The sequence below is a fragment of the Borrelia venezuelensis genome, assembly GCF_023035835.1.
GTDB classification, from domain to species: Bacteria; Spirochaetota; Spirochaetia; order Borreliales; family Borreliaceae; genus Borrelia; species Borrelia turicatae.
Genome location: NZ_CP073220.1, coordinates 749,729 through 926,328 on the forward strand (window position 1 = coordinate 749,729; position 176,600 = coordinate 926,328).

At 28.9% G+C, this 176,600-nt stretch carries 146 protein-coding genes, 6 tRNA genes, 1 other RNA gene and 2 pseudogenes (1 of these 155 cut by a window edge); 100 read left to right on the plus strand and 55 right to left on the minus strand.

Features of this window, described 5'->3' with window-relative positions; genetic code table 11:
* From bvRMA01_RS03590 to bvRMA01_RS03675, 18 genes are all read left to right on the plus strand, one after another.
* Positions 1-180 carry the end of a DUF5312 domain-containing protein gene (locus tag bvRMA01_RS03590; RefSeq protein ID WP_247032222.1) on the plus strand. 1,587 nt of this gene lie to the left of the window's left edge, so only the last 180 of its 1,767 coding nucleotides appear in the window; the start codon falls outside the window, past its left edge; its stop codon occupies positions 178-180.
* A gap of 6 nt (positions 181-186) precedes the next feature.
* Positions 187-507, plus strand: a complete 321-nt coding sequence (locus tag bvRMA01_RS03595; protein ID WP_011772643.1) for a hypothetical protein — start codon at positions 187-189, stop codon at positions 505-507.
* Between the two features lie 69 nt (positions 508-576).
* Positions 577-650: transfer RNA gene (locus bvRMA01_RS03600), tRNA-Thr, on the plus strand.
* Positions 651-654: 4 nt separating this feature from the next.
* Positions 655-736 (plus strand) — tRNA-Tyr (locus tag bvRMA01_RS03605).
* A gap of 233 nt (positions 737-969) precedes the next feature.
* Positions 970-2,004, plus strand: a complete 1,035-nt coding sequence (gene mltG / locus bvRMA01_RS03610; RefSeq protein WP_247032224.1) for an endolytic transglycosylase MltG — start codon at positions 970-972, stop codon at positions 2,002-2,004.
* 6 nt (positions 2,005-2,010) lie between these two features.
* Positions 2,011-3,786 (plus strand): DNA primase, encoded by a 1,776-nt coding sequence (gene dnaG / locus bvRMA01_RS03615; RefSeq protein WP_247032226.1) that lies wholly within the window; start codon positions 2,011-2,013, stop codon positions 3,784-3,786.
* Positions 3,779-5,671 carry an RNA polymerase sigma factor RpoD gene (rpoD, locus tag bvRMA01_RS03620; RefSeq protein WP_433996714.1) on the plus strand — a complete coding sequence of 631 codons (1,893 nt, stop codon included), beginning with the start codon at positions 3,779-3,781 and terminating at the stop codon, positions 5,669-5,671. Before dnaG ends, rpoD begins: the two co-directional genes overlap by 8 nt.
* Before the next feature lie 12 nt (positions 5,672-5,683).
* A complete protein-coding gene (locus bvRMA01_RS03625) occupies positions 5,684-6,442 on the plus strand; it encodes a zinc ribbon domain-containing protein (RefSeq protein ID WP_011772647.1) in 759 nt (252 codons plus the stop codon).
* 29 nt (positions 6,443-6,471) lie between these two features.
* Positions 6,472-6,820, plus strand: an RNA gene (gene rnpB, locus bvRMA01_RS03630) — RNase P RNA component class A.
* 19 nt (positions 6,821-6,839) lie between these two features.
* Complete coding sequence (locus bvRMA01_RS03635; RefSeq protein ID WP_247032228.1) at positions 6,840-7,805, plus strand: tetratricopeptide repeat protein; 966 nt, start codon at positions 6,840-6,842, stop codon at positions 7,803-7,805.
* Between the two features lie 12 nt (positions 7,806-7,817).
* Positions 7,818-8,867 carry a rod shape-determining protein gene (locus bvRMA01_RS03640; protein ID WP_011772649.1) on the plus strand — a complete coding sequence of 350 codons (1,050 nt, stop codon included), beginning with the start codon at positions 7,818-7,820 and terminating at the stop codon, positions 8,865-8,867.
* 2 nt (positions 8,868-8,869) lie between these two features.
* Positions 8,870-9,715: a rod shape-determining protein MreC gene (gene mreC / locus bvRMA01_RS03645; protein ID WP_247032230.1), complete on the plus strand. Its 846-nt coding sequence runs from the start codon at positions 8,870-8,872 to the stop codon at positions 9,713-9,715.
* Positions 9,712-10,194 (plus strand): hypothetical protein, encoded by a 483-nt coding sequence (locus tag bvRMA01_RS03650; protein ID WP_011772651.1) that lies wholly within the window; start codon positions 9,712-9,714, stop codon positions 10,192-10,194. The genes mreC and bvRMA01_RS03650 overlap by 4 nt, the downstream gene beginning before the upstream one ends.
* A gap of 1 nt (position 10,195) precedes the next feature.
* On the plus strand, positions 10,196-11,998 hold the full coding sequence (gene mrdA, locus bvRMA01_RS03655; protein ID WP_247032232.1) for a penicillin-binding protein 2: 1,803 nt from the start codon (positions 10,196-10,198) through the stop codon (positions 11,996-11,998).
* Positions 11,999-12,003: 5 nt separating this feature from the next.
* Positions 12,004-13,323 (plus strand): rod shape-determining protein RodA, encoded by a 1,320-nt coding sequence (rodA, locus tag bvRMA01_RS03660; RefSeq protein WP_247032234.1) that lies wholly within the window; start codon positions 12,004-12,006, stop codon positions 13,321-13,323.
* A gap of 154 nt (positions 13,324-13,477) precedes the next feature.
* Entirely contained in the window at positions 13,478-15,229 is a 1,752-nt protein-coding gene (gene thrS / locus bvRMA01_RS03665) for a threonine--tRNA ligase (RefSeq protein WP_247032236.1), read from the plus strand.
* 1 nt (position 15,230) lies between these two features.
* Positions 15,231-15,854 (plus strand): CDP-diacylglycerol--glycerol-3-phosphate 3-phosphatidyltransferase, encoded by a 624-nt coding sequence (gene pgsA / locus bvRMA01_RS03670; RefSeq protein ID WP_247032238.1) that lies wholly within the window; start codon positions 15,231-15,233, stop codon positions 15,852-15,854.
* A complete protein-coding gene (locus bvRMA01_RS03675; protein WP_247032240.1) occupies positions 15,844-17,286 on the plus strand; it encodes a hypothetical protein in 1,443 nt (480 codons plus the stop codon). Before pgsA ends, bvRMA01_RS03675 begins: the two co-directional genes overlap by 11 nt.
* Here the strand turns inward: bvRMA01_RS03675 and cyaB are convergent.
* A complete protein-coding gene (gene cyaB, locus bvRMA01_RS03680; protein ID WP_247032241.1) occupies positions 17,263-17,787 on the minus strand; it encodes a class IV adenylate cyclase in 525 nt (174 codons plus the stop codon). The genes bvRMA01_RS03675 and cyaB overlap by 24 nt on opposite strands.
* Before the next feature lie 90 nt (positions 17,788-17,877).
* On the opposite strand from cyaB, the gene bvRMA01_RS03685 reads away from it, so the two are divergent.
* The 4 genes from bvRMA01_RS03685 to bvRMA01_RS03700 are packed head-to-tail and all read left to right on the plus strand — an operon-like array spanning position 17,878 to position 22,359.
* Positions 17,878-19,197: a TrkH family potassium uptake protein gene (locus tag bvRMA01_RS03685; protein WP_247032242.1), complete on the plus strand. Its 1,320-nt coding sequence runs from the start codon at positions 17,878-17,880 to the stop codon at positions 19,195-19,197.
* Positions 19,198-19,203: 6 nt separating this feature from the next.
* Entirely contained in the window at positions 19,204-19,986 is a 783-nt protein-coding gene (locus bvRMA01_RS03690; protein ID WP_011772659.1) for a potassium channel family protein, read from the plus strand.
* A gap of 12 nt (positions 19,987-19,998) precedes the next feature.
* Positions 19,999-20,970, plus strand: a complete 972-nt coding sequence (locus bvRMA01_RS03695) for a P-loop NTPase (protein WP_247032243.1) — start codon at positions 19,999-20,001, stop codon at positions 20,968-20,970.
* A 39-nt stretch (positions 20,971-21,009) separates the two neighbouring features.
* The gene (locus bvRMA01_RS03700) at positions 21,010-22,359 is read left to right on the plus strand and encodes an ATP-dependent 6-phosphofructokinase (RefSeq protein ID WP_247032244.1); all 1,350 of its coding nucleotides are present in this window, start codon (positions 21,010-21,012) and stop codon (positions 22,357-22,359) included.
* Between the two features lie 15 nt (positions 22,360-22,374).
* On the opposite strand, the gene bvRMA01_RS03705 is transcribed toward bvRMA01_RS03700, so the two are convergent.
* The 5 genes from bvRMA01_RS03705 to bvRMA01_RS03725 all read right to left on the minus strand — a co-directional run bounded on the left by bvRMA01_RS03705 (position 22,375) and on the right by bvRMA01_RS03725 (position 29,964).
* Entirely contained in the window at positions 22,375-23,706 is a 1,332-nt protein-coding gene (locus bvRMA01_RS03705) for a CoA-disulfide reductase (protein ID WP_247032245.1), read from the minus strand.
* 9 nt (positions 23,707-23,715) lie between these two features.
* Entirely contained in the window at positions 23,716-25,104 is a 1,389-nt protein-coding gene (locus tag bvRMA01_RS03710; RefSeq protein WP_247032246.1) for an L-cystine transporter, read from the minus strand.
* A gap of 81 nt (positions 25,105-25,185) precedes the next feature.
* Positions 25,186-26,766 carry a glucose-6-phosphate isomerase gene (locus bvRMA01_RS03715; protein ID WP_247032248.1) on the minus strand — a complete coding sequence of 527 codons (1,581 nt, stop codon included), beginning with the start codon at positions 26,764-26,766 and terminating at the stop codon, positions 25,186-25,188.
* Positions 26,767-26,794: 28 nt separating this feature from the next.
* Positions 26,795-27,199, minus strand: a complete 405-nt coding sequence (locus bvRMA01_RS03720; protein ID WP_247032250.1) for a ParB N-terminal domain-containing protein — start codon at positions 27,197-27,199, stop codon at positions 26,795-26,797.
* Positions 27,200-27,204: 5 nt separating this feature from the next.
* Positions 27,205-29,964 carry a penicillin-binding protein 1A gene (locus bvRMA01_RS03725; RefSeq protein ID WP_247032252.1) on the minus strand — a complete coding sequence of 920 codons (2,760 nt, stop codon included), beginning with the start codon at positions 29,962-29,964 and terminating at the stop codon, positions 27,205-27,207.
* A gap of 414 nt (positions 29,965-30,378) precedes the next feature.
* Here bvRMA01_RS03725 and plzA point away from each other — a divergent pair, with 414 nt between their 5' ends.
* Positions 30,379-31,164 carry a c-di-GMP-binding receptor PlzA gene (plzA, locus tag bvRMA01_RS03730; RefSeq protein ID WP_247032254.1) on the plus strand — a complete coding sequence of 262 codons (786 nt, stop codon included), beginning with the start codon at positions 30,379-30,381 and terminating at the stop codon, positions 31,162-31,164.
* Between the two features lie 17 nt (positions 31,165-31,181).
* A complete protein-coding gene (locus tag bvRMA01_RS03735) occupies positions 31,182-32,276 on the plus strand; it encodes a tetratricopeptide repeat protein (RefSeq protein ID WP_247032256.1) in 1,095 nt (364 codons plus the stop codon).
* Between the two features lie 17 nt (positions 32,277-32,293).
* Here the strand turns inward: bvRMA01_RS03735 and bvRMA01_RS03740 are convergent, their stop codons facing one another.
* Complete coding sequence (locus bvRMA01_RS03740) at positions 32,294-33,295, minus strand: L-threonylcarbamoyladenylate synthase (protein ID WP_247032257.1); 1,002 nt, start codon at positions 33,293-33,295, stop codon at positions 32,294-32,296.
* A gap of 141 nt (positions 33,296-33,436) precedes the next feature.
* Between bvRMA01_RS03740 and bvRMA01_RS03745 the strand changes: the two genes are divergently transcribed.
* A complete protein-coding gene (locus bvRMA01_RS03745; RefSeq protein ID WP_433996715.1) occupies positions 33,437-34,213 on the plus strand; it encodes a septal ring lytic transglycosylase RlpA family protein in 777 nt (258 codons plus the stop codon).
* Here bvRMA01_RS03745 and bvRMA01_RS03750 read toward each other — a convergent pair.
* A complete protein-coding gene (locus bvRMA01_RS03750) occupies positions 34,203-36,260 on the minus strand; it encodes an ATP-dependent DNA helicase (protein ID WP_247032259.1) in 2,058 nt (685 codons plus the stop codon). The two genes, bvRMA01_RS03745 and bvRMA01_RS03750, sit on opposite strands and share 11 nt — an antisense overlap.
* A gap of 375 nt (positions 36,261-36,635) precedes the next feature.
* Between bvRMA01_RS03750 and bvRMA01_RS03755 the strand changes: the two genes are divergently transcribed.
* Together bvRMA01_RS03755 and valS are read left to right on the plus strand one after the other, a co-directional pair.
* On the plus strand, positions 36,636-37,631 hold the full coding sequence (locus bvRMA01_RS03755) for a tRNA dihydrouridine synthase (RefSeq protein WP_011772672.1): 996 nt from the start codon (positions 36,636-36,638) through the stop codon (positions 37,629-37,631).
* Positions 37,631-40,255, plus strand: a complete 2,625-nt coding sequence (gene valS / locus bvRMA01_RS03760) for a valine--tRNA ligase (protein ID WP_247032260.1) — start codon at positions 37,631-37,633, stop codon at positions 40,253-40,255. The genes bvRMA01_RS03755 and valS overlap by 1 nt, the downstream gene beginning before the upstream one ends.
* A 135-nt stretch (positions 40,256-40,390) precedes the next feature.
* Here the strand turns inward: valS and mnmD are convergent, their stop codons facing one another.
* Positions 40,391-41,068, minus strand: a complete 678-nt coding sequence (mnmD, locus tag bvRMA01_RS03765; protein ID WP_247032261.1) for a tRNA (5-methylaminomethyl-2-thiouridine)(34)-methyltransferase MnmD — start codon at positions 41,066-41,068, stop codon at positions 40,391-40,393.
* A gap of 215 nt (positions 41,069-41,283) precedes the next feature.
* A complete protein-coding gene (gene groES, locus bvRMA01_RS03770) occupies positions 41,284-41,556 on the minus strand; it encodes a co-chaperone GroES (protein WP_041178527.1) in 273 nt (90 codons plus the stop codon).
* A 143-nt stretch (positions 41,557-41,699) separates the two neighbouring features.
* Between groES and bvRMA01_RS03775 the strand changes: the two genes are divergently transcribed.
* The 3 genes from bvRMA01_RS03775 to bvRMA01_RS03785 all read left to right on the plus strand — a co-directional run bounded on the left by bvRMA01_RS03775 (position 41,700) and on the right by bvRMA01_RS03785 (position 47,299).
* A complete protein-coding gene (locus bvRMA01_RS03775; protein WP_247032263.1) occupies positions 41,700-43,331 on the plus strand; it encodes an ABC-F family ATP-binding cassette domain-containing protein in 1,632 nt (543 codons plus the stop codon).
* Between the two features lie 22 nt (positions 43,332-43,353).
* Positions 43,354-45,039 carry a PQQ-binding-like beta-propeller repeat protein gene (locus bvRMA01_RS03780; RefSeq protein WP_433996719.1) on the plus strand — a complete coding sequence of 562 codons (1,686 nt, stop codon included), beginning with the start codon at positions 43,354-43,356 and terminating at the stop codon, positions 45,037-45,039.
* A 130-nt stretch (positions 45,040-45,169) separates the two neighbouring features.
* Positions 45,170-47,299, plus strand: coding sequence for a P83/100 family protein (locus bvRMA01_RS03785; RefSeq protein ID WP_247032267.1), 2,130 nt, complete (start codon positions 45,170-45,172; stop codon positions 47,297-47,299).
* Between the two features lie 85 nt (positions 47,300-47,384).
* Here the strand turns inward: bvRMA01_RS03785 and bvRMA01_RS03790 are convergent.
* Together bvRMA01_RS03790 and bvRMA01_RS03795 are read right to left on the minus strand one after the other, a co-directional pair.
* Positions 47,385-47,457: transfer RNA gene (locus tag bvRMA01_RS03790), tRNA-Pro, on the minus strand.
* A 9-nt stretch (positions 47,458-47,466) separates the two neighbouring features.
* Positions 47,467-47,540, minus strand: a tRNA-Arg gene (locus tag bvRMA01_RS03795).
* 84 nt (positions 47,541-47,624) lie between these two features.
* Between bvRMA01_RS03795 and bvRMA01_RS03800 the strand changes: the two genes are divergently transcribed.
* On the plus strand, positions 47,625-48,260 hold the full coding sequence (locus tag bvRMA01_RS03800; RefSeq protein ID WP_247032269.1) for an endonuclease III domain-containing protein: 636 nt from the start codon (positions 47,625-47,627) through the stop codon (positions 48,258-48,260).
* Positions 48,261-48,268: 8 nt separating this feature from the next.
* On the opposite strand, the gene bvRMA01_RS03805 is transcribed toward bvRMA01_RS03800, so the two are convergent.
* Genes bvRMA01_RS03805 through bvRMA01_RS03815 form a run of 3 tightly spaced genes read right to left on the minus strand, consistent with a single transcriptional unit; the run spans position 48,269 to position 50,555 of the window.
* Positions 48,269-49,120 carry an ABC transporter permease subunit gene (locus tag bvRMA01_RS03805; protein ID WP_247032271.1) on the minus strand — a complete coding sequence of 284 codons (852 nt, stop codon included), beginning with the start codon at positions 49,118-49,120 and terminating at the stop codon, positions 48,269-48,271.
* On the minus strand, positions 49,120-50,067 hold the full coding sequence (locus bvRMA01_RS03810) for an ABC transporter permease subunit (RefSeq protein WP_247032273.1): 948 nt from the start codon (positions 50,065-50,067) through the stop codon (positions 49,120-49,122). Before bvRMA01_RS03810 ends, bvRMA01_RS03805 begins: the two co-directional genes overlap by 1 nt.
* 47 nt (positions 50,068-50,114) lie before the next feature.
* A complete protein-coding gene (locus bvRMA01_RS03815) occupies positions 50,115-50,555 on the minus strand; it encodes a septum formation initiator family protein (RefSeq protein ID WP_247032275.1) in 441 nt (146 codons plus the stop codon).
* Between the two features lie 108 nt (positions 50,556-50,663).
* Here bvRMA01_RS03815 and bvRMA01_RS03820 point away from each other — a divergent pair, with 108 nt between their 5' ends.
* Positions 50,664-52,268, plus strand: a complete 1,605-nt coding sequence (locus tag bvRMA01_RS03820; protein WP_247032277.1) for a hypothetical protein — start codon at positions 50,664-50,666, stop codon at positions 52,266-52,268.
* Positions 52,269-52,296: 28 nt separating this feature from the next.
* Positions 52,297-52,821 (plus strand): hypothetical protein, encoded by a 525-nt coding sequence (locus bvRMA01_RS03825; protein WP_041178529.1) that lies wholly within the window; start codon positions 52,297-52,299, stop codon positions 52,819-52,821.
* Here bvRMA01_RS03825 and bvRMA01_RS03830 read toward each other — a convergent pair.
* The 6 genes from bvRMA01_RS03830 to bvRMA01_RS03855 form a co-directional block, all read right to left on the minus strand.
* Positions 52,778-53,788 (minus strand): DUF4340 domain-containing protein, encoded by a 1,011-nt coding sequence (locus bvRMA01_RS03830; RefSeq protein WP_247032279.1) that lies wholly within the window; start codon positions 53,786-53,788, stop codon positions 52,778-52,780. The two genes, bvRMA01_RS03825 and bvRMA01_RS03830, sit on opposite strands and share 44 nt — an antisense overlap.
* A 13-nt stretch (positions 53,789-53,801) precedes the next feature.
* Positions 53,802-55,304, minus strand: coding sequence for a Gldg family protein (locus bvRMA01_RS03835; RefSeq protein ID WP_247032281.1), 1,503 nt, complete (start codon positions 55,302-55,304; stop codon positions 53,802-53,804).
* Positions 55,305-55,311: 7 nt separating this feature from the next.
* Positions 55,312-56,046: an ABC transporter permease gene (locus bvRMA01_RS03840; RefSeq protein ID WP_011772686.1), complete on the minus strand. Its 735-nt coding sequence runs from the start codon at positions 56,044-56,046 to the stop codon at positions 55,312-55,314.
* Positions 56,043-56,969 (minus strand): ABC transporter ATP-binding protein, encoded by a 927-nt coding sequence (locus tag bvRMA01_RS03845; protein WP_247032282.1) that lies wholly within the window; start codon positions 56,967-56,969, stop codon positions 56,043-56,045. The genes bvRMA01_RS03840 and bvRMA01_RS03845 overlap by 4 nt, the downstream gene beginning before the upstream one ends.
* A gap of 21 nt (positions 56,970-56,990) precedes the next feature.
* Positions 56,991-57,950 carry a ribonuclease Z gene (locus tag bvRMA01_RS03850; protein ID WP_247032283.1) on the minus strand — a complete coding sequence of 320 codons (960 nt, stop codon included), beginning with the start codon at positions 57,948-57,950 and terminating at the stop codon, positions 56,991-56,993.
* Between the two features lie 319 nt (positions 57,951-58,269).
* Entirely contained in the window at positions 58,270-59,331 is a 1,062-nt protein-coding gene (locus bvRMA01_RS03855) for an NAD(P)/FAD-dependent oxidoreductase (protein ID WP_247032284.1), read from the minus strand.
* 251 nt (positions 59,332-59,582) lie between these two features.
* On the opposite strand from bvRMA01_RS03855, the gene bvRMA01_RS03860 reads away from it, so the two are divergent.
* From bvRMA01_RS03860 to bvRMA01_RS03870, 3 genes are all read left to right on the plus strand, one after another.
* Positions 59,583-60,173 (plus strand): ATP-dependent Clp protease proteolytic subunit, encoded by a 591-nt coding sequence (locus bvRMA01_RS03860; RefSeq protein ID WP_011772690.1) that lies wholly within the window; start codon positions 59,583-59,585, stop codon positions 60,171-60,173.
* 46 nt (positions 60,174-60,219) lie between these two features.
* Complete coding sequence (locus tag bvRMA01_RS03865; protein ID WP_247032285.1) at positions 60,220-60,879, plus strand: hypothetical protein; 660 nt, start codon at positions 60,220-60,222, stop codon at positions 60,877-60,879.
* Positions 60,880-60,940: 61 nt separating this feature from the next.
* Positions 60,941-61,024: transfer RNA gene (locus bvRMA01_RS03870), tRNA-Leu, on the plus strand.
* On the opposite strand, the gene bvRMA01_RS03875 is transcribed toward bvRMA01_RS03870, so the two are convergent.
* Both bvRMA01_RS03875 and bvRMA01_RS03880 read right to left on the minus strand, forming a co-directional pair.
* Positions 61,006-61,899 carry an undecaprenyl phosphate translocase family protein gene (locus bvRMA01_RS03875; RefSeq protein ID WP_247032286.1) on the minus strand — a complete coding sequence of 298 codons (894 nt, stop codon included), beginning with the start codon at positions 61,897-61,899 and terminating at the stop codon, positions 61,006-61,008. The genes bvRMA01_RS03870 and bvRMA01_RS03875 overlap by 19 nt on opposite strands.
* Before the next feature lie 46 nt (positions 61,900-61,945).
* On the minus strand, positions 61,946-62,275 hold the full coding sequence (locus bvRMA01_RS03880) for a nucleoside triphosphate pyrophosphohydrolase family protein (RefSeq protein ID WP_011772692.1): 330 nt from the start codon (positions 62,273-62,275) through the stop codon (positions 61,946-61,948).
* A gap of 108 nt (positions 62,276-62,383) precedes the next feature.
* Between bvRMA01_RS03880 and bvRMA01_RS03885 the strand changes: the two genes are divergently transcribed.
* Positions 62,384-63,271 carry a LysM peptidoglycan-binding domain-containing M23 family metallopeptidase gene (locus bvRMA01_RS03885; RefSeq protein ID WP_247032287.1) on the plus strand — a complete coding sequence of 296 codons (888 nt, stop codon included), beginning with the start codon at positions 62,384-62,386 and terminating at the stop codon, positions 63,269-63,271.
* Positions 63,272-63,407: 136 nt separating this feature from the next.
* Here bvRMA01_RS03885 and bvRMA01_RS03890 read toward each other — a convergent pair whose 3' ends face one another.
* From bvRMA01_RS03890 to flgF, 14 genes are all read right to left on the minus strand, one after another.
* The gene (locus bvRMA01_RS03890; protein WP_247032288.1) at positions 63,408-64,778 is read right to left on the minus strand and encodes a sigma-54-dependent transcriptional regulator; all 1,371 of its coding nucleotides are present in this window, start codon (positions 64,776-64,778) and stop codon (positions 63,408-63,410) included.
* Positions 64,771-65,931, minus strand: a complete 1,161-nt coding sequence (locus tag bvRMA01_RS03895) for a two-component system sensor histidine kinase NtrB (protein ID WP_247032290.1) — start codon at positions 65,929-65,931, stop codon at positions 64,771-64,773. The genes bvRMA01_RS03890 and bvRMA01_RS03895 overlap by 8 nt, the downstream gene beginning before the upstream one ends.
* Positions 65,931-66,974 carry a hypothetical protein gene (locus bvRMA01_RS03900; protein WP_247032292.1) on the minus strand — a complete coding sequence of 348 codons (1,044 nt, stop codon included), beginning with the start codon at positions 66,972-66,974 and terminating at the stop codon, positions 65,931-65,933. Before bvRMA01_RS03900 ends, bvRMA01_RS03895 begins: the two co-directional genes overlap by 1 nt.
* Before the next feature lie 10 nt (positions 66,975-66,984).
* Positions 66,985-67,473 carry a CvpA family protein gene (locus bvRMA01_RS03905; protein WP_011772697.1) on the minus strand — a complete coding sequence of 163 codons (489 nt, stop codon included), beginning with the start codon at positions 67,471-67,473 and terminating at the stop codon, positions 66,985-66,987.
* Positions 67,463-68,551, minus strand: a complete 1,089-nt coding sequence (murG, locus tag bvRMA01_RS03910; protein ID WP_247032294.1) for an undecaprenyldiphospho-muramoylpentapeptide beta-N-acetylglucosaminyltransferase — start codon at positions 68,549-68,551, stop codon at positions 67,463-67,465. The genes bvRMA01_RS03905 and murG overlap by 11 nt, the downstream gene beginning before the upstream one ends.
* Positions 68,552-68,744: 193 nt before the next feature.
* Complete coding sequence (locus bvRMA01_RS03915) at positions 68,745-69,539, minus strand: PfkB family carbohydrate kinase (RefSeq protein ID WP_011772699.1); 795 nt, start codon at positions 69,537-69,539, stop codon at positions 68,745-68,747.
* Positions 69,536-70,552, minus strand: a complete 1,017-nt coding sequence (tsaD, locus tag bvRMA01_RS03920) for a tRNA (adenosine(37)-N6)-threonylcarbamoyltransferase complex transferase subunit TsaD (RefSeq protein ID WP_247032295.1) — start codon at positions 70,550-70,552, stop codon at positions 69,536-69,538. The genes bvRMA01_RS03915 and tsaD overlap by 4 nt, the downstream gene beginning before the upstream one ends.
* Positions 70,518-71,429, minus strand: coding sequence for a divergent polysaccharide deacetylase family protein (locus tag bvRMA01_RS03925; protein ID WP_247032296.1), 912 nt, complete (start codon positions 71,427-71,429; stop codon positions 70,518-70,520). The genes tsaD and bvRMA01_RS03925 overlap by 35 nt, the downstream gene beginning before the upstream one ends.
* A 46-nt stretch (positions 71,430-71,475) precedes the next feature.
* Positions 71,476-72,279, minus strand: a complete 804-nt coding sequence (locus tag bvRMA01_RS03930; protein WP_011772702.1) for a sigma-70 family RNA polymerase sigma factor — start codon at positions 72,277-72,279, stop codon at positions 71,476-71,478.
* 111 nt (positions 72,280-72,390) lie between these two features.
* Positions 72,391-72,732, minus strand: a complete 342-nt coding sequence (locus tag bvRMA01_RS03935) for a rod-binding protein (RefSeq protein WP_011772703.1) — start codon at positions 72,730-72,732, stop codon at positions 72,391-72,393.
* Positions 72,733-72,734: 2 nt separating this feature from the next.
* On the minus strand, positions 72,735-73,730 hold the full coding sequence (locus bvRMA01_RS03940) for a flagellar basal body P-ring protein FlgI (RefSeq protein ID WP_247032298.1): 996 nt from the start codon (positions 73,728-73,730) through the stop codon (positions 72,735-72,737).
* Positions 73,731-73,939: 209 nt separating this feature from the next.
* Positions 73,940-74,578, minus strand: coding sequence for a hypothetical protein (locus tag bvRMA01_RS03945; protein WP_349642998.1), 639 nt, complete (start codon positions 74,576-74,578; stop codon positions 73,940-73,942).
* Positions 74,578-75,372 (minus strand): flagellar basal-body rod protein FlgG, encoded by a 795-nt coding sequence (gene flgG, locus bvRMA01_RS03950; protein WP_247032300.1) that lies wholly within the window; start codon positions 75,370-75,372, stop codon positions 74,578-74,580. The genes bvRMA01_RS03945 and flgG overlap by 1 nt, the downstream gene beginning before the upstream one ends.
* Before the next feature lie 12 nt (positions 75,373-75,384).
* A complete protein-coding gene (gene flgF / locus bvRMA01_RS03955) occupies positions 75,385-76,233 on the minus strand; it encodes a flagellar basal-body rod protein FlgF (protein ID WP_247032301.1) in 849 nt (282 codons plus the stop codon).
* 247 nt (positions 76,234-76,480) lie between these two features.
* Between flgF and bvRMA01_RS03960 the strand changes: the two genes are divergently transcribed.
* The 18 genes from bvRMA01_RS03960 (at position 76,481) to bvRMA01_RS04045 (ending at position 90,961) form a co-directional block, all read left to right on the plus strand.
* A complete protein-coding gene (locus tag bvRMA01_RS03960; protein WP_041178532.1) occupies positions 76,481-77,017 on the plus strand; it encodes a DUF2147 domain-containing protein in 537 nt (178 codons plus the stop codon).
* Positions 77,018-77,052: 35 nt separating this feature from the next.
* Complete coding sequence (locus tag bvRMA01_RS03965; protein WP_247032302.1) at positions 77,053-77,583, plus strand: adenine phosphoribosyltransferase; 531 nt, start codon at positions 77,053-77,055, stop codon at positions 77,581-77,583.
* A gap of 126 nt (positions 77,584-77,709) precedes the next feature.
* Entirely contained in the window at positions 77,710-78,024 is a 315-nt protein-coding gene (gene rplU / locus bvRMA01_RS03970) for a 50S ribosomal protein L21 (RefSeq protein WP_041178534.1), read from the plus strand.
* Positions 78,024-78,356 carry a ribosomal-processing cysteine protease Prp gene (locus bvRMA01_RS03975; RefSeq protein WP_011772711.1) on the plus strand — a complete coding sequence of 111 codons (333 nt, stop codon included), beginning with the start codon at positions 78,024-78,026 and terminating at the stop codon, positions 78,354-78,356. Before rplU ends, bvRMA01_RS03975 begins: the two co-directional genes overlap by 1 nt.
* Positions 78,343-78,588, plus strand: a complete 246-nt coding sequence (gene rpmA, locus bvRMA01_RS03980; protein ID WP_025375759.1) for a 50S ribosomal protein L27 — start codon at positions 78,343-78,345, stop codon at positions 78,586-78,588. Before bvRMA01_RS03975 ends, rpmA begins: the two co-directional genes overlap by 14 nt.
* Before the next feature lie 22 nt (positions 78,589-78,610).
* On the plus strand, positions 78,611-79,594 hold the full coding sequence (gene obgE / locus bvRMA01_RS03985; RefSeq protein ID WP_247032304.1) for a GTPase ObgE: 984 nt from the start codon (positions 78,611-78,613) through the stop codon (positions 79,592-79,594).
* Positions 79,595-79,679: 85 nt separating this feature from the next.
* Positions 79,680-80,252: a nicotinate (nicotinamide) nucleotide adenylyltransferase gene (nadD, locus tag bvRMA01_RS03990; protein WP_247032306.1), complete on the plus strand. Its 573-nt coding sequence runs from the start codon at positions 79,680-79,682 to the stop codon at positions 80,250-80,252.
* Positions 80,253-81,437, plus strand: a complete 1,185-nt coding sequence (locus bvRMA01_RS03995; RefSeq protein ID WP_011772715.1) for an LCP family protein — start codon at positions 80,253-80,255, stop codon at positions 81,435-81,437.
* On the plus strand, positions 81,412-81,762 hold the full coding sequence (gene rsfS, locus bvRMA01_RS04000) for a ribosome silencing factor (RefSeq protein WP_041178535.1): 351 nt from the start codon (positions 81,412-81,414) through the stop codon (positions 81,760-81,762). The genes bvRMA01_RS03995 and rsfS overlap by 26 nt, the downstream gene beginning before the upstream one ends.
* 99 nt (positions 81,763-81,861) lie before the next feature.
* Positions 81,862-82,152 (plus strand): septation regulator SpoVG, encoded by a 291-nt coding sequence (spoVG, locus tag bvRMA01_RS04005; protein ID WP_011772717.1) that lies wholly within the window; start codon positions 81,862-81,864, stop codon positions 82,150-82,152.
* Between the two features lie 63 nt (positions 82,153-82,215).
* Positions 82,216-82,287 (plus strand) — tRNA-Gln (locus bvRMA01_RS04010).
* Positions 82,288-82,315: 28 nt separating this feature from the next.
* Entirely contained in the window at positions 82,316-82,864 is a 549-nt protein-coding gene (locus bvRMA01_RS04015; RefSeq protein WP_247032307.1) for a 50S ribosomal protein L25/general stress protein Ctc, read from the plus strand.
* A gap of 6 nt (positions 82,865-82,870) precedes the next feature.
* Positions 82,871-83,437 carry an aminoacyl-tRNA hydrolase gene (gene pth / locus bvRMA01_RS04020; protein WP_247032308.1) on the plus strand — a complete coding sequence of 189 codons (567 nt, stop codon included), beginning with the start codon at positions 82,871-82,873 and terminating at the stop codon, positions 83,435-83,437.
* Positions 83,437-84,753 (plus strand): tRNA lysidine(34) synthetase TilS, encoded by a 1,317-nt coding sequence (gene tilS / locus bvRMA01_RS04025; protein ID WP_247032309.1) that lies wholly within the window; start codon positions 83,437-83,439, stop codon positions 84,751-84,753. Before pth ends, tilS begins: the two co-directional genes overlap by 1 nt.
* Entirely contained in the window at positions 84,750-86,657 is a 1,908-nt protein-coding gene (ftsH, locus tag bvRMA01_RS04030; RefSeq protein ID WP_247032310.1) for an ATP-dependent zinc metalloprotease FtsH, read from the plus strand. The genes tilS and ftsH overlap by 4 nt, the downstream gene beginning before the upstream one ends.
* Positions 86,658-86,678: 21 nt before the next feature.
* Entirely contained in the window at positions 86,679-88,169 is a 1,491-nt protein-coding gene (locus bvRMA01_RS04035; protein WP_247032311.1) for a hypothetical protein, read from the plus strand.
* 16 nt (positions 88,170-88,185) lie between these two features.
* Positions 88,186-89,823 carry a S1C family serine protease gene (locus bvRMA01_RS04040; RefSeq protein ID WP_247032312.1) on the plus strand — a complete coding sequence of 546 codons (1,638 nt, stop codon included), beginning with the start codon at positions 88,186-88,188 and terminating at the stop codon, positions 89,821-89,823.
* 31 nt (positions 89,824-89,854) lie between these two features.
* Positions 89,855-90,961 (plus strand): thymidine kinase, encoded by a 1,107-nt coding sequence (locus bvRMA01_RS04045; RefSeq protein WP_247032313.1) that lies wholly within the window; start codon positions 89,855-89,857, stop codon positions 90,959-90,961.
* A gap of 7 nt (positions 90,962-90,968) precedes the next feature.
* Here bvRMA01_RS04045 and bvRMA01_RS04050 read toward each other — a convergent pair whose 3' ends face one another.
* Both bvRMA01_RS04050 and tmk read right to left on the minus strand, forming a co-directional pair.
* Positions 90,969-91,586, minus strand: coding sequence for a hypothetical protein (locus bvRMA01_RS04050; protein WP_247032315.1), 618 nt, complete (start codon positions 91,584-91,586; stop codon positions 90,969-90,971).
* A gap of 31 nt (positions 91,587-91,617) precedes the next feature.
* The gene (gene tmk / locus bvRMA01_RS04055; protein WP_011772726.1) at positions 91,618-92,226 is read right to left on the minus strand and encodes a dTMP kinase; all 609 of its coding nucleotides are present in this window, start codon (positions 92,224-92,226) and stop codon (positions 91,618-91,620) included.
* 74 nt (positions 92,227-92,300) lie between these two features.
* Here tmk and bvRMA01_RS04060 point away from each other — a divergent pair, with 74 nt between their 5' ends.
* From bvRMA01_RS04060 to bvRMA01_RS04070, 3 genes are read left to right on the plus strand one after another with little or no spacing between them, the layout of a single operon-like run.
* Positions 92,301-96,689, plus strand: a complete 4,389-nt coding sequence (locus bvRMA01_RS04060) for a translocation/assembly module TamB domain-containing protein (protein ID WP_247032317.1) — start codon at positions 92,301-92,303, stop codon at positions 96,687-96,689.
* 19 nt (positions 96,690-96,708) lie between these two features.
* Positions 96,709-99,156, plus strand: coding sequence for an outer membrane protein assembly factor BamA (bamA, locus tag bvRMA01_RS04065; protein WP_247032319.1), 2,448 nt, complete (start codon positions 96,709-96,711; stop codon positions 99,154-99,156).
* Between the two features lie 35 nt (positions 99,157-99,191).
* Positions 99,192-99,710 carry an OmpH family outer membrane protein gene (locus tag bvRMA01_RS04070; protein WP_247032321.1) on the plus strand — a complete coding sequence of 173 codons (519 nt, stop codon included), beginning with the start codon at positions 99,192-99,194 and terminating at the stop codon, positions 99,708-99,710.
* 20 nt (positions 99,711-99,730) lie between these two features.
* On the opposite strand, the gene bvRMA01_RS04075 is transcribed toward bvRMA01_RS04070, so the two are convergent.
* On the minus strand, positions 99,731-100,240 hold the full coding sequence (locus bvRMA01_RS04075) for an STAS domain-containing protein (RefSeq protein ID WP_247032323.1): 510 nt from the start codon (positions 100,238-100,240) through the stop codon (positions 99,731-99,733).
* 75 nt (positions 100,241-100,315) lie between these two features.
* Between bvRMA01_RS04075 and mutS the strand changes: the two genes are divergently transcribed.
* The 15 genes from mutS to bvRMA01_RS04150 all read left to right on the plus strand — a co-directional run bounded on the left by mutS (position 100,316) and on the right by bvRMA01_RS04150 (position 119,958).
* Complete coding sequence (mutS, locus tag bvRMA01_RS04080) at positions 100,316-102,898, plus strand: DNA mismatch repair protein MutS (RefSeq protein ID WP_247032325.1); 2,583 nt, start codon at positions 100,316-100,318, stop codon at positions 102,896-102,898.
* Between the two features lie 10 nt (positions 102,899-102,908).
* Complete coding sequence (locus tag bvRMA01_RS04085) at positions 102,909-103,514, plus strand: amidophosphoribosyltransferase (protein WP_011772732.1); 606 nt, start codon at positions 102,909-102,911, stop codon at positions 103,512-103,514.
* Between the two features lie 112 nt (positions 103,515-103,626).
* Positions 103,627-104,058, plus strand: a complete 432-nt coding sequence (rimP, locus tag bvRMA01_RS04090; protein ID WP_011772733.1) for a ribosome maturation factor RimP — start codon at positions 103,627-103,629, stop codon at positions 104,056-104,058.
* 13 nt (positions 104,059-104,071) lie between these two features.
* The gene (gene nusA / locus bvRMA01_RS04095) at positions 104,072-105,517 is read left to right on the plus strand and encodes a transcription termination factor NusA (protein ID WP_247032327.1); all 1,446 of its coding nucleotides are present in this window, start codon (positions 104,072-104,074) and stop codon (positions 105,515-105,517) included.
* Positions 105,518-105,521: 4 nt separating this feature from the next.
* Positions 105,522-108,044 carry a translation initiation factor IF-2 gene (gene infB / locus bvRMA01_RS04100; protein ID WP_247032329.1) on the plus strand — a complete coding sequence of 841 codons (2,523 nt, stop codon included), beginning with the start codon at positions 105,522-105,524 and terminating at the stop codon, positions 108,042-108,044.
* 24 nt (positions 108,045-108,068) lie between these two features.
* On the plus strand, positions 108,069-108,431 hold the full coding sequence (gene rbfA, locus bvRMA01_RS04105; protein WP_247032331.1) for a 30S ribosome-binding factor RbfA: 363 nt from the start codon (positions 108,069-108,071) through the stop codon (positions 108,429-108,431).
* Positions 108,432-108,437: 6 nt separating this feature from the next.
* Entirely contained in the window at positions 108,438-109,283 is an 846-nt protein-coding gene (gene truB / locus bvRMA01_RS04110) for a tRNA pseudouridine(55) synthase TruB (RefSeq protein WP_011772737.1), read from the plus strand.
* A gap of 307 nt (positions 109,284-109,590) precedes the next feature.
* Positions 109,591-109,857 carry a 30S ribosomal protein S15 gene (rpsO, locus tag bvRMA01_RS04115; RefSeq protein ID WP_011772738.1) on the plus strand — a complete coding sequence of 89 codons (267 nt, stop codon included), beginning with the start codon at positions 109,591-109,593 and terminating at the stop codon, positions 109,855-109,857.
* Positions 109,858-109,870: 13 nt separating this feature from the next.
* On the plus strand, positions 109,871-112,024 hold the full coding sequence (gene pnp, locus bvRMA01_RS04120; RefSeq protein ID WP_247032333.1) for a polyribonucleotide nucleotidyltransferase: 2,154 nt from the start codon (positions 109,871-109,873) through the stop codon (positions 112,022-112,024).
* 8 nt (positions 112,025-112,032) lie between these two features.
* Positions 112,033-113,550: a hypothetical protein gene (locus tag bvRMA01_RS04125; protein WP_247032335.1), complete on the plus strand. Its 1,518-nt coding sequence runs from the start codon at positions 112,033-112,035 to the stop codon at positions 113,548-113,550.
* Positions 113,525-114,814 carry an LptF/LptG family permease gene (locus tag bvRMA01_RS04130; RefSeq protein ID WP_247032337.1) on the plus strand — a complete coding sequence of 430 codons (1,290 nt, stop codon included), beginning with the start codon at positions 113,525-113,527 and terminating at the stop codon, positions 114,812-114,814. Before bvRMA01_RS04125 ends, bvRMA01_RS04130 begins: the two co-directional genes overlap by 26 nt.
* Entirely contained in the window at positions 114,811-115,878 is a 1,068-nt protein-coding gene (locus bvRMA01_RS04135; RefSeq protein ID WP_247032339.1) for an LptF/LptG family permease, read from the plus strand. The genes bvRMA01_RS04130 and bvRMA01_RS04135 overlap by 4 nt, the downstream gene beginning before the upstream one ends.
* Before the next feature lie 18 nt (positions 115,879-115,896).
* The gene (tgt, locus tag bvRMA01_RS04140) at positions 115,897-117,024 is read left to right on the plus strand and encodes a tRNA guanosine(34) transglycosylase Tgt (RefSeq protein ID WP_247032340.1); all 1,128 of its coding nucleotides are present in this window, start codon (positions 115,897-115,899) and stop codon (positions 117,022-117,024) included.
* Positions 117,017-118,540, plus strand: coding sequence for a murein biosynthesis integral membrane protein MurJ (gene murJ / locus bvRMA01_RS04145; protein ID WP_247032421.1), 1,524 nt, complete (start codon positions 117,017-117,019; stop codon positions 118,538-118,540). The genes tgt and murJ overlap by 8 nt, the downstream gene beginning before the upstream one ends.
* Complete coding sequence (locus bvRMA01_RS04150) at positions 118,537-119,958, plus strand: HEAT repeat domain-containing protein (protein ID WP_247032342.1); 1,422 nt, start codon at positions 118,537-118,539, stop codon at positions 119,956-119,958. Before murJ ends, bvRMA01_RS04150 begins: the two co-directional genes overlap by 4 nt.
* On the opposite strand, the gene coaBC is transcribed toward bvRMA01_RS04150, so the two are convergent.
* Positions 119,952-121,127 (minus strand): bifunctional phosphopantothenoylcysteine decarboxylase/phosphopantothenate--cysteine ligase CoaBC, encoded by a 1,176-nt coding sequence (coaBC, locus tag bvRMA01_RS04155; RefSeq protein WP_247032422.1) that lies wholly within the window; start codon positions 121,125-121,127, stop codon positions 119,952-119,954. The genes bvRMA01_RS04150 and coaBC overlap by 7 nt on opposite strands.
* 56 nt (positions 121,128-121,183) lie before the next feature.
* Between coaBC and bvRMA01_RS04160 the strand changes: the two genes are divergently transcribed.
* From bvRMA01_RS04160 to miaA, 9 genes are read left to right on the plus strand one after another with little or no spacing between them, the layout of a single operon-like run.
* Complete coding sequence (locus tag bvRMA01_RS04160; protein ID WP_011772746.1) at positions 121,184-121,378, plus strand: DUF997 family protein; 195 nt, start codon at positions 121,184-121,186, stop codon at positions 121,376-121,378.
* Positions 121,371-122,792 carry a sodium/pantothenate symporter gene (gene panF / locus bvRMA01_RS04165; protein ID WP_247032344.1) on the plus strand — a complete coding sequence of 474 codons (1,422 nt, stop codon included), beginning with the start codon at positions 121,371-121,373 and terminating at the stop codon, positions 122,790-122,792. Before bvRMA01_RS04160 ends, panF begins: the two co-directional genes overlap by 8 nt.
* A gap of 4 nt (positions 122,793-122,796) precedes the next feature.
* Positions 122,797-123,759, plus strand: coding sequence for an RluA family pseudouridine synthase (locus bvRMA01_RS04170; protein WP_247032346.1), 963 nt, complete (start codon positions 122,797-122,799; stop codon positions 123,757-123,759).
* Complete coding sequence (locus bvRMA01_RS04175; RefSeq protein ID WP_041178539.1) at positions 123,737-124,681, plus strand: hypothetical protein; 945 nt, start codon at positions 123,737-123,739, stop codon at positions 124,679-124,681. The genes bvRMA01_RS04170 and bvRMA01_RS04175 overlap by 23 nt, the downstream gene beginning before the upstream one ends.
* Entirely contained in the window at positions 124,671-126,077 is a 1,407-nt protein-coding gene (gene murC, locus bvRMA01_RS04180) for a UDP-N-acetylmuramate--L-alanine ligase (RefSeq protein WP_247032424.1), read from the plus strand. Before bvRMA01_RS04175 ends, murC begins: the two co-directional genes overlap by 11 nt.
* An 11-nt stretch (positions 126,078-126,088) precedes the next feature.
* The gene (locus bvRMA01_RS04185; protein WP_247032348.1) at positions 126,089-126,955 is read left to right on the plus strand and encodes a YicC/YloC family endoribonuclease; all 867 of its coding nucleotides are present in this window, start codon (positions 126,089-126,091) and stop codon (positions 126,953-126,955) included.
* Positions 126,952-127,491, plus strand: coding sequence for a (d)CMP kinase (gene cmk, locus bvRMA01_RS04190; protein WP_011772753.1), 540 nt, complete (start codon positions 126,952-126,954; stop codon positions 127,489-127,491). The genes bvRMA01_RS04185 and cmk overlap by 4 nt, the downstream gene beginning before the upstream one ends.
* Before the next feature lie 24 nt (positions 127,492-127,515).
* A complete protein-coding gene (locus tag bvRMA01_RS04195; RefSeq protein WP_011772754.1) occupies positions 127,516-127,713 on the plus strand; it encodes a DNA-directed RNA polymerase subunit omega in 198 nt (65 codons plus the stop codon).
* On the plus strand, positions 127,700-128,602 hold the full coding sequence (gene miaA / locus bvRMA01_RS04200; protein WP_247032350.1) for a tRNA (adenosine(37)-N6)-dimethylallyltransferase MiaA: 903 nt from the start codon (positions 127,700-127,702) through the stop codon (positions 128,600-128,602). Before bvRMA01_RS04195 ends, miaA begins: the two co-directional genes overlap by 14 nt.
* Before the next feature lie 175 nt (positions 128,603-128,777).
* Here miaA and bvRMA01_RS04205 read toward each other — a convergent pair whose 3' ends face one another.
* Positions 128,778-129,137, minus strand: coding sequence for a hypothetical protein (locus bvRMA01_RS04205; RefSeq protein WP_247032352.1), 360 nt, complete (start codon positions 129,135-129,137; stop codon positions 128,778-128,780).
* Positions 129,138-129,215: 78 nt separating this feature from the next.
* Here bvRMA01_RS04205 and bvRMA01_RS04210 point away from each other — a divergent pair, with 78 nt between their 5' ends.
* A complete protein-coding gene (locus tag bvRMA01_RS04210; RefSeq protein WP_011772757.1) occupies positions 129,216-129,764 on the plus strand; it encodes a TDE1717 family outer membrane beta-barrel protein in 549 nt (182 codons plus the stop codon).
* Here the strand turns inward: bvRMA01_RS04210 and bvRMA01_RS04215 are convergent.
* From bvRMA01_RS04215 to topA, 5 genes are all read right to left on the minus strand, one after another.
* Positions 129,757-130,404: a phosphodiester glycosidase family protein gene (locus bvRMA01_RS04215; protein ID WP_418214859.1), complete on the minus strand. Its 648-nt coding sequence runs from the start codon at positions 130,402-130,404 to the stop codon at positions 129,757-129,759. The two genes, bvRMA01_RS04210 and bvRMA01_RS04215, sit on opposite strands and share 8 nt — an antisense overlap.
* Positions 130,405-130,537: 133 nt before the next feature.
* On the minus strand, positions 130,538-131,062 hold the full coding sequence (locus bvRMA01_RS04220; RefSeq protein WP_247032357.1) for a hypothetical protein: 525 nt from the start codon (positions 131,060-131,062) through the stop codon (positions 130,538-130,540).
* 103 nt (positions 131,063-131,165) lie between these two features.
* Positions 131,166-132,605 carry a PTS transporter subunit EIIC gene (locus tag bvRMA01_RS04225; protein WP_349642999.1) on the minus strand — a complete coding sequence of 480 codons (1,440 nt, stop codon included), beginning with the start codon at positions 132,603-132,605 and terminating at the stop codon, positions 131,166-131,168.
* Positions 132,606-132,750: 145 nt separating this feature from the next.
* On the minus strand, positions 132,751-135,237 hold the full coding sequence (locus bvRMA01_RS04230; RefSeq protein WP_247032359.1) for a helicase-related protein: 2,487 nt from the start codon (positions 135,235-135,237) through the stop codon (positions 132,751-132,753).
* A gap of 3 nt (positions 135,238-135,240) precedes the next feature.
* Positions 135,241-137,778 carry a type I DNA topoisomerase gene (gene topA, locus bvRMA01_RS04235; protein ID WP_247032361.1) on the minus strand — a complete coding sequence of 846 codons (2,538 nt, stop codon included), beginning with the start codon at positions 137,776-137,778 and terminating at the stop codon, positions 135,241-135,243.
* A gap of 75 nt (positions 137,779-137,853) precedes the next feature.
* On the opposite strand from topA, the gene sbcD reads away from it, so the two are divergent.
* Genes sbcD through bvRMA01_RS04255 form a run of 4 tightly spaced genes read left to right on the plus strand, consistent with a single transcriptional unit; the run spans position 137,854 to position 143,535 of the window.
* Positions 137,854-139,086, plus strand: coding sequence for an exonuclease subunit SbcD (gene sbcD / locus bvRMA01_RS04240; RefSeq protein WP_247032363.1), 1,233 nt, complete (start codon positions 137,854-137,856; stop codon positions 139,084-139,086).
* On the plus strand, positions 139,073-141,922 hold the full coding sequence (locus bvRMA01_RS04245) for an AAA family ATPase (protein WP_247032426.1): 2,850 nt from the start codon (positions 139,073-139,075) through the stop codon (positions 141,920-141,922). Before sbcD ends, bvRMA01_RS04245 begins: the two co-directional genes overlap by 14 nt.
* A 47-nt stretch (positions 141,923-141,969) precedes the next feature.
* Positions 141,970-142,908: an ROK family protein gene (locus bvRMA01_RS04250; protein ID WP_041178541.1), complete on the plus strand. Its 939-nt coding sequence runs from the start codon at positions 141,970-141,972 to the stop codon at positions 142,906-142,908.
* Positions 142,909-143,535, plus strand: a complete 627-nt coding sequence (locus bvRMA01_RS04255) for a copper homeostasis protein CutC (protein WP_247032365.1) — start codon at positions 142,909-142,911, stop codon at positions 143,533-143,535.
* Positions 143,536-143,655: 120 nt separating this feature from the next.
* Here the strand turns inward: bvRMA01_RS04255 and bvRMA01_RS04260 are convergent, their stop codons facing one another.
* From bvRMA01_RS04260 to bvRMA01_RS04275, 4 genes are all read right to left on the minus strand, one after another.
* On the minus strand, positions 143,656-144,510 hold the full coding sequence (locus bvRMA01_RS04260) for a hypothetical protein (RefSeq protein WP_247032367.1): 855 nt from the start codon (positions 144,508-144,510) through the stop codon (positions 143,656-143,658).
* Complete coding sequence (gene ileS, locus bvRMA01_RS04265; RefSeq protein ID WP_247032369.1) at positions 144,498-147,632, minus strand: isoleucine--tRNA ligase; 3,135 nt, start codon at positions 147,630-147,632, stop codon at positions 144,498-144,500. Before ileS ends, bvRMA01_RS04260 begins: the two co-directional genes overlap by 13 nt.
* The gene (locus bvRMA01_RS04270; protein ID WP_247032371.1) at positions 147,617-149,773 is read right to left on the minus strand and encodes an AAA family ATPase; all 2,157 of its coding nucleotides are present in this window, start codon (positions 149,771-149,773) and stop codon (positions 147,617-147,619) included. Before bvRMA01_RS04270 ends, ileS begins: the two co-directional genes overlap by 16 nt.
* Positions 149,774-149,867: 94 nt before the next feature.
* On the minus strand, positions 149,868-151,577 hold the full coding sequence (locus bvRMA01_RS04275; protein WP_247032372.1) for a phospho-sugar mutase: 1,710 nt from the start codon (positions 151,575-151,577) through the stop codon (positions 149,868-149,870).
* A gap of 118 nt (positions 151,578-151,695) precedes the next feature.
* Here bvRMA01_RS04275 and uvrB point away from each other — a divergent pair, with 118 nt between their 5' ends.
* Genes uvrB through bvRMA01_RS04290 form a run of 3 tightly spaced genes read left to right on the plus strand, consistent with a single transcriptional unit; the run spans position 151,696 to position 159,930 of the window.
* Complete coding sequence (gene uvrB, locus bvRMA01_RS04280) at positions 151,696-153,657, plus strand: excinuclease ABC subunit UvrB (RefSeq protein WP_247032373.1); 1,962 nt, start codon at positions 151,696-151,698, stop codon at positions 153,655-153,657.
* A 34-nt stretch (positions 153,658-153,691) separates the two neighbouring features.
* The gene (gene uvrA / locus bvRMA01_RS04285) at positions 153,692-156,532 is read left to right on the plus strand and encodes an excinuclease ABC subunit UvrA (RefSeq protein WP_247032374.1); all 2,841 of its coding nucleotides are present in this window, start codon (positions 153,692-153,694) and stop codon (positions 156,530-156,532) included.
* Entirely contained in the window at positions 156,487-159,930 is a 3,444-nt protein-coding gene (locus bvRMA01_RS04290) for an LPS-assembly protein LptD (protein ID WP_247032375.1), read from the plus strand. Before uvrA ends, bvRMA01_RS04290 begins: the two co-directional genes overlap by 46 nt.
* Positions 159,931-160,542: 612 nt before the next feature.
* On the opposite strand, the gene bvRMA01_RS04295 is transcribed toward bvRMA01_RS04290, so the two are convergent.
* Both bvRMA01_RS04295 and bvRMA01_RS04300 read right to left on the minus strand, forming a co-directional pair.
* On the minus strand, positions 160,543-161,133 hold the full coding sequence (locus bvRMA01_RS04295; RefSeq protein ID WP_011772775.1) for a ribonuclease H family protein: 591 nt from the start codon (positions 161,131-161,133) through the stop codon (positions 160,543-160,545).
* Positions 161,134-161,139: 6 nt separating this feature from the next.
* The gene (locus bvRMA01_RS04300; protein WP_247032376.1) at positions 161,140-162,732 is read right to left on the minus strand and encodes a hypothetical protein; all 1,593 of its coding nucleotides are present in this window, start codon (positions 162,730-162,732) and stop codon (positions 161,140-161,142) included.
* A 155-nt stretch (positions 162,733-162,887) separates the two neighbouring features.
* On the opposite strand from bvRMA01_RS04300, the gene arcA reads away from it, so the two are divergent.
* The 4 genes from arcA to arcC are packed head-to-tail and all read left to right on the plus strand — an operon-like array spanning position 162,888 to position 167,548.
* Positions 162,888-164,117: an arginine deiminase gene (arcA, locus tag bvRMA01_RS04305; protein WP_119024303.1), complete on the plus strand. Its 1,230-nt coding sequence runs from the start codon at positions 162,888-162,890 to the stop codon at positions 164,115-164,117.
* A 19-nt stretch (positions 164,118-164,136) separates the two neighbouring features.
* On the plus strand, positions 164,137-165,132 hold the full coding sequence (gene argF / locus bvRMA01_RS04310; RefSeq protein ID WP_247032378.1) for an ornithine carbamoyltransferase: 996 nt from the start codon (positions 164,137-164,139) through the stop codon (positions 165,130-165,132).
* A 50-nt stretch (positions 165,133-165,182) separates the two neighbouring features.
* A complete protein-coding gene (locus bvRMA01_RS04315) occupies positions 165,183-166,598 on the plus strand; it encodes a YfcC family protein (RefSeq protein WP_011772779.1) in 1,416 nt (471 codons plus the stop codon).
* A 17-nt stretch (positions 166,599-166,615) separates the two neighbouring features.
* On the plus strand, positions 166,616-167,548 hold the full coding sequence (arcC, locus tag bvRMA01_RS04320) for a carbamate kinase (protein ID WP_247032379.1): 933 nt from the start codon (positions 166,616-166,618) through the stop codon (positions 167,546-167,548).
* Positions 167,549-167,978: 430 nt separating this feature from the next.
* Here arcC and bvRMA01_RS04325 read toward each other — a convergent pair.
* A pseudogene (locus bvRMA01_RS04325) lies at positions 167,979-168,197 on the minus strand (diadenylate cyclase CdaA); the annotation flags it as partial.
* Between the two features lie 125 nt (positions 168,198-168,322).
* Here bvRMA01_RS04325 and bvRMA01_RS04330 point away from each other — a divergent pair.
* From bvRMA01_RS04330 to trpS, 3 genes are all read left to right on the plus strand, one after another.
* On the plus strand, positions 168,323-169,180 hold the full coding sequence (locus bvRMA01_RS04330) for a hypothetical protein (protein WP_247031298.1): 858 nt from the start codon (positions 168,323-168,325) through the stop codon (positions 169,178-169,180).
* 96 nt (positions 169,181-169,276) lie between these two features.
* Entirely contained in the window at positions 169,277-170,350 is a 1,074-nt protein-coding gene (locus bvRMA01_RS04335; RefSeq protein WP_011771970.1) for an AI-2E family transporter, read from the plus strand.
* Positions 170,351-170,352: 2 nt separating this feature from the next.
* Complete coding sequence (gene trpS, locus bvRMA01_RS04340) at positions 170,353-171,405, plus strand: tryptophan--tRNA ligase (protein ID WP_247031296.1); 1,053 nt, start codon at positions 170,353-170,355, stop codon at positions 171,403-171,405.
* An 82-nt stretch (positions 171,406-171,487) separates the two neighbouring features.
* Here the strand turns inward: trpS and bvRMA01_RS04345 are convergent, their stop codons facing one another.
* Entirely contained in the window at positions 171,488-173,278 is a 1,791-nt protein-coding gene (locus bvRMA01_RS04345; protein WP_247031294.1) for a phosphoglucomutase, read from the minus strand.
* Positions 173,279-173,429: 151 nt separating this feature from the next.
* Between bvRMA01_RS04345 and bvRMA01_RS04350 the strand changes: the two genes are divergently transcribed.
* The 3 genes and pseudogenes from bvRMA01_RS04350 (at position 173,430) to bvRMA01_RS04360 (ending at position 176,165) form a co-directional block, all read left to right on the plus strand.
* Complete coding sequence (locus bvRMA01_RS04350; RefSeq protein WP_247031292.1) at positions 173,430-174,884, plus strand: UTP--glucose-1-phosphate uridylyltransferase; 1,455 nt, start codon at positions 173,430-173,432, stop codon at positions 174,882-174,884.
* A pseudogene (locus bvRMA01_RS04355) lies at positions 174,847-175,915 on the plus strand (glycoside hydrolase family 3 N-terminal domain-containing protein). The gene bvRMA01_RS04350 and the pseudogene bvRMA01_RS04355 overlap by 38 nt, the downstream one beginning before the upstream one ends.
* A 61-nt stretch (positions 175,916-175,976) precedes the next feature.
* Positions 175,977-176,165 (plus strand): hypothetical protein, encoded by a 189-nt coding sequence (locus bvRMA01_RS04360; RefSeq protein ID WP_247031290.1) that lies wholly within the window; start codon positions 175,977-175,979, stop codon positions 176,163-176,165.
* The last annotated feature ends 435 nt before the right edge of the window (positions 176,166-176,600 follow it).

Here is a 176,600-nt window from a genome sequence, read left to right on the forward strand (position 1 = left end):
ATTGATCTTAAGGAGAAGTACATTGCTCTTTTAGACAATAATAATGCTTTTATACAAAGTACTCTTAATATTTCTCATAAATTGTCTACGGAAGATAATACGAAGATTAGTTTAGGTTATGTTATTGCTAATGTGTTGTTTATAATTAAACAATCTCTTTTTATACTTGAAAATTTATAGGTTATTATGAAAAACTCTAATTCAAACGATTTAAGGTTGTTTTCAATTTTGATTAGAGTTTTAGTAATAATTTTATTTTTTAATTCTGTACTTAGTTTGTTTATGTTTTTAGCAGGTGCTTATAATGTTTTTAAGTATTCTTTTCAAAAATTTTCACTTGAATTTGCGATTGTATTAAGTACTATTTCTTTTGGACTTGAGGCTATGAGATTAATTTTTTATTTGTTTAGAAGAAAGAGGATTAAACATTATATCATTTTGGTTTTTAGTTTTATTATTTGTTTTTGTGCTTTTTTTGTAAAAATTTTTCTTTTTCTTGAAATATAATTTGTTTGTTTTAATCTTACTCTTGACTAATATATTTTATTTTTATAAACTAACCATTAGCTTTATTATGCCGACTTAGCTCAGCTGGCTAGAGCAGCGGTCTTGTAAACCGCAGGTCGTCGGTTCGAGTCCGACAGTCGGCTTTTAGGGGCGGTACCGAAGTGGTTAACCGGGGCAGACTGTAAATCTGTTGGCATTGCCTACGTGGGTTCGAATCCCACCCTCCCCAATTTGAAATTGAAATTTAACCAGGTATTTTGTGAGGTTTAATTTTTTTTGTTTGATTATTTGAGATATAGTTTTAATGTTGTGTTTTTTAAATATTTTCGCATTTATTATAATAAAATTTTAATTAATATTTGTAAGTCATGTTTTTCAAGGATAATGTGCTTTGTTGTTTCTTATTTAATTGAGAGCATGAAAGCGTGATTTTCTTTTTTTAAAAAGAGATTTTAAGTTTTTATGACAATAAAAAAATTTTTCATTTCCCTTTTTGTGTTATTTGTTATTTTTTCTTTCTTAGCATTTTTTTTGTATTTTTTAAATTCTTCTCCTTTTAAATCTGATTTAATATATGAGTTTGAAGTTCAAAAGGGATGGGGAGTAAAAAAAATTGCTTGGGAACTTAAGAAAAAAGGGTTGATCAGATCTGACAAATTATTGATAGCTATTTCCTATCTTTTTGGTAGTGATAAAAATTTTAGGGAAGGCAAATATTTAATCAATGGTCATTGTTCAACTTTTGATGTATATAGAGAATTTTTGAAAGGCAGACCTATACTTCCTATTAATATCACCATCCCGGAGGGGTATACTGGTAGAAGAATAGCTTTGAAGCTTTATGAATCAGGCATTATTAGTGATGCGCAAAGTTTTGTTGATTTAATAAATGATGTTAAATTTATCAATGACCTTGGACTTAGTTATGATTCTCTTGAGGGGTTTTTATTTCCAGATACTTATAAATTTTATAAGGGTATAGATATGAAGGAAATAATTCGAATTTTTGTTGGTAATTTTTTTAGCAAACTTGGTTCTATTGGGATAGAGCATAAATCTTATTCTAGTGGAGAGTTTTATAATAAAGTGATCGTTGCTTCTATTGTTGAGCGTGAGTATCGAGTTAAGAGTGAAGCGCCAGTAATGGCATCTGTTTTTTATAATAGGATAAAGTCTAATATGGCATTACAATCTTGTGCTACAATTGAATATATTATTACCGAAGAGTTAAGAAAAACTCATCCTACAAGAATTTATTTTTCAGATTTAGAGATTACTTCTGCATATAATACCTATATTAATAAAGGTTATCCCCCAGGTCCAATTTCTAACGCTGGGATTGTATCTTTAAAGGCCGCGTTTTTTCCAGCTAACACAGAGTATTTATTTTTTGTTATAAAAGATCCTAAAGTTGGAACTCATAAATTTTCTTCAGCTTATAATGATCATCTCTTGGCTGTTAATAGTTATATTCGTAATTTTATTACTAAGGATTAAGTAAGTATGGAGTATGCTAAGGTTATAGATTTAATTAAACAGAGAGTAGATATTGTAGCTTTAATAAGTGAGCGTGTTAGATTAGTTAAATCAGGATCATCTTATAAGGGGCTTTGTCCTTTTCATGCTGAAAGGACCCCTTCTTTTTCTATAACTCCTGCTCAGGGACTTTTTTATTGTTTTGGATGTAGGAAGGGCGGAGATGTTATCAAATTTTTGATGGATATTGAAAAACTTGATTATAATGGTGCTGTTAAGTCTTTGTGCAGTAGGATAGGTATTGTATATGATGATATTAAGAAAACCACTGTAGTTAAGAATAAAACTCAGGATAAATCAATAATTTCAAAAATATATGATTTAAATGCTAAGTTGATTAAGACTTTTGAATTTTTTTTAAATAATAATCAAAAAGTTTTAAATTATATTTTGCAAATGAGAGGGATATCTAAAGATGTTATTGATTTATTTAATATTGGTTATTTGCGATTCGATATTCCAGGTAAGTTTAATTTTTATAATTTTTTGATTTCAAAAGGATATTCTGATGAAATTTTGAGTAAAAGTGGTTTGTTTTCAAAAAGGAAGGGAATATTTTCAATTTTATCTGGAAGATTGATTTTTCCAATCAGAGATTTTAAAGGAAATGTAGTAGGGTTTGGAGGTAGATATTTAGGTAGAAATAATGGGCCTAAATATATTAATTTAAGTGAAACAGAGGTTTTTAAAAAGAGAGAATTGCTTTATGGATTTTATGAAGGCTTTTCTGTAATTAAAGAAAGTAAATCTGTAATCTTAACAGAAGGGTATATAGATGTTCTTTCCTTTTTTACAGCGGGTGTAAAAATTGCCGTTTCTACACTTGGTACTTCTTTTTCAAGGGAGCATTTTGCTTTAATTAAGAGATATGCAAATAAAATAATCATGTGTTTTGATGATGATGATGCTGGGCTTTTAGCTACCTTTAAGGCTTATCAGATTTGTTTACCGTTTGATATTGATGTAAGTGTAATTAGAATGAAGTATGGAGTTGATCCTGCAGATGTTTTAAAGAATAAAGGTGCTTTTGTCTTAAAGGATATGATTAACGATGGCTGTGATGCTTTTGAGTATCTTTTGGAAAAATATTCAGGTAAATATGATTTAAGTAAAACAACAGATTTAAATAGTATGGTTGGTATGTTTCTAAATTTGATAAGTTTGTCAAGTACTAATACGCAAAGGGATCTTCTTTTAAAAAAGCTTGAGAGTAAGATGGGTATTAAGTTAGAAACCTTAAGAGAAGATTATTATAGTATGAGAGAGAGGAGTGCAATTGCGAGTTATAAGAGGAATGCATATTCTTATGAGATAAATACCTATGAGAGATATTTATTAGTTGCCTTATTGAAAGACTTTAATTATTTTACTATAATAAGGCGTAATATTAGTGATAGTGACTTGTATGATGTTGATGTAAAAAAAATTTTTATGTGCTTTGAATACCTATTTGAGAATAATGAAAGTTTTTCATTGCTTAATTTAAAAGAATTGCTAAAAGATAATAAGTATAGCGTTAGCGAAGTTTTTTTTGAGAATATGCTACGAGTAGAGTTTGAAGTGGATGATGAGATGGTTAAACAAATTTTGTTTGCAATTAAAAAAAGGAAAGTGGAGAATCGAATTTTAGTATTTAAAGATATGAGCAAGAATAATGTTTCAATAGATGCTAAGGCCCAAATAAGGGAATTGATGTTTTTAAATATGCAGAGAGAAAACTTGAGGATATATTTGAATGAATAGTGTAGGAAATAAAGACTTGCAGATTTTTAAGAAGAAGAATTCAAAAATAATAAAAGCCATCTTGAGTCATTTGGGAGATAAAAAGGCAATTACTTTTGAGGATTTATCTACCTTTTTATCAGGAGATATGTTGGATCCTGACAATATTGATTATATTTATGGAGTCCTTGAGAATGAGGGAATAAGCTTGGTTAATGAAAAGATGGAGTCAGATATTTGTGATATTGATGAATTTGATGAAGCAGATAAACTTGATAGTCAGTGTATGATGTTAGACGATTCTATTCAGAGTGATGATGAAATTGATGATAAATTGGATGAATTTGATGATGAGGTTTTGGACAAAGAAGATTTTAGTTCAGGATATATTAAGAGTGGTTTATTAAAAGATAGTAATTCTGAAGATCCTATAAGGCTTTACTTAAAGGAAATAGGGAAAGAATTTTTATTGACTGGGAATCAAGAGGTTGAACTTGCAAAACAGATGGATTCTGGTGAGAGCATAATTGAGAATATTCTTAAAAATGAAGGACTGGTCATAGAGAATTATTATAATTTAGTTAATGCTATTTATTCAAGAGTAGATAAAGAAGAGTTTTTTAAGAAAGAAAAGGAAAGAGAAAAAGATAATAATTTCGATTATTATAACAAAAAAAAAAGGATCACTTCTTTTTATAAAGCTTCATTGAAACCATTTCAGGATCGTTTAACAAAATATATTGAAAGAAAACATAGCTTATATGAGCTTGGGGAAGATATTTTTGAAGAGAGTATTACTAGTGAGAGACTTCATATAAAAGAAATGCTTAAGTCGGTACCTTTATATCAAGAAGAGTTGCGTATTTTTTCAGATGATTACATTGATTCTGCTAGTAAAATAAAGGATTTAAAGAGGCAACAAAAGTCCATATTGGATAGATTAAAGATAGATAAGGTACGCAATCTGAGAATTTTGGGGAGAGACTTAGCTATTCCTGAGAGACGGGAGAGGATAGAAAAATCTTTAAATATTCGAGAAGATCTAATTAAAGAGCAAATTACAGAAGCTCAACTTGCTCAAAAAGAGCTTGAGAGAATTGAGATGTATTATGAATATCCAATGGATAAGATAATAAGCATGTCGGAGGAAATCCTTAAGGGCAAGCAGATGATGCAGCATGCAAAAGATCAGTTAATTAAGGCTAACTTAAGACTTGTGGTAAGTATTGCTAAAAAGTATGCTAATAGAGGGTTACATTTCTTTGATCTTGTTCAAGAGGGCAATATTGGTTTAATTAAGGCGGTTGAAAAATTTGAGTATAAGCGAGGCTTTAAGTTTTCTACTTATGCTACATGGTGGATTCGTCAAGCAATAACAAGATCAATCTCAGATCAGGCGCGTACCATTCGTGTTCCTGTTCATATGATTGAGCAGATAAATAGGTTGAATAGAGAAACAAGATATTTGGTTCAAGTGTTAGGTAAAGATCCAACAGACGAGGAGTTGTCATCTAGACTTGGGTGGGATCTTAAAAAAGTAAAGACTGTAAAGAATGTTTCAAGAGAGCCCGTTTCACTTGAAACACCAATTGGAGAAGAAGAAGATTCTGTTCTTAGTGATTTTATTGAAGATAAGGCTATAAAAAATCCAGCAAAACACACGTCTTTTGTGGTATTGCAAGATCAAATAAGAGCAGTTCTTGGAACTCTTCCAGAAAGAGAGCAGGAAGTTGTTAAGATGAGATTTGGTCTTGAAGATGGATATTCTTTAACTCTGGAAGAAGTTGGACTGCATTTTAATGTTACAAGAGAGAGAATTAGACAGATTGAGTCTAAGGCTTTAAGGCGACTTAAAAATCCTAAGAAAACCCAAAAACTTAAAGATTATTTAGAAGATTTAAATTGAATAGGAGGCTTTATGGAAAGTAATATTGATGTATTAAAGAATCTTGAAGGCATATATAAAGCTAAGTTTGAGCTTGAGGAAAGGCAAAAAAATATTCCTAAATATTTGCAAACTAAAAAGGCTCAAATTGATGGACTTATTGAAGCTCTTGCTGAATTGCAGTTCAAATTTAAAGAATATCAAAAAGAAGATTCATCTTTGAAATTAGATATTCAAGACATTAATGTAAGGAAGGGCAAGGCAGAAGAGAAAATTGATAGCATTAAAACTCAGAGGGAATATGAGGCTCTTGAGAAAGAATTGCAGACTATTATAGATGATGAAGTTGCTATTAGAAAAAAAATGACACATATTACTGGACTTAAGACAAAAGTAGATAGGGAAATAGCAGATGTTAAGAGTAGACTTGAAGTTGAGCAGGATATGTATGCTACTGAGAGTAATGATCTTGAAAATGAGCTTTTAGAGATTATAAAGAAGCTTGATTCTATAAAAGGTGAAGAGGAAAAATATGCTTTTCGAATGGACGAGGACTTTTTGTTTAAATTTCAAAGAATTATTAGAAATAAATCCAATGGGGTTGTGCCTTTGATTGAAAATGTTTGTAAAGGTTGTCATATGATACTTCCTGTTGAGTTTGCAAATAAGGTGAGGCGTGAACCCGATGATGTTAAATTTTGTCCTTATTGTAGTAGAATACTCTATTATCAAGATAAATTTGAAGTTGGTTTAGAAATGGTTCCTGGTGGTTTAGCAGATCTTATAGAATAAGGTTTTTAATTTTGTATTTTATTTTAATAAGTTGATATCCAGTCATCGCTTAATATGCTATGTTGAAGTATGTTAAGAGGAAAGTCCGAGCTCCAATAAGAGCATGATGCTAGGTAATGCCTAGGAGTTTGAAACTTAAGAGAGTGTCACAGAAAATTACCGCCTTAGGGTAAGGGTGAAAAGGTGAGGTAAGAGCTCACCGCTTGTTTAGTGATAAATAAGGTCAAGATAAACCTCATTAGGAGCAAAATCAAGTAAGCAAGCTTCCTTAGCTCTTGAGGGTATGCTTGTGGGTAGATTGCATGATTTTTCCAGTGATGGAAAAGCAAGATAGATGATGACATAATACAGAACTCGGCTTATGGATGTCAACTTCTATTTTTTGTAGAGAGTTTTTATGGGAATCAATTATCTAAAATGTACTTTTTATTTGATTATAAGTTTGTCACTTTTATTCTTTATTTTTTATGTTTTATCTTATTTTAAGACTTTTTCCAATTCTTATTTAAAGGCAGGTCCTACTGAGGTAAATTTACTTGTTCTTTGGGATAATAGAGAATATAAAGAAATAATAGATTATGCTGAAAATGGTCTTAAAGAAAATAAATTTGATTTTAATCTAAATTTGCTTCTTGGGTTTTCATATTTTTATTATTCATTAATGTTGAATGATAGTTACTTAAAAAATCAATTTTTAGACAATTCAATAGAAAGATTACGGTTCTTAATGTCAATTAATGATGATGTCCCTATGAATTCGCTTTATTATATTTTGGGTAAAGCTTATTCTCATAAGGGTGAGTATTATAGTGATCTTTCTGTTAAGTATTTAAGTAAAGCTTTATATTCAAGTAGTTTTGACTTTATGAGTGTAAAGGAGGATATTTTTGAATATCTGGGATATTCTTATCAGATTTTAAAAGACTATAATTCTAGCTTAAAGTTTTTTGAAAAAGCTTATAAAGAGAATAAATCTGATCTTGTGCTTTGGAGTTTGGCATATGTAAATTATAAGACAGGCAATATTGATAAAAGTGTTGAATATATAAATAAATTTTTACAGGAAGAGAATAAGTCATTAAAAAATGAAAAAAGTGATGATAATTTAATGCAAAAGGTATATTTATTGTACGGAGATATCTATTTGGAGAGAGAGGCCTATGAGGATGCTTTAAGTTGCTATGATAAAGTCTTGAAAATTAATAGTTTAAATCCTAATGTTTATGTTAAAATAGGAGACATATATAGAAAAAGAGATAAAGATTATCCTAAGGCTAGAAAATATTGGAGAGAAGCGTTAAGCATTAATCCTTATTTAGAAGAAGCAAGGGAGAGACTTAAAATTAGCTTAGAGGATTTTTAGGGGGAGCTTGATTTGAATTTTTTTAAATCTTTTTTGATAGATATTGGTATTGATCTTGGTACATGCAACACTTTAGTTTACATTAAAGATTATGGTGTGGTGATGAGTGAGCCTTCGGTAGTTGCTATTGACGTTAATAAAAATAATAGGGTTGTAGCTGTTGGGCGCAATGCAAAGAAGATGCTTTGGAAAACACCGGAAAATATTAAGGCCGTAAGACCTCTTCGTGATGGTGTTATTGCTGACATTGAAAATACAGAGAAAATGATTAAATATTTTATAAGCCAAATTTTTTCTCGGAAAAAATTGTTTTTTAAGCCTAGAATGGTAATAGGAGTACCAACTTGCATTACGGAAGTTGAGAGAAGAGCTGTAAAAGAGAGTGCAATGAATGCTGGTGCTCGTGAAGTTAAGGTTATTGAAGAATCTCTTGCAGCTGCTATTGGCTCTGATATTCCCATTTTTGAACCAACAGGTCATATGGTGTGTGATATTGGAGGGGGAACTACTGAAATATCGGTGATTTCTCTTGGTGGTATGGTGGTAAGTAGAGCTATTAGAACGGGTGGGGATGAGTTTGATGAGAGTATCATCAAGTATATGAGAAATGCTCATAACATTATTATTGGGCAACAAACAGCAGAAAAATTGAAAATTAAGATAGGTAATGTTTATCCAGATACTCATAATTTGAAGGTAGAGACAATAGATATTAAAGGAACAGATGCTGTTACGGGTCTTCCTAGAAAGCAAATTATTGATTCTATGGAAGTCCGAGAATCTTTGCAAGAACCTATAGGTATTGTTGTTGATGAGGTTAAAAGAACGCTTGGAGCAACTCCCCCAGAGCTTGCAACAGATATTGTTGAGCGTGGAATCATATTGACGGGAGGTGGAGCTCTTCTTAAAGGACTCAGTAGGCTTTTATCAAAAGAGACGGGAGTTCCAGTTTACGTTGCAGATAATCCTCTTTTATCTGTAGCTGTTGGGGCTGGTTTATTTTATGATTATGCTAATAGAATAGATATTAGTAAAAATATATATAGTTTTATTAATGAATAGATATGAAGTTTCTTGTTAATTTCAAGAATTTTGTTAAGGTACTTAGTGTATTAATATTTGCTATCATTCTTATGCTCTATGATTCAAGTGCTTCTAAGATTAATAAAAGAGACGATTTTTTTATTTTTACTTTAAATTCATATATTCAGCGAAATGTGCATGAGTTTTTTAATTTTATTTCTAGTATTTTTAAGGCGATAAATGAATATAAAGATTATGGTGAGACAATAGAAGCTTATAAGAAAAGAATACAGCAACTTGAAATAGTAATTCAGAATGTGCAAGTGTTAAGACAGGAAAATGCCAGGCTTAAAGAACAGCTTGGATTTTATTCGGTACATTCTAATGATTTTATTTCAGCTGAAATAATTTACTTAAACTATGCAAATGTTTCATCTTTAATGGCTATTAATAAAGGCTATAATGATGGTGTGCAAAAAGATATGATAGCTGTTGCTTATCAAGATGGGTTTAGTGGTCTTGTTGGCAAAGTTGTTAAGGTTTATGCGGATACTGCGAGAGTTTTGCCTTTAACCAGTTATGAAAATTTTGTCTCTGCAAGAATTCAAAATAGCAAATTCATTGGTCTAGTTGAGGGTAAGGGATATGGTGAAGTTCTTGAGATGAATTATGTTAATAAATTAGCCGAAAATACTTTAAAGATTGGAGACTCAGTTGTTACTGCTGGATTTAGTGATTATCCTAGTGGAATTTATATAGGAAAAATTACTCATTTTGATGTTCTTGAATATAACTCTCTTTTAAGTATTAAAATAGAACCTGTCATAGTTTTAGATAAGTTAGAATATGTTTTTTTAATTAAGGGTAATCAGAGGATAGAAAAGTGATATCTTTTATACTCTATTATATCGTTAGTATATTTTTAGGACAAGTTTTTCAATATTATTGTGATATTAATTTTTCTTTTTCAATAGATATATTTTTAATTATTTTAATTTTTAATTCTCTAAACTTTGTTTTTAATATAGGTTTAATTTCAAGTATTTTACATGGTTTTATTATGGAATATTTCAATGGGTTGCCACTTGGATTTTTTGTTTTTAGTTATGTTTTGATATTTTATCTTCTTGAAAAAGTTAAATTGATTGTTCCAAAGAGTATGTTTAGTATAACAATATTTTTTATTTTTTCAAAATTTGTTATTTGGTTTGTAGCAATGACTTTTGCAGATTTTATTGATCTTAAAGGATTCAATTATTCGATATTTGATTTTAATATTGTTATAAATATAGTGTTTTTAAATTTTTTGTATCCAATTTTAAATTATTGTACGAGAAATCTTTATACTATTAAAGAGGAATATTAAAATGAAGGTTATTTTGAAGGGTCGATATATGTTTGGCCTGTTGCTTCTATTTTTCGTTTTTTTTTCTTATCTTTTTACTTTATTTAAAATGCAGATTGGAAAACACTTGTTTTATGATAGAAAAGCAACAGTTCTTTTATCTAGAGTTGAAAAAATCAATGCTTCACGGGGTGAAATTTTAGATTCAAACTTTAATGTTCTTGCAAATAATCTTACAGCATTTGTTTTAAAGATTAGTTTGGAACAATATTATGGCATGTCTCTTGAGGATAGGGACGAGATGTTAGATTTTTTATCAAGTATTTTAGGTATTGAAAGAGAACTTATTCTCTCTAAAATTGAGGCTCCTAGAGGATATTTGAAGGATGTAGAAATAGTTGAACTTAGTCCAGAAATGTTGTTTAGAGTTGCTGAGAAGAGAAGTTATTATCCTGCATTTTTATGGACATATTCTTTTAAAAGGAATTATTTAGTAGATGATTCTTGTTCCCATCCTATTGGGTATGTTGGTAGGATTAATCAAAGGGAACTTCGTTCTTTTTATAATGTTAAAGGGTATGATAATAATTCTACAATAGGAAAATTAGGCATTGAACAAATTTATGATAGTTATATCAGAGGGAAGGAAGGTTTAATTAAATATAGGGTAGATTCTAGAGAAAGAAAAATGGATAGTGGTTCTATTATAGAGCATATGACGCCTGGTAATAATATTGTTTTAAATATTAATAAGGATATTCAACTGCTTGCTAAGAACACTTTAGGTAAAAGGTATGGAACTGTGGTAGTGTTAAAACCTTCAACAGGTGGTGTGTTAGCACTGCATAATTATCCTTATTATTCAATGAATGATGTTTATAATAAGTATTCTAAAGAAGATTATTCTTTTCTAAATAGGGCAATACAATCAGTTTATCCCCCTGCATCTGTTTTTAAATTGGTTTTGACCACAGCGTTATTAGAAGAAAAGGTCCTTGATAGGGCTAGAAAAATTTATTGTCCGGGATATTTTAGAGTAGGCAATAGAGTGTTTCATTGTTGGCAACGAGGTGGTCATGGTTATGTCGATTTGGAACATGCTGTTGCTCATTCATGTAATGTTTATTTTTATATATTGGGACTTAAGTATCTTGGTGTTGAGAAAATTTTTAAGTATGCAAAAGAGTATGGATTTGGTGAAAAAACCGGGATTGATTTGCCAAATGAGGTTTCAGGACTTATTCCAAGTCCTGAGTGGAAGGAAAAATTTTTTAATCAACCTTGGGTAGGTGGCGATACTGTCAATTTTTCAATAGGTCAAGGGTTTTTAAATGCTACCCCTATGCAGATTGCCAATATGATAGCTATGATTGCAAATGAAGGTGTTATTTATAAACCAAGAATTGTTAATAGGATTTTAAATGGGAGTACTAATGAAGTTATTCTTGAAAATGTTCCCGAAGTCCTTAAGAAAACAGATATTATTAGTCAAAATACTTTTAAGTTTTTGAAAAAATATATGAGAAATGTTATAACTTATGGTACTGCTAGAAATTCAGTTCTTACAAAGGCTGTTGAGGTTGGAGGAAAGACCGGTACAGGTCAAACTGGTGTTACTGGACTTGAGCATAGTTCTTTTGTTGCTCTTGCTCCTTATAATGCTTCACCTAGTGAACAAGTTGTTATTTTTAGTTTGGTTGAAGGAAGAAGTAATACAGATAATATGTGGTCTGCTAAATCTGTAGATTTAATGATGCAAGGGATTTTTGCTAATCAGAGTTATGAGGATATTCTTAAAGAGTATAGACCATGGTATATTAGGTAAAGTAAATGGCTGTTTTTAGAAAAAGTTATGATAGTTTAACATTATTTAGTTTGGTAATGATATCTTTTATTGGAGTCTTGCTTATATATTCTAGTGATTATACTTCTAATGGTTCTTTGATGAAGATTGAATATATCAAACAAATTGTATGGGTTCTTGGTGGATTTTGTGTAATTTTTATAATAGGAAAATATGATCTTAAGATTATACATGGCATGATTTATCCTTTATATTTTTTATTGGTTGCTGCTTTGGTTTTTACTGCGATTTTTGGTGTTACTGTTAATGGAGCTAGATCTTGGATTGGAATTTGGAAATTAGGTGGACAACCTTCAGAGTTTGGTAAGATTATTAGTATTTTGACCCTTGCTAAGTTCTATAGTAGTAGGAATGAATATCATAATTTTTTTGTTTTTATTTTTGCTTTTATTTTAATTGTTCCTGTTATTTTATTTGTGTTTTTACAGCCTGATTTTGGTACTGCTGTAGTTTACTTGAATATGTTTATATTTATTTCCTTTTTTGCTGGTATAGATATACACTATATTTTGTATTTTGCATTAACGGGATTTTTTTCATTTTTTTTTGTGGTATTGCCTGTTTGGTATGAATACAAGGCAGATATGGGAAATGTATTGTATTTGATTTTTTCTAATAATTTTTATTTTCAATTAGCTTTTTTAGTATTAATTTTGGTGTTTTTGTCTTCTGCTATAGGTTTTTTTGTTTCAAAGTATAATTTCAGTATTAGACTTATTTATTTTTATATATTATTTATGAGTTCAATTTTACTAATTGCGGCTTTTTTTTCTAAATTTTTGTCAAAGTTCATGAAACCTTACCAAATTAAAAGATTTTTGGTTTTTTTAGATCCAAATATTGATCTTAAAGGGGCTGGTTGGAATTTAAATCAAGTAAAAATTGCTATTGGTTCTGGAGGTATGTTCGGTAAGGGATTTTTAAAAGGTCCTTACACTCATGCAAATTATGTTCCATCTCAGAGTACAGATTTTATTTTTTCAATTCTTGCTGAAGAATTTGGCTTTTTAGGAGTTAGTGTAGTTTTGATATTATTTTTTCTTATTTTTTTTAGGATTTTAATAATAATGAATAAAAGTAAAGATAGATATATGTCTTTGGTACTTGCTGGTGTATTGGGTCTTTTGTTTTTTCATACCTCTTTTAATATTGGTATGTCTTTAGGGCTCTTGCCAATTACAGGTATTCCTTTGCCTTTTTTATCTTATGGTGGTTCATCTACTATTACTTTCTTTTTGGCTATGGCTCTTTATTTTAATATTGAGTCTATAGTCACTATGGATTAGAAAATTTTATTGCATTTTTTGTTTTGTCTGTTTTTTTACTAAATTTTTTTGTATATTGTATTGAGAAGATTTATTATTTATCTATAACTGTGGTTAGTGCTTAAATTTATTATGATATTATAATTTAGAATCTTAGAGTTTGTAAGGTGTTATTATGAGTGAGAAATTAGATAAAGAGGATGTTCTTTATAAAAAAAGACATTCGATTGCGCATGTTATGGCAGAAGCTGTAATTGAGTTATTTCCAAATACTAAGATTGCTATAGGCCCCCCGATTAAAGATGGGTTTTATTATGATTTTGATTTTGAAAAACATATTATAGAAGATGATCTTTTGTTAATAGAACAAAAGATGAGAGAGATTCTAAAGACAGGGAGTTCTTTTGTAAAGGAAGTGATAACTAAAGAACAGGCTTTAATGCTTTTCAAAGATGAACCTTATAAGATTGATTTAATTCACGAGCTTGATATTGCAGATGAGATTTCAATATATAAAAGTCATAATTTTACTGACCTTTGTAAAGGCCCCCATATTGATAATATGGGAAAAATTGATCCAAAGGCATTTAAGTTAATTAGTATTGCAGGTGCTTATTGGCGTGGCGATGAGAAAAATAAGATGCTTACTCGTATTTATGGGACTTTATGGAACAATGAAAAGGATTTAAAAGCATATCTTAAATTGCGAGAAGAGATAAAAAGGCGAGATCATAGAAAACTTGGTCGAGAACTTGATTTGTTTTCTGTTCATGAAGAAATAGGACCTGGTCTTATATTTTTTCATCCAAGTGGTGCTAGAATAAGAGCTTTAATAGAAGATTTTTGGAGAGAGGAGCATTTTAAGAGTGGTTATGACATACTTTTTACGCCTCATGTTGGCAAATCTTGGCTTTGGGAAACTTCTGGGCATTTAGATTTTTATAAAGAAAGCATGTTTGAGAAAATGGAGATGGATAAGAGTAATTATTATGTTAAGCCTATGAATTGTCCATTTCATATTGCTATTTATAATACCGGTAGGCATTCTTATAGAGATTTGCCGTTTAGGTGGGCTGAACTTGGTACGGTGTATCGTTATGAAAAGGTAGGTGCTCTTCATGGTACTATGCGTGTTAGAGGATTTACTCAAGATGATGCACACATTATATGTACTTATGATCAAGTTGAGTTTGAGGTCCAAGAGGTTTTAAGATTTGCTCTTTATATGTGGAATAAATTTGGATTTACTGCTTTAAAAGCATATCTCTCGACAAAGCCAGAAAAATCTGTAGGGGATGAGGATGATTGGATAATGTCTGTAAAAGTCTTAAAAGAAGCTTTGATTAATTTAGGTATTGATTATGATATTGATGAGGGAGGTGGGGCTTTTTATGGACCTAAGATTGATCTTAAAATAATAGATTCTCTTGGTAGAGAATGGCAAATGAGTACAATTCAATTTGATTTTAATCTTCCTGCGAGATTTAAAATGACTTATACAGCAGAAGATGGTAAGGAGAGGCAACCTTTTATGATTCATAGGGCTCTTCTTGGTTCTATTGAAAGATTTTTTGGAATTTTGGTAGAACATTATGGTGGTGCATTTCCTGTATGGTTGGCACCTCTTCAAGTTGTAATTATTCCTGTAAACAATATTGTAGAAGATTATGCGTTGGAGGTATTGTCTCGTTTTAAAAAGGAAGGAATTAGAATAAAACTTGATAATGATTGCAATATGAGAATGAATGCAAAGATTAGACAATATCAATCCCAAAAAGTTCCTTATATGTTTATTGTGGGAGAAAAAGAGGTAGTAGAGGGAAAGATTTCGATTAGAACCAGGACAAATGAGCAGATTAATGGACTTGAGCTGAAAGAAGCACTTGAATTTGTGAAATTAAAGGTTTCTAATAAGGAGATTTTATAGTTTGAATAGCGAAATTATAATGAGTCCGAATAAAATAACTTTTTTTAGAATTATATTATCTTTTGTTATCTTATTTATATTATGTCTTGAAGATCTTTGGAATTCTTATTTATTTTTAATTCTGATTTGGTTTTTAATTATTTTTAATGAAATAACAGATGTTATTGATGGATATATTGCTAGAAAATATAATTTAGTTAGTAATGTAGGTAAGATTTTAGATCCTTATGCAGATGTGTTGCAACATTTAACATATTTTGCCTTTTTCTTTTATAAAGGGATTACACCATATTATTTTTTTGTGATATTTATATACCGTGAACTTTCTGTTGGTGTTGTTAGGAATTTAATTATTCAGTTTGATATAGTTCAACAAGCTAAATTTTTGGGTAAAATAAAGTCGTTATTTTATGCTATTGCAACATTTGCTAGTCTTTTTTTTTATAGTTTAAACAAGTTGAGGATTACTATATTGATTGAGAATTTTATTAGTTCAATTTTAAATCTAGATTTTAATTTTTCTTTTATTGTTGGAATGATATATGCTATGTCTGCCTTTCTAACTATCATATCATTAATTGATTATGTTGTGATATTTTTGTATCTTAGCAAGTATGAGAAGTAATGTATTATTAATATTTATTTGGTTACTAATTGGTTTTTATTCTCATGCTCAGTTAAAGCAAATGTTAACGGAAGTTAAGCCTTTAAGTATTTCAAGTGAAAGTGGAAAGGGAAGTGTTTATCTAAAGGTTAACAAGTCTTCTAACTATATCTTAACTTTTGATGTTTCTTCAGATTCAGATTTTGTCTATATGGTATATGATATTTTTAATAAAAAATATATAACAGATAAGATAAGAAAGAAAGATGTCAAGCTTAAATTGAATAAAGATATTCTTTATGCTGTGATCTATGTCACATCTGAGAATGTAAATATTGATTTTATCCTTACTGATTTAGATTTGTCGATAATAAGTGATAGCTCTTTAAGAGCTAAAATATCTGGTATAAAGAAAAAAGATAAAACTTTTTTATTAAAAAATTTGCCAAACTTTCAATTAGGCTTGAAGCTTAAAAGATATATTTTAAGGACTTATAATCGCAGTATTTATCTTGCTTATCAGATAGAAGGTAATGATGATATTAAGGTTTCTTCATTTATTGAGAATATTGGTTGGTTTGATATAAGTACTGCTGTTAATGATAATATTACTGATATTGCGTGTTTTGATTTTGCAATTAATTCTAAAGGAGAATTATATGTTGTATTTACGACTAAGAATACCAGTGATTTTTCTAGCGAACTTATAGTCAAGAAATTTAATAGTCGAAAGTGGATTGATATTAGTCCTAAATTTAGGGATAATATTGGATTTTTGGTAAATATTGGCATTGATAAGAGAGATAATTTGTATGTAGCTTATTTAAGGAAAATTGGTAGTGAATATAAAGTAAACTTTGTTGCAAATAAAGGATATAGTAATATTTGGAATAGTGTCATGGATTCTTATATGTCTAAAGGCAATGCCAATGTTGATGATGTTTCAAGTATTGGTATTATTTCTGAGCCTTTTCTGGGGATTTTTTATAATTATAAAGTAAATAATTATGTTAATTCTGAGTTTATTATTGATAGTGGTAAAACTTGGGGAAATGCAAATATTCAGTCTGCAAATGTAGCAAATTCTGTCAAAATTCTTTCTAATTCTAAATCTGACCAAGTCGTTTTAAGTTATATAACAAAGGATAGACCTGTTGTGAGTGTATTTACATTGCAATATGATAAGTGGCAAAATATAAGTCCAAATATTAAGATTGATGGAGTCACTAGTGATATTTTAAGTTATAGGAATGATTTGTTTTTAACTTTTGAAGATGGTAATGATATCAGGCTTATTTATTTTGATGATAATACTTGGTATTTTTTTAATGAATCTGAAATTTTTCAAAAATCTGTTTGTAAGCCCCAGTTTGCAAAATATCAGGATAAAGGATTTATATTGTCATATCTGAGCTTAGATTTTAAGATTTTATACTTTAGATTGATTAGCTAGTATTAGTTCAAAATAGGATTTTTTTTCAATATTATTTTGTAATTTGAATTCTTTTATTGTTTCGTAAATTTCTGTCTTGGCAAAACTTAATTCATTCTTATCATAGATTATTTTTTCGATTTCTAAAAAAAAACCAAGATTTTCAATTTCATTAATTTCTATGTTTAAGTTTTCTTTTTTATAAATTAGACTTTTTTTGATTTTTTTGTATAAAATTTTAAAATTCATTTCTTCTAGAAAAGATATAAAATTGTTGACTTGATCTACTTTAAATTCGATTTCCTTGTTTATTTCTATGTCATTTTCTAAAGATTTAATTTTAAAGGTTACAATCTTTTCTAAAGTGTTAAATTTTCTTATTCTAATTATTTTTTCTGTGTTACAGTAATAAGTATCATCTTTGATTTCTTCTTTGATAAATTTGAATTTTTGATTGGCCAACTTTAAAATTTCTTTAAGTTTATTTTTGGGAATAAAAGCTTTCAATTCAATTTCAAACATGTATTAAAAATAATAAAATTATGGTAATATTTCAATGGCCTGTAATTTTGATGATGATAACTTATATATTTTGTTATGTTTTATTTGTTTATGTTGAAATTTGAGTTTAGTGATAGGTTTTTTCTTTTCAGTTATTTTATTTTGATTATGTTCCTAGGCTCTCTATTGTTGTCATTGCCTATTGCTTGGCATGGTGAGAAAAAATTAGAGTACATAGATGTTTTATTTACATCTGTATCTGCTGTTAGTATTACGGGTCTTGTTACTGTTAAGATGGAAAATTTTTCTACTTTTGGGTTTATCATTATAATGTTATTGATTCAATTTGGGGGGCTTGGTTTTATAACAATTGCTACTTTTTATTTGCTTATTCCTAAGCGTAAGTTGAAGTTAACCGATGCTCGGATAATTAAACAATATTCTCTTTCAAATATTGAGTATAATCCCGTCAAGATTTTGAAAAGTATACTTTTTGTAACTTTTTTAATTGAATTAATTGGAGTATTGTTAATATTAGTGTGTTTTAGACTTCGAGGTGTTAATATTTCATTACTTGAAGCTTTATTTACAACGATTTCAGCTTTTTGTAATGCAGGATTTTCTATGCATTCTGAGAGTATTTATGCTTGGCGTGATGTTCCTGAGGCAATAGTTGTTATTGCTATTTTGATTATTTGTGGAGGACTTGGGTTTATGGTATATCGTGATATTACGAATACTATTAAATATCGGAAAAAGTTGTCTCTTCATGCTAAAATTGTTTTTTTACTGAGTTTCTTTTTGATTATTTTAGGTACAATTTTATTTTTTTTCTCAGAAATGCATAAACTTAAGGAAGGTTATTCACTTGGAACTCTCATATTTAATTCAATATTTTATTCAATAAGCACAAGGACCGCTGGTTTTAATTATCTTGACAATTCTCTTATCACAAGTAGAACCCAAATGCTTTCGTTGCCATTCATGTTCATTGGTGGTGCTCCAGGTTCAACTGCTGGTGGGATTAAGATTACTACTTTTTTTTTAATTATTCTTGCGGTAATAAAATCACAAGATGGTAATGGTTATATTATTGGTTCTTATAAAGTTTCAATTGATAGCATAAGATTTGCACTTTTATTTTTTGTAAGGGCTGTGTTTATTTTGTGTTTTTCATTTTTTGTTCTTCTTGCTGCTGAGAGTGGTGGAAAGTGGAGAGTTATTGATTTGGGATATGAAGTTTTTTCTGCCTTTGGTACTGTTGGGTTGTCAGTTGGTGTTACACAGGATTTGTCATTTTTAGGTAAAGTAATTATAATTTTTACTATGTTTGCAGGTCGGATAGGACTTTTTTCTATGGCAATTTTTGTTTCACGAAGATCTCGTTTTGAAGAATTTACAAGGCCAAGACAAGACATTTTAGTGGGTTAGGAAAGAGTGAAAACGTTTGTTATTATTGGTCTTAGCAATTTAGGGATTCATGTTCTTGAAAATTTAAGTAAACTTGATTGCCAAATTATTATTGTTGACACTTCAAAGGAATTGGTTGAGGAATATGATGTTATTTCTACAGAAAGCTTTATTTTGGACCAATTTACTAAAAATACTTTAAAAAAAGTTATACCTGTAGATACTGATGCTGTTATTATTGATTTTGATAATGATCTTGGGAAGAGTGCTCTTGTTACTCATTATTGTAATCTTTTAGGTGTTAAAGAGATATGTGTTAAAACTGAAGATAGGGATGATGCTGAGATATTAAAAACTCTTGGTGCTACAAAAATTATATTTCCAAGTAAGGATGCTGCAAGAAGGTTAACCCCACTATTAGTATCGCCTAATCTTTCAACGTACAGTATTGTTGGTCATGATATCATTGTTGCTGAGACTATTATTCCTAAAGAGTATGTAGGAAAAACTCTTCTTGAGGCTGACTTGAGAAGGGAGAAGGGCATTACTGTTATTGCTGTTAGAAATTTAAGCAATTCTAGGTATGAGTTTGTAGATGGTGATTATTTTTTCTTAAAGGATGATAAAATTGTAATTTGTGGGAAGCCTGATAAAATTGAGAATTTTACAAATAATAAGGATTTGATTAAAGACTTAATATCAGTTTCTAAATCAGAGGATGCTTCTTACACGGAAAATTCCAAAAAATTAGGATTTTTAAGGTTTTTTAATTTCATGAAAAAGTTTAGTAAAGATAGGAAAAACGATTAATAGGATTTTGAGATGACTAAGATTATTCCTGTTGCAAGTGGAAAGGGAGGTGTTGGGAAAACATCTTTTGTTGCTAATATTGGTTATAAACTTGCATGTTTAGGTAAAACTGTAATACTTGTTGATCTTGACCTTGGTGGGTCTAATCTGCATACATGTTTAGGGGTTAAGAATACTGGTGTTGGAATAGGTTCCTTTATTAATAAGCGTGAAAAAGATTTTTCAAGTTTAATTATTAAAACACCTTATAAAAAGCTTTATCTGATTCCAGGAGATGTTCTTTATACGGGAACAGCCAATATTCCTTTTTCTATTAAAAAAAGAATAATAGACTCCATTCAAAGAGATCTTGTTGCTGATTTTGTTTTTATAGATTTAGGTTCAGGTACATCTTATAATACAGTGGATTTTTATTTATCAGCTTACAGTGGTATAATCATTACTGTTCCAGAAACCCCTTCCATACTTAACGCTTATTCTTTTTTGAAAAATGCACTGTATCGGCTTTTATATCTGGGGTTTCCCCCAAAGAGTGCTGAACGTGAATATATTAGTAATTTTTTTAAAAATAAAATAGAAGGTACAAACGTTAAGTTTAAAGATTTAGTTACAGGAATTGAAGTCATATCTTTAAGTTCATCACTTAAGATAAAAAAGATGATGAACAGTTTTTATCCTAGAGTTGTACTAAATAGGATAGAATCTAGCGAAGAAATAGCTATGTGTGAAAATTTAATCAATGTTGTTAAAAATAATATTAATATACCAGTAGAATTTATTGGTTTTATTCCGTTTGCAAAGAGTTTTAGAGAATCTGTTAATAATAGAATTCCATTTATTGATTTTGATAAAAATTCAAAGCTCAATAAATATTTTGAGTTTATTGCAGGTAATTTGATTAAGTCTCCTGTTGAAGGTTCACCTTATATTTATGATGATATATACGATATGATTAAGGATCAAAGTCAATTTATTAGGAATTAATTGAATTATAATAATACTTAGTTATGGAGGAGCAACTTAATGCATAGACTTAGGAATAAGAATTTAGATTTTAAAATAGAAAATTTAGGAGAATGTAAACAAGATAATCCTTTGATTAATTTTTATGCTGATGAGAGTCATATTCATTTTACTGGTGAGGCTAATAAGATTAGATTTAATGTTTATAAAAATGACGAGGCTTGGGATCAATATGAGAATATTTTTTTAGAAAAAGCCGGACCTAGACATAAAATTTATTTTATTCCAAAGCATGTTAAAGCGGCAATTACTACTTGTGGAGGTCTTTGTCCAGGTTTTAATGATGTTATTCGTTCCATTGTTAGAACTTTATGGAAAGTATATGGAGTGCATAATATTTATGGAGTTAAATTCGGATATCAGGGACTTTTGCCAGATTCTAATTTAAGTTTTGTTGAGTTAAATCCTGATGTAGTAGATGATATTAATCAACTTGGTGGTACAATACTTGGTTCATCAAGAGGAGGAATTAAACCTGTTGAAATAGTTGATACTTTAGATAGAATGGGCATTAATATGCTCTTTAATATCGGTGGAGATGGAACACAAAAAGGTTCTGTTCTAATTGCTGAGGAAATAGAGAGGAGAAATTTGAAGATTGCTGTTGTAGGTATTCCAAAGACAATAGATAATGATTTTATGTTTGTTCAAAAATCTTTTGGATTTGAAACAGCTGTAGAGCAATCAGTTGCTGCAGTTGCTGGTGCTCACTTTGAGGCAAATAGTGCTTATAATGGAATTGGTCTTGTTAAAGTTATGGGTAGAGATTCTGGGTTTATTGCTGCTCATACCGCTTTATCTTCTAATGATGTTAATTTTTGTCTGATTCCAGAACTAGATTTTGATATTGAGGGGCCTAATGGGCTTCTTGAACATCTTGAAAGACGACTTTTGGCAAAAGAAAATTTGGATGAGATGCCCCATGCAGTAATATTAATAGCAGAGGGCGCAGGACAAAAGTATTTTGATCCTAGTAGTCGTAAAAAAGACGATTCTGGTAACTTGCTTTATGAAGATATTGGACTTTATATTAAAGATAAGATTAATACGTATTTTAAGTCCAAAAATATTTCAATTAATCTTAAGTATATTGATCCTAGTTATCTTGTGAGAAGTTCTCCAGCTAATGCTAGTGATTCTCTTTATTGTGCTCGTCTTGGTTCCAATGCTGTTCATGCTGCTATGGCAGGTAAGACAAAATTATTAATTAGCTTGTGGAGTACAAAATTTGTACATATTCCAATAAAAATGGCAGTAATTGTCAGAAATAAAGTCAATATAAATGGTTCTTTCTGGAGGGATGTTCTTGCAAGTACCGGTCAGCCATTTAGTATGAAGAACGAGAAATAAAAGTGTTCTTATGATTTATTTTGCTGCATTGCCTGCAACATTTAATGCATCCCAAGTTTTTGAGAATGGTGGAGAATATGCAAAATCCATCATTCCAATTTCATTTGTTGTAAGTTTTGAATAGATCGCTAAGGATAATGCATGCATTCTTATTGCGGCTCCATTTTTGCCAATTGTTTGTGCCCCAATGATTTCTTTTGTTTCTTCATTGTATATCAGTTTAATATACAAATCTTCTTGATTTGGGTAATAATTTGTATGGTTTTTGTCTTTTATAAATACTGTTTTATATTTAATTCCAAGCTTTAAAGCAGTTTCTTCTGTAAGACCAGCCCTGGCTGCTTCAAGCGATAAGACTTTAATTGATGCAGATCCTAGTGTTCCTTTAAAAGCAACGTGTCTTCCTGCTAGATTTTCACCAATTACTTTTCCTAGTTTGTTAGCTGTTGTTGCAAGGGGGATATAATCATTTTTTTTACTTACAAGATTATAAATTGTGGCGCAATCCCCAGCAGAAAAAATATTTTTTACGCTGGTTTCTCCATATTCATTGACAATGATTGCACCATTTTTTAAGGTCTCAAGTTGACCTTCTAAGAATTCAGTAGCAGGTTTGATACCGGTGGAAAGAATTACAAGATCCGCTTTATATTCGGATTTATTTGTAATGATTCCCTTAACTTTTTCTTTTCCTATTAAGCTTTTTGCAAATTCATCTGTGTGGAGTAGAACATTGTTTTTTATTAATTCTTCTTCCATGATATTAGTGATTTCTCTGTCAAACGATTCGGTTAGTATTCGTTTATCTAGTTGAATTATTCTTACATTTTTTTCTAAAGCTTTAGCAGCTTCTACCATTTCAATTCCAATATATCCAGCTCCAATTATTACTATGTCTTTTATATCTTTCTTCTTAAAAAGTTTTTTTATTTCTTTTCCATCTTGCATATTTCTTAGAGTATAAAAGTTACTTAGTTGGATGTTGCTAATTGGTGGGATGATAGGATTGCCCCCAGTTGCAATCATTAATTTATCATAAGAATCATTGAATATCTGTTTTGTTTGAAGGTTTTTTACTTGAAGGGTATTATTTTTGATATCTACTCTCATAACCTCATGTTCAGTGAATACTGATATTCCATTTTGTTCAAATTCATCAGGTGTTCTGGCTATCATGTTGTTTGCTTCATCAAAGAATCCTCCAATGAAATATGGTAATCCACAAGCCCCAAGAGATGTAATATTTGTTTTTTCATAAATGGTGATGTTTAATTCTTTATTTGTTCGTTTTGCTTTTGCAGCAGCACTAGTTCCTGCAGCAGTTCCTCCAATAATTATTATTTTCATAAAAATTCCTTATTTTTCTATTTCATTTTGATTATTATAAATATTTCTGTCTAATTGATTAAGGTTCTTGGCTGTTATTATTCCTGCAACCATTGAACCGCTGACATTGACAGATGTTCTACCCATGTCAATTAAAGGTTCAATAGATATTACAAGTCCAACAAGTTCAACGGGTAGGTTCATTGATGAGAGAACCATTAAAGAAGCTATTGTTGCGCCTCCTCCAGCTCCAGCTGCTCCAAATGAGGTTATTATTATTATTCCTATAAGTTGGAGTAAGAATAAAGGATCTGTTGGGTTTATTCCTTGGGTAGGAGCAATCATTATTGCTAACATTGCAGGATGGAGTGCTGCACAACCATTTTGTCCAATGGATACCCCAAATGCACTTGCAAGGTTTGCAGTTCCCTCACTGACTCCTAATTGTTTGGTTTGTACTTCTACATTAACAGGTATTGTTGCTGCGCTAGAACGAGATATGAATGCAAATGTCAAAACCGGCCATGCTTTTTTAATGAAGATAATTGGATTTAGCCTATTAAGTGCAATTAGTGTCATGTGCATTAAAATTGTAATGCCAATGGCAATATATGAAGCAAGTGCAAATTTTCCAAGTTTCATTATGCTTGAAATATCACTTGTTGCCGATATTTTTGTAATCATTGCTAATATGGCATAAGGTGTTGATTTTAAAATTAAAATTATCATTCCAGAGGTCAAATCTTGTGCTGTGGATATTATTTGTTTAAAAAATTCTATTGATTCTGGTTTTTTTTTTGCAACTTTAAGAGCAACGATTCCTACTAAGGCAGCAAATATTACTATTCCAATTGTTGAGTTTGATCTTGTTCCTGCCATATCTGCAAATATATTCTCAGGGATCAGTTCTGATAATTTTTGTGTAATTGGAGTTTTTTGTAGGCGTTCAAGACCTTGATTTAGTTTTTTTCCTTGTGTAATTTCATCTACTTCAGATTGGAGTCCTTCTGCTGTTAAATTAAAGAAGAGAGAGGTACCAATTCCAATTATTGCGGCAATTCCTGCTGTAAATATAAGCATAAGTATTACGGATAAGCTCATTTTCCAAATATCTTGGCTATTTGTTAGTTTTACTATTGCAGATATTATTGAAACAAGTATAAGTGGTATTACCATCATTTTAATGAGTCTTATATATCCTATGCCTAGGATATTAATCCACTCAATAGTTTCTTTTAGTATTATTGATTCTGATTCATAACAATGTTTCATAGTTATACCAAAGGCTATTCCTAATCCTAAGGCTACTAGTAGTCTTTTTGTAAATGAGATGTGTTTTTTGTGTAGAGAATATAGAAGTCCTATTAATGTAAACATGATTGTGATATTTAATAGTGTATATATTATTGTTGTGTTCATTTTTTTTGCCTCTGATTTATAAATTTTAATGTAATGAGCATGATTTTAATCATAAATTTTTGAATTAGTTTTGTTACTTTTTTATTCTTGAAGTAGTCTATCATAGGATTTTATTATTTCATCTTTTAAGTTATTGTCCTTTAAAATCTTAGTCGCAATGACTTTTCCAAGTTGAACTCCTTCTTGGTCGAATGAATTTATATTTAGTAAGAATCCTTCAAACATTACTTTGTTCTCGTAGTGGGATAGTATTGCACCTATTGTATAAGGTGTAAGTTCTTTTGAATATATTAATGCAGAAGGTCGCTCACCTTCAAAGTTTTTATTTTTGTTTGTATCTTTTTTGCCATAAGAGAATGCAATTATTTGGGCTATTAGATTTGCTTTTAACTTATCATTGTTTGATGTTCCCTCTAGGGTGCTATCCTGTTTTAGTTGAGATTCACTAAAACCTATTAGATCCATTGGAACTATATCTGTTCCTTGATGAAGCATTTGAAAGAATGAATGTTGAACATCCGTTCCAATTCCTCCCCAAATTATTCTTACTGTTTTATAATCAATTTTTTCTCCAAATCTGTTTACACTTTTCCCATTGCTTTCCATTTCAAGTTGCTGCAGATGAAGATAAAAATTTTCCATTGCTTTTGAATATGCAATAATGCAGTTGCTACTGTAGTTAAGAATATTACTCTCATATACACTAATTAGTGCTGCTAAGAGAGGTGCATTTTCTCTTACGTTTTTATTTAATGCTTTTTTGTCAACCTCACAAGCTCCTTTTAATATTTCTTTTGTAACGTTTTCTGTGAAGCAAAGTGTAATTAAGGTGAGTCCAACAGCTGATGTTGGTGAAAATCTTCCACCAATTGAATCGTGCATAAAGAAGTATTCAAGATATCCCTGTTCAAGTGCTATCATACTTCCCTTTGATGTAATGATTATGATTTGTTTTTGGTATTCTTTGATACCATTATTTTCTAATTTTTTAATTAAAAATTGCATATTAGCTGCTGTCTCTAGTGTGTTTCCGCTTTTTGATACTATAATAAATAAGGTTTCTTGAAGGTCTATTTCACTTAATACTTCTTCTGTCTCATCTGGATCAACATTTGAAATAAAATAGGCTTTCATCATGTGTAAATTTTTCTGCTTAGCGTAATTTTTGATCGCAGTATATAGTGCTTTTGGACCAAGACTTGAACCGCCAATTCCGATTTGTACCACATTTTTAAAGACTTTTCCACTTGTGCTCTTAATCGATCCATTTTGAACTTGTTTTGCAAATTCAAAAATTCTTTTAAGTTCTCTTTCAAAAAATTCCCTTATATTTTCATTATTTTCTATGACTTCTGTTCCAAGTTGCTCTCTTGTCAAATGGTGCAGAACTTTTCTATTTTCGCTGATATTAATATGTTTTCCATCGATGATTTCTTTATATTTTTCTATTAAATTTGCTTCATCGCTTAAATTTTGAAATATGTTTAAGTGAGTTTCGTTAATTTGTTTTGTAGCATAGTTATAATGTACTTGATATCCTTCTATTTTGATGTCATATTTTTTTATTCTATCCTCGCTTAAAGTCTTTTTTAGTTCTTCGGGATTGGTTTGTCTTAATTCTTGAAAATTTTTAAGTTTATTAAGGTTTATATACTTAAGCATGAAGCCTCCTCCAATAGTTCTTATATATTTAAGTTTTATTTTGTTTTTTTCTTTTTAGTATTTTTTTTATTTTAAGTATTATAAATTTTAAAAACCTGTTTATTATGTTTTTTTCTGAATAATATTTTAATTGTTCTTCTCCTGACTCTGATTCACTTTTTGTAAATGATTTTCTGGCATTATTCTCATCAAGTTCAATTTCAAGTAAAATTTTTTTATCTTTTGTGGGAATTACCTTGACATCGACTTCTTTATATCCAAGTTCTTTTAATACCTGATATCTTCTAAAACCCGCTACTAGATTTTTGTTTTTATCTATTATTATTGGGTAGATTAAACCATGTTTTTTAATGCTTTCTTTAAGAGTTGAGGTGTCTCCTATATTTTGTCTGATTCGTTTTTTTATTTTTATTTGTTCTAAATCTATTAACATTTTTATTAATCCAATTGAATATTTTCTCCATTTACATCTTTGTGCCCATTTTCGTCAATTTGTTCATTTTCATCAATGAGAGGATTCGCTTTACTTTCTTCATTGTTTCCTTTGTCTTTTTTGTCTATATTAGTATCATCTATATTAATGTTGTCATTATTATCATTTGTCTTTGTATTGTTGATGTTATTATCTAGATTTATATCTGGTATGTCATGATTCACGTTTTCTTGATTATGTTCATTTTCTAAACTATTATCCAAACTACTATTATTAGTTTCATTGATATCATTTTCAAGTTCTGTTTTGTTGTCTATTTTATTTAATGGATTAAAATCATCTATAAGATATTCAAATTCATTAACCTCAATGTTTAACTCATTGTTGTCATCGATTTTATCGATTCCATAAACATTAAATTCCATTTTATTTAAAAATTCAGATTTATTTTCATAGTATTTTGACTTTTCAAATGGCTGAGTTCCTGCAATAAATATTTCATTTATTGTTGTTTCGTTAGGTACCCCTTCTGGTAATAGTCCTGTTTCTGATTGTACTTGTACATTAATTATGCCTTTAGGTCTTATGAAAACTTTTCTAGGTAAATTTTTATGGTATTCTGCCATAAATTTTCCCCAACTAGGACCAGCAAGTCCTGTGCCTGTTCCAGCAATTCCTAATGAATATCCCTTTTTATCAAAACCAACCCATAAAGCCGTTGTTATATAGGGTGAGTATCCTATTGCCCATCCATCAGCCCAGTTTTGAGTAGTTCCTGATTTTCCTGCAATGTCAGATTTAAAGTCTTTAAGATTTGTATGTCTTTGATTTGCTAAGGTGCCATATTGAATTGTTGATTTCATCATGTCTGTCATAATATAGGCAGTTTGAGGAGATACTATTTGTGCATTGGCCCCTTTGTTCTTAATTGCTGTTAGTGTTTCGGATTCTACATTTGCTATTACTTTTCCATTTCTATCTTCAATATATTTAATTCCATATGGTTCCACTTCTTTGCCATTATTGCCCAAAATTGCGAATGCTCTTGCCATTTGTATTGGAGATGTTGATATGACACCGAGTGCAAGAGGATATACTTTAGGAAATGTTTTGTTTATTTCATTTTGATCTTTTATTCCTAATAATTTAGCAGAATATTTAATTGCGTTTTCAAATCCTAATGTATCGAGTATTCTAAGAGAAGGAATATTTAGTGATAAAGCTAGTACTTTACGTGTTAGTACATTGCCTCTCCATTTTCCTCCGTAGTTTTCAGGTGCATAGACTTCTCCTTCTTGATTGAAAAATGCTACTGGAGAGTCTGAAAACATTGTTGCAGCTGTGATTTTTTTAAGATCAATAGCTGCTGAAAAGTATAAGGCTTTAAATGCACTTCCAGGTTGTATTTTTGCTTGGGTTGCTCTATTAAATTCGCTTCCTTTTCTATATCCGCTTCCCCCAACCATTGCTTTTATTGCTCCTGTTGTGGTATCTAGTGCTATGAATGCGCCTTCTGGTTGTACAATGAAGTTTGGATTTGTTTTATTGTTTATTGTGTATTCTTTTGTTGCTTTGTCTATTTTGTCAATGCCTAATATTGCTGCGAAACTTGCAATTAAATCAATATTGTCTTCGTAAAATTTTCTTGTTCTTAATTTTTTGTATTGTCTTCCATTTACTCTAGTGCTTCTTATTCCAAATAGATCAGATATTGTGTCAATTATGGGAACTATTTCTGAGTTAATTACCAGCGTTTCAGATGATTTAGTAGAATTATACATTTTTCTTGTTTTTATGATCATTTCTTGTGTAATTTCATCTGCATACTTTTGTGCATCAAGATCAAGTGTTGTGTATATTGAATACCCGTCTTTGTATATGTTTGCTCCAGATGGAAGATGTTTAATTATTCTTTGCCTTATGTATTCTGAGAAATAAGGTGCATGATCTTCTTTATCAGAGATAGCTGATGTGTCTGCCATACGAGTCCAATCGTAGTTTTTCCAGTATTCATTAAACTCTCTCTCAGCTAGTTCAGTACTTATAATTCCATTAGATACTACTTGATGCAATACTGTCTTTTGTATTTTTTTAGCGAATTCTGGATTGTAAAATGGTGAATAGAGTTTTGCGTTTGGTAGTTGTATAATCATTAAAACCGCTTCTGCAGTGTTAATATCTTTTACGCTTTTATTGAAAAAGAATTTTGATGCTGCTACTACTCCGTAATTTCCGTTTCCAAAGTACACTTTATTTAAATATTTTTCAAGTATTTCATATTTTGATAGTTTCTTTTCAAGTTGTATGGCCCACCAAATTTCATTTAGCTTTCTTAAGATTGATCGTCTTGCTTGATTGGTGTAAAGGAGTTTTGCCAATTGTTGTGTTAAAGTACTTCCTCCTGAAAAGTATCTTCCAATAGCAATATTAAAAGCAGCTCTGAGGATTCCCATGAGTGAGAAGCCTCTGTGAAAGAAAAAACTAAGATCTTCGCGTATTAAAAGTGTACTTATTAAGTTATTAGGTATTTCTCTTAAAGAGAGTAATTCTCTATTCTCGTCGGATATAAATTGTGTTATTATTTTGCCATTTGTATCAAAAAGCTTTGAAGGTATGGCAGGATTTACGTCGCCAAAATTTTTGTCTCTTTGAATGTTTACAGTCTCAACTATTGCAATTGATAGTAAGATAATAGAGAAACTAATAGTAAAATATGTTATATAAATGAGTAAGTTAGCTTTTTTACTAAAGTTAAGATTTTTCAAGTTATATCCTTCCAATATAATTGTACTATAAATATGTTAAAATTAGTATGTTTGCATGAGTTGTTATTAATGTGAAATTATTGTTATAATTCCTTCTTATATATACTATATGGATTCTGTAATGCAAATTGGCAAGAAATGAGAATATGGATTAAAGTAAGGGTGGCTTATCTTTTGTTAAGGCTTTTTTTGCTGTTTTTGTTTATACAATTGATTTTACATTTTGATTTTATTTGGATATTAATGTGATTTTCGTAGATATGTTGAATAAGTTATTAACTATTGGTTGTATCTAATATTTTGGGATAAAATTATTTTAAAGTGTATGCATAACTTAAAAATTTTGAATGTTATTACTTTAAAGTTCCTGAATGTCGATTTTAACATGTTTGTTAGATTTTAGAGGAGAGGTTTATGTTTTTGTCTAGGAAAATAAAAGATTATGAAGCTAAATATAGAGGTAAAGAAATTAAGATGAGCACTGAAATCAACAGTTTCCTTAATATTAAAAATTCTGTTGAAATTAGAGTTGGTAATTATTTGGCCTATGGTGTAATTTATTCTATTTCTATGAATGCTATTAAGATTATTTTGCAAGAAGATAAAGTTTTACCTGTTTTAGCACAAAATGGAAATTCAGGCAATATTCAGTTTAAGAGTTTTGATAATGTTGGAAATGATTCTTTTTTTATTCCCTCTTTAGTTGTGAAGTTGGTAAATACATCTTCTTGTTCTGTTCAAGAGAAGGAGTATAATTTGCTGACTTTAGATTTTTTATCTCCTATGCCAGAAGAGGTTGCAGTTAAGATTGGCAAACTGCTTGATTTAAAGCTTGGACAGAATCAAAGAATACATGAGCGTATTATTATTGATAAAGATTCGCTTAGAAAGCTTAATCTTAGTTCTGATAAAGCTTTTATTGAAGTTAAGGGTGTTAAGCATAAATGCTTGATTAAAGACCTCTCTTATGGAGGTGCACTTTTAATATCTTCTTTTGATTATGAGGGAATGGATGAAAGTAATGCTGATTTAACTTTAAGTTTTGATCTTGCAGACAAGGGAGTTTCTATTGTGGGCAAGGCAAAAAATTTGAGTGTTATTCAAACTCCTAATGGGAAGGTTTTAGCTTTAGGTATTGCATTCTGCGAGGAAAAGATTCCCCTTGACTATACTATGTTAATTCATGATTATTTTAATTAGAGGATTTTAGAGGATTTATGCTTAAAAATATTGTTTATATTTCTCTTCCAGAAGATTTTACAAGTCAAATTAAAGATTTTATATTTGATCCTAAGGTACTTTTACCCGTTGAGGTTGATGATGTTAAGCATTTTTCTCAAGATGAACTTAATTTTGAGGCTGTTATGTCTGCGATTCTTAAGATTTCGGCTTATGATCAAGATAATGTGAATTTTTCTTATTATAAAAAGCTTCTCTTAGCTTTAAATCCTAATATTGTCAATACGCTTATTCATGTTGGACTTACTAAGGTTGATGAGGGAGATTATAATTTGGCTCTTGAGATTTTTTTGGCATTAAAAGGTATTGATAATGAAAATGAAGTTCTTCTTTTTAATTTGGCATTATTGTATGAGAAGATGGCTGAAAACTTTTTAAGGGTTGATCAAAACATGAATGCTATGACTAGTAATCAAAATGCTTTAGAGATTTATGAAAAACTTTTAGAATTTGAGAGTCCAAATGAAAATGTGTTTGCAAATGCTGGCTTTTTTTTTGTTAAGCAATACAAATTGGACAGGGCTCAAGAGTTACTTAAGCATTATTTAAAAATTTCTAATAATTTAAGATTAAAAAATAAGGTAAGTGACGTATTAAATGCCATAGGAGTTCATAAAAGTTTAGCTTTAAATCTTGAGAGAATATATGATCTGATAATTTTATCGAAGGAAGATGAGGCTATTTCTAAACTTGTTAAACTTTTAGAATATCATCAAGATTCTTGGAATGCTTGGTTCTTGCTTGGATGGGGATATAGAAGAAAGGGTTTTTACTCTGAGGCAAAAGACGCTTTTCTTAAGGTATTATCTCTTGATTCTAAGAATGTCGATGCTATGAACGAGCTTGCAATCTGTTTTATGGAACTCCTTAAGTTTGATGATGGTCTTAAATATTTACTTAGGGCTTTGAAGCTTGAACCTGATAATATCAAAATTGTTTCAAATCTTGGAATTCTTTATCTAAAGATGAAACGTAGGAAAGAGGCTAGAGAGTATTTTGAGATAGTTCTTGAATATGATTCGAGTGATCCTCTTGCCCTTAAATATTTGGAACTATTGAGTAGTGAATTTTAATTTATGTTGTATTGCTTTTAGGGAATAAATTTATTAAGACTTGCTTTCTTAAGTCTATTATTAATTGAGTATCCAAGTTGACTGTTATCTACAAATTCAGCAAGTATTTGTTTGTATGTTTTCTCAGATTCTACAAATACTTTGTAGATATTTTTTGCATATTCTTCTAATGTATTAAAAACACAGATATTATTCATATTCCAAGATTTGTTAAACCAATATGAATTAAGAGTAGCTTTCATGATGAGCACTTTTGTATCTTGCCTTGATGCATACTGCCTTATATTATCTTTTTGCTTAAATAGATAAACAGGTATGCGTGGTTTATAATGTTCTAGTAAGTTTCCAGGTGATTTAGATAGCATTTCTTTTCCTACTGAGTATTCTACTCTAAATTTTCCTTTAAGTTCTTTTTCTATCATCTCTTTTGTGATTGAACCCGGTCTTAGTATTGATATATTTCCTTTAGAGTCAAATCCTATAACGGTTGATTCTATACCAATTTTTGATTCTTCATTTTTTTTGATAATTCCCTTAACTAGACCATCAAGTTCCCTGATTGCCATTTCAAAATTAGTGGCACTGGGACGTCTTGATAAGTTTGCTGATGGGGCTGCTATTGGAACTCCGCTCATCTTTATTAACTTGAGGGCTACAGGTTCTGATGGTATTCTTACTGCTATGCTGTCAAGTCCCCCGCTTATGAAGTTAGATATTTTACCCGCATTTTTTAGTATAAATGTTAGAGGGCCTGGGGTGAATTTTTGCATTAGAATCAGTGCACTTTTTGGTATATATTCTACAAGTTTTTTTATTTTTTCTATTGATTCAACATGTACTATTAAAGGGTTTGTGATAGGACGCCTCTTTACTAAAAAGATCATTCGTATTGCATCGTCATTGTATGCATTAGCCCCAATGCCATATACTGTTTCTGTAGGAAATACTACTAATTCTCCTGCTCTTATCAGTTTTGCTGCTTTTTTTATCTCGAGTTGTTCTATGATCTCTGTTTTCATTAATGTCATTTCCTATTAATTTTACTTACTTATTTATTAAAGCAAAAAAATTGCAAATAAACAATTTAGATTAACTTGTTGATTTTATGTTATAGGTTTTAAGCTTTTTATTGTAATATGCAATATGATATAATACATGTCATGGTAAATTTATTTAATCTTATGGATATTAGATTTGGGTTCTTATTTTTGTTTTTTGCTTTTACTCAATTAAACAGTGCTACTGTTGGACTTGCTTCATGGTATGGTGAGGCTTTTCATGGCAAATCTACTGCTAATGGTGAAAAATTTGATATGACAGCTCTTACGGCTGCTCACAAGGAACTTCCATTTAATACTTTTGTAAGAGTTACTAATTTACTTAATAATAGGACAGTTGTTGTAAGAATTAATGATAGGGGTCCTTTTAGGAAGGATAGAATAATTGATTTGTCAAAATCTGCTGCTGAAAAGTTAGATTTTCTAGGAATAGGTGTTGCTCCTGTAAAAATTGAAATATTGGAACAATTGGATGAAAATAAAGTTGTGACGCAGGAAGCTAAAAAAACTGTTAATACTGAAGATTTTTCTAAGGATGATTCAGTTGTTTCAGGTTCAAAATTAAACAGTAATGCTGACGTAGATAAAGATCATTCTGAGGTTGCAGAAAAAATTTTAGATAATTCGACTAAAGAACCAGATTTTTATATACAAGTTGGTTCTTATAAGACTAAAGATTATGCTCAAAGAGCTTATAGAATACTTCAAAAAGCTGGACTTAATGTTTTAGTGAATTCTCATGGACCTTTTTTTACAGTGTTCATTCCTACTTATGCTGATGATATTCATAAAAATGTTGAACTTATTAAATCTACAGGCTATAGGGATATTTTGGTAAGAAAGACTAAAATTCCAGGAGATAGTATTTCTATGGATTAGTATTTTGATCTATCTTTTTAAAGAATGTGTCTATTATGTGTTTGATATTTTCAAAGTTTGAGTAATAAGTTTTGATATTAGGTAAGGATTGTAGGAATAATGTACCGTAATTTTTTTCAACAAGTCTTTTATCAAAACATACTATGATCCCATAGTCTTTTGGATCTCTAATTAATCTTCCGAATCCTTGTTTGAATTTCATTATTGCTTGTGGCAGTGTTTCTTGTGTGAAAAAATTTTTATTCGATTTTGTAGCCAATTCGTTTTTTGCTATTAAAATTGGATCAGAAGGAGTTTGAAATGGCAGTTTGGGAATTATTACCATTGTTAATTTATCCCCTTTAATATCAATTCCTTCCCAAAAATTTTTTATTCCTATGAGTACGCTTTTTTTTTGTGATTCTTTGAAAGAATTTATTAATTCATGTTTTGGCAATTTTCCTTGTATGAAGAGGTTTATATCATTTGTAAATAAAAAGTCTTTAATGTTTTTGCTTATATATTCTAGGCTTTTAAGTGAGGTTAAAAGAATTAAGGTACCGCCTTTGTTTAACATTACAAGTTCTTTAATATACTGTGTTGACTGATTTAAAAATTTTTCTTCTTTATTAGGGTATTCAATATCTGATATAACGGTAAGTATTGATCTTTGCCTGTAAGGAAAAGAATATGGCAACTTTTCCATTTTGATATTTTGATCACTTAAGTTCAATCCTGTTTGATTTAAAAAATATGAAAATGATTGATTTGTCATTAGAGTAGCTGATGTGAAAATTATCCTTTTTACTCGTTTATACATAATTTTATTTAGACCAGGGCCTAAATAAATCTCTGATATTTTAAATATAAGCACATTTTTTTTATTTTCTATCCAAAAACAAAGATTGTCATATTGATTTTCAGAGATTAAAATTTTAATTAATGATTCTTTATATTCTATATTTTTAATTAGTCTGTTTAGTTCTATTTTTGCTGTTTTATTTTCTATCTCTTGTGTTAAAGATGTTATGGTTTCTTTGTAATTTTCTAAGTTATATATGACATTTTGTAAATGTGTTTTAATTCTTATATAAAAATTTGTTTTATGTGTATCATTAGTAACTCTATAAATTGATGGAAAATCTTTTTGTGTTTGTATTATATATTCAATATTTTCAAAGCATCGCATTGTTGAAGTTTCAAAAATTTTTTTATATTTATTATTTATGTTCTGTTTTTTTATTATTTTATCTATTTTGGTAAAAATTTTTTTTATTCCAATTCTTGAAAAACTCCTGCTAAATAATATTCTTGCAGCTTCTTCTAGGTAATGAGCTTCATCAATTATTATATTTTTTGTATTAGGCAATATTAAATTAATCCCATCATCATTTTTTTCAGAACCGTTTTCATAATTTTCTTTTTCTGTTAATATTTCATTTTTTATGTAGAGATCATTTAGAAGTAAATGATGATTGGTTATGATAATATCACATTCTAATATTTGTTTTCTTGCCTTTTTAAAAAAACATTTATTGTCATCAGGACAGGTAATACCTGAACATGTCTCAGGGCTTGCCGATACTTCTTCCCAGATTTGCTCGTCAATAAAATTAAGTTCGTCTTTATCACCTGTTTGTGTATTTTGTGACCAGTAGATTAATGTTTGTAAATTTTTTTTATTAAATGTATATGTTAAAAGATTCCTTTCAAATTCTTTAAGCCGGCGAAGGCAGAGATAGTTTTTCATTCCTTTAATTATTCCAAACTTCATTTTAAAAGGAATGATTTTTTCTAGAGATTCGATATCTTTTTTTATTAATTGTTCCTGAAGGTTAATAGATGCTGTTGAGATTATTATTTTTTCTTGTGTTTTTTGAATGAAGTCAATAGCAGCAATTAAGTATGCAAAACTTTTTCCAGTTCCTGTGGGTGTTTCAATAACTAAAAAATTTTCATTTTCAAGGGCTTTGCTTATTTTTTCGATCATCTTTAATTGTGTATTTCTTTTTACAAAGCCTTTGATGTTTAACTCTGCTTTTTTGAATATATATTCAATTAAGTTCAATTTTACTAAGTATCCTTTTTATTGATTCTTTAAAAATATTTTTATAAATATTATTTGTGAAATTATTTAATTTTGAGTTGTTATAAATTGAGCTCATTTCTTGAAATATTGCTCCAAATTATCATTATTGTTTCTATTCAAGGGATTTTTCCATAAAGTTTATGTGATTGTTTATTGCAATTTGAACATTTTTGTAATAGTGAAAATTGATATAGAAAAGAATTATTATGCCTTTGTTAATTTTTAATATATTCTTAAATCCATCTGAAGTTGATATTGAGAATTTTTTTATTCTTTTGCAAGGTATATTAGTTTCTTTAAAATTCATTTTGTGCATTTCTTTACCATGGTGTTGTCTTATTATATATTTATTTTATGAATTTTTTAAGCAATATGAGTCGTCCAATTATGATTTTGGCTCCAATGGAAGATGTTACAGATACTGTTTTTAGAAATTTGATTCATTTGATAGGCAATGGAAAGGATGGTCCTGATATTTATTTTACCGAATTTATTTCTGTAAAAGGGCTTTTAAATAAATCAAAGCAGTCAATGCAACATATTTTGACAAAAAATGATGAACTGAATAGACCTTTGATTGCTCAAATTTGGGGCAATGAACCTGATGAATTTTTTAAAGCAATAGAAATCTTAAGTAATTTGGGATTTTGGGGCATTGATCTTAATATGGGCTGTCCTAAGAAGAAAATAGTTAAAAAGGGAGTTTGTTCTGCTTTGATTAATAATAAATCCTTGGCTCGTGAAATAATTATGGCAAGTAAAGAGGCGTGTTTAAAATTTGGATTGTCTCTTAGTGTTAAAACAAGACATGGTTTTTTCTATTCTGAGGTTGAAGATTGGTTGGGGTTTTTACTTAAGTTAGGTATTGATATGTTGACCGTGCATCCCAGGCTTGCTATTAATCAAAGTGAAGGGTCTATAGATATTTCTGTGTTTGATAAACTTGTTAATCTGAGGGATCAAATCAATCCTTCTGCATTAATTATTGGTAATGGAGATATTTTGAGTTTAGAGCAAGCTCATCAGATTGTAGAGAAACATTCTATTGATGGAGTAATGTTTGGTCGTGGAATTTTTAGAAATTTAAACTTATTTAGAAAAGGTTTGCCTAACTTTTTGAGTAATAATTTAAATTTTAGATTAAATATATTAAAATTGCATATAACAGATTTTCATTCTACTTGGAGTCTTACTAAGGATTTTAATAAACTTAAGAAGTACTTTAAAATTTATTTTAATGAAGATGAAAGATGTAGCGAGTATTTTCATAATATTATGAATTCAAGTAATTATGAGGAGCTTTTTAAAAATCTAAGTCGAATGGATATTATAGGAGATAATCTTAAGTAATGAGTGATGAGCTTTCAAAAAATTATAATCCTAAGGTTTTTGAAGATAGAATTTATAAGAAATGGCTAGATAATGGGGTATTTATTCCTAATGATGGGATTGAGCCTAAATTTAGTATAGTAGCACCGCCGCCAAATATTACAGGCATTCTTCATATGGGACATGCCCTTAATTTTACTTTGCAAGATATTCTTGTTCGTTACAAGAGAATGCAGGGAGCTAATACTCTTTGGCTTTTTGGGACAGATCATGCTGGAATTGCAACTCAAGCGGTTTTTGAAAAACAGCTTGGAGAGCTTGGAAAAAGTAAGGATGATTTTAGTCGTGAAGAATTTGTTGAAGAAATTTTTAAATTAAAGGATAAACATAGAGAAATAATTGTTAATCAAATAAAAAGGCTCGGGGCTTCCTATGATCATTCCAGAGAGAGATTTACTCTTGATGCTGGGCTTTGTCAGGCTGTTAATAAGGCTTTTATTGATTTATATAATAAGGGATTTATTTATAAGGGAGAATATCTTGTCAACCTTGATCCTGGGTCTGGAAGTGTTGTTAGTGATGAAGAAGTTGAGTACAGAGAGGTTATTGGGAAGATTTATTTTATTAAGTATTTATTAGATGATGGTAACTTTATTGAAGTTGCAACCACTCGACCTGAAACAATGTTTGGAGATATGGCTGTTGCTGTTAATCCTAACGATGATCGGTATAAATCTTTGATTGGTAGAGACGTTACAATTCCTATTGCAAATAGAAAGGTTAAAATAATAGCAGATAGTTATGTTGATATGAAATTTGGTAGTGGTGCTTTAAAGATAACACCTGCCCATGATCCTAATGACTTTGAAATTGCAAAAAGGCATGATCTTGCTAAGATAAATATTTTAACTAAGGATGCAAAACTTAATGAAAGTGTTCCAATTGAGTATCAAGGTTTAAGTGTTAGTGTTGCAAGAGACAAGATAGAAAGAGATTTAAGAGACAGAGGATTTTTAATAGATGTTAAGAATCATAAACATCAGGTTGGGCATTGTCATAGATCTGGAGAGATCATTGAGCCTTATTTATCAAATCAATGGTTCGTGAGGATGAAACCATTAGCTGATGCTGCTTTACAAGCTTTAATAAACGATGAGATTAGATTTTATCCTAAAAAATGGGAAAATACATATAAACATTGGTTATTAAATATTAGAGATTGGTGTATATCTAGACAGTTGGTTTGGGGACACAGAATTCCTGCCTGGTATGATGTTAAAACAGGAGAGATTATTGTTAGTGAATTTGATCCTTCTCTAAGTGAAGAGAATAAGGGCAGAAGTTTCTTTAGAGATCCAGATGTACTTGATACTTGGTTTTCTTCTTGGTTATGGCCATTTTCTTCTCTTGGCTGGCCAAAAGTTACTCTTGATTTTAAAAATTATTATCCTACAAATACTTTGGTTACCGCTTATGACATAATATTTTTCTGGGTAGCAAGAATGGTAATGGCAGGACTTGAGTTTACAGGACAAGTTCCTTTTAAAGATATATATATAACACCCCTTTTAAGAGATAAAAAGGGTAGGAAAATGTCAAAATCTTTAGGGAATGGCATAGATCCTCTTGAAATTATCGATCAGTATGGAAGTGATGCTTTACGTTTTACTCTTGCATTTTTATCTGTGCAAGGTCAGGATTTGAATATTGATACTAAAGATTTTATGTTTGGAGCTAAGTTTTTAAATAAAGTATTTAATGCGTCTAAATTTATTTTATCAAATTTAGAAGGTAGGCTAATATTAGACAATTTTGAGTTAGATGATATCGATAAATGGTTACTTACGAGTTTAAATTCAACTGTTGCTGTTATAGATTGGGCTTTTAAAAATTATAAGTATAATGAGGCTACTAAAGCAGTATATGAATTTTTTTGGAATGATTTTTGTGATTGGTACATTGAAATTAGTAAAATTAATTTAAATAGTGATGATATTAATCTTCAAAATATGACTATTTCTAAACTGATATTTTTCTTGAAAAAATCTTTACTCATTATGCATCCCTTTATACCTTTTATTACCGAAGAGATTTATTCTAAGCTTACGTCTTTGCAAGATGTATTAGCTTTAGAAAAGTATCCTGAGTATATTAGTCAAAGAGATTTTAAGGAAGAGTATTATCGGTTTAATTTATTGAAAGAATTTATTGTGTCAATTAGAACTCTTAGGAGTGAATTTAGTATAGTTCCTAATATTAAGATTAATGTTGCTTTGCGATTTGGTGATACTTTTAAATACGAGAGATATTTTAAGGAGCATGAGCATATTGCAAAGAAACTGATTAACTTTGATTGTATCTTTTACAATGAAAATTATGTTGGTATGATAGGGGTTCCTAATGTTAATTTTGAGAGTTTTGCAGATATTAAGAGTCTAATAGATATTGATAAAGAGCTTGTAAAGCTTGGTAAACAACTAGAGAAATATGAGAGACTTAAGCATTTAGTTTTGGCAAAGCTTCACAATCAAGACTTCTTGTCAAATGCTCCTGGGGAGATTATTGATCTTGAGAAGTCAAAATTAGAAGAATTTGATTCGTTCATTGCAAAAATTAACAATTATATTCATAATTTAAAAAAATAATGATGACTTTTTGAATTGTGATGTTACTTGTAATTACGTTGCGTTTACGGTCAGTATTTTTAGTATTTAGTTTATTGAAACAGTTTTTGTTTATAATGATTAAAATGTGTTTTTAAAATTTACATTTTTGCCTTCTTATTGTTTCTTTTGTGCTTTTATCATATGTTTTTTATTGTTAAATCCTTTTATTCTAGAGTAATTAAAATTAGCGAGTTTTAATCCATCTTTTACAATTCTTGCTGCAGAAAATGTTGAAAGTTTTGTTCCAATTTTGCTCTTTTTTGCAATTATGGTGAATATTTCCTTATTCCACATTTTGGGATTTTTGCTTGGACTAAACCCATCTAAAAACCAGTAGTCTATGTATTTTGGTAGTTCTTTAAGCTTTTCCCTAGCTTCTCCAACTAAGATTTTTAAATTAATATTGTTTGTTATTTTGTACTTTATGTTCTTTGTTGGGGTGTTAGGATATTTTTTAAGCAATGTCTTAAAATAACTTATATCTTTGCTAAAAGATTGTGATACTTTTTTGATTTGTTCCTTTTTCAGTGGAAATTTTTCAATTGAGTAATAATTAATTTTTGTTTTTAGGTTATTTTCTTTTAAATATTTTAAAAGTGCTATGAAATTAAGACCAGTTCCAAATCCTAATTCTGCAATTGTTGCACTTTGTAGTGCTGCTAAGTCTATATCTAGTTCACAGCCTTTGATGAATACATAAATACTCTCTTCAAGTCCGTATTGTGGATTATAATAAATATCTTCAAATTTACTTGAATATATAGTTTTATCTTTAAATATTAATTTATTCATGAGTAAAATAACAAATGAGTAAATCGCTCTGTGATTTACTCATTTATAAAAATTCACTTTAAAAAAAAGTTACTACTTTTAAAAGTAACATTGTTATTGTCATATATCAACCTGAATGTGATTTGTTTGACTAGGATAATAGGATGTAAACCGTTCATTTTAAGGTTTTGCCTTTTTAAGAGAAACTAAAACTTAAGTTTAGTTTCTCTGTTCTTTTATTCTTCTATAATAGCTATTATCTCTTTTGCTTTTAGAATTAAGTGTTCCTTGTCTTCAATCTTGACAGCAGCTCCAGCATACTTTTCATAAAGCACTGTATCTCCGACTTTAACAGTAATGTCTTCCTTGTTAGAGCCAATAGCTATAACTGTTCCAATGTTTGTTTTTTCTTTTGCATTTTCTGGTATATATAGCCCTGAAATTGTTTTACTTTCGGCTTCTTTTATTTTTATTAAAACTCTATCAGCTAAAGGTTTAATATTTTTCATTTTCAAACATCTCCTTAATTTGATAATATAAATATACGAAAAATTGAGGTATTAAGTCAATATATTTAGAGAATACTTGAAACTTCATCTAATTTTAAAGATAATTCTTTTAATAAAATGTCAAATTTAGGTGGAAAAATACTTTGATAACAGTAAGTAATTTAGAAGTTGCATTTGGAGAGAGAATTTTATTTAAAGATGTTAATATTAAGTTTTCTTCTGGAAATTGTTATGGGATAATTGGAGCTAATGGTGCGGGTAAGAGTACGTTTTTGAAAGTTTTAGGTGGAATGATTGAACCTAGCAAAGGTGAAGTGTCAATTGCAAAAAATCAAAGAATGGCTGTGCTTGAGCAAAATCAGTTTGCTTATGATGATTTTAGGGTTATTGATACTGTGATCATGGGGCACAAGAAGCTTTATGCTGTTCAAAGGGAAAAAGATGAAATTTATGAAAAGCCTGACTTTAGCGATGAAGATGGAATTAGGGCTGGAGAACTTGAAGCTGAATTTGCCGAACTTGGAGGTTATGAGGCTGAGTCTAATGCTGCGGTACTTCTTAAAGGGCTAGGCATAGATGAGTCGGTTCATTCTAGTTTGATGAGAGATATTGAGGGGGCTTTGAAAGTAAGGGTACTCTTAGCGCAAGCTCTGTTTGGAGAGCCTGATATATTACTTCTTGATGAACCTACTAATAATCTTGATATTCAATCGATTAAGTGGCTAGAAGAATTTTTGATTAATTTTGAAAATACAGTTATTGTTGTGTCACATGATAGGCACTTTTTAAATCAAGTTTGTACTCATATTGTTGATATTGATTATGGAAAAGTTCAAGTTTATTTTGGTAACTATGATTTTTGGTATGAAACCAGTCAAATTCTTAATAAGCAACTAAAAGATGCTAAGAAAAGATCTGAAGAGAAAATAGCAGAACTTAAGACCTTTATTCAAAGGTTTTCAAGTAATGCATCAAAATCTAGACAAGCAACTTCAAGAAAGAAGTTAATTGATAAGATTAAAGTTGAAGATCTAAAACCATCTTCAAGGAAATTTCCTTATGTTAACTTTAAGAGTGAGAGAGAGCTTGGAAAAAATGTTATTACAATTAAAAATCTGACTAAGGAATTTGAAGGACAACATATTTTAAACAAGTTTAGCATTGTTGTAGAACCTGGGCAGAAGATTGTTTTTTTAGGCAGTCCAATCTCAGCAAGTTTTCTTTTTGATGTAATTACCAATGAAGATAGAGATTATAAGGGGCATTATGAATGGGGTGCTACTGTTAATTTTGCGTACTTTAAGAAGGATAATGAAAAATATTTTAGTGTGGATTTAAGTTTGGTGGATTGGCTAAGGAAGTATTCAAAGGATCAGGATGAAACTTATATTAGAGGATTTTTGGGACGAATGCTTTTTAGTCAAGATGAGGCTTTAAAAAAAGTTAATATCCTTTCAGGGGGTGAAAAGGTAAGGTGTATGCTTTCAAAGATAATGCTTAGTGGAGCTAATGTATTGTTATTAGATCAACCGACCAATCATTTAGATCTTGAAGCAATTACATCTTTAAATACCGGTCTTCGAGATTTTAAAGGAGTTGTATTATTTACGTCTCATGACCATCAATTTATTGATACCGTTGCTAATAGGATTATTGAATTTACGCCTAATGGTATAATTGATCGTTTTATGACTTTTTCAGAGTATATTGATGATCCTAAAGTTAAGGAGTTAAGGGATAAGTTTTATGAAGGACATGCCAGCTTGAAACTTTAGTTATATGTTTAACCATTACAGGATGTTTATGGTTTTGAAGTTAAATATTTGTATTTTTATATTTTTAGGTGCTTGTTTTTCCCTTGCAGCAAATGTTAACCTTTATTTCCAGAAAGCTTTAACAGGGCAGATTTTAGGAAGTCCTATTCTTGATGAGTTACGTAATACTATTACGGTGTTAACAAAGGATAGGTGGTTGATAACTTATACTATGTCTTTAGATAAAAAATATTCTTATAGGTTAGATCGAGTACCGTATCCCTTCCTCTTAAAGGATTTTGGTAGTGGATATTATGTTATTACAGGACGTAATGAAGTTCAAAAGATTAGAAGAGGAAAGCTTATATGGAGATATAGTTTAGATGCTTCTCCTATAAAAGCTCCTTCAATGGGGAATGGTTATATTTTAATTCCTCAGGCTGATGAGAGAGTTATTGCTTTAAGACTTGGTGATGGTCAGAAAATTTTTGAGGTGAATATAGAAGGAAAGGCAGTGACTTCTTCTGTTGTTCTTGAAAATGGTAATTTTTATATTGCAAATGAAAATTATAGAATGTTTGCTTTTAATCCTGAGGGAGAGAAAATATGGAGTGCTTCTCTTATGTCTTTTCCCAATGTATTAATGATAAGTACTAATAATGAGATAATTATTGGATATCAATCTGGAGATGTCGTTGTATATGATAGTGATTTTGGTGATATGTTAAATTCTATTAGTTTGAACTATCCTATTAATTTTTTATTTGAAAAGTTTAATGGAGAATATGTTGCAGTGTCCGATAATGGGTTTTTTTTTAATTTAAGTAAAAACTTTGAACTTATGTTTTCTAAAAATTTGTCTTTAAAACTTAAGGAAGCTGTGCTTTATGATAACAAAAATCTTTTTATTGTTATGAAATCAAATGGTGTTTTAGCTCTTGATGAATATTTCAACCCGGTTGATAGATATGATGGTATGAAGGAAATATCGGGGCTTGTAGCTAATGTTGGAATAATTGCTACTGGTGGGCTTAATTGGATATTGACTGCTTACTATTATGAATATAAAGATGAGCTTGATGTTATTGTTTGGAATCATACATTAGGTAATAGGTATCATCAAAATAGGATAGATTTTATCGAAAAATATTTAATAGATCATGAAGATATTTATTTGGCTCTTGATGAAATGTTGAATTCTCCCTACAATGGGAGGGTTTATGATACTTTTTTAGGTACTCTAGATTCTCTGGTAATTAAATATGGTAGTTTTCCTAAAAAATATTTGAATTTATATAAAAAAGCTATTAATAATTGGCTTGCTCCAAAAAATGGAATTGATAGAATAGCTCAAAGAGGGCGACTTTATAGGTATTTCATATATGTTGATGATGCAGCTTCAGTTAAAAATTTTATTAATATGGCGATTGAAGAAAAGGATATTAGCAATGTAATTCAATTGGTTAAAAGTATTGCTAAGTTTGAATATTATTATGGGCAAGATGAACTTGTGTATAATTATATTCAGTATGTAATATTGAATTATCAGGGCAGTTTAGAGATAGCTTATGCAGTTCTTCTAAGCTTGCGCAAGATAATTTTGAATTCTACAGAGGATAATCTTAAAAAGTATAGAAATAAATATTTAACTCTTTTGAAATTTATAAAGCGACAAAATTTTTCTGACAAAATTAATCAGTGCGTTAATGAAATTATTGTAGCGCTTTGATTCATTTTGTTGCTAGTTTTATGTTATCATTTGTTAAATACATCTTATTATAGTGTGTTAGAATTGATGTTTAATTTATGCTGATTTAGTTAATAATAGGGTTTATAATTGACTATGGGAGAATTTTATTATGAAAAGAATACGGGTACTTTTTATTTTTTTATTCATCTTTTTAAATGTTTTTACTTTTCATGCTAGAGAAGTTGATAAGAAAAAGTTGAAAGATTTTGTTAATATGGATCTTGAATTTGTTAATTATCGGGGTCCTTATGATTCTACAGATACTTATCAGCAAATAATAGGTATTGGTGAGTTTTTAGCTAGGAATTTAATCAATAACAAATCTAATTATTACAATAAATATTATGTTAATAGGTATATTGACAGTGAGGATGAAAAGAGTAGTTCAGATGTTTTTATTATTGGTGAGAGATCTTCTCTTGATAGTATTTTAAATCTTAGAAAAATACTCATAGGGTATTTAATGGAAGGTTTTAGTTACAGTAAAGAGAGTGCAGAATTACTTGCTAAAGCTATTACAATATATAATGCTACTTACCGAGGTGATTTGGACTATTATAGTGATTCTTATATTCAGCCTGCCCTTAAAGATTTAAGTAAGCATAATGTAGGACTCTCAAGAGTTTATAGCCAATGGGCTGGGAAGACTCATATTTTTATTCCTCTTAAGAGAAATATTTTATCAGGCAACATTGAATCAGATGTTGATCTTGACAAAATAGTTACAGAGAAGGTGGTAATATCTCTTTTAAGTGAAAATGAAGAAGTTGGTACTGACTTTGCAAGAGATCTAACCGATGTGCAGGATGAAATTCGTGATGTTGATCAGGAGAAGATTGATATTGAGTCTGTTACTTTGAGAAGCATTGATGATGAATTAACCGAGACTATTGATAATTTAAGGGAGCAACTTGAGAAGGCTACTGATGATGTTGAAAAGACAGGTATTAAGAAGCAAATTGATGATAAAATAGTCGAGAGGAATATTTTAAAGGATAAGACAGAAGGGCTTAATAAGTCACAGAAAAAATTAGATAGTTCTCAGGAGAGATTGGATAGGCAAAGGGATATAGTGAAAGATAAAATACAAGAAAGTATTGATAAGGAGAACAAAGATAAGAATTTGCCAAAGCCTGGAGACATAATTTCGCCAAAAGTAGATGAAAAATTGCAATTAACTGAAACTATTGAAGATTTGAAAGAACAACTTGATAAGGTTACTGATGATGCTGAGAAGGAAGAAATTAAGAGGCAGATTGATGATAAGATAATTGAAAGAGAGGCGGTTAAAGATAAGGATTTGCCAAAACCCGGGAAAGTAAGTTCATCAAAAAAAGATGAAAGATTAAAGTCAGCTGAAGAGTTGAAAAAGCAACTTGAGAAGGCTACTGATGATGTTGAAAAGACAGGTCTTGAGAATCAAATTAATGATGATAAGATAGTCGAGAGGAATGTTTTAAAGGATAAGACAGAAGGGCTTAATAAGTCACAGAAAAAATTAGGTAAGCAAAGAAATATGGTTAAAAAAGATAGGAATTTGCCAAAACCCGGGGAAGTAAACTCATCGGCAAAAGATAAAAAATTGGAGTCAGCTGAAGAGTTGAAAAAACAACTTAAGCAAGCTACTGCTGGTACTCCTAAGAGCACTTCTAGTGTTTCAAATAATCGATCTAAGCCCTTGTCCAATAAGTCTTTAAATTCTAAAGATCAGTTGGGTCAACAAAAAGTTGTGGATAAATTGTCTCTTGAAAATGAAAATAAAAATCATAAACCTGTGTTTTTAGAGGTTTTAAATCCCAATACGAATTTAGGAGTTCTTAGGTTAATTGATTCAGATAAAGACCAATTGGATAAGAAAACTTCTCAGTATGGTATTAGAAGGTATGGAATTTATGAGAGAGAAGATGATTTTGTAGCTATAAAACTTTGTTCAGGTATTGCAAAGCTTCAGTTGCTTAATAAGGCAAAAAATTTAAAAGTTGAATCTGAAGCAGACTTTGAGTTAAGTAGAGATTCTTCTCTTTTTGTTGATTCAAAAATGATTTTGGTAGTTGTTAAGGATAATAATGTTTGGAAATTAGCAAAATTTTCTTCAAGGGATTTGAGTGAGTTTATTTTATCAGAGGATGAAGTTTTGCCATTTACAAGTTTTACTGTTAATGCAGGGCATGTTTATTTGCAAGATGCATCTAAAAAGATTATTATTTTGGATTTAAATACTTTAAAAAGAGTATCTTGAATTATTTTTTTGATTAAGCATTGTTTAAGTAATTGAGAAAGGAAGAACAAAATTTTGTTCTTCCTTTATATTATTATAGAAACAGTCGGGACAGTGAGATTCGAACTCACGATCCCCTGCTCCCAAAGCAGGTGCCTTAGCCGCTAGGCCATGTCCCGAAAAAGTTACGCGCCAATTAGGACTCGAACCTAAAACCTACAGATTAGAAGTCTGTTGCTCTGTCCAGTTGAGCTATTAGCGCTTTTGAGCCTAAAATTGAGTATATCATGTTAAAAACCCCTTGTCAATAAAAATATTATTACTTTATATTTTGTTAAACTTGTGGATGTTTTATAATTATTTTATGCTTGATATTAATTTAATTGTAGATGAAACTCTATCCAGATATCCAGATGTTAAACCTTTTTTAAATTTCAGAAATAGTTATGAGCTTTTGATAATGGTAATTTTGAGTGCCAGGACAACTGATAATATGGTCAATAAGATTGCACCTGAGCTTTTTAAAAGATATGGGGATTTTGAGAGTTTGGCGAATGCTGATTTGATAAATGTTGAAAACTTAATTTATAAATTAGGATTTTATTCAAATAAATCTAAGAATATTATAAACTGTGCACAAATGGTTTTAAAAAGTTTTAAAGGTGTTATTCCAAATAATATTTTTGATCTTGTGTCTTTGCCAGGAGTAGGTAGGAAAACCGCTAATGTTATTCTTGGAGTTGTTTATGATAAGCCGGCTATAATTGTAGATACTCATTTTAGTAGGGTTGTTATCAGACATGGAATTACATTTGAAAGAACACCTTTAAAAATTGAATTAGATTTAAAGAGTAAAATACCTTATGATAAGCAATATAAATTTTCTATGGCTATTAATAAGCATGGGAGAGATATTTGTACTTCACGTAGTAAGACTTGCAAGAATTGTTTTTTAGAGAAATTTTCACCAAGACTTGTTTGATTATAGTTTTATGATGAAATAAAATATTTCATATGTTTTTTAAGTTTTAAACTTATTGATGTTAGTATAATGTTAATGATGAGTAATATGATTAGGGGTTTTGCCCATATCCAAAAGTATTCCCTTCCCATTTCTATATATCCTAAAAATTCCCCAAGGCTTGGATAGGAGCTTTTATCTTTGTGTTGTAAAAAATTTATTACTTCAAAGGTAGTTAGACTTTTTGAGATTTGTAGGGGAATTATTGATGATATTGATGCTAAAACTTCTGGAAATATATGATGTATGATTATTCTAAATTGATTTGCACCCATAATCTTGCTTGCATGCACATAATCAAGGTTTTTAATTAGTAGTGTATTATTTCTTGTTATGAATGAAAATTTGATCCATCCGTGTATTAAGGCTAAAGTAAATGAAACTTCCAATATGTTATAATTTTTTTGTTTTGCAAAGTAGTAAAAAATTAGCATTAATATGTAAGAAAATGGTATTGTTTGTAGTGCTTCTATTGGTTTTGAAATTATCAAACAAGTTTTAAATTTTAAGTTTCCTATTATTATTCCTATAAAAATTCCAATTATTGCAGAAATTGCTGCATAACTAAAAGCAAGTAAAATAGAGTTTCTAGTGGCAAGTATTAGTCTTGCCAATATATCTCTGCCCATTTTATCCGTTCCTAGAGGATGTGAGGCTGTTGGTGTTTGAGGTAGTTTGTTTATTGTCTGAATGTATGTTTTATTTGGATCTTTTTTGTATATTGCAAATTTTGAACCCTCATTAATTAACTTAGGAGTTATCATTAAAAATGAGATGAAGATTCCTAATGCTATAACATATAGTTTTTTGAATTTGTACATTATTCTAATACGTCCTTATAAGGATTAATATTATATGTTACAATATCTGTTATTAAATTTGGTATGAGCATAATAAATACACCAACGAATAGCAAATCTCTGTAGACAATATAATCATTATTTTTTATTGCATTAATTGTTAGAGCCCCAATTCCATCAATTCCAAACATTATTTCAATGAAAGATGAACCAAAGAAAGCTGTTGCGAGAGTAGGTCTAAGATTGGTAATTAATGGAACTAAAGAGGGAATTAATGCATGGACTGTTATTATTTTAAAAATTTTTATTCCCCTTGATTTTGCAGATATTATATAAAATTCGGATAAATTTTTGTCTAGGGATTGTTTAAAAATGACAGCATTAAATATGAAAAATGAAAAAAACCATGCAAATCCACCTATTATTAAATTTTTTGGATTTACTTTTAGATAGTAGAGTAGAGAAACGATTAATATTACAGTCAGATTTCTTGGTAGTGAATGCAAGAATAACATTATATATTCTAAAATATTATTTAAAATTTTATTTTTTATAAATAAAGTCCAAATGATAATAAAAAAAATGGATATAACATAAGACAGCACGATACCTGGTATTGATATTTTTAATGTGTTTTTCATTTTGCTAAAAATTGTGCTTATTGGCGATTTACCGTTTGTAAGAGGGGAATTGTGAGGTGTTCCCCATATTATTCCTTTATACTTTGTTTCATAAACTATGTATAAGTTATTTACAATATGTTTAACAAAATGATCTTTGCTTAGGGGAATATTTGGGTCAAAGTCGTATATTAATTTATAGCTTTCGATGCTCTTAAGTATTCCAATGTATTCCAAATAATCTTTAAATATGTTCTTTTGTATAAATGGGATGTTTGAATTATTATTCGAAAATATGTTTAGCAGTGATATGCAAAAAAATGTTGATATAATAGCATTAAGCAACATATATAATATATTTTTTAGAATAAATGCAGCTGTAACTCTATCTCCTTTTATCTTATTTTATTTAAGAATTTTATTTTGTCTAGATAACTTAATAAAAAGTAAAATATCAGTGAAATTACTATTGATATTAAGTAAAAATTTTTGCCTATGTTTTTGTTTTCTGATGTGTGTTTGATATTTAAAAAATTGCCTTGATGGTAATTTTCATCTTCATCAAGATTCTTTATGATTATGGAATTTTTGGGATAATATCCTAATTTACTAGCTTCTTTTAGAATTGTTGGTTTAGATATTTGCAAGTTAATATACTTTGTTGTTAAGTTTTTTTGTATTTCTTTTAATTTTTCAGTATGGTTTTTCATTAAAATTAGATTACTATTTAATTTGTTGTAATTAATAATCCCTGTTTCTCCAAAGATTGGTGTAATCATGAAATAACTTATTACTCCTGTATAAATAGATAGCATAATTTTTTTTGTTAAAGACATATTACCTTGTAATTATATCTTTAATATATTATATTTACAAGTATATGGTCGTTGACTATAGATTTGTATAATCTTTGTTTGAATAGATTTGGAGAAGAACTTTTTAATATGACAAATCATAAAAATTCTTTTTTTATCAAGGAGGGCCCTAGAGAAGTTGATTTTGATATGGATGGTGCGTTTTTACAGCACTCAGTTAATGGTAAAATTATTTCTCTGCCTTCTGAGGAGATTAAAGATCTTTTAGATGAAAAATTATTAAAACTTGATTATTCTTTAAAACAAAGACATGGTGAGTTAGTTGATTATTTAAAAAAAGTTGAAGGTCGTATTTCAAGGGTTGAAGACGAAATACTTGGGCGTAGTTTGAGTGCTCTTGAGGAAGTTGATAATTCTAATTTGAAAACAATGAATCTTACGAATTTTCAGAATGAGACTAATGTTAAAGATAATGAGTTTGGTGAATTAGTAAGAAAAGAAAATAATTTACCAAATGTTTCACTTGATCAAGAAGAGCTAGATGCTCTGCTTGAAGGGCTTAATGAAATTTCAAGGGATAACAAAAAAAGTTTTAGTAGTAGCAATAAATCAGATAATGATGCAGATATAGGTATTTCTTTTGACAAAGCTCTTAGAGATGAATCTAGTAGTGTGAATATCGATCATACTTTGTCTTCGAACGCAGAGAGTAATACTCATAATGTTGTTGATTCGTTATCTAATAAAAAAGATAAAGAAGATATAGAGCCTGTGGGTATTGATTTTACTACATCCCAGGATAATGATTCGTTGAGTGAGTCTTCTTCTCTTGGTTTAGCTAATGTTGTTAATAGAGATGATAGTAAGGTTCAGGATTTGGTGACAAACTTAGATGGAGATGATAAAATTTTAAGAGAACCTATAGTTGATCAAAGTTCTGTTAATGTTGACTTGGAGGTAAAAAATAGTGCTCATTTAGGTAATTTTGTCCTTGATGAAAAACTCTCCAATATAGAAAGTGTAGGGGAAGAGAATGTTTCATCTTATGAGCAAGATAATTTGAGAGATCAAGATTATTCTTTGGGTGATAGTTTAAATAAAATTGAATATTTAGATAAAAGCTTAGAAGATTTAAATAGCGAAAAATTTAAGGAAGGAGATGAAGAATTAAGTAATTTTAATGATATTGCTGTTCATACAATTGATAGTGTGGATGTAAATTTGAGTGATGATGCATCTTTGTGTAAAAGAGAGGTTGTTGTTGATAATGGTGTTTTGAGACACAATCAAGAAATTGATAATATTTCTTCTGGTTTAAAAAAGCTTGATAATTTTGAAGATGTGTTAAAGGCAGATTTAAATTGTGTAGACTTGCAAGGTTGTATTGAAGATTTTGAAGAAGAAAATCTTTATGATGCTGAGGTAAGTGATTTGGAAGAAAAGTTGGAGCAGGATGAAGCATTGGATTCATATTTTTTAAAGAGGCAAGAGATCAGAGATGATAATTATGCTTCCGATTTTAGTTTTTCTGATGTTGAGACTATAATAAATAAGTTTAATGACAATGAGTATTTGAGTAAGATTAAGTTGAGTGATGAAGAACGGGTTGCATTAGTTAGTTTTATTAGTAAATTGGAAAGCGATCTTGATTCTGGTCCTAAGGGTAATAGTTTTAAAATTAAAAAAGAATATGAGATTTTACAAAAAATTAAGCGTTTACTAGTAAGAGAGTAGGGCTATTTATTTAATTAGATATTATTTTTTGTTTTTTGTTGCTTCAGTTTTATTTTTATTTTTAACTTTTTTTTATTTCATTAATGAATTTTTAAATCAGATTGATTTTGATTTTGATGATTTAATAGATGATGTAAAATCATATAATATAAATTTTTTTAGGGATTTAGATTTAGAAAATTATTTTGATAAAACTTTATTTGATAATGATTTGGTTAATTCTTATTATTTACTCTCATCGGTTAATGGAATGTTGATTTATAAATCAAAAGATGATTCAATTTATAAACTGACTGATAAATTAGAACCGACTTTTCTTACAAATAGTGTTTTTGTAAAAAAAATTAAAGTTAATTTTGAATTGAATAATGCTCTTGTTAGTTTAGTTGTATATTATAATATCCTGCCAAAGAGCAGGATACTCTACATTTTACATTTTTATCTCTTTGTAATATCTCTTGCCTATTTTTGTTTTTCTGTTTTTGTTTTATATTGCATATATCGAGATATTAATGATGGGGATCATGATGCTCGTTGTTATCTTTTAGATTAGCTTCATTAGGATCATTATCTTTGATTTTTATCTTTTTCTCTAAGTTGAATATGTCGAAGAAAGTCCACTTGTTAGTGATATGGTAATATACATCATTATCTTTTTTTAGTAGGATGTCTTTGTTTTTTTCATTTTTATTGAAATAAACATCAATATTATTAACACCTTTGTTATTCCATTGTATTTCAATATTATATTGGAGATTATAGTCGTTAATTTTGGTTTTATCTATTTCAAGACCATCTGTTGTGAATTCTTGGATCATTTGTAAGAGCTTTTCTTTGCGTAATATTTCTTTATTGAAAAAGTAAAGACCGTCTTGAATAGATATATTATAATCATTGTGTATTGTATCTTCTTCAGTTTTTTTTGGCTTATTTAATACTTTAAGAGATAAACGTTCTATTTTTGTGTTTTGTTCATCAAAAAGTTTAGTATTTGCGAATGTATTGTAAGAGTTGCCTTTGTAAGATAAGAAGATATTGTTTGTTAAATATACGTTTGAATCACTGCTTTTTATGTAAGATAATCTTGAATCCCCTTCGTCTGAATTTCCAATAAATATTTCTGTTAGCAAATTATTTTTATCGTCGAAGAATTTAAAATCTGGATTTTCTTTTATTCCTAGTTCTTTATGTTTTTTTGGATCTCTACTTACAAGTTGATTTTTTTGAAGTTTTTCTAGATCTTGGATCATAGAGTTGACTTTTTTGTCATCAGTTGGAAGTTTGATGTCGTTATATTGAAGTTCCCAACCTTTTCCCGATTTTGTAATTATTCCGTCAAGTTCTGTCTCGATTTTTGCAGTTTGATTGAAATCGACTGCAAAAAACTTTTCTTCTAGAAGCCTTGCAACTTGATTTTGATTGGAGAATATTATTCCTAACAAAAATGAGGATATTAATATTACAATTATTACTATTTTTATGTTTTCTTTCATTCCTAGCAACATTTTTTTATTTTCCATAAACTCTCCTTGGTTAGTTAATTCTTCTTTTTTTGGTAAATCTAATAAGTCCAAATATTATTATTGCTATAGGCAATATAATTAAATTTATGATTATTAATGAAAATTTTGCATTTAACATTTCTTTTGATGAATTTATAAATTTTAGTTTTGAACGTACTTCTCTTGATTTAATGCTAAAAAATGCTTCCTTTTGCATCAAGTAATCAGAAATTCTTCCGGCAAGTTCAAAGTTTGAGGGCGAACCATTATACATATAATCACTAAATATCATGCTTGAACCTAATAAAATTATTTTTGAATTTTCAGATTTTTTATCTTTATAGAAACTTTTAATTTGTCCTTCAATCGAATATCCAAGAATTTTTTGCTTATCTTCTTTGTTAAAGGTTTTTGGAACGTTAAATGAATGCATAGCTATGCTTGCAACTTCTTCATCATTAACTTGCCAAGATTCTTTAGAGCTTGTAAATAGGGGTAAATATTTTATATCGCTATTGTCTTTAGCTTCTATCAGATCTATTGAATTACTCCAAGGAATTATGGCATCATAGAAATTTTTAAGTAAGGGATTATCGGGATCTATGATATTACTTTTATCAATCAAGATCCATGGGTAGTAAGTTTGAAAATTGCCCCCTAAAAAAAGACTTGGTGCTCTTTTATCAAGTATAATATTATCATTATATTTGATGCCGTAGCTTTCAATTAGATTAAAAAGTTCGGATTTGATTGAAGTTGTGGTATATGGGCTTTGAGGATTATAATCAATCTTACTTGTAGTAAGTAAAACTCTTCCGTTATTGACAATAAATTCGTCAATCTTTCTCAAGGTTTCCCCATTTATTTCTTTAGAGCCAATTATAAATAATCCATTTATGTCTTTTAGTGCTTCATTATTGGGGTTTATTTCTTTAACTTCGGTTTTGAAAGCTTTCTGCATTATTTCTATGAAATTTTTGTGTGTTGCTTTTAATTTGGCATCTCCAAACATAAGTCCTAATACTTTTTTTGTATTATTTATTAGCTTATCCAGGCTGCTTGCAAGATCATATTCTAAGTTGCTAATTTCTGTTACTATTGGGAGTACCTCACGTTTGCCTTCATAAATTATTTCAATTCCTGAATATATTTTGAGTATTGAAAGTTGATTGATTTCTCTTAGATCGATTTGTTGGGATGGAATTCCAATTTGTTCTAAAGGAGTGGTTAATTTGTCTGCATCTATTTCTCTATAAATTACTTTTCCGCTTGAAGAATCGGCAAAGCTTGTTAGAAAGTTTTTTATTTGTTCTGGAAATGCAAAATAATTGCCGAGACTTGCAGAATTATAGTAAGTAATATATATGTTTTCATTTGCATTTGAAATCAAATCTTTTGTAACTTTAGAAATTGTAAAAGCTCTGTTTTTAGTAAAATCTATTTTAAAAATAAAAATAGATATGTTGCAAAAGAGCAAAAATATTATTGTAAGATTTAAAGTTAAATTTAGAATCTCTTTATGTTTATTTTTCATAAAATAATTATCTCCATTTTTTTAATCTTATGCTATATGAACTTAACATCAAAAATGTAACTGAAAATATAATGAAGTAGATAAAGTCTGATAAGTTTAATATTCCCATATTAAAGTAACTAAAATGATTAGTAATTGAGATAAAGTTGAGTATTTGTCCAAATATATTGTCTTTTCCAAATATCATTACTAACTTTCCTGAAAAGACTATTATGATTAAGATAAACACACTTAGTATGTAAGATACTATTTGACTTCTGGTAATAGATGATATAAATACTCCCATGCTAAGCACTGAGTAAGAATAAAGGATTATTCCTAAATATTGAAGAAATATTATACCAAGGTCAAATTCGCCCATAAAAATTGTCATTATTGTTAGTGGTAGTGTGAGAGCAAAAAGTATTAATGTGAATATCTTAAGTGTGATAAATTTGCCAAGTACTATCTCTTGTGGACTGATTGGTAGTGCATAAAGTAATTCAATGCTTCCTGTTTTATGCTCTTCTGAGAATACCCCCATACTAAGAGCTGGAAGCACTAACATTAAAATGATAGGCATTGATGAGAAATAAGACATTAATGATGCATTGTCTTTAATAAAAAATCCTGATAAGAAAATAAAAGAAAAATTTACAAATATTAGGAAAAATAACATTACAACATATGCAGTTAGTGTACCAAATAAAACTTTTAATTCTTTTTTTGACAAAGCTAGGGATTGTCTTAGATCTATTTTCATTGTTTTTTCTCCTTTGTTAGTTTACTAAATATTTTTTCTAAACTTTCATGTTTTGGAATCATTGCTTTTATTATCATTCCTTTACTTACAACATAATTAAAAAGTTCTTTTTCAGTTTTATCAGGTGCAAGTCTTAATGAAACATTTATTTCTGTCTCATACTCTTTTATTTTAATTGAGGTAAATATGTCATTATTACTGAAATGTTCTTTTGTTGTTCCAGAATCTTTATAAATAATTAGATCTAGCTCAGTTTCTTTAAGTCTGTTTTTAACTATATTTTCCTTAGTATCATCAGCAATAATTTCTCCATTATTAATAATAATTATTCTTTTACAAATTGATTCAACTTCGCTTAAAATGTGAGAGGAAAACAGTATTGTACTAGTTTTTGTAAGTTCTTTTAAAAATTCTTTAAATTCTATAATTTGGTTTGGATCAAGCCCATTTGTAGGTTCATCAAGTATTACAAGTTTGGGATTATTGATTATAGCACCAGCTATGCCTACTCTTTGCTTAAATCCTTTTGATAGTGCAGATATTAGTTTGTTTTGGACACCTTCAAGCTTAAAAATACCTATTGCCTTATCTATTTCTTTTTTTGGATTTTTAACACCTTTAATTTCTGATATAAAATTTAAATACTCTTTAACAGATAATTCGGGATAAAGAGCCAGTTTTTCAGGTATGTAACCTACATTTTGCAATATTTCTTTTGAATTTTCTGTAATATCTTTTCCAAAGATTTTTACATTGCCCTTATTTGGATAATGAAATGATGTTAGAATTTTGATTAATGTCGATTTTCCTGCTCCATTTGGACCAAGTATTCCAAGAACCTCTCCTTCGTTAACTTTGAAGCTAACATTAAAGAGAGCTGTAAATGAGCCATATGTTTTAGTGATATTCTTTGCATTTATCATATGATGTCTCCTTAAGTACTATTATTTTATAATAAATTTATCTTTATTTGCTTTAAGTTTCATTCCATCTTTTGTTAAAAATATCTCTCCATTTGGATATTCTTGTTTTGCTTCGTCTAGTAACTCGAATAGATCTTTATTTAGTGTATATCTTTCACTAAAATGGATCAGTCCTGTTTGATGTACCTTTGCTTTTTTTGTAATTTTTGCTGCTAATTTTGCTGTTAAGTGTAATTTTTTTTTAGCCTCCTCTTTTAATTCGTTTTTGAATGTACTCTCAATAATTACTAGATTAAAGTTTTTGATATGTGTGCTTAGTTCTTCAGAGTAAGCCGTGTCTGTAATATATGCAAATTTTAGGCCTTTTTGAGGCTCTCCTAGTATGTCAGAAGGTAATATTTTTTTTTCATTAAGTATTACTTCATGTCCTTCCTGTAATTTTTTTCTAATAGGTCCTTTTGGTATGTTTAAACTTTCTGCCTTTTGGGTATCAAATTTTCCAGGCTTATTTTTTTCTATAAATAGATATCCGACACAGTCTATTGAATGTTTAAGTTTTATATATTCTATTCTTTTCTTTTTATCTTCATATAAAATTGATTCTGTTTTATTGATTATTATTTCTTTGTATATTATGTCATAATTTTTATGTACTCGTAAAAGTTCTATATTTGTTTCTAGATATTTTTTGATGCCAATAGGTCCAATGATGGTTAAAGGTTCTTTCCTTGTATTGCCACTTTGTGCCATCAACATTACTATTCCAAGTAAACCTGTGATGTGATCGGCATGTAAATGTGTAATACAAATCATTTTTATTTTTTGCCATGATATTTTTTGTTTTCTAAGAGACATTTGAGTAGCTTCTCCGCAGTCAAGGAGAAAGCTTTCTCCATGGTATTCTATTAAAATAGAAGTTAAGTATCTATTGTGTAGTGGTCTTGTTCCTCCTGTGCCAAGAATATTGATATTAAAGTTCAAAAATAATCTCCCAAATTTTTTTTGTTAGCAATGTGTAAAGATACGTTCCAAAACTGGTTTTGAAAGTGAGCATGGAATTTATATTGGTACCTTTTATTTTTTTGAAATTATTTTTTAATTTAATAATACATGCTCCTTGATATTTTATGTAGAATCTCTGTCTTGATAAAGGGTAGGTAAACATTACTTTGATTATTAGATTTTAATTTTTCGTACACTTGGATATTATATTATTTTTTTGTAAATTTAGAAATATTTCAAGTGAAAATTATTTATTGAAATAAAAATTTAGAGAAGATGAAGTTGTAGGATATTTTGTCTATTTTAAGGAATTATATAAATTTTCATATCTTTTAATATCATAATAAGTTGGAAGATTAGACTTGTTTTCAATATAATCTAAAATCTTTTTAGATAAATATGCTGCCATTGATATTCCCCTTGTTCCAAATCCATTTAATATAAATATGTTTTTGTATTTTGGATGTTCACCAAGAAAGGGTTCTCGGTCAAGTGTAGAGGGTCTAATGTGCGCTTTGTGTTGTATTACTTTGTAATTTAGGTTTGTAATCTTTTTAAGCTTGTTTATTAATTCTTTTTTTGCCCATTCATTTGTGCTTGTATCTAACGTTTTCCATTCGTAAGTTCCGCCAAGGTAAAACTTGTTATCTTGTAGAGGTATTAAGGATACATGCCTATTATAAATTTCTTTAAGATTTAATCCTTGCATTTCTATTATAAGTATTTCTCCTTTTGCTAGTTTAAATGGAAGATATGAAAAAAGCCTTGCAATTTTTTCTTTGTATCCTCTTGTCAATATTAATTTTTTGAATTTAAATTCATTGATTATAAAAGATTTGTCATTTGTTTTAATTTCATCTTCATTGATTTCTGCTTCTATGTATGCGTTATACTTTATAAAGTACTTTTTAAGGGTTTGTATATATAAATTTGTGTTCATTATTGCACCCTTTATTAGTATGCCCCCATCATTGTCATTGGAAAAATCGTGTATTTTTCCATTTTTTATTTCCATGATGAAGTCTTTTATATTCTCATTACTTTTGATTTTTGAAATCAGTTCGTCTTTTTGTGTTTTTGTGGTAAATGGTCTAAAAATAGGATTTTCTTTTAAGAAATCACAGTTAATATTTTTTTCCATTTCTTTGTAGTATTGAATTGCAAATGTGAAAATTTCAGGTTCTCTCCAAGCAATGTTCATTTTTCTTCCCATAATAGGATTAATAAGCCCTCCTGCTACGGTTGTTGCTTTCTCAGCTCCATTGTCAAAGAGAATCACACTTTTTTTTCTTTGAAGTATTTCATAAGTTAGAGTACTCCCAGCAATGCCACCGCCAATGACTGCAAATTCATATTTCATTTAAATATTCCTTTTTTTTAGTTCTGTTTTCTTTGTAATTTTAAAGAATTACTTTTGAGTAAGCAATTTATTTGTAATTTATTCCCAAACCTTTCATTATTAAAAATTTCAGCTTGTTTTTTTTCAAATATTGGTCATCTTTAGTGGTGTGTCTTTCTTATTTTGATGTGGACATTTAAAAACCTTTTGTTTTTAATTATAATATATATCAATAATATATATCACATTATATTTGTTGAAAAGGTAAGTTTATGGATTTTAAAGATATGAAGATGCAAACAGAAATACAGCAATCATTGGAGTTTGCATTAAAGAGTAGATCAATAGTTATTACAGGCGAGATTAATAAAGATACTTCTAAGTTATTTCAGGAAAGAATATTATTTTTAGAAGCATCGGATTGTAATAAACCGATATTTGTTTATATTGACTCGGAAGGTGGTGATATTGATGCTGGGTTTGCTATTTTTAACATGATACGTTTTGTAAAGCCTAAAGTTTTTACAATTGGAGTTGGACTTGTGGCAAGTGCTGGTGCTTTAATTTTTTTGGCTGCAGATTCAAAGAGTAGATTTTCTTTGCCTCATGCGAGATATTTATTGCATCAACCTTTAAGTGGTTTTAAAGGGGTTGCTACAGATATTGAAATTTATACAAATGAACTTAATAAAGTTAAGAGTGAACTTAATGATATTATTGCAAAAGAGACGGGTCAGGAACTTGATAAGGTTGAAAAAGATACCGATAGAGATTTTTGGTTAGGTAGTGAATCTGCAATGAAATATGGTCTTGTCTTTAAAATTGTTACAACTAGACTTGAGCTTGAAGAATTTATTTCTTAGTCTTTTAGTATTATCTTGTAGCTTCCCAAGGAGAAACTTTAGCATTTTGGAATTTGGTATTACTAGTTTTTCAAAGAATTTTACTTCTTTGGATACATTAGTAGATATTGCTTATAATATGTTTTTGTCAGATTTTGATTTAGTCATTATTAAAAATTTAGGTAATAAAGAGGAGTTGGATCTAGTTAATAACAGAGTTTCATTTGGAAGTTTTAAAAATGCCTATTTTATTAGGCAAAATAATAGCTCTTCTATTGGTATTCTTGCTAAAGAAAAGATTAAGATTCAAATTTTAGATTTTATCGAAGGACTTTATGAGTGCAGGTTAGGTGTGGTTGTTGATTTTATGTTTAAAGATCATTATTATGGGATTGTTGTTTTTAATTTTGATGAAGAAATAGCTAATAATTTAGATATTTTTATTCTTGATGATCAGATAACCTATTTAAATTATAGGTATGAAAATTTACTTTTTATTTTGGGTAAGCGTGAGTTTGGTATGTTAGATGTCATTATTAGGAATGGTTATTTTAGTTTGATTTATGATTCAATTAATCCTTTGTATATAATTAATACCATTGATGATCGAGTTTATTCTAATTTTTCAGCTCAAATATCCTTTCGTTCTTTGATTTATGTTGTTTTAAGTTATTTATATGATGATTTTTATATAAATAGCTTTCCAAAAAGTATTTTGATTAAATAAATTTTGGAAAGCTATTTAGTTCTTGACATCATTATTGCATTATTATATCATTACTAGCGATGCCGAAATGGTGGAAATGGTAGACACACAGGACTTAAAATCCTGAGGAGGAAACTCCGTACCGGTTCAAGTCCGGTTTTCGGTATTTAAAGTTTTCAAATTGTTTAATCTATCCTCAAGTAGTTTATTTATATAGATTCCTGTGATAAATAGGCTACTTAAAGATAGATTAAGCATTAAATTAGGTTGTACGTTGAGTTTTGTTATAACAAATAGCATATTTATGATTGATCCCAAGATTAAACCTGTAGATAAGTAGAGAAATTTTACAATATGCTTGTCTATTGTTTTTTTTATTATTCGTATTGTAGTTCCTGTTCCTATTATTGTGGATATTCCAAATATTATGCATAGTTTTATATTGAGTTGTGAAATGATGTTGATAATTTCTTTATAAGTTCCAAGGCTTAACAATATGAGTGAACCTGAAAGGCCCGGTAGAATCATTGCACTGCCACCTATTATTCCTGAGCTGGCAATGAGTAAGTAATATTTAATCGAGCTTTTATCTTGATATGCTGATATGTTTAGTGATATATCGTAAGTTCTTAATATCAATAAACATATTATAGTGAGCAATCCAATTAAAAATAATAAATATTTTGTACTTTCTTTATGCTTGTTAATTTTTGTTTTTATATCTATTTCTTTTTTTAATGTGAATATGCTTCCTGTGATTAATCCTATAAAAAACACATTTAAGTATGTTTCTCTTATTGCTCCATTTAAAATATAGCTTTTAAATATTTTTGCAAGTATGGTTGTTGAAGTTAATATGCCAAGTGATAATATGCCAAGAAAAATTGTATTTTCTTTTACCTTTTTTAATTTTATTAAATTTGCAGATGAATTTATTATATTGTAGTAGATCCCTAGCATTAAGGCTAGAGTACCTCCTGAAACTCCTGGTATTATGCTTGCAATACCAATTAGTAAACCTTTTATATAGATGCTTATCATTATTTCTTATATATATTTAAACGTATAACTTAATGTCTTTTATTTTTTATCTTTCATCGCCTTCGCCATTAATTGTGCCGTTTTCATGTCTTTTTTTTAATTTTTCTAAATTTGTAATAGCAACATCTTCAAGTGTTATTCCAAGATTATTACTTAAATTTGAAATGTACCATAACACATCACCAAGTTCTTTCTTAATTGCCAATAAATATTCATCATCAAGGATATATTCTTTATCACGACCTAGTTTTTTTATTTTTTCTACAACTTCACCTGTCTCTCCAGCAAGCCCAAGGGTTGTTAAAATTAGTTCTTCCTTTTTATTTTTATATTTAGCAGTTTGTTTAGCCTTTATTTGATATTCATTTAATTTCATAATTAAGATTAGTTTAATATAGTTTTTATTTATTTACAAGTTTATTTATTATTTCCTTTTTTTTAAATTTTTATTATATTAACCCCATATATTAAGTGGAGTTTATCTTTGAGTAAATTTGCTCTTTTATTAGAATTTGTCTTCTTCTTTTTGCAGTTTGATTGTGCCTATTCTTATCCTGTGATAAAGAATTTTTCAAATAAAGATCCTATTTTTTATGATCTTAAGTCAAAAATTGCTAAATATAATAAAAGAGTACAAATTCCTTTATTTATTTATTCATATAAAGTTAAAGAAGGTGATACTTTTTTTAAGATTGCAAATAAAGTAAATGGTTGGCAAACTAGCATTTCAACAATTAATTTATTAGATTCTCCTTTTTTAAAGGCAGGAGAAGAGATCTTAATTCCTAGTAAAAAAGGCATTTTTGTTATTGATAATAAGGAACATAGATTTAATAGTTTACTTTTAGCAACAAGGGATTTAACAAAAGCAGAAAAGATAAAGGTTAGACAAAATAATAAGATTTGTGAGTTTTATTTTTTTGATTCTTTGATACAACCAGAGTTAAGTTACCTTTCAAGCACAGAAATGCTTTTCTTTTTAAATTCTGATTTTATTTTGCCTTTAAAGAGCTTTATTATTAGCTCTGATTTTGGATTTAGAGCAGATCCGTTTACTGGTATTAAAGATTTTCATAGAGGTATAGATCTTGCAGCTCCAATGAATTCTTTGGTTTTTTGCTCATCTTATGGTGTTGTAGTTGTAGTTGACTATAATGATATTTATGGCAATTTTGTTGTGGTTGAACATAAAAACAATATTAAATCCCTTTATGGCCATCTTAGTTCTTATATTGTAAGGAAAGGAGATGTTTTAAGAACAGGGGATATTATTGGTATGGTAGGTCGAACTGGTCGTTCAACAGGTCCCCATTTGCATTTTGAAATATTGAAAAAAGATGCACCTGTGAATCCTATTAAGATTTTGAAGTAGATAGATATTTATTTTATCAGTATGTGATAGGTCGATTTTAAATATAAGGATATAGTTTTTTGCCATACTTTGTTTAAAATTATTTTAATTTGATGCATATATTGTCATAATGTATATTTTTTATACTAATTATTAATTAATTGTGCTTTATTGAATCTATATCATACTCTGTTATTTTATTGTGTAAGGTTTTTCTTCCTATTTTAAGTATTTCGGCACATTTGCTTTTATTATTCTTAGAGTGTAAAAGTGTTTGTTTAATGATTTCTTTTTCTGCTTCTTTTAAGCTTATACCTATTGGTAGTATAATTTTAACTATTTGGTTTGTGTTATTTCTAATTTTGGGAGGTAAATCATCTTTTACAATTTGCTTTTCTTTAGATAATATTAAGGCGCTCTCTAGTACATTTTTGAGTTCTCTAATATTTCCTGGCCAATCATATGCATAAAGGGCTTTTAGTGCATCATTGGAGAGACTTTTCTCTTCTCTATTATTTTCACTTGCAACATCTTTAATTAGTATTTTTGTTAACTTTGGTATGTCGTCTTTTCTCTCTCTTAAGGGAGGAATATTGATATTTATTATGTTAAGCCTATAAAATAAGTCTTCTCTAAACCTTCCTTTTTTAATTTCTTCTTCAATATTTTTGTTTGTTGCTGTTAATAATCTAATATCAACTTGCATAGTAGTTTCTCCACCTACTCGTTCGAATGTTCTATTTTGAAGCACTCTTAGTAGTTTTACTTGAACTTCAGGTGATGTTTCTACTATTTCGTCTAAAAATATCGTTCCTTTATCTGCTAATTCGAATCTGCCTTTTTTTTGAGATATTGCACCTGTGAATGCTCCTTTTTCATGTCCAAAGAGTTCACTCTCAAGTGTGCTCTCAGAGAGTGCAGCGCAATTGACTTTAATGAAGGGTTTGTCATTTCTATTTGATAAGTCAAATATGGCATCTGCTATTACTTCTTTTCCAACTCCACTCTCTCCAGTTATTAAGACAGATGCTTTTGATTTTGCGATTTTTTTTACAAGTTCTAGAGTTTTTTGCATTATAAGTGATTTTCCAAATATACGTTCATAATAATTTAAATCTTTTCGAATTATGACATTATCTTGGGATATGTTTTCATGTCTTTTGTCATTTTTACCATTTAAGGCTCGCTTTATTATGAGTAACAGTCTTTCAAGATCAACAGGTTTTGTTAAAAAATCATAAGCACCTTCTCGCATAGCATCGACTGCTGAATCGACAGTTCCATGAGCTGTAAGAATAATGAAGGGAATATTTGGGTTTTTATCTTTTACTATTTTAAGTAGTTCTTCTCCTGATATTTGGGGCATTCTAAGATCAGATATTATAGCATCAATCTTTTCATTTTTAATTGTTTCAAGTGCTTCTTTTCCATCACTAGCAGTAAATACAAAATAACCTTCCTCTTCTAGATAAGTTGTTATTCCTTCTCGTATATTTTTTTCATCATCTGCTACCAGTAGTTTACTCATTCTCTAAACATCCTTCAATTAGAATTTTGCCCTTATTTAATTTTGGAAGTGTAATTGTAAAAGATGTTCCTTTTGTCTCTTTACTTTCCACAAAAATTTCACCCCCATGTTCTTTAATTATTTTATAAGAAATAGTTAGTCCTATGCCACTTCCACTTTCTTTTGTGCTAAATTGAGGTTTGAATATATCATCTTTTGTTTCATTTTTTATTCCATTTCCATTATCTTTAATACCAATGTATATTTTTTCTGTATTTTCGTGAATAGAAATTTCTATTTTTTTTGTCTTTTTATTTGATTCAAGTAGTGCTTCTTCTGCATTTTTTACTATATTGATTATTACTTGACGGATGAGTTTTTCGTCAATTAATGCAGGGCTTATTTTTTTTAGATTGAGTAGGAATTTAATATCTTTATTGTTTAATTCTGGATTTAATAGGTTATAAACACTTTTTATAACGTCAGTGATATTTCTTTTTTCTGGTACTATTTTTATTGGTCTCACTGTTAATAAAAAATCTGTTACAGTTTTATCCATTCTATTTATCTCTTCTTTTATTATTTTGAAGTAATTATTTGCTTTTGTGCTTTTGATACTTTGTCTATCTATTTCTTTTTTGAGTAGTTGTAAATTTATGTCAATTGCTCCTAGCGGATTTTTAATCTCATGAGCAATATTTCTTGCATGTCTTGTAAAAGCAGCTAAAGCCTCAGCTCTTCTAAAAAGTTCTTCTTTATGTTTTTTATCTTTAATATCTTCAATTAAAATAATATTTCCTTCAAGCTTTTGATCTCTGACGTATGGCATAAATGATATTTTAATGTATATGTTTGTTGAAATTTGTACCTCAAATCCTATTATTTTATCTTCGTTTGTTACTAGTTCTTCTATTAAGTTTGTTAGAGTTGGAATTTGAATATCTTTAAGGGTTTCTAGTTTGTATTTAGGACTTATAACTAAAATTTGAAATAGCATTTTGTTTAGGTAAATTATGTTATTAAGTTTATCAAGAACTAGGATCCCTTCATTAATGGATGCAAAAATGCCATCGTATATTTCTATTTTTTTATAGATATCTTGAATAAATTTAAGTTTTTGATCACTTGATAATTTATTTAATTTGGTCAAGGTTTTCTTTAAAAATTTGCTCATTAATCCTCGTAATTTAGCATTAAATTTTCGATTATTAATTTTTTGTTCTGGTTGTATGGACTGTATTTTGAGATGTATTTTAAATATTCTAATCTTTTCAGATATGTATTAGTGTCTAAATTTTGGCTTAAAAATTCATGTCTAAGTTGGTTTGTAAGTTCTTGTAAAAATAATTTAAATATATTTTCATCTTTTAGGAAATTAAATGTGTCAAGATTAAATATACCCTGTTTTTCTTTTATTATATTTAAAATTCGCTTGACTTCTTCTTTTAATTGTGTGTGTTCTTCACTATGAAATGAGTCGAAATATTCTTCTGTTGTTAGTTCATCATTTTTATTAAAGATTGCTTTGAATTGTTTGATCTCAAAATCTCTATTTTCCTTTCTGAATTTGTATAGTCTTAGTCTTGAAAGGATTGTTTTTGGAATCTTGTTTTTGTTTCTTGTAGCTAAAATAAAATAAATGTTTAAAGGTGGTTCTTCTAGTATTTTTAGTAGTGCATTATAGACATTAAAATTTAGATTTTCAATTTCATTAATGTAAATTACCTTTATCTTATGCTTCTCTGATAATATCCAGGATTTAATTTTTCTAACATCATTAATGGTAATGTTAAAGTTTATGTTTTTAATTATTTCCTCAATTTTTTTAATAAGTTCTTTTGTGATTGTCTCATTATATTCGTTTTTGTAATAGGTATTATTAATAAAATTGACGTCTGTTTCTATTTTTTTAAGGTTTTTATCACTGCTGAAATTGTATTTAGTAAAAATGATATTCTTAACATATTCTAGATATTTATTTATAACTTTATTTGAGTTTACATTAAGATATGCCTTTGCCTCTATTATATTAAGATTTGAGAAAATTATTAAATTTGGGTTTGTTAAAGTTTGTGTATTTAAGATTCTTTTTGCAAGTTCAATTGCAGTTGTTTTTTTAAAAGAAAATCTCTCTCCCCAAAAAAGTATTGCATTTGGTAGACTTCCTTTTTCATACTCCTTAATTATTTCGTAAGTTATTTCGGATAAGCTTTCCATGTGATTCTCTTTACTGTGTTTTTGATATTTTAAACAAATAGTTTATGCTAGGATTTAGATATTTAAGCAATTTGCTTTCTTCTAAGAAGTAGCTGGGATTAAAGAGTTGTTGAGAGTATATTATATATACTACAATTGCAATTATTCCAAAGGCTTCAAATAAACCAAGTATTAGTCCAAGTAACCTGTTGAAAAATAATAACTTAAGATGATTTATTATTGATTCGATTAATGCTTGTAAGATTAAAAATCCTATGTGTATTATTAAAAAAAATACTAGTAGTGCTTGAACATATGATAAATCGAGAATAGGTGATATTAATATTTTAAAATCATTGGTTTTATTGTAGATCAAAAATATTAAAGTAAAAATTTCAACAAATCCAGCAATTTCTTTGATGAACCCCCGTAAAAATCCTCTAAATCCTAGTGATATAAAAATTATTATTATTAGTATGTCTACTATACCAGTTATTTTGAAGGGATCGTTAACCAGCATTTATTTTCCCAAATTCTTTTAACAATAGATTAGCTATTAGGCTTGATGAGTCTTGATTGTGAAATTTTTTTATATTATTTTTTAGTATATTGGACTTTTCTTTATTTTCTAGGATTTCTTTTATGATATTTATGATTTTGCTTTCACTTAAATTCTCTTCATCTATTTTGAAACACGCATTTTGTTCTTCTAATAGTTTTGCATTTCTGACTTGATCCCCTCTTGAGCCTTTTACAAATGGAATAAATATTACGCATGCACCAGCATTGGCAAATTCTTTAATAGCACCTGATCCTGCTCTGCTTATTATTATATTTGAAAATTTTATTATGCTTGCCATTTCTTCTGCATTAAAAAATTGACTTCTTAAATAATTATTTTCTCTAGTTGCATCTAGATTCCTTCCACATTGATGGATAAAATACGCATCAATTTTGTTTTTGATATTGAGTGTTAATTTATTTAGAATTTCTGCTCCAAGAGAGCCTCCAAGTATGCTAATTATGGGTTTTTTTGTATCTTGAGTTAAATTTTTTATTATATTTGGATTTGGACTTGAGAATTCTTTTCTGATTGGTGAGCCTGTATATAAGACATTTTTGTTTTTAAAATATTTTGTGCTTTCTTTAAAGCTGATATGTATTTTGTTTGCAAATTTTGAATTGATTTTTGTTGCAAGCCCAGGATCAAGATCCATTTCGTGGGTTATGCTTTTTACCTTAAGTAAACTTGCTGCAATAATTGGTGGACTTGATACAAAACCGCCAGTTGCGTATATAATTTGGGGTTTATACTTTTTTATTATGAAAAAGCTTTTGATTATTCCAAATATGACCTTAAAAAAGTCAGTAAAATTTTGCAGTGAAAAATATCTTCTAAGTTTTCCTGATGGAATTGCGATAAATTTGATATACGCGTGCTCTTTTATGATCTTGTCTTCCATTGAGTCTTTTTGTCCTAACCAAAAAAATTCGATATTTGTATCAAGTTTTCTTAATTTTGAAATTATTGCTATTCCTGGGAAAACATGCCCCCCTGTACCTCCCCCTGTAAAAAATATTCTTTTCTTAGCTTTCATATACCTCTTTTATATACATTGTAATTTAACAATGCATTTTAATGCAAATATTATACATTTTTTTACTTTTACAGTGACTATTCTAAATTTTATTGAATTTAAAAAAATGTCAGTAGTTCATTTATATCAAATTATGTTTGTTTCTAAACTCACATTTTGACTGTGCTAAGAGAGAATCTTATATTAAAATAGATTAGAAAATATTTTTTAAAAATTGCTCAATTTGAATACCTTTATTTTTAATAGTATTATTTTCAATAGAAAATTTGATTATTGAATGAATTACTTTGGTTGCTTTTTCTAAAGCATATTCTATCTCCGATTTTTCCAGATATCCTATTAGTAGACTTGCAAATAAATCCCCTGTTCCACCGAAGTTTTGTTCTAGTTTTTCTAAAAAGATTTCTGAATATTCTTTTGTGTGCGTGTTATAAACAACATTTCCTATAAGATTTTCCTTTTCTACACTTGTAACTACGATTATTCCGTTTATTTCAAGATTTAATATTGCTTTTATTATTTCATCCTTATTGTTTATCTTTTCCGTTTTAGCTAACATTTTCAATTCTGTGATATTAGGTGTTATGATGTTTGCATGTTTTATTAGGCTTCTAAATCCATTCACTATTTTTTCATCAAAAGTAGGGTAGAGTACACCATTGTCTGCAAATACAGGATCAATTATTATTTTTTCAAAATTGAGTAGTTTGAACATATTTTTTATTATTTTTTGCTGGGTGTTGCTTCCAAGAAATCCACTATAGAATATATCAAAGTTTTCATTTTGATTTTTCCAAGATAAAATAAACTTTTTTAATTTATTTGTTAAATCTATTATTTCAAATTCTTTGTAATCTGTTGTTGCTGAGAGAACTGCAGTTACAAATGGACAAACTTGCATATTAAATGATGATATGACTGGTATGCATATTGTAAGTGATGCTCTACCTATAGTTGAAATGTCATGCATGGCTAATACTCGTTTCATACTGTCTTTCCTTTTGTATGTTTATAGTTTTCTATTCTTGAATTTGCATCAATTTCAATTGGACTTGCCCCGTATTTTAAATACATAAGGTAACCAATTCCTGCAATCATTGCTCCGTTATCTGTGCAAAGGTCGATTGGGGGATAGTATGTTTTTATTTCAAGGTTTTTGATCTTTTCTCTTAAATAAAGATTGCTTGCAACTCCTCCAGATATTATTAATTTTTTTATATTGGTATCCTTTATTGCTCTTTTAATTGGAATAATTAAATTTTCAAAAGCTACTCTTTGGAAGCTTGCAGCAATATTATTTTTTGTTATGTTTTCATTTTTGTCTTTAAACTTTTCAAGTTGATGTATACATGCTGTTTTGAGGCCTGAATATGAAAAATCATACCTATTTTCTTTTTTGTCAAAAATTGTAATTGGAAAATTAAATGCATATTGGTTACCGTTTTTGGCTAATTTTTCTATGTTTGGCCCACCTGGGAATCCCATTTTATAGTATTTTGCTACCTTGTCAAATGCTTCTCCACAAGCATCGTCAAGCGTTCGTCCAAGTATTTCAATGTCATCGAAGTTATTTTGTTTTGCAAGTATTGTGTGTCCTCCACTTAACATTAGAGATAGAAATGGATATTCTATCTTTTTAATCATTAGAGGAGCATAAAGATGACCTAAAATATGGTCAATGCAAATTAGAGGCTTTTTGAGGGCAATTGATAAACCTTTAGCAAAGTTTACACCAACAATTAAGGAGCCAATAAGACCAGGTTTAGATGTGACTGCTATTAAATCAATTTCTGATGCATGTATTTGAGCATTTGTTATGGCCTGTTGACAAACAGACATGATAAATTCCGTGTGTAGCCTTGAGGCAATTTCTGGAACTACACCATAATATTTTTTGTGTTCTTTTTGACTAAGCTTGATATTACTTAAAATCTTAACACCATCTTCTACTATAGCTGCACAGCAATCATCGCATGAGGTCTCTATTCCAAGCACTCTCATTGTTTTCCTCTCTTTGATAAAGGTTGATTAAATTTTTAAATTCAAATTCTTTATTTAGGTTTACTGCTTCTTGTTTGAGTATTTTAAGAGTATTTTTTGACCAAATATGTCCTATTACTTTAACAATTCCTTTTGTTCTAGCTATTTGTTTTGCTCTCTCAAGTGCTTTAATTACGGCTTTTTCATTATCTTTGTTATCAAGAAATATGTCTCTTTGCTCTACTATAATCCCAATTTTTTTACCAATTTTTGCGGATATGCTTTTTTGCGTAGTTAGGCTATCAAAAAAGTATCTATTTTCTTCTTTAAGTTTGATTAGAATAATTTGCATTATATTCTCATTTGCAGTAATAAGACTTCCCATATGATTATTCATGATCTTTGCATTGGAGTATGTTTGAAATGTTTTTTCAATTTTTGTTCGTATTGCAAATTCATTATCGTTAATGTTTATGTGAAATTTTTCTATTGAATTTTTATATTTTGATTGCATTGGTAAATGAATCATTATAATTTTATTTTTACTTGCTAGTTTGTTATAAAAATCCATTGATTTTGGTAAAAAGGGAATAATTGAAAAATTAATGTTTAAGTCAATTTTTATAAATTCGTCTAACATAAATTCGTCATAGCCAACATCATCAATTATGAGATAAAATGTAGGTTTTAAATTTTTTTGTACTTTTATTAAATTTTCTTTTTTAATTTTTGCTAATTTGTTCTTAAAGTTTAGATTGAATTTTTTTGCATTTGATTTTATATATACAAGGCTAGAAAATAGCATAATTATTGAGATAAAAGATGTAATAATAACAAATGATATTGTGATTTTTAATTTATGTTTCTTTAAAAAGATAGAAACATTGTGAATACTCATGTTCAGTAGCTTCTCATTATATCAAAATCTGGTATTAAGTCAACGTTTATTGATAAAGTTCTTCTTTGAGTTTTTTTAGTACTCTTTTTTCAATTTGTCTAACGGTTTCTGAGGAGATTCCAAGTTCATTGGAAATGTCTTTTAAGGTGCTTTTTTTATCACTGTTGTCTAAGTTATATCTTTTTATTATGATGTATCTTTCCTTTTCATTTAGTTTGGTCTCTAGTATGTGATTGAGATGTTTTAATGTTGAATTTTGTTCAAGGGTACTCTCAGGATTAAAAGAATTGTCTTCATAGAGGTTTAGTAGCGTAGAATTTTCTGAACCTTCGATCTTTTTATCAAGGGAATATTCTTTTTCAAGATAGGGAATGATTTTTATATATTGAGCAGTTGTTAAGTTAAATCTTTCCATTATGTCTTCTTTTTTTGGTGATTTTTCTTCTTCCATGAGATATTTATTTATTTGGAGTATTAAATTTTCTTTTCTGTATGGTACCTTTACAAGTCTGGTTTTGGTATTTAATGCTCTTTGAAGCGATTGTTTAATCCAAAATGAGGCGTAAGTTGAGAATTTGGTGTTCTTACTTGGATCATATTTTTCAGCTGCTCTAATTAAACCTAGATTTCCTTCTTGTATTAAGTCTTCAACTTTTAATCCTTTGCCAGCATATCTTTTAATTATTTTTAAGACGAGACGTAAATTGGCATTTATCATTTTGTTTTTGGCTTTCAGGTCTCCTAGTTTAATTTGTTTTGCAAGTTCAATTTCTTCTTCGTGAGTTATCAGTCTGTGTTCTCTTACGGATTTTAAGTATATGTTTAAATCTTCATTGCTAAATATATTCACAATACTTCTCCCATTTTTGAAATTTGCGTATCAACATCCCTCTCTCTTTTTGATGTGATGCAAAAATCATGCCAACTTAGAAAATAATTAATATTTTTTATTAAATATGAACTATTTTCTAAAGTTATTTACTTCTGCTATTTGGTTATAAATTAAATCAGCAAGTCTAAAACTTTTAGATTTGGCTATTTGTTTTGCTCTTTCTGAATAGAGCATATCTTCAAAAATTTCTTCTGTTTGACCCCCATTAATTAAATTATTTTCTTTTTTTAAAGAATTTTTCATGCTCTTGAGCATTTGATTTATAAAGATTGACTCAAATTCTAGTGCAGCTTCATAGAGTTTGTTGTCATTTTTGTGCTGATTTGTTTTTTCTATTTTGTCTTTTAGAATTTTTACCTGTTTTGTTTGATTTTTTGTTTCTAAGCATTGTAAATTGATTTTACTTGTCATATCTATTCCTCCAGAATTAATTCCCCATGTAATTTATTAATTTTTTTAGCTGCCTTAATTACTTTTATTAATTCTTCATTGCTAAGCATATTTGAATTTTTTGATATAAATTCATTTACTTTCATCTTTTGTATTTCTATTTTTATTTTTTCATTGCTTCTGTTACTAAATAAGTTTTCCCCGTTTCTTTCAATTAAAAATATAAGGGGTCCTATTTCTGCATTTGTACTTGCTATAATGATTTTGTTTTGTTCACTTATTAGAACTTTAGGCATAGTTTTTATTTCTATTTCTTCAATTTCGCCTAGCAATCCAATTTCGTTGATCTCAATTTCTATGATATTTCCTGATTTTATATTATTTTTTATGTTTTTACTTGTTAGTTTTTTACTTATTGAATCTGCTAAGATATAATCCTCTTTTTTAAGAATTATATTGTAATTTGTATAGTTTTTATTCTCATGTATTGTTGCTCCGTTTAGTATATATCCTGTACCTTTTGATTTTTCGTTAGTTATTATTGGACCTGAGGCTGTTGCTAGTACTTTTCCTTCTTTATCTTTCAGTTCTGTTCTTAAAAGTATACCATTTGTTAAGTCTTTTGAATCTAGCATTGATGCTATGTAAACATTGTGATTTACACCTTTAATTATGTTTCCATTTATTTTGACTGTTGTGCTTACTAATGCGATGTTTTTGCTTCCTATGTTTGTTAGATCTATTTCATTTATACCAATTTTATTTAACGCCTTATTTAAAATGTCTTTTCTCTTTAGAGAATCTCCTTTATCAGCAAGGCCTGCTACTATTCCAATTCCTGTTAACGTATATGAACCTGTAGATTTAATTTCAGCGATATTTTTTAATTTTATTTGCTCACTTATTTGATTTATAGTGCTATTTTCATTAGCAAAATTTTTTAAAGGTTGATTTTCTTGTGCGAATGAGCTTAGGACTATTTTTAAGTTTAAGATGGCTAGCATTATCAATAGTTTCATGATTTTGTTCCTTTTGTATGGCAATATAGTTTACCTTTATTTTAATATTATTGCAATTGCTTTTAGTTTATTCATTTTTTCTTTGGTTTACTTGACAATTTAAAGCTTAATTATAAAATAAAGAGAAAATTTCCTATAATTTTTTTGTCATTATAATCGATTAGTAAAGCTAATAACAGAATTGGGAATTTATATGTTTGAATATGGTATTATTGTTGTTTTTGTATTTTATTTAGCCTAAGCTCTTCATTTTTTATTATATCTTGTAATACCATATAGTTACTTTGGTTTAATTCGTTTAGGCTTAGCGTTTCGTTGTTTTTAGTTGTGTTTACTTGATATTTAAAATAAACATTATATTCATTTAAGCTTTGGCCCGTCTTTAAATCTGTTTTTGCAAATACGATTGGTTCTATTATGTCAATATACATATTTACTTTATTATGTTTCTTATAGTCTTCAAATTTTTTTGTATAATAAACCAAAGTTTTTTGTATTGGTATATTTTTATATGATATACTTTTTATTGCCTTAAATTTTATATCGGTGGAAAATTTATCTTCTATATTGATCTCTGATTCATCAAAACTGAATTGTAATATGTAAATATTTTTGCTTGCTAGATTCTTTGTGATATGGCTAATCATTTCAAATATTATTTGCTTTTGCTTAAGATGTGGGCTTATGTAAATTTGTGATAAGTTATTATCATTGCACATTTTTGAGTATTCTTTTGAGAAAAAATATGTTTTACTAGGAGATATTGTAAAACAGGTATCATAAGGCATTATTTGTGATAAATTTATTGTAAATAGATAGAATATAAATTTATTTTTGAGTGTTTTCACTACTTTTTTAAGTTGTTTGCAATTCCTAGCATATTGTCTGAGGTTTGAATTGCTTTTGAGTTTATCTCATAAGCTCTTTGCGCAACGATCATTGTTACCATTTCTTCTGCAATTAATACGTTTGACATTTCAAGGGTGCCTTGTCTTAGCCTACCCATTCCACTACTTCCTGGTGTTTCTGATATTTCTTCTCCAGAACCAATGGTTTCTTTAAATATATTGTTTCCAATTGCATTGAGACCTGCTGGGTTTACAAATCTTGCAATTTCCATTTGACCAAGTTCAATTGGATCATGGCTTCCATCAACTTTGACAGATATTATTCCTTCTTGAGATATTATAATAGAATCTTTTATATATTCTTCAGGAAAGGATATTTCAGGCAATAATTTGTATCCTTGACTTGTTACAAGAGCTCCGTTTGCGTCGATTTTGAATGAACCATCTCTGGTGTATCCGTAAGTGCCGTCTGGTAAGAGAATCTTGTAAAATCCATCACCTTCAATTGCAACATCAGTTTTCAAATTAGTGGCTTGCAGATTGCCTTGTTCAAAGATTCTGTGTGTTGCTGATACTTTTGTTCCGTGTCCAACTTGATTGCCAAGGGGACTTACTGTATCCTCAGTTGCAGGAGTACCTGCTCTTTTTTGTGTTTGATATATTAGATCTTCAAATTCGGCTCTTATTTTTTTAAATCCCGTAGTGTTTACATTTGAAAGATTATTGGCAATTGTATCCACGTTATATTGTTGTGCTTTCATTCCGCTGGCTGCTGTCCAGAGTGCTCTCATCATAAGCTAATCCCCTTAAAATTTTCCAATTTCGTTAATTAATTTACCAAGAAGTGAATCCTCGGTTTGTATTGTTTTTTGATTTGCTTCATAGGCCCTGTTAACTGTAATCATTGATACCATTTCATTAATGGCATTTACATTTGAGCCTTCTAAAGTAGCAGTTTCAATTTTAGGTCTTGAATTTATTTCGATATTTCTAGCTTGTCCAGATATTTCTGTACTATTCCAGAGTGAACTTCCTTGTTTTTGTAGAAATCTTGTTTTTTCAAAATTTACAATCTTTAAGTTGTCAAGGAGTTCATAGTTTTCCCATGAATTTTCATATTCACTTACAAGTTTTTTGGGATTTCTTTCAACTGTTGAATTATGAAATATTTGTCCTTGAGCTGTTATTTTAAAGTTATTATCTTTTAGATATATGTATCCCTTCTCTCCAATTACAGGATATCCATCTTTTGTCACAAGTATGCCTTCTGGTCCGAGTATGAAAGAACCGTTTCTTGTATATCTCTCTCCTTCTGGTGTTTGAACAACAAAAAAGCCCTCATCAGTTAATGCTAAGTCAAGAGGATTCCCAGTTATTTTTAGTGGTCCTTGTTCAAAAGAAGTATAGATTTCATTTTCTTCAACTCCTGTACCAAGCTTGCCAATAACAGGTGCTGTCTCCAGGTATCCTTTGGGAAATTTGTAAAGACCATCATCATTAATTCGCCTAATTAACATTTCGGGAAATGCCTTTTGGACAGATAAATCTTTTTTGTATCCCGTAAGGTCGATATTTGCTAAATTATTCGCAATAACATCTAATCTGTGTCTTTGTGCCATCATTCCGCTGGCAGCAGTATAAATACCTCTTACCACATAAAACCTCATTATTTATCATCGATATATACTATATTTTATCACTAAAATTAGTATATATCAATTTTGATTTCTTTATTGTTTTGTGTGTTTTGATTTTCTAAGATTGAACTATCAATTTGTATTGAGTAATTTAAATTATGTAAGTAAATTATTCCTTTTGCAAAAAGTATGAAATAAATGTATAATCTTTCTTTGTCATGATCTATTTAAATTGTTGGCTCAGATGTTAATTTTAGGAGTTTATATGGATAAGAATGTATTGAGAATTATTCTTTTATTTTATTTTTCGTTTTTTGCATTTGCAGAGTCTGAAAAAACAGACAATAAAAAAGACGGTAGTGAGGTTTTAGGATATTGGGTTGGATATGATGGTACTACGAATGTTAAAAATTCTGTAATTTATGTTTATAAGTATAATGATAAAGTCTATGGTAGAATTTTAAATGTAATAAAAGATGGGAAGGTGCATGATATTAATGATCCTTCTGGTTATAGGGTTGTAGGTTTTGAACATTTAAGTACCGAAGGTCTTGATTTTATGTGGGGGCTTAAATATATTAAGTCTTCTGGCAAGTGGGATAAGGGTAAGATTATTGATCCTAAGAATGGTAAAATTTATACTTCTGAAATGAGGGTAGATCCAAAAACGGGTAATCTTATTACCAAGGGTAAGGTATGGATTTTTGGTAGAAGTAAGATTTGGACAAGAGCTAATGAAGATGAGATTCCAAAATTAGATGTAGAAGGCATAGTGCCAAATCCCCCTGTAGCGGAAAAATAAAAGAATAGATATTTAATTTTTTGTGGGAAATCTTAATGAAAGATAAAACGGAATATTATGATAAGTTTATTATGAAAGTACCTAACTTTCCAAAGGAAGGTATACTTTTTTATGATATTACTAATGTTTTACTCAAAGCAGAAGCATATAAATCTTTAATTGAAGATGCACATGCTTTTTATTTATCAAGCAACATCGATTACATTGCTGCTATTGAATCAAGAGGTTATCTTATTGGTGCGCCTTTGGCTTTAAAAATGGGATTGCCTCTTTTGTTAATTCGAAAAGAAGGTAAACTTCCAAGGCAAGTTTTAAGAGAGGAATATAATCTTGAATATGGATTTAGCAGTATTGAAATACATAAAGATGATGTTAAACAACATTCAAATATTTTGTTAGTTGATGATATTTTAGCTACCGGAGGCACTTTGAAAGCAGCTGCTATGTTGCTTAAAAAGTCGGGTGGGGTGGTATCTGATATCTTTTGTTTTATTGAACTTGTGAGTATGAATGGTAAAGATGCTTTACGGGAATATAGTTTGAATTCTCTTGTTAAGTATTTTTGATAGTTATTTAATAAATAATTTGTGTTATTAATTGAGTGAGATTAAATAAGTTAATTGAGCTTAAATAATTGACTTTAAATTTCATTAAATTTATAATACTTAGCTGAACATTGAGAGGTGATTGTGATGTATGCGTTGTTGGAAATAAAGGGTAAGCAGTACAAGGCTATTATGGGAGAGATGTTAAAGATAGATAAAATCAGAGCTAGTGAAGGTGATAAAATAGAATTTAGCAGTGTAATGCTTGTAAATAAGGATGGAGATGTAAAGATAGGAAAACCTTATGTTTTAGGTTCTTGTGTAAAATGTACTTATATAGAAAATAAAAAAGATAAAAAAGTTATCTCTTACAGATATAGAAGAAGAAAGTCAAGTGAGCGAAAGGTCGGCCATCGTCAATCCTATTCTTATGTTTTGGTTGATGATATAGTTGTTAGTTAGTGATTAATGTTTTAATAAAGACCCGTAATGATATAATTATTTATATTTTAGCCAATGGACATGCTAAAGGGAATAATCATATTAATATAGTTTGTTCTTCCTTTTCTTTTATTTTAAGGACTTTTTTAAGTGTTCTTGATTGTGAGAAAGAAGATTTTACTGTGGACAATTCTTTAAGAGGTTGTTTAGAATTTGAGGCTTTTTTTGAAGATTTGGATAGACAGAATCTTTTTTATTATAGTAAATTTTTAATACAAGGTGTAAAGGATTTGTGCTTTGAATATCCTTGTGATATTAAATTGATTTTGGAGGAAACTAGTGGCAACAAGTAAAAGTGGTGGTAGTTCTAAGAATGGAAGAGATTCTATATCTAAGAGGCTTGGTGTTAAGAGAAGTGGTGGGCAATTTGTGAGATCTGGAGAAATAATTGTACGTCAAAGAGGTACAAAATTTCATAAAGGCAAAAATTCTGGACTTGGCAGAGATCATACAATATTTGCATTAAAGGATGGTATAGTAGAGTTTAAAACTTCTAAGGGCCGAAAATATATAAATATTATTTAATATTGTTATAGTTGAGGTTGATTTGCATACATTTAAGGATTCTTTAAACATAACTGTGTCTTCAGGTAGTGGGGGTGCAGGATGTGTTTCTTTTTTGCGTGAAAGATTTAAAGCCAAAGGAGGTCCTGATGGTGGTGATGGAGGTCGGGGTGGAAATGTAGTCTTTAAGGTTAAGCCAGATCTTAAAACCTTATCTTTTTATAAAAATGGTCAAAAGCTTGCTGCTAATAATGGTAGGCCTGGGATGGGTTCTAGGAAAAGTGGGGCTTCTGGTGAAGATTTAGTTATTTTTGTTCCCCCCAATACCCGTGTTTATGATGTTTTTACTGATTCTATGTTGTTTGAGCTTCAGAACTTTGATGATGAAGTTATTGCTTTAAAGGGTGGAAGAGGTGGTCTTGGAAATGTAAATTTTAAAAGTTCTACAAAACGGACACCAAGGTTTGCTCAACCTGGAGAATCTGGTACTACTTTGGATTTACGTCTTGAATTAGTATTGATAGCTGATATTGGACTTGTTGGGCTGCCTAATGCAGGTAAATCTTCTCTTATTTCTACGATAACTGCTTCAAGGTCAAAGGTTGGAAATTATCCTTTTACTACTAAATTTCCGCATCTTGGTGTTTTGCAGTCTTCTTATGATGATTTGGTAATTGCTGATGTGCCTGGGATAATTGAGGGTGCAAGTCGAGGGATGGGGCTTGGTTTTGAATTTTTAAGACATATTTCAAAGACCAAAATTTTGGTCTTTTTGATTGATGTTGCCAGTAATGACTTTATGAGTACTTATAGCATCCTTGTTAATGAGCTTAGTGTGTATGATGTTGGCCTTTCAAGTAAGAAGAGAATAATTGTTGCTAATAAACTTGATTTAGAAGGTGCTATTGAAAATTTTAATCAGTTAAAAAGAGCTTTGGATGGCGAAAAAGTTTTAGGAATTTCTATTTATGATAATAGGGGAATAGATGAGCTTGTTAATGAACTTTTTGCTTTATCGAGGATTTAAAGTCATTGTTTTTTTAGAAGTTCAAAATTAATATTGTTCAGACATTAATTAATGTAGTAAATTAAATGTATAACATGGGAGATTTATGCGAATAGCAATATTGGGTGGTACTTATAATCCTGTTCATGTTGGGCATATGTTTTTAGCAAAGGAGATAGAGCATTTTTTAAATGTTGATAAAATACTATTCATTCCTACTCATAAACCTGTTCATAAGTGTGTTGAAAATATTAGTGTTAAAGATAGAATTGCGATGCTTAAGTTGGCTGTACAACATGAAAATAATATGTTTATCGATGAATGCGATATTATAAATGGCGGAATAACTTATACTGTTGATACTATTGCTTGTATTAGGAATAAATATGTTCATGATGATATTTATTTAGTAATTGGAGATGATCTTTTTGAGAGTTTTGATTCATGGAAAAATCCAGAAAAAATAATCGACTCTGTTAATCTTGTGGTGGTTCACAGAATTTACAGTGAAAGATTAGTTAGTCGGTTTAAACATACCTATATTGATAATAGAATATTTTCTATTTCTTCTTCAGAAATTAGAAGTAGAATTGAGCAAGGATTACCCGTTGATTATTTGCTTCCCTTTGATGTTTTGCAATATATTAAGAGTAATAATTTATATGTTAAAGGTACATAATTGAGAAAAGAATTATTTTTTTTAGTTTTAATTATTTTAATAGTTCTTGGTATTGTGATTTTTTTTGTTGATAGTTCTAAAAGAGAGCAAATCTATTTTGAATTGAATACTAAGAGTAATATTAGTTTTTTATTTCTTATAGAAGATGATAATGACAATCTTTTAAGTATGCAAGAGATTTTTATTAATATAAAAACAGGAAATGTTGGATTTTTAGATATTCCTGTTTATACAGGTTATGAGGATTTAAAGGGAAATGTGTCTTGGTTTGAAGATTTATATAAAAAGAATAGCTTTAATGAATTTTTGTCTAAAGTATCTAGACAGTTGAATCATGAACCCGATTATTATATTTGTTTTAAAAAGAGTAATTTTGTGAAATTTGTTGACTATATTGGTGGAGTTCGTCTTCTTGTTAAAAATCCTGTTAAAATATACAGTTTAGTACGTCCTATATTAATACCTTCTGGTAATTCTGTTTTTGATGGGGATAAATCTTATGATTATTTAAGTTATTTCAGAGATATTTCTTCTTACGATGAAAGATTTGAGTTTTTTAAGGAATTTTTTAAGAAAATCTTGACACAATTTTCTGATTTTAAAGAAGAGTATGATTATTTTTCTAAAATGTATTTCATGTTAGATACGGATCTTTCTGAAACTGTGTTTAAATATATTCTTGCTAATTATAAAATAAATAATGAGAAATTTATTTTTATCAATATTAAAGGGCAAGAGGAAACATTTAAGGATAATAATGATAATTTAATAAAAGTTGTTTTTCCTTATTATGGGGGAGCGGTTCTTAAGGAATCGATAGAAAATTTAAATAGAGATTTAATGGGTGAAACTAGAAATGAAGAGGTGATTAAAGTTATTGTTTTAAATGGCACTAAGACTGCTGGACTTGCAAGGAATGCGGCAGATATTTTTAAATCTTTAAAATTTAAGGTTGTAAGGTTTGGTAATGCAGATAGGCATAATTATTCTCATACTTTGATAATAAATAATTCAGATAATTTAGAGATCGCCATTAAGGTTGGGGATGTAATTGGAGCAAGAAACATTAAACCAATTTCTGAGTTTCGTGTAGATACTTTAGGACTTGATGTGCCTGATATGAGTCCTGATGTAATAATCATTTTGGGAGATGATTTTGATGGAAGATATGTTAAAAATAGATGATGTTAAGAAATTATGTAAGATTATATCTGATTTTGGCGGAATTGATGTTTTAGGTATTAATGTTGGTTCTGTTTGTAATTGGGCTGATTTTTTTATTATTGTTTCATGTTCATCATTTAAGCAAATGGAAGCTTTGTATGCCGAAAGATTAATAACATTTTTTAAGGAAAAGGATTTTAATTATTGTATTCAGGGTAAAGGTTTTGTTCATGATTGGACAATTATTTCATGTGAAGGGTTAGTTGTACATTTAATGAGTGAAAAGGCCAGAGAATATTATGAACTTGAAAAGATATGGGATCAGGGAAAAATTATTTATCCTTGAGAGTTATTTAATTAAAAAAAATAAAAATATCGCAAGAATTATTTACAAAAAATTAAAAATATTCTAGATTTAAAACATGTATTTTAGGGAGGCCTAGGAGTGAATATTACAGACGTAAGAATTAGGAGAGTTGATAATAAAAATCCCGGTTCGAAGCTATTGGCATATGTGACAGTTACTTTTGATGATTGTTTAGTTTTGCATAATATCAGGGTTATTAGGGGGCAAAAAGGTGTTTTTATTGTTATGCCTAATAGAAGAACTAAGGTCGGAGAGTATAAAGACATTGTACATCCTATTAATCAAAATTTTAGAGAGATTTTGCAAAGTGCTATTTTTAAAGAATATGTGAAGGAAAATCCTTCAAGTCTTGAACTTGAATTAGGCTAATAAATATTATTGACAAAGTGTATTGTATTTTGTATCCTTTTGACTTATGGATAATTAAGTATTTGGGACGTGGACAAGTGGTAAGTCACCTGGTTTTGGTCCAGGCATTCGAGGGTTCGAATCCTTCCGTCCCAGTATTTTATATTAGGTTAGGAGTTGCATTGTGGATAGTAGTAGGATTTTAAAATATGAAAGTCGATTAAATTTTGGTTCTTTGTGTGCTCGTAGAATACGCGCAAAATCTGAGATACCAGCTGTTGTGTATGGAAAAGAAAGTGATGTCCTGCATATCAAAATTGCAAGTAATGAATTTAATAAGAGATTTGCAAAATTTACAGATAATACTGTTTTAATTTTAAGTGACGGAATAGTCGAGAGATGTGTTTTTATTAAGGATGTGAGCGAAAATATTACTAAGGGACTTATTTATCATGTTGATTTTTATGAGGTTGATAGGAATAGAGATATTGAAAGATATATTGCAATTAAATTTGTAGGTGCTTCTATTGGTGTTAAGGAAGGTGGTACTTTAAGTGTGCTTCGGACTAAAATTAAAGTTAAGGCATTGCCTTTAGATTTGCCAGAATTTGTTGAAGTAGATTTAACGCCTGTTAAGAAGGGACATCAAATAACTTTGAAGGATATTGTACTTCCTGAGAATGTGAAACTTGCTGAAGAGGATGAAAATTTGTCTATTTTGCTTGTAAAATAAAAAAATATGGATTTGTTAATAGTTGGCCTGGGTAATCCCGGGTCTAATTTTTTTCATACTAGACATAATGTTGGTTTTGGGCTTATAGATAAATTGGTTGTAAAGCATGGTCTCTCTTTGAAAAAGGTAAAAAGTTATGAATACTCTGATTTTAATTTTGAGAATAAACGGATAGTTTTAATTAAACCTTTAACTTATATGAATTTGAGTGGTAATATTTTTCCTTCTGTTTTTGCTAGATTTTATATGAAAATAACTAATCTGTTGATTGTAGTTGATAATGTTGATTTACCTTTGGGAAAGTGTAAACTTAGAAAGGTAGGGGGTACTTCTACGCATAATGGACTTCGTTCTATTTCTGGGAGCCTTGGAAGTACTAAATATAGTAGACTTTATATTGGAGTTGGAAATAATAATGAATCTAGTCTTAGAGATTTTGTTCTTGCAAAGTTTAGCGATAGTGAGCTTAAGCGTATTAAAAATGTATTTAATTTTTTAAGTGAAGAGATATTAAGTATTGATGAGTGTAGTTTTGAGAATAAAATTGCGACTATTAATTCTAGTAGTTTTTGATGTTTTGGAATAATATTTTAACAAAAATAGAAAGTTTTTACTTTAAAAATTCTTTAACCAAAGAAAAAGTAATCGTTGCTTTTTCTGGGGGGGCAGATTCTACTACCTTGTTATTGAGTTTAAAGGAATATTTAAATAATAATATTGTTGCACTTTATTTTGCGCATTATATAAGATCAGATTTCGAGCAAAATCTGGAAATAGAACATATAAAAAAGTTTTGTAATTTTTATAGTATTACTTTTCAAATAAAGAGGTGTAGTGTTGATATAAAGAGAAAGTCTAGGCAGCTTGGTATGTCAGTTGAGGAGTTGGCTAGAAAATATCGCTATGATGCTTTGTTAGAATCTTTTATAGAAAATGGGGCAAGTTATATTGCTCTTGCTCATAATCAAAATGATCAATTTGAAACTTTGGTAATGAGATTTTTTCAAGGCTCGTTTTTGGATGGATTGTCTGGTATTCCAGTTATCAATGGCAATATTATTAGACCTTTAATTGATGTATCAAGAGAGGATATTGAAAAATTTCTTTCTTTGAATAATATTGTTTATTCTGTTGATAGTACTAACCGTGAAGATTTGTATTTAAGAAATAGAATTAGAAATAATCTTATGCCAGTTATTAAGAAGATTTTTAAGGGATATGAAAGGGGTTTGAAAAGAATATCTGATTTTTCAGGTGAGCTTGTAGATTATTTTGATAAGGAAGATTATCTTCCTCCTAGTAAGGGTAATTATTATTATTCTTTTGATGCTATGACTTTTTTCAGGCTGCCAAAGTATTTGGTTTTTAGGAGTATTTTTAAGATTTTAAATTCAGAAGGCATTGTGTCAAATTTGTCATATGGCACTTTAGGTGAGATTTTTAGGGTAAATCTTGTTAATAAAAAAAGTAAAATATTACTTAAAACCAATGATTTTTTTTTGGAAAAACGTCAAGATAAGATTAACCTTATCTTTAGAAAATTTGAAGAGATGCATGAGCCTTTTGATTTTTTCTTAAGACTTAATGAATATCATAGTTTATCTTTAGGTAAGATTTTGTTAGAATATTTGGAGTGTGAAGATAATTCTATACTAACATTGAGATGTTGTTCTTATGAGTTTAGGCATAGATTTTTTAAAAGTAAGTTACAATCAAAGAAGTTCTTTTCTAAGTTTGTAAGATATAATCCACTTTATTTAATGTTGTTAGTGTTAGATGATAAGGTAATTGGCATTATTGATTTAAATACTTTAAACTTAATGTGGAGTGATAAGAGTATTCTTAAAAAAATTAATATATCTTTGTTCGGAGGATTTTTAAAGGAATGAATATTAACAATAATAATTTGAATAATAATGGTAAATCTAATAACAAAAAGAAAAAGAAGAATTGGATTTTGGTTCTTGTTATAGTCTTTTTAGTTTTAGCAATATTCATGTCTTATTTTATACGTGGCGGAGAAAATTATAAAAACGTGCCTTATAGTACATTTCAAACTTATTTAGATAGTGGTTTAATTGAATCAGCTATAATAATTGATAAAAGTCAAATTCAATTTATTGTCAAAAATTCAAATTTAGGAAAATCTTATTTCTCTACTAGTATTCCTTATTTTGATATCAATCTGCTTTCTGAGCTTAAAGCAAAGAGAGTTGAGGTAAGTTCTGGAAAGAGTCAGTCATCTTTAATTGGTGTTATTCTTCAAACTTTGCCATGGATATTATTTTTTATTTTCTTTTTCTTTATATTTCGTCAAACTCAGGGTGGTGGAGGCAAGGTTTTTTCATTTGGAAAGAGCAATGCTCAAAAGTATGAGGCAGGAAAGAATAAAGTTACCTTTAAAGATGTTGCTGGGCAAGAAGAAGCTAAGCAGGAACTTAGGGAAGTAGTTGAATTTCTTAAAAACCCTAAGAAATTTGAAAAGATAGGTGCAAGGATTCCAAAAGGTGTTCTTTTAGTAGGATCCCCTGGGACAGGAAAGACCTTGCTTGCCAAAGCAGTTGCAGGTGAAGCGGGTGTAAATTTTTTTCATATGTCAGGTTCTGATTTTGTTGAGATGTTTGTAGGGGTTGGAGCAAGTCGTGTTAGAGATTTGTTTGATAATGCAAGAAAAAATGCTCCTTGCATAATTTTTATTGATGAACTTGATGCTGTTGGAAGAAGTCGTGGAGCTGGCCTTGGTGGTGGTCATGATGAGAGAGAACAAACTCTTAATCAGTTATTAGTCGAGATGGATGGTTTTGGGACATATACTAATGTAATTGTGATGGCAGCAACAAATAGGCCTGACGTTCTTGATTCTGCTTTGCTTAGACCTGGGAGGTTTGACAGGCAAGTAACCGTGACGCTTCCTGATATTAAGGAGAGAGAAGCAATACTGAATATACATGCTCAAAAGACTAAACTTTCAAAAGAAATTGACTTGCATGTAATAGCAAGAGCTACTCCTGGTGTTAGTGGTGCTGATCTTGCAAATTTGATTAATGAGGGTGCTTTAATTGCTGCAAGGAATGATCAATCTGAGATTCTTATGCATGATTTGGAAGAAGCTAGGGATAAAATATTAATGGGTGTTGCTAAAAAGTCTATGACTATTACTGATAGACAGAAACTTGAAACAGCTTATCATGAAGCAGGACATGCATTGCTTCATTATTATCTTGAATATGCTGATCCTTTACATAAGGTTACTATTATTCCTAGAGGTAGAGCTCTTGGAGTTGCTTTTTCTCTTCCTAAGGAGGATAGGCTTTCAATAAATAAAAATCAGATTCTTGATAAGATTAAGATATGTTATGGTGGTTATGCTAGTGAGCAGATTAATTTGGGTTTTACTACAGCTGGTGTGCAAAATGATTTGATGCAAGCTACTAATTTGGCAAAAAAAATGGTTACAGAATGGGGTATGGGGGAAGATGTAGGTCCAATATTTTTAGTGGATGATGAAGCCCCAATTTTTCTTCCAAAAGAATTTTCTAAGTCAAGAGCATATTCTGAGCATACTGCTGATAGAGTAGACAGGGAAGTTAAGAGGATTCTTGAAGGATGTTTAAAAGAAGCTTCAGATATTTTGATGAACCATAAAGATCATTTAGTTAAGCTTGCAGAAGCTTTGGTTGCAAGAGAAACTTTGACAGATAATGAAGTAAGAGAGCTTTTAGGATTTGAAATTGTTGAGAATGAGCATGAAAAAAGTTTAAGAGAGTCTAAACTGGAGACAGTTAATGGGTAAATAAAATTTTGAAGGGGTCTTATGGTTATCTTGAAAATTATGTTTCTGTTTTTCTTTTTAGTAAGCTTGAATGATTTAAATGCTAGTTTAAATCATAGAGACAAAGATATATCAGACATTCTTTTTATTGAGGCTAAAGATTTTGATGGTACTCAAAGGGGGCTTGATATGCTTTATGGTTCTCTTGAGTTTAATTTAAGAAACTCAGATTCTCTTTATGAACTTTCATTGAGAAATGATATTTCTCTGTTGGATAAAATTTATTTGTTGAGATCAGCAATAGATATTAATAATTTTAAGTTTGTAAAGCCTAGAGATTTGTATTATCAATATTTTTCATTGATTCTACGTCAAAATGAGGATATTGATAAAAACAGGGAAATTATTACTATTTATGATAAGTTGTATGGGGATCTGCAAAGTGATAAAGACTTGATTTACATGAGGCTTGAAGCTTCCAGTAAACTTGGGGATTTTAAGGGAAGTTTTAGTAAAGTGTTAGCCGACTCTTTTGCTATGTATAGTGATGATTTGAGGTTTTTTAAATGGTTTTTAAAAGAAGATAAATTTTTTCCAAGTCTTTTTGGTAAACTTAAATTAAAAGAAGATTCTTTTTTTAGTAGTGATAATATTGATTTTATTTTTAGAAATACAACATTAAATGAGGTTAATTCTGTTGCTTTATTTACTTTTTTAAAAAATAAGAGCGAAAAATTAAACGGTCTTCAGAGTACGTATTTGCTTAAATATAGACTCTTGACACCTGATGAAGCTTATATGTTTTTTAAAAAAGCCCCTCCAAAAATGATAGGTGAATATAAAATGTTTTATGATCTCTTAAGAGATCCTAGTATACGAGATGAATTTTTAAGTCATTATAAGGATTTGACCGGTATGTATTTTGTAGATGACAAAAATAATGCCGCAGTATTTGAGAATGGAGTTTTGGTAAGTTTTTTTTCAAAAATAGTGGACTATTCTATGGATTTAAACTTAGGTGAAAAGTATTTTAATAAAGTTTATTTCAAAGATAAAGTCCCTGTTCGTTATGAAAATGCTTTGCTTGGTTATAAGGTTAATTATTCTGTTTATCCTTATGTCAATATGATTGAGATTGATTATTCAGATAAAAAACATGTATATACTTTTGCTTTAGATTCTTTTCGGTATGAAATTTTTGATAATTATTTTAATTACAACTTTGATTATGTAGGTATTAATGAATTCTTAATAGCTAATGTTCCAGAAATTTTTCTTCCCAGTATGTTAAGTTTAAATTCAAAACGAGTTTCTGTTTTAGATATTCAAAAAAATTTAATAGAGAAAAAAACTTTTAATAATTCTGATATTATTGAAGTGAAGAATTACTCTTCTGGGAATTTGGTTTCAATTTATAGAAAAATTAATGGGTCTGAGAAATTCAATTATATTGAAATTTATGATAAAGGAGTTTTGAAAGTTAAGAAAGTTATTTTAGATGATAGTTTTGATGTCTATCATAACATTAATTAGCTTTTGAGAGTTATTGATGCATAGAAAAATTTTTATTATTTTTATGTTAATTTTTTCATGCAACACAATAAAAGACATAGATGACAAACAAATTTATTATATACCATCTAAAAGCATAAATAAACATATTGAAGATAATAATTTTGAGATTGCTCTTTCAAGTTATTATAATCTAAGAAATAATGGTTTTGAAATGGATCAAGGTATTCTAGGCTTAAGAAATAAAGCTTTAACCGGGATTCAAAATGAATATATTAAATTTTGTAAGGAAGGAAATTATGATAAAGCACTCTTTAAGCTTGAAACTTTAAATTTGTTTGGTATGATGCTTGCTGAGAGTAGAGAACAATTAATTTTAAAGCATCTTGAGAGTGTAAAACGCAAGGACCCAATGCTTGCGAGTTTCTTTGCAAAATATTATTCATTGGATAATACTTTTGATTCTTTGCAAGATTTTGTTATTAATGAAAAATCTCCTCTGAGAAATGTTTTGCTTGATACGGCTGTTTTAACAGTTTGGGTGGATATGGGTACTAAAATTTTAAACGGTCATAGGTTGCCAAATATTGCCTTAGGCTCTGCTTTTGTTGTTGATAGTCTTAAAGGATATGCTTTGACCAATTATCATGTAATTAGTTCTCAAGTTGATAATAATTATAATGGGATTTCCAATCTTTATGTAAGACTTCCAAGAGGCAAGGGTGAAAAACTCCCCGCAACAGTCATTTCTTATTCAAAGGAAATGGATCTTGCTTTAATTAAGGTATCTTTTAAATTAAAGCATCAATTTAATTTGAATTATTCTTCGAATATTAATATTGGAGATAGAATTTATGCCATGGGTTCTCCTATGGGTTTTGAGAAAACTATTACATCAGGAATAATTTCTGGGCAGAATAGAAATTTATTATCTGTTGGCGATTCTTATCAAATTGATGCTGCCATTAATCAGGGAAATTCCGGTGGACCTGTGGTAAATGAAAGTGGTGAGTTAGTTGGACTTACATTTGCTGGAATTTTACATTCTCAAGGTCTTAATTTCGTTATACCTTCAAAATGGGTTTTAAAGGTTTTACCATTTATGTATGGAGGTGGAATTTTAAGAAATAAGTGGTTGGGATTTACTTTTTCTGAAAGTTTGAAAGATTTAGAGATATCATATGTAGCTCCTAATTCTCCTGCAGATATTGGGGGCTTAAGGAGTGGGGATTCTATTCTTAGTGTTGATTCTTTGAAATTTGATAGCTTAAGAGATCTTCAATATTATATTTTGCAAAAAAAATCTATGGTTAAATTTAAATATAGAAGAGATAATAAAGAGTATGAGAGTTATTTGTATCCACAAGACCGGCCGGACAATATTATTGAGAGTATTATAGAGGGTGATTCTTTTAAGAATTTGATGGGAGCTTTTTTGGGTTTGAATTTGAGTTTAGTTTCTGGAAGGGAATATAGAGTTGCTAAGGTCTTTGCAAATGGTCTTGGTGATGAACTTAATTTTAGGGATAATGATGAAATTTTTGTTTATGCTTCTAATTATATTAAGGATAAGAGAGTGTTTGTCTTATTGCTTTATGTTAAAAGACTGTTTTCAGGGTATTTAGGAGTTCCTTTACAACTTGTTATTCCTTTTGATTCTCTTGTATTTGTATAAAAAATCTTTAACGTGTTTGGAGTTTATTTTTATGAGCTTTTATTTTAATTTAGTTAGTGGAGATACTAAATCCAAACTAGATGATATTGTGTCTATTAGTCATTTTGATTTTAAAGCTAATTTAAATTTAATGCTTATAATTGGTCCTATGGGTAGTGGTAAGACAGAATATGCTGCTAAAATTTATAAAGATTCTCTTATTATCAAGAATAAATCTTCTAAAGTGTTAGATCCCATTACCAAGGGACGTAGAAACAGAGCCAATATATTTTTTATTAGAAATATTCTTGATAAGAAAAGGTTTAAAGATTATCCTAAAAATGTTATTCCTTATAGAGGCGGTGGAAGTGATAGAATTGATGGAGTTGATTTTGCAGGTGATTCTTTTGATGTAGGCCAATTAATAGATGATAATCCTGAATATGGAACTTTTATTATTGATGAAACTTGTTTTTACGATGAACGCTTGGTTTTTATTTTAAATAAAATCGCATTAGATTCAAATGTATTATTTATACTTCCTACTTTACTTTATAATTTTAGGAAAGAAATATTTAATAATACTGCTAAACTTTTAATAGAATATTCAGATAAGATTTGTCGTCTTGGTGCTTATTGTGAGCATGTTAATTGTATGGATGAATCTTTTTTAACATACAGATATTATTTTTACAAGGGAGAGGAAATAGCTGCACCTTATTTTGATCCTTTGTTAATTGTTGGTGGTGATGAGATTGTTGAGTCTGCTATTTATCCAAATTATGCTACAAGATGTTCTAGGCATCATTATCTTGTTGGTAGGGAGTATTTTTTTACCATTCTTAAACCTTTTGCATTGTTGTATACGCAAGGTGATAAAAAATTGTTTGAGAGAGAAATAATGGATTTGAGCAGTAATGTGAGGAATTCAAATTTTGAAAATTCTCTTTTGATTGAATCTAGAGGAAAATATGATATTGCAGTTTTAGAGAATTTGTTAGGATTGCCTTTTTTAGCAGAAAGAGCTTTAATTACACTGTCATTGGAATGTAATATTCTTAGTAAGGGAGCTCTTGAAGAGCTTATTGATAAATTTTCTCTTAGTAAGGACTATATTCAAAAAGTAATTGTTTCAAAAGAGTATCAGTGGATTTTTTAGAAAAATATTAATAATAATTTAGTCTTTTTTGAAAGAATTTCTTTGTTTGTTCAATACGTGTTAATTCTCTTTTGATTATATCATAGTAGTTAAGTTCTTTAGTCTCAATTCTATGATATTCATCTTCCCAGTTTGTTATTCCATCGCTTTGCATTTTAGTAAATTTATATTTTTGCAATTGTTTGTGATACTTTAAAGCTTCTGTATAGTATTCAGCAGCTATTTTATAAAAATTTGTAGACTTATTTAAGTTTTCAAGAATCCCCTTCTTTTTTGGGGTTTTATAAAAATATGTATGTCTTGTGTCAAATAAATCGCCTAAATACAGATGTTGCTTAACAAGAAGTAAATTTACATGCATTTTAAAGAGAAGTTTATATTTATTCCATTCTTCTCGTGTTTCTACTTTTGATAAGGAATAATTTGGATTTCCAAATGGATATTTTAATGCATTTTGTAAAAAAAATATATTTCTTTTATAGCTATTGGGATTTTTTTTCATTTGTTCGTTGAAAATGATATACCATTGTTCAGCATAGAAAAATTTTGATGATGCATTTATATTGGTTATGAGTAGAATTGAAAATATTATTAGACATAATATGAAAAAATTTTTATGGAACATGCTCTGTATCCTTGCCTTTGTTTTAATTATATTAAAATTTTATTAAATCAAAAATTTTTCTTGTACTTGTTTCTAGGTCTTCTTCATTTGAGTTTTCAATGTATACAATATCAATTAGGTCGTCAAAAATTTTGAGCATTTCTGTATATCTAGAGTTGATTTCTTTAAATTTTGCTGCTTCAAACTCAAAGAGATCAGCTTGTATTCTGTTTTCTTGAATGCGTTTGTATGCAATACCGGGATCTGTTTTTATGAAGAAAAGTTTTTCAGGAAGTGGGAAGTCTTTGTTTAGTTTATATCCCAATTCTCCTTGATATGCTATAGATGAAAATAAATATCTGTCGGTTATTACTTTTGTTTTACCTTTATTTAATATTTCTATTATTCCATTCTTTGTGTTGTATAAATGTTCATATCTGTCTGCTACATACAAGTATGCTAGTGATACCTTTCTTAAGGGATTTTTAAAATTAGTTAGTTGCTGTCTTATGAATTCCCCAATAACTCCTTGTGATGGTTCTTTTGTAAAATAATATTTAAGTTTGTTATTACAGAGTTTTTGTAGTTTTTGAATTATACTTGTTTTTCCACTTCCATCGATTCCTTCTATGCAATAGAAATTTTTTAGGATTTTATTCACAAAAATTGTCCCCTTAAATGTTTTGAGTAATTAGATACTTACTTAAGTATTATATAATATATATAAATATATATATGAATTTGTTTTTTATAAGAAATAAGATTGTTCTATCTTTTATTTTTTCAATGATAGTCTTTGTATCAATTCTTGTAATCTTTATTTTATTTATTCAAGCTCAAGTTTATTCTGCTAGATTTTTTATTATGAATTACCTTGAATCGAAAACAGGCTTTAAAATCAAATATGATAAAATTGCTCCTTATTTTTTATCTTCAATAAAAATAGATAATCTGGAGTTGAGCTTAAATGATAAAGATACAATATTGATGAATACTGTTAAAGTCAATTTGGATTTGTTTAAACTCTTATTAGGAGATAAGAACATTATTTTAGATATTTTTGTAAGGGGAAGTACTTTAAATTTTGATTTAAATGATTTTAAATTTCTTGACCCTCAGAGTGCACATTCTCGTACATTGAAATTAGATGATGATAGTACTAATCATGCAATATTTGGTAAAATGTTTAATTTTTTTGATAGTCTTCATATGCATTTAGAAGATATTAATATGAATTTTAAACTATCTTCTGATAAGTTTCTGAAATTTCAGATTAAGAGTTTTGCATTAAAGACTATTGACGATGATTTTTTATTTAGTTTTATTGTTGATTTTAGTTCTCTTGCAGTTTTAAATCCCAATGTTAGTCATAAAAATATTCTTGATTCGACTTTTTATTTTGAAGGTAAGTTTAGAAAAGAGCTTGAAGATGGATATATTAACTTTAGTTTTTTAAAATTACATACAAGTTATTTTGATTTGCTTGAGCAAGGCTTTCAAATAAATTATTCTAAGGGAAATATTGAAATTTTTAATATTCTCCGAGAGAATTTGGATTTTAATTTAAAATATGATTTTAATAAAAAATTTTTAAGATTGGATGCTTTGTTCTTTGATGTAAATCTTGTAAATTGGATAAGCTTTAATGAAAATTTGAGTGATTATAAAGATTACCTTGATACGAATTTAAATGGTCAATTAGCATTTTCTTATGATTTTAAAGATAAAGATTTACGGTATGCATTTTTATTAAATTCATCTTCAAATGCTAATATGGTAAATAAGGAGATTCAGGGATTAAAAGTCCAAATTAAAGGGAATGAAGCAGTTGTAGATGTACAAAATGCTTTTGTAAAACTTAAGAGAGGATTTATTGGTTATAAGGGCTATTATTCTTTAAAAGATTTAGTACCAATAGGAAGGCTTGATTTTAGGTCTGCAAAGATTTTTAATTTTAAGGATATTAATGGGCATTTAAATTTTAGTAAGAGAAATCAAAAATTTTGCGTAAAATCTGATGATTTTAGGGTTGGCAGGCTTAAAATTCGAGATTTGAATATGAAAACGAGTTTTGCTCAGGATCGTATCTATGTTAATTATTTATTAAGTTTTGCTAACAATAATTCTAAAATTTCATTAAAGGGTGATTTTAATAAGGAAAATTTTAATCTTAATTTAGGTGTTAAAGAGTTTCCTATGCTTTTTTTGAAGGATGTTCTTCCAGAAACTTTTATTACTAAAGTTATTCCTGAATATTTTTTATCGGGTAAGTATTTAAATTTGACTTCAGATTTTGATTTAAATACCGTTAATTATACTAAAAGTAAGTTGAATAGTCTTAATTTTGTTGTCTTATCAAAATTAGATGATTTTAATTTAATGTTTAATGCAAGTGGAGAGAAGAATATTTATACGGTAAATTACTTTAATTATAGTAATGGGGATTATAATGTAAATTCTAATTTTTTGATACAGTTGTTTGATGATAGTTTTAAGATAAATACCGAGTTTAATTATTTGAATAGAAATTATCCTTTGTATTTTGAGTTAAATTTTAAAGATAGGTATGCCAACTTGAAATTGTCACCTAGGTCGAAAGTCAGTTTAACTTATTCTGATTCGTCTATAGTTTATTTTTTTGATATTAATGATTTTTGTCTTTATAATGGAGATTCTGAGATTTTGTTAAATGTTAATTCTTTAGGAAATTACCAAAGAATGAATGATGATTTAAATGTCAAAATTACTAAGTTTAAATTAGGTAAGATTGCTGGTAATCCTGCTTATAATTTTAATTTTAGCTTTGAAGGTTTATATAAAGATAAACAAGTTAGTCTTTCAAATATTAGATTTATAAATGGGGTTTCAAATTTACAAGGGCAAGGACATTTTAATTTAAATGATAAACTTAGTGGTAATTTGAACTTGTTTTCGCATGTAAATTCAGAGCGTTATTTTTTTGGTGTTGATTCTAATGAAGATGGCAGTTATTTTGTTGGTAGATTTCAGGGATTCAATTTCAATAATTTAAAATTCTTTTCGTTCTTAAATGGAAATATTAATGGTAACTTTATATTGAGTTTTAAAGATAGTGATTTATTTAATTATTCTCTTAGTGCGTATCTTGAAACAAATGACCTGTCTTTAGTAGGTGTTCCTACATATTGCTCTTTGAATTTGGGATTGGTTGATAATAATCTTAATATTTATAATATAAAGGCGAGTCAGAATGAAAGAGAAATTCTGACAGGTAATTTTAGATATGATATTAAGAATTCTATTGGGATTTCTAATTTGAATGTTAATAGCAAGCTTTTTTCTTCAAGTGTGAATGCGAGTTTTCAAAAATTTGAAAATAAAACAGAGGAAGAATTTGGTATTTTAAAGAGTGAAACTGATGGAGAGATTGCTTTAAGAGGTTTAAGATATAAAGACAAAGATCTTTCTGATCTTACAATTGAATTTAAAAGTAACCCTGAAAGATTTATCATGTCATCAATTGAATATGATCTTTTTAGTTGTTTATATGAATATAATGATGGTAATTTTGATATTAGGTTAAATGATTATTTGCCTTTTAGTTTTGTTGCCTCAGGTAACATTTTTGGGGATAAAATTACTAGTAATATTCAAGATATTAAATTTGACTCAAAGTTAATTACAAAAGATTTATTAGGTTCAAAAACTTTTTTTAATATTAAAGATCATTTTGTTCTGTATGATCTTAATGTGATTGGCAGGTTGGATGTTGATGGTGATTTATATAATCCAAATCTTAATGGAGAATTTGAAGTAGTACATGGTTTAGTAAGCAGTGAATATTTAAAAATGTCTAGACAATATGGAAAGAGTAGAATTTTAGAATTAATTAATGTACCAGTTATTATTAAAGATAATAATGTAATTATTGAGAACAAATTTAATTTAGACTATTATTCTGATGTCAATGTCGCTGCACATCTGAATCTAAACTTTTTAAGTGATAGTATTGTTGATTATTATAAGGTAGATATTGGTGTTTCTGGTAGCTCTGGAGTACCTATTAAATTTGATAAAGTAACTATAAATTTTGTTGGACATGCTTCAGGTGATTTTTTTATTGAAGGTAATTCTGAAGAGATTATGTTTAGAGGAGAGCTAAATGTTTCAAATGCTTGGATTTATTTACTTGAAAATTCGATTGTCGATCTATTAATAGATCCTTATAAGAGATCAAAAAAAGTTGGAGCATCTGATGTTAGCTCTAAGGGGTTAGATGTTGTTACAGATCTTAAAATTAATTTTGATAGTAATGTTGCTTTTCATTGGCCAGATAATAAAATTTCCTTCTTGAATGCTATTATTGCAAGAGGGAATAAACTTGAGATTAAATCTGATACTAAAACGGATGATTTTATCCTTAAGGGAGATTTAAATGTTGCAAGTGGTTCTTTCAATTATCATAATAAACAATTTGTTTTCAGAGGAGGGTCATATATATCTTTTAATGAAAATAAGAACAAATTTGATCCGTGGGTCAAGGCAGAGGCTACAAATGTGATTAAAGATGGTAATGAAAATTTGTTAATAACAATGAGCATAGATGGTCCTTTGAGTTTGTGGAATCTTAGTTTTTCATCTTATCCTGTGCGAACGGAGCAAGAGATCAAATATCTTTTATCAAGTGCAATAATTGGGGGTGAACATGGGCTACAATCGGCGGGCACAAATACAGCTGAAATGGCACTTGGGTTAGCTAGTGATATTCTTGTTGATCTGATAGTACAACCTATTGAAGATTATATACGTTCTGTATTAAAATTAGACCTATTGAGTATAAAAACAGATATATTAAGGAATGCTATTGGTATCTTGGGTAGTACAACAACTTTTGCAGGTGTTCTTGATAAAACAAATGTTAAAGTGGGTAAATATATTATTGATGGTGTTTTTGCTAAGGCGGGATTTGGATTTTTAAAAGAGGAAGTAACACCATTGTCTCAGAATTTAAATTTTAGTATTAATTTTGGTCTTGAACTTGATTCACCGTTTTTCTTTGTTGATTATATTTTTGATTATAATTTTATGAAATATGGTCACGGAATAGGAAATCAAATATCTATTTTTTGGAAATTTAAATACTGAGTTATGTGAGGGATGTGGGGTGAAGTTATTTAGAATCTTTTTGTTCTTTTTTGTATTTAATTTAGTGTATTCTCAAGAGAACTATAAGGGTAAGGTGATAAAAAGTATTGATTTTAATGGGCTTAAGAATATAAGAGAAAATGACTTTGTCTCTATTTTAAATGTTTATTTGGGACAAGCTTATTCTGATGAACTTTTTGATAGATTGCAAGTTGACCTTTATGCTCTTGATTATTTTGAGGGACTTATTAGACCTGAGTTTAGAGTAGAAAATGATAAACTTGTAATTACATTTTTTGTGAAGGAAAAATCCTTAATACAGACTGTTACTTTTATTGATGATAGTGGAGTTTTTTGGAATAGTGAACTGCGTGATAAATCAAATGTTAATGCAAAAGAGGCTTTAAATCTTGCAAAAATTAAAAAAAGTGTTCTTAAATTTGAAGAAATGTACAAAGATGCTGGATATCTTGATGTTACTGTTGAATTTGATATTAAAGAGAAAAATAGTTTAGTAGATATTGTGTTTAAAATTAATGCTGGTCCTAAGTATGTTGTTAAAGAGGTTTCTTTTGAGGGAAATTTGAACTTTAAGAGTCGTATTCTTAGAAAATATTTAGTATCAAAACCCGCATCTTTATTTTTTGATGGTAAGTATTTAAAATCAAATGTTGATAAAGATAAAGTGAAACTTGAGTCTTATTATAAGAATAATGGATATATTAATGCAAAAGTTGTAGATAGCATTGTAGATATACGAATTCCCAGTGATGCTAAAAAATTGGAAAGAGAAGTTTTCTTAAAATATTTTATTTCAGAGGGTAATGTTTTTAAATTTGGTAAATTTGAAATTACTGGTAATTTAGTTTTTAAATTAGAAGAATTGCAATCCTTGATTACTTTTAAGGAAGGAGATATTTTTGATGATTCAAGATTTGAGCAAGATTTTGCAAAAATTAGGGAAAAGTATTATTCCGATGGTTATATCTTTACAGAGATTGTGCCTTCTCGGATGATAAGAGATGAATTTGTCGATTATTCTATTAAGATATTAGAAAAAGAGAAAGCACATATTGAATCTATTACTGTTTCAGGTAATAAAAAAACAGCTTCTCATGTAATTCTTAGAGAAATTCCGCTAATTGAGGGTGATATTTTTAGTTTGGAAAATCTTCGGATGGGAATGCTTAATTTACAAAGACTTGGCTATTTTGGAAATGTTGTACCCGATGTTGTTCCAAGTGATATTGAGGGTTTAATGAAGATAAATTTTGTTGTTGAAGAGCGAGAGACAGCAAGTTTTAGATTTGGTATGAATTTTGGTGCGGTGAGTAATTCTTGGCTTCCATTTTCAGTTTTTGGACAGTGGGAGCAATCTAATTTTTTAGGTGAAGGGTATTCTCTTTCCGCAAGGCTTAATCTTGCTTTTTCAGAGCAAAGTTTTAGGTTAATGTTTGAAGATAATTGGTTTATGCAGACTAGATGGACTATTGGAGGATTTTTTGATTTTTCACATTCTATAAATATAGCGTATCAGGATATTAATGGACCTATATTTACGGATAAGAAAGAAGTTCCAGATCCTTTTGTAAGTTGGGAAGCATATAATAATTCTAAAAATTTTTCGGATTTTAATGTTATGAATTATTCTTTAGCGAAATTTAGTATTAGTGGGTTTACTGGTTATACTTTTTCTAATTATCTTGGAAAGCAATCAGTTGTTGGAACTGCACAAACTGCCTTGAAATATGTGTATTATGATGATAATGTTAACAGACCTTCAAATTATTATTTGAGGGATAATTATAATACTATTAGATTTGAAAATTCTTTTGGTATTAGCGTTGCATGGGATACAAGAAATTCTCAGTCTTTATCTAATAATGGTTTTTTGCTTAAGCAGCAATTTGATCTTTTTGGTGGATTTTTGTTTGGACAGAGTCATTTTTCAAAATCCACAACAACTTTTGAGAGATATTTCTCTCTTTTAGGCTATCAGGATGTTTTCACCCCATTTTTTGATTTAATTTTAACTTTGCGGAGTGTTTATTCAAATATTTTACCACCACTTGGGAATGGTTTTGAGATAGAAGTTCAACCACATCACCTTATAGTTATTAGTGAAAACTTTATGATTGCAAGAGGATGGGGCACTTTGAATAATATTTATAGTTCGTTTGTAAATACTCTTCAGTTATCAATGCCTTTGATTAAGAATATTTTGGTTTGGGATGTTTTGTTTTTAGATATGGCTTCATATTCTCTAGAAGGTCAAGAAAATTCTTTGTTTGTTTCTTTGAGTAATTTTATTTTTAGTTGGGGTTTTGGAATTAGAAGTGTATTACCTCAAATGCCTTTGTCTTTTGTAATAGCTTATCCATTTCATTTTAATAATGAAGGTGTTAATAGATATTATAATTATTTTGGAGGATTTAAATTTTTCTTAGCCATTGATATGAGATACTGATATAATTTAGTTAGCTTTTTGTAGGGAGGATTTTTATGGCTTGTATAGTGTTTTTGTTTGCATGTTTTTTTCCATTAAATCTTTTTTCAGTTAATGTTACAAAAGTGGGTATTGTAGATTTTGAGAAGGTTGTAATTGAGTTTTTAAGTCCGCAATTAAAGTCTAATCTTGAGCAATTGAAAAATCATTATCAAGAAAAAATAGATATCTTGAATTCTGAGATTAAAGATTTGAGGAAAATATATGATGAATCTGTTAGTGTTCATGATTTAGAGAGTGCTAAATTGTATGGTAATCAATATAACTTGAAGATTGATGAACTTAAGAAGCTTAAGAGCTTGGCTAAGAGTAATCTTGAGCAACAGAAACAGATTAATATAAACAGTTTAAATAGTGATGGATTACTTTGGGGCAAAATACTTAATGGTATTCAATATATTGCAGAGACTAATGGTATTTCTTTGGTTATGAAAAAAGATAATCCATATATTCTTTATTATAATAGTACAGTTGATATAACAGATGATATTATTAAGTATTTGAGTGAACAGTAGTATATTACTAAAATTGCTTTTTAATTGTTGTTTTCTTTTTTTAGTCTTCTAATTAGGGTGCAAAATTCTTTTTTGTTGTCTTTATTGAGGCTTGAGAGTAAAATATGTGATTTTAACATTGATTTAAATATTGTATTTTTATGTGCACTGAAACAAAAATACTCTTTCATGTCACTTTTTTGTAATTTTTCTTCTCTATTTTCTATTTTTAATATTTTTTCAAGACCAAGAGATTGTAAATTTTTAAGTGCTTCTTTGCTAGAGTTTATTATTTTAAAGGTTTTTTTGTGTTCATTGCTCTTATTATCAATGTATATTAGTACGCCCATAAAAGTTGAATCTAAATATTTTGTTTCCGATAAATCTATGTATAATTTGTTGATTTTATCGTTATTATTTATGAATATATTTTTGATAAATGTTTTAAAATTGACAGAATATAATGCAGTAAGTCTGTTAATTAATTTTATGAAAACAAAATCGTCTTTACATATATAAAAGACATTGCTTTGAGAAGTATCTTTTTCCATTGTTAATTCTTTTTGATAATTTTAAGTATATTGTAAAGTTTTAATAATATCAATTATAATTTTGGTATTGCTTATATGAGAAAAGATGTTACGCCGATGATGAGGCAATATTTGAATATTAAAGATAAACATAAAGACGCTATTCTGTTTTTTAGAGTAGGTAGTTTTTATGAAATGTTTTTTGATGATGCTCTTGAGGGAAGCAAGCTTTTAGGATTAACTTTGACTAAAAGAGAAAATGTTCCTATGTGTGGAGTGCCTTGTCATACAAGTAAAGATTATATAAAAAAATTGATTTTGCTTGATAAAAAGGTTGCAATTTGTGAGCAAGGATTGCAAACTGATCCTAAAGGGCCTTTAGAAAGAGAGGTTGTTGAAGTTATAAGTCCTGGAGTTGTGATCGATGAAGATTTTTTGCAAGATGATATTAATAATTATTTGATAGCTATTAGTGATTATAAGGATTATTATTCATTTTCTTATATAGATTTGTCGACATCTAGACTTGGAATAATCCTTTATGAGGGAAATTTTTTAGAAAAGTTGAGACGGGATATTGAGAAGTATTCTCCAAAGGAAATAATAGTTTCAGAGGATTTTTATTATGAATATTTAGAAAAACTTGCTCTTGATCGATTTTTAGTTAATAAGATTCCCCATTGGCATTTTGACAAAGAGATTGCCATGAAATCACTAAAAGAGCATTTTAATGTTCTTAGTTTGAGTGCTCTTGGGTTTAAAGAGGATGAGCCTTATTATGTTTCATCTTTTTTAATAATAGATTATATAAAGAATAACTTGAAAAATTTATTAATTAATATTGACACAATTCATATTAATAATGATTCTGAATATATGTTTCTTGATGATGTTACTCAAATAAACCTTGAACTTGTTAAAAACAATAATGATCTAACATCCTGCTATTCTCTTTATTCAGTATTAAATGATTGTAAAACTCCCATGGGGAAGAGACTTTTAAGAGAATATATATTAAATCCGCTTTTAGATATTGTTGCAATTAACAATAGATTAGATCATGTAGAATTTTTAAACAATAATATTAACTTAAGTATGAAATTGAGAAATATTCTTAGTAATGTTTGGGATATTGAGAGAATAATCTCAAGACTTCAAATGAAAAAATATGTTAAAAAAGATTTTTTATTGATTAAGGAATCTTTGACAGCATTTTTTTTAGCAAAGAGGCTTCTTAATGAACATTCTTTTAGTTATTGGATATTTGATGTTAATGATGAAAATAATATAAGAGAAATTTATTCTTTAATTGATTGTTCCATTTCAAAGGAGCCAGATGAGCTTATTCAACATGGGTATAATTTTGAGATTGATCGTTTAAGAGAGATTAAAAATAATGCAAGCAAGTATGTTGATGATTATCTTAATTTTGAGAGGAATTTTAGCAAAATTAGTAGCCTTAAAATTAGGAGAATTAATGTTCGAGGTTTGTTTTTTGAGGTTACAAAGAGTTATTATGGACAAGTTCCATCTCATTTTATAGAAAGTCAGACTTTAAATTCTGTTAAGAGATATAAAACTAACAAACTTATTGAACTTGAAAGGGATATTAATGATGCTGAGGATAATTTATTGGCTCTTGAGCAAGAAGTGTTTGATGGCATAGCTTCAAAAATTGTTAAGCATAGTGTGGTTATTAAAAAAATTGCTAATTTTTTTGCGTATGTTGATGTAGTCTCTGATTTTGCGTATTTGGCTAAAAAAAATGAATATGTAAGACCCACTCTAACTAACAATAAAGAAATTATTCTTGAGTGTTCTAGACATCCTGTTGTTGAGCATTATATGAAGGGAGTTGAGGCTTTTACTAAAAATTCTGTAAAAATTGACAATGATAAGTATTTTTGTTTAATTACTGGTCCTAATATGGCAGGCAAATCGACTTATTTACGTCAGACTGCTTTAGTTGTTTTAATGGGACATATTGGTTCTTTTGTGCCTGCTAATCAGGCCATCATAGGAATTACAGATAAGATTTTTTGTCGAATCGGGGCAAGTGATAATATTTCCAAAGGTGAGTCTACATTTTTAGTAGAGATGAATGAAACGGCTAATATTTTAAGAAATGCAACTCAGAATAGCTTGATAATTATGGATGAAGTTGGGAGGGGTACTAGTACTAATGATGGACTTGCTATTGCGTATTCAATTGTTGAATACATTTTAGAGCATATTCAAGCTAGAAGTTTATTTGCAACTCATTTTCATGAGCTTTCAGCTATTAAACATGATTCTTTTGTTAATCTTTCAATGAAAATTGAAAGACAAGGTGATGAACTTATTTTTTTAAGAGAGGTTGAAGAAAAACCTTCTCTTAATTCTTATGGGATTTATGTTGCTCGCATAGCAGGAATACCTTTAAAAGTTATTGAGAGGGCTAATGTTATTCTTAAAAGTTTGACTAGTCGAGAGCATTTGTATGTGCCGGAATTTTTTACTTCAGCCACTTTGGTTATTAATGATGGTGAAGAAGCAATGAAAGAAGATTTAAGTTATGAGTTAGAACTTAATGATTACTTAGAACTTAAAAATTTTATTTCTAAAATAGATGTCAATAATATTACTCCTTTTCAAGCAATGAATTTACTAAGTGAAATAATTTTAAAGATTAAGACATAGGGGCATATAAGTGTGGAATTGGGGTGTTTTAAAAAGCATATTTCTTCCCTTTTGTTCTTGTTGTCATAAAGATTATGTTTACTTAAATGCTCTTTGCAAGGATTGTATTGAGTTTTTTCATTTCGATGTTAAGTTGAGAGATGATGTTTGGTATTTTTTTGACTATAAAAATGAATATAAGAACTTGGTTCTTACTTACAAGAGAGATGGACAAAGATTGCTTGGTCGGTTTTTTGCAAATGGGATTTTACATTTTTTGATGAGTATTGATTTTGACCTTGTTGTTAGTATTCCTTGTAGTTTTAAAAGAAAAATTTTTTATGGTTTTGATCACATGGAATATATTGGAAATTTATTAAGTCATAGTGAAATAAATTATATTAATGTTTTTAAGCGAAGATTAGGCAAAAGTCAAAAGCTATTGCGTGGAGATTTAAGGCATAGTAATTTGGAGAATAAAGTTAAATTAAAGTTGAGGTATAGGAATATTAAGTTTAAAAGGGTTGTACTTATTGATGATATTGTAACAACAGGAGCATCTATGACTTTTTGTAAAGATATTCTTATAAGACATGGGGCGTTAAGTGTAATAAAGCTATCAATTGCGAGAGTTTAGTTGATTATTGTTTTCTTGACATTTATTGTCGTTAATGTTATTCTTAGGTTGTATTGATTATTTTATTTAATAAGGTTCTTTTAAGAGGGCCTTATTCTTTTTAGGAATATGATTGGTTAAAATTATTGATAATAGTGAAGTTTACAATTTAATAAAGAATGTAACAGATCAATTAGGAATTGAAATTATAGAAATTAACACTTTCAAGAAAAGAGATGAAGGGAGAATTCAAATAGTTCTTTATAAGGGTAATGATTTTGGAGTTGATACTCTTTGTGATTTACATAAAATGATTTTATTGAGTTTAGAAGTGGTTCTTAAATATAATTTTAGTTTAGAAATCTCTACGCCTGGGATAAATAGGAAAATTAAGAGTGATAGAGAGTTTAAAATTTTTGAGGGCAGGAAGATTAAGTTAATGTTAGATAATGATTTTGAAGAAGGTCTTATCTTAAAAGCAGAGGCAGACGGTTTTATTTTTAAAACAGATACTAAAGAGATAAGAATTCTTTATAGTGATGTTAAGAAGGCTAAATTATCGTGAAGGAGTCTTGGATATGATAAAGGGCACTGGTCAAATGATTGCCAATATTGCTAATGAGCGAGGAATGAGCATAGATGCTATTCGAAAGACGGTTAGGGAATCTATAATGATAGCTTATAAGAAGTATTTTGGAACGAGTGAGAATGCTTTAATTAAGTTTGATGAGGATACTGGGGATTTGATAGTTTATTCTAAAAAAAAGATTGTAGAGGAAGTTCAAGACGATATACTTGAAATATTGAAAGACGATTCTCAAGAATTTGAAGTCATGGAAGATGGATATGCATATATTGAGATTGATCCAAAGATTTTTGATAGGCTTTCAATTCAAGTTGCTAAGCAGAGAACTAAGAGCGATTTGCAGGGAATCGAAGATAATGAACTTTATTTAGAATTTAAACACAAATTGCATAAAATTGTTATTGGGTATGTTCAGCAAAATAGGAATGGAGATCTGTATGTGAATCTTGGGAGTACAGATGGTGTTATTCCTAAGAAATATCAATCCCCAAGGGAAGTTTATGGGCTTAATGATAAAGTTCGAGTTCTTGTTTACAGTGTAAAGAAGGGAAAAAATGGAATAGAGGTAGTCTTATCAAGGACTCATCCTAAATTTATTGAGGAACTTCTTACTCTTGAGATTCCTGAGATTGAGGAAGGTCTTATTAAGATTCATAAGATAGTAAGAGATCCAGGTTATAGAACTAAGGTTGCTGTTTATTCTGAGAAAGAAGAGATTGATCCTGTAGGTCCTTGTATTGGGCAAAAAGGTGTTAGGATTCAATCAATAATTAAGGAACTTGAAGGTGAAAAAATAGATATTATTCCTTATTCTAAGGATATTAAAGAATTTATTAGAGATGCCTTAACCCCTGCTAAAATAGATAATGTATATATTGTTGATGAGGATTTGCATAAAGCTTTGGTGGTTGTTAGCGATGAACAGCTCTCGCTTGCAATAGGTAAAATGGGACAGAATGTTAGACTTGCAAATAGACTGCTTGATTGGGCAATTGATGTTAAAACTAGTAGTCAATTTGCTGAAATGAAAGCAAGTGGAGAGTTTAAACAAGAGACTTTTGAAATGTTTGATAAAATTATTCAGGATAATGTTCAGGAAGATGAATTTGAGGAAATAAATAAAATTAGTGAGCTTAAAATTCTTGATAATGATATTGTTGATAAATTGGTTGAAGCAGGTTTTGATGATATTGATAGTTTTTTGGATGCTAGTGAGGAAAAGCTTTTTGAGTTGGGAATAGGTTATGAAAAGCAAGAAGAAATAAATAAGATACTAAAGGAAGGGATGGTAATAATTTCTAATGATGATGGATCTATTGAAGGTATGAAAGATGAAGAAGAGTTGCTTTGTCCTGAGTGTGGGACTGTTATTAATGAAAATATGACTTTTTGTCCAGGTTGTAAGATAGGGCTTAGCTTTGAATTTGAAGAGGAGTAATAGTTTGTCAGAAAATATTGATGATGATCGCAGTGAAGATGAAAAAAAAATTAAAGTTGTTAAATTACGAAAGAAAGTAGTAAAGGTTGTAGCCCATACTGATAAAAGTTTGGATGAATCCAAAGATAATTTTGTGGACCTCTCAAATTCAAGAGGAAATCAGGATTCTAATAGAGGATATTCTTATGGCAGTAAAGATAGGGGAGTTAGGACTTCTTCTTTAAATGTAGATAAGGATAATATTAGTAGCCAGCAACAAGGTAATAGGGGCTATTTCAATAGGAACAATGCTTATTATAATAGAGGATGTTCTTATGGCGGTAAAGATAAGGGTAATACTAGTAGCCAGCAACAAGGTAATAGGGGCTATTTCAATAGGAACAATGCTTATAATAGAGATAATAGAGGATATTCTTATGGCGGTAAAGATAGGGGATTTAGGACTTCTTCTTTAAATGTAGATAAGGATAATACTAGTAGCCAGCAACAAGGTAATAGAGGATATTTCAATAGAACTAATACTCATGGTAGTAGTAGTCCTCAGACATTTAGACGAGTAATAAGAACTAAGGTTATCTCTAGTGTTGCAATTTCACCTTCTGATTCTGATAATAAGGGTCTTAATAGGAAACTTGGTGAGAAGAAGAAGCAGCAACAAGAAAGTCAAAAAGGTTACAAGAGGAAAAAGGAAGAAATTGAGAGCAAAACAATAGAACAAAAAGTGTTTGAGCAGCTTCAAAAAAAGAAGAAAGAAAATCTAGCAAATCCAATTCCTAAGTCAATTGATATTATGGGCACTATTACTGTTGCTGAACTTGCAAGGAAAATGAATTTAAAATCCTCAGATTTAATTGCTAAGTTAATGACTTTAGGTGTAATGGTAACTATTAATGAGAAGATTGATTCTGATACCGCTACTATTTTGGTTGAAGAATATGGCTCTAAAGTTAATGTTGTGTCAATCTATGATGAAACAGTTATCGAAGCAGAAGAAGATGATGAGAGCAAGAGGGTTGCAAAACCCCCTATTATTACAATAATGGGACATGTTGATCATGGAAAAACCAAACTTCTATCAGTGTTGCAAAATATTGATATAAATCAAACAGAGTTTGGAGGAATTACACAACATATTGGTGCTTATACTATTAATTATAATGATCATGAAATAACATTTTTAGATACTCCAGGACATGAAGCTTTTACTATGATGAGGAGTCGGGGGGCACAGGTTACAGATATTGTTGTGCTTGTTGTTTCTGCTGTGGATGGAGTAATGCCGCAGACTGTTGAGGCTATTAATCATGCAAAGGACGCAGAAGTGCCCATTATTGTTGCAATCAATAAGATTGATTTGCCAGATTCAAATCTAGATAGAGTTAAACATCAGCTTTCAAAGTATGATTTGGTTCCTGAAGATTGGGGTGGAAGTACAATTTTTGTTGCAATTTCGGCTCTTAAAAATATTGGTATTACGGAACTTCTTGATATGATTATTCTGCAATCTGAAGTAATGTTATTGAAGGCAAACCCAACTAAAAGGGCTATTGGTAGAGTACTTGATGCTAGAGTTGACTTAGGTAGAGGAGTAGTTTGTTCTGTGATAATTGAGGATGGAACTCTTTCTATAGGAGATTCTTTTGTTGGAGGAGTCTATCATGGTAAGGTGAGAGCATTAATTAATGAGAGAGGAGTAGCTGTTAAGAGCGTTGGTCCTGCAAAAGCTGTTAATGTTTTGGGTTTTTCATCAATTCCTCAGGCTGGTGATCCATTCCAGGTTACAAAGACAGAAAAAGAATCCAAATTAATTAGTTCTAAAAGACAAGATCTTAAAAAATATGAAGATGCTAAGAATGTAAAAAAAGTTACTGTATCAAATCTTTATGATTCAATTAAGGATGGAGCACTTAAGGAACTTAAGATAATTTTAAAAGCGGATGTTCAGGGCTCTGTTGAGGCTTTAAAGCATTCTCTTGAAAAATTAACTAATAATGAAATTAGAGTAAAAGTTATCCATTCATCAGTAGGAGCAATAACTGAGACTGATATTAGTTTTGCATCAGCAAGTGAAGCAATTATTATTGGTTTTCACGTACGCCCTGCAGCAAAAGCACAATTGTTAGCCGATCAAGAAAAAGTTGAAATTAGAAAATATAATATAATTTATGATGCAATTAATGATATTAAATCAGTTCTTGAAGGCATGTTAGAACCAGACATTGAACAAAAATTTATTGGATTTGCTGAAGTTCGTGCTGTTTTTAATATTTCTAAGGTTGGAGTAGTGGCTGGATGTTATGTTTCACAAGGATGCATAAAACGGGATGCCGTAACTAATGTTATGAGAGAAGGATTTCAGGTGCATTCTGGTAAAATTTCTTCATTAAGGCGAGCTAAAGAAGATGTTAAAGAAGTTAATGCGCAATATGAATGTGGAATTATGATTGATAATTATTTTGATATTAGGGAAGGAGATATAATTGAGGCATTTGAGATTAAGAAAGTGAAGAGACGCTTTGAATCTTAAGCATCTGCTTTATTGTTTTTATGTATGGAAAAAGAGATAAGAAAATCAAAACTTGAGAGTTTATTAGTTCAAGAGATTAGTAATTTAATAGTATCAAAAGGAATTAAAGATCCTAGGGTTCATGCATTTTTAACTGTCGTGAGAGTTGAAATTTCAAACGATTTAATAAATGCCAAAGTATTTATTGGTTCTATCAAAGAAGGTGTATCACTTGATAATGCTATTAAAGCATTAAATAATGCTAAGGGATTTATTCAAAGAGAAATTGTTAAACGTATTAGAGTTAGGAATACTCCAAAATTGAATTTTTTAAGAGATGATACTATTTCTAAGGCTTTTTATGTTAATAAAATAATTGAAAATTTAAGTTTTAGTGAAGAACAATAAAATTAAATGAATGGGATTATTTTACTAAATAAGAGAATTGGAATAACGTCTTGTAATACCCTTTGTCCTTTAAAGAGATATTTTTCTACAAGTCGAGTTGGACATACAGGTACTCTTGATAAGTTTGCAAGTGGTCTGTTAGTCGTTTTAGTTGGCAAATACACTAAACTTTCAAATTATATTATATCTTTAGATAAAGAATATATATCAGAGTTTGAGTTTGGAATTGAAACCGATACTCTTGATCCTAATGGTAGAGTAGTAAATACTACAAATTATATTCCAAGTTTAGAGGAATTAATCCTTGGTATTAAGTCTTTAGTAGGTGAGATTTATCAAATTCCACCTAAATTTTCTTCAGTACATGTTAAAGGAAAAAGAGCTTATAAGTTAGCTCTTAGTGGAGAGTCTTTCAATCTTAAGTCTAGGAAAGTTAATATATATGATATTCAGATCTTGAATTATAATGTTGATTCTCGTATTTTAAAGCTACAAATAAAATGCTCTAAGGGAACTTATGTTAGAAGTATAGCAAGAGATTTGGCATTGTCTTTAGGGTCATATGCTTATGTTAAGAGCCTTGAGAGAATTAAGATTGGGGATTTTAGATTAGATAATGCTTGTTTTTGTGAAGATTTCACTAGCAATTCTTTAATGAATTTAGAATCTTTAGGGCTTTTTGAAAAATTTTATGTTGATAATAGTATGATTAAGCTTGTCAAGAATGGTGTTTATATCAATGTTATGATTAGTGTTGGTGAGTTTAAGATTTTGAAGTCTAGCAATGAAGAGATATTAGCAGTAGTTTGTGGCATTGGTTTGAATAAATATAAATATGTTATTATTTTTTGATAGTTGATTTTCGAAAAATAATTAGTAGTATAAATCTTTTTAAGAATAAGACTATTAGTTTTTATTGCAGTACTTTTTACAAGTAACAGTAAAATAGAAAATCTTTTAAAGAGAGGGTTGAGTATGCTGAAATCACGATTGAGAATTAGCTTAATTGATTTGATTGGTATTTTATGCAACTTGGTAAAAAAGTCTTCGGTTTGTTTTTGTTATTTGAATGAAAAAATATTATAATTTACTTTGAAGATTTAATTATAGCAAAAAGGTCTATTTTAGGCTTTGCTATGATGGTATAGGAGTCACTTTTATGATTAGTAAAGAACAAAAACAAAAAATAATTACAGAGTTTGGTAAAAATCCAAATGATACAGGTTCGGTTGAAGTGCAAATAGCGTTAATTACAGATAGAATAAGGTATTTAACAGAGCATTTAAGGAGTAATAAAAAAGATCATAGCTCTAAGAGAGGTTTATTAAAGTTGGTTGGGCAGAGAAGAAATTTGTTAAGATATTATCAGAAGAAAAATTTGGAAGCTTATAGAACCTTAATAGCTAAACTTGGACTTAGAAAGTAATAAGGGGTTAATTTTGAGAAAAATTTTGAAGTTGAAAGTAGGAAGGGAAGATTTAATTTTAGAAACAGGCTTATTGGCTAAGCAAGCAAATGGTGCGGTTCTTGCTACTTATGGTGGTTCTACTGTTCTTGCTACGGTATGTTGTTCAGATTCAGCTCGTGAGAATTTGGATTTTGTTCCTTTATCTGTTGAATATAATGAAAAATATTATGCTGCTGGGAAAATTCCTGGAGGATTTATTAAAAGAGAAGGTAAACCAAAAGACAAGGAAGTACTTGTTTCTAGATTAATAGATAGACCTATGAGACCGCTTTTTGATAAGAGGTTTGGTAGAGAAATTCAGGTTGTTCCAACGACTTTGTCTACAGATCAGATGAATCCCCCTGATATTGTTGGGATGAATGCTGCTTTTGCGGCAGTTTTTTTGTCAGATATTCCGTTTAATGGTCCCATTGCGGCTGTTAGAATAGCTTATTTAAATAGTGAGTTTATAGTAAATCCTTCTTTTGATGAGATACAAGATTCTATTCTAGATATTGTTGTTGCGGGTAGTTTGGATGGTATTACAATGGTTGAAGGTGGTGCTAATGAGGTTAGCGAGGAAGTGTTGCTTGCTGCAATAGATCAAGCTTATGAATATATTAAACAAATTTGTAATCTTCAAAAGGAATTTATACTTATAGTAGGTGAGAGAGAAAAATTACCACTTGCTTATGAAGAAAGAGTATTTGAATTTAAGGCTGAACTTAAAGATTTTATTTACTCTGAACTCAAAGATGCTTGTTTTGTAAAGGGGAAACTTAATAGAGATAAGGCTATAAAATTAGTTAAGCAAAAAGCCTATGAACATTTTTCTTCTGTAAGTCAGGTAGATGAAAAGAATGAAACTCTTTTTTATAAAGCTCTTGATGATTTTGAGCAAGAAATCGTTAGGAGATCAATCCTGGAAAATAATCTTAGGACTGATGGGCGTAATCCTACACAGATAAGAGATATTGTTGCCGAAGTTGATCTTTTAAGAAGAACGCATGGTTCTGCTCTTTTTACAAGAGGTGAGACCCAGGCATTGGCTGTAACGACTTTAGGTACAAGTATTGATGAGCAGATAATGGATGATATTGATGGCGATAAGCGTCTTAATTTTATGCTTCATTATAATTTTCCTCCATTTTCTGTTGGTGAGACAGGTAGACTTATGACTGGCAGACGTGAGATTGGGCATGGTCATTTAGCTCAAAGGTCTCTGGAAGCTATGTTACCTAAGAAAGATGATTTTCCATATACTATTAGAGTAGTATCTGAGATATTAGAATCAAATGGATCCTCATCGATGGCTACAGTATGTTCTGGGAGTATGTCTTTAATGGCAGCTGGTGTTCCTGTTAAGGAGCAAGTCGCAGGAATAGCTATGGGACTTGTTAGTGAGGGGGATAAGTATGTTATCTTAAGTGATATTCTTGGAGAAGAAGATCATTTGGGCGATATGGACTTTAAGGTTGCAGGAACTAAGAATGGAATTACTGGTTTTCAGATGGACATTAAGATTTCAAATGTTACAAAGCAGTTGATGAAAGATGCTCTTGCACAGGCACGAATTGGAAGAATGCATATTTTATCTATTATGGATTCTGTAATTTCAAGGTCAAGAGATGATATATCTGTTAATGCTCCTAAGATTATTCAGTTACAAATTGATATTGATAAAATTTCTCTTGTTATTGGGTCTACTGGTAAGACAGTTAAAGCGATTACAGATGAGTTTGAGGTTAGGGTTCAAATTGAGCAAGATGGTAGAATTACTCTTTTTGGGACTGATAGCTTAAAGATGCAAAAAGCTAAGGCAAGGATAGAGAGTATTGTAAGAGAACCTAAAATTGGTGAGATTTATGAAGGGGTTGTTAAAAAGATTAACAGTTTTGGGGCCTTTATTGAACTTACTCCTACCAAAGAAGGATTTTTAAGTAATCGACCAAAATCAAGGGATGATAGATATGGTGATATGAGGCATTCCAGATATGGCAGTGGTAGACATTCTAGATATGGTAGAGATAGTAGGAATACATTTGCTATGCGTCTTCCAAGATTAGAGGAAGGACAAATGGTTAAGGTTAGAATATCTGATATTGATAAGTTTGGTAAGATTGAACTTGAATTAGTTAGAGATTAGTAAATGTTATGAGATTTGTAGATCATATAAATAATATTTTTAAAAATAAGCTTATTTTTGTGAGCTTATTTTTCTTTTTTTCATGTTTGACTAGTAAAGATGTTGATTTATCTCCTAATTTTCTCGATGATATTCAAAAATTGAATGTCGATGAATTTGATATTGATGAGTTAGATCTTAATAAAAGAAGTCATTTATTGGGTCTTAGAGATGATGAATCTTTTTTCTTAAGTGATGCTTTTTTAAAAGAGGATAATTCTTATTTTAAAAGTGCTAGAGAGAGTTATGCCCAAAAAATTTTTGGCATGACCAGTTACTACTTAAATAAAATAGTGACTGATGAGAAAAATTATGATAAAGAATTAATTGCTAAAGCCAATTTATTTTTTGGTTATATGAATTATAACATAGGCGCTTATGATCTAGCTGAATATCATTTTGATAATTTTTTAAAAGATTATCAAAATTCTCATGCTAGTCTTAGGATTGCTGAATTAAAATATTTTGTTAAGGATAAAGTGGGTGCAATTTCTGCATTAAAGGATATTGATAAAACTTCTCTTAAGTCAGGCTATGATCTAGGAATTTATAATTTCTTGAATAATAAATTTGGAATAAATTATTTAAATCTAGAAGCTTTAGGATTTTTAGATAATAGTATTTTTGATATGTTTGTTTTGGGGAGTAATATTTTTGTTTCAAACATATTTGGTGGTCTTTTAAGATATGATGTTAAGAGTAATAAATATAAGGTTTATATTAAAGATAAAAAAAGTATCGTTTTAAATGGACTTAAAGGATTTGCAGAGCATAAAGGAGTTATATACGTTGGTGGGAATAATGCTCTTTATTATATTGATGATTTGGAAGGGGCTATTAAAAAAGTTAAAATACCTTTAAATGTTAACTTAAATAGTATACAAGTTTTACTGGGTGCTAAAGATGGCATTTTTGTTGGTACTCTAGATGCTGGACTATGGTTTTACTCCGATGTAGGTGATTGGACTTATATCAAACTTGGTTCTAATAAGATTTCATCACTGTATTTAGATGAGCGGAAAAATTTGTTATTGGTAGGAACAATGGATAAGGCTATTTATAGCATTGATCTAACTAATTTTAATAAAATTAAACATTTAAATTTTTTTAGCAAAATAGAGAGTGAGAGAAATGTTAATTTTATAAAGAAGCATGATGGTGGTTATTACGTTGGAACTTATGGAGGAGGTCTTTTTAGATTAAGTTTAGATAATAATACATATGTAAAATATAATGTTAACAATGATCCTAGCATTGGATATTTTCTTGATATGGAGATTAGGGATAATAAATTATTATTTGCAACTTTTGAACATGGTTTATTAATTTATGATACAGTAAATGATAGTTGGGATTATTTAGGTCCTAGTGATGGACTTATTAGTTTAAATTTAGTAAAAATTTTAAATTTTAATGATTATGTTGTACTTGGGACTTTAAATAATGGTTTGGTTTTTGTAAATGAGAGTATTAAAAAACAATTATGAATCTTACATAATTATTGAATTTTTTAAGTATTTTTTAATTACTTTTTTGTTTTTTTTCTTTGTATTTTTCATAAACCAAATACTTTTTTTTATGAGAATACTTCTTCAAAACTATGTTCCGTTTTTAAAGGCTTTTATTTTTGTTATATATTCACTTCCTATGATAATTGCTCTTTCACCTCCCTTTGCGGCTTTACTCTCTGTAATACTTACCATTTATAGATTTAAACTTAATAATGAAATATTGGCTTTTAGGTCAATTGGAATATCTATTTTTAATTTATTAGTTCCATTTTTTAAATTAGGGGTAGTTATTGCATTAATTTCGTTTATTACTAATGATTTTTTACTTCCCCTTGGTTCTATTGGTAGATTGAAAATTTTTAATGAAATCAAAGAAGAAATACCTCATTTGATATTAAAGCCTTATTCAAGCAAACAATATGGAGATTTAATATTTGTATCAGGAGAAAAATCTGAAACGGGGTATAAAAATGTTACTTTTTTTGATAATACTAGACTTAAAGGTTATGACAGAATATTGATGGCAAGGGAACTTAATATTCAAAAAGAAAATTATCAGGTATATTTTATTTTGAATGATGTTTTATCAATTGCCTTAACAGAGGATGAGAGTGGGTTTTATGACTATTTTTATGCTGATCGGATGAAATATTCAATTGATCAAGTAACGTTTAGTGATAGTTGGTTATTAAGTTATGTGGCACCATCGCAGATGAGTATTAGAGATGTTATGAAACTTATTGTTAAGCAAGATAAGTTAGTTAAAGAATTAAATATGAAAAATGATTTAGAGGAAGATCTTTTGTATTTAAATTTTTCAAATATTTATTTGAATTATTTGTATGATAAGAATAGTTTTTTAGATGAAGAATCTGTTCTTGAAAACTTAAGTTATATGCATAATTTAATTTTAAATTATAGTCCTTATGAAGATCTAATTGTTAAGAGAAGTTATGCTCTTTATTGTTTGGAATTTTATCAAAAAATTAGTTTACCATTGTCTGTTTTATTTTTTATCTTTTTGGCTTTTGGTATGGGCATGTACTCAAATAAAAAATATTCTATTATTCTTGAACTTGTGATTTCAATTCTTATTTGTGTTTTCTATTGGGTAATGTTTATTGGTGGAAAAGTTTATACTGTTCAGTATTCCCCAAATCCTTTTCTTATTACTGTCTTACCAAATGTGATGTTAATTTTTGCAGGTTTGGTACTTTTTTTGAGACTTTTAAAGAAATGAAAGTAGATAAGCTTTTCGTGAATAATATATCATTAACTTTTTTGTTTATGAATTTTCTTTTTGTGATCTTAATTGTGCTTATCGATTTATTTACCAATCTTTTTAATTATCTTGATCATAATCTTAGTATTAGTGATATTGTTTATATTTATTATCTTTATTTGCCAAAGTGTTTTTCAGATGGTTTGGCTTTGTCTTTTCTTTTTGCCGTTTCTAATCTTATTGGTAATCTTTCTATGAGAAACGAAATAATAGGACTTTTTAGTTGTGGTATTTCTATTTCTAGAATATTAAGATCAATAATTATGCTTAGTGTTTTTATCTCAGTAATGCTCTTTTTTTTTGATAATTATTTGGTTATAGATACTATTGCTAAAAGGGATGCTTTTCTTAAGAATAGTGTTGGCAATCAAGGTGCAAATGATAGAAATATAATCATTAGGGATTTTGCGAGAGAAATTTACAATATTAAGCATTATGATATCGAGAATGATACTATTGCTAACTTGATGATTATTTTAAAAGATCAAAATGATAATTTTAAAAAAAGGTATGATATAAGTAAGGCTGAGTGGATTGATTCCAAGTGGAAGCTTTATGGTGTTAGGGAATTTTCTAAGATCGAACGAGATGTGATAGAAAAATTTCATGAAGTTCTTGATGGTAGGGGGATTATTAATTTAGAGCCTGAATATATTAAAATAGTTATCCTGTCGTCAAAAACGTTGAATTTTTCAAAGCTTATTAGCTGGATTAAGGCTCTTAAGAGAGAAAAATTAGATTATTCTGAAGCTTTATTTGATTTGTTAAGCAGAATCTTTTTTTCATTTAGATTAATACTTCTTAGTTTTACTGTGAGTTTTGTAAGTCTTGCTTTGAAAAAAAATATTTTTATATGGAGTTTGTTAAATAGTATTGCATTTGCAGTTGTGTATGTTATGTCAATTATGGTTTTTAGCTTTTTAGCAGATCTTGGATATTTGCCTATAGCAGTTGCAAGTTCGTTACCCACTATTTTGTTTATTATTATTAATTTTATCATTTATAATCTTGTGTGTAAGTAGTAGGTTTTTTTTAATTTTATGTTTAGTATTATTAAAAATGACAAAAATTCTAATGCAAGACTTGGTGTTCTTGAACTTCCTCATGGGAAGGTTGAAACACCGTGTTTCATGCCAGTTGGTACCTTGGGTGCAATGAAAGCTTTAAAGCATGATGTGCTTGAAAAATTGGGATGTGATCTCATACTTGCAAATACTTATCATCTTTATTTAAGACCCGGTATTGATGTGATAAAAAAATATGGAAGTTTACATAATTTTACAGCCTGGGATAAAAATTTTTTGACAGATTCTGGAGGATTTCAAGTATTTTCTTTAGCTAATTTTAGAAAGATTGAGACTGAGGGAGTAGATTTTAAATCGCATATTGATGGTTCTAGGCACTATTTTACACCTGAGAGTGTATTTAAGATGCAAGAAATTTTTGAGAGTGATATTATTATGGCGCTTGATATTTGTAGTTCTTATGGGATTGATTACAGTGAGGCGAGTTTGTATACAAATATTACAACCTCTTGGGCTCGTCGTACACTGCGTGCTTATGAGAATAGAAAAGAAGGGTATGATGGTCTTTTATTTTTAATAACTCAGGGTAATTTTTTTAAAGATTTGAGAAAAAGAAGTACCGAGGCGATTTTAGAATTAGATAGTCCTGGTATCGCAATTGGTGGAATTTCTGTTGGAGAACCACGAGATAAATACTTAGAAATTCTTGAATATAATTCTTCATTAATACCTAAGGTTAAGCCAAAGTATGTAATGGGCATTGGTACTCCTCACTATATATTGGATGCAATATATTATGGTATTGATATTTTTGATTGTGTTAATCCTACAAGAATTGCTAGGCATGGTTCACTTTTAACTGATAATGGAATATTGCGTATTAAGAGGGCTGAGTTTAATTTTGATACTTGTCCTGTTGAGCGAGATTGTTCTTGTACTTTATGTACAAGGTATTCAAGAGGGTATTTAAGACATTTAATCAAATCAGAAGAAACTCTTGGAGTGATGTTGGCCAGTGAGCATAACATTCATTATATGTTTAGACTTATTAAAAAGGCTCGCAATGCAATTATGAATGGTGATTTTACAAAATTTAGAAAGCTTTATTTGAGCAAATATGATGAAGGTAATTTTGATGAATAAAGATATTCTCTCAACAGTTATTGTTATGGTTTCGATTTTTTTTTCACGTATAATGGGTTTTATTAAAATTAAGGTATTTTCTTACTATTTTGGGGTAAGTCTTGAGTCAGATATTTTTAATTATGTTTTTAATATTCCGAATAATTTAAGGAAGATTATTTCAGAAGGTGCAATGACTTCAGCTTTTATGCCGGAATTCACTCATGAGAGGAAAAAATCTAGTAAACATGCTATTGATTTTTTCAGACGAGTTATCACTTTTAATATTATAAGTATTAGTCTTCTTATTTCTGTTATGATTCTTTTTTCTCGACAAATTATGTATTTTGTATCTTCTTATAGAGGTAGTCATTTGGAATTGGCTAGTTATATATTTAACTACTTAATACTTTATGTGTTACTTATAAGCTTATCATCGATATTTTCATCGGTTTTAAATTCTTATAAGTTTTTTTTTATTCCGTCTTTTTCTCCCGTTATGCTCTCTTTTAGCATTATATTAAGCTTATATTTATTTTATAAGCAATATGGAATATATAGTGCTGTTATTGGAGTAATTGTTGGTGGGATTTTGCAATTTTTAGTTCAGATGATAAATTGTATTTATATTGGTCTTACATATAGACCAATGTTTAACTTTAATGATTCTTCATTTTTGAGATTTTTAAAAAGATGGGCGCATATGATTATATCAGCTTTAGTAGCAATTGCTACTCAGCAAATTTCATTTGCTTTGGCATCAATCCTGGATATTGGGAGTGTTTCTATTTTAAGTAATGCAATTGTTTATTATCAGCTTCCTGTTGGAATTTTTTATGTCTCTATTTCTACAGTTATTTTTCCTAAGATGGCAGAATATGCTTCTTTAGGCAATAATAAAGGATTAAATTTGATTTTGAATCATGGAATTGATATTTTGATTTTTATTTTGATTCCAATGTCATTTTTAATGTATATTTGGGCTGGTCCTATTCTAAATTTATTGCTTACAGGAGGTAAATTTTCCGTATATGACACTCAAAGAACCGTTAACGTATTACAATATTTTCTAATTGGATTACCATTTTCTTCGATTTTTGGATTGTTTCAAAAATATTATTTTTCGATACGTAACTCAAAAATTCCGCTTTACTTTAATCTTCTTTTTGCTGCTATTGATATTACAATCTCAATTTTTGGTATTAAATTTTATAAAGTGGTAGACATTTTGCCTATTGCACAATCAATTTCTTTTGCTTTATGTGTAGTTATTTTTTATTTCATTGGACTTAAGGGGGGGATGAAGCTTGAATTTGTTAGGTCTTTAGTAGCTCTTATTAAGGCATTTATTTCCCTTATTCCCTTATATTTATTTTATACTCTTTTTAAGAATTTTAAATGGGATGTAGGATTTAGTTTCAGTAATTTTTACTTATTAAGTGTTGCAGGCGTAATTAGTATTGTTATTTTAATACTGTGTTATTATTTACTTGGTGTTAATAAACTTTTTAAGTTTATTAGTAGGGAGATTTTATGAGGTATTTAGAGCTTGTTTTTTTCTTTTGTATTGTGCTTGATATTTTTGCTATTAAAGGGACAATATTATCAATTAAACCTTTAGTGTCTCAGGAACATAAGATCGGTAAGGATATTACAGAAAATGATTTAAAGAGAGATGATACTCAAAATCCTGTTCTTAAAAATGTTAACTTAGATGTGAAGCGAGTAAATGATGCTATTTCTTATGGACTTGATGCCCAAGTTATTGAAATTATTAATAGTCTTAAAAAATCAGGTGATGGTGAATATAATGCTTTGCTTGAAAAGAGGTTGCAGAAAACTTTTAATATTGAGCTTAAATTAGCAATTCTTGATTTGTTTTTATCACTTAAATATGCAGGCAGTGTTGATGCTGCTAATTATATTCTTGATAATTATGAGAGTAATAGATATCCTAACAATTTGATTAATTTGGCAATTTTGTATCTTAAGGAATTTGGCAGTAAGGATTCTTTAAAAAAGACTCTTATTGATATCCTTGAGAATAAGGAAGGGAATATTGTGGCTACTGCTGCTTATTATCTTGGTGAGCTTTCTTCTCCTGAATACTCAAAAGATATGATGAATGTTTATGATAAATATTCTGGTAATGATGGAGTTAAATCGGCAATACTCATTGCTCTTGGAAAATCTGATGCTGTTGATTATGCAGATAGATTTTATGAAATTTCTGTTGATAGTTATGAAAATCCATCAATTAAAGCCTCAGCTATTAAGGCTTTATCATATCTTTTGCCTGAAAAAATAACAGAGAGTGCCGATTTGTATCTTCAAAATAATAATAACAATTATAATATTAAAATTGCCATTGTGGAGGCACTCTCAAGGGATGTATCTTTGAAATCAAAAGAGATTTTGCATGATTTTTTAAGAGATTCTGATGCTAACATTAGGATTAGTGCCGTTGAGGCTATTAAGAGTCATGGCGATATTGCTTCAAAAGAGGTATTAATTTATAAGATCAAAAGTGATCCTTCTTTAAAAGTCCGGGAAGCATCAGGTAAAGCTTTAGTAGATATGGGGTCTGGTTATGAAGAGATACAAAATATAATGCTTGATTTTAGTATTGAGAATAACTTTAAACTTACTATGTTTAGTTATCTTTTGGATAAAGATATAAATTCTGCAGGTTTAATCGCTTTGAATCTCTTGGAAAAGGAAAATATTAATAAACCTTCAAAGTTGCTTACAAATATTGCTATGTGTCTTGCAGCTAGGAAGGGTAATTTTGATAATTTTTATTCTAAGATCATTGAGAGTAAAAATGTTGATTTAATGAATCTTGCAATTAAGGGCGCTGTTTATAATAAATCTGCATTACTCTCAGGTAAGCTTAAAGAGATCAAAAGAACAACTCGTTCAGAGTATTTAAGGAAACTTTTAACGAATTATTGATATAAAATTTTTAAAATTTCTGTTGCCGTTTCTTTTTTTGATATTTCAGGAAGTTCTTTAACACTATTTTTGTCTATTATATAAGTTTTGTTTAGGCTTGATCCAAAATATTTTAAGTTGTTTGCAATAATATAGTCTAAATTTTTAGTTTTTAGTTTTTCTTTGGCTTTTTCTATTAAAATTTCATCTTTTTGAGCACAAAATCCAATAATAATTTGGTTTTTAGTTTTGTTTTTACCTATATGTTTTATTATGTCCGGATTTTTGATAAATTTAATATGAAGGTCTTCAATAGTATCTTTTTTGATTTTAGTCTTATAAATTTTATCGGGTTTAAAGTCTGCAACAGCAGCAGCGCCAATTATAACGTCGAATTCTTGGTATATGTTTATTGCTTCTTTGTACATTTCTGATGCTGTTTTTATTCTAATAACGTTTATTCCATAAGGTGTTTTTTCATTGCTGGGACCTGTAATTATTGTTACATGGGCTCCAAGATTTCGTGCCTCAATGCCTAAACTGAATCCCATTTTTCCTGTTGATTTATTTGAGAAGTAACGAATTGGATCTAATTCTTCTTCAGTTCTGGATGCGGTTATTAGTATTTTTTTGTTTTTTAATGGTAATTTTGGATCTAATGCGTTTAATATTATTTTTAAAATATCATTTTCATTTTTAAGTCGTCCAATAGCGTTTAAAGAACATGCAAGGAATCCTTCATCAGGTTCAATAAATTTATAATTATATTTTTTTAGTTTTTTAATGTTTTCTTCTAGAATGGGGTTTTGATACATTATGTTGTTCATTGCTATTGCAAAATAGGTTGGAACAGTACTTGCAGATATGACTGTAGTTAAAGTATCATCAGCAATTCCTGATGCAATTTTAGAAATGATGTTGTATGTTGCTGGAATAATTAATATTAAATTTGCCCATCTTGCCAAATTTATGTGTTCTACTTCTTCATGGCTTGTATTCCATAGGCTTTGAACCACTCTATTTTTAGAGACCGTCTCTAGTGTTAAGGGAGTAACAAATTTAGTCGCGTTTTTTGTCATTATAACTTTGATATTATATCCCATTTTTACTAGACTTGAGATAATATAGGTTGACTTATAGGCTGCGATTCCCCCGCATACACCGATTAATATATTTTTATGTTTCTTCATGTTTATTTTATACATTATAATATAATTATATTTAATATTTTTAAAAGGATTTTTAATTGATAAATAAAGTATTTTTTGCAAGTATTATATATTTATTTCTGTTTATTTGGTGGCTTTTATCAGCTTATTTATCTTACTTTCCTATTGATGTATTTAATATTCCTCTTTGGTTTTTTCTATCGTGTATCTTGTTTCCTATTTTCAGTTTGTTATTAGTGTGTTTTTTTGTGATTTTTTTTAAGAATGACTAAAGCGTTTTTTTTATTTTTTATCTTTTTGATTTCATATTGTGTTTTTGGTATCTTTGCTGGAAAAAAAAGGGGAGGAGTGTCATTTTTACATAATTATTTTCTCGCAAATAAGGGGCTAAATTTTTTTGTAATGTCATTAGTTGTGGCTTCTACCTATGTTAGTGCTAGTAGTTTTATTTCAGGGCCTTCGGCTGTTTATAGATATGGATTGTCTTTTATATTTTTAGCAGTTATTCAAATTCCTACAAGTTTAATTTCATTTGTCATTATTGGTGAGAAATTGAATTTGGAAGCTAAAAAAGTTAATGCAATAAATATTGTTGATTATATTGGATATAGATATCTTAGTCGATCTTTAGTTTTTGTTAGTAGTTTGATAATAATTTTTTTCTCTTTGTTTTTAATCTCAGCTCAGCTTATGGGAGGTGCTAAACTTTTAGAGGTTTTTTTTCAAATTAATTATACTGATGCTCTTATTTTTTTCTCTCTATTTGTTTTTTTATATGTTTGCTTGGGAGGGTTTAAGATGATAGCATATATGGATTTAATACAAGGTATTTTGATGATCATAGCGTCTGTACTATTATTTTCAAGGTTAGTTGATTTGGGTGGTGGAATTAGTAATCTTTTTAAGATGGCTCGGTTGAATCTTAAAGATGATCTATTTTTGCCATCAAATTTGGATTTGAAAATTGAATATATAATTTCTTTTTGGATACTAATAGGAATTGGGGTATTGGGGCTACCACAATTTGTTAATAATTTTATAGCATTTAAAGATGTGAAAGCTATTAGATTTTCTCTTCCTATTGTTACTTTTGTAATAGGATTTTTAGTTGTTATTATGCATTTAATAGGTTTTTTTTCTCTTATTATTTTTCCTGAATTAGAACTAAATGATAAAGTTATCTTAAATGTAGCATTAAAGGTTTTAAATCCTAAAATGTTTATATTATTTTTTGTAGGACTCTTATCAGCAATAATGTCTACAATAGATTCAGGTCTTCTTTTGCTGTCTTCGATTTGGGTAAAGTCAATATTGTCATTAAGTAAAAATATTAGTGTTAAGATTGGGATTAATAAAATTATTATTATTTCTAATATTTGTTTTATGTTAATAATAGTTTTTTTATCTTTAAAACCACCTGATTTTTTGCTTTTTTTAAATATTTTCGCAATTGGAGCTTTGGAAGTTTCATTCTTTTCTATTATTGTTTTTGGACTTTATTTTAATTTTGTAAGTAAAATATCGGCTTTTATTTCTCAGGTTTTTGGACTTTTAAGTTATTTGATCATAATTTTTTATGGTGAATTAGGTAGTTATTATTTTCATCCTATTGTTCCTTCGCTTTTTATCTCTGTATGTTCATTTTTGATAGTTAATTTTGTTTGTCAAAAATGTAGTAAAATTTAGTTGTATGTTGTCTTTAAATGTTAGGAATGTTGGTAAATATAGTGTTATTGATGTTCTAAAGAATGACGATGGTAAAAGACTTGATGCAGTGTTGATAAAGTTTTTAAAATTCCCTAAATCTAAAATAATCAGGCATATTAGAAATGGAGATGTTCTTTTAAATAATTTAAAGGTTTCTTTTTCGCATAGAATTTTTAAGGATGATAAAATTTATTTGTATAAACCTTTACTTCAGGGTTTGAGTTTAAACAGGGTAACAGTCAAAGATGAGGTTGCTATATTAAGAGATATAAAGAAAAGAATAGTATATGAGGATGCGGATTTGCTTGTAATTAATAAGAGGAGAGGAATTTTGGTTCATGGGGATAAATATTCACTTGATACTTTGATTAATGCTTATCTTTTAGATGAAAGTCTTGGCTCTCTTAGTTTTAAACCCTCAGCTGTGCATAGATTAGATAGAAATACCTCAGGACTTATTATTTTTGCAAAGAATATAAATTCTGCAAGGATTTTAAGTCAGGCATTTAGTAGTGGTGTTGTTATTAAAAAGTATCTGGCTTTACTTGATGGTGTGATTACAAAACCTTTGACTTATAAAAATTTTTTATATCGAGATAAGATTGCAAGAAAAACTTTTGTTATCAATGATATAGATAAATGTAATGCTGTAACTGATATTAAACCAATTTTAGTGTCTAAGTCTTCAACACTTGCGGAGGTGTTAATTAAGACGGGATTTACACATCAAATAAGAGCACAATGTGCGTTTAATAAACATGCCTTGATTAATGATAAGAAATATGATTCTCAATTTGTAAAAACCAATTACTTTTTACATTCTTTTTTGATAAAATTTGACCAGTCATTATTTTTAAGAAATGAATTTTTTGTTGAACCTAGTTCAGATTTTTTAAAACAGATAAGTAATATTTTTGGTGTATATGATTTTAAGGGATTTATTTAATAAGAGCACATTTAAAAATGTCTTGGGTACAGTTAAGGGCATTTCAATTGCTATTAAACATAAGTTTGTAAAAATTAAGGTTTATTCTTTAGTGGGTGTTGCTGGTACTGGAAAAAGTTTTAGATCCCATTTGATAGCAGATAAATATTCTATTCCTTTGATAATTGATGATGGTGTTTTAATAAAAAATATGAAAATTATTGCTGGGAGTTCTGCTAAGTTCGAGAATAATATGTTTGATGCAATAAGACGTTCTATTTTTGAAGATGATGCTCATAGAAACGAAATTGTTGAAGCTTTGCGTAGAGAAAATTTCAATAAAATATTAATATTGGGAACAAGTATTCGAATGATAGATAAAATAACTTCTAGACTTTTATTGCCTAGTTCTTCTAAAATTATTTATATAACAGATATTTCTACTAAAAGGGAAATAGAAAAGGCAAGAATTTCAAGACAAATGGGCGAACATGTTGTTCCAGCAGCTGCCTTTGAGATAACGTCTATTAAGCCTAATTTATTATTAGATTCAATACGAGTTTTTTTTAAAAGTAAAGGATTTTTATCAAAAAAAAGAAACTATATTCGTTCTATTGTAAAGCCTCATTTTCATGAAGAAGGTGGCATTTTATCTGTTTCCAAAAATGCTGTAAGACAAATTATTGAACATTGTGTTTCTGAATATAATGAAAATTATATTGTCTATAATTTGAAGATTAAAAAAAATCAGGGCAGTTATTCTTTTAAGCTTTTCTTAGATATTCCACTTGAAAATAATTTACTTAATGATGCGGAAATGCTTAGAAATTATATTATTGAAAACGTACTAAAATATACGGTAATTAATATATCTGGTATTGATGTTATTATACATAAATTCTATGATCAAAAAGGTGATTTGGAAAAGAATGATGAATGTTGACTTGGATAATTTAAGTAATATTTTTTTTGTAGGCATTAAGGGCTCTGGACTTTGTTCACTTGCTTGTTTTTTTAATGCTAAGGGGTATTTTGTAGAAGGTGTCGATGTTCCTTTAAAATTTCATACAGAAGATATATTAATTAGCAATAATATAACTTATTATGAAAATATTTATGAGTTTTCACTCAAAGTTCATAATAAATCATATGATATTTTAATATATTCACCGGCTTATGATAAGGATAATTTATCTGTTTTGTTAGAAGCGCGTGAACTTGGCATTCCTATTTTATCTTATCCTGAATTTATTGGAAAGATTTCTAAAAAGTATTATAGTATTGGAGTTGCAGGTTCTCATGGCAAAACTACTACAGCAGCATTCTTGGGTCTATTGTTTAATAGTCTGGGATTACAGCCTAATGTAATATTAGGTGCTAGTGTTAAAGATTTTGGAGATAAATCTAGTCTTGTTGGTCAAAGCAACATATTTATTGCAGAGACCTGTGAGTATAGGAATCATTTTTTACACTTTTCACCGAATATGATTGTTTTAACTAATATCGATTATGAGCATGTTGATTTTTTTGAAAATTATGAAGCAGTTGAGAATGTTTTCTTGCAGTATATTAATAATTTAAAGAAAAATGGAATATTAATAATAAATGCCGATGAAGTTAATTTGCTTAAAATTAAAAATAGAATTTTAAGAAAAGATATTAAAGTGTTTAGTGTTGGATTTAATTCTTTAGCTGATTTTAAGATTGAACGTTTTGAGTTGATAGACGAGTTTTTAAAGTTTGATTTCTTGGGGGGTATTGATATTAGACTAAGGTCTCCTTTGATGCATAATGTTTTAAATTTTGCATTATCACTTTTGGCGGTAAAGTTATTTTTTGAAGAACATAAAAAATTGGTTTGGAGCTTTGATGATCGGATAAAGATGATGGCTAAAGAGTACATGGGCATAAAAAGAAGGATGGAATTTATCATGGAAAAGGATGGAGTTATATATCTTGATGATTATGCTCATCATCCAAAGGAAATTGGAAGTACTCTTTTGGGATTGAAGACTTTTTATAAAGGTAGGCGTATTATTTTAGATTTTATGCCACATACCTTTACAAGGACAAAAGTTCTTTTTGGTGAGTTCGTTAAAGTTTTAAGTAATGTTGATGTGTTGATTTTGCATAATATATATCTTTCGGTTAGAGAAGATTTTAATCCTAATAAACTTTCTAAAGAACTGTTTCTGGCTCTTAAAGATTTAAATCAGAATGTTTATTTTTTTAAGGAAGTAGTCGATGCTGTTGATTTTATAAAGGGTTTATTAAAGAGCAATGATTTATTTGTTACAATGGGAGCTGGTAATAATTTTATTTTACATGGTTTTTTGTAAGGGTATTTTGAATGAAAAGTATGACTGGATTTTTTCACTTAGAAAGAGTTGTTTCAAATTATATGTTTAGTGTTAACTTAAAGTCTTATAATGGTAGGTTTTTAGAATTTAAATTTAAATTACCTGAAGTTTTATATGCTTATGAGCTTGAGATAAGGAATTTAATTTCAAATTATGTTAAAAGGGGAAATGTTTTTTTAAATGTAGGGTATAAGGAAATGGTTCCCAATATTAATTTTAGTTTAAATCCTCATTATATTGAAGCTATTGCTAATCTTAGAGATAGATTATTACATAGTAATTTAAACATTAAGGATGAATTGAGTCTTAGTGATTTTTTATCTCTAAGAGGGGCTTTAATTGTTGATGAGGGTGATGTTAATCAAGAAATGATTTATCATGCTTTTAAGGAAGTTTTAGAAGAGACTTTATTAAATTATGATAAAAGTAGAACTTTTGAGGGTGAGAATACTAAACAAGATATAATTTCAATTCTTATGTTAATACGGAATGATTTAGAATTGTTAAAGGGATCTCAGAGTAGTATAAATAATAAACTTTTCTTAAATCTTAAGGAAAATTTGTTAAAGTTAATGGATGATTTTAGTGATATTAATATTGCAGAAGAGGCTGCTAAAATGTCAATTCGATTAGATATTAATGAGGAAATAGTAAGATTATATTCACATATAGATAGTTTTTATCAAAGTCTTGAAAATGAAGTATGTGGCAAGATTTTAGAGTTTATTGTTCAGGAAATGCATAGAGAGGTTACAACAATGAGCAACAAAGCCATTGATCTTGATATTAGAAATTTAGTTTTAAACATGAAATTAAATTTAGAGAAAATAAAAGAACATCTAAGGAATATTGAATGAGAATAGCTGTTTCTAGCAAGAGTGGTTGTGGTAATACAACTATTAGTGGAATGCTTGCAAAGCATTATGGTCTAAAGCTTATTAATTATACTTTTCATGATATTGCTAGAGAGAAGAATATGTCCTTTGATACGTTTTATGAGAAAGAAATCATTGGTAGAAATGATCATTATTGGGATGAATATCTTGATAGTAAATTATTGGAGCTTTCAAAAGAGGATAATACAGTGCTTGCATCTCGTCTTGCAATTTGGCTTGCAAAAAATGCCGATTTAAAGATATATCTTTATGCTAAGATAGAAATTCGGGCAGAGAGAATAATAAACAGAGAAGGTGGTATGTATTCCGATATTTTGAGGAGCACTTTCAATAGAGATTCTAATGATTCAAAGAGATATTTATCTGTATATAATATAGATATTGATAATTATTTAGATGTAGCTGATTTTATAGTTGATACAACTGATAAGTCTGCAAATAAAGTTTTTGAATTGATAAAGGATGAGATAGAGAAGAGGGGCTTATATATTAAGTAAATAAATTAAGGAGGTTTTAGAGAAATGAAAATACCTTTAAAAGAGATACAAGATTTTGATGGCAATTATTATGAACTTGTTATGGCAGTGATAGTTCGTACAGATCAGATTATTGATCAAATTTCTTTAGCAGAACATGTTATTTCTGATGAGAGAGTAGTGAGTCAGGCTTTTAATGATATTGTAACAGGTCGATTTACGTATTCAATTGAAGAAAAATAAAATAGTTTTTATTTTTGGTCCTACGGCTGTAGGTAAAAGTGATATTTTATTCAATTTCCCAAAAGGTATAGCTGAAGTAATTAATGTTGATTCTATTCAAGTTTATAAAGAGTTTGATATTGCTTCTTGTAAGCCTAGTGTTGAATTGAGGTCTCATATAAAACATCATTTAGTGGATTTTTTGGAACCGATTGAAGAATATAATCTTGGAGTTTTTTATAAAGAAGCAAGCAAGATAATAAAGAATTTAAGAGATCAAGACAAACTTCCTGTATTTGTAGGTGGGTCGGCTTTTTATTTTAAGCATTTACAATATGGATTGCCCAGCACACCGCCTGTTTCTTCTGAAATAAGATTTTATGTAAATAGTCTTTTTACTACAAGGGGGAAGGATTATCTCTTAGAGGAACTTAAGAGAGTGGACTTTGAAAGATATGAGTCAATCGGTGAAAATGATATTTATAGAATTAGAAGATCGCTTGAAGTTTATTATCAAACAGGTATTCCGATTAGTCAATTTTTAAAAAAAGGTCAGATGATTGAGGATGTTTTAGCTATTGGTCTGAAAAGGCCTATGGAAGAGATGAGGTCTAGAATAATATCTAGGGTAGGGAATATGATTGATTGTGGATTGCTTGAAGAGATTAAGAGTTTATTAGGGAAAGGATACGATGAGACAACACCGGCTTTTAAAGGAATAGGGTATCGTGAATTTTTGTTGTGGAAGAGTAGACCTTATTCTATGTTAAATGATATAATAGATTTAATAGTTAAAAATTCATTTTTATATGTAAAAAGGCAGATGACTTTTTTTGATAAAATTTTTAATGTTTTGTGGTTTCATCCAGATGATGATTTAAGAGACATTTTGGATTTAATTTTTGTTTAATAAGGAGATATGAGGAGTGCCTTGCGGAAGAAAAAGAAAATTACAAAAAATATCTACTCATAAGCGAAAAAAAAAGAGAAGAAAGAATAGACATAAAAAGAAAAACAAGTAATAAAAATGTTAGTTGGTTTTTTGCTAGCTAACATTTTTATATTATTAGTTTACTTAATTTAGTTTATTCAATAATTATATTATCTATTATATTTATGTCTTTATTAAAGATATACCCTTTTTTTCCTTTGTAGGTTGCTAGTATCCATTTGCCTTTAATTCCATGTTGTTCTGTATTTTGCATTATTTTTTCAATTTTTACTATTTCGCCTTTTCTAATTATTGTTAGGTAATTATAGTTAGTATTATCCGTTTTAGTTACATTGTTTAAAATAGCATAATTTTTTGTTATGATTCCTACTTTTCTTGAAAATCCTAAGATACTGCTTTTGGGTAAGTTGAATTCGTTTATTAAAGGAGTTTCTAATTTTTTGCTGCATGTTAAAAACATTATGGAGATTAAATATAGTAATTTTATTTTCATAATTTTATTATATATGTTACTTGATATACAGTTATATATAATAATATAATGTTTCTTTAGAAAGTGTAAGGATTATCAATGAAAAAATATATTTTTTTATTATTTTTATTTTTTCCTTCAAGTGCTTTAATATTCGCGTATCCATTATCTTTTGGAGGGGGATTTGCTTATCAATTTACTAATTATACTAGCAAAAGTGATATAAGTAAGTCTATAAAAAATTATAGTAGAGTGGATAATGGAGTAAATCTAAGTTTATTCTTTGATGCTAATTATGTTATTTTGGATATCTCTTATAAAGATGCTTTTTTATCTAGTCATCATAGTAGGTATTTTGCTTTTGGGCTTTATGGAATTTATCCGATTGTTTTTAAGGAATATGTTAGGACATTATTCCCCCTTCTTGGGATTAAATATACACTTGATTTAAGTGCTAAGAGACAAAATTTGGTGTTTTTGTCTTTGGGATTTGCTACGGATTTTTTCGTTCCCGAAGTTAAAGGACTCTATATTAGACCTTTATTTATGCTTTCAATTTCACCTACTTCTCTTGCTGTAAAGAATTTTTCTTCTCTCACAACGGAGGTTACTATTGGAATTAATATTGGTTGGAAATTTCTCAGTTAGGCAGTTTTATTCCTAAGTGAAAAGGGACTATTCTCTCTTGTCCAAAAAGGTTAGATGTAGCATTAAGTTTATAAGCAGAGTTGTTGGATTTTGTTACAAGTGTGCTTGAACCACCTCCATCTAGATTAATAGAGTTGTTAATACCATAACTTAATGATAGATCTATTGCTTCATTTAACGAGATCCCTTTGCTATTATTAGCACCTCTTCCTTCTACCGTTATTAGATATAGGTGTTTGTTTCCTTTATCACTACCTATTATTGTTCTTGGATGTTTATTTTCTTTAAAATTTTTGGTGTATTTTCCATTTTTGATTAAAGGAAAGAAGCCGCTAAAACCATAGTCAGAATTTTTGATTTCATCTTGCTTGGGATTTAATATTATTTGATTGTTCTTGATTATAATTATTCCTTGATTTTTTTTTGCATTGAAGATTATTTTTTTATCATATATGTATAAACCGTTAGGGTAGAATATATTGTCTTTAATCTCATATGGACTAGTGTTAATAGCAATATCTACCTTGTTAGAAAGTAAAAATTGACTTGTTGTTTGGCCATTAAAGTAATAATTATTAGTTTTTGTATCATAAATAGGCTTTGAGATTATGAACTTTAAATTTTTGTTTTTAATCTTGATAATTACGTAATTACTTTCTTTAAAAGAACCTTTAATGATTTCATATCTCATTTCCACGTCTTCTGGATTGAGTGGTTTTTGTGCTGATAAGACGCTTACTGTCAAAATTAATATTATTACGCTTAAAAATTTTTTATTCATTTCTCTTTATTTTATAAGAATAAATGCTCTTAGGATAGTTGTTTAAGATTATATTTTTTATCTTTAAAGAAATTTTGTCATTTTTTATTCTTGCAATATTATATAATTGATAAATTATTTTAATATCTAACTCTTTATGTTTATGTAAGATATCATTTAAGATATCATTGATTTCGTCCTTGCTTATGTTTTCTTCATTGATTCTAAGTTTTAGTAACAAAATTTCGTTTTTTATGTTTTTATCTTTAGACTCTTGTATTTTTTTTAAAAAATTATTAGCTTCTTCATATTTCTTTATTTTAAGTAAATATTTGGCCATAAGTAGATAATAGTACTCTGAATTTAGATTCTTGATTGCATTTATTGTTTCGAGTTCTTTTGGTAAATTGTTATTTAAGTCGTATAGCATGTATAATTTATTTAATTTTTCCAAATTTTCTTTGTCTGTACCATATGTTAGAACAAAAGGAGTTATTAATGACAAGATCAGCAATATTTTAGATTGTGTTAGGTTCATGTAATTTTATTTAAGGTATTATACACTTTTTTAGTGAAAATAAGAAGAAAAAATTTTATTTCTTTATTCTTATTCTTATTTCTTTATTCTTATTCTTTATGATTTAAGTTTTAGATTTTATATAATTTGAAATTTGTTCAGATTTTGCACCGAATATTACTTGCACTTGATTTCCTAATGTAATGATTGTTCCAGTAGCTCCAAGCTGGTTCATTAAATCTTTATTTACTAATAAGGAAGACTTGACATCTACTCTTAATCGTGTAAAACATGAATCAATATTTGTTATATTATCGATTCCTCCAAGAGCTTGAATAATTTTCTCAAAATTTTCGTTTTGAGATCGCTTAGAATCATTATTAGAAATTGTTTGCTGTTTAGTATTGTCTTCACGACCAGGTGTTTGAATTTTAAATGTTTTGATTAGTGTTATGAAAATGGTGAAGTATACAGTTCCAATTATAAGTCCTATTGGTAGTATTAGTAAAGCATTTGTTGATTTTGGAAACATTAAGAAGTAATCTATTATTCCTGCGGAGAGTGAAAATGCTATGCGTATTTCAAGTATATTAGTAATTACTAATGATATTCCAGTTAAGATCGCATGTATTAGATAAAGGAAAGGTGCTATTAACATGAATGTGTATTCTATTGGTTCTGTAATTCCTGTTAAAAATGAGGTGAGTGATGCAGAGAGTAAAATACCACCTACTTCTTTTCTTCTTTCTTTTTTTGATGTTAAGTACATTGCAAGAGCAGCACCTGGTAGTCCAAACAGCATTACTGGATACATCCCTGATGTAAATGCGCCAGCATTTGGATCTCCATTTAAATATCTTGTGATTTCTCCTTGGATTATGTTGCCGTCATTTGTGGTATATTTTCCGAATACAAAATATACCAAAGTGTTTAAAAGCTGATGTAGGCCTGTTATTATGAGAAGTCTATTTAAGAAGCCAAATACAAATACTCCTAAATTACCAGCTTCTATCATCCAGTTTCCAATTTGATTAATAGTTATTTGTAGAGGTGCCCATAGGAAAGCAAATATTATAGCAAGTATTGCAGACAATAATCCATTAGCTATTGGTACTAGTCTTTGCCCTGAAAAAAAACCTAAAAATTGTGGTATTTTATAGTTTACTATTCTATCGCTGAGCATGGCTGAACTTATACCTGTAATAATACCTCCCAAAACGGACATGTTAACAGGTTCTGATTTTTCATTAATCATTATTGTAAATGTCGATAGTCCTGCATTTAGAATTAGGTATCCTACGGCCCCTCCAAGTGCTGCGGCTGCTTTATTATTTTTAGATAGTCCCATTCCAGTTCCGATTGCAAATAGTATGGGTAAATTCCCAAAAATGGCACTGCCTGATTGTTCCATTAATTTGCCAATTTGTCTAAGCATGTTAGAAGGTTCTGTAGTTTCTATTATGAGGTATCCAAAACCAAGTAAAAGACCAGCAATTGGTAAAACGGCTGCAGGAGTTTGTACAGCTTTTCCTAGATTTTGTATATTTTTCATTAAATTATTCATATTTACCCCCCATTAATTTATATGTTTTTTATTAGTTACAGTTTATATTAACTTTAAATATGATTCTAGTTTAAATAACGTTAATTTATTTATTTTTTTATTTGTTAATGTTTATTTTACAATCTTAAATGTGATTTATGAATTTTTAAAAAAAGAAGTTTAGTTTTTTATAAACTTTATTTACTGTTTTTTTGATAGGATCAAGTTTTTTAATATTGTCTTGATTATCGATCAGGATTTTTATGCTATCCATTGATTCCTCGATTGCTACGATAAAGCTTTTTTGAGGTTTGAGCCAAAAATTGTTCGAGTAGTCATTTCTAAGTGATAGGAAAAGAACCGATTTTTTATTGGGATGTTTAATGAAATTCATAGTGCATTCTAAAATATTTTGCATCTTATCAATTTCATTAATGTTGATATTTGCGCTTTCATATTTTTTAATGAGCGACCAGTCTGATTCCATACCATTTACTATACGCATTATTTCTATTAATTGCTTATTTTTGAATATTATTAAATTTTCATGTGTTAATTTTGCAAGTACATTTCTTATTGCTTTCTCTTCTGAGTTTTTTAATCTTTTTGAAATTAATTCTTGAACTTCCTTTAAGCTAATTGTTAATTGATTTTTATTTTCATTGTGAGTATTAAATTTCTTTCCCCCAATAGTTATTTCATTTTCTAATAAATGTTTTTTATCTTTTTTTACTATGTTTTTGTGGGTGTTATTTAATTTTTTATTTTCTTGTTGAGTGTTTTTTTGTTCATTTTCTTCAAATTGAATATCATTGATCCATTCTTTTTTAAGTACCCCAATTGATCTGGCATATCTTTTACTTGTCTCTATTATTTCTCCTGCTACGAAATATTTTACAGAATCTGTGTTAATAAGTGAGCCCGGATGGGTTACTATATTTTGGGCTTTTATTGTTTTGTATTTATTTTTTGAAGTTTTAAAGCAAATATAATCTTTCATACCTCTCATTATGGATTTTAAGTAGCCTTCGTGATCAATTTCATGTTTGTGTACTATTGGTATGTTGAAGCTACTTACAATATTTTCAAGTTGTCTTTGTACATTAGTAATTTCTTCAAGACCTTGTAAGTCTAAATAGTTTTCTTTAGCAAAGGCTTCTTTATTAGTGGCTTTTTTATAATCTTCAAATATGTTAATAAATCCTATTAAGTCACCTAGTGGATTTTTGTATTTTAGATGGGCTTGTCTGGCTTCTATTTCTTCGTTTTGAGGTAGTAAGAAAATTCCACTTGTGGATAAAAATGATAGTCCAATTGTGGTTGGGTATATTGCTTGTTGATAGTTTATCATTGCTTCAACTAAAGCCCTTGAATGTATTGGTATTAGAGGAAATATGATCATATATTTTCCAATTTCCGTAAGTTCATTTTTTTCATTTATTGCATCTAAGGATTTTAATATGTCACTTGCTGTTTGAATGGATTTAATTGATGGTTTTGAAATGAAGTCAAATTTTGTAAAATTTCTAATTCCAATATCCGCCATTCTTAAGATTACTTCAGAGAGATCTGTTCTGTATATTTCTTCCTTTTGATATTCGTCTCTTAATTGATATTCATCTCTTTTATATAATCTGTAACATGTTCCCTTTGCAAGTCTTCCTGCTCTTCCTGCTCTTTGTGTTGCAGATGATTTTGAAATTGGTACTTCTTGAAGTGAGTAAGTGTGTGTTTTCATCTGAAATCTATTTGTTTTGACTTTTCCGCTATCAATTACTATCTTGATATTTTCAATTGTAATTGAAGTTTCTGCAATGTTTGTTGATACTATAATTTTTCTTTTATTCTTTGGTGTAGGCATAAATATTTGTTCTTGTGCTTCTTTTGCCATCCTACCATATAAAGGTAATATTATTAATTCTTGTTTGGAATTCAGTTCATAAATTTCTTTTATCGTTTCTTTTATTTCTTTCTCTCCAGATAGGAATATAAGGATATCACCTTCTTTTTTTTCTTTGATTATACCACTAATTATTTCTTTTATTTTTAATATCATTGATTTTGATGTATTGAGTAGTGGTGGATTATAGATTATTTGTACAGGATAAGTAATTGTTTCTATGCTAAGTATTGGAGCGTTGTTAAAGTATTTTGAAAATACTTGTGTATTTATTGTGGCAGATGAAATGATAACTTTAAAATCATCTCTTTTGTTTAATATATCTTTAATAAGTCCTAGTATAAAGTCTATGTTTAAACTTCTCTCATGAGCCTCATCTATTATTATTACGTCATATTCATAAAGTAGGGTGTCTTTTTTGAGTTCTTGTAATAAAACCCCATCTGTCATTAATTTTATCTTTGTTTTAGAGCTTGTGACTTCTTGAAATCTTATTTTATAGCCCACCTCTTCTCCAAGTTTGACCCCAATGTGTTTTGCAATATATTCTGCTATTGATATTGTGGCTATTCTTCTTGGTTGTGTTACACCAATTTTCCCAAGTTTTGTTAGTCCTGATTCATATATTATCCTTGGTATTTGTGTTGTTTTTCCACTTCCTGTTGGACTCTCTATTATTAAAATGTTGTTTGTTTTTAGATTTTTAATTAATTCATCTTTATATTTGTAAATGGGAAGCTCAAAATCATTCATATCCTACATTAGTCCAAAAATATAAGTTGCATCTATTTGATTAAGGTCAATATCAGTAGGCAAATCAACCTTTTTCCTCTTAATTTTAGCATAAAATCTATCATTTTGTTTGTAAACATAAATTTTATTTCCAACTTTATTTTTTGCTAGTGGTATTATTTTTACAATAATTCCGTTTTTTTCTAGTTTTGCGTCTAACAGTTTAATTGATTCTTCTAGTGTTATTTCGTATGCTTTTATGTCTTTTTTTAATGGGCATATTATACTGTTGTTTTCAGTTTTAATATAATCTCCAAAAACCCCTGTTGTAGCAATTATTTTTTCATGAGTTTTTGGATATTCGCCAATTATTTTTGGAAGTGAGAGTAATTTGAGAGCAAGTTCTAGGGTTATATTTTCATGTTCTATGTTTTTTGTTGACATTTTTTTAGCTTTTATTATTTTAGGTTTTTTGGGTTTACCTGTTTTTGTGAATTCTTGTGGAGCATAAATGTCCTCTCCAAGTTGGACAATTCCTCCATATTTTGAGTTTTTATATATGACATTAAGTCCTGTTTCAGGATCAATTCCTAATATATTGGGTTGTATTTCTTTTTCTGATATTATTTTTTTTATTTCATCTTCTTTGTATAAGTTTTCTAATGGTGTTGTTACATTAATCGCGTAATTATTTCCATTAAAAATTAAATAAGGACCAAATTTGCCAAGATTGACTTTATAACTAAATTTTTCGTTATTAGTGTATTCATAGACTATTCTAAATTCTTCAGGGCTAATAATGGGTTCTATTTTATTTATTGTATTCTTAAGACCTTCTTCTCCATTATAAAATTTATTTAGATATTTTATTTTGTCTAGCGTGCCTATTGCGATCTTATCTAGGTTTTCTTCCATGTGGGATGTAAATTTTAGTTCAATTAGTACTGGGAAATATTTTTTTAATAGATTTATGACAGCAGCTCCTTTTATTGTTGGAATTAGTGTGTTATTGTGTTTAAAGATATATTCTCTTTCAAAGAGTGTTGAGATAATAGTAGAATAAGTTGAAGGACGTCCTATACCTTCCTTTTCAAGCTTTTGTACAAGTGATGCTTCTGTATATCTGAGTGGGGGTTTTGTTTCATGCTCTTCTGGATTTACGTCTAAGATTACAAATTTATCACCTTCTTTTATGAGGGAAAAATCTATGATACTGTTTTCATAAGGCTCTTTACTGTTTTTTAGAAAGCCATCAAAAATGATTGTTGTGAAACTTGTTTTAAAGGTTAAATTTTCATACTTCAATGTTATTTTAATAATTTTTTTTCTTGCGTCTTTCATTACGGATTCAATAGTTCTATCCCATATTATTTTATATATTTCTCTGGCAGTTTCGCTTTCTATTTGTATTTGTTCAGGAGAAGTAAAGAGTTCAGAAGGTCTTATAGCTTCATGTGCATCTTGAGCCATTTTAGCTTTGGCATATAATCTGTCATTTGTTTCTATATATTCTTCACCATATTTTTGTTTTATAATAGTTTTTATTTTTTCTCTTGCGGTCTTGGCAATGTGATAAGAATCTGTTCTTATATAAGTTATGTATCCGTTCTCATACAGTTTTTGTGCGTAATTCATAATTTGTTTGGTTCCTATTTTTAATCGTCTGTTTACTTCTTGTTGAAGAGAAGATGTGATGAATGGTTTAGGAGGAGCTTGTTTTATTTCTTTTGTTTCAATTGAAATTACCTCGATCTCTTTTGTGTTATTTAACTCTTTTGTGAGCATATTCATTAATGTTTTGTCTATTACAATTGTTTTGTCAGGATCGTGTAAAGCCCCTGTATCGTTTACAAAGTCTTTGCTTTCAGCTACATTTTTGTTCTTAATCTTTTCAAGTATTGTTTTAATCTGTATATCATTTTTGTTGTGTTTGCATTCAAGTGTAATGGAATAATAATTGGCTTTCTTAAAATTTATTCTTGTCATTTCTTTTTCTATGATTAATTGAAGTCCAACGGATTGTACTCTGCCGGCAGAGAGTCCGTAAGCAATTTTTTTCCAAAGTAGAGGAGAGATAGTATATCCATAAAGTCTATCTAGTATTCTTCTTGTCTCCCCGGCATTAACGAGATTCATATTAATTTCTCTTGTATTATTTAGTGAATCGATTATTGCACTTTTTGTAATTTCATGAAATACCATTCTTTTATAATTTTTAATTTGTAATACTTCCTTTAAATGGAATGCTATTGTTTCACCTTCTCTATCTTGGTCAGTGGCAAGATAGATTTCATCTTTCTCTTTGATGAGGTTTTTGAGTTTTTCAATTACTGTTTTTTTGTTGTTTGGGATAATGTAGAGTGGTTTAAAGTCATTTTGATGATCTATAGAGAGTGTTGCCCATTCAAATTTTTTGTACTCTTCAGGTATTTCTTTAGCACTGTTTGGCAAATCTCTTATATGTCCTATGCAGGCTTCTACTAAGAATGAGTTATCAAGATATTTCTTTATCGTTATTGCTTTTGTTGGTGATTCTACTATTATTAATTTTCTTTGTTGCATAAAACCCTTATATATATATAATATAACATAATGTATAAATTGTTGTAATTTTTCAATAAAAATAGTGCGGTATTTATGAGTACTTATAGAGTTTTACATACGTCTGATTGGCATATTGGTAAAAAAATTGGATATTTTTCTAGGATTGGTGAGCAACAGAAGTTTTTAAGTTTTTTATTGGGATTTATTAAAAATGAAAAAATTGATCTTTTACTTATTGCTGGTGATGTTTATGATTCAAAGAGGCCTGGACTTGAAGAACAAAAATTAATAAATGATTTTTTTTACGAATTATCTTTTACTCCTTGTAAATGGTGTGTAGTTATTACTGGAAATCATGATAAAAGAGCTTATTTTAATATTAATAAAAAAATACTCTCAAAGTTTAATTTTTTTTTAGTTACTGGAAATGAACTTTCTAGTCAAGTGGTGTTTTTAGAAGACCGTGGTGATATTAAGTTTATTATTGTCTGCATGCCTTATATTAATGAAAGACTTATTGTGGATCAAGATTGTAAAAATATAGAACTACATAACGATGTCTTTCTTGAAAACCTTGAAAAAGCTTATAAAGATCAAATATCAAATGTTATTGGGTCCCTTGATGAGCAGTATCTTCATATTCCTAGAATATTGATTGCACATTCTTTTTTTTCTAGTAGTAGTGTAGTTGGTAGTATTGGAAATAGTCCTATTTTACCTGTGAGTGTTTTTGGCAATAATTTTTCTTATGTTGCACTTGGACATATTCATAATTTTAAAAAGTTAAAAGATAATGTAGTTTATTCAGGTTCACCAATTCAGTATTCATTTGATGAAGATATTAAAAAATATGTGAATGTCTTGTTTTTTAGTGAAAGTAAATTAGTTGAACAAAATAAGGTTTTACTTCCTGTATTTGGTAAATTGTACTTTTTACAAGGCTCTTTTAATGAGATTATGAATGATTTGCATAAGATTAAGAATGAGATTTCTTATCTGTGTTACTTAAAAATCGAGCTTAATGAGAAAGTGGCTGCGGAATTTGAAGAACAGATTTATGATTTTGCAAAGTCAAGTTTAATCAATATATTTGATATTTATTATCATTGCATAGATTCAGAAGAAGAGTCCTTAAAAGAAGGACGAATGTTGCTTAGTAGAGATGAAGTACTAAGTAGGGATGAGAAGTATTTTTTCCAGGAGAAATTAAAAAAAGATATTAAGAATGGTTTTAGGAGAGGAAATAAATTTAGGGAAGAAGAACTTATTGCTCTTTTTGAAGAAGTATTACTTAAGGGAAGAGCAGGCGAATATGAGGATAAATAAGTTAGTATTTAAGAACATTGCTTCTTATAAAGGTGAATATGAGATAAATTTCGATGTTTCTGTTTTAAAAAAGTCGGGAATTTTTTTGATTTCTGGGAATACTGGAGCTGGCAAGAGTACAATTTTGGATTGTATTACTCTTGCTCTTTATGCACGAGTTTATAGACTTGATAAAAATATTTCAGATTCAATTTCAAAAGGTTTTGATAGTGCTTATGTTAAACTTACTTTCACTGTTTCTGGAAAAGTTTATGAGTCATTTATTGAACTTAATACAAGACAAAAAGAAACACCAAAAAATATGGTACTTACTTGTTTTAGTGATGGGAGTTTGATTGAGAATAAAGATGCTGTTTTGTCTTATATAAAGAGTCTTTGTAGGTTGGATTTTGAACAGTTTTGTCAAACTGTTATTTTGCCTCAAGGTAATTTTCAGGAGTTTTTAACTTCAAAGCCAAAAAATAAAACAGCAATAATTGACAATATTTTTAATTTAAAAAAGTATGATGATATAGAAATTTTTTTAAAGAAAGAATTAGAACTTACAAAATTCAATAAAGAAAGATTAGTATTTTTAGATACGGAAGAAAGAAACAGACTGAACATTAATAAAAAAAAAATAAATGAATTGACTGAATCTTTGAATTTAATTAATGTAGAAATTTTAAGAGAAAATCTTGACAATGTTTATAAGTTGATAGTTATTTGTGAAAAAATAATAAAGTTCAATCAAAATTATTTAGATATTCAACATAGGATAGATGATTTAAAATTGGAATTATCTTCTAAAGTTGTGTTCAGAAATAAGTTAAATCGTGAGTATTTTTTGCAGAAAAAGATTAAATCAGAATTAGATGAAAAGCTTAAGTTTTATAATTCTAATGATTTTTTGGATTTAAAAAATTTTGTACAAAGGCAAAGCGAACTATTAAATGATAAAAATCGGTTCTCGTTAGAGCTTTTAAGTATTCAAAGGGACTTAGAAGAATTGAAATATTTGGATTTAGACAATTTTAATTTTGATTATGTAAAAGAATTATATTATGAGAATGTTATTTTATGTGAGATGAATTTTGATGAGGAAGCTTATGATAGATTACTTATAAAAGAGAAGCAATTGGAAACTCAAAGAAAAAAATTATCAGTAGAACAGAAGAGAAAAAACGTCGAAATCAAAAGTATTAATTCAGAAAAAATATCATTTGATTTTGATAAGTATGTTTATTATGAGGCATTAAAGTTATTAAAGGGGTTTTATGAAGAATTAATATTGAGATATAAAAATGGATTAGACTTGTTGTTAAAGTCAAATGATAGTGGTTTATCACAAGCTATTGAGATAAATATTAAAATTGATTTATATAGAAATTTTTTAGAACATCTTAATAACAATAGACAGTCTGTTGAGAAAGATATAGAGGATCTTAAACATCATGAAGATGCATATAAAGTATATCAAAGAAAAGAAAAATTAAAAATCAGTAGTTTAAATGAGCTATTGAAATTGAATTCAAAGCTTCAAGTTTTGCAATCTGAGTTAGATATTCTTAAAGTTGCTATCTTGCATAATAAAGAAAGTAAAATTAAATGGGAGGGTTGTGTCTTAAATTTTAAGAAAAATAATGCAGAAATTTTAAAAAGAATTGGTCAAAATTTATTTCGAAAATATATAGATTATTCTAATAAGGATAAGATTTTGATTTTTGAAGGTAAACTTAAGGAAATTGCAGCTTTAAAATTAATGTTCAATGATTTAAATTCCAAAATTTCTTTAAAGGAAATGGAAATTAAAGAAAATTTAGGTAAGATAAAAAATTTATTATTTAATGTTAATTTAAAGATAAGTCTAAGTGAGTTTGCTTTAATTGAGAGAGAGTTTGAAAAATTTTTAAGGTCTAAAAGAGACATAGAAAATGATCATATTAAATTGAATTTGTGTCTTGATAATATAAGTAATGAAAAACTTAAACTTGAGAGTCAAATTGAGATTATGAAACAAACCATATTAGGTTTTAAAATGGAGCTTAAAGATGAACTTGCTAAGTTTACTTCTAGTTTTGTTGATTTGAAAAGATCAATTAAAGGTGTTTTTTGTGCTAAGGATCCTATTTTTTCATTTGATTCTTTAAACCCTAGTAAGAATAGTTTAGAGCATTTTATAAAGTTGAAATCCAATTTTATATCTCAGATTGAGGTTCTCTCTAAGGATATTAGTAAGTATGAGGCAAATTTTTCAAGCTTGCAGGTTCTTAAAGCAGAACTTAATGCACATGAGATTAATTTAGAGAATATTAAGAATGAATTAAGTAGTGTGAATGAGCGTAATGATAAATTGGAAATTTTGAAAAAAGTTGTTACTACTTCTCCTAGTTTAAAGTATTATGTTCAGAGTTTTTTGATTGATGAGATTTTAAGTATATCAAATAAAAAGTATTTAAATATTATTCTGCCTGATTTTGAGCTTGAAATTGATATAAATAGTAAAGATTTTAATTTTCTAGTTAAAAGCAAAAAAGATGGGAATATGACTCGTAGTGTTAAAACTTTATCTGGTGGTGAGAAGTTTCTTGTATCTTTATCGCTTTCTCTAGCTCTCTCAGACATGATAAGAGATAGTGATCTTAAAATAGAAGCATTTTTTCTTGATGAGGGATTTGGGAGTCTTGATGAGGATACTTTAAAAATGGTTATTCCAAAGATTTCTGATTTGCAGCGTGTTGATGGGCGTCAAATTGGTATAATATCTCATGTTTCTTATTTGAAGGAAGAGATTAAGACCCAGATAGTTATAAGTAAAATTTCAACAGTTTCTAAGATTACTATAGAGAGTTTTTAATTTTTTATTGTATAATTACCTGAATATTTTAAAATATGGAGATTTGTATGGAACGTTATGTTTCAATTGATGTTGGAGGTACTAATACTAAATATTCTCTTGTAGATAGTGGCGGTAATTTTCTTGATAAACATGAAGTTAAATCAGGTACTACTCCTGATGAGCAAGTTGGTATTTTAGTCAATGTAATTAATTCTTATAAAAGAGAAGAAAATATTAAAGGTGTTGCAATTTGCATGCCTGGGTTTGTTGATCCTAAGGGCATTGTAATTAGAGTGAATGCTATTAAAGGATTTACTAATTATCCTTTAAAAGAAAGGCTTGAAGCCTTAACAGGGGTGAATGTTGAGATTGAAAATGATGCTAATTGTGTGGCTTTAGCAGAAAAATTTAAAGGTAATGCTATTCATTCTGATGATTTTGTTGCGTTGACTCTTGGAACAGGCATTGGTGCTGGAATATTTATGAATGGAAAACTTTTGAGGGGATATTCTTTTATGTCTGGTGAAATTGGGTTTATGATAACCAGAGGGCTTGGAAATAATATTCCTTTTAATTGTAGATGGGAATCTATGGCTTCTGTTGCGGCCTTAAGGAGAAGGGTTGCTGAGCGTTTGGAAATGAAATTTGAAGAAGTTTCTGGAGAATATGTTTTTGAGCTTGCCGATAGTGGCAATATACATGCTAGGAATGAAATCGAGCATTTTTTTGAAACTTTATCATTTGGAATTTTTAATTTAACTTTTATTTTAAATCCTGAAAAAATCTTAATTGGAGGCGGAATAAGTTCACGATCGGATTTAATAAGTAGAATATATGATAAATTAGAAAATTTATGGTCTTTAGAATTGGCTCATATTTATAATAATGATATCAAGAAACTTGTTAGAGTGGAAACAACTAAATTTAATAATGATTCTGGTAAAATTGGAGCATTATATCATTATTTTGTTGAAAATAAATTGTTATGTAATTTAAGTGTTTAGATGATAAGAAAAGCATGTGTTTTTAATATGTTAGAGGCTTTAAATGCTATTAAGCTTGGTGCTGATAGAATTGAGCTTTGTGAGAATACGACTTGTGGAGGAACTACGCCTTCTTATGGCGCCATAAAAGTTTTAAAAGAAAGGTTGGACGTTCCTATTGTTGTAATGATTAGACCAAGATGTGGGGGATTTGTGTATTCTAATTTAGAATTTCAAGCTATGAAGGAAGATATTGAGCTTTGCAAGAGTCTTGGAGTGGAAGGTGTAGTTTTTGGAATTTTAAAGGATGATTGTGAAATTGACATAGATAGAACTAAAGACTTGCTAAGTTTATCTTACCCTTTAAAAGTTACTTTTCATAAAGCAGTTGATGAGACTTGTGATATTAGATCTTCTGTGGCTAATCTTTTAGATATTGGTGTTCATAGAATATTGACTTCAGGAGGAGGATTTAAAGCGGAAGATTCACTTATGATCATTCAGGATTTAATATTGATGGCTGGAGAAAAATTAGAAATTGTTGTTGCAGGTAAAGTTAGTAAGGATAATGTTGATGCTATTGATACTATTCTAGGTGCGAAAGCTTATCATGGGAGGTTGATTGTTGGTAATTTAAGTTCATCTTAAGGCTTATCGTTTTTTGTATGAATTTAAGGTCAAATTAAGTGAATATTTTAATATAAGAAGGGGTTTTAAAGTAAAGTTTGAATAAACAATTTGCACATGTTGATTTTGCCTTTTATTTTATTAATAGTATGGTCTATTTGATTCAGATACTTGGGATTTTTTGTCTTTAGTTAGTATTAAACTTGTTATAAATTCTTTGATGCTTATCTTGTTAACATTAAATTTAAGTTCTACGGTATTTTGATCTTTTATTCTAGTTTTTATAGGACTTGAGATTATTATTTTTGTCGTGCTTGCTAATAGGATTGGTATTAGTTTCTTTGATAAAATAGATAGTATTGCTGGATTATCAGTATGTAAGTAAGCTTGTAAATTATAATCCTGGTCATTTTCACTGTTTGCAATGAATATTCCCTTGTTGAAGGGAATACGATTTATTTTCTTTATGTTATTTGGCATTAGTTTAGCTATATCCTTTATCCAAAAGAATATTTCATTTTGATCAAGTATGTCAATATATTTTGTTGTTATTATATTTTCACTTTTCTGAGTTAAATCTTTTTGATTTATTAGAATTCCTTTTTTATTTTTAGTGGGAGTGATATATATATTTGAATTTTTTATTTTCCATTTTGGTTTTATAAATATGTTTCCATAGGATTCAAAATTTGAGTTATTTTGTATTCCCCAAAAGATATTTTTGGGGAAATTTCCTGTTATTATTACTGAGAAAGTTTCTGGATCTTTTGTGTAACTTAAGTATAAGTTACCAACAGTGTTAAGTCCGATTTTGTATTTGAATTTGAGTTCATTGTAGATGAATCTGTTTTTAGATAGATTTATGTAAGCGTATATGTCTGATGATGGGTCTAACAACATAATTGAAGAGATGTTGTTCTTAGGTGGACAGTAATTTAAAGTTTCACATCCTATAAAAAGGATAGCCATGAAAATTTTGATAATTAGTTTGACCATCTTTTGATACCTATCTTTATGAATATTGCATCGTCAAGTTCTACTTTTGTTAATGCCTTTTCTTTATTAATTTCTATTTTGAGTGTTAAGGTTTCCGTTTTAATATAGCTTTCAAATTGATTTGTTATTTTCTTCAATATATCACTGTTATCTATGTATAGTATTATTCTGTCACTAACATTGAAATTATTTTCTTTTCTTAAATTTTGTACTTTTCTTATAAGTTCTCTTGAGAGTCCTTCTAAATATAATTCTTCTGTTATTAGTGCATCTAATCCAATTGTGACAGAATCTTCATTTATTATTTTTAAATTTTCTCTTTCATGTCTTTCTAAGATTATATCTTTTAGCGTAATATTATATGTATTTTCATTGATTTTAATTATATGTTTGTTACCATTTATTATTTTTAATATATCTTCGTTTGTTAGTTTCATTATTTCTAATGATCCTACTTTCATATTTACTCCAAGTTTACTTCCAAGTTCTCTAAAGTTTGCTTTTGCTTTGTAAGTTACAAGTTCTTCTTCATTGGATTTGATTTTTATTTCTTTTGCGTTAATTTCTTCAAGTATTATTTCTTTCATTTCATTTAGTATTTGTTGTTCTTTTTGATCCTTGGTAACAACATAGATTGTACTTATGGGTTTCCGTATTTTGATATTATGTGATGCTCTGAGTGCTCTTGCAATTGAAACAACTTTTCTTATAAAGTTCATTTTTTCTTCAAGATCTATGTTAATAAATTTTTCAATTGCTTGTGGGTATTTGTTTAGATGGATTGATTCTTTTTCATCTTTGGTCTTTAGATTTTGATAAATTTCTTCTGTTAAGAACGGGATAAATGGTGCAAGCATCAACATTAAGTTTTTTATTACATAATATAGCGTTTCATGGGCATCGATTTTATCATTATCATTCTCAGATTTCCAAAACCTTCTTCTTGATCTTCTGATATACCAATTATTTAGTTTGTCGATAAATGCAAGAAGTTCTTCTATTGATTTTGTTAAATTATATTTATCTATTTCTTCATTTAATATTTTTTTTAGACTTTCGATTTCGCTAACTATCCATTTATCAAGGATATTAGTTTTGTGTAGATTTATATTATTATTAGGTTCAAATTTGTCAATTATTGCATAAGTTATGAAAAATGAGTAAGCATTCCAGATAGGGATTATAATATTTTTTAAAACATCTTTAACCCCGTCATCGCTATACTTTAAATCATCAGCTCTTATCACGGGACTCATTACTAGGTAAAGCCTTAAAGCATCAGCTCCAAATGTGTTTATTACTTCCATTGGATCTGTGTAATTTCTAAGTGATTTTGACATTTTTCTTCCATCACTAGATAATACTAGTCCATTAACTATTACATTCTTAAACGCTGTGTTTTCAAAAAGTGCAGTTCCTAGGATTGTTAATGTATAAAACCATCCTCTTGTTTGGTCTAGACCTTCTGCAATGAAATCAGCAGGGAAAATATTATGGAAGTTATCTTTATCTTTAAATGGATAATGCTTACTTGCGTAGGGCATGGAACCAGATTCAAACCAGCAGTCTAAAACTTCACTTGTTCGAACATATACACCACCATATTCACTGGGCCAAGTAATTTTATCAACTTTATCTTTATGTAAGTCATTCACCTTTTGTCCTGAAAGTCTCTCAAGTTCTTCTTTGGATCCTATACATATTTTGTTTCCTGTCTTTGAACATATCCAAACTGGTATTGGATTTCCCCAAAATCTGTTTCTGCTTATTGCCCAATCTCGTGCATTTTCTAGCCATTTGCCAAATCGTCCTTTTTTTAAGTGTGAGGGCATCCAGTTTATTTGCTCATTTGATTTTATGAGTTTTTCTTTTATTGCTTCAATATTTACAAACCATGAGCTTATGGGTCTGTAAATTAGAGGTGAATTTGTTCTGTAGCAAAATGGATATCTATGTAGAAAGTTTTCTCGTTTGAATAAAAGGTTCATTGATTTTAATTTTTCTATTATTTTATTATCTGCATCTTTAACAAATAGTCCTTCAAAATCTTTTACTTCGTTTGTAAATCTGCACTCGGCATCTATAGGTGTTATCATGTCGGTTTTTGTATTATTTTTAAGTATGTTATAGTCTTCTTCTCCAAAGGGTGCGATATGTACTATTCCGGTTCCATCATCAGTTGTGACATATTCTGTTGTATGAATCTTGAAAGCCCCTTTATCCCGTTGGTTTAGGAAATAGTTAAATATGGGTTCATATTCTATTCCTTTAATATACTCACCTTTAAATTGTTCTATTACTGTATATGCTTTTTCATCTTTATAGTAGTGATTTAACCTTTTTGTGCCGATTATAAATGTTTCATCTTTTTCCTTATCAAATATTTTAGAGTAATCTATATCTTTGCCGACAGCAATTCCAAGATTTGTAGGTAGTGTCCAAGGAGTTGTTGTCCATGCGAGTAAGTATTCATTTTTATCTTTGATTTTAAATTTTATAGTTAGTGATGGATCATGAATTTCCTTATATTCACCGAGATTAACCTCAAAGTTTGAGAGAGGAGTTGCAAGTTTCGGAGAATATGGTAGTACATAGTAGCTTTCATAAATTAAACCTTTATTGTAAAGTGTTTGGAATACCCACCATACAGATTCCATGAAGGTTGTATCCATTGTTTTGTAATTGTTTTCAAAGTCGATCCATCTGCCTAATCTTGAAATTGTTTTTTGCCATTCTTTTGTGTATCTAAGAACTATTTTCCTACATTCTTTATTAAATTTATCAATTCCATATTTTTCTATTTCGTATCTGCCAGAGATTTTTAAGGATTTTTCTACTTCATATTCTACGGGTAAGCCATGAGTATCCCATCCAAAATATCTCTTAACCTGTTTGCCTTTCATTGTTTTATATCTTGGAATGATATCTTTAATTGTATTTGGAACGAAGTGTCCAAAGTGTGGAAGTCCTGTTGCAAATGGCGGTCCATCATAGAATGTAAATTCTTCACAACCTTCTCTTTGTTGTATTGATTTTTCGAAAATTTTATTGTCATTCCAAAATTTTAATATTCTCTCTTCTATTTTAGGGAAATTTACTTTGCTTTCTACTTTCTTGAACATAAGATTTCCTTTTGTTTAATTTTTATATTATTTTGGTCTAAATATATTTTTATTAAATTAATATTGGGATTTTTGAATATTTGATTGATAATTTTTTCTTCTATTTGTTCTTTTATTGCATTTAAAATGCTTCTTGCTCCGGAATTTTTGTCATAATATTTGTTGATTATATGATTTTTAAGATTGTCATCAATCTCTATTTGAATATTCTTTAGTCTAAATTTTTTAGTGAGTTCTTTGCAATAGTTGTTATAAATTAGGCTGAGGTCTTCTTCTTTTAAGATATTAAGAATTATTTTTTTTTGTATTTTGTCTAATAGTGATGATTTGAATCTTGTTTTAAGCTCATTGTTGATTTCGTTTTTGATATTTATATTATTGTCTGTTTTATTAAATCCAATACTTCCCTTTCCAAGTAGTGTTTTGGTACCAATAGATGTACTTAAAACAATAATGGTGTTTTTAAAGGATATTTTGTCTTCTTTACTACTAATTAGTTCTCCGTGCTCAAGTATTTGTTCTATGATAGTAAGCACAGAATTATGAGCATGTTCGATATTTTCAAGTATAATGAAGGCTCTAGGATTATGTTTTAATCTGTTTGTTAAAATGCCACCGTCAGCATAGCCTGTATATCCTGGATTCGTTCCTATTAATTTTGATATGGAAGTTTCTTCTCTATAGTCTGACATGTCTAGCTTTAGTATTGAGTTTTGATCTTCAATAATGATGCTTGATATTGTTTTTGCTATCATTGTCTTTCCGCTTCCGCTTGAACCTATGAGCAATATTGATGTTAAAGGTTGCGTATTATTATTGATTTCGAGTTTTGTTTTGACCATTTCTATAATTATTTCATTTATAGCACATTCTTGCCCAATTATTTTTTCTTTTATGTGTCTTGTTTCTGTTTTAAGCGTATCAATTTCTTCTTTGATGTTAGATTTTATCTTAATATTTAATAGTTCATCTGTTGCGTTTTTAATATCTTCTACATTGATTATTTTTTTATTTGTTTCTTTTTGCTTTTTTTGAGCCCCGGCAATATCAATTAGATCAATTGCTTTATCGGGAAATCTTTTGTTAATTAGATATTGTGATGATATCTTAATAACATTTTCTATGGCTTCTTTTTCATAAGTGACACCGTGATAATCTTCAAAGTTTTTTATTATGTTATTAATTATATTGAGAGTTTCTTTTTCATCAGGTTCTTTGATCGATATTGTTTGAAATCTTCTAGTAAATGCTTTATCTTTAGAAATATGTTTTCTATATTCATCATAAGTTGTTGCACCTATTATTTGTATTGCAGAGCGAGACAAAACGGGTTTTAAAATATTTGCTGCGTCAATAGAGCCTTCAGAGTTTCCAGCTCCTATTAGAGTGTGTATTTCATCTATAAATATTATTATGTCTTTATTGTTTTTAATGGATTTAATTATGTTATTTAATCTTTCTTCGAATTCTCCTCTATATTTTGTTCCTGAGACTAAGTCAGAAGTGTCAATTTGTAGTATTACTTTGTTTTGTAGTTGGTTCTTTATTTCTTTATTTGCAATTTTGATGGCAAGGCCTTCAACAATTGCCGTTTTGCCAACACCAGGTTCTCCTATTAAAATTGTGCTATTTTTGTTTCGTCTCTCAAGTATGTTTATTAGTGATTGAATTTCTTTTTCACGACCGATTAAAGGATTGAGTTTTTTTTCTTTTGCAAGTGTTGTCAAGTTTTTAACGTATTTATCAATTTCAAAATAGTCATTTGTAAGTCTTATTTCATCTTCGAATTCTTTGTATGTTTCAATTAACCTTATTTTGTCTATACTTGCTATCATATTTTCTTCATTAAAGTTGAAGCTTAACTTATTAAGTTTATATTTCTTGAGAAGTTTTTTCGTTTTTAAGATTTGATAAAAAATCTCTTTTATACCTATTGAAGTTTTAGACTTAAATTCTTTTTTTGTTTGTTCAATAAGAATGAAAATTTCTCTGTTTATCTTTGGAATTATAATTTCATTAGTACCAATTAAAACTTTTTCTAACTTTTCTATTTCACATAATGTATCTTGTTTGATATTTTTTAAAGTTTTGGTATCTATTTTTTTTATCTCAGATTTTTTTGGACAAACTAATATAGACATTAATAAATGCCAAATTGAAACTTCTCTATTTTTATTTTTTCTAGCAACTTCTCTAGCGGCTACTTCGACTAGGTTTATTAGGTTCTCTGCTATATTAATACTTTTCTATCTCCATTTTTATACTGTTTATTATATCAAAAATATTGTTTTTTTGTTCGTATCTTGAATATATGGATACATAAAATTTAATTTTTGACTCTGTTCCAGATGGCCTGATGGTTATTTCTATTTCGTTTTCTAATAAAAATTTTATTGCATTTGTAGTATGCTTGTATTTTGTTATTTTATATACATTGCCATTCATATCGGTTTCTGTTAACTTTTTGTAGTCTAATTTTTTGATTATGTTAATTCCTGCAAATTTTTTTTTAATTTCGTTCCTAAATTTTGACATTAATTCTTCTCTTAAAAAGTCCCCATTACTTCCTTGAAAACTTTTATTAATTATAAAGTCTTCATAATATCCAAACTCTTTGTACATTTCTTGAAGATATTTTCCTATTGTTATTTGATTCTTTTTTAATGTCAACATTAAGTCACAAAATCCTTTTATGGCTGAAAATGCGTCTTTATCTCTAGTTCCAGTTCCAATTAAGTATCCATAACTTTCTTCACATCCAAAAGTAAATTTTTTGTTTGGTTCTTTTGTTTTTATCTCATCTATTAAGTGCCCTATCCATTTAAATCCTGTATATGTTCTATATAATGTTGAGTTATATTTTTTTGCTATCTTATTTAGCATTGGTGTTGTAGTGAAAGAAGCTATCACAAATACATTTTTAGGATTTTTTTCTCTAGATAATAAGTAATTCATTAAAATGCATGCAATTTGATTGCCATTTAGAGTTTTCCATTTTTTATCCTCATTAAAGGCTATACCCATCCTATCAGCATCTGGGTCGGTTGCAAATGCAATATCACAGTTTTCTCTTTTTGCAAGTTCTATTACTTTGGACAGGGTAGTATGTTCTTCAGGATTAGGATAATTGACTGACGGAAATTCTGGGTCAGGGATTATTTGACTTTGTTCAATTAAAAGTTCTACTTTACTGCTTTTAAATAACTCCTTTATTATTGTTCCTCCTGTCCCGTGCAAAGGAGTATATGCTATTTTTAAATTTGTGTTTTTGCTTTTTTTATTGAAATCAGGAAATTCTTCATTTATTTTTTCTATGTATGTTATATCAATCTCATCATTAAGTTCAATTATTGCTTGCTTATTTATACCTTCTTCTTTTGTAAGTGTATTTTTAACATTAGATACTTTTTTGATTTCTGATATTATTCGTGTATCATGAGGAGGTATTATTTGAGCACCCCCTTTCCAATATACTTTATATCCATTGTATTCTTTTGTATTATGACTTGCTGTTATCATTATTCCAAGATCGCAATCTAATTTTCTAACTGTATATGATAACTGGGGTGTTGGCCTGAGATTTTTGTATATATAAACTCTAAGTCCATTTGATGCAAAAATTTCTGCAGCGTCATATGCAAAATTTTTTGAGAAGTATCTTGAATCATAACTTATTACAACTTTAGGATTTTGTGTGATTTCAAGGATGTAATTGGCAATTCCTTGACTTGCTTTTGTAATATTGTAGGTGTTGATATAGTATGTTCCAGCTCCAATGATGCCTCTCATTCCAGCGGTGCCAAATTCTAGATCTTTATAAAATCTATTGTACAGTTCTCTCTCATTATTTTCATTAAGTAATCTTATTGCTTCATCTTTAAAGTATTTGTTTTTTTCAAGTTGAATGTATTTTTCTACTTTTTTTTTAAGTTTATTATTTTTCATACTATTTTCCTTTATTTTATTATTTGAGAATCTATAATTAAATTATAGAATAATAAAGTATTAAGTATAGAATTAGTTATTATATTTTGAGTTACAATTTTTTTTCTTTGAGGTCTTCATGCAATTTTGTTTAAGGTCTGATTATTCTCCTGCTGGTGATCAATCAAAAGCAATTAGAGAAATTGAGGAATCTATTTTACTTGATAATAAATATCAGACTTTAAAGGGTGTTACAGGTAGCGGTAAAACTTTTACAATCGCTAATATTATTAGAAATTTAGAGAGACCTGCTTTGATAATTAGTCATAATAAAACTTTAGCTGCACAGCTTTATAGGGAATTTAAGAATTTTTTTCCAGATAATGCAGTTGAGTATTTTGTTTCTTATTATGATTATTATCAGCCTGAATCTTATGTTCCATCAAAAGATTTGTATATAGAAAAAGAAGCCACTATTAATGAAGATATTGAAATAAAGAGGATAAGGACAGTAACATCTCTTTCTAGGAGGCGAGATGTTATTGTTGTTGCTACAGTTTCTTCGATTTATGCATTAGGTTCTCCAGAATTTTTTAAGAATGCTGCCCATGCTTTTTTTGTAGGGCAAAAGATTTCTATTAAAGAGATAGCAGATATTTTTGTTAAGCTTCAGTATGAAAGAACTCTTATGAATCTTGAACATGATAAGTTTTCTATTAAAGGTGATGTCATTGAAGTATGGCCTAGTAATGAGCATGGTGATTTTGCATATAAGATTTATTTAGATTTTGATGAGATTGTTAGGATAAGCAGGATTAATCCACTTACAAAAAAGATTTTGGGAGCTACTGATGAATTTACTCTTTTTGCTAAGTCTTATTTTGTTATTCCTGATGAAAACATATTGGATGCTCTTTCTAAAATACAAGTTGATTTAGAAATACAATATCATTCTTTTAAAGAAAATGGTAAGTTTGTTGAGGCTGAAAGACTTAAGCAGAGAGTAGAATATGATATTGAAATGTTAAGAGAAACCGGGTCTTGTCAGGGCATAGAAAATTATTCTAAATACTTTAGTGATAGCGAGATGGATAGACCTTACTGTCTTTTTGATTTTTTTCCCAAAGATTATTTGTTATTTATTGATGAATCCCATGTTACTTTGCCTCAGTTTAGAGGAATGTATAATGGAGATTATTCAAGAAAATTAAATCTTGTAAATTTTGGATTTAGACTTCCATCAGCACTTGCAAATAGACCCCTTAAATATCATGAATTTGAATCTTTGATTAATCAGGTTGTTTTTGTTTCAGCAACTCCTGGCCTTGAAGAGTGCGAAAAAAGTAGTGTTATTGCTGAACAAATAATACGTCCAACGGGTCTGATTGATCCAGAGATTATTCTTAGAGTTTCAGATGGACAGATGGAAGATCTTTATAATGAAATTCAAAAAAGGGTGGCTTTAAATGAAAAGGTTTTAATTACAACTTTGACAAAAAAAATGGCTGAAGATTTAACAGATTATTTATTAAGTCTTGATATAAAGGCTAGATATTTGCATGCAGAGTTTAATGCTATTGAGAGAGTAGATATTATTACATCTCTTAGAAAATCAGAAATTGATGTTATTGTGGGCATTAATTTATTAAGGGAAGGTTTAGATATTCCTGAGGTTTCTCTTGTTATCATACTGGATGCTGATAAAGTAGGATTTTTAAGATCTACTACTTCTTTGATCCAAATGATTGGTAGAGCTGCTAGAAACTCAAATGGTTGTGTTATAATGTACTACGATCACGTAAGTTGTGCAATGAGAGAGGCTATTGACGAAACTAATAGAAGACGGAATATTCAAATTGAATACAATAAAAAAAATAATATTGTTCCAAGGACTATTATTAAAAAAGTACAAAATATTTTAGAAAAAGAATTAAAAAATGAAACCGTTGATTATGACATTGGAAAAATTATTTCTGATGACAAATTATCTAAAAAGGATCTTATCATTAAGCTTAAGTTTAAACTTGAAGAGGCAGTTTGTGATGAAAGATTTGAGGATGCTATCTTTTTGCGAGATAAAATAAGAGAGCTTGTTAAGTAAGGGGTGAAAATTTTTAAGGTGAGGAGTTTATACCTTGAGAGAAAAAATTACTGTCAGAGGTGCAAGAGAGCATAATTTAAAAAATGTTAATGTTGATATTCCAAGGAATAGTTTGGTAGTGATATCTGGAAAGAGTGGTTCTGGTAAGTCCTCTTTGGCTTTTGATACAATTTTTGCAGAAGGGCAGAGAAGATATATGGAGTCTGTGTCATCTTATGCAAGGCAGTTTTTGGGAGTAATGAAAAAACCCAATGTTGAGTATATAGGCGGACTCTCTCCTGCTATTTCAATTGAGCAGAAGACAATAAGCAGTAATCCAAGGTCAACTGTTGGTACAATTACTGAAATTTATGATTATTATAGATTGCTATTTGCTAAAATTGGTAAGCCATATTGTCCAAATGATGGAAGTTTAATAGAGGAACAATCTTTAGATAATATGATTAATACTATTTTAAGTTATGCTGAAGGGTCTAAAGTTATATTATTTGCGCCTGTTGTTATGGGTGCAAAGGGTGCTCATAAAAAAGAGCTTGAAAAGATATTAAATCAAGGGTTTAGTAGGGTAAGAGTAGATTCTCAAGATTATTTGATAGAAGACGCTGTTAATTTGAGCTTAGATAAAAATAAGAAACATAATATTGAAATTATAGTAGACAGAATAAAATTGAGTAGTAATGTAAGAATTAGACTTTCAGAATCTATTGAGACTACTTTATCGATTTCTAATGGATATTTACGTGTAGAAATTGAAAATGATTTAGAAAAAATAGATAAAATCTTTACAGAACATAATAGTTGTCCTCTGTGTGGGTTTTCTCTTCCTGTCATAGAACCAAGGCTTTTTTCGTTTAATAGTCCATTTGGAGCTTGTAGTGAATGTTCGGGTCTTGGTATTACACTTGATTTTGATTTTGAGAAGATTTGTCCTAATGTGAAGCTTTCTTTTAATGATGATGCATTTATTACCTTTAAACCCAGTTCGTCTTGGGCTTTATCAATTTTTAAGGGACTTGCTAAACATTATGGTTTTAGTTTAGATACTCCTATAAAAGATATTTCTGAAGATATTCTTAAAAAGATTTTGTATGGCGCCAATGAAAAGATAGATTTTATCTATAAATCTAAAGAAATGGAGAGTAAAGAAATAAAAGGTGGTTTTTATTATTCTAAGGAATTTGAGGGCCTTATTCCTCTTTTAAAGAGGCGTTATCTTGCAACTGAATCTGAGAGTGCTAGATTATTTTATGAAGGTTTAATGTCTCGCAAAACTTGTAATTCTTGCAAAGGTAAGCGATTAAGTCTTGGGGCTTTGTCTGTTAAGTTGAGCGGCAAAGATATTCAAGAACTTAGTAATCTTTCTGTTATAGATTCTTATTCTTTTTTTAATAAGATTGAGCTTGATGAGCTTGATGTTAAAATTTCTAGGGAAATTTTAAAAGAAATTAAAAGTAGGCTTAAATTTTTGATTGATGTTGGACTTTCTTATTTATATTTAGATAGGATGTCTGGAACTCTTTCAGGGGGTGAGGCTCAACGAATTAGACTTGCTACTCAAATAGGCTCGGCTCTTGCTGGTGTTCTTTATGTACTTGATGAGCCTAGTATCGGATTACATCAAAGGGATAATGAAAAATTAATAAGTACTCTTGTTAATTTGAAAGAGCTTGGTAATACGGTAATTGTTGTAGAGCATGATGAGCAGACTTTGCGTACTGCTGATTATATTATTGATGTTGGACCTGGAGCTGGGATTTATGGTGGAGAAATAGTTGCTAAGGGATCTTTATCTGATATTTTAAATAATGACTATAGTGTGACTGGAAAGTATTTAAGTGGTCAACTTAAAATAGAAGTTCCAAAAATAAGACGTAAAGTAGGAAAAGCTGAAATTGTACTCTTAAATGCTAGTAAAAATAATTTAAAAAATATTAATGTGCGTATTCCTTTGGGAGTTTTTACTGTAATAACAGGAGTTTCTGGTAGTGGGAAGAGTACCCTTCTTAATGAGATATTATATCCTGCTCTTGATAGTAGGTTAAAATCAAATACAAGTTATTTTGATGGTTTTGGGGATGTCATTGGGTATGAGCAAATTGATAAAGTTATTCAAGTAAATCAAAAACCAATAGGTAAAACACCAAGATCAAATCCTGCAACTTATGTTGGATTTTTTACGGAGATTAGGGAACTTTTTGCAAAGCTTCCAGAGTCTAGAGCAAGAGGATTTAAGGCTGGTAGGTTTTCTTTTAATGTTAAGGGTGGGCGTTGTGAAAAATGTCAAGGTGATGGATATTTAAATATTCAGATGCATTTTTTGCCTGATGTTTTTGTTCCCTGTGATTTGTGCAAGGGAAAAAAATTTAATGAGGAAACTTTGGAGATTAGGTATAAGGGAAAGAATATTTATGATGTTTTAGAAATGAGTGTCCTTGAGGCTAAAAATTTTTTTGAAAATATTCCAAAAGTTAATCATTATTTAGAGATTTTAAAAGAAGTGGGGCTTGAATATATTAAATTAGGTCAAGCATCAACAACCCTTTCAGGAGGAGAGGCTCAGCGGATCAAATTGGCTTTTGAGCTTGGCAAAAAGAGTACAGGAAAGACTTTTTATATTATTGATGAACCAACAACAGGTTTGCATTTTGATGATATAAGAAAATTGTTAGAGGTATTGCAATTGCTTGTTCAAAATGGAAATACTGTAGTCCTTATAGAACATAATTTAGATGTGATTAAACAGGCAGATTATATAATAGACTTAGGTCCTGAGGGTGGAGTATCTGGAGGAAATATTATTGTATCTGGAACTCCTGAAGAGGTTTCAAAATGCAAGAGTTCCTATACGGGAATGTTTTTAAAAGATCTTTTGTAATATTATTTTTGGTAAATATTTTTAATTATTCTATCTTGTTTGCTCAAGATGTTAATGATAAAAAGAGTTTAAAAGATAAAAAAAATTTAACTTTAATGCAAAAAGCTAATTTGAAAGAACTTGAATTTTCTAGTGATGAAGATTTAAAAAAATGGGCATTAAGAGAAGGTATTGAAGAGAAAGATGTTTCTAAGATAAAGTCATTACTTTTGGAAAAATTTGGTATATCCCCTGAACTTTTTTCAAAAGATAGCAAAGATGTGTGTAGATATAAAATAATCATTGAGAGTACAGATAATCTTGAAAATTTTACTTATGAGATTACTGGGGATGAAACTATCATATTTAAAGGGAAAGTAAATCTTGTTATTGAAGACGTTAAAGATAATAAAAAGCATAACATTAAGGGTGATAAAATTATTTTTAATAAAAATTCCAAAAAGCTTTTTTCTAGTGGAAATGTCGAATATAAATTTGATTTGAGTACTGATGAGAAGTTATATTTTTATGGCGGTGAATTATTTATTGATTTTGATTCTCAGAATTTTCTTCTCAAAAATGGAATTGTTCAAAAAAAAGTGAATAAAAATTTAATTGACCATATTGTTTCATTTGGGGGAAAAGTTTTGAGGAGATTGGATAATGATTCAAACATATTAGAAGAGGCTTTTATTACAACTAGTAAGATTCCAGAACCTTATTATTCTATTAGAGCCTCTAAGATATGGATTTTGCCATCTGGAGACCTTGGTATTTTAAATGCTGTGTTTTATATAGGAAGAGTACCTATATTCTATATTCCATTCTTTTTTAAACCAGGTGATAGTTTGTTTTTTAATCCATCTTTAGGATATTCTTCAAGGAAAGGACTTACTCTTTTTAATACTGTATATTTACTGGGGAAAAAATCTGCTAATATTGATGATGTTTCTTTTTTAGATTTTGATTTTCATTCAGTATACAATTCAGATAAAAAATCTTATATTAGAAATGGTTATTTAACTTATTTCTTTGCAGAAGATATTGTTTCTAAAGTTAATCAAGACCATGTTAAATTGATTTTTGATATTTATTCTAATTTGGGGTTTTATTCAGGTATTGATTTTAATTTAGGTGAGACTTTAGATCTTTTTAAAACTTTTGAAGGTAGTTTTGGCATAGGCTTGACAAGAACTCTATATAAGCATAATATTTCTGGTGACTATCGCCCTTTTGAAGGTAATAGTATCAATTACTCCCTTTTTAGTTTTGATAATATAAATAAGGGTGACATATTTGGATTTGAGGTTCCCTTTAGGTATTTGCTTAAATCTAAGTCTGAATTTTTAATCAGTGATGCGCTTTTTTCATTGATTTTTGAGCATTATTCAGATCCTTATGTGATGATTGACTTTAAAGATAGATTAGAGAGTGCAGCATTTTTTTCCGTTTTAAGTCCTCTAAAAGATTCATCAGAAACAGAAAAGATGATAAGGACATTCGATTGGAATTTATCTTCTTTTTATAATCAAACTTTTGATAATAATACCCTTATTGATTATAGATTAAATAATCTTGGATTTACTTTTAAATTGGCAAATTATGAGAATATTTTTGGTAAAAATCCTAAAAGTATTAAAGATCCAACTAGGAAATGGTTTTATTTAGAGAGAATTTATCTGCCTTATATCGATTTAAATTTTCAGAAAGAGCTTTATAATAACAGTTGGACTTCTCTTTCTGATTCTAAGGTTAAAGAAATAATTATGGTACCCAAGGTCAAAAATATTGGAGATAATGTTGAGGATGACAAAGATAAAAGTAATGCCAAAAAACTTAAGGAGAAAAAAGATTTAACCAAAGATTTTTATTTATCTCCCAAACCAATTGTTTCTAATGATCTGAGTAAGCAAGATTCTTTTTATATAAGATTGGGCATGAATCCTTATTTTAAAAATAATATATTTTTTGATAATTCTAAATTTAAGTCTCCCCAGGAGTTTAAATATGATGTGAAAACCTATTTGTTTGAGATTAAAAATAAAATAGATTTAAAATTTCATGCTGATTTTTATAATCGGCTTGTTACTTTTGAAGATATTTTTTATCTTAATACTATAGAGTATAATCCTTTAGACAGAGATTATAATTTGGTCGATAAAGACAAGAAGGGCGAACATTCACTTATTAATAAATTTAATTTAAATTTATTGCCTTTTATGCTGTATCCTGCTTTTTCTCGGAGTAGTATTAGGTTTGAGAACAAAATTACTCTTTATTCATTTGATAAAAAGTATGATAGAGATTCTAAAATGTTGGATGGCAAGAGCAATTCCGTTTTTTTGAAAAGTCCTGAAACTTTGCATCAAGAATTGAATTTTGGCTTGATTTATGACTATAGATTTTTTACTACTAGTCTTTCAGGTGTGCTGAAAAATACTTTTGAAAATATATGTGCTTCTTCTGAGCTTAAGTTTGCGATGGAATTTCCTTATTTGTTACAAGAAGTAGGTATTGGAATTAAATATGATAAGAGATTTAAGGAAGATGAGAAAAAGTCTGTTTTTAAAAATACTTCTATTAATTTAAAACCTTTAAAACCCATTTCTCCTTATAAGAATTTAGAGATGCATTCTGCTTTGTATTATAAGATAGAGCCAAGATATTTAGATTATTTAAAGCTTATCTTTCTGGTTGCTTATGATCCTTTGATTAATGGGGTATCTGAACTTTCGTTTAAGTCTAGTGCTTATGATTTTAGATTTGAATTTGCTATGAAAAATGATTTTGAGTATAAGTATGATAAATTGATTAGCGATTTTGCGAAGGTAGGATCCACAACTAAGCTTATTCCGTATTCTTTAAGTTTTCAGTATAAAAAAGATTTATATGATTTTAAGTTTTTTGATGAAAAATTTAAAATTGGACTGGGAACAGATGTTGGATGGAAAGTGAATTTGCAAAAATTTGTTGATAATGAATTTTGGGCTGAGTTTACTTTTAAGTTTAGGTATACTAAGTTTTTTGAGTTGAATTTTTCAACTCGTTCTATTAATACTAAAACTTTTAGATATTTTGGAGGATATATGGAACAGGTTGAGCTTGAAACGGTTAATCTGTTTGCAGATCTGTTTAAGTCATTTAATTTCTTTAATATTCAGGATAGAAAGGATTCATTATTTAAAATCAAGAAAATTAGTACAAGCTTTAAATTTAATTTTTATGATTGGCAATTTGTCGGGGATTATAGTTTAAGTCCAGATATTTTAAAGGATAATAGCGGTAGGTATTCTTCTATTTGGAGAAATAATTTTTCAATTTATATTTCTTGGAATTTCTTTGAACCTATTAAATCATCGTTGGAAAGTAATGCAAGTACTAATTATGAACTTTTAATTAACCGTAAAACTAAGAAATAAATGGTACTAGTTGATTATCTATGTAAAATAATTCTTTTTATAGATTTGAACTTTTTTAGATTTTTGGGATTCTTGATATTACAATATCAATGGTTTGGTTTGGTTTGGTTTGGATTAATGTTAGGTTTTGTTATGCTCAGTTTTAAAGTAGCTGGATATTTGATTTTGTTAAATATATGCTTTTGTGTTTTTGAGTTATTGATTGCGATCTTGGTGTTTTGCTCGGGTTGTCCTAATAAATAAATTTTAAATGTTTGAGAAGTTTTTGGTCCACTTAATAATTCTTTATATTTATTTTTATAAATTTTGAGGTTATTTATTAGTTTAGTATCATTTTTTTTGTAACGATGTTTTTGGAATTTAAATTTGTATGTTGCCAGTTTATTTTTACGATTTCGTCACTTGTATTTGTGAATTCAATATATATGTATTCGTCTGTTGCCTCAATATTGTCTACACTAATATATTGGGCATTGGATTTTATTATCTTAAAATTTGTTTTACATTCTTGTTTAAACCTTATTGTAGTACAGGAGATTATGATCGGTATGCTTATGCATATTTTAAAAATATTTTGTGTTTGCATGTGTTTTGCTTTATATAAATATTATTTTACCTTTTATGGAAGCCAAGATCCGCAATATTATTGTCTCCTGATATCAATAATATCGTTCCTCCTTTTTCTTCAAAAGTATGTCTTAATTTGGTCACATTTTGAATTAATTTGATAGTATTTTTATTTAAGTTTTTATTGTAAAATCCTTTAGACCAATAATCAATTACTAGTTTGCTATCTCCAAATATGTTCTTTGTGTTTTCTTGTAATGCTATTTTGAGTGCAATATATAATCCTAAAAGTTCGCCGTAATTGTTGCTAATTCCATCAAAATCTTTAACGTAGTAATTATTATAATCATTAATTAGACTTTGATCTATTATTTTGTTTAGTATGGATACTCCTTTTTCATTAACAACTCTAATTTCTACTCCTTTGCCTCTTCCAGTTCCAGAGTCAAAATATATTCCTGTTGGGTAGATATCGTTCTTTCCATCTCTTGAGAGCCAATTTTTTGCTTCTTCTTTTGTTTTGAAGCTCTTTATTTTATTTTTTTGTCCTATAATTTTGTTTTTGCATTCTTCCCAAGATGTGAAGATCATTTTTTCATTTTTGTCGTTTAATATGCATGCGTAGTATTTTTTCATGTTGAATTAACTCCCTAAGCACCAAGAATTAATTATATTGCAAGATCTGCCAAACCTTTTTTCTTTTGAACTTTTTATTTCTATTGAATCTTTTATTTCTCTATTATACCCAATAAATTTTTCTCTAAGAGTTGGTTTGATAACTCTTTTTGGTAACATACTGGGAAATATTCCTGATATTGTGTATGACATATAAAAATCGTAAGCAGCGGCATTTATCTCCCCAGGAGTCACTACACCAGATACTTCATAATTTCTTGAGACATCAAGACCAGCTATTCTGTATGTTCTGTCAACTACTAATGAACAATAAGTTTTATGGTGGATCTCTTCAAGATTAATTGAGTCAGTCCACATATTAGAAGACAACAGGGGAACCATATATCCAAAATTATTGTCAACATATCTGTTTTTAGCAAAATTTATTGCTTTTTGAATAGTTCTTTTATCTGTTATGGGTGAGAATATTTTTAGTATCCTTGATTGTATATAAGTTGTGAGTTTTTCATAGCCTGAACCCTGAACAGATGCTGTGTCAAATTTGATTTGATTGCTTGTGATTACTGATTTTATATCGAAGCTGTCTTCTCCTTTAAATACAATTTTTTTTGTATTGTCATACTTATCAGCGTCAAATATTCCTGTGTGTTGCCAAAAATAGAAAAAGTCAGTCCAATCTATTTTTGGTTTTATTAGCAGTATGTCTCCATTTGACAAAATGGATCTTAGTTTTTGCGGTGTTATTTCTATTCCTGTTTCTGGATCTATTATATTAGGAATTAATTTGTAATTACTTGTTGAGTTTAGTTTTTGTTGTGATTTTGTTGAATAGTATGAATTATTGTATTCATCAGCAATTGTTTGTTTTTGCAGTATTTCTGTTATTTTGTTATTTTCAATTTTTAAATGAAGCATGAATCTCTTGAAATATTGTTTATCATTAATTTTTAATAATTGATTTGCTATTATGTGAGGAGATATGTATTCTATTCCGTTTATTATATCTTTATTGACAGCATAATTGGTTATGCTGTCTTGAGGGAAAAAAGAGTTAGTGTTTTCAATGGGTATATATCCCATATTTTTTTCGTAAAATATTTGTTCTAATGATGCTAAAATTTCCTTGTCTAAATACATTTGTGCTTCTGTTAGCTCTGTAAACTTTTTATTAAGTGAATTTGGTTTAATTTTGTCAGATTTTTTTCTAAAACTTGTATCAACTTTAATGATTAAATATCCATTTATATTGCTTTGTTCAATAAATTTTTTCCATTCTTGTGAATTATTTAGGTGTCTTTGATAGGCCAGTAGATAGTTTTGTATTTCTTCTATTTTTTGGGGACTTATTTTTAAGTCTATTGCTAATGTTTTTAATAAATTGGGAGATCTTGTATGCTCTAATATTGTGTCTATTAGATGTGATGGTATGTGATATGTAGTATATGTCATATTAGTTACGAGGGCATGATTGGGTGGATAGTGATGGGTTAACAGGATAGTATTTGAACCGTAATTTTTTTGATCACTTTTGCTAAATAAAGAACACGAACATATTAGGTAGAGACTTATTAAATTGAATATATATGTAAGATGTTGCATATCAATATTTTATCATATTTAGTTAAGTATTAAGCTTGTTTGTTTTTTATAGGTTTTAATTATGTTGATTTTTTGTCGTTTAAGTTTTAATATATTAACTAAGTGTAATAAATTAAAAATTTTTAAACTTTTTTATAAAAACAGAGGTTTTTGTTATGCAGTATTTAAAACCAATAAGTGTATTCTCAGAAATAGGTCGTTTAAAGAGAGTGTTGCTACATAGACCAGGAGAAGAATTGGAAAATCTGACTCCTTCAATAATGCAAAGGTTATTGTTTGATGATATTCCTTATCTTGAAGTGGCAAGGCAAGAACACAATGCTTTTGCGGATATTTTAAGAAATAATGGAGTTGAAGTTGTCTATATTGAGGATTTAATTAGTGAAACTATTTCTCAGTGTGATAGTGTCAAAGATCAATTTATATCACAATTTATTTTTGAAGCAGGGATCAGAACTGAGAATAAGACTCAAGCTTTGAAGGATTATTTTTATAATATGTCTGTTAATGACATGATTTCAAAAATGATAGCTGGGGTTACAAGGGATGATCTTAAAAATTATAAATCTGATTCTCTGAACTTTTTAGTAAACAGTGAATATCCTTTAATTGTTGATCCTATGCCCAATATACTCTTTACGAGGGATCCTTTTGCGAGTATTGGTCATGGTGTAACAATAAATAGGATGCAAACTAGGGTTAGACGTAGGGAAACAATATTTGCAGAGTATATTTTTAAATACCATCCTATTTATAGAGACAATGTTCCTATATGGTATACTAGGGATGAAGATACTACGTTGGAAGGTGGAGATGAGTTAGTTCTAAGTCGTGATGTTTTGGCTATTGGTATTTCTGAGAGAACCGAATCTGAATCTGTTGAAAAAGTAGCGCGCAAACTTTTTCAACAAAAAACATCTTTTAGTACTATTTTAGCTTTTCAAATCCCACAAAGTAGGGCTTATATGCATCTAGATACGGTTTTTACTCAAATAGATCATACTACTTTTACAAGTTTTATTAGTGATGATATGAAATTTACCATTTATGCTTTGACTTATGATTTGGGTTCTGGCAGTATTAAAGTTAAAAGTGAAAAGGCTAAATTGGAGGATATTTTAGGCTTCTATCTTGGCAGTAAGGTTAATATGATAAAGTGTGCTGGAGGGGATTTAATTCATGGAGCAAGGGAACAATGGAATGACGGTGCTAACACTTTAGCAATAGCACCTGGAGAAGTAATAGTTTATTCTAGGAATCATGTAACTAATAGATTGCTTGAGGAATTTGGGATTAAAGTTTATAAAATGCCTTCTAGTGAGCTTTCACGAGGAAGAGGAGGCCCTAGATGTATGTCTATGCCTTTAATAAGGGAAGATATTTAGTTTAATGGAGGAAATATTTATGTATGATTTACGAGACGATTTACGAAAGAGAAGTTTTTTAAGGCTTTTAGATTTTACTCAAAAAGATGTGAGATATTTACTTGATTTGTCTCATAGTTTGAAGAAATCTAAGTATGCAAGATTTGAAGAACAAAAACTTAAAGGAAAAAATATAGCTATAATTTTTGAGAAGGACTCAACAAGAACAAGATGTGCGTTTGAGGTTGCTGCTTATGATCAAGGAGCCCATGTTACTTATTTGGGGCCAACCGGTAGTCAGATAGGTAAAAAGGAGTCGATAGCTGATACCGCAAGAGTATTAGGAAGAATGTATGATGCTATTGAATTTAGAGGGTTTTCTCAAAAAGCAGTTGAGGATTTAGCTAAGTATGCTAATGTTCCGGTTTATAATGGGTTAACAGATGTTGCCCATCCAACACAAGTACTTGCTGACTTTATGACTATTGAAGAACATAAGGGATGTTTAAAAAGTTTGAAGATGGTCTTTTGTGGCGATGGTAGAAATAATGTTGCTAATTCTTTAATGGAAGGGTGTGCTATTATGGGGATGGATTTTAGAGTATTTGCGCCAAGAGAACTCTTCCCAGATCCAGAATTGGTAAGCAAGACAAGATTGATAGCCGCTGAGAGTGGTGGTAATATTACTATTTCTAGTTCTCTTGAGGAAGCAGTGAAAGATGCTGATATTGTTTATACTGATGTTTGGGTGTCTATGGGTGAGACTAATTGGAATGAAAGAATTAAACTGTTAAGACCATATCAAGTTAATAGTAAGCTTATGAAATTGGCAAAGGAAGATGCAATATTTATGCATTGTTTACCAGCTTTTCATGATTTGAATACGGTCCTTGGTAATGAAATATTTGATAAATATGGGCTTGAAGGTATTGAGGTTACACATGATGTTTTTGAAAGTGGTCAGTCTGTTGTGTTTGATGAGGCTGAGAATAGGTTGCATACTATTAAGGCTGTAATGGTTGGAACTTTGGGATAATTAGTTATAAATTTAGATTAGAAAAATGTAAATTTATTAGGAGAGATAAGATGGTTAAGAAGAATAAAATGCCAAGTAGTTTTACGATAGTATTTTCTTTAATAGTGTTTATGACTATATTAACTTATATAGTTCCTGCTGGTGAATTTTCTAAGGAAACGAGGGAAGTTAATGGAAATTTACAAGAAGTTGTTGTGGCGGGGACTTATCATACAGTAGAAAGGGCTTCTCGGGGATTTTTAGATGGTATTTTTACTATTTTAACAGCAATGGCTAAAGGAATGGAGCATGCTGTTGAAGTTATTGTATTTGTTTTGATTGTTGGTGGAGCTTATGGAGTGATTTTAGGAACAGGTGCGGTTGATGCAGGGATAGCTGCAGCAATTAAAAAAATGGGAAATAAGGATAAACTTTTGATACCATTTATGATGTTTATTTTCTCCATAGGAGGAACTACAACGGGTATGTATGAAGAGACACTTCCATTTTATCTTATTATGATTCCATTAGTAATAGCCTTGGGCTATGATAATATTGTAGCTGTTGCAATTATTGGATTGGGAGCTGGTGTTGGAACCATGGCATCTACTATTAATCCATTTGCTACAGGTATAGCATCAGCTATAGCTGGTATTGAAATAAAGGATGGTTTTTATTTCCGTATTATTTTGTATATAGTTTCTGTGTCTGTAGCTATAGTGTATGTGTTGATATATGCGATTAGGATAAAGAATGATCCTAAGAGGTCTATAGTGTATGAACAAAGGGAAGAGCATTATAATCTATTTGTTAAAGGTAAGATGGGTGATAAGGAAAATGGTATGCCTGAATTTACAAATAGACGAAAGATGGTATTGGTATTATATGGAGTGATGATTGTATTTTTAATATATAGTATTTTGGAGCTTGGTTGGTGGATGCAAGAGATGACGATGTTATATCTTGGTACAGCAATTTTATCAGCGTTTATATGTAAAATGAGCGAATTAAAGATGTGGGAAACATTTGTAGAGGGAGCTAAAGATATGATGACAGCAGCGCTTATTATAGGCATGGCTCGAGGAGTGATGATAGTAGCTGATGAGGGAATGATTACAGGAACTATATTAAATGCAGCATCAGAATTTTTATATGGAGTACCTAAAGGTCTATTTGTAGTGTTAAACGAACTTGTACAGATGTGTATAGGGTTTATTGTGCCTTCATCATCAGGACATGCAAGTCTGACGATGTCAATGATGGCACCATTGGCTGATTTTTTAGACATGCCAAGGTCATCAGTTGTGTTGGGTATGCAAACAGCATCAGGTCTAGTTAATTTATTAACCCCAACAAGTGGAGTTATAATGGCTGTATTGGGTATAGCAAGGATTAGTTATGGTAGTTGGTTTAAATTTGTAATGCCAATATTTGTGATTGAATTTGTAATATGTATTTTAGTTATAATGGCAAATGTATATTTATAAAAAATGAGGGAGTATGTATGAGTAAAAGAATTGTAATAAGTCTTGGGGGGAATGCATTAGAAGGTGGAGAAGGAACATTTTGTGATCAATTGGCAAGAATAGAGAGCAGTGTATGTGAGATAGTAGATTTGATAGAGTATGGTTATGAAGTAATTATCAGTCATGGTAATGGCCCGCAAGTAGGAAGGATTTTGCTAGAGAATGAGATGTGTAAAGAGACACCATTGGCACCGCTTGATGTGTGTGTTGGTATGAGTCAAGGGATGATAGGGTATTATATTGAGCAGGCACTGCGGAATGAGATGTGTAAGCGAGGAATTAGACGGGGAGTAGTAGTAGTGCTTACGCAAGTCTTGGTAGATAAAGAAGATGAGTGTTTTAAGAAGCCTAGTAAACCTATTGGACCATTTTATGATAAGGTAAGAGCGGAAGAGCTTGAAAGTAAGGGATATATTTTAAGAGAAGATAGTGGAAGAGGTTATAGGCGAGTGGTAGCATCACCTAAGCCAATTGAGATTATAGAAATTGAAGAGATAAGTGAATTAATGAACAAAGGATTTATAGTGATTGCGTGTGGAGGAGGTGGTATTCCTGTTATAAGAGATGACATAGGAATTATTAAAGGAGTAAGTGGAGTAATTGATAAGGACTTTGCGTCATCTAGATTAGGACAAGATATTGGAGCAGATAAGTTATTGATAGTTACTGCTGTTGATCAGGTAGCATTAAATTTTGGCAAAAAAGATGAAATTTTACTTGACAAGGTAAATATTGTTGATTTAGAGAGATATATAGGAGAAGGACATTTTGCAGCAGGGTCTATGTTGCCTAAAGTAGAGGCAAGTATTGGATTTGTAAAGTCTAAAGGAAATAGGGAGGCAATTATTACATCACTGAATAAAGTTATTGAAGGAATAAATGGTGTAGGAGGCACGATGATAACTAGATAGGCTCTAAGAGGTAGCTTTGAGTAATCCAAAACCTTAGGTCAAAGATTTTAAATATTAATGTGAAACTTGAAAATGAAGAATGGATAACCTGTTTAGTAAATAAAGGGAACGGGCCTTATGCAGATCTAGTAGCTTTTTTGAGTTTATTACAGAAAAATTTTTTATACTTTAGCTCATATAAATACTTTAATGAGGTATATAATAATCTTATTGTTTAATTTGATCTTGAACGAGACTTAATTAAGAGATAAGATGTTTTAATAAAATCTGAAAGAAATAATAACAGAGAGAGGGTTGCCTATTGTTCCAATTATAGATATGCAAAAAATTATCTATTTAGAAATGATAAATGGACTGTCTGGCAACCCAATGTTACGGAAAATTTTGTTTTCTATGAGCTTAGGAGGATTAAATCACAAAAAACTACTAATAAAACATAGCAAATATATTGCCAATTTATTGTGTATAAGTTGAAATAATAAGACACGATACCAATGGATGTAATGATGATCATTCCTTTGAGTAAATTTACAGAATAAGAATTAATAACATTTTTATAGATATAATAAACTAAAATGCTGATTAAACTTACATCTAATACTTTAGAGAAAATATCTTTTATTTGATTTATACTACTTATATCTATCATAATCATTTTTATTCAATATATTCATATATGTTAAAATAATACCATATATAAATATATTGAATATATTCATAGTTATATATATATTGTAATACAAGTTAATGTTAATTTAAATTTATTTTTTGTTTATGGGTAAAAAAGAAAAGATTATAGCTTTGATATTTGATTTTGATGACACTTTAATTTATGGTAATATGCAACAGGTACTTTTTGATGAGTATAATGTTAATGCTAGTTTATTTTGGGATGAAGTTGAAAATTTATCTATTACTTATAACAAAAATCATTGTAATATCATTGCTAATGAAATGATATATTTGTCACATTTTTTAACATATGTCAAGGAAGGGATTTTTAAAGGCTTAAATAATAAAATATTATTTGAATTGGGCTCAAAATTGAGATTTTTTGAAGGAGTTATTTCTTTGTTTAAAGAAATCGATGAAATAAATCGAAGTTTAAAAAAATCAGCTACTGTGATAAATATTTATATTGTTTCAAGTGGTTTTAGACAGATGATTTTAGGCAGTAGTATTGCTCCTTATGTTACTAAGGTTTGGGCTTGTGAATTTATAGACACATACCTTATGCCTTTTTATCAGAATTTAGATAATAAGTTTTCAGAAAATGTTGTTTTAAGTAGCGTATGTTATTTCGTAGATCATACAATAAAAACCCGGGTAATTTTCGAGCTAAATAAGGGATCTTATGATAAAATTAATAAGAGGATTCCTAAAGGTAGAAGAGAGATTCCTTTTGAAAATATGTTTTATATTGCAGATGGTTTTAATGATATTCCAGCCTTTGAAATTTTGAATAACAGCTTAAATCATTATAAAAATACGTTGACGGTTTATCATGGAAATGATGAAAATGCTAAGAGGCTAGTTAAAGAGAAAAGAGTAGGGGATTTAGCTGAAGCTAATTATAGTAAGGGAACTAAGTTATATAATTGGATAATGGAAAAGATTCATTTAAATATATGAATTGATTTTAAATTTTGACAAATATTCGTGAGTGAGTATTGACTCTGTTTTTAAGTATTTTTCATAATGATTAAGATATATTGAAGGAGCAGTGAGATGTCTTTAGAGCTAAAACCAACTGATAGGTTAAAGTTTGTTAAATTACAGTCTGTGTTTTATGTTATAGCTTTGATTGTAATGTTAATTGCTATTTTAAAAATAGCACAAACAATATTTAAACCTTTAGCTATTGCGGTGGTTCTTGGGTTTTTGGTATATCCCATTTATACTTTTCTTAAAAAACTAAAGATCCCAAGAGTTTTAATAGTTTTTGTAATTTTTTTTGTTCTTTTTTCATTTTCTTATTTGGTTTTTAGTTTTGTTTATTATAGTGTTACTGTCTTAATTGATCAATTACCTTATTATCAGAAGCAGTTGATTTTTATTATGGTAGATATTCTTGAAAAATATAAGTTAGATAGTGCTATTATTAGCACTATAGATTTTTCTAAATATATTTATCCTTTTTTAACTCGGATATCTAATGAGATTATTGGATTTGCAAGCAGTTTGGTTGTGTTATTTTTATTGTTGTATTTTTTACTATCAGAAATACACATTTTTGATATAAAAGTTAAAAATGCTTTTAAACAATCTGTTTCGAGTATATTTATTGAGGCTTTAAGTACAATAAATAGTCAGATTAGTAAGTATCTGGGAATAAAGCTCTTTGTTAGTTGTCTTACAGGTTTTTTAGTGTTTATAGGTTTAAAGTTGTTTGGACAAGATTTTCCTCGTGTATGGGCTGTGCTTACATTTGTTTTTAATTTTATTCCAAGTATAGGTTCAATTTTAGCAGTTTTTTTTATTATGATAGCTGCTTTAGTACAGTTTTATCCTAATTTAAATTTAGTTTTTTATATATTTATATATAATACATTTGTTCAAATGTTGATTGGGAATATTCTTGAGCCTAAGATGCAAGGACATAGGCTTGATCTTTCTCCTTTTTTGCTGCTTTGTTTTCTTTTCTTTTGGGGATGGCTTTGGGGCATTGTGGGACTTTTAATAGCCTATCCTTTTACAGTGATTATAAAAGTAATAGTAGATAATATAGCGTGTTTAAAACCTTTTTCTGTGTTTTTAAGTGGTTCAAAGATCTTAAGTGTTGATAATAATAAGGAGAGTTAAGTTTGCAGAGAAAAGTTATGCTTACAGGAGATAGACCTACAGGTTCTCTTCATTTAGGGCATTATATCGGGTCTATTGTTAATAGATTAAAGTATCAGGAGGAATATGAGACTTATATTATTATAGCGGATTTGCATACTCTTACTACAAAACCAGATTTAAAAAGCATTAATGAAATATCTGTTAATGTTAGAGAAATGGTTTTGGATTATCTGGCTTGTGGGATTAATCCTGAAAAAGTTAATATCTATTTGCAATCAGCTATACCTGAGCTTTTAGAGTTAAATTTAATACTGTCAATGATTGTAATGGTTAATCGTTTGCAAAGGATTCCTAGTATAAAGGACATGAGTGTTGCTGCTGGACTATCTGAGGTTCCTTATGGACTTTTGGGTTATCCTGTTCTTATGAGTGCGGATATTTTGATGGCAAAGGCTAATTTAGTTCCAGTTGGACGTGATAATGAGGCTCATATTGAGCTTACAAGAGAACTTGCTAGGAAATTTAATTATCTTTATGGAGATTTTTTTCCAATTCCTGAAGCTATCTTTACAGATTCTCAGGCTCTTGTGGGAATTTATGGCAAGGCTAAGATGAGTAAAAGTCTTGGTAATGCGATATTTTTAAGTGATGATGAAAAATCATTGCGTAAGAAAGTTATGTCTATGTTTACAGATCCGAAAAGAGTGAGAGCAGATATACCAGGAGAAGTTGATGGTAATCCTGTTTTTATTTATCATGATCTTTTTAATAGTAATGTTGATGAGCTTTATGAGTTTAAAACTAGGTATAGGAAGGGTACAATTGGAGATGTTGAAGTTAAAGAGAGGCTTTTTGAGGTTTTAAATCAATTTTTAATACCAATTAGAGAGAGAAGAAAATTTTTTAAAGCTAAAAAGGGTTATATTGATGAAATAATATTTGAAGGTACAAGTAAAACCAGAAAAGTTGCAATAGAAGTTATAAAAAATGCTAAAAATTTAATGGGTATATCAAGGACGTGGAATGGGGTGAGGAGAAATGTAGAGAAAATTTTAAAAAATAATTTAAAATAATTTAAGTATATAGGTTGTACCGAATAATTGACTATAATAAATCAAGTTGTTTGAGTTTTATGTCATAATTCATGTATGTTAATTAGATTAAAGAGTTAGCCGAGTGTATTAAATTTGTATGAAAATCTAAGAGAGGATATAGTAAATCATTATGTTCAGATATGACCTCACTTAATACTCTAAGTATTGGTTCTGTTTTTGAGCCACGGAACCATAAACTAGCAATTATTTCATGTTTATTATTTTTAAATAAAACTTTAAGCCCTCCTGATGAGTCACCTGTTCTAGAGATGTTTTGTTTGATACCCTCATAATTTATAATTTCATAATTATGTATTGGTAATTTGTGTAATACGGTATTATTGTTGTTGAATTCTTTGTCTAATAATTTTTCGTAGTTGGTTTTTAATATTTCTTGATTTTCTACTTTTATTTTAAGCATGGCTTTTTCTGATGATACTTCTACATTGCTATAAAAATTGATTGTCTTTAATATGTCTTCAAGAGTGTATTGTTCATTATATGAATTATTAGATATTGAGCACCATATTTTGTAAAGATTTTTGATTTTAAGCAATTTTATGATGCTAAAGAGAGTTGTTAATGGATCTCTTACTTTTGAAGGGTATGTAATATTGCCCCCATTTGATCCTTCTCCTAAAATTTTTACTATTAATCCTTTATTCCGTAAAAGGTCAGCCATTTCTGTTAAGTTGGCTTCACCAACCTCCACTCTATAAACTTTTGTGTTAAATAGCGAGGCTATTTTTTCAATGTTTAGTGAGGTTGCATCATTAACTACGATAGCTAAATTGTCTTTAATTCCTGTATGGTAAAGATAGCTAAGCTCTGAGAGTACTGAGAGTGCAAATATTTTTTGTGGTGTAATGATACTTGCTTGTTCTTTTTTTAAAATTGCGACCAAATTGCCTCTGTCTCCATCACAATCAGGGACATATCCTAACTTGAAAGAATTGTCATTCTTAAATTTTTGTTCTAATATTTGTTTGCATATGTTTAAAGATGTCCCTTCAGGAGTCATTCCATGTTTAAAGATACCAATTTCTGTGTTATGAAATTCCAATTTTATTCCCAAAGATTCAATCATTTCTCTATCAATTGAGTTAATGCGAGAACTACCATTCATCTCTCCTATGATTCCTATAGGTTCTTTTTTGATAGTTTTTTTTAGTATGTCAATATTTTTTTGATTATGGGTATCTGAATATATTATTTGCTGCATTAATGATTTATATGAGTTATAAGATTGTGTTTTATGTCTAGCCTGTGAAGTGATAATTGTTTCATATGTTTTTAAGTGCAGAGCATTGGTATTAAACTTTTGTAAGTTTGTTATTAGATTGTTTATTAAAGTTTCATTTTCAATGTTGGATCTGAGCTGACATATTATTTTCTTTGTTTCATTTGAATTTAGCACACCCCCATCATTTAATCCAATTTTAATGCCATTATATCCTGTAGGATTATGACTGGCAGAAATGTATATAAATCCTTTTGAATTTTGATTTTCTTTTGTATAAGCTAAGATTTCTGGTATTGGGAGTATTCCAAAAAATTTTACACTGTTATTGTTTAAAATTAAGGTCTTAATTATTATCTCTGAGATTATATTTCCAGTTGCTCTTGAATCTAATCCAACATTGATATATTTTTTTGGTTTATCTTTAAAATAATTTGATATTGTAAGGGTTATAAGAGCAACCAATATTTTGTCGTCATCATTGATTTCATATTCTATTGAATTTTCATTTTTTGATTTTGCAAATATCTTTCTAAATCCTGAATGAGAGAGTATCATTTCATTAATGGCGTTGCTTAGATTTGTCATATTTAGTATATACCTTTTTAGCATATTTTCCTCTTCATTAGTATATTTTATTTAATATTTGCCTTTATTTGTAGTACTATGATTATAGTAACATATTCTATTATAATAAGCATTATTTAACGTGCTTCTTATTATGTTAATTGTTGTTTACCTTGTCTTCAAATGAGGTTTTGGTGTGTATGAAGTAATTGATGAAATTTTTTCTAAAAAAATGCTTGATATGCTTAATATGCACAAACTTAAAACTTTAAGCATATCTGTTAAGAATTTTCCTGATGAGAGTCATGGCAGTATTTTAAGTCTTGCTAATAATTCTGTTAAATTAAAGTTTAAAAAGGAGCTTGTTGAACATAATTTAAAAAAATATATTGATGATTTTACAAAGTTTTCGGTTTCATCAGAAAGTAATTTTTATGTTTTTACCGGTGATGATCTGGAAAGACTAGGATTATTGCTTTATCCTTATCTCTCATTTGGTATTTTAAATGGGGGTTCTGCGACTAGTTATTTTGATATACTGAAAAATAACGATTTTAATGAGGAATTGTATTCTTTATATGCAGATAAAATACTTGAAGCTAGGAGGTTGTTTGGGCATTTGCCAAAGGGAATAACACCCGCATATGTTAATAGAGATGGTAGTTATGGATTTTCATTTTTAGCATTAAAAATGCGACATCTTTTAATGCTTTCTAATAGATATTGTGAGCTTTATGGTAAGAGTATTAAGCCTTCGATTTTTCAGATGACAAGTTTTAAGACTTATAAACCAATTTCTAATTTTTTAGATAATATTTTTGATGATAATTTGATTAAAGATTTGAATTCTTGTGGTTTGCAAAGGGCAGATATTTTGACGGCGATTCAGCCTTTGGTTTATTGTTATAATAAATTAGATGATGGTCAATATGAATATTTTAGCTATTGTACTAATGGCAAGAGATCTTTTTTGGCTTTACCTGCTGGTCATGGGCAAAATTTTAAAGTTTTAAGAGATATTTATTTTAGACTTTATAATTCTGGAAAAAAATTTGTGTATATTGGTAATGTTGATAATATTGGTTTTACTGTTAATTTACAGACTCTTGCCATAATGGCTATAACTAATAGTTCTTCTGGCTTTGAATTTAGTGTTAAAACCCTACTAGATACAAAGGGTGGGGTTTTAGTCTTGGATGATGATAATCATTTAACATGTGTTGATATTGGTAGTGTTATTTCTAAAGAAGCTGTACTTAAAGCTGAATGTAGAGGTTCTAGGATTTTATTTAATTGTGCCACAGGTCTTTTTAATTTAGAATATTTGATAGAAAATATGGATAGAATAATATCAGATATGCCTATAAGAATTATTGAACAGGATAAAGAGTTTGGTAGATATACTGCAATTGAGCAAATAACTTGGGAAGTTATGAGAATAGTAGATAATCCATTAATTTTTGAGGTCAATAGAGAAGATAGGTTTCTGCCCGCAAAATTATTTGTTGATACGCTTATTATGAGTAATTACATGAATGATAAATTTTCGGGTAATATTTCTGATATTGCTAGATATTTAAATTATGCTCTTAATAATGCATTGAAGAATAAATATGATTTGGTATTTAGGCAAGGTAAGTGGGATGTTTAGATTTGTGTTATTTGGCCTTTTATTGTCTAGTTTGGTTTTACTAGGCTCCATTCCTGATATAGATTATGATTATTTTGAAAATGATAAATTTGATCTTGTAGATATTGATAAATTTTTAGGAAGAGTTAATGTTAAGAACATTTTGAGGGAACGTTGTTTTTTTATTGGCATTAGGAATGTTGCTAATCCTAGTGCTGTGCAAGCACTAAGTAAGAGAAGAACTTGGTAAAATAAGAGAGATAAATCCAGTAGGAATTATTTTATTTAGAGAAAATTTTAAGGATGCACAGCAAACTAAAGAGTTGATTGAAGGGATAAAGAGACATCTTGGTTCTGACATATTGATTGCTGTTGATGAAGAAGGAGGACTAGTTAGTAGAGCTAGTGAGAATAAAAAATTGGGAGTTTATAATTTTCCTGCTATGGAATCTGTTGGAAAGACTGGAGATTCTCAGCTTGCATATAAGATTGGTGAAATTCTTGGGAAACAGCTTAGACGACTTGGTATCAATGTAAATATGGCACCTGTAGCAGATGCAAAATTTGTTCCAAATAGTCCCTTAGGTAGCAGAACTTTTGGGTATTCATCTTATAATATTGGTCTTATGGTAGAGGCATTTATTGATGGGATACAAAGGGAAGGTGTGTTTGCTGTGGTTAAACACTTTCCTGGACTTGGAGGCACAAAAGTAGATACCCATAAAGATTTGGCCTTATTACCTTATAGTAAAAATTTTTTAATGGTAAATAATTTTATACCATTTCTTTTTGGCAAGGAAGCAAAATTTATTATGCTTGGGCATGTACTTGTTCCTAAGATTTCCGGAGATGTAAGTAGTATGTCAAAAGATATTGTGGATATTATAAGACATAATCTGAATATCTTTAGTATTATCATGACAGATGCATATGATATGGGGGCAATTGTAAATAATTTTAGTTTGGGGCATGCGATTAGGAAATCATTAAATTCAGGTATTGATGTTGTGCTTATTCCAGAAGGGTTTAAGAAACTTAATGTAGAAGAATGAATATTCTTAGTTTTGTATAAAGGAAATGCTTATTAAAAATTACCATTATTGTTATAATTAGATGGGAAAGGTAATAGCTATATCGACTAAAAAATACTCACGTAGAGAAGAAGAAAATGTAGAGAGGATAGAGAATAAATTAGTAATTGGAATGTTAAGTTTAACAGAGACAAAAGGCAATGCAGGGAAAAGAAAAGCAGAGATATTGTTACCAGTAATAATGGAAGTTCTAAGAGCTATAGGTAATTGAGTACCTATTAAGATATTGATAATGAAAGAATATATGTGTATTTGATATTTCAATATATAAAGAGAAATAGATAGAGTAAAATAGACATTTGAGAAAGTTGGAATGAGGGGATAAAAGTGGATGGGGATGATATTGAAATCAATCCATTCATTGTAGGTCATGGTTATTCCAATGAAAGCGTAATATTTATAATGTTGATTATAAGGAGTTAAATTTATATAATTGTGTTGAATGATACCTATTTGTAGTGGTTTTATATTTTCATTATTAAATTTTTTACCCCATGCATGGGTATATATTATTAGTAGTGATATAAGTATTAAATTTTTCATTGTGTGTGTAAGGAATTGTAACATGTTATTAAGGAATAAAGAACAGTTTGTACTTGTTTGGAAGGAGGTAATAATAAATATTATACTATTAACAATTAAACTA

Bases quoted from the DNA above. Each gene is read 5' to 3' on its own strand.
- murC (WP_247032424.1), top strand. From the start codon at position 124,671: ATGAATGTTGACTTGGATAATTTAAGTAATATTTTTTTTGTAGGCATT.
- bvRMA01_RS04300 (WP_247032376.1), bottom strand. From the start codon at position 162,732: ATGCAACATCTTACATATATATTCAATTTAATAAGTCTCTACCTAATA.
- flgG (WP_247032300.1), bottom strand. From the start codon at position 75,372: ATGATGAGAGCACTCTGGACAGCAGCCAGCGGAATGAAAGCACAACAA.
- rplU (WP_041178534.1), top strand. From the start codon at position 77,710: ATGTATGCGTTGTTGGAAATAAAGGGTAAGCAGTACAAGGCTATTATG.
- bvRMA01_RS04290 (WP_247032375.1), top strand. From the start codon at position 156,487: ATGCAAGAGTTCCTATACGGGAATGTTTTTAAAAGATCTTTTGTAATA.
- bvRMA01_RS04150 (WP_247032342.1), top strand. From the start codon at position 118,537: ATGAGGTATTTAGAGCTTGTTTTTTTCTTTTGTATTGTGCTTGATATT.
- bvRMA01_RS04275 (WP_247032372.1), bottom strand. From the start codon at position 151,577: ATGAAAAATAATAAACTTAAAAAAAAAGTAGAAAAATACATTCAACTT.
- nadD (WP_247032306.1), top strand. From the start codon at position 79,680: ATGCGAATAGCAATATTGGGTGGTACTTATAATCCTGTTCATGTTGGG.
- bvRMA01_RS04345 (WP_247031294.1), bottom strand. From the start codon at position 173,278: ATGCTAAAAAGGTATATACTAAATATGACAAATCTAAGCAACGCCATT.
- bvRMA01_RS03780 (WP_433996719.1), top strand. From the start codon at position 43,354: ATGTTTATGGTTTTGAAGTTAAATATTTGTATTTTTATATTTTTAGGT.
- bvRMA01_RS03715 (WP_247032248.1), bottom strand. From the start codon at position 26,766: ATGCTTAAGTATATAAACCTTAATAAACTTAAAAATTTTCAAGAATTA.
- bvRMA01_RS04315 (WP_011772779.1), top strand. From the start codon at position 165,183: ATGGTTAAGAAGAATAAAATGCCAAGTAGTTTTACGATAGTATTTTCT.
- rpsO (WP_011772738.1), top strand. From the start codon at position 109,591: ATGATTAGTAAAGAACAAAAACAAAAAATAATTACAGAGTTTGGTAAA.
- bvRMA01_RS04335 (WP_011771970.1), top strand. From the start codon at position 169,277: ATGTCTTTAGAGCTAAAACCAACTGATAGGTTAAAGTTTGTTAAATTA.
- bvRMA01_RS03905 (WP_011772697.1), bottom strand. From the start codon at position 67,473: ATGCTGGTTAACGATCCCTTCAAAATAACTGGTATAGTAGACATACTA.
- plzA (WP_247032254.1), top strand. From the start codon at position 30,379: ATGTTTTTGTCTAGGAAAATAAAAGATTATGAAGCTAAATATAGAGGT.
- uvrB (WP_247032373.1), top strand. From the start codon at position 151,696: ATGCAATTTTGTTTAAGGTCTGATTATTCTCCTGCTGGTGATCAATCA.
- bvRMA01_RS04195 (WP_011772754.1), top strand. From the start codon at position 127,516: ATGAAAATACCTTTAAAAGAGATACAAGATTTTGATGGCAATTATTAT.
- bvRMA01_RS03820 (WP_247032277.1), top strand. From the start codon at position 50,664: ATGACAAATCATAAAAATTCTTTTTTTATCAAGGAGGGCCCTAGAGAA.
- ftsH (WP_247032310.1), top strand. From the start codon at position 84,750: ATGAATATTAACAATAATAATTTGAATAATAATGGTAAATCTAATAAC.
- panF (WP_247032344.1), top strand. From the start codon at position 121,371: ATGACTAAAGCGTTTTTTTTATTTTTTATCTTTTTGATTTCATATTGT.
- nusA (WP_247032327.1), top strand. From the start codon at position 104,072: ATGATAAAGGGCACTGGTCAAATGATTGCCAATATTGCTAATGAGCGA.
- dnaG (WP_247032226.1), top strand. From the start codon at position 2,011: ATGGAGTATGCTAAGGTTATAGATTTAATTAAACAGAGAGTAGATATT.
- bvRMA01_RS04210 (WP_011772757.1), top strand. From the start codon at position 129,216: ATGAAAAAATATATTTTTTTATTATTTTTATTTTTTCCTTCAAGTGCT.
- bvRMA01_RS03960 (WP_041178532.1), top strand. From the start codon at position 76,481: ATGGATAAGAATGTATTGAGAATTATTCTTTTATTTTATTTTTCGTTT.
- bvRMA01_RS03675 (WP_247032240.1), top strand. From the start codon at position 15,844: ATGAGAAGTAATGTATTATTAATATTTATTTGGTTACTAATTGGTTTT.
- bvRMA01_RS04255 (WP_247032365.1), top strand. From the start codon at position 142,909: ATGATAAGAAAAGCATGTGTTTTTAATATGTTAGAGGCTTTAAATGCT.
- mutS (WP_247032325.1), top strand. From the start codon at position 100,316: ATGAGAAAAGATGTTACGCCGATGATGAGGCAATATTTGAATATTAAA.
- bvRMA01_RS04170 (WP_247032346.1), top strand. From the start codon at position 122,797: ATGTTGTCTTTAAATGTTAGGAATGTTGGTAAATATAGTGTTATTGAT.
- bvRMA01_RS04135 (WP_247032339.1), top strand. From the start codon at position 114,811: ATGAAAGTAGATAAGCTTTTCGTGAATAATATATCATTAACTTTTTTG.
- groES (WP_041178527.1), bottom strand. From the start codon at position 41,556: ATGAAAAATATTAAACCTTTAGCTGATAGAGTTTTAATAAAAATAAAA.
- bvRMA01_RS03855 (WP_247032284.1), bottom strand. From the start codon at position 59,331: ATGAAATATGAATTTGCAGTCATTGGCGGTGGCATTGCTGGGAGTACT.
- bvRMA01_RS03940 (WP_247032298.1), bottom strand. From the start codon at position 73,730: ATGAAACTATTGATAATGCTAGCCATCTTAAACTTAAAAATAGTCCTA.
- tgt (WP_247032340.1), top strand. From the start codon at position 115,897: ATGTTTAGTATTATTAAAAATGACAAAAATTCTAATGCAAGACTTGGT.
- bvRMA01_RS03860 (WP_011772690.1), top strand. From the start codon at position 59,583: ATGGATTTTAAAGATATGAAGATGCAAACAGAAATACAGCAATCATTG.
- bvRMA01_RS03875 (WP_247032286.1), bottom strand. From the start codon at position 61,899: ATGATAAGCATCTATATAAAAGGTTTACTAATTGGTATTGCAAGCATA.
- bvRMA01_RS03635 (WP_247032228.1), top strand. From the start codon at position 6,840: ATGGGAATCAATTATCTAAAATGTACTTTTTATTTGATTATAAGTTTG.
- bvRMA01_RS03890 (WP_247032288.1), bottom strand. From the start codon at position 64,778: ATGAGTAAACTACTGGTAGCAGATGATGAAAAAAATATACGAGAAGGA.
- pth (WP_247032308.1), top strand. From the start codon at position 82,871: ATGGATTTGTTAATAGTTGGCCTGGGTAATCCCGGGTCTAATTTTTTT.
- bvRMA01_RS04045 (WP_247032313.1), top strand. From the start codon at position 89,855: ATGAGCTTTTATTTTAATTTAGTTAGTGGAGATACTAAATCCAAACTA.
- bvRMA01_RS04075 (WP_247032323.1), bottom strand. From the start codon at position 100,240: ATGGAAAAAGATACTTCTCAAAGCAATGTCTTTTATATATGTAAAGAC.
- mrdA (WP_247032232.1), top strand. From the start codon at position 10,196: ATGAAGGTTATTTTGAAGGGTCGATATATGTTTGGCCTGTTGCTTCTA.
- argF (WP_247032378.1), top strand. From the start codon at position 164,137: ATGTATGATTTACGAGACGATTTACGAAAGAGAAGTTTTTTAAGGCTT.
- bvRMA01_RS03965 (WP_247032302.1), top strand. From the start codon at position 77,053: ATGAAAGATAAAACGGAATATTATGATAAGTTTATTATGAAAGTACCT.
- bvRMA01_RS03840 (WP_011772686.1), bottom strand. From the start codon at position 56,046: ATGAAAATAGATCTAAGACAATCCCTAGCTTTGTCAAAAAAAGAATTA.
- arcC (WP_247032379.1), top strand. From the start codon at position 166,616: ATGAGTAAAAGAATTGTAATAAGTCTTGGGGGGAATGCATTAGAAGGT.
- truB (WP_011772737.1), top strand. From the start codon at position 108,438: ATGAATGGGATTATTTTACTAAATAAGAGAATTGGAATAACGTCTTGT.
- bvRMA01_RS04130 (WP_247032337.1), top strand. From the start codon at position 113,525: ATGAGAGTATTAAAAAACAATTATGAATCTTACATAATTATTGAATTT.
- bvRMA01_RS03800 (WP_247032269.1), top strand. From the start codon at position 47,625: ATGTTTTATAATTATTTTATGCTTGATATTAATTTAATTGTAGATGAA.
- bvRMA01_RS04225 (WP_349642999.1), bottom strand. From the start codon at position 132,605: ATGAATAATTTAATGAAAAATATACAAAATCTAGGAAAAGCTGTACAA.
- bvRMA01_RS04175 (WP_041178539.1), top strand. From the start codon at position 123,737: ATGATTTTAAGGGATTTATTTAATAAGAGCACATTTAAAAATGTCTTG.
- thrS (WP_247032236.1), top strand. From the start codon at position 13,478: ATGAGTGAGAAATTAGATAAAGAGGATGTTCTTTATAAAAAAAGACAT.
- bvRMA01_RS04270 (WP_247032371.1), bottom strand. From the start codon at position 149,773: ATGTCTATATTAGTTTGTCCAAAAAAATCTGAGATAAAAAAAATAGAT.
- bvRMA01_RS03625 (WP_011772647.1), top strand. From the start codon at position 5,684: ATGGAAAGTAATATTGATGTATTAAAGAATCTTGAAGGCATATATAAA.
- rsfS (WP_041178535.1), top strand. From the start codon at position 81,412: ATGGAAGATATGTTAAAAATAGATGATGTTAAGAAATTATGTAAGATT.
- ileS (WP_247032369.1), bottom strand. From the start codon at position 147,632: ATGTTCAAGAAAGTAGAAAGCAAAGTAAATTTCCCTAAAATAGAAGAG.
- bvRMA01_RS03900 (WP_247032292.1), bottom strand. From the start codon at position 66,974: ATGGAAAGCTTATCCGAAATAACTTACGAAATAATTAAGGAGTATGAA.
- bvRMA01_RS03685 (WP_247032242.1), top strand. From the start codon at position 17,878: ATGTTGAAATTTGAGTTTAGTGATAGGTTTTTTCTTTTCAGTTATTTT.
- bvRMA01_RS04330 (WP_247031298.1), top strand. From the start codon at position 168,323: ATGGGTAAAAAAGAAAAGATTATAGCTTTGATATTTGATTTTGATGAC.
- bvRMA01_RS04125 (WP_247032335.1), top strand. From the start codon at position 112,033: ATGAGATTTGTAGATCATATAAATAATATTTTTAAAAATAAGCTTATT.
- bvRMA01_RS03805 (WP_247032271.1), bottom strand. From the start codon at position 49,120: ATGTACAAATTCAAAAAACTATATGTTATAGCATTAGGAATCTTCATC.
- mnmD (WP_247032261.1), bottom strand. From the start codon at position 41,068: ATGAATAAATTAATATTTAAAGATAAAACTATATATTCAAGTAAATTT.
- bvRMA01_RS04245 (WP_247032426.1), top strand. From the start codon at position 139,073: ATGAGGATAAATAAGTTAGTATTTAAGAACATTGCTTCTTATAAAGGT.
- bvRMA01_RS03710 (WP_247032246.1), bottom strand. From the start codon at position 25,104: ATGAACACAACAATAATATATACACTATTAAATATCACAATCATGTTT.
- rpoD (WP_433996714.1), top strand. From the start codon at position 3,779: ATGAATAGTGTAGGAAATAAAGACTTGCAGATTTTTAAGAAGAAGAAT.
- bvRMA01_RS03740 (WP_247032257.1), bottom strand. From the start codon at position 33,295: ATGAAAACAGAGATCATAGAACAACTCGAGATAAAAAAAGCAGCAAAA.
- bvRMA01_RS04040 (WP_247032312.1), top strand. From the start codon at position 88,186: ATGCATAGAAAAATTTTTATTATTTTTATGTTAATTTTTTCATGCAAC.
- bvRMA01_RS03720 (WP_247032250.1), bottom strand. From the start codon at position 27,199: ATGTTAATAGATTTAGAACAAATAAAAATAAAAAAACGAATCAGACAA.
- bvRMA01_RS03595 (WP_011772643.1), top strand. From the start codon at position 187: ATGAAAAACTCTAATTCAAACGATTTAAGGTTGTTTTCAATTTTGATT.
- bvRMA01_RS04070 (WP_247032321.1), top strand. From the start codon at position 99,192: ATGGCTTGTATAGTGTTTTTGTTTGCATGTTTTTTTCCATTAAATCTT.
- sbcD (WP_247032363.1), top strand. From the start codon at position 137,854: ATGAGTACTTATAGAGTTTTACATACGTCTGATTGGCATATTGGTAAA.
- bvRMA01_RS04220 (WP_247032357.1), bottom strand. From the start codon at position 131,062: ATGAACCTAACACAATCTAAAATATTGCTGATCTTGTCATTAATAACT.
- bvRMA01_RS03810 (WP_247032273.1), bottom strand. From the start codon at position 50,067: ATGTTGCTTAATGCTATTATATCAACATTTTTTTGCATATCACTGCTA.
- bvRMA01_RS04205 (WP_247032352.1), bottom strand. From the start codon at position 129,137: ATGAAAATAAAATTACTATATTTAATCTCCATAATGTTTTTAACATGC.
- mreC (WP_247032230.1), top strand. From the start codon at position 8,870: ATGAAGTTTCTTGTTAATTTCAAGAATTTTGTTAAGGTACTTAGTGTA.
- valS (WP_247032260.1), top strand. From the start codon at position 37,631: ATGAGTGATGAGCTTTCAAAAAATTATAATCCTAAGGTTTTTGAAGAT.
- bvRMA01_RS04260 (WP_247032367.1), bottom strand. From the start codon at position 144,510: ATGGTCAAACTAATTATCAAAATTTTCATGGCTATCCTTTTTATAGGA.
- bvRMA01_RS04360 (WP_247031290.1), top strand. From the start codon at position 175,977: ATGGGAAAGGTAATAGCTATATCGACTAAAAAATACTCACGTAGAGAA.
- bvRMA01_RS03700 (WP_247032244.1), top strand. From the start codon at position 21,010: ATGCATAGACTTAGGAATAAGAATTTAGATTTTAAAATAGAAAATTTA.
- bvRMA01_RS03845 (WP_247032282.1), bottom strand. From the start codon at position 56,969: ATGATAAATGCAAAGAATATCACTAAAACATATGGCTCATTTACAGCT.
- cyaB (WP_247032241.1), bottom strand. From the start codon at position 17,787: ATGTTTGAAATTGAATTGAAAGCTTTTATTCCCAAAAATAAACTTAAA.
- bvRMA01_RS04035 (WP_247032311.1), top strand. From the start codon at position 86,679: ATGGTTATCTTGAAAATTATGTTTCTGTTTTTCTTTTTAGTAAGCTTG.
- bvRMA01_RS03735 (WP_247032256.1), top strand. From the start codon at position 31,182: ATGCTTAAAAATATTGTTTATATTTCTCTTCCAGAAGATTTTACAAGT.
- bvRMA01_RS03695 (WP_247032243.1), top strand. From the start codon at position 19,999: ATGACTAAGATTATTCCTGTTGCAAGTGGAAAGGGAGGTGTTGGGAAA.
- bvRMA01_RS03705 (WP_247032245.1), bottom strand. From the start codon at position 23,706: ATGAAAATAATAATTATTGGAGGAACTGCTGCAGGAACTAGTGCTGCT.
- bvRMA01_RS03935 (WP_011772703.1), bottom strand. From the start codon at position 72,732: ATGACAAGTAAAATCAATTTACAATGCTTAGAAACAAAAAATCAAACA.
- tsaD (WP_247032295.1), bottom strand. From the start codon at position 70,552: ATGAGAGTGCTTGGAATAGAGACCTCATGCGATGATTGCTGTGCAGCT.
- rbfA (WP_247032331.1), top strand. From the start codon at position 108,069: ATGGAAAAAGAGATAAGAAAATCAAAACTTGAGAGTTTATTAGTTCAA.
- bvRMA01_RS03755 (WP_011772672.1), top strand. From the start codon at position 36,636: ATGAATTTTTTAAGCAATATGAGTCGTCCAATTATGATTTTGGCTCCA.
- bvRMA01_RS03815 (WP_247032275.1), bottom strand. From the start codon at position 50,555: ATGTCTTTAACAAAAAAAATTATGCTATCTATTTATACAGGAGTAATA.
- cmk (WP_011772753.1), top strand. From the start codon at position 126,952: ATGAGAATAGCTGTTTCTAGCAAGAGTGGTTGTGGTAATACAACTATT.
- mltG (WP_247032224.1), top strand. From the start codon at position 970: ATGACAATAAAAAAATTTTTCATTTCCCTTTTTGTGTTATTTGTTATT.
- bvRMA01_RS04295 (WP_011772775.1), bottom strand. From the start codon at position 161,133: ATGAAAAAATACTACGCATGCATATTAAACGACAAAAATGAAAAAATG.
- tilS (WP_247032309.1), top strand. From the start codon at position 83,437: ATGTTTTGGAATAATATTTTAACAAAAATAGAAAGTTTTTACTTTAAA.
- bvRMA01_RS03925 (WP_247032296.1), bottom strand. From the start codon at position 71,429: ATGAGTATTCACAATGTTTCTATCTTTTTAAAGAAACATAAATTAAAA.
- bvRMA01_RS04050 (WP_247032315.1), bottom strand. From the start codon at position 91,586: ATGTTCCATAAAAATTTTTTCATATTATGTCTAATAATATTTTCAATT.
- bvRMA01_RS03915 (WP_011772699.1), bottom strand. From the start codon at position 69,539: ATGAAACGAGTATTAGCCATGCATGACATTTCAACTATAGGTAGAGCA.
- bvRMA01_RS03895 (WP_247032290.1), bottom strand. From the start codon at position 65,931: ATGAGCAAATTTTTAAAGAAAACCTTGACCAAATTAAATAAATTATCA.
- bvRMA01_RS03835 (WP_247032281.1), bottom strand. From the start codon at position 55,304: ATGAAAAATAAACATAAAGAGATTCTAAATTTAACTTTAAATCTTACA.
- bvRMA01_RS03830 (WP_247032279.1), bottom strand. From the start codon at position 53,788: ATGGAAAATAAAAAAATGTTGCTAGGAATGAAAGAAAACATAAAAATA.
- bvRMA01_RS03880 (WP_011772692.1), bottom strand. From the start codon at position 62,275: ATGAAATTAAATGAATATCAAATAAAGGCTAAACAAACTGCTAAATAT.
- rodA (WP_247032234.1), top strand. From the start codon at position 12,004: ATGGCTGTTTTTAGAAAAAGTTATGATAGTTTAACATTATTTAGTTTG.
- murJ (WP_247032421.1), top strand. From the start codon at position 117,017: ATGAATAAAGATATTCTCTCAACAGTTATTGTTATGGTTTCGATTTTT.
- bvRMA01_RS04060 (WP_247032317.1), top strand. From the start codon at position 92,301: ATGAATTTGTTTTTTATAAGAAATAAGATTGTTCTATCTTTTATTTTT.
- bvRMA01_RS04230 (WP_247032359.1), bottom strand. From the start codon at position 135,237: ATGAATGATTTTGAGCTTCCCATTTACAAATATAAAGATGAATTAATT.
- bvRMA01_RS03745 (WP_433996715.1), top strand. From the start codon at position 33,437: ATGGTAAATTTATTTAATCTTATGGATATTAGATTTGGGTTCTTATTT.
- coaBC (WP_247032422.1), bottom strand. From the start codon at position 121,127: ATGAAGAAACATAAAAATATATTAATCGGTGTATGCGGGGGAATCGCA.
- bvRMA01_RS04250 (WP_041178541.1), top strand. From the start codon at position 141,970: ATGGAACGTTATGTTTCAATTGATGTTGGAGGTACTAATACTAAATAT.
- bvRMA01_RS04185 (WP_247032348.1), top strand. From the start codon at position 126,089: ATGAAAAGTATGACTGGATTTTTTCACTTAGAAAGAGTTGTTTCAAAT.
- arcA (WP_119024303.1), top strand. From the start codon at position 162,888: ATGCAGTATTTAAAACCAATAAGTGTATTCTCAGAAATAGGTCGTTTA.
- topA (WP_247032361.1), bottom strand. From the start codon at position 137,778: ATGCAACAAAGAAAATTAATAATAGTAGAATCACCAACAAAAGCAATA.
- murG (WP_247032294.1), bottom strand. From the start codon at position 68,551: ATGAAAGCTAAGAAAAGAATATTTTTTACAGGGGGAGGTACAGGGGGG.
- bvRMA01_RS03785 (WP_247032267.1), top strand. From the start codon at position 45,170: ATGAAAAGAATACGGGTACTTTTTATTTTTTTATTCATCTTTTTAAAT.